A 230,686-nucleotide genomic window follows, 5' to 3' on the forward strand; every position below is an offset into this window, starting at 1 on the left:
GATAGGCCCGATCCGCGCCTTCGACCCGTTCGGCCAAGCCATGGATCAGGGCGTCGGGATACACCTGCTGAATACTACGCGCGGTGGCGAGGCTGCCATTGCCAAGAATGACAATCGCCGGAACTGGACGGGTCATCAGCCTTGCCACCTTTCACCAGGAACGATGATCAACGAGAAGTACGGCGAGGACATCGGCTCGACCTGATCCAGCGGCACGATCTTCTGATTGGCCATGGTCGCGCGCTCGACGTACAACGCGCGCTCGGCCAAGCCGAGTTCTTCCAGCACTTGGCGAACCTTGGGAAAGTTGCGCCCAAGCTTCATGATCACCGCCGCATCGGCATCGGCCAGGCGACGCTTGAGTTCGTCGTGCGGCAACACACCGGACAACACCGACAGACTCTGATTGCGATACACCAGCGGCGCACCGAGCACCGAGGCCCCGCCGAGCATCGAGCACACACCGGGCACGACTTCGGCCTGATAACGCTCGGCGAGCCGGTCGTGCAGGTACATGTAGGAGCCGTAGAAGAACGGATCGCCCTCGCAGATCACCGCCACGTCGCGACCGGCATCGAGATGCGTCGCCAATTCGTCGGCTGCGTCATCGTAGAAGTCGCTGATCACTTGCTCGTAGGACAACGGTGCCGGCAAGGCTTCGGTGGTCACCGGGTACACCAGCGGCAACAAGTTCTGCGCTTCCTGCAGATGCGCCTCGATGATACCGAAGGCGTTGCCTTTCTTGCCCTTGGCCACGAAGTACGCCACCACTGGGGATTCGCGCAGCAAGCGCAGGGCCTTGACGGTAATCAGTTCCGGATCACCGGGACCGACGCCGAGGCCGATCAAACGTCCAGGTTGCTGCATCATTCGATCTCCGTGGCGAGGGCATTGACGGCGGCGGCGGCCATGGCGCTACCGCCCAGGCGACCCTGCATGATGACAAAAGGCACGCCACGGCTGTCAGCCGCCAGCGCGGCCTTGGATTCGGCGGCACCGACGAAGCCCACCGGAAAACCGAGGATCAGCGCCGGTTTTGGCGCACCGGCGTCGAGCATTTCCAGCAAGTAAAACAGCGCCGTCGGAGCGTTGCCGATGACCACCACGCTGCCTTCCAGATGCGGGCGCCACAGTTCCAGCGCCGCGGCTGAGCGGGTGTTACCCAAATCACGAGCCAGTTCCGGAACACTCTCGTCGCGCAAGGTGCAGATCACCGGATTGTTCGCCGGCAACCGCGCACGGGTCACGCCTTCGGAGACCATCCGCGCATCGCACAAAATCGGCGCGCCGGCCGCCAGCGCATCACGCCCGGCCTTGCCCGCACCTTCGGAAAACTGCAGGCCGTCGATGGCCTCGACCATGCCGCAGGCGTGAATGACACGGACCGCGAGTTTCTCCAGATCGTCCGGGATTCGGTCGAGGTTGGCCTCGGCGCGAATGATCGCGAAGGAGTTGCGATAGATCTCCTGACCGTCGCGGATGTAATCAAGCATCAAGGGGGCTCCGTGAGCGGGCGTCGAGCAGGGTCGCGACCGCTTCAATAGTAAGGTTGCGTGCGTGCAGCGCGCCGAAACCCGGCAGCGCTGCATCGCGAAAATAGAGGTCGTAGTGACCGTGGGCGACGGCCAGTAATGTGACGGGCGCCGTATGCGCGGCGGCGCAGGAGCGCGCGCACCCGCTCAAATGGACACTCGGCGTTTGTCCGTGACGTTGCAGCAATGTCGCCAGTTGCAAGGCATCACCCTTGGTCTCGGCCAGGCTTTTACCGCAGCCGTTTGAGCCGGTGCAGGCAATCAACCGGGACAATGGCAGATCGGCTTCGCACTGCAAGCCCAGACATTGCAATTGCCGAATGACCTCAGCGGCGTTTTCCGTGCGGACATTGGGCAACAGCAGGCTTTGCCAAGGCGTGAAGCGCAGACTGGAATCACCGAACTCCCGCGCCAGTTGTGCCACACCCCGCAGCATCGCCGGATCGAGTCGCCCCAGCGGCGGGACGGCTCCCACATAGACAACACCGGACTCGGCCTGGGGATGGGCACCCATGTGCAAATCACTGGAGCCCGAAACCCGTTGCCAACCGATAACGGCCTGCAGCGGCACTCGCTCAGCCAGTCGAAGCACAATGCCCCCGATCGGGTACTCGGCCAGCAAATGGCGCATTCGCGTCTGCTCGGGGCGCGCCAGTTCAAGGAACAACTCAAGGACCGCGACTACCAGCGCGTGCCCGTCTGCCAGTGCAACCGAACCGGCGGGGCTGTCCATCGGGCATCCCGCCAGACCGAACGCCAGCCGTCGCTCGCCGTCTTGTTCAAACGCCGAGAGCCACAGGTCATGGGGATGCTCGAGCATCGTCAGGTCTTCACCGCCATCAAGCTGCACGGCGAACTTGGCACTGAGGTCGTGGAACGCTTCGTGGTTTTGCAGTGTGGTGAGGATCTGCCCGGCCAGCGGGCGGGTGTCGAACACCATGCGCCGATCGATCCCGGCACCGGGGCTGAGCATCAGGTTGCGCACATCGTCGCCAGCCGCCGTACGCGGCCCCAGATCGGCGGCCAGCAGGCTGTCGATCAACGCCGCTTGCTCGTTGCCAATGCCGCGGATCTGCAGGTTGGCCCGGTTGGTCGCCTCGATCGCTCCGCTGGCATATCGCTCGGCGGCATCGGCCACAGCGATTGCCTGGTGCGCACGGATGGCGCCACCGTCGAGTTTGATCCGGCAAATACCACCGTCCAATGCCTGGACGACACGCAACAACCCGGGACAGGCGGAAGGGCGCAAGCGGTTGGGTATCTGACGTGACTTCACAGGACGACCGGTACAAGACGAAGGACAGCATTATGCCTGCTTTGGGCGGTCTGATGAAAAGCCCAAGCGGCTTGACGACGAAATACTCTCGATCCAGACATAAAGTTGCTTCGCTTGCAAACAGCAAGAATCAACTTCACCCATCAATCTTATTCAAACCACACGGCCACTCTTGTAAATTTGCCCAACATAAAAAACAAACAACACCGGAATATAGATATATTCAAGGAGTAGTACATGAACACGGAAACACCGGCTGGAGCATTGACCGCCCACAACCTCATTTCATGCATCGAGCAACTTTCGCTGCAAGATTACGATGACTTCACTCATTGCACTCAGATAGCCACCCAGTCCGCCGACATGGTCAGCAGTCGCTTTGCCAACTCGACAAAGTGGCTGCATGAATACGTCACAACGTTGAATTTTCTTGGCTGGTCCGTCTTTCAGGATGCGATCTTTACCCGCACTCAACACACCCTCTCGAAAAGCATTGCGGAGTTTCTGGTCCAAAGCGCTCAAGCCATGCCGGACATCCGACAAGGGAACGCCATGATTGACACGCTCGACGCGCTGAAAACCGACGAGCCCGCGCTGTATTCGCTGGATCAACAAAGTCTCTTGGGAGAGCGGTTTCAGGTAATACCTGCACGCTATGATTCAAAGGGTTTTCTTGAGATCGCAGTTTTTAATCTCGAATTGGTGACATCTACAAAAAGGAGCAATTTTCTATTTTTTCACATGGAAGAACAGACGACAAAGATCATTCAGCACCGAGCCACTCTGAAACTTGACAAAAACGTACTCGAAAGCAAAAGAGCGCTCATAGACCGCAAACGGAGCGAAATCAGGATGAAGAGATTCGACCTGCAAAAGGTACCAACAATACATCCGTAATAGTGCGCTATCACCGTCAATGACGCTTTCTCCCGCTGACAACCGGCGAACTCAATCCACACCGCGCTATGATGCACCACCGCACAGGTCGACACAGACCGGCAGCGCGATGATTTGGCTTCGATTGATAGAAGAGGAACAGCATGACCCCCTGGCTGACAGTGGTAGGCATTGGAGAAGAAGGCTTCAAGGGGCTTGGCAAAAATGCCCGACACGCTCTGCTGAACGCTACGCGGATCATTGGCGGTCAACGGCAGCTGGACCTGTTGCCAGCCTGCATCTGCGGTGTACGGCAATTGTGGCCCAGTCCTTTCGCCCTTGAACCGGTTTTGGCGAAACAGGGAGAACCCGTTTGCGTCCTGGCCAGCGGTGATCCGATGTTTTTCGGGGTGGGAGCCAGTCTCTCCCGACATTTATCCAGCGATGAAATGCTTATTCTGCCCGCTCCCTCTTCCTGCTCGCTCGCCGCGGCGCGAATGGGCTGGCCTTTGCAGGAAGTGGTCACGTTGTCGGTGGTTGCCCGCCCCGTCGCCGCACTCAACGCGCAATTGTCCAGTGGCTTGCGCTTGCTGGTGTTGAGTAACGACGGCCGCAGCCCCGCCGCCATCGCCGCACTGCTGCGTGAACGTGGTTTCGGTCCGAGCCGGATAACGGTGCTCGAACATTTGGGCGGTGAAGCCGAGCGACGTGTCGACGGTATCGCCAATGACTGGACCGATCCTGTGATCGCCGACCTGAACCTGATCGCTATCGAGTGCATCGCCGAGCCGAACACGCTACGCCTGTCGCGACTGGCCGGCCTGCCGGACTCCGCCTTCAGGCACGACGGCCAACTGACCAAGCGCGATGTGCGCGCCATCACCCTCGCGCGCCTGGCCCCGATCCCCGGCGAACTGTTGTGGGATGTCGGCGCCGGCAGTGGCTCGATCGGCATCGAATGGATGCGCGCCCACCCCGGTTGCCGCGCACTGGCCATCGAGGCAGATGCGGGCCGACAAGCGTTGATCGAACACAACCGCGATGCCCTCGGCGTTCCCGGCCTGCAACTGGTTCGCGGCAGCGCGCCGCAGGCACTGACCGGGCTGGAGCGACCGGACGCGATTTTCATCGGCGGCGGTGTCACCCGCGAAGGCGTGCTCGATACCTGCTGGGCCGAACTCAAACCCGGTGGCCGACTGATTGCCAACGCAGTCACACTGCAAAGTGAAATGACCCTGATGGCCTGGCGCGAGCAACACGGCGGGGAGCTGACGCGAATTCATATCGCCCAGGCCCAACCGCTGGGCGACTTCGACACCTGGCGCCAGGCCTTGCCGATTACATTGCTGGACGTGACGAAACCCTTCGATGCGTGACGAAACCGCCGAACACCCCGCCCCTCTGCGCAGCGGCCTGACCACCGGCAGTTGCGCCACGGCCACCAGCCTCGCCGCCGCGCGTCTGCTGCTGGCTGGCACATCGGCCGATGCGGTGGAAATCGTGTTGCCCAAGGGCAAACAGGTGCAGATGCGCCTGGAGTTCTGCCGCCTCACCGAGGACGGCGCCGAATCGGGAACCCTCAAGGACGCCGGTGACGATCCGGACGTGACCCACGGTGCCCTGCTCTACTCCCAGGTGCGCCTGAGCAGCGAACCGGGGACGCGCTTCAAGGCCGGTCGCGGCGTCGGCACCGTGACCCGGCCCGGGCTGGTGCTGGGAGTCGGCGAGCCCGCGATCAACCCGGTGCCGCGCAAAATGATCAGCGAACACCTGGCCCGACTGGCTGACGAATTCGACTACAGCGGCGGTTTCGAGGTCACGGTCAATGTCGAGAACGGCGAGGCACTGGCACTGAAAACCATGAATCCGCGCCTGGGCATTCTTGGCGGACTGTCGATCCTCGGCACCAGCGGTATCGTCCGACCGTTTTCCTGTGCGGCCTACATCGCCTCGATCCACCAGGGCATCGACGTGGCGAAAACCAACGGTTACCTGCACATCGCCGCCTGCACTGGCAACGCCAGCGAAGACACCATGCGCCGGGTCTACAACCTGCCGGAAATCGCTCTGATCGAAATGGGCGACTTCGTTGGCGCCGTGCTCAAGCACCTGCGCAAAGTGCCTGTGGATAAACTCAGCCTGTGCGGTGGTTTCGGCAAGATCAGCAAACTGGCGGCCGGGCACATGGATTTGCACAGTCGTCATTCGAGCATTGACCTGCCGCAACTGGCGTTATGGGCGGCGCAGGTCGGCGCCGATGCGGCGTTGCAGCAGAACATCCGCGAGGCCAACACCAGCCAGCAGGCACTGGCCATGGCCGCCGCAGCCGGGGTTGCCCTGGGCGATGCCGTCTGTCAGCACGCCCTGGATTTTGCCCGCAGCGTGGTGCCGGCGCAGGTTCAGGTGGAAGTCTTCGCCATCGATCGCCAGGGCGGGATCGTTGGCCATGCGGGAGCCTTTCAATGAAGCGCATCCTGTTACTCGGCGGCGTGACCGAAGCCATGGCCATTGCCCGCACGCTGGGACCGCAGCATATCTACAGCCTGGCCGGCATCGGTCGGATTCCGACGGATCTGCAATGCCAGGTTCGCGTCGGTGGCTACGGTGGTGCCGAAGGGTTGGCGCAATTCATTCGCGATGAAGGTATCGATCTGCTGCTCGATGCCACTCACCCCTACGCCGCCCGAATCAGCCAGAACGCCGCGACTGCCGCACGCTTGAGCGGCATTCCCTGCTGGGCGCTGCGGCGTCCGGCCTGGCAAGCCCAGGCGGGTGATGACTGGCGGGAAGTCAGCGATTGGGCAGGACTGATCGACGCCCTGAAGCCCTTCCGTCGACCGCTGTTCACCCTCGGTCGCGAGCCCCTGCAACACCTGGACGAAATTCCAGCGGAACAATTCTGGACCCTGCGCGCACTGGATGTGTATCCGGGCAACGAGCGCTGCGAAGTGATTGGCGCACGTGGGCCCTTCCTGATCGACGATGAACGCGAGTTGTTCGAACGGCGAAACATCGACGTGCTGATCAGCAAGAACAGCGGCAGCACGGCGACCGAACCGAAACTGGAAGTCGCACGTGAACGTGGGGTGCCGGTGATTGTCTTGAAGCGGCCGGTGTTGCCCGACGTGGATCGTGAATTCCTCTCGGTGGCGGATATGCTGGATGTCCTATCGATGTAGGACTGTTCCTGAGAGTTGCTAAATCCAGCGATTGCGCTGGCAATAAACTCAGACGCAGCTGGCTATCTACTCTACGACCGCAGTCCTATAGTTCGCCTCCTCCTGAACCGATCAAGCGCACCCGACATCCACGGGGATGAATGGCCTCGCCCAAAAGAAAGTGCCGCTTGCCACTCTGTATCCCAAGGAATACGATTCAACATGATCGATTTTGAGCGATCCCAAGTATTTGCTGACTGGCTCAACTCGCTGAGGGACACCATCGGCAAAGCTCGAATAATCGCCAGACTCCGGGCAGCCGAGTATGGAAATTTTGGTGATTGCGAATCTGTAGGTGCTGCGGTTTACGAGATGCGCGTTCACTACGGCCCAGGCTACAGGTTGTACTTCACTCGCAGAGATGAGGTGATTTACTTGCTGTTGATCGGGGGTGACAAGTCGACTCAAAAACGAGATATCAAACGTGCTATTCAAATGGCACACAATATCGGTAATGAGGAGTAAATCATGGCCGAACAATTTACCCGTTTTGATGCCGCCGAGTTTCTCAAGACACCGGAAGAAATGGCGGCTTATCTGGATGCCTGCTTTGAAGAGGATGCCGGAGACGGCGTGCTGATACGTGCAGCGCTCAACGATATCGCCCGGGCAAAGGGCATGACACAAATAGCCCGTGATGCCGGCTTGGGGCGCGAGAGTCTGTACAAGGCGCTGAGCAGTAGTGGCAATCCGGAATTCGCGACTATCATGAAGGTTATGAAAGCCTTGGGTCTGCGTTTGCACGCCATCGCTGTCTGATGCTGCGACACCACACCGCACGCCGCCTTTTTACTTATCGGCCCTGATCAGGCTAAATAGCCCGCGCCTGATCGCCCACCCAAACGGATTTTGTCCCATGTCCCGACACCGGCTCGCAATTGCCTGGATAGCCTGCTTCGCAGTGCTGTTCAACATGCTCGCCATGCCGATGTCCGGAGCGATGGCGCAAACGGCGAAGTCATCCGCCGAACAGTTGTTGTGGGGCAGCTTCTGCAGCTCCAGCGGCACCAGAATGGTGGCGATTTCCATCGGCGACCTTGAACAGAAAGCCCCGCAAAGCGACGATCATTCCAACATGCAGCATTGCTGGTGCTGCTCGGGTTCCGCGCCATTGGTGGCGTTGCCGGGGCATACGCCACAACTGTATTTCGCGCACTTCGAGTCCAACCGAAGCCTGCCTGCCGCCTCTCTGGAAAGCCCGTCACCGCGCCAGCAATGGCCGAGTCTCAACCCCCGCGCGTCCCCTCTGGTGTGATTTTTTCTCGCAATTGACTGCGTTTTAAATCGTTCCGGAGAATTGCCATGTTGAACAAACTCATCGTTCTGGCTGCGTTGCTGCTGCCTGCCTGCTTTGCCAATGCCCACGAATACAAGGTCGGCACACTGGAAATCGCTCATCCGTGGTCCCAGGAGTTGCCGCCCAATGCGCCCACCGTTGCGGCGTATTTCGTGATCAACAATCAAGGCAAGACCGCCGACCGCCTGCTCAGCGTCGACACCCCCATTGCGGGCGAAGCGCAATTGCATGAGCACGTGATGCAAGGCGACATGATGAAAATGCAGCACGTACCGAGCGTGGAAGTGCCCGCCGGTGGTGAGGTCACTTTCGCACCCATGGCCTATCACGTGATGTTGCTGGGCCTCAAGGACCGCAGCCTGCTCACTGACGGCAAGCGCTTCCCCATGACGCTGCACTTCGAGAAGTCCGGTGACGTGACGGTCGAAGTCGCGGTGCAGAAGCAGGCACCGGATGCCATGCAAGAACACAAGCACGCGCAATAACCACCCGCGCTGAATACGCCCATGCGCCCGCTTAGCGCCAGGTCATTCAGGTCACGCAATCAGGCATTGAGCCTGACACGTGGCAGCTGGATCAGCCTGTTCGCCATGCTGATGATCTTTATCGGTCCGCTGATTTCTCAGTCGATGCCGATGGATTCGCGCGCCATGTCGATGAGCATGCCTACGGGTATGAGCATGGACATGTCGGCGATGGAGCATGCCGACCATGCCACGCAAGCCACCACCGAGCATTGCCCGCCAGCCCCCGGGCACCATGTGCTGTGGGAAAAGTGTGGCTATTGCAGCCTGCTGTTCAATTGCCCGGCGCTGACCGGTGGCGTGTCTTTCGCCAACTTCGTCATCCCGCCCATCAATACCTTCACCACACCCTCTGCGCGCCAGGGCCATGCCCGGCCAACCTTCTTCCCCGGCGCCCGCACCCGCGCCCCACCCGTCGTCGCGTAAACACTCACTTCTGATTTCACACGGTCCGCAAGACAGCCAAAGCAACCTGTGGGAGCGAGCTTGCTCGCGAAGAGGAAGTGTCAGTCAACGTTGATGTCGTCTGGCACACCGCTTTCGCGAGCAAGCCTGCTCCCACAGGGACAGCTTCAGGCTGCCGGCCGTGTCGTTTACGACTGTTCGATGGAAATTGTCATGTCCAGGTTTTCCGCTGTCCCGTGCTTGAGCCCTGCCCAAGCCTCTTATGCCCTGAACGAATCCGGTGTTCGTTTCAGACACGCCACCGCCATCCTGTGCGGTGCATTGCTGGCGCCTTCTGCGCTGGCCGATGACCATGCCGGTCACACCGAAGAACTGAGCCCGACGGTGATTACCGCCGTTGCGCCCAGCTCGCCCCTGACCATCGTCACCAACCCCAAGGACCCGCGACAACCGGTGCCCGCCAGCGATGGCGCCGATTACCTGAAGACCATCCCCGGCTTTGCCATGGTGCGCAATGGCGGCACCAATGGTGACCCGGTGCTGCGCGGCATGTTCGGCTCGCGGCTGAACATCCTCACCAACGGCAGCATGATGCTCGGTGCCTGCCCGGGCCGGATGGACGCCCCGACCTCCTACATCTCGCCGGAAACCTACGACAAGCTCACCGTAATCAAAGGCCCGCAAACCGTGCTGTGGGGACCGGGTTCCTCGGCTGGCACTATCCTGTTCGACCGCGAGCCGGAGCACTTCGGCGCACTCGGCACCCGGGTCAACGCCAGCGTGCTGGCCGGTTCCAACGGCCGCTTCGACAAACTGGTGGACGCTGCCGCCGGTGGACAATCGGGTTATGTGCGGGTCATCGGCAACACCGCACACTCCGACGACTACCAGGACGGCAACAACGACACCGTGGCGTCGCGCTATGACAAATGGAACGGCGACGTGGCCGTCGGCTGGACGCCGAACACCGACACCTTGCTGGAGCTGACCGCCGGCCGTGGCGATGGTGAAGCCCGCTACGCCGGGCGCGGCATGGACGGCTCGCAGTTCCTGCGCGAAAGCCTTGGCCTGCGCTTCGAGCAATCCAACATCGGCGAGGTACTGGATAAGGTCGAGGCGCAGGTCTACTACAACTACGCCGATCACGTGATGGACAACTACACCCTGCGCACGCCGTCCGGCACCGGGATGATGGCCGGCCCCATGGCCTCCAACGTCGACCGCCGCACCCTCGGCGCCCGGGTCAAGGCCACCTGGCGCTGGACTGATGTGCAACTGATCGGCGGCATCGACGCACAGACCAACGAACATCGCCAGCGCGGCGCCATGGGCGTCGACACCTACAAGGACCTGCCGTACACCAAGGATGCCGACTTCCATAACTACGGAGTCTTCGGCGAATTGACCTGGTACGCCGCCGACCGTGACCGCCTGATCAGCGGCGCACGCCTGGACCGCGCCTCGGCCAAGGATTATCGGCAGACCACCGGCTCGGGCATGATGACCCGCCCGAATCCGACCGCCGACGACACCCGCGCCGACACCCTGCCGAGTGGTTTCATCCGCTATGAACATGACTTGGCCGACAGCCCGACCACCCTGTATGCCGGCCTCGGTCACTCCCAGCGGTTCCCGGATTACTGGGAGCTTTTCTCTCCCAAGTCCGGCCCCGCCGGCTCGGTGAATGCCTTCGACTCGATCAAACCGGAAAAAACCACCCAGCTCGATTTCGGCCTGCAATACAAGACCGAAGACCTCGAAGCCTGGGCCTCGGCTTACGTCGGGCAGGTGCGCGATTATATCCTGTTCAACTACACCCCGACAATGATGGGTACGACCTCGCAAGCCGAAAACATCGACGCGCGAATCATGGGCGGCGAACTGGGCGCCGCTTACAACTTCACCGACAACTGGAAAGCCGACGCGACCCTGGCCTACGCCTGGGGCAAGAACAGCAGCGATGGCAGTGCATTGCCGCAGATGCCGCCACTGGATGCCCGTTTCGGCCTGACCTACAGCGAAGACAACTGGAGCGCCGGCGCACTGTGGAGAGTGGTCGCCGCACAAAACCGCATCGACCAGAACAAGGGCAACGTGGTCGGCAAGGACTTCGACAAGACGCCGGGCTTCGGCGTGTTCTCCCTCAACGGTGCCTATCGGATCAACAGCAACTGGAAGGTCAGCAGCGGCGTCGACAACCTGTTCGGCAAGGCTTACGCCGAGCACTTGAACCTGGCCGGCAACGCCGGTTTCGGCTACCCGGCCAATAACCCGCAAGCCATCAAGGAACCGGGGCGAACGCTCTGGACCAAGGTGGACATGAGTTTCTAAAAACTTCGCGAGCAAGCTCGCCCCTACAGGGGAGCGAGCCTGCTCGCGATCGGTTGCGCAGCAACCGCAAAAACAAACAACTAAAAGATCCAGCCAAGCGGAGCACACGTGATGAAACAGCCCAAAGTGAATTTCTACAACCTGGCCTGGCGCTGGCATTTCTATGCCGGATTGTTCGTTGCGCCATTCATGGTGATGCTGGCGTTGACCGGCACCGTCTACCTGTTCAAACCGCAGCTCGACTCGCTGATGTACAGCAGCCTGCTCAACGTCCCGGCCGGTCATCACACCATCCCGGCCGACGACCTGCTGACACGGGTGAAAACGGCTTATCCACAAGGTCAGGTCACCCAGTACCTGCCACCGGTCAATGCCGAGCGCAGCGCGCAGTTTGTCGTGCTCAACGATGAAAAGGAGCTGAACGTTTTCGTTGATCCGTACCACGGTGACATCCTCGGTGAACAAGATGCCAAGAAGAACCTGCAAGCCATCGCCCGGTCGATTCACGGCGAGCTGATGATCGGCACCGTTGGCGATCGGCTGATCGAACTGGCCGCCGGGTGGGGCGTGGTGCTGGTGGTGTCCGGCATTTTCCTGTGGTGGCCGCGCGGTCAGGCGGCAGGCATTTTGTGGCCACGCCTGAACAGTCGAGGTCGCGTATTGTGGCGCGACCTGCACGCGGTCACCGGGTTCTGGGGGGCGTCCCTGCTGCTGGTGATGCTGCTCAGCGGCATGACCTGGACCGGTTTCTGGGGCAAGCAATACGCCGAAGTGTGGAACGTGTTCCCGGCGGCCATGTGGGATGACGTGCCGAAGTCTGACGTCGAGGCACGCAGCCTCAACACCGCCACCCGCCAGACCGTGCCGTGGGCCATGGAAAACACCCCGATGCCGATGTCCGGCGACCATGCCGAGCACATGGCCCACGACGGCGCAGCGGCCGGTCCGGCATCGCCGACCATCCGCCTGCAGGACGTACAAAACATCGCCAGAGAGCGCAAGGTCGAACCGGGCTACAGCATCACCCTGCCGACCACCGCGACCGGCGTGTTCACCATCGCCGTATTCGCCGACGACCCGCGCAATGACGCCACGCTGCACATCGATCAGTACACCGGCAAGGTCCTGGCCGATGTACGCTTCGAGCAGTACGGCACCGTCGCCCGCGCCACGGAAATCGGCGTGATGCTGCACGAGGGCAAGATGTTCGGCGTGTTCAACCAGATCGTCGTATTGCTGATCTGCCTGATGATTTTGCTCAGCGCGGTCAGCGGCGTGGTGATCTGGTGGAAGCGCCGTCCGCAAGGAAAACTCGGCGTGCCGCCGCTGCGCCATGACCTGCCAAAATGGAAAACCGCGATGGTGATCATGTTCGCCCTGGCAGTGGCCTTCCCGTTGGTGGGTGCTTCTCTGGTGGCGGTGTGGGTGCTCGATCGCGTGCTGCTGTCGCGCTTTACCCGGCAAACTGAGTCGGCTTCATCTTCATCTTGAAACAGGCGAGATGCGCCGGGCGAAAGGCACTGTAAACTCCCCGCGCATCACCTCAGCCCCATCGCGAGCAAGCTCGCTCCCACAGGGATTGCGTAAGACCTGTGGGAGCGAGCTTGTCCGCGAAGGGGCCATCAGCATCACCTCAAGAGTCACTGCATGACCTCGCTGAATCTGACAAACCTTACCTGGTCCCCACTGGGTCACGGCCATTGCCACCACCAATTCCAGCTGCGTGACGCCTCGCTACACGTGGCCGCCGGTGAGTTCGTCGGGCTGATCGGCCCCAACGGCAGTGGCAAGACCAGCCTGTTGCGGTGTGCCTGGCGCTTCAATCAACCGGAAAGCGGCGAGGTCAGACTCGATCACCAGAACGTCTGGAAGCACTCCTCGCGCTGGTGCGCGCAACGCATCGCCGTGGTGTTGCAGGAGTTCCCTGATGCCTTCGGCCTGACCGTCGAGGAGGTGGTCGCCATGGGCCGCACGCCGCACAAAGGCTTGTTCGACGGCGACACCCTTGAAGACCGCGACCTGGTCAATCAGGCCCTGGAATCCGTTGGCCTCAAGGGCTTCGAAGACCACGGGTTCGCCACTCTCTCCGGTGGTGAAAAACAGCGGGTCATCCTCGCCCGCGCCCTGGCCCAGCAACCACAACTGCTGATCCTTGACGAGCCGACCAACCACCTCGACCCGCATTTTCAGCTTGAGCTTTTGAAGTTGGTCAAGCGCTTGAATATCGGCACCCTGGCGAGCATCCACGACCTCAATCTGGCGGCGGCTTTTTGTGATCGACTGTACGTGATCAACCATGGTCGTATCGTCGCCAGCGGCACGCCGAAAGAAGTCCTGACCGCTGCGCTGCTGCGCAATGTGTTCGGCGTCCAAGCACTGATCGATGAACATCCACTGCACGGCTACCCACGAATCACCTGGATAACCCAACCATGACTTTGCGTTCCCTGCTGCGCTCCTGCCTCTCTCTCGTGATGCTGCTGGGCAGCGTCCAGGCATTGGCCGAAGCCACCCGTTACCCGCTGACAATCAAAAGCTGCAACCGCGAAGTGACCTTCAAGCAGGCACCAAAACACGCGCTCAGCCACGACATCAACATGACCCAGATGATGCTCGCCCTCGGCCTCAAACCACGGATGGCCGGTTACAGCGGCATCAGTGGCTGGAAGGCCGTGACGCCCGAGATGCAGGGCATTCTCGAAGGCCTGCCGGAACTGGCGGCCAAGTACCCGTCGGTGGAAACCCTGCTCAATGCCAACGTCGATTTCTTCTTCGCCGGCTGGGACTACGGCATGCGTATCGGCGGCGATCTCACGCCGCAAACCCTGCAACCGCTGGGCATCAATGTGTATGAGCTGAGCGAGTCCTGCGCCTTCGTGATGAAGCGCCCGCCGGCCAGCCTCGAAGACACCTACAACGACCTGCGCAACCTCGGCAGAATCTTTGACGTGCAGGACCGCGCCAATGCCCTGATCACCCACATGCAGGCGCAAGTGGCAGACATTGGCAAAGACCTGCCCGCGGAAAAACCGCGGGTCTTCCTGTACGACAGCGGCGAAGATCGCGCCATGACCTCAGGAAGCCTGGGTATGCCGCAAGCGCTGATCGACGCCGCTGGCGGGCGCAATGTTCTGGAGGATGTCGACGCAAGCTGGACCCGGGTCAATTGGGAAACCGTGGTCGAGCGCAACCCGCAGGTGATCGTGATCGTCGACTACAGCGAAGTCACTGCCGATCAGAAGATTCAATTCCTGCTGAGCAACAAGGCCCTGCAATCGGTGGACGCGATCAGGCACCAGCGCTTCATCGTCATCCCTTACGTGCAGGCCACGCCGGGGATCGATAACGTGCTGGCGGTCGCAACCCTGGCCAAGGGTTTCCACGGCGAATGACCAACCGTCGCTACGCCCTGATGCTGATCGCACTCGGTGCCCTGTTGCTGGTGTCGTGCGTGGTGTCCCTGGGTTTCGGCCCGGCGCGGGTGCCGCTGGATGTGGTGTGGCGCATCCTGTTGCATAAACTGTTCGGTTTCGGTGTGGTGGACTGGAACCCCGGACAGGAACATATCGTCTGGCTGATCCGCGTCCCGCGCATGCTGCTCGGCGCGCTGGTGGGCGCGGGCCTGGCGTTGATCGGCGCGGTGCTGCAAGCAGTCACGCGCAACCCGTTGGCTGACCCGCACCTGCTCGGCGTGACTTCCGGTGCCACACTTGGTGCGGTGATCGTGGTGCTGCATGTCGGTGAAATCGTTGGTCTGCTGACCTTGCCGATCGCGGCATTCATCGGGGCATTGCTGAGCATGCTGGTGGTGCTGATGATTGCCAGTCGTCATGGGCGCCTGGACAGTGACCGCTTGCTGCTGTGCGGCGTGGCGGTGTCGTTCGTGATGATGGCGATTGCCAATTTGCTGCTGTTCATGGGCGACCATCGAGCCAGTTCGGCGGTGATGTTCTGGATGCTCGGCGGGCTCGGGTTGGCACGCTGGGAATTGCTGGCGGTACCGACAGCCAGTGTGTTGTTCGGGCTGATATTGCTGCTGGGTATGGCGCGACCGCTGAATGCACTGATGGCCGGTGAACAGACGGCGGTGACCCTGGGCCTGAATGCACGCACCGTGCGCCTGCGGGTGTTTTTGATTGCCTCGTTGATGACCGGAGTGCTGGTGTCGATCAGCGGCTCGATTGGTTTTGTCGGGTTGATGGTGCCGCATATTGCGCGGCGCCTGGTCGGGGCTGAACACCGACGGTTGCTGCCGGTGTGCGTGTTGCTTGGCAGCGTGTTTCTGGTTTGGGTCGACGTCGCCGCCCGGACCATGATTGCTCCTGAAGATCTTCCCATTGGCGTCGCTACCGCCGCGATTGGCGGACTGTTCTTCATCGGCCTGATGCGCCGTCGCTGATCCCTGTGGGAGCGAGCTTGCTCGCGATGGCGGCGGCACATCCAACATGACGGTGTCTGACCCACCGCTATCGCGAGCAAGCTCGCTCCCACAGTTGATTGGGGTTGCCCACAAGATCTGCGCTCCAATCTGGCGCACCTCTTCGCACCAACACGCCTGTCGCGATCCTTCATGGTGCGCCATCAAACCGCACGACCGCTCTAAACCGACATTTCCCTGCCTTTGCCGACCGGGCACAGCCCTTGCAAAACACACCTTCAGTAGTCCGCATCTGCCAACCAAGAAAACTCATAAGTTCATGGAGATCGCACAATGAAGCGTCGCAGTTTGATCAAGGCTTTCACACTCTCGGCATCCATTGCCGCGATGGGCATGACCTGGACTGTCCAGGCCGCCGAGACCATCAAGGTCGGTATTCTGCATTCGTTGTCCGGAACCATGGCGATCTCCGAAACGTCGTTGAAAGACATGGCGCTGATGACCATCGACGAGATCAACGCCAAGGGCGGCGTGAACGGCAAGATGCTCGAGCCGGTGGTGGTCGACCCTGCCTCGAACTGGCCGCTGTTCGCCGAGAAGGGTCGTCAATTGCTGACCCAGGACAAGGTCGCCGTGGTGTTTGGTTGCTGGACTTCCGTATCGCGTAAATCGGTACTGCCGGTGTTCGAAGAACTCAACGGCTTGCTGTTCTACCCGGTGCAATACGAAGGCGAAGAGATGTCGCCGAACGTCTTCTACACCGGCGCTGCGCCGAACCAGCAGGCGATCCCTGCCGTTGAATACCTGATGAGCGAAGAAGGCGGCAGCGCCAAGCGCTACTTCCTGCTCGGCACCGACTACGTCTACCCGCGAACCACCAACAAGATCCTGCGTTCGTTCCTGCACTCCAAAGGCGTGGCCGACAAGGACATCGAAGAGGTCTACACCCCGTTCGGTCACAGCGACTACCAGACCATCGTCGCCAACATCAAGAAGTTCTCGGCAGGCGGCAAGACGGCGGTCATCTCCACCGTCAACGGCGACTCCAACGTGCCGTTCTATAAAGAACTGGCCAACCAGGGCCTGAAGGCTACCGACGTGCCGGTCGTGGCGTTCTCGGTGGGCGAAGAAGAACTACGTGGCATCGACACCAAGCCATTGGTGGGCAACCTCGCGGCGTGGAACTACTTCGAGTCGGTTGAGAACCCGGCGAACAAGAAATTCGTCGCCGACTGGAAAGCCTACGCGAAGAAACACAACCTGCCGGGCGCCGACAAAGCGGTGACCAACGATCCGATGGAAGCCACCTACGTCGGCATCCACATGTGGGCGCAAGCGGCTGAAAAAGCCAAGTCCACCGACGTCGACAAAGTTCGCGAAGCCTTGGGCGGCCAGACCTTTGCCGCGCCGTCCGGATACACCCTGACCATGGACAAGACCAACCACCACCTGCACAAGCCGGTGATGATCGGCGAGATCCAGGCCGACGGTCAGTTCAATGTGGTGTGGCAGACCGAAGGCCCGATCCGCGCCCAGCCGTGGAGCCCGTTCATTCCGGGTAACGACAAGAAACCGGACTACGCGATGAAGAGCAACTAAGCCACTGGATGTCGGCGCCAGGCTCAGTGCCTGAGGCCGACACAACTCCCTGTGGGAGCGAGCTTGCTCGCGATGAGGTCGGCACATTCGACATCTCTTTGACTGGGCCACCGCTATCGCGAGCAAGCCCGCTCCCACAATGTCCGCGTCAAGGCGACTCTCTATGCCCACCGCCCTTTACCGCATCATTTTCGCCATTGCACTCTTGCTGCCGATGGCCACTTTCGCCGGCGACGCCGAAGACTTCGTCGCCGCCAATCCCGTGCAGCAAGCCAGGCTGCTGGAAGCCTGGGCCGCGCAGCCCGATCCGGCCCGCATCGAATTGATCAACGCCCTGCAACAAGGCGAACTGACCGTCGACGGCCAGCCGAAAACCTTGCGTCTGAACAACCGCTTGCGGGGCTTGATCGACACCGCCCTGGCCAGCCACCAACTGCTCGCCGCCGACGCCAAATTGCGTCTGGCCGCTGCGCAGCAACTACAGAAAAGTGCCAAACCGGCGCAGTTGAAATTCCTCGACCAGCAGCTGGCGGGCGAAAAGGACGAAGGCGTCCACAGTGCCCTGAGTCTCGCCCTGGCCAACCTGCAATTGGTCGACAGCGACCCGGCCGTGCGCCTCGCAGCCGTCCGCCTGCTCGGTGAAACCGGTGACCCGCTGGCCCGCACCCGTCTCGAAGGCTTGCTCGAGCCTGGCGTTGAAGCCGATGTCACCGTACGCACTGCGGCCGAAACCAGCCTCGCTCAAGTCAAACGCAAACTGTTGGTCGGCGAGATGCTCGGCCAGGCATTCAGCGGCATGTCCCTGGGCTCGATTCTGCTGCTCGCGGCCCTGGGACTTGCGATCACCTTCGGCCTGCTCGGTGTGATCAACATGGCCCACGGCGAGATGCTGATGCTCGGTGCCTACTCGACCTACGTCGTGCAACTGATGTTCCAGCGCTTCGCCCCGCAGGCCATCGAGTTCTATCCGCTGATGGCGCTACCGGTGGCGTTTTTCGTCACCGCGGCCATCGGCATGGCGCTGGAGCGCACGGTGATTCGCCACCTCTATGGCCGCCCACTGGAAACCCTGCTCGCCACCTGGGGCATCAGCCTCATGCTGATTCAACTGGTTCGTCTGGTGTTCGGCGCGCAGAACGTCGAAGTGGCCAACCCCGCGTGGCTGTCGGGCGGCATTCAAGTGCTGCCGAACCTGGTGCTGCCGTACAACCGCATCGTCATCATTGCCTTTGCGCTGTTTGTGGTGGTGCTGACCTGGCTGCTGCTGAACAAGACTCGCCTGGGCCTGAATGTTCGCGCCGTCACCCAGAACCGCAACATGGCCGCCTGCTGCGGCGTGCCCACCGGACGCGTGGACATGCTCGCCTTCGGTCTCGGTTCGGGCATCGCCGGCCTTGGCGGCGTGGCCCTGAGCCAGATCGGCAACGTCGGCCCGGACCTCGGCCAGAGCTACATCATCGACTCGTTCCTGGTGGTGGTGCTCGGCGGTGTCGGTCAGTTGGCCGGTAGCGTGCTGGCGGCGTTTGGCCTGGGGATCGCCAACAAGATTCTCGAACCGCAGATCGGTGCCGTACTCGGCAAGATCCTCATCCTCGCGCTGATCATTCTGTTCATCCAGAAACGTCCGCAAGGCCTCTTCGCACTCAAAGGACGGGTGATCGACTGATGAACCAGCCCCTGCTCGTTACCGCGACCCAAAAAGCCGGCCCTAAAGCCTCGATTGCCGTCGGTGCAGTGATTCTCGCTCTGCTGTTGGCGCTGCCGCTCCTGTCGTTGTTACCGGTGGACAGCACGCTGCATGTTTCAGCCTATACGCTGACGCTGGTGGGCAAGATTCTTTGCTACGCCATCGTCGCACTGGCGCTGGATCTGGTGTGGGGTTACGCCGGCCTGCTGTCCTTGGGGCACGGCCTGTTCTTCGCCCTCGGCGGCTATGCCATGGGTATGTACCTGATGCGCCAGGCCGCGGGTGATGGCTTGCCGGCCTTCATGACGTTCCTGTCATGGACCGAAATGCCGTGGTTCTGGACCGGTACCAGCAGCTTCCTCTGGACCCTGTGCCTGGTGGTTTTGGCGCCGGGGTTGCTGGCCTTGGTGTTCGGCTTCTTTGCCTTCCGCTCGCGGATCAAGGGCGTGTATTTCTCGATCATGACCCAGGCCCTGACCTTCGCCGGGATGCTGCTGTTTTTCCGCAACGAAACCGGCTTCGGCGGCAACAACGGCTTCACCAACTTCCGCACGATTCTCGGCTTCGGCATCACCGAGCCGGGCACCCGCGCGGTGCTGTTTTTCGCCACGGTGCTGTTGCTGGTGGCGAGCCTGTTTATCGGCTGGCGCCTGGCGCAAAGCAAATTCGGACGGGTACTGACTGCGCTGCGCGATGCAGAAAACCGCCTGATGTTCTGCGGCTACGACCCGCGCGGGTTCAAGTTGTTTGTCTGGGTATTGAGCGCGGTGTTGTGTGGCCTGGCCGGTGCGCTATACGTGCCGCAAGTGGGGATCATCAACCCGAGTGAGATGTCGCCGACCAATTCTATCGAAGCAGCGGTGTGGGTGGCCCTTGGCGGTCGCGGCACCTTGATCGGTCCGTTGCTCGGTGCTGGTGTGGTCAACGGCATGAAGAGCTGGTTCACCGTCGCGTTCCCCGAGTACTGGCTGTTCTTCCTTGGTGCGCTGTTCATCGTCGTGACCCTGTACCTGCCCAAGGGCGTGATCGGTCTGCTGAAAAAAAGAGGTGAATCATGAGAGTCACTGCAACGGCTGAATTCATGCTCGAACCGGCGTTCTTTCCTCCACTGGAACCCAACCGCGACGCCGGCAGCAGCCGCGATGCCATCGGCCTCGGCCAACGTGCCGGCAAAGGGCTGAACACGCGCCACGGCACCATCCTGACCCTGGAAGACATCAGCGTCAGCTTCGATGGCTTCCGCGCGTTGAACAATCTGAACCTGTACATCGGCGTCGGCGAACTGCGCTGCATCATCGGCCCCAACGGCGCGGGCAAGACCACCCTGATGGACGTGATCACCGGCAAGACCCGCCCCAGTCACGGCAAGGCCTGGTTCGGCGAAACCCTGGACCTGACGCAAATGAGCGAAGTGCAGATCGCCCAGGCCGGTATCGGCCGCAAGTTCCAGAAGCCCACGGTGTTCGAAGCCTTGAGCGTGTTTGAAAACCTTGAGCTGGCGCAGAAAACCGACAAATCCGTTTGGGCCAGCCTGCGGGCGCGCTTGAGCGGCGAGCAGAAAGACCGCATCGCCCAAGTGCTGGACACCATTCGCCTGACCTCGTCGGTCAATCGCCCGGCCGGCCTGTTGTCCCACGGCCAGAAACAATTCCTGGAGATCGGCATGCTGCTGATGCAGGACCCGCAATTGCTGCTGCTCGACGAACCGGTCGCGGGCATGACCGACGCCGAAACCGAATTCACCGCCGAGCTGTTCAAGAGCCTGGCCGGCAAGCACTCGCTGATGGTGGTGGAACACGACATGGGCTTCGTCGGCTCGATTGCCGACCACGTCACGGTGTTGCATCAGGGCAGCGTGCTGGCCGAAGGGTCGCTGGAGCAGGTGCAGGACAACGAGCGGGTGATCGAGGTGTATCTCGGTCGCTAAACCTGCAAACACCTATCCAACTGGGGGAGCGAGCTTGCTCGCGATAGCGGTGTATCAGTCAACAACAATATTGAGTGTGCCGACGCCATCGCGAGCAAGCTCGCTCCCACAGGGGATCTGAGGAGAATCTGGAAATGCTGCAAGTCGAAAAGCTGCACCAGTACTACGGCGGAAGCCACATCCTGCGCGGCCTGACGTTTGACGTGAAGGTCGGTGAAGTCACCTGCCTGCTCGGGCGTAACGGCGTGGGCAAGACCACCTTGCTCAAATGCCTGATGGGTCTGCTGCCGGCCAAAGAAGGCGCGGTCAATTGGGAAGGCAAACCAATCACCGCCTTCAAGCCGCACCAGCGAGTGCATGCCGGCATCGCCTACGTGCCACAGGGCCGGGAGATCTTCGGTCGCCTGACCGTGGAAGAGAACCTGCTGATGGGCCTGTCGCGCTTCCCCGGCAGCGAAGCGAAGGAAGTGCCGGCGTTCATCTACGAGCTGTTCCCGGTGCTGCTGCAAATGAAGCAGCGCCGGGGCGGCGACTTGTCCGGTGGCCAGCAACAGCAACTGGCGATCGGTCGTGCACTGGCCAGCCGCCCTCGCCTGCTGATCCTCGATGAGCCCACCGAAGGCATCCAACCCTCGGTGATCAAGGAGATCGGCGCGGTGATCAAGAAACTCGCAGCCCGTGGCGACATGGCGATTTTGCTGGTGGAGCAGTTCTACGATTTCGCCGCCGAACTGGCCGATCAATACCTGGTGATGTCACGGGGCGAAATCGTGCAACAGGGTCGCGGCGAGAATATGGAAGCTGAAGGGGTGCGCGGGCTGGTCACGATCTGAGCTTCTGTCCACAGAGGGCTCGAAGCACCATTTTGTCGCACCATCTTCCACGCAGCGCCCCCAACTGGTGCGCGGCGACGTTCAACGGCGCTCTCCTTCCAGTGATGCCCTGCGGCACAGCCTTTGCAACCCTCCTGAGGACCTCTCGATAAGCACTGACCATGACTCTTCCTGCATCCGGCGTTTTGTTTACCCCCAGTTGGCATGCCGAACTGGAACTGGGCTACGCCCGGTTCGACAACACCACCCGCCCGGTCCAGCGCCGTCACAAAGGTCCGTTGCGGGTGCAAAAGCACCTGTATGCAGAAGGGCCAGAGGTCTGCCAGCACATCATCGTCCACCCTCCCGGCGGAATAGCCGGCGGTGATCGGCTGGACATTTCGGCCAGCGTCGAGCGTGATGCCTGGGCACAAATCACCAGCCCCGGCGCGGCCAAGTGGTATCGCGCCGCCGGCCCCGCCTATCAGCAGCTGAAGTTGAAGGTGGCGGCCGGTGCGACACTGGAATGGTTGCCCCAGGAGACGATCATTTTCAGTGCGGCGCAGGCTGAACTCAGCACCGGGATTGAGCTTGAAGGCGATGCCCGTTTGTTCTACTGGGACGTCGTGGCCCTGGGCCGTCCGGCCAGTGGCGAACGCTTCGACCTCGGGCATTTTCAGGCACAACTGGATATCCGCCGCGACGGCCAGTTGCTCTGGCACGAACGCCAGCGCATTGTCGGGGCGGACGGTTTGCTCGATTCGCCGATTGGGCTGGATGGGCAACCGGTGTTTGCGACATTGCTGGTGACGGGTGAAATTGATAGCGAACTGCTGGAGCGCTGCCGCTCGCTGAGCCATGACGTGCGCGGGGATCTGACGCAGTTGCCGGGGTTGTTGGTGGCGCGGTGTCTGACCAGTGAAGCGCTGTTGGCGCGGGGGTGGTTGATTGAACTCTGGAAGTTGTTGCGCCCAGTCTTGCTTGGCCGTGAAGCCTTGCCACCCAGAATATGGAACACCTGAATTGCTTTTCTGTAGGAGCGAGCCTGCTCGCGATAGCGGTGTATCAGGCGCCATTTATGTTGAATGTGCCGACGCCATCGCGAGCAGGCTCGCTCCTACAGGGGTTCTGTGCAAGCAGATCCCACTCTTTTTAATCTGCCCGAATGGATGTCTACGATGGACCTGACCCCGCGCGAAAAAGACAAGTTGCTGATCTTCACCGCCGGCCTGGTGGCCGAGCGACGTTTGGCTCGCGGCGTGAAACTCAATTACCCGGAGGCCATGGCCTACATTTCCGCCGCGCTGCTTGAAGGCGCCCGCGATGGCCAGACCGTGGCCGACCTGATGCACCTGGGCACCACCCTGCTGAGCCGCGAACAAGTGATGGAAGGCATCCCGGAAATGATCCCGGAAATCCAGGTCGAGGCCACGTTCCCCGACGGCACCAAACTGGTCACCGTCCACCAACCCATCGCCTGAGGCCGCGCCATGACCTACCACATCCGCGATGCCGTGCATGCCGACCTGCCAGCCATCCGTGACATTTACAACGACGCGGTACTCAACACCACGGCGATCTGGAACGAGCAGGCGGTCGACCTCGGCAACCGCCAGGCCTGGTTCAGCGCCCGGCAATCCCAGGCTTATCCGATTCTGGTGATTGTCGATGCCGACGACACAGTGCTCGGGTACGCCTCGTTCGGCGACTGGCGCCCGTTCGACGGCTTCCGCCACACCGTCGAGCATTCGGTCTACGTGCGCAGCGATCAACGCGGCAATGGCCTCGGTCCAAAGCTGATGGACGTGCTGATCGAGCGCGCCAGAGACTGTGGCAAACACGTCATGGTCGCGGCCATCGAAAGTGGCAACGCCGCCTCGATTCGCCTGCATGAGCGCATCGGTTTTATTACCACCGGGCAGATGCCACAGGTGGGCACCAAGTTCGGTCGCTGGCTGGACCTGACCTTCATGCAACTGACCCTCAATCCTGGCGCACAGCCACCTGCCGCCAACAAGGAGTGATTGCCCATGAACCCCGCCCAACTGCGACGCGTCAATGTAGAAAGTTTCGCGCACTACCGTCAGGGCCTGATTGATCTGCTACTCGACGCCGTCGGCTATGGCGCCAGCGTTGGCTTCATGGCCGATCTCGATGCGACGCAGGCACACGCCTATTTCGATGAGGTTCAGGACAATCTGATCAAGGGCAATGTGTTGCTGTGGGTGGTGGTCAAGGACGAACAGGTGCAAGCCAGCGTGCAATTGGGGTTGTGCCGCAAAGCCAACGGTTTGAACCGCGCCGAAGTGCAGAAACTGCTGGTGCGCGAGCATGCCCGGCGGCGTGGTCTAGGCCAACAGTTGATGAGTGCGCTGGAACAGGCCGCCCTGCAACACAAGCGCGGCATGCTCTTCCTCGATACTGAAGCAGGCTCGCCCGCCGAAGATTTCTACAAAGCCCTGGGTTACACCCGGGCCGGGGAAATTCCCGATTACGCCTGCGACCCGAGCGGCCGCTACAAGCCCACTGCCTTCTTCTACAAGATTCTCCAAGGAGCCCATTGATGATTCCCGGTGAATACCAGATCCAGCCCGGCGACATCGAACTTAACGTCGGCCGCCGCACGATCAGCCTGACGGTGGCCAACAGCGGTGACCGGCCGATCCAGGTCGGTTCGCATTACCACTTTTTCGAAACCAATGACGCCCTGAACTTCGACCGCGCCGCCAGCCGCGGCATGCGCCTGAACATCCCCGCCGGCACCGCCGTGCGTTTCGAGCCGGGGCAGAGTCGCCAGGTCGAACTGGTCGATCTGGCGGGGCATCGTCGGGTGTTCGGGTTTGCCGGGCGGATCATGGGCGATCTCTGATTAATGCGTTGTCAGTACCGCCCCCATCGCGAACAAGCTCGCTCCCACAGGGGAACGCGATCAACTGTGGGAGCGAGCTTGCTCGCGATGTGAGCGCAGCGAACGATTTCAAATTCAATTGAATCTCAAGGCGAACACATGAAGATTTCCCGTCAAGCCTACGCCGACATGTTCGGTCCCACCGTCGGCGACAAGGTGCGCCTGGCCGACACCGAGTTGTGGATCGAAGTGGAACAGGACTTCACCACCTACGGCGAAGAAGTGAAATTTGGCGGCGGCAAAGTCATCCGCGACGGCCAGGGCCAAAGCCAGCTGCTCGCCGCCGAAGTGGTCGACACGGTGATTACCAACGCACTGATCATCGATCACTGGGGCATCGTCAAAGCTGACATCGGCCTCAAGGACGGACGGGTCGCCGGCATAGGCAAGGCGGGCAATCCGGACGTGCAACCGAACGTGACCATCGCCATTGGCGCCAGCACCGAAGTCATCGCAGGCGAAGGCATGATCCTCACCGCCGGCGGCATCGACACCCATATCCACTTCATTTGCCCGCAGCAGATCGAAGAGGCATTGATGAGCGGCGTCACCACCATGATCGGTGGCGGCACCGGACCGGCCACCGGCACCAATGCGACCACATGCACCTCCGGGCCGTGGCACCTGGCGCGCATGCTCCAGGCCGCCGATGCCTTCCCGATGAACATCGGCCTCACCGGCAAAGGTAACGCAAGCCTGCCCGAGCCGTTAATCGAACAGGTCAAGGCCGGCGCCATCGGCCTCAAGTTGCATGAGGACTGGGGCACCACGCCGGCGAGTATCGACAACTGCCTGAGCGTGGCCGACCGGTTCGACGTGCAGGTGGCGATCCACACCGACACCCTCAACGAGTCCGGTTTCGTCGAAGCCACCCTCGCCGCCTTCAAGGGCCGCACCATTCACACCTATCACACCGAAGGTGCCGGTGGCGGTCACGCGCCGGACATCATCAAGGCCTGCGGTCTTGCCAACGTGCTGCCAAGCTCCACCAACCCGACCCGGCCGTTCACCCGCAACACCATTGATGAACACCTGGACATGCTGATGGTCTGCCACCACCTCGACCCAAGCATTGCCGAAGACGTGGCCTTCGCCGAAAGCCGAATCCGCCGCGAGACGATTGCCGCCGAAGACATCCTCCACGACCTCGGTGCGTTCTCGATGATCAGCTCAGACAGCCAGGCCATGGGGCGGGTCGGCGAAGTCATCACCCGCACCTGGCAGACTGCCGACAAGATGAAAAGACAACGCGGGCCGCTACCCGGCGATGGTGCAGGCAACGACAACTTCCGCGCCAAACGCTACATCGCCAAGTACACCATCAACCCGGCGATCACCCACGGCATCAGCCATGAAGTGGGCTCGGTCGAAGTGGGTAAATGGGCCGACCTGGTGCTCTGGCGCCCGGCGTTTTTTGGCGTGAAACCGACGCTGATTCTCAAGGGTGGTGCCATCGCGGCCAGCCTGATGGGCGACGCCAATGCCTCGATCCCGACGCCACAACCGGTGCACTACCGCCCGATGTTCGCCAGCTACGGAGGTTCGCTGCACGCCACCAGCCTGACCTTCATCAGCCAGGCGGCGCAGGATGCAGGCTTGCCCGAAGCCCTGGGTTTGAAAAAGAAAATCGCGGTGGTCAAAGGCTGTCGCGACGTGCAGAAAACCGACCTGATCCACAACGACTACCTGCCGAACATCGACGTCGATCCGCAGACCTATCAGGTCAAGGCCGATGGCGTGTTGCTGTGGTGTGAGCCAGCGCAAACCTTGCCGATGGCGCAGCGGTATTTCCTGTTCTGAGCCGTTTGTTGCACCCCACACAAAGGCCTCGCACCCAGTGTGTCGAGGCCTTTGTTTTTTCCGTGATTATTGATCGGCCCCAATCCGCAGCCGGTCCAGCCTGGCCCGCGTCATCGCTTCTCGGGTCAGGTTTTTCAGCTGCTGCGTGATCTGTCGGTCGATGTCATTCAAGGCTTGACCATACGCCTCTTCAGTCATCAGCCGGCCATCCGCAAAGTCAGTTTCAGGTTTGTCCAATTCGCTGCACAGCCCCTTGATTTCCAACTCCACTGCAGCCTTTTCCTCGGTGGTGAGCCGCGTACCTTCAGCCCTGCGCTGCAACGCGTCCTGCAAATCGGTGGTGGCGTCGATCCGGCGTTTCAAGCCATTCAATTCCTCGCGGTAAGTCGACTCCAGCCAGGACTTCCAGAGCGGTTGCTCAAAGACCCGGTCGATCAGCAGATCACCCTCCTCCAGCGCCTTGATCCGCTGGAGCGCTGCCTCGATCATCTCTTTGCTGACCTCGGCGATGCTGCGAAACTGCATGCCCCGTGCCTGCCACGGCAAATCCAGGCGCTGCGCCAGATCGGTCATGTAGGCCAGGTGTACTTCCACTTCATCGATAGTGCCGGTCACTTCGCCATCGGCACCGGTCCGACGGAACTGTTCTCCCTTCGCCAATCGCTCAGACACCCGGTGACGGGCGATGGCGCCGAGTTCATCGAGCCGGGATTTACCCAGGGCCAGCTCAAGCAATTGCGTCTCGATCAGATCCGCGCGCACGAGGGCGTAGGCCTCGTGAACCATCACCTGCACGCCCATGGCATTGAACAGTTGCGTCCCGCCATCCACGCATTCGGTGGGGGTTGCGGCTTCGTTGAACAACTTGATGCGCAGTTCAGTGTCGCTGGCCATGGCCTCAAGCATGCGCCAGACCTTGGCCGTCAGTTCCGACTGATAGGTATCGCCGGCCTTGAAGTCGGCGGATTGGGTGAGTTTGCGGACTTCGTTGAAAAACGGCACCGAATCGAATTCATCCTCGACGGCGTTCCAGACTTCCTGTTTTTCCTGCCATTGCCGCTCGGTCATGCCCGCCGCCCATTCCGAGCTGTCGAGCAGGCCACGGGGTGGGTAAGGGCGGTCCGGGTCCATGCCGACCGACTCGATGTAAAACTTGAGGGTGTCGAGGTTTTCCGGCGAGATCCAGTGCGGCCCCCGACTGATCACCGTGCGCGCCAGCAACTCGGCGCGAAACGATCCGGGTGCGACTTCCGGTATCCGGCTGATCGGATTGCGGCTCAGATCAATGAAAATACTGCGAGGCCGCGATTGGGAAAACAGTCCGACAGGCCAACTGTCCAGACCGGCGTCACTCAGCATCAGCACCTGCAAATGCGGCATCCGGCTGACATCAGGAATGAGCTTCAGCGGGTTGCCGCGCAGCCCCAACGACCTCAAGCGTGTCAGATTCTTCAGGCGATCCACCGCCAGCACATCCATCTCAATGCGGTTGTCGTTGAGGAACAGGTCGGTGAGATGACGCATGTCCTTCAGCCCTTGCGGAATGGCCGTCAGCAGATTGTCTTGCAGATTGAGGTAGCGCACCTGATGGAACGAGTCGAGGAACGACATGTGCCCGGAACGCAACTGCCCACCGCGCAGGCTCAGGCTGGTGACATGATCGAAGTTGGCCTCGAGGCTCGGCAGGGTTTCAAGCAGCTGGCTCAACTTGGGAATATTGTCCAGTTTCAACGCTTGGGGCCGCACGATGCCGGAAGCCTCGATGCCCTCCGGCCCGGTGCGCTGCCAGCATTGCCTGAGCGCTTTGTAGATGTTGTTTCGCGCATGCCACTGCGCCACGCCCGCCGGGCTAAAACGAAAGGACTCGGTCGGCGAGTTCATCCAGCGTTGCATGGCGCGGTTCAACTGATTGAGCTCGGCCTCCAGCGCGGCCAGGCCTTCATGGACCGAACCACCGTTTTGGCTGAACCCGGTCAACAGCGTTTCGATTTCCTCCGGGGTGAAGGCCGGATACAGCGAGCGAGCCCGCCGGCGCAACCCCATGCCGCGCGGGACCTGTTGCGCATAACCCGGCATGCCGCCGCGCAAGCGCATGACGGTCGGGTCGTAGGACGGTTTGAGCACCGGATTGTCGCGCAGGATCGGCTCGAGCACAGCTCGATCCAGTGGCTTTGTCTTTACTGCCTGCTCAAGGCCTGCCGCGTCATGAATTTCAAAACCCAGGGCGACACGCTGGGAGTCGGGCAATGCGTGCAGCACGGCGGCATACAGATTGTCCAACCCGTGCAGGTGTTGATCGCCCGCGTCCCGTGCTTCATATCGGAGATCCGAACTCTGGATCAACACTCTGCGGATGGGCGCGTCCTGCGGGCCGAGGCTGTCGTACAGCGTCCCTGAAAAAGAATATTCACGGATTTCCAGACGCAGGTCCGAGGGCCAGCCCGGCAGGGCTGCCAGTGAGTGCAACTCCAGGCGTTCGGTGTCGGTGTTGTGCAGTTCGCCGAGGTACAGGCCTTCATACGCTCGCGCCACTCGCAGCTGGTGCGCCGCTTCCCAGGCCTGTTGGGACAACCTCAAGGGCACGCGCTGTTTCTCGGCCCAATGTTGCAGGTCCGAGGGGTGTGCGTGTTCCACAAGCGCTTGCGCCACACTGGTCGAAAGCGACGACTCGTGCCCCTTGAGCAAGCTCACACGGGGATCGTCTGCACGCTCCCGACGCTCGTACAACTTGTCGAACAAACGCCTTTTGCTGCCCCGCGCCTGCTCGGCCAGGCGATCGCGCAAGGCCTTGGTGCGCGCCGTTTTGTCTCCGGAAAACCACTGCCCCTGCATCTCGCGAAGGGCCTGTTCATCCAGGAACCCGACCACACGTGCAGGCAGCGCACCGGCGAGCAAATCCTGCCAGGTCATCTGCAAGGTATCGGCGGGCAACGCGCCGGCATAGCCCTCCTTGAACGCCGCCCCCGACAGGCCCGGCCCCTGGAACACTTCGATGGCCTTGCCCTCGGGCCAGCCCGGCAACTCCGTCATGAAGCGCACGGCAAGATCGGCCCACTCCTGGCCGACCCGGTCGGCCAGGATCTGCTCTGCGCAAGCTTCGGCGTCGGCGTACGCCTTGAAGCGCTTGAGGGTATCGGTCAGCAGCGCGGGTGGGGTTTCGTGCTCCACGTGGAGCCGGCGCAACGCATTTTCGTTAACGCCACTGACGGTCAGGATCTGCTCCAGTGTTTCATCGCTGAACCCATCCACCGAGGCGCCCAGACGCTGGAGCAATTGACGCCGATCCCATTCCAGCGGTTGATCGAGTTCAGTTTTCCACAGGCCGGTGCCGTTGTGCTCCAGCAAGGGCTGATAGGCATCGGCTCGCGAGGGGTGTTGCAGGCGATGCTGGCCAGTGTTCGGGTCCTGTTTGACTTCGTAGCATTTGTCGTCGAGATGCAGCAGGTCCTGATCCTGGTGCCGGTACAAGCCTTTTTCACCGACGACGCCATCCCTGGGCAAGGTGACCGATTGTTGATATGACGTCAGGTCCGGATTCCACAAACGCTGCTTGCCGGCGACCTCCACAGGCTTGAGCCCTTCGACAAAGGGCGAGACCTTGATCGGCGTCAGCTGGCCGCCTGGCAACCCGTGACCGGCACCCATGAGCGCCAACTGCGCAAAGTTGATCAGCACTCCATTGAAATAGGCAGAGGCCTCTTCCTTGTCGCCTTTGCTCCAGTCTTCGATGCCTTCGGCAACCTCGGCGAGCATCTGCGCAATCATGATGCCCAGCATCGCTTCGCCCAGACCGGGCACCAGCATCGCGGCGAAATTGAACACATTCCAGCCAATGTTCAGGTAACTGGTCAGGCGCTTGAAGCGGGCGCTGGCGTCCTCGTCGCCGGTCGGCACCGCGATGCGTCGGGCATCGACGATGGCCTTGTCGCGGCGTTCAACGAACAATGTCACCCACAGGTCGCCCGTGATCTGATTGGTAACGGGTTCTGCATCGGGATTCTCGACCGCCGTTTCACGCCACCATGGCCCCATGTCCAATGGCTCGCGTTGCTGCCAGGTAAACGTCTTCAGACGTTCGTTGACCCGGCTGAAAAACAGCCCCTTGTCCTTTTGCGCCACGAACCGGCTGAAAAACGCCTGGTATTGCGTGTCTCGCAGCTGACCGATCAGGGTTTTCATGAACGCGGCCAGCGAAGGGTATTCCTTGAGCGGATGTTGCGGATCATCCGGTACATAGGCGATCACGTGGCCGGACAAACGACTCTGATGGTAGATGTCGTCGCGGCGCAAAAGCTCATCGTTGAGCCCCTGCGGCCCATTGGCGAAAAACGCCTGCAGCAATTTGAACCGCTCGTACTCCGCACCAGGCAATATCGAGAGGCGCTGCGACCATTCGCTCCAGAACTTCACCGAGTCGGGGGTCAAGGCATCGATCGCCTGCTTGATCTGCGACGGATCGCTGACGGCACTGAACAGCACGATGCCCGTCAAACGAAAGCCCATCAGCGACAATCGATGACCATGCAGCGGCCGGTCGTACAGCGTGGTATCGGCCTGGCTTTCGCGTATCTGCCCGAGTTTGCCGTAGGCATGGTCGCTGATATCGCCTTTCAATCGGGCGACCAGTGACGCCACCTGGAAAGCGGCTTTTTCACTGGCCACCGACTCGTCCTGCAAGGCGCGTCGCGCTTCTGCTGTGGTCGGCAGCAGGATGGATTTGATATGCCGCTGGTACTGTCCGCCAATGTCGAGGCTGCGGCACATCGATGCAAACCTGGGCAAGGAAATCGCGGGCTCAAGCGCGAGGCTGCCGCGCTCATCCTTGCGATAGATACCGGAGCTGCTGCGCCAGGCGTCTTCGGTAGTTTCTGCCTCCTCGAAATTGTGCAACGCCGCTTCCAGCAACGTGGACTGTCGAACGCGACTGGCCCCGGTATCAATGACAAAGGCAATTTTACTGGGTACTTCAAGTTGCACGCTGAGTGCGTCGAAGTTCTCCACAGTATTGAAGTTCGCCTGCATCGACGCACTGAGCAGCGGTTTGGCGAAGGCATTGATGTCGTGTTGCAAGTTGCCCAGGGTCTTGTCCAGAGTGCCTTGCAAGCGTCCCTGCTCTTCAATCAACTCCTTCAGGTATTGACGGTCGATTTCCCGTGCAGCGCTGTACCACTCGGGGATCTCGGGCCTTAGTGTTTCGAGGGTTTTCATTCTCGACATCGGCGCCTTTTTTATCGCGTCGGGTATGGCGCCCAGTACACACTCGTAATGAACGCCGTTGTTTGGGGCGGGCGTTTCCAGCGAGTTGCTTCCATGCAAATCAGACACTGTTTTTTCACCTTGATGGCTGGGTTGGAGCTAACAGACTTATCCACCCGCGCCTGAAACAAAAGTCCAAATTACTGTTGGGCCAAGGCTGAAAAAAGGCCCGCAAGGTTCGAAAATCAAGGAGCCATCGATAGATATGTACCACCAGAAATGCCTGCGGTTATGCCGCTGCATGAGCGGTCGTGTTTTTTCCGGCAAAGGGACTACTATTCGAATCGCTGTCCCCGATTTGCTCAGGTAACCGCCATGCGTCTTTCCGAATTCATCGTGTTACATGTTGATCGCATCGTCGATGAGTGGGAGCAGTTCGCCATGACCATCACCCCGGCCGCCGAAACCATGGACAGCGCTGCCTTGCGCGACCATGCCCGGTCGATCCTGCTGGCCTCGGCGCGGGACATGTGCAAGCCCCAGACACCTGCCGAACAGGCGGCCAAGTCGCGCGGCGAAGGACCGGAGAAAACCCCCAGCCTCGACGTGGCCGGTGCCAGCCACGGCGAACTGCGCCATACCGTGGGTTTTGATCTGGTGCAAATGACCAGTGAGTTCCGTCACTTGCGCGCCTGTGTCATCCGCCTGTGGGTCAACAGCCTGCAATCGCCTGACCTGGCCTACTTCCAGGACATGATCCGCTTCAACGAAGCCATCGACGAAGCCCTGGCGGAGTCCACGGCCACTTATGCCGAGCAGGTCAATCGCTCTCGGGACATTTTTCTGGCGATCCTCGGCCACGACCTGCGCGCGCCCCTGCAGGCGGTGAGCATGTCCACCGAACTACTGCTGCGCAAAGCCGTGCTCGAAGGTGATGCGCTCAAGTGCGCGGTCAATATCCAGCGCAGTACCGGGCACCTGGCGGTGATGGTCGGGGACTTGCTTGAACTGGTGCGCAGCCGCCTGGGCAAGCGTCTGCCGATCGAGCCGGCGCCCATGGACCTGGCCGAAGCGGCGCGCGAAGCGATTGCCCGGGCCAGTGCCGGTCAACCGGAATGCGAACCGACCCTGGATGTACAGGGTGACACGCGTGGCACCTGGGACCAGCGCCGGCTCGATCAGATGCTGCAGAACCTGATCGGCAATGCCTTGCAGCATGGTTCAAGCAAACGCGAGGTGAAGTTGACTCTCAAGGGGGAGATCGACAGTGTCCGACTGACAGTGCACAACGACGGAGCCCCGATCCCCTCCGATGCGATCCCGACCATTTTCGACCCGCTGGTGCGCAGCGCCAGTGAAGGGCTCGGCGAACCTACTACCAGCCTTGGGTTGGGGTTGTTTATCGTCAAGGAAGTGGTCGACGCCCATGAGGGGACGATTGAAGTCAGCTCCCATGAGCTTGATGGCACGACGTTTACCGTGGTTTTGCCTAGAAAGGTCTGATGCTTTTGTGCTTGTTGGAAATCATTCGACCACCAAGCGCCCCAATCGCTGCTTGAGCATGCGGTTCTCGGCCCGCAATTGCTGGACTTCTTCAAGCAGGTCCAACGCCAGGGCGACGCCTTCCCATTCCAGGTCCAGATCGCGCCGCAGCTTGGCGGCGCGCTTGGCCAGGGTCAGCTCGTAGTCGTTGAAAACCCAGTCCTTGGGCTGAGCGCCCTGAGGTTCGAGGATGCCGTGCTCGACGATTTCGATCACGTAGACGTCCGACAACTCGGTCGCCTCACAGAATTCGGCCATGTCCAGTTGAACGATCAGGGGACTGCTCATAGTCAGTGACTCCTCGGTTCCAAGGGATCAGAAATGCTCTCGCGGGTCGAACGCGGCTTTTTTCGCCAGCTCCTGCCACAGGGCCTTGATGTCATCGTCGGATTTCTTCGGCATCACGGCCTTCAACTGCACGAACAGGTAACCGCGCTCACCGGCCTTGTTCATCAGGCCATGGCCCTTGGCGCGCATGCGCTGGCCGTTCTGGCTGCCGGCCGGGACCTTGAGGTTGATCTTGCCGGTCAGGGTCGGCACGGCGACTTCGGCGCCCAGCGCCAGCTCCCACGGTGCCAGTGGCAAGGTGATAATCAGGTTCTCGCCTTCGACGTCGAACTTCGGGTGCGGCGCAAAACGGATCGTCAGGTACAGGTCGCCATTGGCCCCGCCACCCACGCCCGGAGCACCCTGCCCCTTGAGGCGAATGCGCTCACCGTCGCTCACACCGGCCGGAATCTTCACGTTCAGGCTTTTGCTGGTGTTGCTCACATGCTGGCCGGCCGCGTTGTACTGAGGTACCTGGAAGGTCACCTTCTTCGACTCGGTCGACAGCGTTTCTTCGAGAAAGACCCCAAGTTCCATTTCCACGTCCTGCCCTCGACGTCCGGTGCTGCGACGCGACTGTCCACCACCACCAAAACCTGGCCCACGGTTACCGAAGATCGAACTGAAGAAGTCCGAGAAATCGCCGGTGTCCTGGCCACCGCCACCGAAGCCACCACGGCTCTGCCAGCCCGGAGGTCCCTGGAACGGTTGGCCGTGCTGGCCATAGCGACGCAAGTCATCATATTCGGCACGTTTGTCGGCGCTTTTCAGCGCTTCATAGGCTTCCGAGGCATCCTTGAACCTGGACTCGGCATCCTTTTCCTTGCTGACGTCGGGGTGGTATTTGCGCGCCAGCTTGCGATAGGCGGCCTTGATCGCCTTGTCGTCTGCGGTCGGCTCCACACCGAGAATCTTGTAATAGTCTTTGAAGTCCATCGAGGGAATCACCATCCGTTATCAGAATCGCGCCACAGGCCACAGCATGCGCTTGTTTGCAGCCATTGGTTTGACCGATCTCAAGTTTGTGACCGGGCGGCGCAGCAGAAGTTTATCGGCAGCAGGCGGGGCTTCTTGCGAGCACTCCCGCGGCTGTCCGGTTGATGCAGGGTAGTTTGGGGGGGATGCCCCATCTTTCAAGGCATTGCCTGCGAAGAATTAGCAGATAACCGGCCTTCGAATCTGGCGCGCTCTGACATACACTGCGCGGCCGTTTTTTAACCGGAACCTGAAAGACATGAACAACGCATCTCCAGCCCGTGCCTTGGGTATCGACTTTGGCACGTCCAACTCCACTGTCGGCTGGCGGCGCCCCGGCGTGGAAACGCTGATCGCGCTGGAGGACGACAAGATCACCCTGCCGTCGGTGGTCTTCTTCAATATCGAAGAACGTCGCCCGGTGTACGGCCGGATGGCGCTGCACGAGTACCTGGAAGGCTACGAAGGCCGCCTGATGCGCTCGCTCAAGAGCCTGCTGGGTTCCAAGCTGATCAAGCACGACACCAGCGTCCTGGGCACGGCGATGCCGTTCAAGGACCTGCTCGGGCTGTTCATCGGTCAACTCAAGAGCCGCGCCGAAGCCGCCGCTGGTCGGGAATTCGAAGAGGTGGTACTGGGTCGGCCAGTGTTCTTCGTCGACGATGACCCGATGGCCGACAAGGAAGCCGAAGACACCCTGGTAGACGTGGCGCGCAAGATCGGCTTCAAGGAAGTCTCGTTCCAGTACGAACCGATTGCCGCCGCGTTCGACTACGAGTCGACCATCGAGAAAGAAGAGCTTGTCCTGATTGTGGACATCGGCGGTGGTACATCAGACTTCTCGCTGGTGCGCCTGTCGCCAGAGCGTCGGGGTGTGGATAACCGCCACGAGGACATCCTCGCCACCGGCGGTGTGCACATCGGCGGAACCGACTTCGACAAACAGCTGAGCCTGCAAGGCCTGATGCCGCTGTTCGGCTACGGCAGCCGCATGAAGAGCGGCGCCTACATGCCGACCAGTCACCACATGAACCTGGCGACCTGGCACACCATCAACTCGGTGTACTCGCAAAAGTCGCAACTGGCCCTGGGCAGCATGCGCTATGACATCGAGGACACCGGCGGCATCGATCGCCTGTTCAAGTTGATCGAACAGCGCGCCGGACACTGGCTGGCCATGGAAGTGGAAGAAACCAAGATCCAGCTGACCCACGCCGACAATCGCCACGTGCCGCTGGATCGCATTGAAGCGGGCTTGAGCGTGGACCTGAGCCGTGCGCTGTTCGAGTCAGCCATCGAGAGCTTGCTGGAGCGGGTGCGCAACAGCGTCACCCAATTGCTGGCAGACGCCGATGTGCGGGTCGATCAGGTCGATACGGTGTTTTTCACCGGCGGCTCGAGCGGGATTCCGGCGCTGCGCAACAGTGTTTCGGCGATGTTGCCGAATGCACGGCATGTGGAAGGGAACATCTTTGGCAGTATCGGTAGCGGTCTGGCGATTGAAGCGGCCAAGCGTTACGGCTCTATGGACTGATCCAGAACCGAGGTGCCTCTATCGCGAGCAAGCTCGCTCCCACATTAGTCCTGCGAGCACAGGTCCATTGTGGGAGCGAGCTTGCTCGCGATGCGGCCAGATCAGCCAACAAAGATCCAGCGGATCAAACCATCCCCACCTGCTTCAACTCACTCTTGAGATACGCGTAGTAAATCGGCCCCGCCACCACCCCCGGCAGGCCGAACGCGGCCTCGAACACCAGCATCGCCAGCAGCAACTCCCACGACTTGGCACTGATCTGCCCGCCGACGATGCGCGCGTTGAGGAAGTATTCGAGCTTGTGGATAACAATCAGGTAACCCAGCGCCGCCACAGCGACCCAGATCGACAACGACAAACCGACGATGGTGATCAGGGTGTTCGACATCAGGTTGCCGATCACCGGCAGCAGGCCGAGCAGGAACGTCAGCACGATCAGGGTTTTGGTCAGCGGCAGCTTGATACCGAACATCGGCAAGATCACCGCCAGGAAAATCCCGGTGAAGACGGTGTTGAGCAGGGAAATCTTGATCTGAGCGAACACGATGTTGCGAAACGCCTGGACCAGCAGGTGCAGACGTTCGAACAACGCCGCGGCCAGCGGTTTGCGCTTGGTCAGGTCCGGCACGCGCTGCAAGGCAATGATCGCCCCCAGCACCATGCCGATCAGCAAGGTCACGAACATGTGCGCCGCGTCCTTGCCCACCAGTTGCAAATCACTGAGGTGTTTGCTGACCCATTCGCCAATCGCCACGCGGAACTCCGCGGCACTGGCCGGCAGATAGGCGTCGATGAACGGCGGCAATTGCCCGCGCGCGCGGTCGACCACTCCCATGAACTTGTCGAGGGACGCGCCGGGGTTTTCCGCCTCGTGCAGCAGGAAGCTGAAGGCACCGGCAAAGATCAGCGACAGCACGCTGACAATCAGAGTCCCCAGCAACGCCACCGCCAGCCAGCGCGCACGCCGGCCTTCGATCAGCCGTTGCAGTTGCGGGGTGAGCATGTTGACCAGTTCGAACACGAGCAACCCGGCGAGCAGGCTGGGCAGCAACCGCAGCGGCAGGACCAGCAGCAGTCCGCCAAAAATGATGACCCAGCTGATGACCAGCAAGACTTGACGCTGAGAAAACGTTGGCATACAGCCTCAAAAACGAACGGCGTAAAAAGGATTGGCAGTCTGCCAGCGATCCGGTGCGAGCACTAGGGATTGTGTGGGGCGACCTTAGTGGTGGTTCAGGATTTCTTGCAGCGCCTTCTGCGGCCCCATCGTCGGAGCGCCGCCCGGAGCAAGCTCGCTCCCACAGTGGAACTGAGTACACCGGACAAATGTGGGAGCGAGCCTGCTCGCGATGGAGCCAGCACAGCCACCACTGCCCTTGAACCGATCTTATTTCTTCTTCAGGCAATCACTCATGAACGCCTTGCGCTCGTCACCCTTGAGGGCTTTGGTGGCGGCGTCGGCGTTGCAGGTCTTCATCTTCTCTTGCTGTGGGGTCAAGGCTTTGCCGGCATCGTTGGCCGCCGGGGTGGCCTTGAGGCAATTGCTCATGAAGGCTTTGCGCTCATCGCCCTTGAGGGTTTTTGCAGTCGCCTCGGCGTTGCAGGTGGTCATCTTGTTCTGTTGGTCTGTGGCGGCGAAGCTTTGGGAACAGAGCAGCAAACCGATCATCAACAAAGGGGCACGCATTATCTTCATGGAGTTTTCTCCGTGTCGCCGCATCGAGAGATGCGGCATTCACGAGGAGTGTAGTCAAGCCTTGTTACACCTTCCTCCAGCCACAGATGATCATTCGCCCGGTGAGGTACCAGCGGACTGTTGCTCCAGCAGGTTCCTGAAGGCGTGTTGATAGTCTCGCCAGGCTGACAGGCGCTTTTCGATCACGGAAACCGGCAACCGCTCGAACGACACCCAGGCTTCCCCAGGCAAACTGTATCGTGTCGCCAACGTCTTCAATGACGTGAATTGAGCATAAGCCCCCGACTTGTACAGCTTGTTTACGGTTATCTGCCTGATGGTGTTATCGCGGGAAACCTCCGGCAGCGCCGTCGGGCCTGCCGGCACATCGTTGATAAAGGCAAAATCCGCGCTGGCCGGACCAGGCTCAAGGGTTGCAATGGGCGGCAGTTCAAACTTGAACTGACCATTATCCGCCGTATGGGCGGCAGGGAACTCCGGCCACGAATCGGCAACCACCAGTTGCTTGAGATCGGTCAAGTCATCGCCAATGACCACGTACTGATGATCGAATGCGGTGGCTTTGACGAGGTGGATCCGCGAGGTTCTCGGTTGGCTGGCCAGCAGCGCGAAGGTCACCTTGGAGTTTTCCGAACAATTGCCACCCTTGATTTCAATGGCTTTACGCGCGTGTTCGGCGAGAGACAGCTGTGCGGTGAATTGGCCTTGCTGCAGATCCAGCCCTCGCAACCCCTTGATTTTCGCGATCGCTGAACCGCCGTTTTCCCAGATGCTCGGCAACTGGTTGCCCGACAGAGGCAACAGTTCTTTGGCTCGATGGATGGCACGCTGTGCCTGTCGCAGATTGGCCATGACCTGGGGTGTCACTTCAATTGGCTGCGCGGCCGTCGTGACGTCGCTTTCAAGGTCAGCGGCATACTTCTGCAACGGCACCCATCGGTCGCTGGACACCGGGAGGTTTTCCCGCACGGCGCGTTGCAGTGCCTGATAGTCATCGAGCCGCCCGGTTTGCTCGAGATCGCGCGCGCGGGCGCCCAGATTGCGCTCGGACTCCGTGAGCTCTACCAGACCGTGTTTGGTGAACAACCGTTCGACCAATGCCTTGAACTGCTCAGGCGGCATCAGCTTTTGCAGATCGGGCAGTACTTCAATACTTTGTACCGTTCGCAGATTGGAGCCATCGGCATTCGCCTTGTTGAGTCCATTCCAGAGTAATTTCCAGCAATCGTCGGGCAAGCTTTCTTCCATCAACTTGAGCCCGCGCAGATAGTTGTATCGTTCGAACGAGGGGACGCTCGGATGGAACGCACCATCGACAAAAACCAAGCCGCGTCGCTCGACGTCCTGCAGTTGCGCAATCTCACCGGTCACGGTGGGAGCACCTCCGCGCAGGCGCATGATTGCCGGATCGAATGTCAGAATTTTCAGTTCCGGCAAACCGGAAAGAACACTTAACAGCCTGTAGGGTTTCAGGGCATGGTCGCGCAATGCAGCCTTCAGGACCGGGCCCTGACCGATATGAATCCGCAACGCATCACGCTCGACATCGGGTACTGCCTGCAGGATTGAGGTAAACATATCACCGCCCGAATGCAGGGCATTGCCTTGCTCGTCGCAAGCCTGGAACACCCCGTTTTCGCTTAAGACGAGCGTACGCCGGATGGCGGCATCCTCGGGGCCGATGCTGTCCAGTTGTTGGCCATCGAAACGGTAGTGACGCAGCTCGATCCTCACATTGGCATTCCAGCCCGGCAGGTTTTCCAGGGAATGCAACGCCAGGGCGTCGAAGTCCGGATTGTCGACCGACTCCAGATAAAAACCCTCGTACGCACGGCTGATCCGCACGTCCCTGAGCGCCCAATCGGCGCACCCTTGCAGTCGCTCGGGAAGCCTGCGCAGCTTGAGCGCCTGCAACTCCTCCGGGCGCGCCAGCGCGACCAGCTCTTGTGCAACGACACCGGGCATTCCTGGAACCTCGCCCTGGATGAACCTTGCCTCGGCACTGGCGGCTTGCCCGACATCCCGGTAACGTTTGTCGAACAACGAGGCCTTGCGCCGACCTGCCAATTGCGCGAGTTGCCCCCTCAAACGCGTGGCATTTTGTGTGCGGCTGCCGACCGGTGCATCAGGCTCATCACCCAGCAGTTGCCGGGTCTCGGCATCATCGAGAAACAACAGCAAGGTGTCGATCAGGTCGGTATCCGCCAGTTGGTTCACAGAGAAAGAGACAGGTTCGTCATCGACCCCGATGGTGTACAGCACTCGTCCATCGGCCCCCTTGAGCTCAATCGCTCTGCCGGGCCACAAGCCGTCCAGCAATTGAAACTGCCAGAGCGGGTCGGCCTGCAAATAATCCTGTGCACGGGCGCTGCCGATGTTTTGGATGAAGGTGTGGATATCCCGGTCGATCCGGAACCGGGTCACCGTATCGCTGAGCAAAGGGATCGCCCGCTCGTTATCGGCGTACATGCGTACCAGCGCACCGACATCGGCACGGCTGACAGTGCGAATGTCGCCGAACTTGTCGGTCAACCCCTCCACCGACGGACCGAGTCGCTTGATCAGCGCATCGGCATCCCAGGTGTGAGGTGTTTCACCCTCGATTACAAAAGCGCCAGTACCGTTACTCTCCGCCACCGGCTGATAGGCCTCGGGACGGGTCGGATGCTGAACCCGGTGTTTGCCGGTTTGCGAATCGAACTTGAGTTCGAAATGATCATCGTCCAAAGACAGAATCTGCCGGCCCTGATGCTGATGCAGACCGTAAAGGTCAGGTTTGGAATCCGTCGCCAGACGCAGGTTTTGTTGCAGGTACGGCTGCAGATTTTTCCCCCATAGCCGCTGCTCACCGTTTCGGAGCGTGACTTGACGGGCGCCTTCGAGGAAGGACGACAGCCTGGGCTTCACCACTTGAGTGGCGATAGCACCGCCCACGGCAAACGTGCCCAACTGAACCAGGTTTTCAGCGACGCCGACCAGATGTTCCGCCGCTTCAACGTACTCGCCCTGGGTGAGTTCAACGACACCTTCCACGACCCCGTCTACTAGTTGATAAGCGATATACCCCAGCATGAGCTCCCCGAGCACCGGGACAAAGGGGGTCGCGACGAGCAAGGCAACCTGCATGATGTCGGAGAGCATTTTTTCCAGGTTTTCGATCCACGCCCAACGTGCGGCACTGTCCGCATCGGCGGTGGTCACGGCCAGCGCGCGCCCGTCGGCAAAAATCTTGTCAACTTGCTGCTGATAGAGATAAACCCACGGATCGCCGTTATAACGGCTGACGGTATCGTTTTCGAACGATACCGCGGCTATCCGCAAATCGGGGCGATCTACTTGAGTTTCGCGCCAGGCAGGCAGATTGGAGCCCGGTTGTGTGCCGTGGTAAGTGATTTCCCACAGTTTCGCGTTGAGCGCGGCGAAGAAATGACCACGCTGGTAATGATCCACGAATCGACTGAAAAACGCCTGATAGCTGCGCCGGGAAGCGCCGGATGCCTGATCGTTGCCCCGTAGCTGGTGAGTCAGTTCGAGCGCGAACTCGGCCGTCGAGGCATACTCTTTCAGCGGATGCTCGGGATCGTGCGGTACGTAGGCAATGACGCGCCGGACATTCGCACCGGGGATATCGAGATCGGCGGCGATCAGTACAATCCCGGTCAGACGGGTGTCGAGCATGCTCAAGTGGTAGAAACGTACGGGACCGCCATCCCACACCAGTCCCTTTTTACCCAGGACCATGTTCAACACGGTCAGGTAGGCCGCTGCCCCGATGTCCTTCTTCATCAATGCCAGATGTGCTGCAGCTTTCATGGCGCTTTTCTGACTGGCGACGATGCGGTGCTGCACCGCCTCCCGGACCATGGCACCTTCGGGAGCCAGATAACTTTCCAGATACTTTTTATATTGGGACCCGATATCAAGAGTTCGGCACAGCGTCTTGAACTGTTCGATCGTTATTCCCAACTTCTTTATTTCAAACCGCCCGATGTCGTCGGGCCTGGTGATAAATGCAGAGTCGCTGGTAAATACTTCGCCCTCGGCAAAATTTTGCAGAGACGCGTTAAGTAACGAGACAGTTCGACTGCCGACACCGCCGGTGACATTGAATGCCCAAGCGGATGTTTTAGCCGAAAAATACAACCGCAGAAAAATTTCACGAACATCGACCACTACACCGAATTGCTTCTTGAGGGCATTGGTCAGCAGTGGCTGGGCAAAGGATTCGGCATCTTGCAGCTTCCCGAGCATCCGGTCGACCTGGTTCTGCGCCTGCCAACTGACCTTTGTGGCTTCTTTCGCTGCCACATGTTCCGTATGGGACGCCGCTTTGCTCCAGGCGGGAATAACTTTGGGTGTGTTGCGTAAATCACCCACCCGCTGAAGCGAAGAATCGACAATCCAGTCGGGAATGGCGCTTTTGATAAAGTTGTAGTGAGTACTGTGCTCTTGGTTTATATCGAAATAATCTTGGCTACTCGCAGACTTCAACAACAAATTTTTCACAATCATTACTCGCAAACTTAGAGAGAGGATCGAAGCCTACAGCGCCCCAATTCTGTTCCCATGAAGTTTGTTTCGGATAATGCTGTATGAAAATTCTTAACGAGTGCGTTAAAACTTCTTGTTGCGTCGATAGTAGTCGGGCGTGCACCCGGCCTGACGCTGGAACATCGCGATAAACGCCGAACCGGTGCTGTAGCCCATGTCGAAGGCGATTTCCTGAATGCTGCGATGGCTGTCCAGTGCTTCAATCGCGGCCAGGAATCGCAGACGCTGACGCCACTCACCAAAACTCATGCCCAACTCGCGGACAAACTGCCGCGCCAGGGTCCGTTCACTGACGTGAACCTGCGCCGCCCAATGCGCCAAGGGCCGGTTGTCACCGGGTTCGGCTTGCAGGGCCTCGCATATGCCCAGCAGTCCCGGTGTGCTGGCATAGGGCAGGTAACACTCATGCACCGGCGCCTGTTGCAACTGATCCACCAGAACCTGAGCCAGGCGTTTATCCGCGGCCTGCTCGGGAATTTTGACGTCACGGACGGCGAAGTCCTTGAGGATCGCCTTGAGGATGTCACTGATGGCGAGCGTGCAGGCCTGTTGTGGCAGATCCTCGCAGACCGCCGGCGCCAGGCAAACGGCACGGTAGTTGATCGGCTGGTGGCTGTAGAAACTGTGCTCGATTTCGGGGGGCACCCACACCGCGTATTGCGGCGGCGAGAGGAAACGGCTGCCGCCGACATCCATGTGCAACACCCCGTGGGCCGCATACTCCAGAGTGCCCCACGGATGACGGTGCGCAGCGGCGAATTCGTGGGTATTGAAATCGGCGTAGCGGAAGTACACCGCCGAAGGCAATTCGCTGAAATCCAGCAGATCGATGTGTTTACTGCGCATGCTGTCCGTCATCAGGGGCCGGTTGTCTGGATCGAAGTATAGGCTTGCATCCAGACAAGCGGATAATTGCCCTTCATTAACGTTCTGGTTTTTCCCGATGCAATACGCTTATCCCCTGCTGGCCATTTTTATCTGGGCCGGCAACACCGTGATCACCAAAATGTCGGCCGGGGCGATCTTCCCCGCCGAGATCGGCTTCTACCGCTGGCTGCTGGCCGGGATGCTGTTCACGCCCTTCATGCTCAAACCGGTGCTCACCCATTGGTCGCAGATCCGCCCGAAACTGGGCAAGATCTTTGTCCTCGGTGTGCTCGGCATGGCGGTCTATCAAAGCCTGGCGTACTTCGCCGCGAGCCTGACCTCGGCCACCAACATGGGCATCATCCTGTCGCTGATGCCACTGATGTCGCTCGCCATGGCGATCATCAGCCTCGGCCAGCGCCTGACCATGGGTGCCCTGGCCGGTGCGGTGCTGTCGTTTGCAGGTGTCCTGGTGGTGGTGTCGTCCGGCAGCCTTGGCACATTGCTCGAACACGGGGTCAACCTGGGCGATGCGATGATGCTGATCGCCACCCTGGCCTACGCGGTCTACAGCACCCTGTTGAAAAAGTGGCAACTGAAACTGCCGCCGCTGGTGCTTCTGTATCTGCAGGTGCTGGTGGCCGTGGTGGTGCTGTTCCCGCTGTTCATCGCCTCACCGAAAGTCGGCCCGACCCTGCAGAACATTCCACTGGTGCTGTACGCCTGCCTGCTGGCTTCGATGGTCGCGCCGCTGGCGTGGATGCAGGCCGTGGTGCGTTTGGGACCGAGCCGGACCACGCAGTTTTTCAATTTGCTGCCGCTGATTACCGCATTGATTGCGGCGGTGGTGCTGCATGAGCAACTGGCGATGTATCACCTGGTGGGCGGGGTGTTGACCTTGGGCGGGGTGATCGTTTCCGAGCGTTGGACGACGGTGTTGGGGCGCAAGGTCAGTGTTGCCTGATCTGACGCCATCGCGAGCAAGCTCGCTCCCACAGGTGTTGTGTCGAACCCGTCTGTTGCGAACGACCGAAAACCTGTGGGAGCGGGCTTGCCCGCGATGAACGATAACTCGGTCTAAAGCCCCGCCGCATTCAACCGCGCCGCATGCTCGACAAATAACCGGATCGGCTCAGCCCCCTTGCCCACCAGCCCCAGCGACTGGTTGACGATATCGAAGTGATCCAGCGGATACTCATCGCCAATCACCGTGCCCAGGTGCGAGCTGTAGCGCCCGACCATGCCGTCGCAATGCCCGGCTTCGCGGACGAAGGTTTTAGCGAATAACCGACAGCTGCGGTTGGTGCCATCCAGCAGGTTGCGCCCGCGATCGGTAATGCCCGGTTGCAAGGTGCCGGACCAGGAGTAATAGCGCACGCCGTTGACCTCCTCCGGCCCATGACCGCCCCAGGTGTCGGGCAGCCCCTGTGGATAACGCTGGTTGAACAGCGCGACGCCAGCGCTGGTGAGGGAGTGATGGGACGCATGGATATCCACCGGCAGCTTCGGCCCCCGGTAACCGGTATCCAACAACCCCATCAGCGCGCCGACGATCCGCAGCAAAAAGCACAGCAGACGACCACGGACGCTCTCGTGGGGATAATGTTCGTGCAGGTAATCGGCGAGCTCCGAACCATGGTTCGGCCCCGCCACCGAGGTCACCGATGCCACCAGGTCCGGGCGCTTGGCCGCTGCATAACGGGCGGTCAGCGAGCCCTGGCTATGACCGATCAGGTTGACCTTGTCGGCCCCGGTTTCCCGCAGGATTTCTTCGATACGCGCCAGCAATTGCTCGCCGCGCACTTCGTTCGAATGAAGCGGCGATACCTGCACCGCGAACACCACCGCACCGCCGTGGCGCAACGCCTCGACGATCCCGTACCAATACGGATAAAGCACCAACCGGATGAACCCGAGCATTCCCGGGACCAACACCAGCGGGTAGCGCGGGGCAGAACCTTGCGACATGGGCGGACATCCTTGTGGTCGGGCGGTGACGCAAGGCTGGATGCAAGACATCCGCCAAGCATCATCAGCGAAGATGACAAGTCTATGTCATCCGCCCTACTTCAACCCTACCACGCCCGCCACGATCAGCCCGACCGAAACCAGCTTGATCACGGTCAGGCTTTCACCCAGCAGCGCGAAACCGAGAAACACCGTGCCCAGCGAACCGATGGCGGTCCAGATCGGGTACGCAATGCTTACCGGGAGCTCGCGCATGGCCAGAGTCAGAAAATAGATCCCGCCCACAGCGGCCACTACGGTGACCAGCGAAGGCCAGAGCCGGGTGAAGCCCTCGGCGTACTTCATGCCCATGGCGAAGGTGACTTCGAACCCGGCGGCGACCAGCAGAAACAGCCAGGCCATCTAGAACTCTCCGGCCAGCGCCAACAAGCGCTGCTCAGCCTCGGCGGCAGAGATTTGAAAGCTGCGCTCGGCGGACTCCTCGCCCTCGGCAGCCACCACGGTGACGTCCGTGATGCCAATGAATCCAAGCACCGTACGCAGTAGCGTGTCGGCATGGTTCATGGCTTCCAGCTCGCCGCCCGGGCCAAAACCGAAGCCGCCACGGCTGGTGATGATCAGGGCCTTTTTACCCAGCACCAACGGCTCGTACTGGGCCACGCCATTGTCCAGGGTGTGATCGAAGGTCACCCCCACCCGCACGATCTGATCGATCCAGGCTTTCAAGCCGCTGGGGACGCTGAAGTTGTGCATCGGAGTGGAAATCACCAGCACATCATGGCCAAGCAGTTCGCCGACCAGTTCGTCGCTGAACGCCAGATCGGCCTGCATCGACAGCGGCCGAGCGGCGGGCTCGGGGTAAAACGCGGCGGCCACGAATGCCTCGTTGACCGGCGGAATCAGCGCACGACCGACTTCGCGTCGGGTCAGTTGCGCGTGTGGATGACGGGCCTGCCAGGCCGCCAGAAACACTTCGGCCAAACGCCGGGAGTGCGAACGATCACCACGGGGGCTGGCGTGAACAGCAAGAATTCTACTCATCTGTCTCTCCGCAGGGCTAAACTCAAACGGCTTGTGGTTTGCAGCTTGAGGCTCACTACCGTCCTCGCTCAAATGAGCAGAAATCAGTCTGGATGAATCCATTTCATCCATGGAGTGTTCAATGTTCGCCTCGTTGCCGCTGACCGCCCTGCGAGCTTTTGAATCAGCCTCACGCCTGCTGAGCTTCAAGGCTGCTGCCGAAGAACTCTCGGTGACGCCGACGGCGGTGTCCCACCAGATCCGCTCACTGGAAAGTTGGCTCGGTGTGCCATTGTTCGAGCGTCTGCCGCGCCAGGTGCGCCTGACCGAATGCGGCGAACGGCTGTTCCAGAGCCTGCATGGGGCTTTTCTGGAAGTGGCGCAAAGTGTCGATACACTGCGTCCGCAACGCAGTGGCGCCAGCCTGACGGTCTCCACTACCGCCGCCTTCGCCGCCCTGTGGCTGGTGCCACGGTTGGGACGTTTCTACGCCCGACACCCGAACATCAACGTGCGCCTCGATACCCACTGCGAAGTCATCGATCTGCATCAGGACGCCAGTGTCGACCTGGTGCTGCGCTACAGCCTCGATGATTACCCCAACCTTTACGGCCAGTGCCTGTTCGATGAGTCCTTTGGTGTCTACGGTTCGCCTGAACAAGTGGCCCTGGCGTCGAGTCGCGCTCCGACGCTGATCAGCGTGCGCTGGCACAACTCCAAACTCTATGCCCACGGCTGGGAGGCCTGGTGCGCTCGCTCCGGCGAAACCTGGCTGGGCGGTCGGCCGGCCGTGCGCGAATACGACGAAGAGCATTACGCCCTGCAAGCGGCGATTGCCGGCCAAGGCCTGGTGCTGGCAAGCAATATTCTGGTGTCGGAAAGCGTGGCCAGTGGTCTGTTGTTGCCGTACCGGGGGGAAATCCAGGTCGATGGAGCCGGCTACAGCGCACTGTGCGTGCCGGGGCGTGAGCGACATCCACCGGTTCGGGCTTTTTTTGCGTGGTTGCGTGAGGAGGCATTGTTGTCCGGGCATGCGGTGCGCTGATCAGCGCCTCGACAACAGTTCAAGTGTTTCAAGTTTAACGACTGCTTAAGTTCACCACTACGAATTAGAACAATCACAAACGCCGAATAACAAACACAACTAAAACCTGAAGTTACAAACCAAAACTAGACTTTTAAATCTATAAACCTACTCTAACAACCACAGCCAGCCGGCTGCTCACACCAATAAGTAAAGGATTACTTTCATGCTACTTGAACAACGACTCGAATTTATTGATTCCCTGCCAGCATTACCTATCATCACGCAGCGCTCGGCACCTGTATTTTCTACGCTCTTGAACAAACCTGAACATGATATCAACAAACCAACTGCCAGCGTCATGCCTGATACTATCGATGCCTTCCTGCCCGGCGTTTCGCAGGAAATCATCGACGACGTCAATTTGTGCAAACTGGTCATGCAAAACGCCGCCACCAAACTCTACCCCGAAGATGAAAAACTCTTCGAGTGGTATCGCTACTATGTTGACGGCCTGAGCAAACTGGGCTGGGTGACTCAAAACCGGAACATCCAGGAGGTCACGATCAAGAGAGTTGGCCTGACGATGGATCAGGTTGCCCTGGAAGTGGCTGCAGGATTGATTGGCGGTAATGCGGCTCAAATACTGAGCAACGTTGCGAAAAAAGCAGTTGAGATGGTGCAAAACAATCCGGGTGCCATCACCATTTTTGAGAAAAACAAAAAGCTTGGCACTCAGGCAAAATTCGATATCGCACCCATCTGGGTCGATAAAAATGGGCAACCCAACATGATCCTTAACTGCATATCCCTCGATGCGAGGGAAAGCACGCGCGGTATCCTGTTCTGGAAATCGACCCGACAGTCCACCACTATCAAAACAGGTGCTGTTCGTACTCACCTTGATATTAAAACGTTCTCCGGGATACGCAACGCCGTATATAAAAAATATCAGGCAGACGGACAAAAATTCATCGAAAACCTGCCGGACTTCTAATCGCTTTACCACATATTTAAATCGGCAATAAAATTGCCGATTTAAATATGCTACCGCGCAAGCCTCTGCGCAGGAAAAACTTATGAAAAAAGCACCGTTCGATATTTACCTAGTCAATGGAAACATCACGATCTTTTGCGGCTCGCACACGGACAGCTTTAAGAAAGACATACTAGCCTCCAGCCTGCTGGGCGATCTGGTGGCCTCAAAGAAAAGTGGCAACCGTGAAATATCGTGGCCAGCTTATACAGATACCGTTCAAAAAGTCGGCTGGGCTGTTGGCAGCCGAGCGACTCAGCAACTCAAATTTGAAAACAGCAGCCTTTTAAATATTGTTGAGCAAAGCACCGGGAGTGCCCTGCCACAAGATGAACGGCTAGCGCTGGCCAACGCATTTGAGCAACTGACAAGACTCCAGCCTGACTCACTGGCGGTCAGGGCAATCGTCGAGAAACTCCAAAGTAACGCCACCGTGAGCAATGCCTACGCAGACATAGCGGTTTCCACGGCCGCATTACTGACGATCATTCGCAACAATAAGACCGTGGTAACCCTGCAAATGGCGTTCAAAACAGATCAGGAGATTGCAATCGATATTCTCGACCAGCCGGTTTTGAGCGTCACCCACGAACACAAGACCAACATTTGGCTGATGAGTAGCGTCCTGGATGGGCGCTTTTACAATCAGGTAAGAGATGACGTTCTCAAGAAAGTGGGGCTTAACATCGAAACAAAACTGCTGCATATCCCTGCCCCCCCCGGCTTGAATTGAATGATCCAGCCTCGCAAGACGTTCAAGCGCCCCTGAATCGGAGCGTTTGAACTGTCTCCGGCAACCTTCAGTTTTTTACCGTCTTCGGCGCCTTGCCCGCCTTCATCTGCTCCAGCAACGGCGCGCACTGGTTCGGCTCGCCGCCACTCGGCGCTATCAGCGCCAACAACCCTGCCGCCGGTGCGGCGATCACGCCTAACGCGACCATCCCGGCTCCACGCAACATCAACGGCACGGCCTTGACCCCCGCATCGGGCTTGATGAACTTGCCCCGCACGTACAGTGGCGAACGCAACGAAATCAAACGCCAGCCCTTTGATTCCGGGGTGATGGTCAGGTCCAGTTGTTCGGTCGCCATGTTCGCCGTGCCATCGATGTAAACAATGGCGTTCTCGGTGTCGAACACAAACAAGCGGGTACTCGCCAGGCCGGACTGGATGCCGAAGTCGGCGGCGGCGCAGTTGATCTTCACTTCCTTGTCGCCAAAGATCTTGCCGACCACGTAGTTGCCGACGTTCAGCCCGGCCAACTCCATCAATTCGCGACTGATAGCACCATCGTTGATCAGCATTTTCAGATTGCCATTGGCGCTGCCCAGCAGTTTAGCCACCGAATTGCCGTGCCCGCTGATATCACCGTCGCCGTTGAGTTCGCCGAAACTGGTTTTCATCGGTTCAAAGCCGGGGAACAACTGCTTGAGCTTGAAGCCTCGCGCCGTGAGTCTGGCATGGCCCTCCAGCGGATCGGTGTGGCCGTTCAGGCGAATCTGCGCATCCAGCTTGCCGCCGGCCACGCCGAAACGCAGCGGCTCGAGGCTGAGCACGCCATCGGTGAGTACCAGATGGGTATAGAGATCGTTGAACGGCAGTTTTTCGCTGTGCACGATGCGCTTGCCGGTGAACTCGACATCGGCGTCCATATCGCGCCAGCGATCGGTCTTGAACTCTTCGACCGGCAGCACTTTGTCCGCCGGTTGTTTGCTGTCACCGCCTCGGGCCTTCTGCTCGGCGTTGGAGTCGGCACCAATCAGCGGTGCCAGGTCGGCGAACAGCAATTGATTGGACAACAGCGAACCGCTGAGCTTTGGCCGTGGCTGGCTGGCCACGTAGGTCAGGTTGCCATGGATGTCACTTTCACCGATCTTGCCGTTGAATTCTTCATAGTGGAACACCGCGCCACCCGGCTCGTGTAACTTGGCGATCAGATGGCCGTCGGTGGCATAAGGTGGCGTGTCCGGCAGGATCACGCCGGTCAGAGGGTAGAGATTACCCAGGCTGGTACCTGCCAGTTTCAGGCGCAGGTCCAGGGCGCCGAGGTTCAGCGGATCGGTCAGGGTGCCGGCCAGTTCGACGCTGGAATCGGCGATTTTTACCTGTGCCTGAAGCGGAAACGGCCGTGCCGCGTCCTGCAACGCCAACAGCCCGCCAATCTTGCCCTGGCCCGCGAGTTTCTGGCCGTGGTACTGGCCGTTGACCTTCAGGGCGAATGCATAGTCCTGGGGTGACGAACCCTTCTCCTGCGCGGCTTTCACCGCTTTGTCGCCCACGATATCGCTGAACGGAATCGGCTTGCCCAATGGATCGATCAGTACGTCGAGTTGGGTCTTCAGGTTCTGGTCGTCGAGGGTGACATGCCCCTTGTCAAAGCCGACCGCTCCGATATCCACCACCCAGCTCGAAGGCTCGGCGTCCGGGTCCTTTGGGTCGAGTTTGAAGGTCCAGTTGGCGCGCCCGTCAGCCAGGCGTTGCAGGTGGGCATTGGGCTCGGTGAGATCGATACGCGGGATCACCACCAGCTGCGCCAGCAATGCCAGGGGTGAAATACGCAGCTCCACCCGTTTGAGGGTGACCATCTGTGGCTGTTTCGACCAATCGGGATTGCCCAGGCTCAAGTCTTCGGCCAACACATGAGGCCACGGTACCCAGGCGCGCCAGCCGCCTTCATCGGGCTCGGGTTGCCAGACCACCGACAGATTGCCGTTGATGGCGAAAGCGCGGTGCAGCTCTTCGGAAACTTTGGCGTTGAGCGGCGCTTTGATCCGGTTCCAGTCGAAGAACACGATGATCAGCACCAGCATCACCAACAAGGTAAGGAAAGTGGAAAGGGTCCAGACCAACGTCTTTTGAGTGCGCGTCATTGCACAGGGCTCCTGATACGACCGAGCGCCCCGACTGCGACGCACATGTGAAACGGTGAGCCGCAAACGGCTCGCCATGCAAACTACGACTGATAAAAACCCGACAGGTTTAATCGGTAGACCGATTTCGCCGATTTCGCCAAGTCCAATACTGACCAGTCGGTCGACCTGCGTTACCGGACCTGCACTTTTGCACAACACAGGTGGGTCGAAAACACCCACAAAAGTGCAAGACAACTCGCCGGAAACGCCCGGCCTAGGGCCTCCGCAGCAAACAATCAATTCCGTTGATTATTACCATTGCGTTTATGAACTTTCATATCGATTTATCGAGAGTAGCATTGCTCTCGTACCCACTTATTCGCACCCCCACGGAGCAAAACAATCATGAAACGCCAACTACTGCTTAGCCTTACACTTTCGATGCTGGCCAGCACTGCCTTTGCCCTGCCAGCAGCTGACCAGGCCACCCCACAAGTGAAACAAGACCACTCGGTGTTCAGCCAGACCGTCGCCGCCGATGGTTCCGACCGCACCCCACAAGGCCAGACCCTTGCCGAAGGCGGTAATGATCGCCTGAAAGAAAAAGGCCTGATTACTCAGGATGGCTCGGACCGTACTCCACAGGGCCAAACCCTGGCTGCCGATGGTTCCGATCGTACCCCACAAGGCCAGACCCTTGCCGCTGACGGTTCGGATCGCACCCCACAAGGTCAAACCCTGGCTGCTGATGGTTCCGACCGTACTCCACAAGGCCAGACCCTTGCCGCCGACGGTTCGGATCGCACTCCACAAGGTCAAACCCTTGCTGAAGGCGGTGGTGACCGCGTGATCGAACGCAACAGCGCCGTGAGCTAAGCTCCATGGCCGCCTTGAAAAAAAGCCCAATCCCCGGATTGGGCTTTTGAATTTTCATAGGCTCGCTCGATAGATGCCACACATCCCCGCGTGATCCCCCCACAGTCGTTCGACGCCGGCAAAGCCGATTTGCTAGAGTGCGCCGCGTCCCTGTCCAGAAAACGCCCTTGCGATGCTGCCCCGCGCCGAACAGAAACAACAAACCCGTAACGCCCTGATGGACGCTGCCCGGCGCCTGATGGATGGCGGCCGAGGATTCGGCAGCCTGAGCCTGCGCGAAGTCGCGAAAACCGCCGGCATCGTACCGACCGGTTTCTACCGCCATTTTGCCGATATGGATGAATTGGGCCTGGTACTGGTCAGCGAAGTCGGCCAGACATTCCGCGAAACCATTCGCCTGGTACGACACAACGAATTCGTAATGGGCGGCATCATCGATGCCTCGGTGCGGATCTTTCTTGATGTGGTTAGCGCCAACCGTTCGCAGTTCCTGTTTCTTGCCCGTGAGCAGTACGGCGGTTCAGTGCCGGTGCGCCAGGCCATCGGCCGTTTGCGTGAAAACATCAGCTCGGACCTGGCGGCGGATTTGTCACTGATGCCGAAACTGCAGCATCTGGACATCGCCGACCTGAGCGTCATGGCGGATCTGATCGTCAAGAGCGTGTTCGCCACCCTGCCGGACATCATCGATCCGCCAGCCGAAGCCTTGCCAGAGCACCTGACGCCCCAGGCGAAAATCACCCAGCAGCTGCGGTTTATCTTTATCGGCCTCAAGCATTGGCAAGGGCTCGGCAGCACTGAGTAACTTTCTGTGGATGAAATCCCTGTGGGAGCGAGCCTGCTCGCGATGAGGGCATGACATCCACCATCGATGTGACAGTTCCACCGCCATCGCGAGCAAACTCGCTCCCACATTAAACCTCGCCGCTTTAACTTGGTGCGCAAACCAAAAACAACGCACCAACTTCAACCAAAATACTCACTCCATCGATACCAGTCCTACGCCACCGTCAGGCATTTCCTACACATCATGCCGATTGGCAAGCCCCTTGCTCTAGCCTGAGCATTGTCCATTGCTGGAAGCCTTCCGATGCTGGTGATTCATCGCAGAATCGACCCTCAACCCGTTTGGGCCGCCGAACTGCACCTGACGTTCGAAGCCCGCAGCAAAAGCCGATTGCGCTGTTTCAGTGCCGAGGGTGAAGACGTCGGGTTGTTTTTGGAGCGCGGCCAGCCGCCGTTGCGTGACGGCGAATGCCTGCAAGCCGAAGACGGGCGAATCGTGCGTGTCTGCGCCCGCCCCGAACAATTGCTGCACGTCACCTGCGCCAATGCCTTCGAACTGACTCGCGCGGCCTATCACCTGGGCAATCGCCATGTCGCCCTGCAGGTCGGCGACGGCTGGTTGCGCCTGCTCGACGATTACGTGCTCAAGGCCATGCTCGAACAACTCGGTGCCGTTGCCGTGAACATCGAGGCGCCATTCCAGCCGGAACATGGCGCCTACGGCGGTGGCCATCACCACTCGCGTCACGGCGATGAAGACTTCAACTACGCGCCGAAACTGCACCAGTTCGGCGTACGCACATGAACCCGGCCTGGGCGCTGTTGCGCCTGGCCAGTCCGCAATTGCCGATTGGCGGCTACAGCTACTCCCAGGGGCTGGAAATGGCTGTGGACAACGGCCGTGTTCACGACCCCGACAGTGCGCGACGCTGGATCAGCGATCAGTTGCTGCTGAATCTGGCACGCTTCGAAGCACCCTTGCTGCTCGCCCATTGCGTGGCCGCCAGCGAGGAAAACTGGGACGAATTGCTGCAACGCTGCGAGGAACACCGCACCAGCCGCGAAACCCGCGAGCTGCATCAGGAGAGCCGGCAGATGGGCTACTCGTTGCAGCAATTGCTCAATGGCTTGCCGGAGCTCGACGCCCCCGCCCGCGCCTTCCTCGAACAGCGCAGCAAGCCACATCTGGCCCTGGGTTGGGCGCTGGCCGCGCGCGCCTGGCAGATCAGCCCGCAGGACGCCCTGGCCGCATGGCTCTGGAGCTGGCTGGAAAACCAGTTGGCGGTGCTGATGAAGACCCTGCCCCTGGGTCAGCAAGCCGCCCAACGCCTGACCAGCGAACTGTTGCCGCTGCTTCAACAAGCTCAACAGAACGCCACTCAAATCGATCCCGATCATTACGGCAGCGCCGCTTTCGGCCTGTCCCTGGCGTGTATGGGCCACGAGCGCCAGTACAGCCGTCTGTTCCGTTCCTAGGGCCATTTACTTTGGAGAATCACATGAACGCACAACCCCTGCGCGTCGGTATCGGCGGCCCGGTCGGCTCCGGCAAAACCGCCCTGACCCTGGCCCTGTGCCTGGCCCTGCGCGAGCGTTACAACCTGGCCGTCGTGACCAACGACATCTACACCCGCGAAGACGCAGATTTTCTGGTGCGCAACGAAGCCCTGGCACCGGAGCGCATCATCGGCGTGGAAACCGGCGGCTGCCCGCACACGGCCATCCGCGAAGACGCCTCGATCAACCTCGAAGCCGTGGATCAGCTCAACCGCCGTTTTCCGGGGCTGGACCTGATTCTCGTGGAGTCCGGTGGCGACAACCTCTCCGCGACCTTCAGCCCGGAACTGTCCGACCTGACCATCTACGTGATCGACGTCTCGGCCGGCGACAAGCTGCCACGCAAGGGCGGGCCGGGAATCTGCAAATCCGACCTGCTGGTGATCAACAAGATCGACCTGGCACCACTGGTCGGCGCCTCGCTGGAGATGATGAACAGCGACACCCAACGCATGCGCAACGGCAAACCCTTTGTCTTCAGCAATCAGAAAACCGGCCTGGGCCTGGAAGAGATCATTGCCTTCATCGAACGCCAGGGTTTGCTGACCGCGGCCTGATCACGACTTATCAACAAGGAAGCTTATCCATGACACTCAAACGCATTTTCGGCGCCCTGGCCCTGCTGCTGACTCCGACCCTCGCCTTCGCCCATCCGGGACACGGCGACAACGGCTTGATCGCCGGTATCAGCCACCCACTTGGCGGTCTCGATCACTTGCTGGCAATGCTCGCGGTCGGCCTGTGGGCAGCACAGCAGCAAGGCGCCGCACGCTGGGCGCTGCCATGTGCCTTTGTCGGCACTATGTTGATTGGCGGGCTGTTGGGTTTTGAAGGATTGAACCTGCCGGCACTGGAGAGCGGGATTGCCGCTTCCGTGTTGGCTTTGGGGCTGGCGGTTGCCTTGGCAGTGCGTCCACCGTTGGTGATGGCGGTGGGTGCGACGGCGTTGTTTGCGCTGTTTCATGGTGTCGCGCACGGGCTGGAACTGCCGGAAATGTCGAGCCCCTGGACCTACGCCGCAGGCTTTGTTGCGGCGACGGCGGTGTTGCACGCGGCGGGTTATGCGCTGGTGCGGGTGTTGCCGCAGGCCGCAGCGCCCCTGGTGCGACTGGCGGGCGCGGCTTCGGCGGCGACTGGCGTGTGGTTGCTGGCAGGTTGACTCTCTAGTGTCTGACCCGGCCTCTTCGCGGGCAAGCCCGCTCCCACATTGTTCCTGTGGATATAGTTCCATTGTGGGAGCGAGCCTGCTCGCGATGGCGGCCTGACAGACACCACCCCTCTCAGGCCTGTTAACATGTCGCGCAATCGCCCCTGCCGTGACGACGCCAGCCAATGCCGCCTGTTTCCCGCTCTGCCTCTCAGCCTGAACTGACCGCCCTGTTCGCCTCGGTGCAACAGCATTTCCTGAACGTCATCGTGCCGCTCTGGCAAGGTCCGGGCTGGAACGCCGATATGGCGTTGCCCTACGAGGCGCTGGATGCCGCACACCAACCACTTCCACCGCAACGCTACCGGGCCATGGCCTGTGCGCGGCAGTTGTATCTGTTTGCCAGCCTGATCGGTCAGGTGCCGGGCGCCGAAGAGCGTGCCGCCGCGTTGTTCCGCTCCTTGCAGCGGCACTTCCACGATGCCGAGCACGGCGGCTGGTTCTACAGTGTCGATGCACAAGGTGCGCCGCTGGATCAGCGCAAGGATCTCTACACCCACGCCTTCATCCTGTTCGCCTGCGCCCATTACTGGGACAAGGTCCGCGAGCCGCTGGTGGAGTCGGTGCTCAATGCCTCGCTGGAAGTGGTCGCGCAGCGTTTCGCCACGGACGACGGTCTGTACGAAGCCACGCTCGACCGCGACTGGGCATCGCTGGGCAGCGGCCCTTTGCAAAATCCGCTGATGCACCTGGCCGAAGCTTTCCTCGCCACCCTGTCGGTGCGTGACGACCTCGACGTGCAACAGGCGCTCGTCGGGTTATGCACAGCCATGCACGCGCGCTTCATCGATCCACAGCACGGCGTGTTGATGGAAAAACCGCTGGGGTCTGTGGATAACTGGTTTGAACCGGGGCATCAGTTCGAGTGGTATTTCCTGTTGGAATCTTCGGCGCTGTTGCGCAATTCGACGCTGCATGCCGATCTGGAGCGGGCCTTCGCCTTTACCGAGCAAGTGGGCGTTGATCAGCAGACTGGCGCCGTGCGGGCGATGCTCGATTTCGCAGCCGATGGCGGCGTCCGGGACGCCACGCAACGCATCTGGGCCCAGGCCGAGTACCTACGTGCATTAACGCTGCGCCCGGACAGCGAAGCGGCTGTACTGCGTCAATTGCAGGCATTGCAGCAGCGCTCGCTGCATGCCGGCGGCTGGTACGAATGCCGTGACGAGCACGGAGAAGTCAGCCGCCGCGATATGCCATCGACCACGCCTTATCACCTGGCGACCTGTTATCGCGGGTTGGCGCAGTATCTCGGCTGACTGAGTGGCAAGAGGGAATCCAATCACTCAATCCACTTGCGGTCCCCGGTAAAGCTGATGGTCAGCCATCGTGCGGCATCCGGCTCGCCAAGCTTCGTGGAAATTTCCTCGCGCAAACTGTCCAGTTGCCCCACACCGTCCAGCCAGTAATCCTTCGGCAATACGATGTGAATCTCGATAAAACAGGCCCTGCCGTGTTTCTGCACGTAGGAAATGTAATCGTCGAAACCATGCTCGGCCTTCGCCACTTCCATCACCTGACGCACCTTGTCGTCCAGTTGATCCGGGACGATCCCCAGCACATCGCGCAATGCCGGCCCGAGGATTTTGAACGCCGGGGGGAGCATGCCCAAGGCCAGTAGAATCAGGATCATCGGGTCGACATACACCGCCCACTTGTCGTAACCCTGAGTCTTGAGCAGCAGCGCGATGAGGAAGCTCACCAGCAGTCCCGCCGACAGCATCGCGTCCACCAGCCAACTGATGTTGTCGAACTGGATCAGCGATGAGTTGAGCGTGCGATTGCGTTGGCGGACGTAGAAGAAATAAATGAGCTCAACGACAGTGAAGAAGGCCGCGTAGAAAATCACCAGACCGAGTTCGACTTCGCGACCACCACTGATGATGCCGAACACACCGTTGAGAAAGGCATAAACGGCCACCAGGAATATGAAACTGCCTTCGATCACCAGCACCATGGGCTCCAGGTGCCAGGAACCGAACTGAAAGCGCTGGTTGCTTTCCTTGGCGATCAGCCGGGCGGTGATCAGCATCAGGACCTTGATGAAGGCCGCGATCAACGAAAAGAAGCCATCGAACAGAATGGATTGGGCGCCCGAAACAAAACCGGTGATGATCCCGGCGAATGTCACGGCGAGCATCAGGAAGGTCGATTGTTTGAGCAGCGCCTGCTCGCCTCGATTACTCACTTGATCTCCTCAGATACCTCTAGACCGCCGGGTGCGGCGGATTGCTTGAGGGAGGAGTCTAGCTGATGTCCGGTTTTGACCGCTCTTGTGGCGAGGGGGCTTGCCCCCGTTCGGCTGCGGAGCAGTCGCAAACCGGTGGATGAAGTACATCTGAAAATTGAGCGCTATGGTTTCGGGGCTGCTCCGCAGCCCAACGGGGGCAAGCCCCCTCGCCACAATTAAGACTTACGCTCGATTGCAAAACCAGCCCAGGTCTGGCTCACCGGCATCAGCTCCAGGCTGTTGATGTTGATGTGCGCCGGGGCATTGAGCACCCAGAAGATTGTCTCGGCGATGTCTTGCGGCTGAATCGGCTCGGCGCCAGCGTAAGTGGCGTTGTAGCGCTCCTGGTCACCGGCAAAACGCACCAGCGAGAACTCGCTCTCGCACAGGCCCGGCTCGATGTTGCTGACCCGCACGCCCGTGCCTTGCAGGTCGCAGCGCAGGTTCACGGAGAACTGTTTGACGAACGCCTTGGTCGCGCCATACACATGGCTGCCCGGGTACGGGTAGTTGCCGGCGATGGACCCCAGGTTGACGATACCGGCACCTCGACCGTGGGCAATCAGGCGCGGCAACAGCAGACGGGTGCTGTACATCAGGCCTTTGACGTTGGTATCGACCATGGTGTCCCAATCGTCCAGGTCGCACTTGGGCGCCGGATCAACCCCCAGGGCCAGCCCGGCGTTGTTGATCAACCCGCGCAGTTTTGCAAAGGATGGCGGCAGATTGGCAATCGCCTCCTCCATGGCCTTGCGATCACGCACATCGAGCACCAGGCCATGGACTTCGGTCTGCTTCGACAGCTCGGCGCACAACGCATTGAGGCGCTCTTCACGACGGCCAGTCAGCACCAGTTTCCAGCCGGCCTCGGCAAAACGACGGGCACAGGCTTCACCAAAACCGGAGGTCGCGCCGGTAATAAACAGGGTGTTGGACATCGTGTTCTCCTTGCTTCGGCTGATCGCCAGCCATTGAAATAGAAAATCAGCAGGCAGCATGCCCGGCCTTGTTCACAGCGGCAACCACCGTTCAATCTGTTCAAAAAACGCTCAATCCCGGCAACCCCTTGACCAGCGTGGCCTACAGCCATGTGCGCGCACGTTATCCACAGGCCGGTCCACAGTCTTTGGGGGCAAGTGGAAAAGCTGCAAGCCGCTATCCACAAGGCTTTGCGCGGGGTTTTGAAACTTTTTTGCTTGACCCTCAACCGCCTGCTGTGTAGCCCTTGGCCATTTTCATGACTGACGGGTCAAACCGGCGATGGCGCCAAGCCAGTAACCACGGCCTTCAGCCGAGTCTTTCCAGAGTTTAGTCACAGACTTATCCACAGGCTTGTCCACGCCGATTACATGCATTTTCATCCCGAACAAAAAGGTTGACAAAGCGGCCTGCAAGCTGCGCAAAAACACCTGATCAAAAAACAACCACACCTCTGCAAGCCACGGTTTAAAAGGCCTGCAGCCAGCTACTCCCACGTTATTCACAGCCGGTTCCACAGCAAACGGGGACAAGTCAAAACCGTGACAAAACAACTATTTGCAGCGGCTTTATGTCGCGCTTTGCGAGCTTGGGAATATTGTTTTCCACAATTTCCCAGAGGCATGCCAAAAACCTGTGGGAGCGAGCTTGCTCGCGATGACTGCGGCACAACTTGCATCGTGGAGACTGACACACCGCTATCGCGCGCAAGCTCGCTCCCACAGGGTTCAGTGGTGTTTTGAAGATGTAAAAAAGCCCCGGCGATTGCGCGCCGGGGGTTGTGTACAACCACTGAAACTCAGTGCCCGCCGAGATAGGCGCTACGCACATCCTCGTTGACCAACAACTCCTTGCCGGTGCCGGTCATGCGGATTTCGCCGTTGACCATCACGTAAGCCCGGTCAGACAACCGCAGGGCGTGGTTGGCGTTCTGCTCCACCAGGAAGATGGTCATGCCGGTCTTGGCCAGTTCCCGCAGGGTGGCGAAGATCTGCTTCACCACGATCGGCGCCAGGCCCAGGCTTGGCTCATCGAGCAACAACAACTTGGGCCGGCTCATCAGGGCCCGGGCGATGGCGAGCATCTGTTGCTCGCCGCCGGACATGGTCATCGCCCGCTGGGTACGCCGCTCTTCGAGCCTGGGGAACAGCTCGAACATGCGCTGCATGTCCTCCTTGGCGTACTTGTCGCCAATGGGGATAGTGCCCATCAGCAGGTTTTCTTCGACTGTCATGTCGGGGAACACCCGCCGTCCTTCCGGCGATTGCGCAATGCCGTTGGAGGCGATGTAGTGGGACGACTTGTGGGTAATGTCCACTCCCTGATAGAGGATCTGCCCGTCCGCCGCCCTTGGCTGGCCGAAGATCGACATCAGCAAAGTCGACTTACCGGCACCATTGGAGCCGATCAGGCTGACGGTTTCCCCTTCGTTGATGTGCAGCGAGACACCTTTAAGAGCCTGGATCGGCCCGTAAAACACGTCCAGTTCCTTGAGCTCGAGGATGGGTTTACTCATACCACCTCCTCTTCTTCCGCGCCCAGATAAGCGGCGATCACTTTCGGGTCGTTGCGGATGTCGTCGGGGCCACCCTCGGCGATGACGATGCCGTGGTCCAGCACCACAATGTGGTCGGAGATACTCATAACCATGCCCATGTCGTGTTCGATCAGCACCACGGTCAGATCGTGCTCGTCGCGCAGCAGCCGGATCATCGCGCTCAGCGCTTCGGTTTCCTGAGGGTTGAGGCCGGCGGCCGGTTCGTCGAGGCAGATGATCTGCGGACGGGTGCACATGGCCCGGGCGATTTCCAGGCGGCGTTGCTGACCGTAGGACAGCTCACCGGCCAGGCGGTTGGCGCAGTCCACCAGATCCACCACTTCCAGCCAGTAGAACGCGTGGTCCAGCGCATCGCTTTCGGCCTTGCGGTAGCCCTTGGTGTTGAGGATGCCGGCGAGCATGCTGCGATTGACCCACATGTGCTGAGCCACCAGCAGGTTTTCCAGCACCGACATTTCCTTGAACAGGCGAATGTTCTGGAAGGTCCGCGCCAGGCCGGCGCGGTTCACCAGGTGGGTGCCGCCGAACATCTTGTAGCGCATCCGGGTGATGAAGCTTTTTGGCGAAACGAAGTCGGTCGGCTTGAACGATTCGCCGAGCAACTGGATGACATTGGTCTGTTGCCCACGCACGTTGAGTTCGATCTTGCCGCCGGAGGCCTTGTAGAACCCGGTCAGGCAGTTGAACACGGTGGTCTTGCCGGCGCCGTTGGGACCGATCAGGGCGAAGATCGAGTTGCGCTTGACCTTCAGGCTGACATCATTCAACGCCTTGATGCCGCCGAAGTGCATCATCAGTTTTTCTACACTGAGTACGACTTCGCTCATGGCGCTACTCCTTTACGCGGGGTCACACCGGTACGGCTGATCCGAATCAGGCCGCGCGGTCGCCAGATCATCATCAACACCATCAGGATGCCGAACAGCAGCACGCGGTACTCGGCGAAGCCACGCAGCAGCTCCGGGGCGACGGTCAGCACGAAGGCTGCAATTACGACGCCTATGGTCGAACCCATGCCACCCAGTACCACGATGGCGAGGATCAGTGCCGATTCGAAGAAGGTGAACGAGGTCGGGTTGACGAAGCCCTGATAGGTGGCGAAGAACACCCCGGCCAGACCGGCCGTCGAGGCGCCGATGGTGAACGCCGAGAGCTTGACCAGCACGTGGTTCAGGCCCATGGAGCGACAGGCGATTTCGTCCTCACGCAGCGCTTCCCAGGCACGGCCGACCGGCATGCGGGTCAGGCGATGCTTGATGTGCAGCACGGCCAGGACCACCAGGAACAACACGGCGTAGATGAAGTAGTACTTCACGTCGGGGTTGTAGGCGATGCCGAAGAACTCATGGAAAGGCACCCCGCCCTCTTTCGCCCTTTTTCCGAACTCGATGCCGAAGAAAGTGGGCAACGGCGCTGCCATGCCATTCGGGCCGCCGGTCAGGGTCAGCCAGTTATTGAGGATCAACCGAATGATTTCACCGAAGCCCAGGGTCACGATCGCCAGGTAGTCACCGTGCAGGCGCAGCACCGGGAAACCGAGGATGCAACCGGCCAGTCCGGCGGTAATCGCCGCCAGCGGCAACACCGTCCAGAAGCCCAGCCCAAGATATTGATAACCGAGCGCCAGGCCGTAGGCACCGATGGCGTAGAACGCCACGTAACCAAGGTCGAGCAGACCGGCCAGGCCGACCACGATGTTCAGCCCCAGCCCCAGCAGCACGTAGATCAGCCCGAGGATGACCACGCCCAACAGGTACGAGTTGGAGAAAAACGGGAACACCACCGCGATAACAATCATCAGTGGGATGATCCAGCGCAGCCGGGATTTGTAATCAGGCGGCAGTACATGGACCCCGGACCCGGTGGTTTCAAAACCCTCGAGGATTCTCAGGCCCTTGGGGGTTTGCAGGAACAGGCTAAGGGCAAAGCGACCGGCCATGACGATGGCGACAATCCAGGCCACCCGGCTCGTTTCCATATTGAAGCCATAGCCATCGAGGACTACGCCGACAATCGGGCCGAACACAATCAGGGCAACCAGGCCGGCAAGAATCGCGTCAACCAGGCTTCTTTTGAGATCAATGGTTTTTTTAGTGGTTGAAGACATCGCTTACACCTTCGACACAAGAGGACGGCCGAGCAGGCCTTGGGGCCGAAAGACCAGAACGAGAACGAGCAGCGAGAAGCTGAAAACGTCTTTGTAGTCCGAGTTCACCAGACCGGAAAACAGCGACTCGGAAATCCCGAGAATGATCCCGCCGAGCATCGCGCCGGGCAGTGAACCAATCCCGCCGAGCACCGCGGCAGTGAACGCCTTGATCCCGATGATGAAGCCGGCATAGAAGTCGAATGTGCCGTAGTTCATGGTGATCAGCACGCCGGCCAGGGCCGCCATCGCTGCACCGATGATGAACACGTAGGAAATCACCCGATCGGTGTTGATCCCCAGGATCGAAGCCATCTTGCGGTCTTGCTGGGTTGCACGGCACATGCGGCCGAGCTTGGTGTACTTGATGACGTAGGTCAGCAGGCCCATCCCGACGAACGCTGCGACCAGAATGAAGACCTTGGTGTAGGTCAACTGAACGAAACCGGTACCGATATCAACGCGCCAGGCACCCGAGAGCAAAGTCGGAACGCCTTGTTGCTTCGCGCCCTGGGAGATCTGTGCGTAGTTTTGCAGGATCAGAGAGATACCGATCGCACTGATCAGCGGTGCGAGTCGAGTGGAGTTACGCAGGGGTTTGTAGGCGACACGCTCGATGACCCAGCCATACACCGCCGTGACGACGATGGTGAAGATCAGTGTGCCAAGCATCAGCAGCGGGAAAGATTCGATACCGAAGTAAGCCAGCAGAGCCAGACTGATTGCCGCGAGGTAAGCGGAAATCATGTAAACCTCGCCGTGGGCGAAGTTGATCATGCCGATGATGCCATAGACCATTGTGTAGCCGATGGCGATCAGGCCATAGACCGACCCGAGGGTCAGGCCGTTGACCAGTTGCTGCAGGAAAATACCATCCATAACGCAATCTCACGCAATGAGAACCTGCACATGTGGCTGTGCGGTTCCTCTAAGGAAAATACAGATATACGTCGGAGCAATGTCAGCCACGATCAGGCAGGCCACCACGGCCCCCTGTAGGAGCGAGCTTGCTCGCGATTGCGGTTTAACATTCAACGAATGAGTTGCCTGCCAGTCCGTCATCGCGAGCAAGCTCGCTCCCACAGGGGAACCGTGGGGTTCACCCAATTGAGTCAGCCCTTACTTCTGTTTTTCCAGCTGGTGGTATTTGCCATCCTTGTCCCACTGGTAAACCACGTAGTCGGAGATTTTCAGGTCGCCCTTGCTGTCCCAGGTCTTCTCGCCCATGACGGTCTTGACCGGGTTCTTCTTCAGCCATGCAGCCGCTTCTTCGCCCTTGTTGGACTTGGCGCCGTTGAAGGCTGCTGCCAGGGTCTGGACCGAAGCGTAGGCGTACAGGGTGTAGCCTTCAGGCTCGGTACCGGCCTTGCGGAAGGCGTCTACAACGGTCTTGCTGTCTGGCAGCAGGCGTGGGTCGGCGCCGAAGGTCATCAGCACGCCGTCAACGAATTGCGGGCCGCCAGCGGTGGTCACCAGTTCGTCGGTCACGATGCCGTCGTCGGACATGAACTTGACGTCCTTGAGGCCTTGTTCACGCAGTTGACGCACCAGAGGACCGGCTTCCGGGTGCAGACCACCGAAGTAGACGACGTCAGCGCCGGCGCCGCGGATCTTGGTCACGATGGTGCTGAAGTCTTTCTCGCCACGGGTCAGGCCTTCATACAGCACAGGCGTTACGCCGCGCTTGACCAGTTGAGCCTTGGTAGCATCCGCCAGGCCCTGGCCGTAGGTGTCCTTGTCGTGCAGCACGACAACTTTCTTGCCCTTGAGCACGTCGACGATGTAGTCGCCGGCCACGATGCCTTGCTGGTCGTCACGCCCGCACATACGGAACATGGCGCTCAGGCCGCGCTCGGTAACGGCCGGGTTGGTGGAACCCGGGGTGATGGCGATGATGCCCGCTTCGTCGTAGATCTCGGAGGCCGGAATGGTCGAGGAGGAGCAGAAGTGACCGACTACGCCGGCGACTTTCTGGTTGGTCAGGTCCTTGGCGACCGTCACAGCCTGTTTCGGTTCGCAGGCGTCATCGCCCTTGACCAGTACGATTTTTTCCCCGTTAACCCCGCCAGCCGCGTTGACCGCATCGGCCGCGGCCTGTGCACCCTTCATGTACTGTTCGCCAAATGCCGCGTTGGCGCCCGTCATTGGTCCCGCTACGCCGATCTTGATGTCAGCCTGAGCAAACGCAGAAACACCCAGCGCAGTTGCCACTGCGAGGGCCAGAAAGCCTTTCTTGTAAAACGTCTGGGACATGAGGTGGTGCTCCATGGTTTTTTTAATTGGCACTGCGACTTCACTGAATGCTCAGAGCAAGGGCCGTGCCATCGGTTTTTTATTCTGAAAAAAGTCGCTGCTTTCTTGTTATTTCGACTGTTTCGGTCCCATTTTCATTGGGCGTGCAACCGTCTAAACCGCGGAAGGTAAAACCATTTTTTATTTGAGGCGCAACCCGACTGCGCCATCATTGCAACCGCGGCTTTAAACAACGTGCAACCAGCCTGTAACAACGTGCGTCACCGAAGTGCACACTGCTGGTGCGGGACTGCTACAACCCGCACCACTACAGGCTAGCCGCAGATCGAAAAAGCGCCGCCTCCCACTGCAAAAATCAACATTCAGATCACGATCCGCAGGCACTGGCCTGCGTGATACAGCGAGAATCCCGCCTCATACAGACAGCTGCGCAACCCCACCCCGGCCAATGGCTGCATGGGTGCAAAAGGAATCGGTAGCGCTTGAGGATTTCCGTTACACAGGTAATCGGCAAAGGCCTTGCCGACCACCGTGCCCGTGGTCACGCCCCGGCCGTTGTAACCGGTGACTGCCACCAAACCGGGCGCTGGCTCGAACAGGCGCATCAAATGATCGGGGGTGAAGGCGATGCAACCGGTCCAGGTGCACTCCCATTCCACCGGTTTGAGGTACGGGAAATAGTGCTGCTGCACGCGGTCGGCCCAGGCCTTGAGGAACCAGGCCGGTTTCTGATTGCCATTACCGAGACTGCCAAGCAGCAGGCGACCGTCTTTGTCTCGACGGATACTGCTGAGCACCTGGCGGGTGTCCCAGGAACCCTGGCCACCGGGCAGAATTTGTCGGGCGGCTTCTTCGGTCAGCGGGACCGAGGCCACTTGATAGTAATAACCGGGGAAGAAATTGCGCCGCAGCTCCGTCCAGTCGCCTTCGGTGTAGGCATTGGAGGCAATCACCACTTTCTCGGCCATGACCGAACCCTGGGCGGTTTGCACTGACCAGCGCTGCCCCTGACGTTCGAGTCGGGTGACCGGGGAATGATCGAACAATTGACCGCCCAGGTCGATGGCCGCTTTGGCCAGCCCCGTGGTGTAGGCCATCGGGTTGAGTGTGCCGGCGCGGCGATCGAGCAATGCCGCGGCGATCTTTTTCGTGCCGGTGGCTTGCTCGCAGGCCTGACCGGTGAGCAGCTCTACGGGCGCACCGCGACGTTTCCATTGTTCTTCACGACTGCGCAAGTCGGCCTCGCCACGGGCGTTATGCGCCATGTGCAGCGTGCCTTCGCGGCGCAACTGGCAATCGATGTTGTACTTGTCCACAAGGCTGAACACCAGGGAAGGCGCCGCCCCCAGCATGCGGTTGAGCTGGCTGCCAACCGCCTCGCCAAACCCGGCTTCGATCTCGTCCGGGGGAATCCACATCCCGGCATTGACCAACCCGACGTTGCGCCCTGAGCCACCGTGACCCGCGCGATGGGCTTCCAGCACACAGACTGTTTTACCTTGCTCCAGCAGATGCACCGCCGCCGACAAACCGGTAAACCCGGCGCCGATGACGCAGACATCCACCGTGACCTCACCCTTGAGGGCCGAATTGTCCGGCCTTTGCGGCGTCAGTTTTTCCCACAGACACTCTTCGCGTAACGGCATTGCCAGACTCCAAGCAGAAACCTAACAAACACATACTTCAAATGTGGGAGCGGGCTTGCTCGCGAAAAACGTCAGGGCAACACGGTTATGCAGCAAACACGCGTTATCGTTGACGTCCATCGCGAGCAAGCTCGCTCCTACAGGAAGGCACCTGTCAATCGAACGTGATGCCCTGCGCCAACGGCAACTCCAGCGAATAGTTCACGGTGTTGGTCTGGCGGCGCATGTAGCCGCGCCATGCATCGGAACCGGACTCACGACCGCCGCCGGTTTCTTTCTCGCCACCAAACGCGCCGCCGATTTCCGCGCCGCTCGGGCCGATGTTGACGTTGGCAATGCCGCAGTCGCTGCCTACCGCCGACATGAACTGCTCGGCTTCACGCACGTCGGTGGTGAAGATGCAGGAGGACAGGCCTTGTGGCACGGCGTTGTTCAGGCGCAGGGCTTCCTGGAAATCGCTGTAGCCGACCACGTACAGGATTGGAGCGAAGGTTTCGTGGCAGACCACATCGCTTTGCTCCGGCATTTCGACGATAGCCGGCGACACGTAATAGGCATTCGGGAACTTGTCTTGCAGCTGACGCTCACCGCCAAACACCCGGCCACCCTCACTCAAGGCCTGCTCCAGAGCGTCCTGCATGTTTTCGAAGCTGTGCTTGTCGATCAGCGGACCAATCAAATTGCCTTCCAGTGGGTTGCCGATACGCACTTTGGAGTAAGCGGCTTTCAGGCGAGTGACGATTTCTTCTTTCACCGATTCATGGGCAATCAGGCGACGCAACGTGGTGCAACGCTGACCGGCGGTGCCGACGGCGCTGAACAGAATCGCGCGAACGGCCATGTCCAGATCGGCGCTTGGGCCGAGGATCATCGCGTTGTTGCCGCCCAGTTCGAGGATGCTGCGGGCAAAACGCGCGGCGATTTTCGGCGCCACTTCACGGCCCATGCGGGTGCTGCCAGTGGCGCTGACCAGCGCGACACGCGGATCATCGACCAAGGCTTCGCCGGCATCACGACCGCCAATAATCACCTGGCTCAGGTGCGGTGGCGCATCGCTGAAGTTTTTCAGCACGCGATCGAACAGCGCCTGGCAAGCCAGTGCTGTCAGTGGCGTCTTTTCCGACGGCTTCCAGATCACCGGGTTGCCGCAGACCAGCGCCAGCGTGGCGTTCCAGGCCCAGACTGCGACCGGGAAGTTGAACGCACTGATCACCCCGACAACGCCCAGCGGATGCCAGGTTTCGCGCATGTGGTGGCCAGGACGCTCGGAGGCGATGGTCAGACCGTACAACTGACGGGACAGGCCGACGGCGAAGTCGCAGATGTCGATCATTTCCTGAACTTCACCCAGGCCTTCCTGGGTGATCTTGCCGGCCTCCCAGGACACCAGCTCGCCGAGGTCGGCCTTGTATTCACGCAGGATGTCACCCAGTTGCCGCACCAGCTCGCCACGGCGCGGTGCCGGAACCTTGCGCCACAGTTCGAACGCATGATCTGCGCGACTGATGTGTTGCTCGACTTCAGCAGCGCCTTCCCAGTTGACGGCGGCGATCCTGCTGCCATCGATCGGCGAATGCACCGGCACTTTGCCGTTCTGGTACAGGGCCGGGTTCACACCTAGACGATCAAGCAATGCGGCAACCATGGGTCACTCCTCAAGCAAAAGACAGAACACGTGCAGCCGGAAAATCACGGCTGATCAGACCTGTAGTTTTAGCTGCCCGGAGGTTACTCAACAAACGACCTTTAAGAGAGATATCATTCCGTTTATTCATGCTGTGCATTGCTGGCAATAAGAAACAAGAACCAAGGACCGCCCATGCTGAATAAACGCTACTTGCCATCGATCGCTGCATTGCAGTGCTTCGAGGCCGTCACCCGGCATTTGAGCTTCACCCGGGCCGCCGAAGAGTTGAACCTGACCCAAAGCGCCGTGAGCAAACAGGTCGCGCAACTCGAAGAGCTGTTGCAGCACCTGCTGTTTCGCCGGGTGCGCCGCCGCCTGCAGATGACGCCGGCTGGCGATCTGTACCTGGTTGAGGTGCGAAAAATCCTCACGCAGGTCGAGATGTCGACCCATTACCTGCGTTCCTACGGTGGCGAAACGGAAGTCCTGCGGGTTTCGACGCCCCCCACTTTCGGTGCACGCTGGCTGGTGCCGCGCCTGAAAGGCTGGCGCCTGCGGCATCCGTCGATCCACCTGGACCTGTGCAGCGAGCAGGAAGCCGACGACCTGCTGCAAGGTCGCAGCGACCTGGCGTTCTACTTCGGCCAGGGCTCACGGCCCGGCACCGAATGCCTGAAGCTGTTCGGCGAAGAGCTGGTGCCGGTGTGCGCCCCGGGCAGCCTGCCGGACGCACCGTTTACCGATCCGACACAACTGACTGACCTGGTCCTGCTGCAAAACGCTTCCCGCCCCCAGGCCTGGCATGACTGGTTCGACCATCAGGGCTACCACACCGAGCACAGCTACCACGGACCGCGCTTCGAAACCTTTTACATGTGCATCCGCGCCGCCCAGGTCGGCTGCGGCGTGGCGCTGTTACCCCGTTTTCTGGTGGAAGAGGAACTGGCCGACGGCAAGCTGGTCATTCCCTGGCAGCATGCAATGCCCAGCACCGACGCATACTACCTGGCGTACCCGGAACATTCGGCGGAAGTCCCCAAGGTGCGGGACTTTGTGAAGTGGATGCTGGAGCAGATCGATAGCCCGGATGTGATGCAACATTAAACCCTTGCACAATCCCTGTGGGAGCGAGCTTGCTCGCGATGGCGTCATCACATTCAACATTTATATCGCCTGACAGGTTGCTATCGCGAGCAAGCTGGCTCCCACAGGGGAATTGCAGCGGTCAAAAAACTGCTGGCAATCCTGCCCAGTGATATGCGCCACTAGCGCCACTGATCAATACCGCTGCAACGCCGGAGATTCCCGTTATGAGCGAGAGTGTGTTTGCCGATCGCATCGTGCAGAACCTGCTCGACACCGACTTCTACAAGCTGACGATGATGCAGGCGGTGCTGCACAACTACCCGAACGTCGAAGTCGAATGGGAGTTTCGTTGCCGTAACAGCGAGGACTTGCGCCCGTACCTGGCGGAAATCCGATTCCAGATCGAGCGCCTGGCCGAACTGAGCCTGAGCGCCGACCAGTTGAGCTTTCTGGAACGCATCAGCTTCCTGAAGCCGGACTTCCTGCGCTTTCTCGGGTTGTTTCGCTTCAACCTGCGTTACATCCACACCGGCCTCGAAAACGGTGAACTGTTTATCCGCCTGCGGGGCCCCTGGCTGCATGTGATCCTGTTCGAAGTGCCGCTGCTGGCGCTGGTCAGCGAAGTGCGCAACCGCTATCGCTACCGCGAAGTCGTGCTGGAACAGGCCCGCGAGCAGCTCTACCGCAAGTTCGACTGGCTGAGCGCCAACGCCAGCAGCGACGAATTGTCCGAATTGCAGGTGGCCGATTTCGGCACCCGTCGTCGCTTTTCCTACCGCGTGCAGGAAGAAGTGGTGAATGTGCTCAAGCACGATTTCCCCGGACGCTTCGTCGGCACCAGCAACGTTCACCTGTCCCGGGAGCTGGACATGAAACCCCTGGGCACCATGGCCCACGAATGGATCATGGCGCACCAGCAACTTGGCCCGCGGCTGATCGACAGCCAGATCGCCGCACTCGATTGCTGGGTCCGTGAATACCGTGGCCTGCTGGGGATTGCCCTGACCGACTGCATCACCATTGATGCCTTCCTCGGCGATTTCGATCTGTTTTTCGCCAAGCTTTTCGACGGTTTGCGCCACGACTCAGGCGATCCGGTGGTTTGGGCGGAAAAAGCCATCGCCCACTATCACAGGCTCGGCATCGACCCGATGAGCAAGACGCTGACTTTCTCCGACAGCCTGACCCTGCCCAAGGCTCTGGAGATATTCCGGGCGCTGCGCGGTCGGATCAATGTCAGCTTCGGCATCGGCACCAACCTGACGTGTGATATTCCGGGTGTCGAACCGATGAGCATCGTGCTTAAAATGACCGCCTGCAACGGCCAGCCGGTGGCGAAGATCTCCGACGAGCCAGGCAAGACGCACTGCAAAGACCCGAATTTCGTCGCTTACTTGCGACACGTTTTCCAGGTTCCTGCCGCCCTTTCAAGTACATCAAGCAAGGAGTGAATTCATGCAAGCCGTACAGCGTGAGATTGCTGAACAGCTCAAGGTCCAGCCGCCATTCGCCGACGAAGCCGCCCTTGAGGCCGAAGTCGCCCGGCGGGTGACCTTCATTCAGGACTGCCTGGTCAATTCCGGGCTCAAGACCCTGGTACTGGGCATCAGTGGTGGTGTCGACTCCCTCACCGCCGGCCTGCTCGCCCAACGGGCCGTCCGTGAACTGCGCCAGCGCAGCGGTGATGCCGCCTACAAATTCATCGCCGTGCGCCTGCCCTACGAAACCCAGTTCGATGAACACGACGCCCAGGCTTCAGTGGATTTCATCAAGCCGGACGAGCGCCACACCGTGAACATCGGTCCGGCGGTCAAATCCCTGGCCAATGAAGTGGCGGCCTTCGAAGGCAAACATGCGGTGTCGGTGGACTTCGTGCTCGGCAACACCAAGGCGCGCATGCGCATGGTCGCCCAGTACACCATCGCCGGCGCGGCCCATGGCCTGGTGATCGGCACCGATCACGCGGCGGAAGCGGTGATGGGTTTCTTCACCAAGTTCGGTGACGGCGCCTGCGACCTGGCGCCACTGAGTGGCCTGGTGAAAAATCAGGTCCGCGCCATCGCCCGCAGCTTCGGCGCGCCGGAGTCGCTGGTGGAGAAAGTCCCGACCGCCGATCTGGAGGACCTGTCGCCCGGCAAACCGGACGAAGCGTCCCACGGCGTGACCTATGCCGAGATCGATGCGTTCCTGCACGGCAACCCGGTGCGCGAGGAAGCGTTCAGGATCATTTGCGACACCTACAACAAGACCCATCACAAGCGGGTGATGCCGTTTGCGCCTTGAGGCGTGAGTGAATGAAAAAGCCCGCTGAGGAGTGATCCCCAGCGGGCTTTTCTTTAGCCAAAACATGCGTTGATGCTTCTGGCCCCTTCGCGAGCAAGCCCGCTCCCACAGGTACGGTGGTGGCCCTGTGGGAGCGTGGCTTGCCCGCGATGAACGATAACGCGGTGGTCAGTCTTACTTCAGGGTCACGGTGCCTTTCATCATCGAGATGTGGCCCGGGAACGAGCAGAAGAAACCGTATTTTTCATTGGCATCGAGCTTGGACACATCGAAGGTCACCGAATCGGTTTCCTTGGCGCCGATGATCTTGGTGTGGGCGATCACGCGGGCGTCGCCTTCCTTCAGGTAGTTCTTGTCGATGCCGGCGCTCAGGCCGTCGGTGGCGATCGGCTGCATGTCGGCTTCTTTACTCAGCACCCAGTTATGGCCCATGACGTTCTTCGGCAAGCTGCCGGAATGCTTGAGTTCCACGGTAAACGTCTTGCAGCTCTTGTCGATTTCAATGGCCTTCGTGTCGAAAGACATCTGGTCGGTGGAGTCGACGGTGACTTTGCACTCTGCAGCCATCAATTGGCTGCTGGCCAGTGTCAACAGGGATACCGCAACAAGTTTGGCAAACATGGTGAATCTCCAAGGCAGGGTTAAGGAAATCGCGAATAAACAGAAGACTGCCTGAAAACTTCGCAAGTTCATATGACTTGAATCAAAAATTGTATACAACTTTCGCGCTATGGCACCGATGCGAAATATCTACCGGCCAAGTGTCTGGTCCGGGCCTATCATCAGGCCGTCCCCCTTCAAATGGAATGTCTGTCATGTCGATCAACAGCTTGTTGTGCAGTTTGCTGGCCGCCTACGCCTGCGGCGCCAGCGGCACGTACGAAACCCCGGAACACCAAGTCTAGCCCTTGGAGTGCCGCGCGCCTGCCTTTACTCTGTGGCCCTGATCGACCAAGGAGCAAGGCATGTCTTTAACATCCGTTTGTGTATTTTGTGGTGCCAGCACCGGCACCAACCCGGCTTACCGCGAAGCAGCCGTGGCCCTTGGCCGGGCGTTGGCCGAGCGCAAGCTGACCCTGGTGTATGGTGGTGGCGCCGTGGGCTTGATGGGCATCGTCGCCGATGCGGCCCTGGCGGCCGGCGGTGAAGTGATCGGCATCATCCCGCAAAGCCTCAAAGACAAGGAAATCGGCCACAGCGGCCTGACTCGCCTGGAAGTCGTCGACGGCATGCACGCGCGCAAGGCGCGGATGGCCGAGCTCAGCGATGCCTTTATCGCACTGCCCGGCGGCCTTGGCACCCTCGAAGAGCTGTTCGAAGTCTGGACCTGGGGCCAGCTCGGCTACCACGGCAAACCGCTGGGTTTGCTGGAAGTGAATGGTTTCTACAGCAAATTGACGTCTTTTCTTGATCACATCGTCGGCGAAGGCTTCGTTCGCGGGCAGCACCGTGACATGCTGCAAGTGAGCGAATCGCCGCAAACCCTGCTCGATGCTCTGGATGCCTGGCAACCGTCCATAGCGCCAAAATGGGCCGAGCAAAAACCCAGCTAACGGCTCGGCACCGATACAGGGCAGAATATGCGCCGCTCAACCTCACCTTCGACCCCAGAGGATCGCCCATGGCTAAACCTAATTATTCCTTCGCCAAACGTCAGAGAGACTTGGCCAAGGAGCAGAAGAAAGAGGAAAAGCTTCAGCGCAAGAAAGCTACAGCTGAAGAAGCGGCACTGAACCCTGAGGGTGAAGTGGCGGCAGAAGACGATGTTGATGCACCGAAAGACTCGGCGCCCGACGCCTGAGAACCTCCGGGCCGGTTGATCTGAACAGGCCCACCGGATCTGTGTAAAGGGTTGGCAGCTTTGCTGCCGACCCACACAGGCCAATCGAATGACCCAAACACACCGTAATTCCCTGTGGGAGCGAGCTTGCTCGCGATGACGGCCGCACATCCAATATCAAATTGACTGACACACCGCTATCGCGAGCAAGCTCGCTCCCACAGTTGATCTTCGTTAATCCAGTGGCATCACAGTGACGCGAACTTCCGGGTCGTGGTTCCCTCCCCCCAGAATCACCCCCCGCAACGGCGACACATCGGAAAAATCCCGACCCCAGGCCAGGGTGATGTGCTCCAGTGCCGGTTGCACATTGTTGGTCGGATCGAAATCCACCCACCCCAGCACCGGGCAAAACACTGACACCCAGGCATGGGAGGCGTCGGCGCCGATCAGTCGTGGCTGGCCCGGCGGTGGCTGGGTCAGCAGGTAGCCGCTGATGTAGCGCGCGGCCAAGCCCCGGGAGCGTACGCAGGCGAGCATCAGGTGGGCAAAGTCCTGACAGACCCCGCGCCGACGCTCCAACACTTCTACCAGCGGCGTCGCGACTTGGGTCGCTTCGGCGTCGAAGGTAAATTCGCTGAAGATTTTCTCCATCAACGCCTGAACGCCGAGCAACAGCGGCCGCCCCGTCGGGAAGCAGCTCTCGGAAAACTCGACGAAGTTGCGCTTTAGATGCACGTAAGGTGATTCGAAGCGGTAACGGCAGGCTTCAAGCAATTCGGGCGACAGTGGCTGACTGCTGTAAGTCAGCGCGCTACGGGTGTCTTCCCATGCGGGTGAAAGATTGAAGTCCAGCACGGGCCGGGGAAGTACCTCGATCGTGAGGCTGGCATTGACCAGCAGCTCATCATGAGGACGTTCAAACGCCAGCCGGGTCAGCGGATTGCCGAACACATCCAGCTCATCGCGGCGCGAAGTGGGGTCAGGGCTGATCTGCAACTGCTGAGCCGTGCAGCGCTGCCACACGCAAGGCCGCGGCCACAAATGCGCCAGTTGCTGGGCCAGGGACACCGGGCTGTCGTAGTGATAATGGGTGTCGTGGAAAATCTGGTAGTGAGCGCTCATCAGACGGACACCGTGCGCTGGCTGACATCATCGACATGGGCGAAATGCCGCAGCGCCAGGCGATCGGAAACCTGCCCGCTGGCGTCGGCGATCTCTTGCAGCAGCGCGGCCAGCCCCTCGATGGCAGCGCGAACACTCGCGTCGCCGAACAGCGGGTTTTCCAGGCAGCCCAGATCGAATCGCGCCAGACGCTCGACCAATTGCGGCAGTGCGGCTTCGCGCGGCACGCCAAAGTCATCATTGAGGCGCTTGAGGGTGCGGGTCACCAGCTTCAACTGGAACAACACGGCGTGAGGGTTCTGCTCGTCTAGCAATAGCAGGTCGAGCACCGGGATCAGCTGCGCCACCGCCAGGTATCGAGAACGGTAAGTGATGCTGCTGTTGCCCAGTTCCAGCAACCACTCCAGCCCGGCCTGATCGAAAGCCCCGGCGCCCCGCAGGAACGCCGCCAGGCTGCCGCTGAGAAATTGCAGGCGTTCGATTCGCCGACCAATCATCAGGAAACGCCAGCCTTCATCCCGGGTCATGTCGTCCAGGGCAAAGCCGGACAGCGCCGCCAGGGACATCACCAGACGATTGAGAAAATCCAGCAACTCACCGAAATCCGGCTCTTCGGTTTCCAGCTCCATGGCTTCGCGCTGCAACTCCACCAGCGCCTGCCAGTTTTCCCGCGAGAGCTTGCCGCGCACCTGCGAAGCAGCCCACTGCAAGCGTTGCAGGTTGGAACGCAGACTGAACGGCCAGTCATCGCCGAGCAGCGCCGCCAACAGGCGTTCCGGCAACTCGCCCTCATCGGGCAACAGCATCAGCCGCTCGCCGAGGTCCACCGCTGCCTGCAGGGCTTGCGGGTCGTCGCCATCGACATAGCGCGCCAGCATGATGCGCAGCAAACGGGCACTGTCGTCGCAACGTTCGCTGTAACGACCAAACCAGAACAGGTTTTCCACCACCCGCGACGGCAAGTACGGATCGCGCCGCACCAGGTCATGCACACCGATGTTGCGTTGGGCCTTCCATTGTTCGCCGCTAGGCGCACGATCGCCCAGCACCCAGGTGTCTTTACTGGCGCCGCCGCGCTGCATCGACACCACTTCGGCATCGGCTTGGGCGGCGACCCGGGTCAAGCCACCGGGTAGTACCCGATATCCCTCGCGGCTGGCCACTGCATACACGCGCATGCCGATGGCACGGGGTTGCAGTTGGCCGTCTTCGGCTTGCCAGATCGGCGCCTGGGACAATTGCGCAAGTTCTTGCGCCACATAGGCATAAGGACGCGCCTGCATGCGCTCTGCGAGCTCCTTGCGCTGTTTATCACTCAAATCACGGCCAAATACCGGTGCAAAGCTCTGGGACGGAAACGCCGGCTTGATCAGCAACTCTGGAAGTTTCTCCAGGGCCTGGGCCAGAACCGGCGCTTCACCGCACCACCAGGTGGCGATGGACGGCAGGATCAGTTCTTCGCCAAACAGGAATTGATTGATCTTCGGCAGAAAACCCAACAAACCCGGCGATTCCAGCACACCGCTGCCGAGGGCGTTGGCCACCAGAACCCGCCCCTGCCGCACAGCCTCAAGCAGGCCAGGCACGCCGAGGGCGGAGTCGGTTCGCAGCTCCAGCGGATCGCAGAAGTCATCGTCGAGCCGGCGCATGATCGCGTGGACCCGACGCAGGCCACTCAGGGTCTTCAGGTAGACCGTGGCATCGCGCACCGTCAGGTCACCGCCCTCCACCAGCGGATAACCGAGCTGACGAGCCAGATACAGATGTTCAAAATAGCTTTCGTTGAAACGCCCCGGTGTCAGCAGCACCACCAACGGTGCGTCTCCGTCACTCGGGGCCTGACGGACCAGGGTTTCCTGCAAGGTGCGGAAGAACCCGGCCAGGTGCTGCACTTTCAGATCGCGGTACAACTCGGGAAAGGCCCGGGACACAATCGTGCGGTTTTCCAGCGCATACCCGGCTCCCGAAGGCGCCTGGGTACGATCCGCCGTCACCCACCAGCGGCCATCGGGTGTGCGCGCCAGATCCACGGCATACAGATGCAGAAAGGCTCCGTCAGGCGGACTGATGCCCTGACAGGGCCAAAGGAAGTTGTTGTGACCGAACACCAGCTCGGCGGGCAGCAGACCTTCGGCGATCAGCCGTTGCGGACCGTAAAGGTCAGCCAGCACGGCATTGAGCAACCGCGCCCGCTGAGCGATGCCGGCCGACAACTGTTGCCACTCGTCAGCCGCGATGACATGGGGCAGCAGGTCCAGCTCCCACGGCCGGTCCGCGCCCTTGGGGTCGGCATAGACGTTATAGGTAACGCCGTTTTCCTGAATCTGCCGGGTCAGCAGGGCCTGACGCTGCACCAGTTGTGCCGGCGTGCTGCGTTGCAACTGTTCGAACAGCCGGCGCCAGTGCGGGCGCACGGCGCCACTGTCGTCGAGCAGTTCGTGATAGGGGCCCGCCGTCAGCGGGTAGCGGTCTAGCAGGTCAGGCATGGAAAGCTCGGCAGACAGCAATGAACGGTCAGACTAACGCAGGCTCGTGACGCCCGGATATACGAAAAACCCGAGCGTCGCGTACGGTTTAGAAACGTCGCAAATCGAGTGTCATCGGCAACTCGTCGCTGATTTCCAGATTGGGTACAGGAAACTTTCCCGGCGTGTGTCCGAGGCGAAAGAAGCGCGCCATTCGCCGGCTCTCCGCTTCGTTGGCATTCACCGGCAAACTGTCGTAGTTGCGCCCGCCCGGATGGGCGACGTGGTACTGGCAACCGCCCAGCGAGCGCTGCATCCAGGTGTCGAGCAGGTCGAACACCAGGGGCGCGTGGACCGCAATGGTCGGTTGCAGGCAGTTAGCCGGTTGCCAGGCACGGAATCTCACGCCCGCGACGAATTCGCCTACACGCCCGGTGGGCTGCAATGGCACCGGAATGCCGTTGCAGGTCAGCAGATATCGCTGGGGCGGCAAGCCGCTGAGCTTGACCTGCAAACGCTCCAGTGACGAATCCACGTAGCGCACCGTACCGCCCATGGCGCCCTCTTCGCCCAGCACGTGCCAGGGCTCGAGCGCCTGGCGCAGTTCCAGCGCAATGCCGCTGACGGCGTAGTCGCCAACCTTGGGGAAACGGAATTCCAGATGCGCGGCGAACCATTCGGCCCGCACCGGATAACCCGCGGCGTTGAGATCGACGATGACATCGGCGAAGTCTTGCTCGATAAAGTGCGGCAACAGGAAGCGATCGTGCAGCTCCGTGCCCCAGCGCGCCAGTTTCGGCGGCGCATAGGGCTCGCGCCAGAACCGCGCAACCAGCGCCCGCAGCAACAATTGTTGCGCCAGGCTCATGCGCGCATGGGGCGGCATCTCGAACGCACGTAGCTCCAGCAATCCGAGGCGCCCGGTGGCACCGTCCGGCGAATAGAGTTTGTCGATGCAGAACTCGGCGCGGTGGGTGTTGCCGGTTACATCGATCAGCAGGTTGCGCAGCAGTCGATCCACCAGCCATGGCGGGCACTCCTCACCCGCTTCAGGCATCTGCGCGAAGGCGATTTCCAGCTCGTACAAGGCATCGTTGCGCGCCTCATCGACCCGCGGCGCCTGGGACGTCGGGCCGATGAACAATCCGGAAAACAGGTAGGACAGCGACGGATGGTTATGCCAGTAGCTGATCAGGCTGCGCAGCAGATCCGGGCGACGCAGAAACGGCGAGTCCCCCGGTGTCGCGCCACCCAGCACGAAATGGTTACCACCGCCCGTGCCGGTATGCCGGCCATCGATCATGAATTTTTCAGTGGTCAGCCGAGTCTGGCGCGCTTGTTCGTAGAGGAATTCGGTGCGCTCGACCAACTCATCCCAGGTCGCGGACGGCTGCACGTTGACCTCGATCACCCCCGGATCCGGAGTGATGCGCAAGTTGCTCAGGCGAGGATCGCTCGGCGGTTCATAGCCTTCCAGCAACACCGGGCACATCAGCTCTTGCGCGGTGGCTTCGATGGCTGCGACCAGCTCGAGGTAATCCTCGACCCGTTCCAGCGGCGGCATGAACAGATACAAACGGCCTTCCCGCGCCTCGGCACAGAGCGCCGTGCGGGTCAGCCAGTCGGCGGATTCGTCGATGTTTGGCGCACGGTCTTCTGCGACGGCTGCGCCTTGGCTCTGATGCTGCCCTGTGTCGAGCAGCGGCGGGAAATCCTGATTCGGGTCCTGCGGATAAATGAACGGATACTCCGCCGCCTTCACCCAAGGCTGCGAACCCAGCGGCAAGCGATAACCGAGTGGAGAATCCCCCGGCACCAGACGGCAGTGCCCGTCACGCAGATACCAGCGCCCGCTCTGCCACTGGTCGCCCTTGGCGGTGCGCGCCAGCGGCAGAACCTGGCCGATGACCTTGTCCAGGCCTTGACTGAAGACCTTGCGCAGACGCGCACGCTCCAATGGCTCTTCCAGGCGTGAGTCTTCGGCGCTGACGTTTTGCGGCAACATGCCTTCGCGCCAGAGGTAATAGAAATTGTCTTCGTAGGCTGGGAACACAAAGCGTGTCGGAATCTTCAAGCGTTCGGCGACACTCGCCAGAAAACGCCCGGCAAGCGCACCGTCGGCGCCATAATCCTCCTGCTCGTCGGCGATCAGCGCGCTGTTGTGCCAGATCGGTACGCCGTCACGGCGCCAGTAGCAATTGAGCGACCAGCGCGGCAGTTGCTCGCCGGGATACCACTTGCCCTGCCCGAAATGCACCAGCCCCTGGGGCGCGTAGTGCTTGCGCATGCGCTGGAACAGTTCGGCGGACAACCGTCGTTTATCCGGCCCCAGCGCCGCGGTATTCCACTCGGCGCCGTCCGGGTCATCGATGGAAACAAAGGTCGGCTCGCCGCCCATGGTCAGGCGTACATCGCCTTCCAGCAAGTCGGCATCGATCCGTCGGCCCAGGGCCTGGATCGCCAGCCACTGATCGTCGCTGTAGGGCTTGGTGACCCGTGGTGCTTCCCAAATCCGCTCCACGGACATTTCGTGGCTGAATTCGCACTCGCAGGGTTCCACCAAACCACTGATCGGCGCCGCAGAGGACGGATCGGGACTACAGGCCAATGGAATATGTCCTTCACCGGCAAACAGTCCGGAGGTCGCATCCAGGCCGATCCAGCCGGCGCCGGGCAGGTACACCTCGCACCAGGCGTGCAGGTCGGTGAAATCCACGTCGGTGCCGGACGGACCGTCGAGACTTTTGACGTCGGCGGTCAGCTGGATCAGGTAGCCCGACACAAAACGCGCCGCCAGCCCCAGGTTGCGCAGCAGTTGCACCAGCAACCAGGCGGAGTCGCGGCACGAACCGGAGGCCTGGTCGAGGGTGTGCTCAGGTGTTTGTACGCCGGGCTCCATGCGGATCAGGTAGTCGATGTCTTCGCTCAAACGCTGGTTGAGCGCGACGAGAAAGTCCACGGTGGGTGACGGTGTGCGGTCGATGCCGTCCAGGTAGGCCTTGAACTTCGGCGTCAGGGGCAGGGTTTCCAGGTACGGCGCCAGCTCCTTGCGCTCATCCGCGGCATAGGTGAAGGGGATTTTTTCCGCGTAGGGTTCGAGGAAGAAGTCGAACGGATTGAAGATCGCCATTTCGGCCAGCAGATCGACTTCGATTCGCAACTCTTCGGTTTTTTCCGGGAACACCAGCCGCGCCAGGTAATTGCCCTGAGGGTCTTGCTGCCAGTTGATGAAGTGCTGTTCGGGGGAGACTTTCAACGCATAGGACAGAATCCGCGTGCGGCTGTGGGCGGCGGGACGCAGGCGAACGATCTGCGGGCCGAGTTCGACAGCGCGGTCATAGCGGTAATGCGTGACGTGGTGCAATGCGACATGAATCGACACGGCGTGCCTCCTGCGAGCCTTGAGCGTATTGGAAAGCGCGCAAGACTTATGCCATCCAGCAATGCTGGCGCTTTCCTCGGTTGCCTGAGGCAGTACAGCACCAAAATCGGGCGATGCGCAGAATTGGCTTGCAAGAGTTGCACGTATTTGTGGCGTTCAGCTGCATAGTCGCTGCCAAACCCGGCCTCTTCGCGGGCAAGCCCGCTCCCACAGGGATCTGCTGCGAACACACAATCGCGGGCAACCTCGAACACTGTGGGAGCGGGCTTGCTCGCGAAGAGGCCAGTTGCCACACCCCACTTTCAGGCTGTGATACAGCCTTTACTCCTCCAGAAACGCAAAACGCCAACCCGAAGGTTGGCGTTCTGTTCAGTTCAAGCGAGGCTTAGCGCGGCACGACCGGCTTGCGGGTCGGCTTTGGCCCCTTGCCTTTGGCCGCATCCTTGCGTTCCTTGGCCGCCTGCTGGTTGCGGGCGAACGCCGCAGCCTTGGCCTGTTCACGCTTGTCCCACGGGTTGCCGCCATCGCTGGCACGTGGTGGCAGGCCGGTGTGCTGGGTCAGGATCTTGGTGGTCTTTTCCCCTGCAACCTTATGGCTGCCCGCCGGCGTCGAGTTCTTGCGACGGGCGCTCTGGTAGCTGTCAGTCGACGGCTGATGCAAAGGAATCAACTGGTTCTTGCCCGGCCCGATCAGGTCGGCGCGGCCCATGCGGGTCAGTGCCTCACGCAGCATCGGCCAGCCTTTCGGGTCGTGATAACGCAAGAACGCCTTGTGCAGTCGGCGCTGCTCCTCGCTCTTGACGATGGTCACCGCGTCACTCTTGTAGGTGACCTTGCGAAGCGGGTTCTTGCCCGAGTGGTACATCGCGGTGGCGGTGGCCATCGGCGACGGGTAGAACGCCTGCACCTGGTCGGCACGGAAGCCGTTGCCCTTGAGCCACAGGGCCAGGTTCATCATGTCTTCATCGGTGGTGCCCGGGTGGGCGGCGATGAAGTACGGAATCAGGTACTGCTCCTTGCCCGCTTCCTTGGAGTACTTCTCGAACATGCGCTTGAACTTGTCATAGCTGCCGATGCCCGGTTTCATCATCTGGTTGAGCGGACCTTCCTCGGTGTGTTCCGGGGCGATCTTCAGGTAGCCGCCGACGTGGTGGGTCACCAGTTCCTTGACGTACTCCGGCGATTCGACCGCGAGGTCATAGCGCAGGCCGGAAGCGATCAGGATCTTCTTCACACCCGGCAATTCACGGGCACTGCGGTACAACTGGATCAGCGCCGAGTGGTCGGTGTTCAGGTTCGGGCAGATGCCAGGGAACACGCACGATGGCTTGCGGCACGCGGATTCGATTTCCGGGCTCTTGCAGGCAATGCGGTACATATTCGCGGTCGGGCCGCCGAGGTCGGAGATCACGCCGGTAAAACCCGGGACCTTGTCACGAATTTCTTCGATTTCGCGAATGATCGACTCGTGGGAACGGTTCTGGATGATCCGGCCTTCGTGCTCGGTGATCGAGCAGAAGGTGCAGCCGCCGAAGCAGCCACGCATGATGTTCACCGAGAAACGGATCATGTCGTAGGCCGGGATCTTCTCCTTGCCATACGCCGGGTGCGGAATGCGCGCATAAGGCATGCCGAACACGTAGTCCATTTCTTCGGTGGTCATCGGAATCGGTGGAGGGTTGAACCAGACGTCGACTTCGCCGTGCTTCTGCACCAGGGCACGGGCGTTGCCCGGGTTGGTTTCCAGGTGCAACACGCGGTTGGCGTGAGCGTAGAGCACTGCGTCATTACGGACCTTTTCCACCGACGGCAGACGAATCACGGTCTTGTCGCGGGTCATGCGCGGGCTGGCCAGGATCTGCACGACCTTGGCTTCCTGCGGATCTTCAACCGGACCCTTTTCCTGCTCGATGGCGCAGGCCTGGGTGTCCTGGGTGTTGACGTACGGGTTGATGATCTTGTCGATCTTGCCCGGACGGTCAATGCGCGTGGAGTCGACTTCGTACCAGCCTTGCGGTGTGTCACGACGGATGAACGCGGTGCCGCGTACGTCGGTGATGTCTTCGATCTTGTGACCGTAGGACAGGCGCTGGGCGACTTCGACAATCGCACGCTCGGCGTTGCCGTACAGCAGGATGTCGGCGCTGGCGTCGATCAGGATCGAGTTGCGCACACGGTCCTGCCAGTAGTCGTAGTGGGCGATGCGGCGCAGGGACGCTTCGATGCCGCCGAGCACGATCGGCACGTGCTTGTAGGCTTCCTTGCAGCGCTGGCTGTAGACCAGGCTGGCGCGGTCCGGACGCTTGCCGGCCAGGCCACCCGGCGTGTACGCGTCGTCGGAACGGATTTTCTTGTCCGCGGTGTAGCGGTTGATCATGGAGTCCATGTTGCCGGCCGCGACACCGAAGAACAGGTTCGGCTCGCCGAGCTTCATGAAATCGTCTTTGGACTGCCAGTTCGGCTGGGCAATGATCCCGACGCGGAAGCCCTGGGACTCCAGCAGCCGGCCGATGATCGCCATGCCGAACGACGGGTGGTCGACGTAGGCATCACCGGTGACGATGATGATGTCGCAGGAATCCCAGCCGAGCTGATCCATCTCCTCCCTGCTCATGGGCAGGAACGGCGCTGGCCCGAAACATTCGGCCCAGTACTTGGGATAGTCAAATAACGGCTTGGCTGCTTGCATGTCGATAACCGGTGTTGGCTTTCATTGAATTTCGCGGGCGCGGAATATAGCACAAATTTTGACCAATTCCGACGACCATGGTCGGAAATTGCGGCGACCCCATCGAGCAAGCTCGCTCCCACAAGTTCGGCGTGATCCTTGTGGGAGCGAGCTTGCTCGCGATGAGGACCGATCAGACGCTACAAATTACTCGTCATCGTCGAAGTTATAGCTACCCGGCGCCAGGTTCTCGAAACGGGTGTACTTGCCGATGAACGCCAGGCGGATAAAACCGATCGGCCCGTTACGCTGCTTGCCGATGATGATTTCGGCGATGCCCTTGTGCTCGGTCTCCGGGTGATACACCTCGTCGCGGTAAACGAACATGATCACGTCGGCGTCCTGCTCGATCGCTCCGGATTCCCGCAAGTCGGAGTTCACCGGGCGCTTGTTTGGCCGTTGCTCCAGGGAACGGTTGAGCTGCGAGAGCGCCACCACCGGACAGTTGAATTCCTTGGCCAGGGCTTTGAGGGATCGGGAGATCTCGGAAATCTCGTTGGTCCGGTTGTCACCGCTGGAGCCCGGGATCTGCATCAACTGCAGGTAGTCGATCATGATCAGGCCGACTTCGCCGTGCTCACGCACCAGACGCCGGGTCCGGGCACGCATTTCCGACGGGCTGATGCCGGCGGTATCGTCGATGAACAGCTTGCGGTCGTTGAGCAGGTTGACCGCCGAGGTCAGGCGCGGCCAGTCGTCATCTTCCAGCTGGCCGGAACGGACCTTGGTCTGGTCGATTCGCCCCAGGGAAGACAACATACGCATGATCAGCGATTCACCTGGCATCTCGAGGGAGTAAACCAGGACGGCCTTCTCGCTGCGCAACACGGCGTTTTCCACCAGGTTCATCGCAAAGGTCGTTTTACCCATGGATGGACGGCCAGCGACGATGATCAGGTCGGACGGTTGCAGGCCGCTGGTTTTCTCGTCGAGGTCGGTGTAGCCGGTAGACAGGCCGGTGATGGCGTTATCGGTGTTGAACAGGGTGTCGATGCGGTCGATGGCCTTGGTCAGCAGGTCGTTGACGCCCACCGGGCCACCGGTTTTCGGTCGGGCCTCGGCGATCTGGAAGATCTGCCGTTCAGCCTCGTCGAGAATCTCGGCGGCAGTGCGACCTTCAGGGTTGAACGCGCTGTCGGCGATTTCGGTACTGATACCGATCAGCTGGCGCAACGTCGCCCGTTCGCGAACGATCTGCGCATAGGCCTTGATGTTGGCGACGGACGGGGTGTTTTTCGCCAGTTCACCGAGGTAACCGAGGCCACCGACTTGCGAAGTCTGTCCTTCCTTGTCCAGTTGCTCGGACAGGGTCACGACGTCGATCGGCATGTTCTGATCGGCCAGCTTGGCGATCGCACGGAAAATCAGGCGGTGGTCATGTCGATAGAAGTCGCCGTCGGAGACTTGATCGAGCACACGCTCCCAAGCGTTGTTGTCCAGCATCAGACCACCGAGCACAGCCTGTTCGGCTTCGATGGAATGCGGCGGCACTTTCAGCGCGGCGGTTTGCAGATCGTATTGCTCAGGAGCGGAGATATCGTTCATGGCCACTTGGTTCTTGGTGATAAAAAGCAGTAGTTTCAGAAAGACAAAGGGCACGACCTGTAAACAGGATCGTGCCCGATGTTACCGGCAAGCACCCGAGGGTGCCAGCCGACAAGTGCTGCTTAAGCTGCTACCACGACAACGCGTACGGTGGCTTCAACTTCGGCGTGCAGGTGCACGGCTACGTCGAATTCGCCTACGTTGCGGATGGTGCCGTTCGGCAGACGAACTTCGCTCTTCTGCACTTCAACGCCGGAGGCGGTCAGTGCGTCAGCGATGTCGTGAGTACCGATCGAACCGAACAGCTTGCCTTCGTCGCCAGCGGTGGCAGTGATGGTCACTTCCAGCTCGGCCAGTTGGGCAGCGCGGCTTTCAGCCGATGCTTTGCGATCTGCTGCAGCTTTTTCCAGCTCAGCGCGACGCTCTTCGAACGCAGCCAGGTTGGCTGGGGTCGCAGCGGTAGCTTTGCCGTAAGGCAGCAGGTAGTTACGACCGTAACCAGCCTTAACGTTCACTTTGTCACCCAGGTTGCCCAGGTTGGTGACTTTTTCCAGAAGGATCAGTTGCATGTGAAAATCCTCTTAACTTTTAACCTTCACCGTTCGCGTTATCGGCATCTTTCGGTGCCGAACGACCGCGAAAATCAATCAGGCTGTCGACGATGGCCAGGACCACCAGCAACGGATAGATCAGTTGCATGAACAGCAACAGCGTCACGTACAACCCCACCAGCCAGAACCTGGCCAGTCGCTTCTGCGCCACCAGCCCGTGAATCAGGGCCAGCCCGGCGAACACCAGCGGTACGCTGCACAACGGCGTCAACATGGCCATCTGTGAACCGAGATTCGGCCCCAGAAGCATGCACGCCAGCAGCAACATCGCCGGCAACAGCGGGATGCGGATGGCGCGAAACTCGCGACCAAAACCGCCCGGGTTGTACAACAACGCCTGCCAGTAACGCCCGACAAGCAGGCTCAGCAAGCTGACGATTTGCAACAACGCCGCAATCAGGCCGGTCAGGACCGGTGCAATCAGGGACGCGAAACGCGCTTGTTCGTCTACCGACAACTTCTGGTAGACATCACCGAGTAGCGACGGCATGACTTTGATCAAAGCCTGCGCCAGCATCTCGATCTGGGGAGCAAAAGCTGTCCCCAACACCACTGAAAACACCACCCCCATCGCTATGCTGACCAGCAGCACGCGGTTCCAGGACTCGCTTGCGCGCAAAACCAACGCAAGGCTCGCAGACCCCAGCAGCACCAGAAGTGCCCGTGGGTCGTCGGAGTAAAGCCACCAGGCCAATGCCGGCAGCAGTCCCAGAGCAAGAACGCCCAGGGCGTCCCTCAATCCGCGCCGCAGGAGCACAAGGCATCCGGCGGCAGCACCCAACCAATACAACAACGGCAATGCCGCGCATCCAGCCACTACCAGAGTGGCCTGCATACGGCCGCGCATGATGAACTCAGCTATGGCCCGCATGCATTCAATCCTTTGCTACGTGTCGACTGCCCGGTCTCAGCGGCCGTGGCTGTCGGTGTAGGCCAGCAGGGCCAGGAAGCGGGCGCGCTTGATAGCGGTGGCCAGCTGACGCTGATAACGAGCTTTGGTACCGGTGATGCGGCTTGGAACGATTTTGCCGGTCTCGGATACGTAGGCTTTCAGAGTGTTGAGATCTTTGTAATCGATCTCTTTCACGTCTTCAGCGGTGAAGCGGCAGAATTTACGACGACGGAAGAAACGTGCCATGTAATTGGCTCCTTAAAAGGTCCGTGGATTACTCGTCAGCGTTATCGCTGTTGTCGCTGTCATCACTATCAGCGCTTTCAGCGCCTTCGTGCTCAGGACGGTCGCGACGCTCACGGCGCTCACTGCGGTTTTCTTCAGCCTTGAGCATCTCGGACTGGCCGGTAACGGCTTCGTCGCGACGGATGACCAGGTTACGGATCACTGCATCGTTGTAGCGGAAGTTGTCTTCCAGCTCGGCCAGGGCCTTGCCGGTGCACTCAACGTTCAGCATCACGTAGTGAGCCTTGTGAACATTGTTGATTGCGTAGGCCAGTTGACGACGGCCCCAATCTTCCAGACGGTGGATTTTGCCGCCGTCTTCTTCGATCAGCTTGGTGTAACGCTCAACCATGCCGCCGACTTGCTCGCTTTGATCCGGGTGGACCAAAAAGATGATTTCGTAATGACGCATGAATGCTCCTTACGGGTTGTAGCCTGCCGCTCAAAAGCGGTCAGACAAGGAGTGAATGACACTTATGGACTTGCGGACGCTAGACACGTTGGTGCCTGCCATCACAGCAAGGGGCGCAATTGTAGAGAAGGGGCGAGGGAGGCGCAAGGTAATTGGTGATTATTTGAACAGTCCGTTCGAACCACCAATCTTCAACATAACGCATAACCAATGTGGGAGCGGGCTTGCTCGCGAATGCGGTACTACATCCAACATCTTTGCTGAATGTTACTCCGCTTTCGCGAGCAAGCCCGCTCCCACATTTTGATTGCGTCGAGCTTAGGACTTCTTGGCAGCAGCCTTGGCTTTGACGCTGCGCTGACGTTGCGCTTCGAACAGGCAGACACCCGTCGCCACGGAAACGTTGAGACTGCTGACGCTACCGGCCATCGGCAGGTTGACCAGATAGTCGCAATGCTCGCGGGTCAGGCGACGCATGCCCTTGCCTTCGGCACCCATGATCAGGATGGTCGGGCCGGTCAGATCCTGGTCATACAGGCTGACCTCAGCTTCACCGGCCGTGCCGACAACCCACAAGCCGCGCTGCTGGAGCTTTTCCAGGGTGCGCGCCAGGTTGGTCACGGCAACCAGCGGAATCACTTCCGCCGCACCGCAGGCGATTTTTCGTACAACCGGAGTCAGAGTCGCCGACTTGTCCTTCGGCACGATCACGGCCAGCGCGCCCGCCGCATCGGCGGAGCGCAGGCAGGCGCCGAGGTTGTGCGGATCGGTCACACCGTCGAGCACCAGCAACAACGGTGCGCCGTCGGTGCGATCGAGCAGCTCGTCGAGCATCGCCTCGCCCCAGACCTGGCTCGGACTCACGTCCGCGACCACACCCTGGTGTACGCCTTCAACCCAGGCGTCCATTTCACGGCGCTCGGCCTGACCGACCTGCACCCGGTTTTCGTTGGCCAGTTCGATCAGCGTCTGGACCCGAGGGTCATTGCGACCTTCGGCCAACCAGATCTGCTTCACGCGTTTCGGGTGGTGACGCAACAACGCTTCTACAGCATGTACGCCGTAGATCTTTTCCAACTGACTCATGGCTTGGCCTTAGGTTTACGCGCCCCGCCACTCTTGGCTGGAGCCGAGCCCGCTTTTGGCGGGCCTTTACGATGTTTGCTCGGTTTGGCTGGCTTGCCGCCGACGGCCTTGTCAGGCGTCGACCGACTGGTCTTTCCCCCAGACGCCGCTTTACCGCCGCTTTTCGCACCGGCGAGCAACGCCTGCTTCATTTCACGACTTTTGCGCACTTCGGCATTTTTCGCCGCTGCATCGCTCGGGCGATAGGCCTCTACAGCCTTTTCCTTGGCAGGACGACGACCGGTTTTCGCCGGGGCCGGTTCTGCTTCGACTTTCGCAGCGGGTGCTGTGCTTTCGGTACCACGCTTCTTGCGGCCGATCGGCGCGCTGATGGTTTTCTCGGCCATCTCGAAGTCGATCTTGCGTTCGTCGAGGTCGACGCGCATGACGCGCACTTCCACGGTATCGCCCAAGCGGAAGCTGCGACCGGTACGCTCACCGGCCAGGCGGTGGTGCACAGGATCGAAGTGGTAGTAATCGCCCGGCAGCGCGGTGACGTGCACCAGGCCTTCGACGTAGATATCGGTCAGTTCGACGAACAGACCAAAACCGGTCACGGCGGTGATCACACCCGGGAACGACTCGCCAACGCGATCTTTCATGAACTCGCACTTGAGCCAGTTCACTACGTCGCGGGTCGCTTCGTCGGCACGACGCTCGCTCATCGAGCACTGCTCGCCGAGTTGCTCCAGGGCCGCTTCGTCGTACGGATAGATGCGCGCTTTCGGAATGGTCATCGCACCGGCACGGCGAACGTGCGGGGTGTCCTGCTTCGAATGGATCACGCTGCGAATCGCCCGGTGCGTGAGCAAGTCCGGGTAGCGGCGGATCGGCGAAGTGAAGTGGGTGTACGCCTCGTAATTCAGGCCGAAGTGGCCCTGGTTATCGGCGCTGTACACCGCCTGGCTCAACGAACGCAGCATGACAGTCTGGATCAGGTGGAAATCCGGACGATCCTTGATGCCGGCCAGCAGTGCCTGGTAATCCTTCGGCGACGGACCGTCCTTGCCTTTGTGCAGGGACAGGCCGAGCTCGCCGAGGAACGCGCGCAGCTTTTCCAGGCGCTCCGGTGGCGGGCCATCGTGAACGCGATACAGCGCCGGAATTTCGTGCTTCTTCAGGAATTCGGCGGTGGCCACGTTGGCCGCCAGCATGCACTCCTCGATCAGCTTGTGCGCATCGTTGCGCACGGTCGGACGAATTTCGGCGATCTTGCGCTCGGAACCGAAGATGATCCGGGTTTCCTGGGTTTCGAAATCGATCGCGCCACGTACGTGACGGGCCGCCAGCAACACCTTGTACAGCGAGTACAGCTGCTTGAGGTGCGGCACCACGTCGGTGTATTCACCGCGCAGCTTGCGAGCTTCAGTGGCTTTCGGCGTTTCCAGCATCGCGCTGACCTTGTTGTAGGTCAGGCGCGCATGGGAGTGAATCACCGCTTCGTAGAAGCAGTAGTCGGTCATTTCACCGGACTTGGAGATAGTCATCTCGCAAACCATGGCCAGGCGATCGACTTGCGGGTTCAGCGAGCACAAACCGTTGGACAGCTGCTCAGGCAGCATCGGAATCACGCGCTCGGGGAAGTACACCGAGTTGCCGCGAACCTGCGCTTCGGCATCCAGCGCCGAACCGAGTTTCACGTAGCTGGATACGTCGGCAATCGCCACGTACAGCTTCCAGCCGCCCGAGAACAGGCGCAGCTTGCCCGGACGGGCTTCGCAATAGACCGCATCGTCGAAGTCGCGGGCATCTTCGCCGTCGATGGTGACGAACGGCAGATGACGCAGGTCGATGCGCTTCTCTTTGTCTTTCTCTTCGACTTCCGGCTTGAGCTTGCCGGCTTCCTTGAGCACGGCGTCAGGCCAGACGTGAGGAATGTCGTAGGTACGCAGGGCAACATCGATTTCCATGCCCGGCGCCATGTAGTTGCCCACGACTTCAACCACGTCGCCTTGCGGCTGGAAGCGTGGCGTCGGCCAGTGAGTGATCTTCACTTCGACGAACTGACCGATCTGCGCGTTGGCGTTACGACCCGGCGTCACCAGCACTTCCTGCTGGATCTTCGGATTGTCCGCAACCACGAAACCGATGCCGCCCTCTTCGAAGTAGCGGCCGACGATGGTTTCGTGAGCGCGGGACACCACTTCGACGATCATGCCTTCGCGGCGACCACGACGGTCCAGGCCGGATACCCGGGCCAGGGCACGGTCACCATCGAACACCAGACGCATCTGCGCCGGGCTCATGAACAGGTCGTCACTGCCGTCGTCCGGCACCAGGAAGCCGAAGCCGTCGCGGTGACCGCTGATGCGACCCAGGATCAGGTCAAGCTTGTCCACCGGTGCATAAGTGCCGCGACGGGTATAGATGAGTTGTGCATCGCGCTCCATGGCGCGCAGACGGCGGCGCAGGGCTTCGATCTGGTCTTCTGTGGTCAGACCAAACTCTTCGACCAGTTGCTCGCGGTTAGCAGGCGAACCTCGATCAGCAAGGTGCTGAAGGATCAGTTCGCGGCTAGGAATAGGGTTTTCATATTTTTCCGCTTCACGAGCGGCCTCGGGATCGAGGGACTGCCAATCGGCCATTAGAGAGTTTTCACCTTGTCTATATGCGGGTTAGTTTGGCATAGGCGTAATGAAACGGGAAATTTCAAGCTAAGACGACCCATCTAAAGCCCTGTATCGACACCTCAAAGCTGAATTGCAGACCGTTGGTGAATTTTTTCAGGTTTTTTTGAGGCCGGGGGTTTACAGTTAAAAAGACGCTCCGTATAGTGCGCGCCATCGACGACGGACAACGTTGCCGATACTGCCCAGATGGTGAAATTGGTAGACACGCCAGCTTCAGGTGCTGGTGACCGCAAGGTCGTGGAAGTTCGAGTCTTCTTCTGGGCACCAATTTCGAGCTTGAGATTAGTTCAATTTCAAGGCTCACACAAAAACCCGCGAAAGCGGGTTTTTGCATTTTTGACCACTGATTTATTAATTTTAAAATCAGGGGTTTACAGATCAAAACGCTCTCCGTATAGTGCGCCACATCAACAGCGGCAACGCTGAAGATGAATGCCCAGATGGTGAAATTGGTAGACACGCCAGCTTCAGGTGCTGGTGACCTTACGGTCGTGGAAGTTCGAGTCTTCTTCTGGGCACCAATTCAAATTCAAGGTTACGACCTTGGATTTCACAAAAACCCGCGAAAGCGGGTTTTTGCGTTTCCGGGGTTTAAAAACACGCCTCCTCCCCCTGTAGGAGCGAGCTTGCTCGCGATGAATGTACAGGCGAAGTATTTCTCCAGACACCCCTCGTTTTCGTTCACGCCCATCGCGAGCAAGCTCGCTCCTACAGGATTTATCGGCGCATTTGAGAAACAATATCGTTTATCATTGTTACAAGTTTTTGCAATGTGACAGTGAGGAACCCTGCGAATGATGTTTCGAAATACCCTGCGCCGCGGCCTGATCACCACCCTCCTCGGCCTGGCACTCGCCACTCCCCTCACCCAAGCCGCCGATCCGGTTGCCCTGACTCTCTACAACGGCCAGCACAAAGAAGTCGGCGACGCGGTCGCCAAGGCCTTCGAAGCCAAGACCGGGATCCACGTCAATGTGCGCAAAGGCAGCAGCAACCAGCTCGCCAGCCAGATCGTCGAAGAAGGCGATCGCTCCCCCGCCGACGTGATCTACACCGAAGAATCGCCACCCCTGAACAAACTCGGCGAACAAGGCCTGCTGGCCAAGACTGATGACGCCACACTGGCCGTTCTGCCCAAGGAATACGTCGCCGGCAACGGCACCTGGATTGGCGTGACCGCCCGGGTGCGCGTCGTTGCGTTCAACCCCAAGCTGATCGATGAAAAAGACCTGCCGACCTCGGTGATGGAATTTTCCGACCCGAAATGGCAAGGCAAGGTCGGCTTCGTACCCACCAGCGGCGCCTTCCAGGAGCAAGCGGTCGCGATCATCAAGGTGCACGGCATGGACGCAGCCGAAGAGTGGCTGACCGGTCTGCGTGCATTCGGCAAGACCTACAGCAACAACATGGTTGCATTGAAAGCGGTGGAAAATGGCGAAGTCGCCACCGTACTCGTCAACAATTACTATTGGTTCGCCCTGCAGCGTGAAAAAGGCCAGCTCGACTCGAAACTGCATTACTTCAGCGGTGGCGATGTCGGCGGACTGATCACGGTTTCCAGTGCTGCTGTGCTCAAATCCAGCAAACACCCCAAGGAAGCACAGCAGTTGCTCGCCTACATGGCCAGCGAGGAAGGCCAGCGCGTGATCACCCAGACCACCGCCGAATACCCGCTGCACAAAGGCATGGAGTCTGATCGCGGACTCAAGCCATTCAGCGAGTTGCAAGCGCCGAAAGTCACGCCAGCCGACCTCGGCAATGCCGAAGAAGCCCTGGACCTGGAACGTGACGTTGGCTTGAACTGATGAGCGCATCGCTATCTGCCACCAGTCTGCGCAGCAACAACGCGCCCCGCCGCAAGCGTCCACCGATAGGGTTGATGTTGCCGGTCTTGCTGCTGGTCGTCCTCAGCTTCCTGCCGCTGGCCTATGTCGGACTCAAAGCCTGGCAAGCAGGCTGGGCAGAAGCACTGCATTTGCTATGGCGACCTTATGTGTTCGGCTTGCTGCGCAACACACTCGCATTGATGATTGGCGTCACCATTGTTTGCGGGGTAGTCGGCCTTTCGCTGGCCTGGTTGCTCGAGCGCAGCAATCTGCCGGGCCGACGATTGTGGGGCGTGATTCTCTGCCTGCCATTTGCCGTACCGGCCTTTGTCAGCAGCTTCACATGGGTTTCCCTCAGCGCTCATTTCGAAGGGCTCGGCGGGGCGATCCTGGTGATGAGCCTGTCCAAGTATCCGTTGATCTTTCTGCCCGTGGCGGCAACCTTGCGCAATCTCGATCCATCCCTGGAAGAGTCGGCTCGCACACTGGGGCAAAATCGCTGGGGCGTGTTCTTTCGCGTCACCCTGCCCCTGCTCTGGCCTTCGTTGCTGGCGGGCTCGTTGCTGATTGCCCTGCACATGCTAGTGGAGTTCGGCGCCTTGTCGATCATCGGCCTGCAAACCTTCACCACGGCGATCTATCAGCAGTTCGAGCTGGAGTTCAGCAATGCCAACGCGGCGATGCTCTCCGCCGTACTGCTGATGTTGTGCCTGGCGCTGCTGTGGCTGGAGCTGCGCGTGCGCGGTAAGGGTCGACACGTGCGCACCGGACAGGGTGCGGCGCGACGCGCGGAACAGGTTCAACTGGGACCCTGGGCTGTGGCGGGACAGCTTTATTGCCTGTTGCTGGCAATCATTGGCAGCGGGATTCCGCTGGGGATGCTGGTCTACTGGTTGGCGGTAGGAACATCGGCAGCCTTTCCCGTAGCGGCAATCGGCGAAGCATTGCTGTCGTCCCTCGCTCTGTCGCTGGGTGGCGCCGCTCTGTGCCTGGTGCTGGCGGTGCCGGTCGGCCTGCTGGTCGTGCGCTACAAAGGCCAACTGGCGATCTGGGCCGAGCGCCTGCCCTATCTGCTGCATGCGCTGCCAGGGCTGGTCATTGCCCTGACCCTGGTGTATTTCGCACTGCACTACGTGCCGATGCTTTACCAGACTTCGGCATTGCTGCTGATCGCCTATGCCCTGCTGTTTCTGCCGCTGGCCCAGGCGCCGATCCGCACCGCCCTGAACAAGGCGGCACCGCAGCTTGAGGAGGCGGCGCGCACGCTGGGAGCCTCGTCATTCAGTGCCTTCTGCCGAGTGACACTGCCGATTATTTTCCCGGCGCTGGGGGCGGCTTTTGCCCTGGTGTTCCTGGATGCGATGAAGGAGCTGACGGCGACCTTGCTGCTGAGCCCCACCGGGCTCAATACACTGGCGACGGAAGTCTGGGCGCATACCGCGAATGTGGAGTTTGCGGCGGCGGCGCCTTATGCGGCGTTGTTGATATTGGTGTCGGGGTTGCCGGTCTATTTGCTGACGACCCGGATGTATCTGAGCCGCTGAAACCGCTTTCGCGAGCAAGCCCGCTCCCACAGTGGTCCTCTGTCGAACACAAATATGATGTTCACAAAGAGCCAATGTGGGAGCGGACTTGCTCGCGAAGGGGCCGGCACTAACAACCGATCAAGCCCTGAACTGCCCCAGGCTCGCCTTCAACTGCGCCGCCAGACCATCGAGCACCTTGCCGCTCGCCGTAGTCTCCACGACAGCTTGCGCCGCTTTCTCGGCCTGGGCATGAATGGTCTGCACCCGCCCCCGAACTGCCTGCGCGCCCTGCGCCTGATGCGCTGCAGCCTGGGTAGCCAAACCGATCGCCGCATGGACCTGCTCGACGGATGCCTGCACCGACTGCTGCAACCGCGCACTGTCACGCAGCACCAGCAAACCCTCACTGGCCTGACGCCCGGCCTGACCAATCGCCGCCACCGCCTCACGCGCACCTTGCTGCAAGGCCACGATGTGCGCCTGAATATCGCCGGTGGAGCTCTGCGTCTTGCTCGCCAGCGCCCGCACCTCATCGGCCACCACGGCAAACCCGCGCCCGGTCTCGCCGGCACGCGCCGCCTCAATCGCCGCGTTCAGCGCCAGCAGGTTGGTTTGTTCGGCGATGCCGTGAATCACCGTCAGCACCACCTCAATCTGCTCACTTTGCTGCGCCAGGCACTCGATCACTTGCGCGCCAGTGTTGACCTGACCCGCCAACTCCTCGATCAGGCTGCCGACTTTCGCCGAGGTCCGGGTGTTTTCATCGGTGGCCTGACGAATGTCCACCACCTGCTTCAGCGCCGCCTGCATGGCATGGCTTTCCGACTGCGCCTCATCAGCCATTTGCGATAAGGCGCGCAAACTCTCCGCCACCTCGTCGCGCTGCATGCCAGCCGCCGCGTCCGCACCGGCGTTGCGCAAGGTCATGGCGCCGATCTCCACGCCGGTACGCTGGGCGACATCCCCCGCCTCACGCACGATCGGCTGCAACTTATCCACAAAGCGATTGACCGCCGAGGCCATGTCGCCGATTTCATCCTTGCTGTTGATCTGCACACGCTTGGTCAGATCCCCCTCGCCCGCCGCCAGGTCATCCATGGCAACGATCAGCATTTTCAGGCGATTGACCACTCGGCGACCGAGCACCACCGCCAACAACAGCAGAACACCGAAGCCCACCACCGCCAGACACACGCCGATGCGCCAGCGCAATGTCGTAGCAGCCTCCTGCACGGTGCTGGTGGTATTGGCCTTCATCTCCGCCGCCGTGGACTGCGCCGACTGCAGACGCGAGCGCATGGCCGTTGCGCTGTCAGCAGCCGCACCCTTGAGGCTGTCGCCCACCAGTTGATCGCTGCTGGCGATCAACGCCGAGAAGCGCTTGTCGAGGGCCGCCAGATCAGTCTCCACGGAAGCCGTCGAGACCCCCATCAGGACCTTGCCGATTTCTACGCCGTTAGGATTGATCGGGGCCTCGATGTAGAACACCGAAGGATCGTTCTTCGCCGCATCCAGTACCTTGTCCAGCGCACGCTCGCCCTGGCCTTTTTCCAGCAGCGCCTTGTTGATCGGGTTTTCCCGATTGAGGTAGCGCGTCAGGTGCTGACCGGTGGCGTCGTCATACACCACGAACAGCACATTGGGATTGCGCTGGGCCCGGCGGGCGAACTCGGAAAGTGTCGGAATGTCGTTGTCCCACATGGCGCGAGGCGCGACGGAAGCCAGAAGCTGTGCCATGTCACTGGCGGAGTCCTTCAGGTCCTTTTCCAGGGCCGAACGCAATTGCGCCTGCTCCTGCTCAAGACGCGAGGACAAACCGGCGGTCAGGCGCTGACGCGTACTGGTAGAGAGACTGTCGAGGCTCGACGTGACTTCGCGTCCCGCCTGCTCAAGCTCAGCGGAAAGCTTTTGACTGTCCGCGCCCAGGCGCAGGCCCAGATCGGCTTCCAGCGCGGTCACCGTGCTCCGGGTCAGAGCGACAGCTACCAGCACCTGCACCAAAAGGGCGATACCAAGGGTAACGAACACGGGCCGCAACAAACGGCTCTGTAACAATGAGAGAACGGCTGACACTTGATATCCCTCTGCAAAAGCGCCATTAAATTGATGGCACGCCAAAAGTGACGTTTTAGGCAAAGCTAATAGCAAAGGTCATGCCGTCCAGCAGGCATAAACGACAAAGGCCCCAATTAAGGGGCCTTTGTGTTTTACATCAACGACTTATCAAGCAAACGGATGGCGCAGGACGATGGTTTCGTTGCGATCCGGGCCCGTCGAAATAATGTCGATCGGCGCGCCGATCAACTCTTCGACGCGCTTGATGTAAGCACGGGCGTTAGCTGGCAGCTCTTCCAGGGTTTTGGCACCCACGGTCGATTCGGTCCAGCCCGGCACTTCTTCGTACACAGGCTGCAGGCCTACATAGCTGTCAGCATCAGTCGGGGCAACGGCCTTGCCTTCTGCATCTTTGTAGCCGACACAGATGTTGATGGTTTCCAGACCGTCGAGTACGTCCAGCTTGGTCAGGCAGATGCCCGAGATGCTGTTCACATCGATAGCGCGACGCAGGATAACGGCGTCGAACCAGCCACAACGACGGGCACGGCCGGTAGTCGCGCCGAACTCGTGACCTTGTTTAGCCAGGTGCGCGCCGACTTCGTCGAACAGTTCCGTCGGGAATGGACCCGAACCTACACGGGTGGTGTAAGCCTTGGTGATGCCCAGGATGTAGTCCAGGAACATAGGGCCGACACCCGAACCGGTAGCAACGCCGCCAGCGGTGGTGTTGGAACTGGTCACGTACGGGTAGGTACCGTGGTCGATGTCCAGCAACGAACCTTGGGCACCTTCAAACATGATGTCTTTGCCAGCACGACGCAGGTCGTGCAGCTCGGCAGTCACGTCCAGCATCAGCGGCTTGAGCAGCTCAGCGTAGTCTTTGCACTCGGCCAGGGTCTTGTCGAAGTCGATGGCTGGCTCTTTGTAGTAACCAACCAGCATGAAGTTGTGGTAATCCACCAGTTCACGCAACTTGTCTTCAAAGCGTGGCATGTTGAGCAGGTCGCCAACACGCAGGCCACGACGTGCAACCTTGTCTTCGTATGCCGGGCCGATGCCACGACCGGTCGTACCGATCTTCAGCTCGCCACGGGCCTTTTCACGGGCCTGGTCCAGCGCTACGTGGAAGGACAGGATCAGCGGGCAGGATGGGCTGATACGCAGGCGCTCGCGCACCGGTACGCCCTTCTCTTCCAGCTTGGTGATTTCCCGCAGCAGAGCGTCGGGTGCAACCACCACGCCGTTGCCGATCAGGCACTGCACGCCTTCGCGCAGCACGCCCGACGGAATCAGGTGCAAGACGGTCTTCTCACCGTCGATCACCAGGGTGTGGCCAGCGTTGTGGCCACCCTGGTAGCGCACTACGGCGGCAGCATGTTCGGTCAGCAGATCAACGATCTTGCCTTTGCCCTCATCACCCCATTGGGTGCCCAGGACTACGACATTCTTACCCATAACACTTGTCCTCATTCGCGCAAACTTGGTGCCGGCGGCAGCCGGCAGGAAAACTCAAGAAGCCAGTGGCGATACTTGCCAAAGCCCGTTCTGCTGAATCAATTGCCGGTCGCAGTCCGCTTCACGGGCGGCGGCCAAAGGTTGTCCAGGCAAAGCCTGAACGACACGCTGACCCTCACTGCGCAACTGGCAAACCTGCTGCCAGAGTGCCGCATCCGTACTGTCAGGCATCCAGATACCGCCAGACGGTAGCTCGATCTCAGCACGCCCCAGGGTCACCAGGGTTTTCAAATCGGTGGAGAAGCCGGTCGCCGGACGGGCGCGACCGAAGTCGGCGCCAATGTCGTCGTAACGACCGCCCTGGGCAATGGACTGGCCAACACCCGGTACGAACACAGCGAACACCACACCGGTGTGGTAGTGGTAGCCACGCAGCTCGCCCAGGTCGAAATACAGCGGCAGCTCAGGGAAACGCACGGACAGCCGCTCGGCAATCGCCAGCAAATCGTCCAGCGCTGCCAGAACAGGGGCCGGTGCCTTGGCCAGACGCTCGCGGGCCGCAGCCAGCACTTCACGACCGCCACACAGGTCGACCAACGCCCGCAGCATGCCCGACAGATCGGCAGGCAAGCCTTCGGTCAAGGTAATGACCTCGTCGATGGCCTTACGTTGCAAGGCATCGAACAACTGCTGCTCGACTTCACCGGACAAACCGGCCGCACGGGCCAGGCCGCGATAGATGCCAACATGACCGAGGTCCATGTGCACATCCGGCACATCGGCCAGTTGCAGCATGGCCAGCATCAGGCTGATGACTTCGACGTCGCTGCTCGGACTGCCGTCGCCGTACAACTCGGCACCCAGTTGGATCGGGCTGCGCGAGGACGACAGGGCGCGAGGCTGAGCGTGCAGGACACTACCGGCATAGCACAGGCGGCTTGGGCCTTCACGACGCAGGGTGTGCGCATCGATGCGCGCCACTTGCGGCGTGATGTCGGCGCGGAAACCCATCTGACGGCCCGATTGCGGGTCGATGACCTTGAAGGTGCGCAGATCCAGGTCCTGGCCCGCGCCGGTCAGCAGGGATTCCAGGTACTCGATATGGGGAGTCACGACAAACTCGTAACCCCAGCTCTGGAACAGATCCAACACCTGACGACGCGCGACTTCAATACGCGCAGCTTCCGGTGGCAGTACTTCTTCGATGCCATCTGGCAGAAGCCAGCGGTCTACCGTTGCCATTACGCCTTCCCCTATCTCCGGGCGACCAGCCTGTCGGCGAGCCTTGAGTGAAGCAGAAAATGGTCGGCTTGCGCACAAACCACGCGCATGAGCGACGGAGCGAAAAGCCCTTCTACCGGCTTCGCCAACCACTTTCCTCGAAAAACTGTCGAGCCAATCGGCCCGGCATCTGCTTGAACACAGCAATCAAACATGCAGACGCAAAAAAGCCGGGAATTTCCCGGCTGCCGCATCATACACACGTTTTCCCAAAGGATCACCCCGCCAGAGGTTTTAGCCGCCCGGCGGGGGATAATTCAGGTCAACGCCGTATCAAGGCTTGGCTTTTTCCAGGTAATGGAAGAAGTCGCTGCTTGGGTCGAGGACCATGACGTCGGATTTGTTCGCGAAGCTTTCACGGTAGGCGCGCAGGCTACGGTAGAACGCGTAGAACTCCTGATCCTGACCGTAGGCCTTGGAGTAGATCGCAGCAGCCTGGGCATCGCCGTCACCGCGAACCTCTTCGGATTCACGATAGGCTTCAGCCAGCAGCACGCGGCGTTGACGATCGGCGTCGGCACGGATGCCTTCGGCCAGCTCGTTACCCTTGGCGCGGTGCTCGCGAGCTTCACGCTCACGCTCGGTGCTCATACGCTCGAACACACTGCGGTTCACTTCTTTCGGCAGGTCGATGGTCTTGACCCGAACATCGACCACTTCGATGCCCAGCTCTTTTTCAGCCATCTTGTTCAACGAAGCAGTAATGTCCGCCATCAGCGCATCGCGCTCACCGGAGACCACTTCGTGCAACGTGCGCTTACCGAACTGGTCACGCAGGCCCGACTCCAGACGACGGGACAAACGCTCGTCGGCGATCTGCTTCAGGCCGGAAGTCGCGGTGTAGTAACGCTCCGCGTCCTTCACGCGCCACTTGGCGAAGGCATCGACCATCACGGCTTTCTTTTCCAGCGTCAGGAAGCGTTGTGTCGGTGCATCCAGCGTCATCAGGCGTGCGTCGAATTTGCGCACCTGGTTGACGTAAGGCACTTTCACGTGCAGGCCTGGCTGAACATCGGTCTGGACCACGCGACCGAACTGCAGCAACACCGCACGCTCGGTCTGAGCCACGATGTAGAAGCAGTTCCAGGCAGCGATCGCCACGACGACGCCGACAATAAGGGCGATCAGCGATTTATTGCTCATCAGCGACTCTCCCTGGTACGTGCTGGCTGTTGCTGCAGATCAGCTGCCGCACGCGCATTCGCTTCATTGCTGGTGGCTGCCGCACTGCTCACCTGGGTGCTGGTGCTGCGACCACTTTCGACCATCTTGTCCAGAGGCAGGTACAACAGGTTGTTCTGGCCGTTCTTGTTGCCGGTCACGAGAACCTTGCTGGTGTTGGTGAAGACTTCCTGCATGGTGTCCAGATACAGACGCTGGCGGGTGACTTCAGGGGCCTTGCGGTACTCGGCGACCAGCTTGGTGAAGCGATCGGCCTCACCCTTGGCGCGCGAGACGGTCTCGTCACGGTAACCATTGGCATCCTCAAGGATGCGCTGGGCCTGACCACGAGCTTCCGGCACGACGCCGTTGGCATAGGTTTCGGCCTGGTTGCGCGAACGCTGTTCGTCTTCCCGGGCACGGATCACGTCATCGAAGGCTTCCTGGACTTCGCGCGGTGCCGCTGCGCTCTGTACGTTGACCTGGGTGACGGTGATACCGGTGCGATAGGTGTCCATGAAGCGTTGCAGACGCTCCTTGATCTCGCTGGCCATCAACTCACGACCTTCGGTCAGCACCTGGTCCATCGCGGTGGAACCCACCACATGGCGCAAGGCGCTGTCGGTCGCGTGCTGCAGGCTGATTTCCGGCTGATCGACGCTCAGCACGAAGTCCTGCAGGTTGCTGATCTTGTACTGCACGGTCAGCGGCACTTCGACGATGTTCTCGTCTTCGGTCAGCATCTGGCCCTGCTTGGTGTAGGCACGCTCACGCGTGACGTTCTCCATGTACTTCTTGTCGATCGGCGGGAAGTAGATGTTCAGGCCCGGACCCACGGTCTCGTAGTACTTGCCGAAGCGCAGCACCACAGCTTGCTCCTGCTCGTCGACGACATAGACCGCGCTGTACAGCCAAACGGCCGCCAACACGACCAGACCGATGCCGAGCAGGCCGCCAAAGCCGCCACTCTTGCCCGGACCACCGCCGTCGTCGCCACCACGTTTCTTACCACCACCGAACAAACCGTTCAGGCTTTCCTGCAGCTTTCGGAAGGCCTCGTCGAGATCCGGTGGCCCCTTGCGGTCGCCGTTGTTACGACGCTTGCCACCCCAAGGATCCTGATTATTCGAGTTGCCACCCGGCTCATTCCAAGCCATAGCGCTCTCCATCTGATAAAGCAAAGACGCACCCACGGCGCGCCGACCAATGCTACAGAATGCCTGTCACCACGGCACAACCGCTTTCTCAGGCTTTTATTGCAAAGTGTGTTGCTCGATGAACTCCATCGGTTGCAAACCTTCGCGACTCACCAGCCGATTCAATTCGGCCCGTGGCAAACGAACGGCCAGCAAGCTGATGCCTTCGTCATCGTGTTCTTCCTTTTGTACCGCACCGAGTTCGAAAAACTGCGCACGCAGTCGAGCAAATCGGTTCGGCAAGCGCAAGGTGCCAACAAACAATTCATCGCCAAGCAACTCGGCCACGGCCTGCTTGAGCAGATCAAGACCTGTGCCATCTTTCGCCGAAAGCCAGACCCGCTGCGGTTTGCCATCGGCATCGCGCTGGATCTGCGGCTCCACGCCCTCGAGCAAATCGAGTTTGTTATAGACCTCCAGGATCGGCAAGTCTTGAGCCCCGATCTCTCCAAGAACCACCATGACCTGTTCAATCTGGGCCATGCGCTCAGGCTCATGGGAGTCGATCACGTGCAGCAACAGGTCGGAGTTGCTCGACTCTTCGAGCGTAGCCCGAAATGCCTCGACCAGCTTGTGCGGCAAGTGACGAATGAAGCCCACGGTGTCAGCCAGCACGATCGGGCCGAGGTCATCGAGCTCGAGCCGGCGCAAGGTCGGGTCAAGGGTGGCGAACAACTGGTCAGCCGCAAAGACGTCGGAGTCGGTCACCGAGTTGAACAGCGTCGATTTGCCGGCGTTGGTATAACCCACCAGCGAAACCGTCGGAATGTCAGCCCGTTTGCGGCCACGGCGCGATTGTTCACGCTGGCTGCGGACCTTTTCCAGGCGCCCCTTGATCTGCCGCAGGCGAACCCGCAACAGGCGCCGGTCGGTTTCCAGCTGGGTTTCACCCGGACCGCGCAGGCCGATACCGCCTTTCTGCCGTTCAAGGTGAGTCCAGCCGCGAACCAGCCGCGTACTCATGTGCTCAAGCTGGGCCAGTTCGACCTGGAGCTTGCCTTCATGGGTGCGGGCCCGTTGGGCGAAAATATCGAGAATCAAACCCGTGCGGTCGATCACGCGACACTCGAAAATACGTTCGAGGTTACGTTCCTGACTGGGCGTGAGGATGTGATTGAAAATCACCAGATCGACCTGTTCGGCCTGGACCAGGTCGCGCAACTCTTCGACCTTGCCGCTGCTGATCAGGGTTTTGGCGGTTGGCCGATGACGCGGCACGTTGAAAAACGCGACGGTCTCGGCGCCAGCCGAAATTGCCAACTCCTGAAACTCCTGCGGATCTTCGCGCGCCTCAGGGTCCTGACCATCCAAGTGAACGAGAATGGCTCGTTCACCACCACCGTGGCGCTCAAAGAACAAAGGAGACTCCTATCAGGCGTTACCTGGCTCAGCATCACCTGCATCGGATTCGGTTGCGCTAGGCAGACGAATTGGACGAACCGGCACCACTGTAGAGATGGCGTGTTTGTAGACCATCTGGCTGACGGTGTTTTTCAGCAGGATAACGAACTGGTCGAAAGACTCGATCGTGCCTTGCAGCTTGATACCGTTGACCAGGTAGATGGACACCCCAACTTTCTCTTTACGTAAAGTATTCAAGTAAGGGTCTTGTAGCGAATGCCCTTTTGACATGTGCCGCACTCCTTTAAGGATTCAATATAAAAAATAGGTAATCAGATGGCTTTGGCCGTCACACCCCCAAGGATAGACGGCAATTGCAAGGACTCAGCTCAATATGGAGATGGTCCCAAGGTATTTCAAGGCGCGCGGCAGATTGTCGCAATCCAGACTGTCCAGCCAATGCAGATCAGTCCAACTGCGCAGCCAGGTGAACTGGCGTTTCGCCAATTGGCGCGTGGCAATGATCCCACGCTCCTGCATCTCGGCTGACGTCAGCTTGCCATCCAGGTAGTCCCAGACTTGGCGATAGCCTACTGCACGTATAGACGGCAACCCGGTATGCAGGTCTCCTCTATTACGCAGGGCTACGACCTCGTCAATGAATCCCTGTTCCAACATTAAAGTGAATCTTTGTTTAATTCGCTCGTGCAGTACCTGGCGATTTGCCGGAGCAATGGCCAAGTTCGCGACAGTATAGGGCAATTGTTGCAGTCCCGAAGCGGCTGCTTCAGTACTTTGCGCAGATTGTTGCAAACGCAGGGCGGTCATGCTTTGACCGCTGACACGATAAACTTCCAGCGCTCGACTCAATCGCTGGGGATCGTTCGGATGTATTCGAGCCGCGGACTCCGGATCGATCACCGCCAATTGTTCGTGCAAGGCTTGCCAGCCAAGGCGCGCAGCCTCTTCTTCGATTTGCGCACGGACCTCGGGATCGGCGGCCGGCATATCTGCCAGACCTTCAACCAAAGCCTTGTAATAGAGCATGGTGCCGCCCACCAGCAGCGGAATTTTTCCGCGTGCGGTGATATCGGCCATGGCTTCCAGGGCGTCACGGCGGAAATCCGCAGCCGAATAGCTCTCGGCCGGGTCGAGAATATCGATCAGACGATGCGGAAATTGCGCCAGCAGCTCTTTGGAAGGCTTGGCGGTGCCAATATCCATGCCACGGTAGACCAGCGCCGAATCGACACTGATCAACTCGCAAGGCAGGACCTTGGTGAGCTCGATGGCCAGGTCGGTCTTGCCGGCGGCGGTCGGGCCCATCAGGAAAATCGCAGGTGGGAACTGGCTCATCAACGACCGCGCAAGAACAGTTTGTCCAGATCGTCCAGGCCCAGTTGGGTCCAGGTCGGTCGGCCATGGTTGCATTGACCACTGCGCTCGGTGTTTTCCATATCACGCAGAAGACCGTTCATTTCCGGCAGGGCCAACCGCCGATTCGCACGAACCGCGCCGTGGCAGGCCATGGTCCCGAGCAATTCGTTCAGGTGCGCCTGAATGCGGTCGCTGGTGCCGAACTCCATCAGATCAGCCAGGACATCAGCGACCAGCCGGTTGGCTTCGGCCTGCTTGAGCAGTGCCGGAATCTGCCGTATCGCCAGGGTTTCCGGGCCCAGACGCTGCAATTCAAAGCCCAGGCGCTGGAACCAGGCGACATGCTCCTCGGCGCAATCGGCTTCACGCTGGCTGACGGCCAGGGACTCCGGCACCAGCAACGGCTGGCCGCTCAGGCCCTCACTGGCCATCGCCACCTTCAGACGCTCATACATGATCCGCTCGTGGGCGGCGTGCATGTCCACCAGCACCAGGCCCTGAGCGTTTTCCGAAAGAATGTAGATGCCCTTGAGTTGTGCCAGCGCATAACCGAGCGGCGGGATGTCGTCCTGCCCGGCCGGCAGCGCGACGGCATTGGCCTCGGGCAGCGGTGCAAAAAACTCGCGATAGGCGGCCTGCGCTTCGGCGACAGGTGCACCGGACTGCGGTCGCGGCGTGTATTGATATTGATAACCCGCGCCAGCCCCCGAACCCGCCGGCGTATTGAACGACGGCTGAGCCTGAGGCTGTTCCAGCAGCGCATTGGCGGCCAGGCGCATTTCGCCCTGGGGTCCGAATTCACCGGCTTCGAGGCCGGTAGGCCGGACGATGGCCGTGGCAACCGGCGCCGCCAGTTGATCGTCGGGGCGCACATCGCCCAAGGCGCGATGCAAGGTGCCGTAGAGGAAGTCGTGAACCATGCGCCCTTCACGGAAGCGCACTTCGTGCTTGGTCGGGTGCACGTTGACATCGACGCCGGTCGGATCGACTTCGAAAAACAGCACGAAGGTCGGGTGCCGACCATTGAACAGTACGTCGCGATAGGCCTGGCGTACCGCGTGGGCCACCAGTTTGTCGCGCACGGCACGGCCATTGACGAAGAAATACTGCAAGTCGGCCTGGCTACGGTTGAAGGTCGGCAGGCCGACCCAGCCCCATAGATGCAGGCCGTTGCGCTCGATTTCGATCGGCAGTGCCTGCTCCAGGAAACCCGGACCGCAGATCGCTGCCACGCGCCGGGCACGGGCCGCATCATCATGGGCCTCGTGCAGGCTGAGGATGGTCTTGCCGTTATGGCGCAGATGGAACGCCACATCGAAGCGCGCCAGGGCCAAGCGCCTGATCACTTCTTGCAGGTGATCGAATTCGGTTTTTTCGGTCTTGAGAAACTTGCGCCGCGCCGGCGTGTTGAAGAACAGATCGCGCACTTCAACCGAAGTGCCCACCGGGTGGGCCGCAGGTTGCACACGGGGCGCCATGTCACGGCCCTCGGTCTCGACCTGCCACGCCTGATCGGCGTCGCGGGTGCGGGAGGTCAAGGTCAGGCGCGCGACGGAGCTGATCGATGCCAGGGCCTCGCCGCGAAACCCCAGGCTCATGACCTGTTCGAGGTCTTCCAGGTTGCGGATCTTGCTGGTGGCGTGACGGGCCAGGGCCAACGGCAGGTCATCGGCGGAAATGCCACTGCCATCGTCGCGCACCCGCAGCAGCTTGACGCCGCCCTGCTCCACATCGACGTCGATGCGTTTGGCGCCGGAGTCGAGGCTGTTTTCCAGCAGTTCCTTGATCACCGAAGCCGGGCGTTCGACCACCTCACCCGCGGCAATCTGGTTCGCCAGCCGCGGGCTGAGCAGCTCGATGCGAACGCTGTTGTTCACGACCTGATTCATTCTTTGGCCGCCAGTTCAGTGCCCGGAATGGTCAAGTGTTGACCAACCTTGAGTTCATCGCTCGACAGGTTGTTGGCGCTGCGCAGGGTGGCCGGCGCAACCTGATAACGAACGGCGATCATCGCCAGTGTCTCGCCAGGGTTTACCCGATGGTCACGTGGACCTTGGGCGATTTTTCCGGAATCACGCAGCCAGGCAATGTAAGTGCCTGGCGGCGGGTTCTGCTGGAAGAACTGGCGCACGCCGCTGCTGATCGAACGCGCCAGCGCCTGTTGATGGCTTGACGCGGCAAGCTTCGAGGCTTCGTTGGCGTTGGAGATGAACCCGGTTTCCACCAGGATCGACGGAATATCCGGCGACTTCAGTACCATGAACCCGGCCTGCTCAACCCGCTGCTTGTGCAATGGCGTGACCCGACCGATGTTGCTCAAGACTTTCTGGCCAACGTTCAGGCTGGAGGTCAGGGATGCCGTCATCGACAAGTCGAGCAGCACGCCGGCGAGCATGCGGTCTTTGTCATCGAGGCTGACGTTGCCGGCACCACCGATCAGGTCGGAGCGGTTTTCGCTGTCGGCCAGCCAACGGGCGGTCTCGGAAGTCGCGCCGCGATCGGACAGGGCAAATACCGAGGCACCGAAAGCGGCGGCAGAAGGCGCGGCGTCGGCGTGGATCGAGACGAACAGGTCGGCGCCTTTCTTGCGGGCGATTTCGGTACGGCCGCGCAACGGAATGAAGTAGTCACCGGTACGGGTCAGTTCGGCACGGAAGCCTTTCATGCCGTTGACCTGGCGTTGGGTTTCGCGGGCAATCTGCAGCACCACGTCTTTCTCGCGCTGGCCTCGGGAGCCGGAAGCCCCCGGATCTTCGCCACCGTGACCGGCGTCGATCACCACAATGATGTCGCGTTTGCCGGCCGGAGCCGGTGGCAGCTTGATCGCCGGTTCCGCAGGCGTGACCGGCACGGCAGGCACCGTGGCGACCGACGGTGTCGGCGCAGGCGGTGGCGCGGCGTCTGCGGCGTTATCGAACAGGTCGACCACCAATCGGTTACCGTACTGAGCGTTCGGCGCCAAGGAGAAGCTTTTCGGCGTCACGGCCTTTTTCAGGTCGATGACCACCCGCAGGTCCGTCGGCGTGCGCTGGGCCGAGCGCATGGCGGTAATCGGGGTGTTCGAGGTGTTGACGTTGAGCGGCGCACCGAGGGTCGCGCCATTGATGTCGATGACCAGGCGGTCCGGAGCCGTCAGGGTAAAGACGCTGTGTTGCACCGGGCCGGTCAGGTCAAACACCAGTCGCGTGTTGTCCGGTGCCCGCCACAGACGAACACTGTTGACCTTCGAATCGGCCACAGCGTCGACGGTCACCGCCAAGAACAACACCCCTACGGCAGCCACCAACGCGCGAAAGCGCATACCTAACCCCATCATCTATTTGGATTCCAATGCCAAAGCGGCACACCAGGCCTCGCCACGCGAGCCCTGGGATAAAATTTTCAGCGAACGCCCGCTGTCTTGCGGGCTAATGGTAATGGTCAGGTCAGGCTTTGGCAAAAAGCCTGCACCTTTATCGGGCCATTCGATCAGACACAGGGCATCGTCTTCGAAGTAGTCGCGGATACCGAGGAACTCTAGCTCTTCCGGATCGACCAGACGGTACAAATCAAAATGGAAGGCGCGAATGTCGCCGATCTCGTAGGGTTCGACCAGGGTGAAGGTCGGGCTTTTGACTGCCCCGACATGCCCCAGACCGCGAATGATGCCTCGGGACAACGTGGTTTTGCCCATCCCCAGGTTGCCCTCAAGGAAGATCAGGCCATGGCCTTGGGTGATTCGGGCAATGCGTGCGCCAAAGTCGCTCATGGCCTGTTCATCGGCCAGGTACAGGGTTACTTCAGACACGGTGCTTGCTCCTCCAACAACTGACGAATGGCTGGGATCAGATCACTGGCCGCCAGCCCACGGCCCAATTTTCCTTGTTGCTCGCCGGCATTGGCGTGCAGCCAGACCGCCAGGCAGGCCGCGTCGAACGGCTCCATGCTCTGGGCCAGCAATGCGCCGAGCAAACCGGCCAGCACGTCGCCCAAACCGGCGGTGGCCATGGCCGGGTGCCCCTGATGACACAGCGCCAGACGTCCATCGGGATGGGCGATCAGGCTGCCGGCACCTTTCAGGACGACGACAGCTGTATATTTTTTACTCAATGCATGGGCTGCGGCGGGACGGTCAGACTGAACGTCGGCAGTGCTCACCCCAAGCAGTCGCGCAGCCTCTCCTGGATGCGGGGTGATCACACAACCCCTGGGCAGATCGACCTGTCCACCCGCCAACAGATTCAAGGCATCGGCATCCCAGACTTGCGGCAAAGGCGCATTGGCCGCAGCCGACAGCAGGCTGCGCCCCCACCCTGCCTGACCCAGGCCCGGCCCGACCACCAACACCGATACCTTCTCAAGCAACCCCATCAGTTGATTGGCCGACGACGTGCCCAGCACCATGGCTTCCGGAATTCGAGAAAGCGCTGGCGAAACGTGTTCCGGACGGGTGGACAGCGAAACCATGCCCGCACCGCTGCGCAGAGCACTTTGTGCACTCAGCAAAATTGCCCCACCGTAACCGCGATCACCGCCAATGAGCAGCACATGGCCGAACTTGCCTTTGTGGGATGCCGGTGCCCGGGACACCAGACGCGGCAGGTTAGCGATACACAAGCGCCGAGCCGTGAACGCAGTACCGTTCAGCAACTGCGGATCAGCCTGCAGATCGTTGAACACCAACTCACCCGTCACATCCGCGGCATCACCGGTGAACAACCCCACCTTCAAGCCAATGAACGTGACCGTCAGGTCGGCATGCACTGCATGACCAAGGATACGGCCCGTATCCGCGCACAACCCTGACGGAATATCCACCGCCACTACCGGCAGTCCGCTGGCATTGATCGCGGCGATGGCGCTGACATAGGGATCACGCACGTCACCGCTCAGACCGGTGCCAAGCAAAGCATCCAGTACAATGCCGCGCAATCCGGATTGTGCCGTCCAGGGCTCGATGAGCACCTGTTCAGACACCGCCTCGGCATGGGCCGACGCCGCATCACCCTGCAAGCGCTGCGGATCGCCCACCGCCAGCACCCGCACCGACCAACCGGCACGCTGGGCCAGTACGGCCACCAGGTACCCGTCGCCTGCGTTGTTGCCATGTCCGGCCAGCACGCTCAGCTCGTTTGCCGTCGGCCATTGCCGCACCAGCGCCCGCCACGTCGCCCGCGCCGCGCGCTGCATCAATTCGAAGCCCGCCGTGCCGGCGGCGATCAGGCTCGCGTCGAGTGCTCGCACCTGGGCGGCGCTATACAGCACGTCGGGTAATTCATCTTTAGTGTGCGGCATGCGTCTTCGGGCTCCGATGTCTGGCAGAATTATACGCATCTCAGCCCCGGTTTCTCTCGTCTCATGCCCGCTATTACCACAGATCTGCCCGCCCTCGCCCAATCCATCAAGGACTGGGGCCGCGAGCTGGGCTTTCAGCAAGTCGGCATCAGCGGCCTCGACCTGGCCGAGCATGAGCAGCACCTGGAGCGCTGGCTCGAAGCCGGCTACCACGGCGAAATGGATTACATGGGCGCCCACGGCAGCAAACGCTCGCACCCCGAAGAGCTGGTGCCGGGCACTTTGCGCGTGGTGTCCCTGCGCATGGATTACTTGTCCGGCGACACGCAGATGGCAAAAATGCTCGCCCAACCGGAAAAAGCCTACGTCTCGCGTTATGCCCTGGGTCGCGATTACCACAAGCTGATCCGCAAACGCGTGCAACAACTGGCGGAAAAAATTCAGGCGCAGATCGGCCCGTTTGGCTACCGCGCCTTCGTCGACAGTGCCCCGGTGCTGGAAAAAGCCATCGCCGAACAGGCGGGGCTTGGATGGATCGGCAAAAATACCCTGGTCTTGAACCGCAAGGCCGGCAGTTACTTTTTTCTCGCCGAACTGTTCGTCGACCTGCCGCTGCCGGTCGACCCGCCCCATGCCACCGAACACTGCGGGCGCTGCAGTGCCTGCCTCGACATCTGCCCGACCAACGCCTTCGTCGGCCCCTATGTGCTGGATGCCCGACGCTGCATTTCCTACCTGACCATCGAACTCAAAGGCGCGATCCCTGAAGACCTGCGGCCACTGATCGGCAACCGGGTGTTCGGTTGCGATGACTGCCAGATTGTCTGCCCGTGGAACCGCTTCGCCCGCCCCTCCGGTGAAAGCGACTTCAAGCCGCGGCACAATCTGGACAACGCCGGGCTGGCGGAACTGTTCATGTGGGATGAAGAGAAATTCCTGAGCAGCACCGAAGGCTCGCCGCTGCGCCGGACGGGCTATGAAAACTGGTTGCGCAACCTGGCGGTGGGCCTGGGCAATGCGCCTTCAACGATCCCGGTGCTGGAGGCGCTGAAGGCGCGACGGGAACATCCTTCGGAACTGGTACGTGAACATGTCGCGTGGGCGTTGCGGCAACACGCCGAACGTCAGGCTTCGTCGTTATAGACGAACTTGGGCATTTCCCAATGAAAACGGATCGCCAGCAAGCGCAGCAGAAAACCGCCGAACAAGGTGATCAGAATCGATTGTTCATCGGGTAATTGCAGATAGATGCAGAGCATGTAGCACCACGCCGCGGCGAACGAAACGCTGGCATAAAGCTCACGTCGGAAGATCAGCGGAATATCGTTGCAGAAAATGTCCCGCAGGATGCCGCCGAAGACGCCGGTGATCACGCCGCTAACGGAGGCGACCAACATGCCATGGCCCATTTCCAGGGCGGTGATGCAGCCGATCAGGGTGAACGCCACCAGGCCCATGGCGTCGAGCACCAGGAACAGTGAGCGCAAATGCCGCATCCAGCGGGCCGTGAACACTGTGATCATCGCGGCTGCCGTGGTCAGCACCAGATATTCCGGGTGTTTGACCCACGTCAGAGGGTAATGCCCGAGCAGCACATCGCGCACCGACCCGCCACCCAGCGCCGTGACGCAAGCGATCAGCACCACACCAAACCAGTCCATGCCTCGTCGGCCGGCAGAGAGGGCGCCAGTCATGGCTTCGGTGGTGATGGCGATCAGGTAGAGCATCAGCAGCATAGGGGCGATCCTTGCAGAAAGGCGCGCAGTCTACTCAGTTCACCCTGGCACCAAAAGAGGGCGCCTGAGATTCGCTCCAACCATCCAAGGTGACTGAACTGACGCCATCGCGAGCAAGCTCGCTCCCACAGGTGCAACGTTGCACCTGTGGGAGCGAGTTTGCTCGCGATGGGGCCGGAACGGACGACCGTGAATCAGAACTTGATGAAATGCTTGCGGTAGTGCTGCAGCTCAGCGATCGATTCGCGGATGTCGTCCAGGGCCAGGTGCGTGCTGCCCTTCTTGAAGCTGTCACGCACATCCGGTGCCCAGCGCGCAGCCAGCTCTTTGAGGGTCGACACGTCGAGGTTGCGGTAGTGGAAGAAGCTTTCCAGGGATTTCATGTGGGTATAAAGGAAGCGACGGTCCTGGCAGATGCTGTTGCCGCAGATCGGCGACTTGCCCTTCGGCACCCACTTTTCCAGGAAGGCGATGGTTTCGGCTTCGGCTTCGGCCATGCTGATGCGGCTGTCGCGAACCCGTTGGGTCAGCCCGGAACCGCCATGCTGACGGGTGTTCCACTCGTCCATGCCGGCAAGGATTTCGTCGCTGTGGTGAATGGCGATCACCGGGCCTTCGGCCAGGGTGTTCAGGTCACTGTCGGTGACGATGGTGGCCATTTCGATGATGACGTCGGTGTCCGGGTTCAGACCGGTCATTTCCAGGTCGATCCAGATCAGGTTCTGTGGGTTTTGCATGTGTCGGCTCCTAGGCAATGCTGCGCAGTTTAGCCTAGGCCGGTGGCCGGGCGTGCTAAACTCGCGGCCGTTTTACCTAATCGCTGCATTCTTGATACGGAACACCCATGGCCAAACGCCAACTCAATCGTCGTCAAAACTGGCGCATCGAAAAGATTCAGGGCGAACGCGCTGCCCGCGCCGCCAAACGCGAGTCCTCGGCCGTCGAGGCACTTGAGGGCGGTGATCTGGGCCCGGAACAGCACGGCCTGGTGATCGCGCACTTCGGTGTGCAGGTCGAGGTCGAGGCCCGCGACGGCGAACTGGCCGGCCAGGTATTCCGTTGCCACCTGCGCGCCAACCTGCCAGCGCTGGTGACCGGCGATCAGGTGGTCTGGCGTGCCGGCAACCAGGGTATCGGCGTGATCGTGGCGCAACTGCCGCGCAACACCGAGCTGTGTCGCCCGGACAGCCGTGGTCAGCTCAAGCCGGTTGCGGCCAACGTCGACATGATCGTCATCGTGTTTGCACCGCTGCCCGAGCCCCATGCCAACCTGATCGACCGCTACCTGGTGGCGGCCGAGCATGCAGGCATCAAGCCACTGTTGCTGCTGAACAAATTCGACCTGATCGACGAAAACAACGCTCCCGCACTGAATGCCTTGCTCGCCGTATACCGCACCCTCGGCTATCCGGTGCTGGAAGTGTCGGCGCACCACGGCAACGGCATGGAGCAATTGCAGACACAGCTGGACGGACGCATCAGCGTATTCGTCGGCCAGTCCGGTGTCGGCAAGTCGTCGCTGGTCAACAGCCTGCTGCCGGATGTCGAAACCCGCGTCGGCCCGTTGTCCGAACTGTCCGGCCAGGGCACCCACACCACCACTACCGCGCGGTTGTTCCACTTCCCCGGTGGCGGTGAGTTGATCGACTCCCCGGGTATCCGCGAATTCGGCCTGGGCCACGTCAGCCGTGCCGACGTCGAAGCCGGCTTCATCGAGTTCAACGACCTGCTTGGCACCTGCCGTTTCCGTGATTGCAAGCATGACCGCGAACCCGGTTGCGCCCTGCTCAAGGCCCTTGAAGACGGCCGCGTGCAGCAACAGCGGATGAACAGCTACCGCTCGATCATCGCCAGTCTGCCGGAAAACGGCTACTAAACAGACGTGTCGACCACCCTGCCTTCAGCGGGGTGGCCGGCGGCTGGATCTTCCCCCCGCTTAAACATCAGACCTTTCTGTAAGACCTGTGCACGCTCGCTTGTAGGGCATTTCTCTTTCCGCACCACCCCCTTGTAGCCGCCCTGTATTCGCCTAAGTTCTAGCCCTCTTCGCACTCCAGCGACTCCGAGGGACACCTATGCAAACCTACCACCTGTTCATCAGCCACTCGTGGAACTACTCCGACGCCCACGACAATCTCGTGCGCCTGCTCAACGCCAAGCCTGGTTTCACGTACAAGAATTTTTCGGTTCCACCGGACAACCCGATTGTCGGCGCGAAAACCGACAAACAACTTGAGGAGGCCATCGAAAACAAGATTCGCCCGTGTTCGGCGGTATTGATCATGGCCGGGATGTACTCCACCTACAGCAAGTGGATCAACAAGGAAATCGAAATCGCCAAGCGCATGGGCAAGGTGATCATTGCGATCAAGCCGTTCGGTGCCGAGCGCATTTCCACGGTGGTACGTGACGCGGCACATGCCGAATGTGCGTGGAACACCAACAGCATCATCAGCGCGATTCGCCAGCATACGGCGGTGTAACCATGCGCAAGGGACTGTTTATCGGCATCAACGACTACACCCATGTGTCGCGCCTGAGCGGTTGCAGCAATGACGCCATGGCCATGGCCTCCGTGCTGAAAACCGACGCCAATGGCGATCCGAACTTCAAGAACATCGTGCTGACTTCCGCCGAGGACTTCCTGAGCAGGGAAAAACTCGAAGACCAGATCCGCGAGCTGTTTTCCGGTGACTGCAACGTCGCGCTGCTGTACTTCGCCGGCCACGGCAGCTTCGACACCGACACCGACGAAGGCATGTTGATCCCGCAGGATTACAAGAGCGCCAAGGACGGGATTCGCCTCAGCGACATCCTCAACTGGGCGAGCAAGGCCACCAAGATCAAAAACAAAGTGATCATTCTCGATTGTTGCCAGAGCGGCTCGGCCGGCGAACTGCGCGCCTTGCGCAGCGAAGGCAGCGTGGTCGGCGAAGGCATGACCATTCTGACCGCCTGTAAAAAGGAAGAGCCGGCGATGGAGGGCATGCAGCACGGCGTGTTCACCGGATTGCTGCTCCAGGCCCTGCACGGCGGAGCCGCGAACATCCTGGGCAAGATCACCCCCGGCAGCCTCTATTCGTTTGTCGACAATGCCCTTGATGCCTGGGAACAGCGTCCGGTGTTCAAGACCAATGTCTCGCAGTTCATTTCCCTGCGCGAAGTGTCCCCGCTGATCCCCAAGGAAATCCTGCGCAAACTCCCCGAATGGTTTGCCGAAGCCGAGTCGGTGTACCCCCTCGCCCCCAGCTTTGAGCCCACCGAGCCCGAGTTCAACCCGGAACAGGGCGAGGTCTTCGCCCAGTTGCAAAAGTGCAACCGCCACAGCCTGGTCGAACCGGTGGACGCCGAACACATGTATTACGCCGCCATCCACTCCACCGGCTGCCGCCTCACCGCCCTCGGCGCCTATTACCGCGAACTCGCGATCAAGGGACATTTCTGATGCCAGTGTTTATCAGCTACCGCCACATGGACCGCGCCCACGCGATCAACATCAACACGCGCCTGATGCAGGCCAACATCAAGACCTACCTCGACGTACTGGATGCCGAATCCCAGACCACCGACGACATCACCGGGGTGATCACCCGCAACATCAGCGAATGCACACACCTGCTGGCAGTGGTGTCGGAGAAAACCGCACTGTCCTGGTGGGTGCCGTTCGAAATCGGCGAAGCGACCATCACCAACCGGCGCATCTGCTCGTTCAAGACCGGCCCGACAGAACTGCCGCTGTACCTCGACAAATGGCCGAAGCTGACCAGCGACCGGGACATCGAGTTCTTCATCGATGCCTATCGCAACGAGTCGATGCTCAAGCGCTCGATGTCACTGGATTCGGTGACCGGTAGCGAGTCGGTGCGCAGAGTTAACAAATCCAATGCGGATCGCTTTCACGCCGACCTCAAGTCCCGAATCATCCGCGGCTTTTAACGTAGGAAACACCCACAAAAAAGCCGACATCGCTGTCGGCTTTTTTGTGGGTCATGCTGACCAATCAATCGACACCCGAGGTAATCGATTCACTATTGCCAGTTCAGATAGTCTAGTAAGACTCAAACTCAACCATCGGTTGAATCATCTGCCGGAAGCTTGGTCGCCTGTTTCGCAAGATTTTTCTCTTCGGATTTCACGCGACGTTCAAGCTTTCTTATGTCCTCTTCAGCGGGAAGCTCCTCGGGCTTGATGCCGCGCTGCTCCAACATGTCTCGGACGCTCAAATTATTCTGGACATGCTCCTTGGCAATGGCCGGCTCGCCTTGCAAGTTCACCTGTAGCACGTTGTGATTAGTTATCTCATTAGCCAGATTTTTGGCAGCAATAGTCAGCGTCGGTAAAAAATCAGCCAATGGGCGGCTCTTAACAATGCCATACGTGTCCTTCATCGCCTGCGTGGTCTTGCCGCCGAACAATGCTGCATCTCCTCGGGAGCGTATACGGGCAAATCCTTCATCATCTACACCACGTTCGTAAATGTTCTGCGATAGCTCTTTCTCCGACTCACGCAACCGATCTCGAGCCTCGAAGCGGGCTTGTAAGCGCATTCGGTCCTCGATCAACTCTTGCTTGCGCGTTTGGAGCGCGAAGTAACTCTGAGCAAATGCGATCGCTTGTTTACGCGGGTCACCATTTTGGGCAATCAAGTAACAGGCATAACGAGTGAGCATGAAATCTTCGACAGGACGCTGACCACCTTTGCCCACCTCGATCATTTTCGTGACGTCACGAAAATGATCAGAAGCCTCCACTCCAGTAGCTTCACAGGAGGCTATAGCACGCCTGATGGCGGTCAAAAAATTATCCCAGCGCGCGTAACCCAAGGGAGCTTGCAACTCGCGGGCGAACCAGAATTCGATGCTTTCATCAGGCACGCGATGTACCAGCGCGTCGAAACGCTGTTGCAGCAGTGGTAGTGATTGATTGTCCATGGTAAATCCCGGGGCAGTCAGAGGACGTCGATCTCGAAAGCTTTACGACCGCATAGCCTCAAATGTGTGACAAAAAAACCGCGAACATTACGGCTTTCCTATTTTCAGCGTGCGGTCTTTTCCAGCTTCCAGCCCAGCGCATCCAATGCGTCACAGCCCTCCTGTATCAGTATGTGTGCAGCATTGGCGAAATGTTCCAAATCGTGACCCTCAGCATCTTTCACGCACAGGCAGGTGATGCTGTTGAGCAGATTGCGCGCAGCTTTGATTCGGTGAATGGCGGTTTCGAGAAGATCGGAAGCTCGAGCTTCAGTGTCGATGTACAGCGTGCTCCCGACGCTGAAGTTGCTTTGAAGCGGGTGGAATTGGGACATGGCTTGAATTCCGTCTGAAAGATGAAACTCCCACCCTTTTCGCGGCTAATCGAATGGGGTGGCAGCTGTACGCGGGTTAGCCGACCGGTCAGAGGAACCCGGCACACCCGAAGGTGTCCCACGCACAGCCACCATAGACATATGTCAGGCAGCAAAACGCGCCGCGATTATACGGGCGCTCGTGCATTCCTCTCAAACGACCGGCTAAGGTCCGTCACCGATTCGTCGGCGACTGGCGAACTGTACCGAGGCCCCAAGCGAAGTAAAACCCGGTTTTCGGGTCTCAGACCCGTCCTACACAATTCTCGGACCAGACCTCATGCCTTGAGTTTTTTCGCAATGCAGCGGATCTGAACTCATTCTTGCATGCACAAAAAAGCCGACATCGCTGTCGGCTTTTTTGTCGGTCACTGCTTGGGCGGTTCAGCCGGTTTGGCCGGCTCACCCGGCTTCGGTGCCGGATCATCGAACAGATTCAGACGCTCGCGCAGTTCGTGCGCCGGCAGCGGTTCCTTGTCCGCCGGCAACGCGTTCGGGTCGACCGGTGCAGCCGGTGTGGCTCCCGGCGCAGTCGAACCTTGCGGTGCATCAGGAGCAGGTTCAGCACCTTGCGAACCTTCGATGGCACGCTGTGCTTTCTTGGTCAGCACCACGATGTCGATACGGCGGTTCACCGGGTTGAACGGATGCTCGCGATCGAACAGGGCCGACGAGGCATAACCGACCACGCGCGCCACCTGCGCATCCGGATAGCTGCCCGCCACCAGCGCACGCCGTGCGGCGTTGGCACGGTTGGCAGACAATTCCCAGTTACCGAAATCACCGGTGCCGGTGTATGGCTTGGCATCGGTGTGGCCGCTGATACTGATCTTGTTCGGCACCGCCTTGATGGTGTCGGCCATGGCCAGCAGGATGTCTTCGAAATACGGCTTCAAGCGTGCTGAACCTGAATCGAACATCGGGCGGTTTTCCGCGTCCATGATCTGGATTCGCAGGCCGTCCGGCGTGATTTCGAACAGGATCTGATCCTTGAACTTCTGCATCTGCGGGTTTTCTTCGACCTTGTTCTGCAGTTCTTGCAGCAACAGCTCGAGGCGCTCTTTTTCGACCTGCTCGGCCATGCCTTCGACCTGATCGGTATCGATGGTGACCTTGTCCGGCTGCGGCTGGGACTTCACCTCGGGGTTGAGAGTGTTTTCCGGTGCCAGGGTCGGCGTGCCGCCCAGATCGATGATGTAGGGCGTGCCACTTTCGGAAAAGCCGATCGGATCCTTGAAGTAACCGGCGATGGCAATTTTCTGTTCCGGCGTGGCGGTGGACAGCAGCCACAACACCAGGAAGAACGCCATCATCGCCGTGGCGAAGTCGGCGAAGGCGATTTTCCACGCGCCCCCGTGATGCCCGCCGGCGATGCGCTTGACGCGCTTGATGATTATCGGCTGGTTATTTTCCATGGCTTAACGACCGCGAACCGCTTGTTCCAGCTCGGCGAAGCTTGGACGATGCGCCGGATACAGGACCTTGCGCCCGAACTCCACGGCCAGCGATGGCGGCATGCCGGAAGCCGAAGCCACCAGCGAGGCCTTGATGGCTTCGTAGACGTTCAGCTCTTCCTTGGCATCATGGGCCAGGGAATGGGCCAGCGGGCCGAAGAAGCCGTAGGCGGCGAGAATACCGAAGAAGGTACCCACCAGTGCCGCACCTACGTGCAGGCCGATGGACTTCTGGTCGCCTTCACCCAGCGAAGCCATGGTCACCACGATACCCAGTACCGCCGCGACGATACCGAAACCGGGCATGGCGTCGGCGATGCCGTTCACCGCGTGGGACGGATGCTCCAGGTCTTCCTTGAGGCTGAACAATTCCATGTCGAACAGGCCTTCCAGCTCGTGCGGCGCCATGTTGCCGGAAGACATGATGCGCAGGTAATCGCAGATGAACGCGGTCATGCGCTCGTCCTTGAGTACCGTCGGGTACTTCGCGAAGATCGGACTCGCAGCGGCATCTTCGATGTCGCCTTCGATGGCCATCATGCCTTCGCGGCGGCTCTTGTTGAGGATCTCGTAGATCAGGCCCAGCACTTCAAGGTAGAAGGCGTGGTTGAAACGTGAACTGAACATGCTCAGGGACTTCTTGAGCACGTGCATCGTCATGTAGCCGGGGTTGGCCTGCAAGAAGGCGCCGAGGGCAGCACCGCCAATGATCATGACCTCGAAAGGTTGTATCAGGGCGGCAATCTTGCCGTGGGAAAGCACGTATCCGCCGAGCACGCTCGCGAATACGACGATGATGCCGATAATTTTAGCCATAGGTTAGGAGAGCACTTACTGAGTCGGGTTCAAGGTCATATTCGGAAGTTAAAAAATCTCTTCTTCTACTTATCGGCAAAACTGCGCCAGACTATAGCCCGTTCAGGCGAAAAGCTAATTTGACCCCATCCGGGCACAGGTAATGTTGACGATGATCGCCTCCCACCATGGTTAACGAAACGAACGTTCCAACGCCAAAACCAACGACCCTCGAAGGCTGGGTCAAGCTGCTCGATGGCGTACGTCTTCCCGTCCCGCAAGCCAGCCATGACCGTGTCTGCAAAGCCATCCGCGACAATCGCAGCTCGCTGCGCGACATCGCCGACCTCATGCAAGGCAGCCCGGCCCTGGCCTTGAGCGTGATTCGCGAAGCCAACCGGCATACCCATGGCAGCATGACCGAGCCTGCGGAAAACCTTGAAATTGCAATCAACCGCCTCGGTTTGACGCGCACCGAAGAACTGCTCGCGCGGCTACCCGCCGAACCCGAGCTCGAGATTCCCAAAGCCCTGCGTCAGTTGCAGATGATCAGCCAGCACGCCACGCAACAGGCCAACGGTTTTTTTGCCAGTCGCCTGGCGCGCCTGTGGCAGGACATCCACTGGGGCAGCCTGCTGTTTCTTTCGCCCCTGTGGCCGCTGGCACTGACCCATCCGAAACTGCTCGAAGACTGGGAGCTGCGGGTCATCCATAAAGGCGAGTCGGCACGCAAAGTCGAGCAGCAACTGTTTGGCGTACGCCTGCTGGATATCGGCCAGGCGCTGGTGGAGGTCTGGCGCTTGCCGATCTGGGTGCAGCAAGGCTATCGATTGCTGCTCACCGAGCAGCGGGAACTGGTGAAAGTCCTGCGCATCGCCCGTGACAGCGACCATCCACTGCGCCAGCAGAATCGCCTCGATGACGATCCGACCCTGCGCCGCTGGCTCAATCAACCGGCCAATACAGTGCTGCTGGCCAATGGGCTGGCGCTGTCGGCGCAACACGCCTGGGACAGCCCCCACAGCGAGCGCTGGCAGTACCTGACCAGCCTTTACCTGCAAATGCCGATGGACGAACTGCAGCAGCAATTGCACCAGCAAGCCGCCAACAGTGCACGCCAACACGCCATGCCCGACCTCTGGCACCCCGCCGAGTCGCTGATCTGGCCGTGGGGCATGAACCGTGTCCACGCAGGCTTGCTGCCGGCAGCGGCACCTACCGCCGAAGACCTGGCGAAGTGGCGCAAGCAATGCGCCGAGTTGCTGGTCGAGCCGAGCCGTTTCACCAACGCCATGCACTTGACCATCGCCGCCCGGGACGCCCTCGTGGCCTGCGGCATGCGCCGGGTGATGATCCTGATGGCCGACCGCACCCACGCCAACCTGCGCGTGCACCAGACGGCTGGCCTGCCGAAGGAAGCGGCCGGGTTGAATTTCGTGGCCAGCCAGAGCAACGTGTTGCAACGCCTGCTCGCGCAGCAGGCCCAGGTGCGCCTGACGCCTGCCAACAACGCGCAATTCTCGGCCATGTTGCCCAATAGCCTGCGCTCGCAGTTCAGCGGTGAACACTTGCTGCTGCGTTCGCTGATCAACAATGGCCGGGTGATCATGATCGTCGTGGCGGATCAAGGCGGCGGGCCGTTTTCGGAAATTTCCGTACAGGCCTTCGGCAAAACCGCACAGTGCATCGAGAAAGCCCTGCACAGCTTTAGCCACCGTGGCCAATAAGCTGCGTTACAATCCTCCCTTTTGTGCTCTGGAGACCTCACATGTCTGACTTCTCTGGCTTGCCGCTGGTGATCGAGCCGAGCGACTTGCTCCCTCGCCTCGACGCCCGCGAACTGATTCTGGTGGACTTGACCAGTGCCGCCCGCTACACCGAAGGGCACATTCCCGGCGCGCGCTTTGTCGATCCAAAGCGTACGCAGCTCGGCCAGGCCCCCGCCCCGGGGCTGATGCCCCCGCAGGCAGCACTCGAAACGCTGTTTGGTGAGCTGGGGCACAACCCCGATGCGGTCTACGTGGTGTATGACGACGAAGGCGGCGGTTGGGCCGGACGCTTCATCTGGCTGCTGGATGTCATCGGCCACAGCAAGTACCACTATATAGATGGCGGCCTGCCGGCCTGGCTGGCGGAAGGTTCGCCCATGTCGATCCAGGTCCCGCCACCGGTGGGCGGCCCGGTTCCACTGACCTTGCACGATGAACCCACCGCCACCCGCGAATACCTGCAAAGCCGTCTCGGCGCCGCCGACCTGGCAATCTGGGATGCGCGCGGGCCGCTGGAGTACTCCGGCGAGAAAGTCCTGGCAGCCAAGGGCGGACACATTCCCGGCGCGATCAATTTCGAATGGACCGCTGGCATGGATCGGGCACGCCAGCTGCGCATCCGCACCGACATGCCGCAGATCCTCGAACAACTCGGGATCAGCAAAGACAAAGAAGTGATTACCCACTGCCAGACACATCATCGTTCTGGTTTCACCTATCTGGTGGCCAAGGCTCTCGGTTATCCGCGGGTGAAAGGCTACGCCGGCTCCTGGGGCGAATGGGGCAATCATCCCGATACCCCGGTAGAAATTTAAGATTTTTAAGGACCGTTAATGAACAAGCGTCTGTTTCTCCTCGGCCAGTACCTGCTGCCCCACAACTTGCTCTCGCGACTGGCCGGCTGCATCGCCGAATGCCGCTTGCGCTGGTTCAAGAATGCCTTTACCGCCTGGTTCGCCAAGCGTTATCAGGTGGACATGTCCCAGGCGCTGGTCGAAGACCTGACCGCCTATGAGCACTTCAACGCGTTCTTCACCCGCGCACTGAAAGACGGCGCCCGTCCGCTGGACGAAACCCCGGGCGCGATCCTCAGCCCCGCCGACGGCGCGATCAGCCAGCTCGGCCCGATCGAGCACGGCCGCGTGTTCCAGGCCAAGGGCCACAGCTTCAGCGTGCTGGAACTGTTGGGTGGCGATGCGGCAAACGCTGCGCCGTTCATGGGTGGCGACTTCGCGACCATCTACCTGTCGCCGAAGGACTACCACCGCGTGCACATGCCCCTGGCCGGCACCCTGCGCGAGATGGTCTACATCCCGGGCCGTCTGTTCTCGGTCAACCAGACCACTGCTGAAAACGTTCCGGAATTGTTTGCCCGCAACGAGCGCGTGGCGTGCATTTTCGACACCGAACGCGGCCCGATGGCTGTGGTACTGGTGGGTGCGATGATTGTGGCTTCGATTGAAACCGTGTGGGCCGGTCTGGTGACACCGCCGAAGCGCGAGCTGAAAACCTTCCGTTACGACGAAGCCGCACGCGCGCCGATCCACCTGGAAAAAGGTGCGGAACTGGGTCGCTTCAAACTGGGTTCGACCGCCGTCGTGCTGTTCGGGCCGGATCAGGTGAAGTGGGCTGAAGAAATGACCGCTGGTACAGCGGTGCAGATGGGCCAGGGCATGGGCGCACCGAAGGCCTGATAGAGACCGCCACTGTAGGAGCGAGCCTGCTCGCGATGAACCATAGAGCGACGCGGGCATTCAGAAAGCCCGCGTATTCGTTGACGACCATCGCGAGCGAGCTCGCTCCTACAGTTGTTTTGCGGTGTTACAGCTGGCCGTCGCGATCGCGGAAACCCAGCAGGTAGAGCACACCATCCAGCCCCAAGGTGGAAATCGCCTGCTTGGCCGACTGCTTGACCAGCGGCTTGGCCCGGAACGCCACGCCCAACCCGGCAATCGCCAGCATCGGCAAGTCATTCGCACCATCGCCGACCGCAATGGTCTGCTCCAGGCGCAAGCCTTCCTTGTGTGCCAGTTCCTTCAGCAAATCCGCCTTGCGCTGTGCATCGACAATCGGTTCGACCGCCACGCCGGTGACTTTGCCGTCGACCACTTCAAGTTCGTTGGCGAACACGTAGTCGATACCCAGTTTGGCCTGCAACTGCTTGGCGAAGTAGGTGAAGCCGCCCGACAGAATCGCGGTCTTGTAGCCCAGGCGCTTGAGTTCGGCGAACAGGGTTTCTGCGCCTTCGGTCAGGCGCAGCGAGGCACCGATGGAGTCCAGCACATTGACGTCCAGACCTTTGAGCAAGGCCAGGCGCTCCTTGAAGCTGGCGCGAAAATCCAGCTCACCGGCCATTGCCCGCTCGGTGATTTCCGACACTTTGTCGCCGACGCCAGCCGCCTTGGCCAGCTCATCGATCACTTCGGCTTCGATCAGCGTTGAATCCATGTCGAACACCGCCAGGCGACGGTTGCGACGGAACAGCGAATCTTCCTGGAAGGCGATGTCGACGTTCAGTTCCTGGGCGACGCTGAGGAATTCGGCACGCAGCGCCTGCGGATCAGCCGCCTCGCCACGCACGGAAAACTCGATGCAGCCCTTGCCCTTGTCGGCCGGGGTGTCCAGCGGCATGCGCCCGGACAGGCGATCGATGTGGTCAATATTCAGGCCATATTTGGCGGTGATCGAGCTCACGGCCTGCAACTGCCCGGCTGTCACCTTGCGGGTCAACAGGGTCACAATGTGGCGCTTTTTGCCCTGATTGCCGACCCACTGCTGGTAATCCTGTTCGGACACCGGCGTGAAACGCACTTGTTGATCGAGTTCATAGCCCTTGAACAAGATGTCCTTAAGCACGGACTTGCCTTGCTCGGTGTCGGGAATTTCAACCAGGATGCCGAACGACAAGGTGTCGTGGATCACCGCCTGACCGATGTCGAGAATGTTCACACCACCCTGGGCCAGAACGCCGGTAATGGCCGCAGTCAGACCCGGACGGTCGACTCCCGTGATGTTTATCAGGACGATTTCGCGCAAGGCGCACCCCCGCAAGTGGAAAAAAACCGCATTCTACCCACTTTCAGTGACCATCGGGCACCGTGAGCGCTTTGACGGTCTAGGGCCTGTCGCTATACTGCGCGTCAACTTCACGGACAAAAGAGCCGAGCTCAAGTGAACCGGCCCACGCCAGTAAAAACCGACAACTTCTTCCTGCTGATCTTCCGGGCACTGCGCCACCGCCGTGTACCGATTGCATTGCGCATCGCCAGCCATAACGTGATCCTGGTCGCCCTGGCTCTGGTCATCTATGCCGGTGTGATGGGCCTGCAGTTCAAGCAGGCCATGCACGAGCAGGCGGATGCGCTGGGCGAAAGCCTGACCACGCAGACGGCCACCTCGGCCACCGAGCTGTTGGTGTCCAACGACATCCTCAGCCTCAACGTGCTGCTCAACAACCTGACCAAGAACAAGCTGGTGGCCCACGCCGCCATCTACAGCCCGGACAACCGCATCCTCGCCGAATCCGGCCAACGCCCCAAGCATGGCCTGCTGGGCGAAGCCGAGGGCATGTACCAAAGCAAGATCACCTTCCAGGACGTGACTGCCGGGCAATTGCGCATCAGCCTGGACATGGACCAGTTCCAGCAGCCGATGACCATCAGCCTGCAAAGCATGGGCATTCTGAGTGCAATCCTGCTGGCCCTGTCCTTGGCCCTGAGCCTGCGCATGGGGCGTTATCTCTCCACGCCGCTGCTGCAATTGCGGGTGTGGCTGCGCAATATCGATGAGTTCACCCCGGCCACCGACCGCCAGGACGAAATCGGCGACCTGGCGCGCCAGCTGCACGCCAACTTCGCCCCGGAACCCGCCCCTGTGCCAGAACCGGAACCGGAGTTCGACGACATGGATGACGAGGCCGACCCGGCCTTCGAAGTCCGTAACCTGCGCGATCCGAGTTTCGACGAGAGCCGCCCGGTAGCGGCGCTCAAACCAGCGCCACGACAGATCGTCAGCACCGTTGAAGACGACGATGACGAAGACCCGTTCGCCGATCTGCGCGACGAGTCGCTGGACAGCACCCCTCAACCGGTGATTCGCAAAGCCACGCCGAGCGTACCGCAACACAGCGCGGTGCTGGCGGTGCAACTGGGCTCCCAGGAGCAACTGCGGCGCCTGCCGCGGGCGCGTCTTGAAGAACTGCTCGAGCGCTATCGCGATTGCCTCGACCAGGCAGCTTCCCTGTATCAGGGCGAAGTAGAGACCCTGAACGATGGCAGCACGCTGATGCTGTTCCACACCGAAGACAGCGGCGACGATTACCTGACCAACGCCATTTGCTGTGGCGAGCTGCTGCGGGCCCTGGGCCACCAGTTGCAGATCGAAGTCGCGGACAGTGGCATCACCCTGCAATTGCAGCTGGGGCTGACCCTGGGCGACGAACTGTTTGGCCTGAGCCAGATCGACTTGCTGCTGACCGACCCTGCCCAGGACGCCCTGGCCCTGTCGCAACACAGCCGCAACCTGCTGCTGGTGGAGCGCAAGATCAGTGACGACGTGTTGATTCGCCAGCGCGCGCGGATCCGCCCGATCGCCAGCCCTGAAGGTGCGTGCTGCGTGGAACGGTTGATGGAGCCGTATCCGTCGATGCTTGAACGGCAACTGGCGCGGATGCATGAGCGTCGAGCTTAAGCCTTAACCTCGATATGAAGAAGCCCGCAGATGAGTGATCGTCTGCGGGCTTTTTTGTTGCCTGTTCTGGCCTCATCGCGAGCAAGCTCGCTCCCACACTTGATCCGGGTTAGCCCAAGGGGGTGCTCACTGAAGATCCCCTGTGGGAGCGAGCTTGCTCGCGATGAGGCCAGAACAGGCGCTAGATATCTCCAACCTGTAAAAACAACAAAGCCCGCATCAATGCGGGCTTTGTATGGATTCAGTCCACACTTAGAAGCGGAACACTTCCATATCCGTACGAATAGGCGCGGCCATCGGGATCTTCGGCTGCTTTTCCTGTTCTACCGCAGGTGCTGCCGCCTTGGCTGCCGGCTTGCGTGGGGCTTCGGCGATCGGAGGCTGATTGGCCAAAGGCTTGAGCGCCACCGACAGTTGTTCGGCCAGGCGTTGCAACAACACACCCTGTGCCTGGACCTGAGCCGCCGTGGTGCCGGCATGCTGTTCCTGCAAATGGATGATGCGGTTGTCGCGGACCTGCCCGCGACGGTCGATCAGGCGCCATTGCGCGTCGAGGATCGCCGGTTGTTTTTCACCCGAATCCAGGCGCGTGATGGTCAGCAGTACCTGAACATCCGGGGTGAAGCCCAATGTCGCCGGGGCCAGCACTACGCGCTGACTGTCCAGGCGACCCGCGACCTGGCGCAGCAGCAGCTGATCGATATCCGACGAAAGGCTGCCAGCCCAACGACCGTCGGTCGAGGCTTGCAAGCTGCCATCGGGCTGACGCTGCAACAGGGTTTCGCGTTGCAGGTAGTCGGCCACGGTGACCGGCCCCAACAATACCGCCATACCCGCGTTCTGTGCGGGCTGAACCGGACTACCAGCGTCCAGTTGATACAACGACACCGGCTGGTGAACGCTGCAACCCGCCAGGCCAAGAACGCCGGCGAGCAAAAGAATAAAAGGAAGGCGCAGAGCAGTCATCGTCCCATCCAGGTGGTCGCTAAAAGGCTGACCACAGTGAAAATACTCAATAAATATGAAGAACGCGCGGCAACGCCGGCGCTTGAAAGGCCATATCATCCGTGAATATGCGTTCCGACTCCAGCGTAAAGCGCCGAACTACGGGTTAATTCGTAGTTCGGCGCTTCCAGGGGGCGTTCTCGCCTAGTTTCACCACCGCGTTGTCGCCTTAAAGCGGGCCAGGCAAGGCGGAGGCCGCAGGTAATGGTTGCTCCCTTTCCAAGGCCTCCAACGCAGCCTGGCCCGCTTTAAGGCACAACCCGAAGGGCCGGGCCTGCTGTTGTGCAGGGCTGTGTTGCTCGAAGCTTATTTGGAATGACCAAACCTCGCTTCTCGCGCCTTGCCCTGCTCAACAGCAGACCCGGCGCGGTGGTGAAACTAGTCGAGAACGCCCCCAGGTCGCCTAATTGAGGTTTTCGACGAGCAGCGCGTCTACCCTCTGGAAGCCACGCGGCAACTTGTTGCCACGACGACCACGTTCACCCTTGTAGTGTTCAAGATCGTCCGCTTTCAGTGACAAGGTACGTTTCCCGGCCTGCAACACCAGTGTTGCACCGTCCGGCAATACGGCGATGTCCGTCACATACTCTTCGCGACTGGCCACTCGCTCACCGGGAATCCCGATGATCTTATTGCCTTTGCCTTTACCTAATTGTGGCAGGTCGCTGATTTTGAAGATCAGCAGGCGACCTTCGGTCGTCACCGACGCCAGCCAGTTCTGCTCACGATCGGCCACAGGGCGTGGCAGCATGACCTTGGCGTTGTTCGGCAGGCTCAACAGGGCCTTGCCTGCCTTGTTCTTGGCCTGCAGGTCTTCACCCTTGACCACGAAGCCGTAGCCGGCGTCGGAGGCGATCACGTACAGCGCATCGTCTTCCGGCATCAGCACGCACTCGAAACTCGCCCCTGGCGGCGGCGTCAGGCGACCCGTCAGCGGCTCGCCCTGGCCACGGGCCGACGGCAAGGTGTGGGCGGCCACCGAATAACTGCGGCCCGTGGAGTCGATAAACACGGCAAACTGGTTGGAGCGCCCGGCTGCCAGTGCCTTGAAGCCGTCCCCGGCCTTGTAGGAAAGCCCGGTGGCGTCGATTTCGTGGCCTTTGGCGGAGCGAATCCAGCCTTTTTCCGACAGCACGACCGTCACTTTCTCGTTCGGCAGCAGATCGTGCTCGGTCAGGGCCTTGGCTTCGGCGCGCTCGACAATAGGCGACCGGCGGTCATCACCGTAGGTTTCAGCGTCCTTGATCAGTTCGCTGCGCACCAGTTTTTTCAACTTGGCTTCGCTGCTCAGCAGGGCTTGCAGCTTGGCTTGTTCCTTGAGCAGTTCATCCTGCTCGGCACGCAGTTTCATCTCTTCCAGTCGCGCCAACTGACGCAGACGGGTGTCGAGGATGTAGTCGGCCTGGATTTCGCTGAGGGCGAAGCGCTCGATCAGCGCGGCTTTCGGCTGCTCCTCGGTACGGATGATGTGGATCACTTCATCCAGGTTGAGGTAGGCAATCAGCAAACCGTCCAACAGATGCAGACGACGCTCGACCTTGTCGAGGCGGAATTGCAGGCGACGACGCACGGTCTGCACCCGGAACTCCAGCCATTCGACCAGCAGCGCCCGCAGGTTTTTCAGCTGCGGCTTACCGTCCAGGCCAATGATGTTGATGTTGACCCGGTAGCTCGACTCCAGCTCGGTGCTGGCGAACAGGTGCTGCATCAGCGCATCGTGGTCGAAGTTTTTCCGTGCGCCCGGAATGATCACGATCCGGCACGGGTTTTCATGGTCGGATTCGTCACGCAGGTCGGCAATTTGCGGCGCCTTGGACGGCTTGGCCTGCATCATCGCGGCGATCTGCTCCAGCACCTTGGCGCCCGAGACCTGATGCGGCAGCGCGGTGACGATGATGTCGCCGTCTTCGATGTGATACACGGCGCGCATGCGCACAGAACCGCGACCGGTTTCGTAGATTTTCAGCAGGTCGGCGCGCGGGGTGATGATTTCCGCTTCGGTCGGGTAGTCCGGGCCCTGGATGTGTTCACAGAGCTGTTCGACCGTGGCCTTGGGCTCATCGAGCAAACGCACGCACGCCGTGGCGACTTCCCGCAGGTTGTGCGGCGGCACGTCGGTGGCCATGCCCACGGCGATACCGGTGGTGCCGTTGAGCAGGATGTTCGGCAGGCGGGCCGGCAACACCAGCGGCTCGTCCAGCGTACCGTCGAAGTTCGGGCCCCAATCCGCCGTGCCCTGGCCCAGTTCGCTGAGCAGCACTTCGGAATAACGCGACAGCCGCGCTTCGGTGTAACGCATGGCGGCGAAGGACTTGGGATCATCCGGCGCACCCCAGTTGCCCTGGCCGTCGACCAGCGTATAGCGATAGCTGAACGGCTGGGCCATCAGCACCATGGCTTCGTAGCAGGCCGAGTCGCCGTGGGGGTGGAATTTACCGAGCACGTCACCGACGGTACGCGCCGACTTCTTGTGCTTGGAATCAGCGTCCAGCCCCAGCTCGCTCATGGCGTAGACGATACGCCGCTGTACCGGTTTCAGGCCGTCGCCGATATGCGGCAGGGCACGGTCCATGATCACGTACATGGAGTAGTTGAGGTAGGCATTTTCGGTGAAGTCAGCCAGTGACCGGCGTTCTACACCGTCCAGGCTGAGATCAAGGGAGTCGCTCATGCGGGCCTCATCGGTTCGTTGTCTGGCGCAGCAGCATGGTGCCACCGCGCTGGGTAAATTCAAGTTTGTTCAGTGCGCTCATGCCGAGCAACACTTGATCGCCATGCAGCCCCGGGGCCACCAGTGCGCGTACATCCCGCAGCACGATGTCGCCCAGTTGCAGGCGTTCAATACGGGTGCGATAGCCCTGGCTCAGGCCATTGGCCGTGCTCAGGGTCACGCCGAATCCTTCTTCGAGCTTCAAACGCTTGGCAAGGTCCGCCGGAATCGACACATCGGTCGCCCCGGTATCGAGCATGAAGTCCACCGGATGGCCGTTGATCTGACCGCTGGCGACAAAATGCCCCTGCGCATTGCTCACCAGTTTCACCTCAATGAAACCCTCGCCCTGCTCCGAGCTGACCACCACGTTCGGATTTTGCTGACGCGCTTCCCACTGGCCGAAAAAACGCGTGGCCAGAAACAACGCGGCACACCAGGCCAGTACCATAAACACCCGGCCGATGCGCTGCCCCGGGCTTCGTTGCCTCATGACTTGGCACTCCAGCCACCTTCCGGTGCAGCAAAACGCCAGACCACCGGACGGACTTCGCCATCGGCGCGAGCACCGTTGTTGTTATCGATACCGATCCAGACACCGTCAGCTTCCACTACCAGCGCTTCCGCGAGGCCATAACCCTGTGGATAACGCCGATTTTCCTGCAATGCCTCTTCGGCAAACGACCAGCAACGCTCGACTTTGGCGGTCAGCGCGTCTCGGCGGCAGATCTCGAACGCTTTGCGCTCCAGGGTAAACAGCTTGCCGTTGAACAATGATAGATCGGCAAAATCCCGAGACATCGCTCTGGCGTTGGGAAACTGTGCGGGTTGCATTTCTTTCCCGGCTTCACTCAGCAGCACACATCCACCATCACAGTCCCACACGGATTGCTTACGCTTGATCAGCAGCAACCCGCGGCTCTCGCGCTCCGCGGCCAACCACAACTGGTCACCTTCAGGATTGATCGCCAAGCCTTCGAATAGTGCATTGAAGCGCAACAGCATGCCTCTGGCCCGGGCTTCACGCACCATGAGCGGCGAAATCTTCAGCCAGGAAGTCGGCCCGGTTGGCGGTATTTGCAACACCGCTGCATGGGATTCGCTGACCACGTAACGATTGCCGGCTCGGTCACAGGTGATGCCTTCGAAATCCAGATTGCCGCCACGCACGAACGAAGCGGCCCAGGTCCGCGAACGCAATCCCCAGGGCAACCCGCTGTCAGGTACTTCAGGTACGCCGATGCCCACGGCCTCTGCGCGCCAGACGTTGGCCTGGGTATCGAGACGATAGATCTGATCATCGTCACGGTCGGAGACCGTCCACAGCTCCTTGCCGCACTGGGCCAGCCCGGACAGGTTGCCGCCGCGCATGCCATCGACGGCATGCTCGGACAACAGACGCAGTTGCGGTGTCGGTTCGCCAGACACCGTCATTGAGGTCAGCAGCAACGCACACGCCAGGGCAAAGCCCAAGCGCATCAGCCCAGCACCTCGGCCAGGTTGCCCTTGGACTCCAGCCAGGTCTTGCGGTCACCGGCACGCTTCTTCGCCAGCAGCATGTCCATCATCTCCGAGGTAGCCTCGAAATCCTCCAGGGTCAACTGCACCAGACGCCGGGTGTTCGGGTCCATGGTGGTCTCGCGCAACTGCGGCGGGTTCATTTCGCCCAGACCCTTGAATCGGGTGACCTGCGGCTTGCCGCGCTTCTTCTCGGCCACCAGGCGATCGAGAATCCCGTCGCGCTCGGCTTCATCGAGGGCGTAGTAGATCTCTTTGCCCAGGTCGATGCGGTACAACGGCGGCATCGCGACGTAAACGTGACCGGCATCGACCAACGGGCGGAAATGCTGGACGAACAAGGCGCACAGCAAGGTCGCGATGTGCAGACCGTCGGAGTCGGCGTCGGCGAGGATGCAGATCTTGCCGTAGCGCAGCTGGCTCATGTCCGCCGCGCCCGGATCGACACCGATGGCCACGGCGATGTTGTGCACTTCCTGGCTGGCCAGCACTTCGCTGCCGTCGACTTCCCAGGTATTGAGGATCTTGCCGCGCAACGGCAGGATCGCCTGGAACTCCTTGTCCCGCGCCTGCTTGGCCGAACCGCCGGCGGAATCACCTTCCACCAGGAACAGCTCGGAACGCATCGGGTCCTGTCCGGCACAGTCGGCCAGTTTGCCCGGCAGCGCCGGGCCTTGGGTAACGCGTTTGCGCTCGACCTTCTTGCTGGCCTTGAGGCGACGGCCGGCGTTGTTAATCGCCAGTTCCGCCAGCAGCATGCCGGTTTCCGGGTTGGCATTGAGCCACAGGCTGAACGCATCCTTGACCACACCGGAGACGAACGCCGCCGCTTCACGGGACGACAGGCGCTCCTTGGTCTGCCCGGAGAATTGCGGTTCCTGCATCTTCATCGACAGAACGAAGGCGATGCGTTCCCAGACGTCTTCCGGTGCCAGCTTCACGCCGCGCGGCAGCAGGCTGCGGAATTCGCAGAACTCGCGCATGGCGTCGAGCAGGCCCTGACGCAGACCGTTGACATGGGTACCGCCCTGGGCCGTCGGGATCAGGTTGACGTAGCTTTCCTGCACCGCATCGCCGCCTTCCGGCAGCCACAGCAGCGCCCAATCCACGGCTTCCTTGTTACCGGCAAAAGCGCCGCAGAACGGTTCGTTCGGCAGGCGCTCGAATTCGCTGACCGCGTCCACCAGATAGGAACGCAGGCCGTCTTCGTAATGCCATTCGACTTTTTCGCCGGTGGCCTTGTCTTCAAAACTGACCAGCAGGCCCGGGCACAGAACGGCCTTGGCCTTGAGCACGTGCTTGAGGCGGCTGATGGAGAATTTTGGTGAGTCGAAGTATTTCGGGTCCGGCGCAAAGAACACGCTGGTCCCGGTATTGCGCTTGCCGACAGTACCGACGACTTCAAGCTCGGTGGCCTTGTAGCCATCCTTGAAGGTCATCTGGTATTCGTTGCCGTCACGTTTTACACGCACCCGCACTTCGGTGGACAAGGCGTTGACCACGGAAATACCCACCCCGTGCAAGCCGCCGGAGAACTGGTAGTTCTTGTTGGAAAACTTGCCACCGGCATGCAGCTTGGTGAGGATCAACTCGACGCCCGAAACACCTTCCTCGGGGTGAATGTCCACCGGCATGCCTCGGCCGTCATCGCTGACCTCCAGGGAATGGTCGGCATGCAGGATCACCTGCACCGATGTGGCATGCCCGGCCAAGGCTTCGTCGACACTGTTGTCGATGACTTCCTGGGCAAGGTGGTTCGGCCGACTGGTGTCGGTGTACATGCCGGGGCGTTTGCGCACCGGGTCGAGGCCCGAGAGGACTTCGATGGCGTCTGCGTTATAAGAGCTAGCGCTGGGAGTGGCCATGGGGTCTCGTCGTCAGTGTTCGGTGAAAAAAGAATTCATGGGGCTATCGCTCACAGTGCGGTGAAATCGATTGCCTGATACAAATCGGCGCCAATGCCGGCAAAACTCAACATGGCCGGCAATTGCCCGGCAAAACCCTGGAAACTGTGGTCGCCGCCGGCCTGGATACGCAAGGCGCATGCCCGGTAATACTGCTGGGCGAGGCGATAGTCCAGCGTTTCGTCTGCCGTCTGCAACCATACCTGATAACGCTGTGGATCCCGGGGCGCCGGCACTTCCAGTTCGGCCAGGGCCACCACGTGGTCGTGGGTCATTTCCCAGGTCTCTTCGGTATACAGGTTTTTCTGCGTCCCCAGAAAGCCGTCGAACATCCGGTGCGGGCTGACGGCAGGGTTGATCAACAGGGCTTTCAAGCCATGGCGCTCGGAAAGGTGAGTGGCATAGTAGCCGCCGAGCGAGCTGCCGACCAGCAGTGGCCGCCCCAGCTCGGCAATCGCCTGCTCCAGCTGCTCGATAGCCTGGCGCGGGTGATGGTGCAATGCCGGAACGCGCAAGTGTTCGCTCAGGCCCAGACGCTCCATCACCTCGACCAACTGACAGGCCTTCTTCGACAACGGCGAGCTGTTGAAGCCGTGGATATAAAGGATCGAACCGGACATTTGAGCTCCCTGTGCGTCGGCTAAAGAGGCAGAGTTTACTGTAGGAGCGCGCTTGCTCGCGATGGGCGTCAACGATAACGGTGAAAACCTGGCGCCCCGCGGCGCTCTCAGGCTTTTCGCGAGCAGGCTCGCTCCTGCAAGGGATTTATGAACAACGCAGATCCAATGTGGGAGCGAGCTTGCTCGCGATGGTCGTCAACGATAACGGTGCAAACCTGACGCCCCGCGGCGCTCTCAGGCTAATCGCGAGCGAGCTCGCTCCTACAGGGGGGTCAGTAGCCGTTGGAACCGTAATCCACGGTGAAATCAAACCCGGTGACCCGCTCGACACCCGTTTCCAGCCGCCCATCGGGCAGCAACCGCAGCCAGCGATATCCTGGGGCCTGTTCCCCGACCTTGAAATCCTCACTGCCGGGCTCGAACTGGATGCAGGTCGAGGGCGAGGCGATCAAACGTACGCCGTTGCGCATCCGGTCGATTTCCTGGTGCACATGCCCCCACAACACCGCACGTACCTGCTCGAAGCGATCCAGCACGGCGAACAGCGCCTCGGGATTGCGCAAGCCTATCGGCTCCATCCATGCACAACCGATGGACACCGGGTGATGGTGGAAGCACACCAGATGATGGCGTTCCGGCGCTTCGCTCAATGAGCGGGCGAGCAACTGCAGCTGTTCATCCTGCAAATAACCCGGCACCGAGCCTGGCACCGCCGAATCGAGCAACGTGACCCGCCAGTTGCCGATATCCACCACCGGTTCGAGCAAAGCGCTCTGCACCGCCGCCTTGGCCATGATCTGCGGCTCATCGTGATTGCCGGGAATCCAGCGCGCCGGCGCATCGAGCTGACGCGTCATGTCGCGAAACTGTTGGTAGGACTCCAGCGTCCCGTCCTGGGACAGATCACCCGTGGCCAGGATCAAGTCAATCCGCGGCTGTTGCGCGCGCACCAGTTCGATGACCTTTTGCAGGCTGTCGCGGGTGTTCATGCCCAGCAACGCGCGGTCCGCTTCGGCAAACAGGTGACTGTCGGAGAGTTGCACCAGCAACGCCGGATCGGCGGTGGTCAATGTGGATACGCTCGGCAAGGCGTTCTCCCAGGGCGTGATCACGGGGATGGGTAAGTGCCGCAATTATGCTGGGGGATGACCGAAAGGGGAAACTGTTGAACCTGACACAGTTCACAACTGCGTTGCTCGTTTAACGGACAACTTCGTACTCATGCCCCAGCGCCAGGCAATGGCTCAGCCACTCGCCCAGAAACATGTTCAGCTGGGCCTTTTCGTCCGGCTGGTGCATCGAGGCGTTCGGGTAAGGATAGATGCCGCGAAAGCGTCGTGCATGTTCGGCGCTGACCACTTCGGCCATGCGCGCGTCGTGATAGACCTGCACTTCCAGTTGCGGCACCGGCAGCCAGGGTAGGCTGTGTTCCTGACGCACTTGCAGGGTCGTGGTGTAGGGGCAGGTCAGCAGGACTTCCAGGGCCAGCACACCGAGCATCTGGTCGCCATGGGTCACGGCGATGCGCCGCGCGGCGGGCTCGCTGCGCATGTCCGGCAGCAGTCGCATCAAGCGCGCGTAGTTCGCCTCGCAGGACGCTTGCAGCCCCACCAGGTCCACCCGATAGCGATCGCGCAGCTTGTTTACGACCATAACCCCCTCACTTCAACGCGGTTCAAAGCCAGCCATTGCAAGGCAATGATGCTCGCCGCGTTGGCAATACGCCCGTCGCGCACGGCTTGCAGGGCATCTTCGAAAGCCCAGACCGTGACGCGGATGTCTTCTGCCTCTTCCTCCAGCCCATGCAGGCCGCCAACCCCGGTAGTGTCGCAACGCCCCAGGTACAGATGCACGAATTCGTTGCTGCCGCCCGGCGATGGAAAGTATTTGGTCATCGGCCAGAGCGCCCCGATTTCAAGCCCAGCTTCCTCCTGCGCTTCGCGGTGAGCAACTGCTTCCGGCACTTCATCCTTGTCGATCAGACCAGCGACCAGTTCGATCAGCCACGGGTTGTCAGTCTTGCCCATGGCGCCGACGCGAAACTGCTCGATCAGCACCACTTCATCGCGTTGTGGATCGTAAGGCAGCATGCATACCGCGTCATGGCGAACGAACACTTCACGATTGATCTCGCGACTCATGCCCCCGGCGAACAATTCGTGGCGCAAGTGCACGCGTTCGAGTTTGTAGAAGCCCTCGTAGCACTTTTCGCGCCGCACGATATCAACGGCGGTCGGAATGGCGTTGGCAAAATCCGTCATGAGTATCCTCTTTTACTGCAAATCCTGTTCGAGGTTGCTTTTTTCCTGGGCCTCGACTTCGCGCCATCCTAACGCGCCCGTGACGTTTGATGCAGCCCCTTTCCCGTCAGCGGGATGGACGGTGAGGGCGAAACCCACTCTAATTAGCTTAGTGGCGAACTGACTGCTTTGTTGAGAGTCGAAGCCGGTAACTTTTTGCCTTCCCTGTTTCAGAAAGGACGCTCATGTCGCTTTTCAAAATCGCCTCCGTGGCCGCTATCGCCCTGACCCTGGGCGCTTGCGCGAGCCTGTTCCAGCCCAACTACCGGACGCCGCTGGAAACCACCCGCGACGCCTCCGAGCAACTCAAGCCCGGTTGCAGCAACCCGGATTGCCCCCTGGTCAACATCGACACCCTGCACTTCCCGGACGAACCTGCACTGGACGGCATCATCGAAAAGCGCCTGCTGCAAATGACCCGCACCTCGCCCAACGCGCCGGTCGCCCCGACCCTGGCGGCCTATCGCGAAGAGTTTTTGCGCACCGCCGGCCCGCGCTTCAGCAGCTATCTGCAGGCAAAGGTACGTGAGCAGCATGACGGCTTGGTGATCGTCGAATTGTCCAGCTACCTGGACACCGGCGGTGCCCATGGCACCCCAGGTCGAGGTTTCATCAACTATTCACGCCAACAGCATAAAGTGCTGACGCTGTCGGACATGCTGGTGCCAGGGCAGGAAGACGCGTTCTGGAAAGCCGCGCAAGTGGCGCACAACAGCTGGCTGATCAGCACCAAGCTCGATCAGGAACCGGAGTTCGTGAAGAGCTGGCCGTTCCAGACAACCCAGAACGTGGCGCTGACCTACGGCGGGGTAATCCTCAAATACGAAACCAGCACCATCGCGCCTTACGCGCTGGGCCATGTCGAACTGAAGATCCCCTACCCTCGCCTGAACGGCATCATCAAGCCCGAGCTGTTTCCCGGCCGTAACTGAAGGCCCGACCCAGCACTAGCTGGAGCAACCCTGCCACTACCAGTGCCGGCAGGGTTGCGCCGACATCCGGATACAGGTTGGCCAGCAAATGATAGGTGCTGACCCCGCCCAGCCAGGCGAGCAGCGCCGGCCAGCGCAACGCGGCTGACGCCACCAGGCCACTGCGTTTGCGCAGGATGAAGTGATCCACCAGCACCACGCCGAACAACGGCGCAAACACCGAACCGATCAGCAGCAGGAAGTTCTGGTACTGGGCCAACGGCGCCAGCAGGGCAATCAGCGTGCAGATAACGCCGATGGCCAACGCCAGGTGCTCGACTTTGGCGCGCAACAGAATCCCGCTGGACACCGCCGCCGAGTGAATATCGGCAAAGGCGTTTTCCGATTCATCCAAAAGAATCAGCAGCAGCGGAATCCCCAGGCCGGCGCCGGCCAGCGCCAGCAGCAAGGCATTGACTTCGCCGCTCGGCGCGAACGCCAGGGTATAGGCCACGCCCAGGCTCATCAGCCAGAAATTGCCGATGAAGAAACCGATGGCGGTGCCGCCGAAGACGTTTTTCGCCCGTTTGCCGAAGCGCGAGTAGTCGGCGATCAGCGGCAACCACGAGAGCGGCATGGCAATGGCGATGTCGAAACCCACGGCGAACGGCATCGAACCGTCACCGGCCTGGGCCCACAATGCGGCCAGGTCAGCCTTGGCGAACAGGTTCCAGGTCAGCCAGACACACGCGGCCAGCAGCAGCCAGATACCCCATTTGCGCAGGATCTGGCGCACGAAAGTCAGCGGACCGCTGACCGCGAGCAAGGTCGCAAGGGCACCGAAAAACAGCGTCCACAGCACGGGATTGGACAGCAGGCTACCTTCGTTGAAGGCCTTCGCGCCCAGCAGGCTGGCAGCATCGCGCATGACGATGATTTCGAACGAACCCCAGCCGATCAATTGCAGCAGGTTCAGTACCGCCGGCAGGCTTGCGCCTTTGGCGCCGAGGCTGAGCTTGAGCGCAGCCATCGACGACAGGCCGGTGTCGCTACCGATCACGCCGACCGCCGCCAGCAGCAGAACGCCGACCAGGGTGCCGAGAAAAATCGCCAGCAACGAACCGGACAGGCCAAGGCCTGGCGCGAGCAATGCACCAGTCTGCAGGACCATCAGGCCGATGCCGAGGGAGAACCACAGGGAAAACAGATCGCGGCCGCCGAATACACGCTTGTCGGTCGGCACCGCGATATCGGGGGAGTAAGTGCTGGGTTGAATGCTCAAGGGTGTTATCTCAGAGGGACATTTGTTGTTTGTATGATCGTCATCGCGAGCAAGCTCGCTCCCACAGGGGACTTGCGGCGCTCACAAATCCCTTGTGGGAGCGAGCTTGCTCGCGATGGCGGCGGTGAAAACACCGCCGACCTCAGCTCAGATCAAACTTTCTGATACAGCTGACTGCCTTCCTGCTTGAAGCGCTCGGCCTGTTCGGCCATGCCTTGGGCGACGTCCACGTCGACCGCTTCGATCCGCTGGTTGGCCGCATACTCGCGGACTTCCTGGGTGATCTTCATCGAGCAGAATTTTGGCCCGCACATGGAGCAGAAGTGCGCCACCTTGGCCGAATCCTTCGGCAGGGTTTCATCGTGATACGAACGCGCGGTGTCCGGATCGAGCCCCAGGTTGAACTGGTCTTCCCAACGGAATTCAAAACGCGCCTTGCTCAAGGCATTGTCGCGGATCTGTGCGCCCGGATGCCCCTTCGCCAGATCGGCGGCATGCGCGGCGATCTTATAGGTGATGATCCCGGTCTTCACGTCATCCTTGTTCGGCAGGCCCAGGTGCTCCTTCGGCGTCACGTAGCAGAGCATGGCGCAACCAAACCAGCCGATCATCGCCGCACCGATACCGGAGGTGATGTGGTCGTAGCCCGGCGCAATGTCGGTGGTCAGCGGGCCAAGGGTGTAGAACGGCGCCTCGTCGCAGCATTCGAGCTGCTTGTCCATGTTCTCTTTGATCAACTGCATCGGCACGTGGCCCGGGCCTTCGATCATGCACTGCACGTCGTGTTTCCAGGCAATCTTGGTCAGCTCGCCGAGGGTCTCCAGTTCGCCGAACTGCGCTTCGTCGTTAGCGTCGGCAATCGAGCCCGGACGCAGGCCATCGCCCAGCGAGAAGCTGACGTCGTAGGCCTTCATGATTTCGCAGATGTCTTCGAAATGGGTGTAGAGGAAGTTCTCTTTGTGGTGCGCCAGGCACCACTTGGCCATGATCGAACCGCCACGGGAAACGATACCGGTCACACGCTTGGCGGTCATCGGCACGTAGCGCAACAGCACCCCGGCGTGGATGGTGAAGTAGTCGACGCCCTGCTCGGCCTGCTCGATCAGCGTGTCGCGGAACAACTCCCAGGTCAGGTCTTCGGCCACGCCGCCGACTTTTTCCAGGGCCTGGTAGATCGGCACCGTACCGATCGGCACCGGCGAGTTACGGATGATCCACTCGCGGGTTTCGTGGATGTGCTTGCCCGTGGACAGGTCCATGACCGTGTCCGAACCCCAGCGAATGCCCCAGGTCAGTTTCGCCACTTCTTCTTCGATGGACGAACCCAGTGCACTGTTGCCGATGTTGCCGTTGATCTTCACCAGGAAGTTACGGCCGATGATCATCGGTTCCAGTTCGGTGTGGTTGATGTTGGCCGGAATGATCGCGCGGCCACGGGCGATTTCGTCACGGACGAATTCCGGGGTGATGATTTTCGGCACACTGGCGCCGAAGCTGTGACCGGCGTGTTGCTGGTCCAGCAGGCCGGCGGCGCGGGCCACTTCCAGCTTCATGTTTTCGCGGATGGCGACGTATTCCATCTCGGCGGTGATGATGCCTTTGCGCGCGTAGTGCATCTGGCTGACGTTGGCGCCCGGCTTGGCGCGGCGCGGGTTGTTGACGTGGGCGAAGCGCAGCTTGGTCAGCTCCGGATCGGCAAGTCGCTCCTGGCCAAAATTCGAACTCAGGCCGCTCAGGCGCTCGGTGTCGCCACGGGATTCGATCCACGGCGAACGCACATCGGCCAGGCCTTTGCGCACATCGATGATGACATTGGGGTCGGTGTACGGGCCCGAGGTGTCATACACCACCACCGGTGCGTTGACCTCGCCACCGAAGTCGGTCGGCGTCACGTCCAGGCTGATTTCGCGCATCGGCACGAGGATGTCCGGGCGAGTGCCCTGAACATAGATTTTTTGCGAGCGGGTAAACGGCTGAACCGATTGCTGATCGACCTTGGCCGAATCACTCAGGTTGGTGGCGATTTTTGCTTTTGTAGTCATCACGGGCTCTCCAGACACACATCCAGGCAGTGGATTTTTGTCGGAGCGAACCTGTAAACGAATGGACGCACGGGCGCTGGGAAAACCAGCTGTGCTGTGCTCAGTGCTCGAGGGGTGTTCGATTGTCGAACAACATCCCGGACGAAGCACAAGAGGACTCGCCGGGTGACGAGAAATCTTGTTCCCTACGCAGGCGCTAACCTGATCAGGTTCAACGGGATCCGAAATTATTCGATCTCAGCCTCAAAGCAAGGCACCCCGACAAGAACCCGGCCAGTCTAGACACAACTGGCAAAGAACGCCAACCCCACGGCAAACACCATGATGAATGGCGTAATTACACGCAGTATCAGGATTGTTGCCGTCCGAATGCACAACTACACTCGCTACGCTGAGCCGCGCATTGACGCTGTCAAAGCAGGGCCTTAGCCTTGGCGCTCAAATTACCTCTGTAATATCAATTCTAGGGATCGTCTATGCTGCGCAAACTCTCACTGGCCCTCGCCGTGTCTTGTGCGTCCAACGGAATGGCCTGGGCAGCAGATGTGCCCTTATCGGCCAAGACGGACCTGGTCAGCGTGTATCAAGAAGCCGTCAACAACAACGCCGACCTGGCGGCTGCCATCGCCCAATATGGCGCACAGAAAGAAGTCGTGCCCCAGGCCCGCGCCGGGCTGCTGCCGAACCTCTCGGGCGGCGCCAATGTTTCCGAGGTGCGTACGTCGCTCGATCAACCTTCGGGCACGACCAACCGCGACGCTCATTCCTACCAGGCCACTTTGGCGCAGCCGTTGTTCCGCGCCGATCGCTGGTTCCAGTTCCAGGCCGCCAAGGAAGTCAACGAACAGGCCGCCCTGCAACTCTCGGCGACCGAGCAAAACCTGATCCTGCAAACCGCTGACAGCTATTTCAACGTGCTGCGCAGCCAGGACAACCTGGCCTCGACCAAGGCCGAAGAAGCGGCGTTCAAACGCCAGCTCGATCAATCCAACGAACGTTTCGATGTCGGCCTCTCGGACAAGACCGACGTATTGAACTCACAAGCCAGCTACGACACCGCACGCGCCAACCGCATCGTTGCGCAGCGCCAGGTGGACGACGCCTTTGAAGCATTGATTACCCTGACCAACCGTCAGTACAACTCGATCTGGGGCATCAGGCATGACTTGCCGATCCTGCCGCCAGTACCGAACGATGCCAAGGCCTGGGTCGAAACCGCGGGCAGGCAGAACCTCAATCTGTTGGCCAGCAACTATGCCGTCAGCGCCGCCGAGCAAACCCTCAAGCAACGCAGGTCCGGGCACTTGCCAACGGTTGACGCGATCGCCAAGTACGAGAAAGGCGACAACGACGCACTGGGCTTCAGCAACCCGAACAACCTGCCCCAGGCGTATGGCGGCAACGTCGAGCAAACGACCGTGGGCCTGCAACTGAACATCCCGATCTACAGCGGTGGCCTGATCAACTCCCAGGTGCGTCAGTCCTATGCACAACTGGACCAGACCGAACAGCAACGCGAATCCCTGCGCCGCAGCATCGTGGAAAACACCCGCGACCTGCACCGCGCGGTGAACACCGATGTCGAGCAGGTACAGGCGCGCAAGCAATCGATCATCTCCAACCAGAGCGCGGTGGAAGCGACTGAAATCGGCTATCAGGTGGGTACGCGAAACATCGTCGACGTGCTGGATGCGCAGCGCTCGCTCTACACCTCGGTGCGCGACTACAACAACACCCGCTACGACTACATCCTCGACAACCTGCGCTTGAAGCAACAGGCCGGCACGTTGAATCCGGGGGACCTGCAAACCCTGGCTCGCTGGCTCAACCCCAACTACAACCCGGACAAGGACTTCCTGCCTCCGGATCTGGCCAAGGCGGCAGAGGAGCAGTTGAAAGCGAGACCTTGACCATCAGAGTTCAAGGCAGCACAAACCTTGTGGGAGCGAGCTTGCTCGCGATAGCTGACTGACAGGCAACTTAGGTGTTGGATGTACAGCCGCCATCGCGAGCAAGCTCGTTCCCACAGGATCAGCGGCGAACTGAAGACTTGTCGATCAACCGCCCCAACCCGTCCAGCAACCGCTGCAACGCCCCCTGATTGGTGCGCATCACCGTCAACCCAGCTTCAGCCATGCGCTGCGCATCTCGCGGCAGTTCGAACAGTCGCTGCACCGCCACCGCCAGCCCTTCGGCATCTTCCACTTCCTGCAACGCCCCGGCACTGCGCAACTGCGCGGCGATTTCGAGGAAGTTGAAAAGATGCGGACCGCTCAACACCGGTTTAGCCAGGGCCGCCGGCTCCAGCAGGTTATGCCCGCCATTCGGCACCAGGCTGCCACCGACAAATGCGCTGTCCGCCAGAGCGTAGAGAAACAGCAACTCGCCCATGGTGTCGCCCAGCAGCACTGAAGTATTCGCACTGACCGCATCGCCGCTGGAGCGCCGAACCGTGGCAAACCCTTGTTGCTGACACAACCCGAACACCGAATTGAAGCGCTCAGGATGACGCGGCACCAAAATCAGCAGGGCATCGGGGTGACTGGCCAACAACTGACGGTGGGCCGCCAGCACCACCTCGTCTTCGCCGTCATGAGTACTGGCCGCGATCCACACCGGTCGTTCCAGCGCCTGCCATTGCCCGCGCAACTCAACGGCGCGCTCCAGCAGTTGCGGGTCGATGGTCAGGTCGAACTTGATCGAACCGGTCACTTCGACGGTTTCCGTCCGCGCACCCAGGTCGCGCAAGCGCTGGGCCTCGGCTTCGGTCTGCACCGCGAACAGACTCATCTCGGCCAGCATCGGCTGGGTCAGCCTGGGGAACCGGCCGTAACCTCTGGCCGAACGCTCGGACAGCCGCGCATTGGCCAACGCCACGGGGATCCCGCGCTTGGCACATTGATGGATGTGGTTGGGCCACAGTTCGGTTTCCATGATCACCGCCAGTTTCGGCTGGACCCGATCAAGGAAGCGCCGGGCAGCGCAAGGCAGGTCATAGGGCAGATAGCAGTGCTGGATGCGCGGCTCATTGGCGAACAGTGCATGGATGCGTTCCGAACCGGTCGGGGTCATGCAGGTCACGGTGATCGGCAGATCCGGATAACGCGCCAGCAAGGCGCGAATCATCGGTGCGGCCGCAATGCTTTCGCCCACCGACACGGCGTGCACCCAGATGCCGCCCGGTTTCATCGTCGGCATCCCGTAGGAAAAGCGCTCGCCGATGCGCCTGGCATACGCCGGCGCCTTGCGCGCGCGCAGCCAAAGCCGAATCGCTACCAATGGCAGCCCCAGATAAAACAGCGCGGTGTAGAGAGTTCTATTCATGGCGGCGGAGTTTATCGGCTTTTTTCGCCTATCGTCTGCAAGTGCACGGCAAAACGTTCGGCGAGCCAGCGCGCGGCCGGACCGAGCGGTTCATCCCGGCGCCATACCAGTTCCACCACCAGGGCCGGCGGGGTCCATTCGCTGACCAGTTCGACCATCTGGTTCTGATAGGTCGGGTACTGCACTACGTGGCGCGGCAACCAGGCCCAGCCAAGGCCGCGCACCAGCCATTCGGCCATCACATAGAAGCTGTCGGCGCGCCAGACCTGCGGGCTGGCCGGATCACTGCCGGGATAAATGCTCGACTCTGTGGACATCAGCAACTGCCGATGTTGCGCCAGTTGCTGGCCGTCCACTACGCCCTTGCGCGCCAACGGATGATCCTTGCCGCACACTGTGACCATTTCCACGCTGCCCAGCACCCGCCGCTCAAGTGCCTCGGGAATCTGATCGTGAAAGAACAGCAACCCCAGATCGGCGCGCCGCTCCACTAGCTTGCGCGCGACATCGCCTTGGGCGGCGCTGGTCAGTTGCACTTCAAGGCTGGGGAATTTTTCCGCCAGGGCTTCGAAGCTTTCGATGATCGGCTGATAAGGCATCGCCTCATCCTGCGCCACACGCAGTCGAGCTTCCTGTCCGCGCATCATCGCCAGCGCCCGGCCATTGAGCCGTTCGCACTGGCGCAACACTTCCCGCGCTTCGTCCAGCAAAGCCGTGCCGGCTTCAGTGAGTTTCGGCTGACGGCCGCTGCTGCGGTCGAACAGGCTGACGCCCAGGTCTTCTTCCAGCAGCGCTATCGAACTGCTGACCGCCGACTGCGCCTTGCGCTGATCGCGCGCAACAGCAGAAAACGAACGCTGCTCCGCTACGCTCACAAACAACCGCAGCTGCTCCAGATTCCATTGCATGCTCATGGCTCAACCCATCTCTCAAACAGATAGGTAATGACTTTACCGCATCTGGCGAATCTCTAGAATGCCGACCTCAGAGAGCAACACTTCACACGAGGATTGACCCATGACCGCTTACTACTACCTGGCCATTGCCATCTGCGCCGAAGTGATTGCCACTGTTTCGATGAAAGCGGTCAAAGGCTTCAGCACCCCGCTGCCACTGGTGCTGGTCATCGTCGGGTACGGGATCGCCTTCTGGATGCTGACCCTGGTGGTGCGCAGCGTTCCGGTGGGCGTGGCGTACGCCGTGTGGGCCGGCATGGGAATCGTGATGGTCAGCGTCGCGGCCCTGTTTATCTATGGGCAGAAGCTGGACGTGCCGGCGATGATGGGGATGGCGCTGATTGTGCTGGGTGTCGTGGTCATCCAGCTCTTCTCCAAGACTGCCGGGCACTAGAGCTCGAAACACGATCCCCTGTGGGAGCGAGCTTGCTCGCGATGACGGCATGGCATTCAGCATCAATGTTGACTGACCCACCGCTATCGCGAGCAAGCTCGCTCCCACAGGGTTACTCGTTGGCTCGAGAGTACTGGCGTCAGCCCCTCCAATCTTCGAGTCTGTATACTGCGCCCTCGTCTTGAACACAGAGGTCGCCGAATGCCATCCGTTATTTCCACCGACGTGCTGATTGTCGGCGCTGGTGTCGCCGGCCTCTGGCTGAATGCGCGCCTGCGTCGCCAGGGTTTTTCGACCGTGCTGGTGGAAAGCGCCAGCCTCGGCGGCGGGCAGAGTGTCAAGTCCCAGGGCATCATCCACGGGGGCGCCAAATACGCGCTGCATGGCGCCCTGACCGGTGCCTCGGAAGCCATCGCCGACATGCCGCGCCGCTGGCGTGAAGCCTTGGCTGGCGACGGCGAACTGGACCTGTCCGGGGTGCGACTGTTGTCCGAAGCTCATTACCTCTGGTCCCCTGGCACCCTCGCCGGCAACCTCACCAGTTTCTTCGCCAGCAAAGCCGTGCGCGGCCGCGTCGATCAGGTCAAGGGCGAGCAATTGCCGCCAGCCCTGCAGGACAAACGTTTCAAGGGCAAGGTCTATCGCCTGGCGGAACTGGTGGTCGACGTGCCAAGCCTGATCCAGCGCCTGGCCGACCTGGCCGGAGATGGCTTGCTCGCCGGGCAGAAGATCGAGCCGCTGCTCGAAGGCGGCGTGCTGGTCGGCCTGAAGGTGGACGAGCGCGAGATCCGTGCCCAACGCATCGTCCTGAGCGCCGGCGCCGGAACCGCGGCATTGCTTGAAACGCTGGGCCTGAGCCAGCCCGCCATGCAGCGCCGCCCGTTGCACATGATCATCGCCAAGGGGCCAAGCCTCAAACCGCTGTACGCCCACTGCCTGGGTGGTGGCACCAAACCGCGCATCACCGTGACCACGCACCCGGCGGCGGATGGCCAATGGGTCTGGTACCTGGGCGGCGATATCGCGGAATCCGAAGGCGTGACCCGTGAGCCCGCCGAGCAGATCGCCACCGCACAGAAAGAACTAGGTCAATTGCTGCCATGGATCGACCTGAGCACAGTGCAATGGGCCACCTTGCGCGTGGATCGCGCCGAACCGCTGCAATCAGGCCTGACCCGTCCCGACAACGCCTTTGTGGCCGAGGAAGGCCGACTGCTGGTGGGCTGGCCGACCAAACTCGCCCTGGCACCGGACTTCGCCGACCGCGTGATCGCCAGCCTGACCCGCGACGATATCCAGCCAAGCCACCCGGCAGCACTGCCTGAACTGCCGAAGCCGCCGATGGGCGTACCGGCCTGGGAGCAACTGCTGCCATGACCCAACCGACCCTGCACGACCTGCATCGCCCGTTGGGCAGCACCGGCCTGCTGGTTTCACCCCTGGGCCTGGGCACCGTGAAACTGGGCCGCGACCAAGGGGTGAAGTACCCCAACGGCTTCCAGATTCCCGATGACGATGAAGCACGCAGGCTGCTCAAACTCGCCCGCGACCTGGGCATCAACCTGATCGACACCGCCCCGGCCTATGGTCGCAGCGAAGAACGCCTCGGCCCGTTGCTGCGCGGTCAGCGTCAGGATTGGGTGATTGTCAGCAAGGTCGGCGAAGAGTTTGCCGACGGCCAGTCCCGTCACGATTTCAGCGCCGCGCACACTCGAATGTCGGTGGAACGCAGCCTTCACCGCCTGGAAACGGACTTCATCGACCTGGTGCTGGTGCACTCCGATGGCAACGACCTGGCGATCCTCAATGACTGCGAAGTCTACGACACCCTCGCTGCGCTCAAGGCCGAAGGCAAGATTCGCGGTTTCGGGTTTTCCGGCAAAACCGTCGACGGTGGCCTCAAGGCACTGGAGCAAGGCGATTGCGCGATGGTCACCTACAATCTGAACGAACAAAACGAGAAGGCCGTCATTGACTATGCTGCTGCACACGGCAAAGCCATTCTGGTCAAGAAAGCCCTCGCCAGTGGTCATGTCTGCCTGAGTCCGGGCGTGGATCCGGTGCGCGCCAGTTTCGAGTTGTTGTTTGAACATCCGGGTGTTGCCAGTGCTATTGTCGGGACCATCAATCCGCTGCACCTCGCCCACAATGTCGCGACCGTTGCCCAGGTCCTACGTAGCCACTGACGCCGCCCACGCGGCCTTAAGCAGGAGCCGACATGTCGCGTACGCTCATCAGAAAGAACCCGAGCAACTTCAAGACCCTGCCGTTATTCGTCGAAGCGACCCCCGAAGGCCTGGCTTATCAGAGCGTCGGCAGGCCGCTGAATTTTTCCCAGACTCTGCAACGTCGTCGGCCGGTGACGGTTGGCGACAGCGAACGGTTTGCCCTGGAGTTGGCCAACCTCGGGGTTTCGGTGCGCCTGACCCTGCATTGGCAGAATCGCGACTATTGGGTGCTGGTGCGCCAACGCCGGCAGGACCGTGGCGATGTGGTGCTCAAGCTGATCTCCGGTTACGTGCCCGCCCATGAACTGAATCTGCCCTTGCACACGGCGATCCAGGAGATAGCCGAAGAATGCCTGCTGGAAACCCCGGAAGGCTGGCTCGGTGGGCGGTTCAACGACACCTGGCTGCCAGCGCCCTACTCGGCCGCCCTGCATTACCGTGAAGCCCTGCCGTTTCGCTTGTCGCCACTGTCTGGCTCGGCGCGACCGGTACGTTGCGCCAACCTGATGCTGATGGAGCGTCCGCGGGCTTACGTGCATTTGCCAACAGCGTCACTGCAACTGATCTACGACTTGCGCCTGGACGTTCCCAAGGAAGCCAAATCCCTGAGCCTGTTCCATGTCGATGAACGACTGGAAGGCGATCAACTCGTCGCCCGCCTCGACCGCAAGCGCCCCGATCTGTACTTGATGCCCCTGCAGGACGGCCACCCGATGGCTGAGCTCTACACCTTGAAAAAGGATCAGCTGTGTCCCGCCAGCACGCGCGGACTGTACCTGGCCGAGAGTTTTGCCCGACAGGAAGGCTGGCTGGTTCGCGACGAGCGAATTCGCTGGAAGGACTGGGTGAGGCAGCAGGGCCTGACCCCGCCGGGGAAGGATTCAGGTCTGGCGCGGTTACGCGGGAAGGCCAAGCTGTTGCTGAAGAAAATAGTGCCGCGTAAAGTGGCACGATAGGAAGATCACGTGGATTCTTGTGGCGAGGGGGCTTGCCCCCGTTCGGCTGCGAAGCAGTCGGAGAACCCTTGCATGCGGTGTACCTGATACCCCGCAGCTGCAGGTTTTAGGGTCGCTTCGCAACCCAACGGGGGCAAGCCCCCTCGCCACAGCAAGCCCCCTCGCCACAGGTGGCCGCAGATTATTCAGACTTGCGGATCTTCTCGACAATCGCGGTGGTCGAGCTGTTTTCCACCAGCCCCAGCACTTTCACGGTACCGCCATAGGCCGTCACGATGTCCGCGCCGACCACCTGGTCGATGCCGTAGTCGCCGCCCTTGACCAGCACGTCCGGTTTGACCGCGCTCAGCAGGTTTTCCGGGGTGCCTTCCGAGAAGCTGATCACCCAGTCCACCGCACCCAGGCCGGCCAGTACGGCCATGCGCCGGTCGACACTGTTGATCGGACGGCCTGGCCCTTTCAGGCGGCTGACCGATGCATCGTCGTTGATCGCCACGATCAGGCGATCGCCTTGGGCCCGCGCCTGCTCCAGATAGGTCACATGACCAGCGTGCAGGATGTCGAAGCAACCGTTGGTGAACACGATCCGCTCGTTGTGCGCGCGGGCATCATCGACCGCCAGCAACAGCTGCTCAAGGCCCAGCACTCCACGCTCGGAACCTTCCTCGCGCTGAATCGCACGACGCAGTTCAGGCGCACTGATGGCCGCCGTACCGAGCTTGCCGACCACAATACCGGCCGCCAGGTTGGCCAGGGCCACCGCGTGGGGCAACTCCTCACCCGCAGCAATCGCGGCCGCCAGGGTGGAAATTACTGTGTCGCCGGCACCGGTCACGTCAAACACTTCACGGGCCCGGGCCGGCAAGTGCAGCGCTGGATGATCCGGGCGCAGCAAGGTCATGCCGTGCTCGCCACGGGTCACCAGCAAGGCACCGAGGTCCAGGTCGTGCATCAGTTGCGCGCCCTTGCTCACCAATTCGTGCTCATCGGCGCAACCACCGACGATGGTTTCGAATTCGTTGAGGTTTGGCGTGATCAGGCTCGCACCACGGTAGATCGAGAAATCCTTGCCCTTGGGATCGGCCAGCACCGGAATGCCGCGGGCACGGGCAGCCTGGATCAGCGCCTGATGGTTTTTCAGCGCGCCTTTGCCATAGTCGGACAGCACCAGCACCTTGATGCCTTCGAGCAACTCATCGACCTGCGCGGCCAGCGCCAGCGCGTCGGTGGCGAAGGGCTCTTCGAAGTCGATGCGCAGCAATTGCTGGTGACGGCTCATGACCCGCAGCTTGACGATGGTCGGCTGGTGCGCAATGCGCTGGAAGATGGCCCGCACGCCGGCGCCCTTGAGGCTGTTGACCAGGCTGTTGGCGGCTTCATCGTCGCCGGTGACACCGACCAGCGAAGCCGGAGCCCCCAGGGCGGCAATGTTCAAGGCAACGTTGGCAGCACCGCCCGGGCGGTCTTCGATGTGATCGACCTTGACCACCGGCACCGGTGCCTCAGGAGAAATCCGTGAGGTACCACCATGCCAGTAACGGTCGAGCATGACATCGCCGACTACCAAGACAGGGGCTTGATCGAATCGCGGCATGGACAACTTCATGGTGCAACCCACATACAGAATGAACAGGGGCGCGATATTAACACAGGGTTGGTGTCGGCTAGTGCGGTGGCTGCAACCGGATGATTCGCCAACATTTTTTGCTCATTTTTTGAGCAATAAACCCGCTAGGCGAAATCAACAAAGTCACGGTAGTGGCTGACCGGTTTCGACGGGAGTGCGAAAGGGCGAGCCAGGCTCGCCCCTTCGGGGTCAGGCGATGTCTTCGGCCGGGGCGTCGAGGCCCATCGCGTTGAGGCGCGAGTAGTAGCCGTTTTGCGCCAGCAGTTGTTCATGGGTGCCGCGCTCGACGATTTTCCCCTGATCCATGACCAGGATCAGATCGGCCTTCTCGATGGTCGACAGGCGGTGAGCGATCACCAGCGTGGTGCGACCTTTCATGACCTGGTCCAGGGCTGCCTGAATATGCCGCTCGGACTCGGTATCGAGCGCCGAAGTCGCCTCATCGAGGATCAGCAGCGGAGCATTCTTCAACAGTGCCCGGGCAATCGCCAGGCGCTGGCGCTGCCCACCGGACAGCAGCACGCCGTTTTCCCCGACCTGGGTGTCCAGGCCTTCAGGCAATTGAGCGATGAAGTCCATCGCGTAGGCATCCTTGGCCGCCTTTTCAATGTCTTCACGGGGTGCGCCAGCCAGATCGCCATAGGCGATGTTGTTGGCCACGGTATCGCTGAACAGGGTCACGTGCTGAGTCACCTGGGCGATATGCCGACGCAGGTTCAACAGCTTGTACTGCTCCACTTCGACGCCATCGATCAGGATTTCGCCCTTGTCGTGGTGATAGAAACGCGGAATCAGGTTGGCCAGGGTCGACTTGCCGCTGCCCGAACGTCCCACCAACGCCACCATTTGCCCGGGCTCGACCGAGAAACTGATGTCATTGAGCACCTGACGCTCGGTGGCAGGGTAGGTAAAGCTGAGGTTGCGCACATCCAGGCGACCGCTGACCACATCACGCTCGACGGTGCCGGTATCGACTTCAGGCTGGACATCCAGTTGCTCGAAGATACTTTCAGCGCCGGCCACACCCTTCTGGATGGTCGAGCTGACTTCGGACAGCTGGCGAATCGGCTTGGGCAGCAGGCCAGCCAGGGTGATGTAGGCCACCATGTCGCCGGCCGACGCATCGCCCCGCAGGAACAGCACCAGGAACATCAGCACGGCCATGGCGGTGTAGATCACCAGTTGCAGCAACGGCGTGTAGATGGCGCCGGTGCGGGTCATGCGCAATTGCTTGTCGGTGTTGCCCTGGCTGGCATCGAAGAAGCGTTTCTCTTCGTACTTTTCACCGCCGAAGCTGCGCACCACGCGATAGCCCTGGATTGTTTCGGACGCCACATGCGTCACGTCCCCCATGGCCAGCTGGATTTTCTTGCTCTGCTTGCGGAATTTCTTGCTGGCCGTGCGCACCATCAGGGCGATCAACGGCAGGATGGCGACCATGACCAGCGTCAGGCGCCAGTTCATGTACAACAGCGAGGCAAACAGGAAGATCACCGTCATGCCTTCACGGATTACGACCTTGATCGCATCTGTTGCCGCCCCCGTGACCATGGTCACGTTGAAGGTAATACGTGAAATCAGGTGCCCCGAGTTATGCTTGTCGAAATACCGGTTTGGCAACACCAGCAGGTTGTTGAACAACTGGACCCGCAAGTCATGGACCAGGCCCAGGGAAACCTTGGCCAGGAAGTAGTTGCCCAGGTACGACCCCAACCCCTGCCACGCGGCGATCAGGATGATCAACAATGGCACCGCCTGCAGCAGTTGCAGATCCCGCAGGTAGGGCACTGTTGGAAACAGCACCGCTTCAGGATTGGATAGACCGTCGACGAAGTACTTGAGAATGTAGCCCAGCATTGGCTGTGTCGAAGCGAAAATCAGAAAACCGACGATGCTGATCAGAAACAGGCTGATATACGGCCGGACATAGCCGAGCAGGCGGAAGTAGATTTTCAAGCTCGATGGGCTTGCGCAGAGACTGGAGTCGGTCATATCACGCGAATGTCGATGAAAAGGACGCTGACTTTACCACAGCTTCCCCAGGGTTCTGGCAATCGCATACAGTCTGTGTATTGTGGCGCGTCAAACAGCCACCAGATGTCCCTGCCTTGGTATGATCGCTCAATTCAGGAATAAGTTACCCAGCATGCAATTAAACGTTTTGAACAGCACGTCCAACAGAATCTTCGATTTCATTTGTTTGTGGATCCTTCCGCTCGGTTATTTGTTCCTGCTTTGTGCGCTGTTTTTCCTGCCGGGGCGCAGTGTGCATCACAAGCTTTATTATGGCCTGTTCAGCATTCCGGCACTCTTTGCACTGTGCCTGCGGCCGCGGCTCGGCAAAGAGTTGCTGCGCGAGCCGATCGTCATTGCAGCCCTGCTATTTATGGCGTGGGCACTGCTCAGCCTGTGCTGGAGGCCAGACGACGACATCGACTTTGGCCAGTTCAAACCGCCATTGCACACCTTGTTGCTGTTCGTAGGCTGCTACCTGCTGGTGCGCTTTCGCAGCGAAATCATCCAGCCCCTGCTGTTCTGCGCCGCAACGGTGGCATTGGTCATCTCTGCCTACAACCTGTACAGGTTCGACCAGATCTACCAACCGGAAATGCGCTTGATCGGTGTAGGCGCATTCGACAATCCACTGCTCAGCTCCCACGTTTTCGGCTTTTTTTGTACCTATTGGCTGAGCCTGAGCATGACCTGCAAGCGACGCCAGGTACTTTGGCTGAGCGTACCGGCGATGGCGATCATGTTTGCCGCAGTGCTGGCCACCGGCTCCAGGACCCCACTGGTTGCACTGACGCTGGCGGCGCTATGGCTGTGTTTCATCTGCTGGAATCGACGCTCGGTCTTCATGCTTGGCGCCATGTTCTTCGCCGGTACGGCGACTTTCGCGTTGTTTGCGGACAAAATCTTCGAAAGAGGCAGTTCCTTCCGCATCGAGCTCTGGCAATTGACCCTGAACCGGATCGCTGAACACCCATGGATCGGGCACGGTTACAACGCCGCACTGAGACTGGACCCCGGCGTAGGCTACAACCTTCAGGAACCCCATAGCTTTGCCCTGGGCGTGCTCTACTACGTCGGCATTATCGGCCTGCTGCCATGGCTGTTCTTTGTTGTATGGAGCTTCATCAGCAGCCGGCGCCATCGTGTGCAACCGCTGTTTATCATCGCCTCAGCCTGGCTGGCCTTCGGTATCGGTGCAGGCCTGACTGAAGGTGGCGGGATCATCTCTCGCCCCAAGGAGCACTGGTTCCTGCTATGGATCCCCTTGGCGCTGATTGCCGCATTGAGCATCAATCAACGTGCCCGGCGCCTGCTGGACACGCCGATCAAGACGGCGACACCAAGCGCCCTGCAACAGCTGACTGCCGATGCCAGGGTCATCGAAGAGGATGGTCTGGGCCCAAAGGTCCTGCGCCTGACCGATGGCAGTTTTCTCAAGCTGTTCCGTCGCCGTCGCTGGTATACCTCGGGCAGTTTCACGCCCTACTCCGATCGGTTTGCCGTCAATAGCGTGCAACTGCGCGGCATGGGCATCCCGACACCGCACATCCTCGACCTTTACCGGTTCGAAGACGGCAGCACCGCCGTGCATTACTCCCCGTTGCCAGGCAACACGCTGCGCCAGATCCTGCAAGGCATCACCGCCCCGGCGGTGCGCCAGGCACTGGTGGAGCGCTTCGGTAAATTCATGGCTCAACTGCACCAGCAAGGGGTCTACTTCCGCTCCCTGCACCTGGGCAATGTGCTGGTGCTGGAGGACGGCGAGTTCGGCCTGATCGACCTGGCCGACCTGCGAATTTACCCCTCGGCATTGAGCCCTTCCCTGCGTCGGCGTAATCTGCGCCACATGCAGCGCTATGCATCGGATCGGCATTGGTTGTTCGAGGATCACTTCGAAGCACTGCTGCTGGGATACGCCGCGACGGCCTCGAAAGCCGACGTGGATAATTTGCACAGGCACGTGCTGGCCGGTAGTCCTCCGGCCCAGGCTCACTGATGACAGAAACCAACCCGCTTATCGCGATGGCGGCCTACCTGCTCGCCATCGCGACCGCTGCGCTACTGTTGCGCAGCGTGCCGAAAATCCCCCGAGAGCTGGAGCATTGGGGCGAAAGCCGCTTTGCCGGCATCGACGGCTTACGCGGGTATCTGGCCTTCGGCGTGTTCGTGCACCACTCGATCATTACCTGGATCTTTCTGAAAACCGGCGTGATCGACTTTCCACCGAGCAACTTCTACTCGCAGCTCGGCCAGGGTAGCGTCGCCCTCTTTTTCATGATCACCGGCTTTCTGTTCTGGAACCGCTTGCTCACCCACGGACGGCAGCACGACTGGCTGGCATTTGCGGTATCCAGGCTGTTTCGCCTCTACCCGCTCTACCTGCCGCTGATGTTGACCGTGTTTGTCTGTGTGTTCTATTTGCAGGACTGGGAACTCAAGGACTCCGGCACCCAACTCATTGGCCAGACCCTGGCCTGGCTGATCTTCGACCGGCCAGACGTCAACCAGTACCACCAGACCGGCATGCTGATCTCCAACGTCACCTGGACGCTGGGGTACGAGTTGTTTTTCTACCTGGCCCTGCCACTGGCCGCCATGGTGTTCATTTATCGCGGCGGCTGGATGCAGACGGTGCTGTGCCTGATCGGCATCTATACCCTGTACCAGGTTGTCGGCTGGGAACACTCGCTGAAGAAGCACTTCCTGGCCAGCTTCCTCGGCGGCATCGCTGCGGCGTACTGGATTCGCCGTCCACAATGCGTCGCCTGGAGCCTGTCTCCACTGGCGGGCATCGTCGCCCTGCTCGCGCTGGCGATCGCCTTTACGGCGTTCAACCGGGCATTCAACCTGGGGGCGCTGCTGCTGCTTTCACTGTTCTTTGTGATCGTGGCGTCCGGCAATACCTTGTTCGGCGCCCTGAGACCACGCAGCATCCGCTGGCTGGGGGAAATCAGCTACAGCACGTATCTGCTGCACGGTTTCGTGCTCTGGGTACTGGTGCAGCGACTACCGCCGATATTGCACCTTGATGTCCGGCAAGCCTGGGTCTTCCTGCCGTTGCTGGCCGTGTGCAGTTGCCTGCTGATCATCATCAGCAGCCTGGCTTACCTGTACATCGAAAAGCCCGGTATCAATGCCGGCAAGAAAACCCTGCACTGGTTGCGCCAGAACAGGAAGCCGAGGAAAGAACTTCCGGAGGAAACAGCTCAACAACGTTGAGCCGTTTCCGGGGCATGCCTCCGAGGACAATGCCCCGCCTTCCCCCCCTTGAATCCAGCCTCTGACTCAGTCTTTCTCCAGCCGTGAGAAATACATCCGGCCCAGCCCACGCCAGGTTTTCTTGTTCCAGGCCTTGAATGGAATCTGCGCCAGCAACTCCCGCGCCAGCTTGCGATCACGGTTGGCGGTCTTGAGGAACATGGAATTGAGGAACTTGTAGCGCACCTCGTCATACAGCGGGTGATCGCTGAAGAGCGCGTAGGTGCGCAGGATGCTATCGATCATGAAGCGGTGATTCTTGTAGGAGTTGGTGGCGTGCTTGCGATAGCGCGCCATCAACACATTCAGACCGTCGATGAAGTAACCGGCATGGGTCACCTTCAGCTCGATCAGCAAGTCTTCCAGGCGAATGGTCGGGTCGAAACCGCCCACCTTGTCCAGCGCTTCGCGGCGGATCATCAGGGTGGGCGCCGGAGGATAGGGCTTGCGCTCGAGGAACATGTCGTCGAAATCCAGACGACGGAACGGCACATCCCGACGCTGGCGCTTCTCGGGGTAGAGATTGCCGTCGGCATCGATCAGTTCGATGTTACCGGCGCAAATGCCGACCTCGGGCTTGCCCTCCATATGCGCGACCTGAGTGGCGATTCGCTCCGGCAGCATGATGTCATCCGAACCGAACGGCACGATCAGGCTGCCCTTGGCCCGGGCAATTGCACCGTTGAGGGTGTTGGTCAGCCCCTGGTTTTCCTGAACCCGGAAGTCGAAGCCATGGATGGCCTGCAATGCCTTGATCCGCTCGACGCTGTCATCCTTCGAGCCGTCGTCGACCACCAGCAACTCGATGTTCCGATAGGTCTGGTTGAGGACGCTGAGAATGCTTTCCTCGATGTAAGGGGCATGGTTGTACGACGCGATGATGACTGTGACGATGGGTTGCGCGTCGTTCATGGCTGCTCCTTGCGGGCCTGCTCCAGGCCGGAATCGATCAGATTGAGGTATTCGCGACGGAACTCCTCAATGTCATGGTGTTGCTGCAGATAACGGAAGGACTGCTCGCCCTTGGCCTTGAGCTCGTCATCCGAAAGGCCAAGATAAGTGTCCAGCGCCGCCTGCAGCGTCGGCACATCCTTCGGCGTAATCGCCAGGCCACCGGCCCCCTCGATGAGCGGCAACATGGCCGGCACGTTCGAGGCGATCACCGGCAAATGCCCGCTCATGCCTTCGAGCAGCGCCAGCCCGAGGCCTTCGGCCAAAGAAGGCATGGTCCAGATGTCGAAAGCTCGAATGTACTGCAGGGCAATTTCCTTGAACCCCAGCAAATGGGCGCGACCGCTGAGGCCGAGGCGGTCGATTTCCGCGGCCAGACGCGACTCTTCGCGGCCGGCACCAATGATCGCCAGTTGGGTATTGGGGTATTTGTCCTTGAGTGCCGCGAAGGCCTGCAGCAAATAGATATGGCCCTTGACCGGCACCAGTCGCCCCAACGCACCGATCAGCCGCACCGACGGATCGATGCCCAGCATTTCACGGGCCTTTTCACGACTGTGTTGCAGACCTTCGGCCTGCTCGATGTCGATGGCATTGGTGATGGCATAGGTATTCTGATCGGTGAAGCCACAGTCACAGTCCAGCAGATACTGTTTCACCGCTGGCGACACGCCGACGAAGCGCCAGTGACGATCAATCAGGCGCTGGGTCTGGCGGCGCCGGTAAAAACGGTCGTACTCGCCAAAGCCGTGGGAAATGCCGATGCACAACGGCACTTTCAACCAGCGGTTGAGCGCCAGCATCATGTTCACCGGCTTGAAGCGGTTGCAGATCACTACATCGAATTTTTCCCGACGGCAGAACTTGTACAGCTGCCACATGGCCCGCAGGCGCATGCCCTTGAGGGACTTGTCGGAAAATTCGAAGTACACCGAACGGTCGGCTCGGCTCACTGCTTCGCCCGGCCCGGGTTTGCCGCGCAGAAACGCGGCGGTCACTTCATAGCGATCACTGGGTAGGGCCTTGACGATTTGCTCCGCGAGGTCGGCGAAATCATGGGCTTTGACGTTGTAGTCAGGCTGCAGTTGCAGGACCTTTGACCGCTGACTCATAACTCTCCCCGCTGAGAAACATTGCCTGGTGTGTGCTTGATGGACCACAAAAGCTCGTGGCGCCGGACGGCCTTGCGAAAGAATTCGTTCTGGCCATAGGTGGACGGCAACCGGCCGGCCAACAAACGTTGTATCAACCGACGCAAGCGACGCTTGAACGGCATCGCCGATTGCAGGTCGTGCATCATGCCCAACGCCATGGCCTTGTCTCGCTGCTGCTCCAGTGGCAAGGGCAGGCAATAAGGCTGCATCGGTTGGGCCGGATCGAAGGCCGGCGGCAAGGCGATGCCATCACCGGTATCACCCATCGGCCAGCGGTCGTTGTCGTGCAGGTGGTTGGCATAGCCCAATAGCGTGGTCGGCTGCCAGTCCAGGCCTTGCAAGGCTTCGAGAACTGCCGCCTGGGCGCAGACATGGTCGGGATGCGGATCGAGGGTCGGATGCGGCAGGACGATGACCTCGGGGCGGGCCCGCAGCAGCAACTCACGCAGATCCGCCAGCAGATTGTTCCAGGTCGGCGCGCCATCGGCATCGCCCGGCAGCGTGAAAGGATTCAACTGACGGAACAGCCGGGTATCGTCCAGGTCCGCTTCCCGCGATCCCGCGGCCACCGCAGGCGCGGCCTGCATGCTCGCCAGTTGCAGGCAGAAATAACCCAGTTGTACGCAGCGGGCCTCGGGTACACCGGCCCAACGTGGCACGGTGATGCTGTCCCAGGTGCGCAGGCGGCCTTTCAAGCGGGCCGCATCGACCTTGTTCAGTCCCATCTGCCGGTAGTGTTCGGCTTCGATTTCGCCCGCTGTCAGCGTGACGATCCAGGTTTCGTCGGCCTGGCTGTACAAACCGTAGGCTGCCAGCTCGGCATCATCGGCGTGGGGCGCGATGACCATCACCCGTTGACGCCGATAATCCGGATGTTCCAGCGCCCACAGCACAGGCTCACCGAACACACGACAGAAACGCCCGCGCAAGCGCAGCTCGCCACGCGACAGCGCCTGAGCCTGACCACTGAGATTGAGGTAACGCAGGCCGTTTACGCCTCGTTCGAAGGTTTGTCGGTCAGGGTTTTCGCCCCCCACCAACTCGACCACTGGATCGATAAAACGTCCCAGCCAGGTGCTTTTCACCCGCAGGGCCAGCACCAGCGTCGCATCGTCGACCAGCATCACGCCCTCGTCCAGCCGCAAATGTTCACCGTTCAGGTGCACCTTGGGCTGGGGCGTGTAGGGGGGAAAGCTGTACTGGTAATCGTCTTTCGGTGAGTAGAACAGGTGGTCGGCAAACCAGGCTTCGTGGGCAACCCAACCCAGAACCGCCAGCACCAGCGGCAACCACCAGGCCACCAGTACACCCATGACGATCAACAGCACCAGCGCAATCAGCAGGCCGATACGTTTATTGCGCCGATGGCGCTTGAGCAGTTGCTGTTTGCGGCTCATGGTTTGGCTCATACGGTGAAGACCGGCACGGGGTTGCACCAGCGATCCTTGTATTCACGGTCGGCGCGACCGAAGGAAAAGCGCAACGGTTTGTCCTGCGCCCGGGCATGCTCCCAGGCGCTTTGCGTATTGATGAAGCTCAATACGCTACCGGGGCTGAATTCGCGGGTTTCGGGATCAACGCCGCCGTTGATGTACTCGACGCTGATCCATTCCGGCGCTTCGACGCGGTACACCAGTTGAATCGCAATCGGCGCATCGTTGAGGAAGATCACCGAACCGATCAGCAACTCGCGCAGCAGTTCGAGGACTTCGGCCATGCGCGCAGCGCCGGTGGCCGGGAACCCCCAACGACGCTGGAACAGATCACAGTAGATCGCCGCCAATTCAGCGCTGGAAAATTCGCCGACCGGACGCACCACACCGCCCGCCTCTTCCAGCAGACGCAATTCGCGGCGCTGGTTGTAGCGAAACTTCTTCGACAGCTCTTCCGGGGTACGGGCCATGGCCAGTTGTTCTGTCTGCAACTTCAGGCCGCTGAAGCGGGTTTCGTTGAGTGCCGACAAGTAGCGTGCACGATGGCGCAGAGGAGCCTGAACATCAGCGGCGGCCGGCAAAATCAGCTCGGCATTGCCGAGATCGAACAGGCCTTTTTTGCCGTTGCGCTTGAGCACATCCTTGGACAGCGCCACATCGCGGCCCCAGGTCGGGATCGCGGCCTTGACTTCGCCCTGTTGCTCCCAGGCCAGGTATCGCACCGGGATGCCGGCAAGATCCGCCAGACGTTCGACCACCAGAGGGTGAGTCGCGACGCTTCCGCCAAATTGCTGCCAGGCTTTTGCGTAGGTAGAGGCGTCAACGGGCGACCAGCCACGTTCGCGCCAGCCTTGGAATCGGTTGAGCATCAGCCCCTCGGTGCCAGATCGGTAACTTGCGGCAGACGCCAGAAGGTGTCGCGCACCGCACGGTCGGAGAAACGCTCACGCAAGCGATCGAGCATCATCTCGGCGCATTGACGGCGCTGTTGATCATCCATACCCGCCAAATGTTGCAGGCCTTGTGCAAGGTGTTCAGCATCGCCGAGCGGGAACAGAATGCCCACGCCTTCGACCACTTCCTTCGCCCCGCCACACGCTGTGGCGAGCAAGGGTACGCCAGCGGCCATTGCCTCCAGCAGCACCATGCCGAACGGTTCGTGATCGGAACTCAGGGCAAATACATCAAAGGCGCGGAAATAATTGCGCGCGTCCGGCACCTGACCGAGGAACAGCACCCGATCACCGATACCCAGCTCCCGAGCCAGCTCCTTGAGATCCTGCTCCAGACGCCCCTTGCCGAGAATCACCAGTTGGCTGTTGCCCGGAAGCCCCGGCAACGCCGCAGCAAAACCGTGCAGCAACGTAGCCTGATCCTTGTCCGGGTGCAGTCGGCCAACGTTGCCGACAATCCACGCATCAGCCGAGAGACCGAGGGTTTCCCGAGCTTCGCGAGCGGAAACCTGACTGGCTTGCAGCGCAGGCACGTCGATGCGGTTGTAAAGGGTTTGAATACGCGTCGCCGGCCATTTCGGCAGGCATTGGCGCATGTCGTCGCGCACCGCATCGGACACACCGAGCAGGCTCAGACGCTTGCGGAAAATATGCGCGAACAGTTTGCGCGTGCCGCGCTTGTAATCGTCAAACGCGTGGTGCACGCCAATCACCGGCAACGAAGTGCCGAGCAAGGCGATGTAGATCGGCTTGAAGCGATGGGCGATGCAGAAACTGAAGTTACGCGACGCGGCGATCTTGCGCAGATCGCCGATGGCACCCAGCTTCAGGCCACGAATGGCCTTGGAGCTGTATTCCATGAACAACACTTCATCGGAAGCACACGCTGCGGCCACCTCGCTATCGGCAGCCCCGGTCAGAAAGACCGTGGTCACCCGATAACCGGTGCCCGCGAACAGGCTGGCGTACTGCCGTGCGCAGTCCAGGAACGGCCCGTCATAGCCGTGGCAGAACTGCAGCACATGGCGTTCAGCCGAGCGAGTCATAAGCGTTTGCGCCCTCTTTGACCACCAGGATGTCTTCCATGATCAGGTACTGCAGATCGGAGCCGAAGAACATATTCAATGCATCGGTCGGCGAGCAGATCATCGGCTCGCCACGACGGTTGAGCGAGGTGTTGAGCGACACGCCGTTGCCGGTGAGCACTTCCAGCGCTTTCATCATGTCGTAGTAGCGCGGGTTATATTCACGCTTGAGCACTTGGGCTCGGGACGTGCCGTCTTCGTGGACGACTTCCGGCACGCGGGTTTTCCATTCTTCCGCCACTTCGAAAGTGAAGGTCATGAACGGCGCCGGGTGATCGATCTTGATCATCTGTGGCGCCACGGTGTCGAGCATCGACGGGCAGAAAGGCCTCCAGCGCTCGCGGAACTTGATCTGGTGGTTGATGCGGTCGGCCACGCCCGGCACGCTTGGGCAACCGATGATCGAACGCCCGCCCAGTGCACGCGGACCGAACTCCATGCGGCCCTGGAACCAGGCCACCGGGTTGCCATCGACCATGATTTTGGCGATCTGCTCCGGCATGTTGTCGAGCTTGCGCCAGGTCGGCTTGTTCTCGTGACGGGCGCATGCGGCAATCACGTCTTCGTTGCTGTACGACGGGCCGAGGTAGACGTGTTCCATCTTCTCGACCGGCACGCCGCGGGCGTGGGACACATAGGCTGCCGCGCCGACTGCGGTACCGGCATCACCGGACGCCGGCTGTACGAATAGCTCTTTGACGTCGTCGCGGGCGATGATTTTCTGGTTCAGCTTGACGTTCAACGCACAGCCACCGGCATAGGCCAGTTTGCCGGTTTCCTTGAGCACGTCGCCCAGGTAGTGGTCGATCATCTGCAGCGCAATCTTTTCGAACAGCGCTTGAATGCTGGCGGCGTAGTGGATGTAAGGCTCGTCGGCGATGTCGCCTTCGCGCTTTGGACCCAGCCACTCGATCAGCTTCGGCGAGAAGTAGTAACCCTTGCCCTTTTCTTTGTAGCGACGCAGGCCGATGACGTTGGCGTAGTCGGTGTTGATCACCAGTTCGCCGTTTTCGAACGAAGCCAGGCGCGAGAAATCATATTTGCTGGCGTCGCCGTACGGCGCCATGCCCATGACCTTGAACTCACCGTCGAGCATATCGAAACCGAGGAACTCGGTGATCGCGCCATACAGGCCGCCGAGGGAGTCCGGATCGAAGAATTCCTTGATCTTGTGGATCTTGCCGTTTTCGCCGTAACCGAAGAAGGTCGTGGCGTACTCGCCCTTGCCGTCGATGCCCAGGATCGCGGTTTTCTCTTTGAAACCGGAACAGTGATAAGCGCTGGAGGCGTGGGCAAGGTGGTGCTCGACCGGCTCGATCTTGATCTTCTTCGGATCAAAACCCAGTTGCTCCAGGCACCAGACGATCTTGTTGCGATAGCGCTTGTAGCGACGGTTGCCCATCAGGATCGCGTCGAGTGCACGGTCCGGGGCGTACCAGTAACGCTTGGCGTACTGCCAGCGGGCCTTGCCGAACAGACTGATCGGTGCGAATGGGATCGCGACCACGTCAACGTCGGACGGCTTGATACCGGCCTGTTCCAGGCAGAATTTCGCCGATTCGTAGGGCATGCGGTTCTTTGCATGTTTATCGCGTACGAAGCGCTCCTCTTCAGCCGCCGCGACCAGCTTGCCGTCGATATACAGGGCTGCGGAAGGATCATGGCTAAGGGCGCCGGACAGGCCAAGAATCGTCAATGCCACAGGGGTCTAGCCTCTTTAGTCTGCATGCAGGCGCAAGCGCCTCAAAAATTAATGTGCCCTCGCAATGAGCGAGAGACAGCTAAAGGGCGGGATTATAGCGTAAAAGCGGCGGCAAACCTCTAGCTGCAAGCGGCATGCAACCACGGCCGGGACCTCACGGCATTTTTTATCCGCGCGCAGGCCGCCAATAGATGGCGATACTGCCGTCCACGCTTTGCCGGTAAATCGTGTACGGCAAGACAACGGTATCCAGCGCGCCAGACACGGCCAGGTCCACCAATACGAGCGGCACAAGGATACCCGTAGGGTCTGGCGGTGCATTCAAGACACAGAAGTCGTAGGCGAGGCCGCTGTAGACCCGTGGAATGGATTGGCAATAGGTCTTTTGCCGACGCAGCCCCTGCGCGGCTTGGGCTTCATCCTGCAGGACGGTGGCGGCGGTCCCGCACCCCGTTAGCGACACTGATAAAACACCCGCTGAAACTGCCATTTTGATCGTCACTGCCAGCCCTCCGAGAACGTCAGGCAAACTAGCATCCGGGCGATTTGGGCCACAGTTCATGACGTCCCAAGATCGCGTAGGACGGTTCACAAGAACTTGTCTGCTTTCTCGGTTGGCAGTACCGGCCTCATCGCGAGCAAGCTCGCTCCCACAGTGGTTCTCGGCCGCACACAAAATATGTGCCCGACAAAGATTCAGTGTGGGAGCGAGCTTGCTCGCGATAAGCGGTTTAAGCAGCGCTGGAGATATCTTTGGGAAGACGCTGATCGATGACCTGATAAAGGGCACTGCCTTCAGGCCAATTGCGCATGAACCGCGCGCGATCCCTTGCATACGCCGGGGAAAAACTGCCGAGGGAGCCGTGCTGGCACATCGAATCGAGGTCGATCAACGCCCAGCGATCCTGCTGCCAGAACAGGTTATGCCCCTTGAAGTCGCCATGGCTGATCCGTAGACGAATCAACTCGGCGAACAGATGATCCAGTGCCGCCAGCTCGGCTTCCGGCGCATCACCACGCTCCACATACGGCGCAAAACGCTCGATGATGTCCGGCCCCGGCAGGTACTCGGTGATCAGGTAAGCCCGGCTACGCAGCCACAGGAAACGCTTTTCCAGCAACGCCAGCGGCTTGGGCGTGGCAATCCCGAGGAACGCCAGGCGGTTGCCTTCGCGCCATGAATGCCAGGCCCGGCTCGGACGCCAGAAGCGCTTGAGCCAGTGGGCAAAACCCTTGATGTTGTAGCGTTTGATCACCAGCGTGCGGCCATCCACCTCGACCTTGCCGACGCTCGCCGCACCGCCGGTCTTGTACAGGTGCCCCTGATCGAGCAAGGCATCGGCCTGCTCCAGCACAGGCACCATCGACGGCACTTCCTCGCGGCGAATCGCCCGTAACCCGAAGGCTCCTCGCTGGACGCTGAACAGCGTGCACTCGCGGCCGACCTTGATCAGGAAGTCCTTGAGGCGCCAACTGCGGACCTTGTCGATCTGCTTCTGCAACGCCTCCATGGGTAAGGCGTGTTCGCCGTTGCTAAGCAGGTAATACACCAGCAACTCTTCAATGAAGGGTTCAATCGACTTCGGCAACTGGGCGAAGAACACCCCGAGGTTTTCCAGGACCTTCTGCCGGGACAGCGGCTGGCCAGGTGTCTCGCAGCAGATACCTGCGCCATCGATCAGGTACAGGCGACCACCCTGGCGCAGCAAATTGTCCAGGTGCAGGTCTTCCTGCCACAGGCCCTTGCGATGCATCTGGCCGATCGCGCCCAACGCCTCGGCCAGCACCGCCCCTTGCCCATCGGACAGTACGGGCTGCTGCTCCACCTGCTTCCAGGTGTCGCCCAGGCTTTCGGCATGCTCAAGGAAATCAAACAGCAGCCAGCCACCCTCGCCGTCCTTCAGGCCATCGGCCAACAGCTGCGGCGTGGTCAGCCCCTGGGCAGAGAGCAGGCGCACGCCATCCAGTTCACGCTGAAAATGCCGTGCAGCCTTGCTGCCGACCAGCAATTTGGCCAACACCGGCCGGCCACGCCAGACGCCGGCACCGACATAACGCTGCCCCGGCAACACTCGCAACAGGCTCAGCAGTTGCAACTCGGCAGGGCCGGCGGCGTCGGCCAGCGAAACGCTCAGCGGCAAAACGGGATTGCGGCCTGCGGTCTTCAGTTCGGATAAACGCATCAGCGCAGCCTCTTTTGGCTGCGCCGCGCAGTCAATCGCTGCAGCCAGCTATCGATCAGCGAGCTGTCCTGCGGCTGATCCAGATAGGCAGCCAGCAATTGCCGCAGTTGCGACTCGCCCCACTCGGGCGCACGGCGCGTCAGCGGCTCCAGATCCTTGATTCGGTCACGCTGCCCGTACAGCAGCGGCCGGGTCTTTTCCAGGTCGATCAATTGAGCCTGATAGCCGTTGCCGGTGGCGCGCATGAAAATGTGCTTGGGATAGAAGCACCCATGCACCTGGCGTGCGGCGTGCAGCTGCCGGGCCAGTTCGCCACTGGCCTTGAGGATTTCCGAGTGCTGCTCAGGGCTCAATTGAGTCCAGCGCTGCAACAGCGAGTCGAGGTCGTCCCAACCGTCCAGGGCACGGGTCAGCAGGATCGCGCGGACCTCGCCATTGACCTTGCGCTCCCCGTAGAACACCGCTTCGAGCGCCGGAATGCCCATCTTCCGGTAACGGGAGATGTTGCGAAACTCGCGAGCGAAACTCGGCTCGCCGAACGGTGCGCGCAAGGTGCGGGTCAGGTAGTTGCTTTGACGCTTGAGGTAGAAACCATGACCTTCCAGGTCCAGCCGAAACACGCTGCTCCAGCCGCCGCCACCGGTGTTGGGTTCGTCCACCGCATCGAGCTGTTTGGTCCAGAGTGCCTCGAACGTGCCGAGACCATGGCGCTCAAGCAGCGCACGGTCTTCAGTGGCCAGAAAGTCAGTCATTCGCGTCCCTCGAAAAATCTCACCACATGCCGGATGCGTTTTTTGTCCGCAGCGTTGAGCCGGGTCCGGTTGCGGTATTGCAGGTAAAAGCGCAGGCGCTGAGTAGCCGACAATTGATATTTGGCGACCTTGTCCAGGCACGCCAGATCCTTGGTAATACGGTACTTGAGCCAGAAACCGCGCCAGAAATCGCCGTTGGGGCAATCGATCAAAAACACTCGAGCCTGATCGTCGATCAGCAGGTTGCGCCACTTCAAATCATTATGGGTGAAGCGGTGGTCGTGCATGGTCCGGGTGTATTGGGCCAGCTGACGACTGACGGTATCGACCCAGGCGCGGTCCGCCAGCTTCGGGTCGTGGCGCTCGGCCAGTGCCGACAAGTCCTCGGTACCCGGCAGCTCCCGGGTAATCATCGCGCCGCGAGCGTAGGCCGCACCGCGCCGCTCCAGCCCCCAGGCCACCACTTCGGCAGTGGGGATACCCCACTTGGCAAAGCGCTTGAGGTTCTGCCATTCCATCTTCACCCGAGGCTTGCCCAGGTAACGCCGCAAGCCTTTGCCAGCGCCCACATACCGTTTGACGTAATAGTTGACACCATTGCGCTCGACACGGATGACCTCCGAGAGCGCGTCACGGGTCAAACGCTCGCCTTGCAGCGCAAACACAGCCTCGAGGCTGCCGAAGTCATCGGCCAGCTCGCTGTAGGCAGGTTCCAGCTTCCAACCCGACATCAGAGCGCATCCCCGTATCGCTGTTTACGCTCGTAGAGCTTGTTGGCCTTGCCGTCGAGCCATGCCAGCAAAGCTGCCTCTTCACACAGGATCTGTCGTATCGGTTGCTGGAAATAGCCTTTGAGGAAACGCAGCTTGTCGCGGCGGGTCAGGCCGATGTCCAGCGCGGAAAAGTACAGGGCAGCCAGGTCCTTGTTGCGCCAGCGCAAGGTGATCGCCGGACGGGTCTGGGCACGGTGCAAGTCGATCACCGAAAGCTTGAAGTCGTCGGCGGTCACCGGTTTGTCGGTGTGCAGCAGGAAATGGCAGATGTAGCAGTCGCGGTGGTTGACCCCGGCGCGGTGCATCATGCCGGTCATGCGCGCGACTTCGGCGATCAGTGCGCGCTTGAGTTTTGGCTCCGGTGGCTGCCGGGTCCAGTTGATGCTGAAATCTTCCAGGCTGACCGTCGGCGCCAGCTCTTCGGTGACGATGAACGAATGTTGATCGGCCGGGTTACGGCCCTTCTCGCCATACGCGACGGCGGTCATGGTCGGCACGCCGACTTCCTGCAGGCGCTGAATCGCCTTCCACTCCTGACCGGCACCCAGTACAGGAAGCTTGGCCGTCAGCAGGTTCTTGAATATTTCGCCCCAGCCGATGCCACGGTGGATTTTCACGAAAAACCCGTTGCCGTCGACTTCCGTGCGTAATGTCCGGCGTGCTTCCAGCTCGCGGTACACCTCGCCCTTGAGCCCCTCGACTTCGGCGAACGGGTCGCGTCCGGCCCAGAGGCTCTTGAACGGTTCAGCCAGCATCAACTTCATTTAAGCGTGCTCCGCCAGAATCACATCCGCCGCGTGCTGCGGCATGCTGTAGAGGTCGGCCGTTTCGGCGAAGGCCAGACCATTGCGGCTCCAGGCCGCCCTTGCTTGAGCGTCGTTCAACATGCCGGTCAGGTACTGCGTCAGCTGTGCCTGATCGAACGGTTCGTCCAGCACCAGGCCAGCATCGGCCTCGGCGATGTAATGGGCGTAACCGCACACCGCGCTCACCAGCACCGGCAAGCCGGCCACCAGGGCTTCGAGCAGCACGGTGCCGGTATTCTCGTTGTACGCCGGGTGGATCAACAGATCGGCACCCAACAGGAAACGCGGAATGTCACTGCGCCCTTTGAGGAACGTGACGTTGTCACCCAGCCCCAAGGTCGCGCTCTGCATCTGGAATAACTTGGGGTCATCCTGGCCAATTACAAACAGCCGGGTGCGCCTCCTCAAATCGGCAGGTAATGCCGCCAGTGCCTTGAGGCTGCGATCGACGCCCTTGGTCTTGAACCCGGAGCCGATCTGCACCAGCAGCAGTTCATCGTCCTTGAGATTGAATTCAGCGCGGAACCCGGCACGAATTTCATCGGCATTGGCCGGCCGACGCCGATCCTGGGCGATACCCGGTGGCAGCAGGTGAAAGCGCTCCAGCGGCGTATCGTAATGTTTGATGAACAGCGGTTGCTGGACCTCGGAAATCATCAGCACTTCGGTCTTCGCCTCTTTGGCGAACACCGCCCGCTCGTATTCGGCGAAGTGGCGATAGCGGCCCCAACGGCGATACAGCGAGTTACGCAGGTTCTGCGCCTTGTCTTCGAAACAGCCGTCGGCGGCGTAGTAGACGTCCAGGCCCGGCATCTTGTTGAAGCCGATCAGGCGGTCGACCGGGCGCTTGGCCAGGTCCGCTTCCATCCATTCGCTGAGCTTTTCGTTGCGCCGATGGTTGAAGAACGCCTTGACCGGCGCCACCAGCACTTCGAAACCCGGCGGTACGTCACCTTCCCAAATCAGCGTGTAGACGCGAATCTGATGGCCGCGCTTCTGGCACTCCAGGGCGATTCGCATGAAATCGCGCTGTAAGCCGCCAAATGGAAAATACTTGTACAAGACAAATGCCAATTGCATCAGCGCAGCTCCTCAGCCATTAACAACGTGCTCAGTCGGCTCGCGACACGCTCGGGATTCAGACGCGTGAAGCACAACGGCCACTCGCGTTTCAGGTCAAACTGACGGGCATCTTCAGCCGTCGGTTGATAAGTGCATTTCTTTTGCAGGCACGGCGCACAAGGGAAGTCGCTGGCCAGGTGAATCTGCACCTTGCCATAGGCGCCGGTCAGGCCCGGATTGGTCGGGCCGAACAGCGACAGCGTCGGCACATCCAGCGCGGCGGCCAGATGGCCCAGGCCGGTGTCCACCGCCACGCAGGCCTGTGCGCCCGCCAGTACCTTGCCGACACCGGCCAGGTTCAGTTTGGGCAACACTTCGGCATGTTTGAAACCGGCTGCGATGCGCTCGGCCCGGGCTTTCTCCAGCGCATTGCCCCACGGCAGCTTCACCCCTACGCCCAGGTAGCCGACCCGCTCGGTCAGCTCACGCCAATAGGCTTCAGGCCAGTGCTTGGTGTCCCAGGTGGTGCCGTGCAGAAACACCACGTACGGATTCTTACGCGGCAATTCCACCAGGCGCTCGATATTCAGGCCGTAGTCACCCAGGCCTTTGGGCAAGTCATAGCCCAACGCGATGGCGAACAACTGACGCACTCGCTCCACCGCGTGCTGCCCGCGGGCAACGGCCAGGCGTCGATCGTAAAAGCTCGCTGCGATGGGCTCGCGTGCAGAGTTTTTATCGAGGCCGGCCACCGGCGCCTTGACGTAACGGGTCAGCCAGGCGCTTTTCAGCAAGCCCTGAGCGTCGATCACCAAGTCATATTTCGTGGCGCGAACGCTTTGCTTGAAGCGCTTCCACTCACCGCTCTTGATGGTCTGCCAGATGTTTTTGCGCCAGCGACGTATCGCCACCGGAATCACCTTGCCCACCGCTGGATGCCAGGTCGGGATCTCGGCAAAGCCTTCTTCCACCACCCAGTCGAATTTGATGCCGGGGATCGCCCGCGCCGCGTCGGTCAACGCCGGCAACGCATGAATGACGTCGCCCAGCGAAGAAGTCTTGATCAACAGAACCCGCAAGCTATTTGACCTCGACCGGAGTGCCTTGCAACCGCTGCAGGGCTTCGTTCACCGCTTGCGGCATGAGTTGGCGCAAGCAGTTGTAATGGCCGAAACGGCAGGTGCGGTCGAAGCATGGACTGCACTCGATGCCCAGGCGAACGACTTCGACGTGCTCGGCCAACGGTGGCGTGAAACCTGGCGACGTCGAGCCGTAGACTGCCACCAATGGGCGATTCAGCGCGGCGGCAACGTGCATCAGGCCGGAGTCGTTGGACACCACCGCATCGGAGCAGGACATCAGGTCGATGGCTTCGGCCAGCGAGGTGCCGCCGCTGAGGTTGACCGATTCTTCACGCAGGCCGGGAATCAGCCGCGCGCGGATGTCTTCGCCCACGGCGTGGTCGTTTTTCGAACCGAACAGCCAGACTTGCCAGCCTTCGCGGATCTTCGCTTCGGCAACCTTGGCGTAATGCTCGGACGGCCAACGCTTGGACTCACCAAACTCGGCGCCGGGGCACAGGGCCAACACTGGGCGGTCGAGGGTCAGGCCGAACTTGGCAAGCGCCGCTTCGCGGGTAACCGGGTCGATCTGCAGGCTCGGACGTGGATACGGCTTTGGCAACTCAAAGCCCGGCTCGTAAGCCAGGGCCATGAAGCGCTCGATCATCAGCGGATAACGATCCTTGTCCAGCGTGCGCACGTCATTGAGCAGGCCATAGCGAAACTCGCCACGCCAGCCGGTGCGCTTCGGGATGCCGGCAAAGAACGGCACCAGCGCCGACTTCAGGGAATTGGGCAACAGGATCGCCTGGTCGTACTGGCCAGCCAGGGATTTGCCGATGCGCCGACGCGTTGCCAGCTCCAGGACACCGTGACCGAGCGGAAAGCTCAAGGCCTGGCGAACTTCGGGCATGCGTTCAAGAATCGGCCGGCTCCACTCGGGGGCCAGCACGTCGATTTCGCATTGCGGGTGGCGTTGTTTCAGACACTGGAAAAGTGTCTGCGCCATCACCATGTCACCGACCCAACTGGGCCCAACGATCAGAATTTTCATGTGGTTTCCATAAACGAACCGGGGAGGCCTACGCCTCCCCGCCTCGAAAATTCTACAGAACAACGCAAATCTACTGTAGGAGCGAGCTTGCTCGCGATGAACCCGAGAACTCCGCGGGGTGTCAGGCTCGCCGCGTTATCGTTAACGACCATCGCGAGCAAGCTCGCTCCTACAGGGAATATTGGCGTATCAAATATCCCGTTTCAGCTTAGCCCCAGCTCACGCCAGATCCGCATGACCTGCCGCCGTTCGTCCGCAAACTGATCGCCCGGGATCACCCCGGGGTCCTTCTGCAAGGCCTGCCGGTGGGCAGCGGAACGGTACGCTTTATACGCTTCACGCAACAGGCTGGCATCTTCGACGGGCATCAGCCCTTCATGCTCCAGCTCTTCCAGAATGCGGATGTTGTCCGTCCAGCGTAGCAATGGCGGGTGTGTTTCGGACCACGCCAGGGCCGCGTATTGCACCATAAATTCAATATCGACGATACCTCCGGCGTCCTGCTTGATATCGAACGGCGCCGTGGCTTCGAAGGCATTTGCCCCGGTGCCGGCCGCGGTGCTCTTGCTGCCGAGGTTATCGCGCATCTTGGCACGCATCTCGCTGACTTCCTGGCGCAGGGTCGGCAGATCACGTGTTTTACCCAATATCGCGGCACGGACTTTCTCGAAGGCCTGGCCGACATCCTGACTGCCCACCAACACCCGCGCGCGCACCAATGCCTGATGCTCCCAGGTCCAGGCCTCGTTTTCCTGATAGCGGGCAAACGCGCCCAGGGAACTCACCAGCAAGCCCGACGCCCCGGACGGTCGCAGACGCATGTCCACTTCATACAACTGCCCGGAGTTGGTCTGCGCCGTCAGCAAGTGAATGATCCGTTGCCCCAATCGGGTGAAAAATTGCGCGCCATCGATGGGTTTGATGCCATCGGTTTCAGCCTGCGGATCGCCGTCGTGGATGAATACCAGGTCCAGGTCCGAACCATGCCCGAGTTCCAGGCCGCCGACTTTCCCATAACCGACAATGATGAAGCCGGGATCGCACAAGGTGCCATCGGTGCGCAGCGGCGTGCCGTACTTGGCCACGGTTTGCCGCCAGGCCAGTGCCAGCACCTGCTCCAGGATCGCCTCGGCGAGCCAGGTCAGGTAATCGCTGACTTTCATCAGCGGCAGGCTGCCGGCGATTTCCGAGGCGGCCACTCGCAGGCGGTGCGCCAGCTTGAAATGGCGCAGAGCTTCCATTTGCTGTTCGAGGTCGTCCTCGGGAATCCGTGTCAGGCGCTCGCGCAACTCTGCCGCCAGTTCTGGCGCCAGTGGCGGCTTGAACAGCCGGCCTTCGTTGAGCAATTCGTCGAGCAGCAGCGGGAAGCGGGTGATTTGCTCGGCGATCCACGGGCTCGCCGCACACAGCGTCAGCAAACGCCGCAACGCACTGGGGTTCTCGGTCAACAGCACCAGGTACGCGGAACGACGGGCCACGGCTTCGACCAGCGGCAGCACCCGTTCCAGTACCAGGTCCGGGTTGTCATGTTCCACGGCCTGCGCGAGCAGCCGCGGAATAAAAGCATCGAGACGCTCGCGCCCCAGACGCTGCATCGCCCTCAATTGCGGGCTGCTGCGCAAGCCGGCCAGGGCTTTCAAGGCTTTTGGGGCATCCTTGAAACCACCCTCTTCCAGTTGGCGGCAAGCGGCCTCATCGTCCTGAGCCTCCTCCCACAGCGGCAACCACTCACCGCCGACCACCACTTCGCTTTCGGCGCCCTGTTCTTCATCGGGATCGGCGATCACCTGCCCGAAGTGCCAAGCCACACGGCCGCGCCAATACATCAGTTGTTCGTGGAACGCCGTCCAGTTCGCGAAGCCCAGCATAAAGGCAATGCGCGCCTGATCCTGCTCGCCATCGGGCAACATTTGCGTCTGGCGATCGGCAATCGCCTGAATCGCGTGTTCGGTGTAACGCAGGAATTCGTAACCTTCACGCAGCTCGCTGATCACGTTCGGCGGCAGGTACCCCTGACCTTCCAGCGTGCTCAATACCTTTAATAGTGGGCGCTGCTGCAAGCTCAGATCGCGGCCGCCGTGGATCAACTGGAACGCCTGGGCAATAAACTCGACTTCGCGAATACCGCCGGAACCGAGCTTGATGTTGTCGGCCATGCCCTTGCGCCGCACTTCCTGCTGGATCAGCTGCTTCATGGTGCGCAGCGCTTCGATGGCGGAAAAGTCGAGGTAACGCCGGTAAACGAATGGCCGCAGCATCTCTTGCAGTTGCGCGCCGGCTACTTGATCCCCGGCCACCACCCGCGACTTGATCATCGCGTAGCGTTCCCAGTCGCGCCCCTGGTCCTGGTAATACTGCTCCAGCGCGTTGAAGCTCAGCACCAGCGCGCCCGCCGAACCGTAGGGACGCAAACGCATGTCGACGCGAAATACAAAGCCGTCGACGGTCATCGGGTCCAGGGCCTTGATCAGCCGCTGGCCCAGACGGATGAAGAACTCCTGGTTATCCAGCGGGCGTTTGACGCCAACTGTTTCGCCACCCTCGGGATAGGCAAAAATCAGGTCGATGTCCGATGACAGGTTCAGCTCCACGGCACCGAGCTTGCCCATGCCGAGAATGACCATCTGCTGCGGTTCGCCGCTGCGCCGCCCGGTCGGCACGCCGAACTGCTGGCAATGCCGCACGTACAACCATTGATAGGCCTGATCGATGCTGGCATCGGCCATGTCCGAAAGGTCGCGGCAGGTCTGGATCAAATCGGCCTGGCGGGTCAGGTCGCGCCAGATGATCCGCACCTGATGGCGTGCACGCTGGCGGCGCAAGGCGCGGCCAAGCTGATCATCGGTCTCGGCCACGTTCGCGGCGGCCGCGATCTGCCCGCACAACTCACCGGGAGCGAAGCCGCGGTCCAGTTCGCCGGACTGCACCAGCCCCAGCAACATCAAAGGGTCACGAACACACTGTTCAATCACGAAATCGCTGGCGGCGGTGACGCGGGCAAATTGCGCCCAGCGTTCCGGCGTCCAGGCGGACAGCCCGTGGTCATCGTCCAGAGCGGCGACGGCAGCGCGGAACGACTGCTCGGCACGGGTGACAAACGGCAGGAGAATGGCGGGCAGTTCGGCAAGCGAGGGGAGGCTCATGGTCTATCCTTGATCGGCGTGCAACGGGCTGCATGTAGTGGTTTTCGAAAACCCACTACCTGAGGGAGTGTCGAACAAAAGTTAGAAATAGCTGAAATTTCTTTTATTTTGGCAGTCAGCATCAAGCTTTTACCTTTTGTAGTTGGGAAAAGACCAACCTTAACGATTATTCTCACAACGCAGCCGGGGGCCACAAGCCGCTCTTCTGTAGTTTTACTACTCGTATATACATTAGACGGGCTGAAATGCCGGATGATTTGTAGTAAAACTACACGCCGCCGGAACAACCTGTCGGCAATCCAAGAATTCATAACGTCTGCCCACAAGGCCAGTCGCTAACTCAGGCAACCGATTCTGGTAGCCTTTCCGCCCTGGAGCAAGCCATGCAAGACCTCGATCCCGTCGAAACCCAGGAATGGCTGGACGCCCTGGAATCGGTTCTCGACAAAGAAGGCGAAGACCGTGCTCACTATTTGATGACCCGTATGGGTGAACTGGCGACCCGCAGCGGTTCGCAGTTGCCTTACGCCATCACCACGCCTTACCGCAACACCATCCCGGTAACCCACGAAGCACGCATGCCTGGCGACCTGTTCATGGAACGCCGCATTCGCTCGCTGGTACGCTGGAACGCGATGGCCATGGTAATGCGTACGAACCTGAAGGATTCTGACCTCGGCGGTCACATCTCCAGCTTCGCCTCCAGTGCGACCCTGTATGACATCGGCTTCAACTACTTCTTCCAGGCCCCGACCGAAGAACACGGCGGCGACCTGATCTACTTCCAGGGCCACACCTCGCCAGGCGTTTACGCCCGCGCATTCATGGAAGGCCGCATCACCGAAGACCAGATGAACAACTTCCGCCAGGAAGTCGACGGTCAGGGCCTGTCGTCCTACCCGCACCCTTGGCTGATGCCTGACTTCTGGCAGTTCCCGACCGTATCCATGGGTCTGGGCCCGATCCAGGCGATCTACCAGGCACGCTTCATGAAGTACCTGGAACACCGCGGCTTCATCCAGCCAGGCAAACAGAAAGTCTGGTGCTTCCTGGGCGACGGCGAGTGCGACGAGCCGGAATCCCTGGGCGCTATCTCCCTGGCCGGCCGCGAAAAGCTGGACAACCTGATCTTCGTCATCAACTGCAACCTGCAGCGCCTCGACGGCCCGGTTCGCGGCAACGGCAAGATCATCCAGGAACTCGAAGGCGTGTTCCGCGGTGCTCAGTGGAACGTGACCAAAGTCATCTGGGGCCGTTTCTGGGACCCACTGCTGGCCAAGGACGTCGACGGCATCCTGCAACGCCGCATGGACGAAGTCATCGACGGCGAGTACCAGAACTACAAAGCCAAAGACGGCGCGTTCGTACGTGAACACTTCTTCAACACGCCAGAACTCAAGGCGATGGTCGAAGATCTGTCCGACGACGAGATCTGGAAGCTCAACCGTGGCGGCCACGACCCGTACAAGGTCTACGCGGCGTACCACGAAGCGGTCAACCACAAAGAACAACCGACCGTCATCCTGGCCAAGACCATCAAGGGTTATGGCACCGGTGCCGGCGAAGCGAAGAACACTGCGCACAACACCAAGAAAGTCGACGTCGACAGCCTGAAGTTGTTCCGCGACCGCTTCGACATCCCGGTCAAGGACGATGAACTGGAAAACCTGCCATTCTTCAAACCGGAAGAAGGCAGCGCCGAAGCCCGTTACCTGAGCGAGCGCCGTACCGCACTGGGCGGCTTCGTACCTCAGCGTCGCGCCAAGAGCTTCAACATCCCGACCCCGCCACTGGAAACCCTCAAGGCGATCCTGGACGGCTCGGGCGACCGCGAAATCTCCACCACCATGGCCTTCGTGCGGATCCTCGCACAACTGGTCAAGGACAAGGAAATCGGTCCTCGCATCGTACCGATCATCCCGGACGAAGCCCGTACCTTCGGTATGGAAGGCATGTTCCGTCAGCTGGGCATCTACTCCTCCGTCGGCCAGCTCTACGAGCCAGTCGATAAAGACCAGGTGATGTTCTACAAGGAAGACCAGAAGGGCCAGATCCTCGAAGAAGGCATCAACGAAGCGGGCGCCATGAGCTCCTTCATCGCTGCCGGTACTTCATACTCCAGCCACAACCAGCCGATGCTGCCGTTCTACATCTTCTACTCGATGTTCGGCTTCCAGCGTATCGGCGACCTGGCCTGGGCCGCTGGCGACAGCCGCACCCGTGGTTTCCTGATCGGCGGCACCGCCGGCCGTACCACCCTGAACGGTGAAGGCCTGCAACACGAAGACGGTCACAGCCACCTGCTGGCCGCGACCATCCCGAACTGCCGCACCTACGATCCAACCTACGGCTACGAGCTGGCGGTGATCATTCAGGACGGCATGAAGAAGATGACCGAAGAGCAACAGGACGTCTTCTACTACATCACCGTGATGAACGAGTCGTACCAGCAGCCAGCCATGCCGGCCGGTGCCGAAGAAGGCATCAAGAAAGGCATGTACCTGCTCGAAGAAGACAACCGCGAAGCGGCGCACCACGTTCAGCTGATGGGCTCCGGCACCATCCTGCGTGAAGTCCGTGAAGCAGCGAAGATCCTGCGTGAACAGTTCAACGTCGGCGCCGACGTGTGGAGCGTTACCAGCTTCAACGAACTGCGTCGCGACGGCCTGGCCGTTGAGCGCACCAACCGTCTGCACCCTGGCCAGAAGCCTAAGCTGAGCTATGTGGAAGAGTGCCTGAACGGCCGTCAAGGTCCGGTCATTGCCTCTACCGACTACATGAAACTGTTCGCCGAGCAGATCCGTCAGTGGGTACCGTCCAAGGAATTCAAAGTCCTGGGCACCGACGGTTTCGGCCGCAGCGACAGCCGCAAGAAACTGCGTCATTTCTTCGAAGTCGACCGTCATTTCGTGGTGTTGGCAGCCCTGGAAGCACTGGCTGACCGTGGCGATATCGAACCTAAAGTGGTGGCTGAAGCCATCGCCAAGTTCGGGATCGACCCGGAAAAACGCAACCCACTGGACTGCTGAGGAGAGATTCTGTGAGCGAACTCATTCGCGTACCTGACATCGGCAGCGGTGAAGGTGAAGTAATTGAACTGTTTGTGAAGGTCGGCGACCGTATCGAAGCCGACCAGAGCATCCTGACACTTGAGTCGGACAAGGCGAGCATGGAAGTGCCTGCGCCGAAGGCCGGTATCATCAAGAGCCTGAAAGTGAAGCTGGGCGATCGCCTGAAAGAAGGCGACGAACTGCTGGAGCTGGAAGTCGAAGGTGCCGCTGCTGCGGCCCCTGCGGCTGCCGCACCGGCGGCCAAGGCTGAAGCCAAACCGGCTGCTGCACCTGCCGCCGCTCCTGCTCCTGCTCCTGCTCCTGCTGCGCCGGCCGCTGCCAGCGTTCAGCAAGTGCACGTGCCGGACATCGGTTCGTCGGGCAAGGCCCAGATCATCGAGATCCAGGTCAAGGTCGGCGACACCGTCGCGGCTGATCAGTCGCTGATCACCCTGGAGTCCGACAAGGCGAGCATGGAAATCCCGTCGCCTGCCGCTGGCGTGGTCAAGGCCATCAGCGTCAAGCTCAACGACGAAGTCGGCACCGGCGACCTGATCCTGGATCTGGAAGTGGCGGGTGCTGCTGCACCGGCTGCTGCTCCGGCCCAGGCTGCCGCTCCGGCACCCGCCGCTGCACCTGCTGCTGCCGCAGCCCCGGCCGCTCCAGTGGCCGACAGCGTTCAGGACATCCATGTTCCGGACATCGGTTCGGCGGGCAAGGCCAAGATCATCGAAGTCCTGGTCAAGGCCGGCGACACCGTTGTGGCCGACCAGTCGCTGATCACCCTGGAATCCGACAAGGCGAGCATGGAAATCCCGTCGCCAGCCGCTGGCGTGGTGGAAAGCGTTTCCATCAAGCTCGACGACGAAGTCGGAACCGGCGACCTGATCCTGAAACTGAAAGTCAAAGGCGCCGCTCCTGCTGCACCTGTTGCTGCGACCGCACCTGCCGCTGCTGCTCCGAGCGCTCCGAGCGCTCCGGCTCCAGTCGCTGCTGCTCCGGCTGCCGCTGCTCCTGCTGCTGCCCCGGTTGCTGCTCCAGCCAAGCCAGGCGCCAAAGTTCACGCCGGCCCTGCCGTGCGTCAACTGGCCCGCGAATTCGGCGTCGAGCTGAGCGCCGTTGGCGCCAGCGGCCCGCACGGTCGCATCCTGAAGGAAGACGTGCAGGTTTACGTCAAAGCCATGATGCAGAAGGCCAAGGAAGCACCGGCCGCTGCTGCTGGTGCAACCGGTGGCGCGGGCATCCCGCCGATTCCGGTCGTGGACTTCAGCCGCTTCGGTGAAATCGAAGAAGTGCCGATGACCCGTCTGATGCAGGTCGGCGCCGCCAACCTGCACCGCAGCTGGCTGAACGTACCGCACGTGACGCAATTCGACTCGGCGGATATCACCGAGCTCGAAGCGTTCCGTGTTGCCCAGAAAGCCGTTGCAGAGAAGGCCGGCGTCAAGCTGACCGTCCTGCCGTTGCTGCTCAAGACCTGCGCGCACCTGCTCAAGGAACTGCCGGACTTCAACAGCTCGCTGGCGCCAAGCGGCAAAGCGATCATCCGCAAGAAATACGTGAACATCGGCTTCGCCGTCGACACCCCGGATGGCCTGCTGGTACCGGTCATCAAGAACGTCGACCAGAAGAGCCTGCTGCAATTGGCCGCCGAGGCTGCTTCCCTGGCTGAAAAAGCCCGGACCAAGAAGCTCTCGTCGGACGAGATGCAAGGCGCCTGCTTCACCATTTCCAGCCTCGGCCACATTGGCGGCACCGGCTTCACGCCGATCGTCAACGCGCCGGAAGTGGCGATCCTCGGTGTTTCCAAGGCAACCATCCAGCCAGTCTGGGACGGCAAAGCCTTCCAGCCGAAACTGATGCTGCCGCTGTCGCTGTCCTACGATCACCGTGTGATCAACGGCGCCGCTGCTGCACGCTTCACCAAGCGTCTGAGCGATCTGCTGGGCGACATCCGCACCATGCTCCTGTAACACCGACCGGCCCTCCTTCTCCGGAGGGCCTGTTGCGTTCCACGTTTCCGAGCGCCATGCTCGTACCTCAACCCCGCCAATTTGGCGGGGCTTTTTTTTGCCTGAAGTTATTACTTAAAACGTCTTCCTACATTTGTGGCTGATACCGCCCACAACTCGAGTCCATTTCTGCCAGATATTTTTTCGGGCCAAATAACTAGTCTTGGCTGGAAGACTACTTATTACATCCGAAACAACCATCTGACTAATTCATTAGCAGCCGAATGGACTCAAACATGTTCAAACCCACTGTCGGCCCGATTATTGGCCACACCACAACTAATCACGCCCGTATTTTTTTACGCGGCGAACACAACAAAAACACTTTGGTATTTGCTGGCATTCGTTATAGACGACAAGGTGAAGATCACTGGTCAAAAGGTAACTTTGCGAAACTCGAACCCGAGCACGACATGTGCGAAGTTATCGTGCTGAACAACCTGTCCGCCGACTCCGACTATGAATATCAGGCCGGGTGGTTCAGCCTGACCAGCCCTGCGCACACCGTCGACACGGTGAAGGAACTGCCGCTGCAATGGTCACGGCAGGTTTATCACTTGCGTACCCGTTCCAGCCAGGCCAGCCTGCCAAGGGCCTACATTGTCGGCTCTTGCCGATACCTGCGCATGACCGCAGGCATAGCATCCGCCCCTCATCTGGGTGACAGAGTCTTTGCTTCGATTTCACGTTTGGTGGAGCAAGCCAGTCCTCCCGTCAGCGCGCTGGTGATGACGGGAGACCAAATCTATGTCGATGACTTGAACATTATTGCCCCTGATCGGGAACTCAAGGAAATCCTCCATAAATATCGCGTGGCGTTTTCGCAGATCAATATCGCCAGATTAATGTCCAATCTGCCCACTTACATGATCCTTGACGACCATGAAATAGAGGACAACTGGCCCGCCAACAAGAGCAAGTCCGATGATTACTTATATGCAAACGCAATCAGGGCCTATGAGTTGTATCAGGCCAGTCATAGTCCTGCCCATGCACTAACTGATGATGGACTGACAAATAAACGACTGGACAAATACTGGTATCAATTTACTGAAGGTGATATCGAATGGTTTGTTACCGACAGTCGGACCCGACGCAATCTGTCGGCCACTGACCGACGCATTCTCGACGCAGCCCAGGAACAAGCCTTGTGCGACTGGCTGATCCACAGCCCGGCACGGGTCAAATTCGTGGTCACCAGTGTCATGTTCTACCCTGACCGCAAACGCACGGATGATGACGCCTGGCAGGCCTTTCCAGAACAACGGCTACGGTTGCTGGAGACCATTCGCACACACCGCATCAAGAATGTCTTCTTCATTTCCGGCGATGTCCACGGCTCGCTGACCAGTCGACTGAGCCACAGTGAGGATCCAGACTTCGAGGTCCACACCATCGTCTCGTCACCGCTGTGCAACAGCAAAATGCTGCCCTATGCCACGACCGCCACATTCGTCCTCGATCACCCCCTGGTCCGCACCGCCGCAGGCGACTATCGACATGAACTGACCAGCAAGGTGATCAGCCAGGATAATTTTGCACACCTGGTCGTCGATGCCGGGCAGCTTCAGGTGAATTTCCACGACCGGGAGGGCAAGCATTTGCAGTCCATTGGCATCCCGATTCGCTGACCCGGAAACAGATCGCAGTCACTGGCAATACTTGCAAAACTGCGATTTTTCAGCGACTGGCAATACTTTCTGCCACGGACTGAAGAAAACTTGTCGTCTGCCGACATATTCTTATAGCACTTGGCCTTCATCTCTCTTGTCAGTCGGTGTCGCAATGATGCAACCTTGCCGCAGGCAACAGTAAAGAGGGCGAGAGCCCAGCGCGTTCAGCATATTCGAAGCGAGTTTCCCTCCATGAAAAGCCAGCCCGATGCCGCCAGCCGTATGGTGGCCGAGGTAGTGACGCAGTTGCCTGTGCCCTCGCGGCTCGGCATGCTGCGTTTCGAACGGCTTAATGAACCCAGCTGGGCGCTGCTGTTTCTCGATCCCAATTGCGAACGCCAGTTCGGCCTGCCAGCCGTGGAACTGTGTGCGCTGGTGGGCTCGCCCTACGCCAGCCTGATGGAGCCGCTAGCGCGCTATCAACTGCACGACGCAGTCCAGCAACAGCTGACTGAAAGCCCGCACTACCTGATCCGCTATACCCTGCACACCGCCGCTGGCTCCCTGACTCTGCTGGAGCTGGGCGAAGCCTACAAACAACACAATCGACACCTGTTGCGCGGCTACCTGCTGGTCATCGACGGCCTGTTCGAGGATGACCCGCTGCAACCGGCCATGGACCTTGAAACCCAGAACTCGCGCCTGCAAATCGCCCTGGAACTCAATCAGCGTGCCCAGCAGGAGCAACTGCTGCATCTGGAGCGGGTGCGGGCCCAGCAGGATCTGATCCTGCTACTCACCCGTCAACGCTACAGCAGCAACAACTCCTTGCGCGAAGCCGCCGAACTGATCACCCGCAGCGCCTGCGACATCTACGAAATCGACAGTGCCAGCCTGTGGCACCTCGAAGGCTCGATGCTGGTGCCGATCTCGGCCTATCACCGCACGAATCAGGAATACCTGCTGCCGCAACCGATCGACGTCAGTCTTTTCCCCGATTACCTCGACGCCCTGCACACCGGCCGAGCCATCGACGCCCATAACGCCATGCGCGACCCACGCACCCGGGAGATGGCCGAAAGCCTGCGCCCGCGGGACGTCAACGCAATGCTCGACGCCAGTATCCGCGTCGATGGCCAGGTGGTCGGCGTTTTGTGCCTGGAGCAAACCGGGGCAACCCGCGCCTGGCAGTCGGATGAAATCGCGTTCGCCGGAGAACTGGCGGACCAGTTTGCCCAGGTCATCAGCAACCACAACCGGCGAACCGCCACCAGCGCCCTGCACCTGTTCCAGCGCGCGGTCGAACAAAGTGCCAACGCCTTTTTGCTGGTCAACTGCGATGGCGTGGTGGAATACGTCAACCCGAGCTTCACCGCGATCACCCAATATTCCACCGAAGAAGTGCACGGTCAGCGGCTGTCAGAACTACCGGCCCTGGAGAACCTCAGCGAACTGCTGTTCGATGCACCTTCGGCGCTGGCCAAGAGCAACAGTTGGCAAGGTGAATTCAAGAGCCGCCGGAAAAACCTCGAACCCTACTGGGGCCAATTGTCGATCTCCAAGGTTTACGGCGACAACCGCGAGCTGACCCACTACATCGGCATCTACGAAGACATCACCCAGACCAAGCTCGCCCAACAACGCATCGAGCGCCTGGCCTACACCGACAACCTGACCAACCTCGGCAACCGCCCGGCGTTCATCCGCAACCTCGATGAGCGCTTCGCCCGGGACAGCGACGCGCCGATCAGCCTGTTGCTGGTGGACATCGACAACTTCAAGCGGATCAACGACAGCCTCGGCCACCAGACCGGCGACAAACTGCTGATCAGCCTCGCCCGGCGCCTGCGCAACAGCCTGATCCCGAGCGGCAGCCTGGCCCGATTCGCCAGTAACGAATTCGCCGTGTTGCTGGACAACAGCGACCTCACGACGGGCCAGCAAGTGGCCAACCAGTTGCTGGCGACCCTCGACAAACCGATGTTCGTCGACAACCAGTTGATCAGCGTCACCGGCTCCGTGGGCCTGGCCTGCGCGCCACTGCACGGGCGCGACCCGCAAACCCTGATGCGCAATGCCGGGCTGGCGCTGCACAAGGCCAAGGCCAACGGCAAACATCAGGTGCAGGTGTTCACCGAAGCGCTGAACGCCGAGGCCAGCTACAAGCTGTTCGTCGAAAACAACCTGCGCCGCGCTCTGACCCAGAACGAACTCGACGTGTTCTACCAGCCCAAGCTGTGCCTGCGCAGCGGTCGCCTGCTGGGGATGGAAGCCCTGCTGCGCTGGGACCATCCGGAAAAGGGCATGATCCGCCCGGATCAGTTCATCAGCGTTGCCGAGGAAACCGGGTTGATCATTCCGATCGGCAAATGGATCGCCCGCCAGGCCTGCCGCATGAGCAAAGCGCTGACCGCCGCCGGCCTGGGCAACCTGCAAGTGGCGATCAACCTGTCGCCCAAGCAGTTTTCCGACCCGGACCTGGTGGCCTCCATTGCCAACATCCTCAAGGAAGAAGCCCTGCCGGCTCATTTGCTGGAGCTGGAGCTGACCGAAGGCCTGCTGCTGGAGGCTACCGAAGACACCCACTTGCAGCTCGACCAGCTCAAGCGCCTGGGCCTGACCCTGGCCATGGACGACTTCGGCACCGGTTACTCGTCGCTCAGTTACTTGAAAAAATTCCCCATCGACATCATCAAGATCGATCGAAGCTTTATCCACGAAATCCCGGACAACCAGGACGACATGGAAATCACCTCCGCGGTGATCGCCATGGCCCACAACCTGAAACTCAAGGTCGTGGCTGAAGGCATCGAAACCGCCGAGCAGTTGTCGTTCCTGCGCCGTCACCGCTGCGACGTCGGCCAGGGCTACCTGTTCGACCGTCCAATCCCGGGCGATGAGCTGATCGACAAGCTCAAACGCTACCCGCGTGGCCCAATCGCCTGACAGATACAGAACCTGTGGCAGACATAAACTCTGTGGCAGGCAAAAAACCTGTGGGAGCGAGCTTGCTCGCGATAGCGGTGGACCAGTCAGCCCCCCATGACACCGACACACCGCTATCGCGAGCAGGCTCCCCCCTACAGGGGTAGTGCGTATCGGGCAGGTATTGGGCACACTGACAGTCTGTTTATTTACAACCCAACCTGACTGAGAGGACTGATCATGGTTCTGCGCTCGGAAATTCTGGTGAACAAAAACGTGCTCCCTACTAAAGAACAAGCTCTGCCTGGCCGCGAAACCGCGATGACCCTGCCTGAAAAGCACTTTGTGTTTAAAGACACCCCCTTGCTCGGCCCGTTCTTCGAAGATGTCGACTTCGCGATCTTCGGCCTCGGCTGCTTCTGGGGCGCGGAACGCCGCTTCTGGCAGCGTGAAGGCGTGGTCAGCACCGTGGTCGGCTACGCCGGCGGTTTCACGCCGAACCCGACCTACGAAGAAGTCTGCTCGGGCCTGACCGGTCACGCCGAAGTGGTGCTGGTGGTGTATGACAAGGCCAAGGTCAGCTACGAAGGACTGCTGGCGATGTTCTGGGAACTGCACAACCCGACGCAGGGCATGCGCCAGGGCAATGACATCGGCACCCAATACCGTTCGGTGATCTACGCCACTAGCCCGGAACAACTGGACGCGGCGCTCAAGAGCAAGGAAACCTACCAGGCCGAGCTGTCCAAGGCCGGTCTCGGTGAAATCAGCACCGAAATCGACCAGGCCCCGACCGTCTACTTTGCCGAGACGTATCACCAGCAATACCTGGCGAAAAATCCGGAAGGCTACTGCGGAATTGGCGGCACAGGCGTGACCTGCCCGATCTGACAACTGACTGTAGAAGCGAGCCCGCTCGCGAAAAACCAAAGGACGCCGCTGGGCATCCGGTTTTACGCGTTAACGTTCACGACCTTCGCGAGCAAGCTCGCTCCTACAGATCAACTCTCGGCAATCAACCAATCCATCCGCCACCCACCCTGGGTCTGCCCAAGCTTCTCGGACAACCAAGGCAGCAGCTCACGCAATTCTTCCTCCAGCCCCCACGGCGGATTGGCGATCGCCAGCCCGGACCCGTTCAGGCTGTTGGGCGTATCCAGCGGATGTACCAGCAACTCCACCCGCAACAACTTCGGCGCACCGGTACCGGCCAGGTCCTGATAGAAGCGGCGCAGCGCGCGCTGATCCTTCACCGGGTACCAGATTGCCGCCACGGTCTGACGCATCCGGCCAATCGCTTCCTTCAACGACGCGGCACAGCGCTGCATCTCGTCGAGCTTCTCGAACGGCGGATCGATCAACATCACCGCACGCTTCTCCGGCACCGGCAGCAAGGCCCGCGACACGTGCCAGCCTTCACCCAGGTGTACCTTGACCCGGCGATCACCGGCCATGTTGTCCTTGAGCAAAACGCCGTCTTCCGGATGTTTCTCGTTGAGCAACACACGGTCCTGAGGGCGGGTCAGACGCCGCGCCAGCTCCGGCGACCCCGGGTAATAGCGCAACTGGCCATCCGGGTTCATCTCGTGCAGCACCTGCATGTAATCAGCGGTCAGGATCGGCAGATCCGGCTGATCCCACAAACGCGCAATGCCTTCCAGGTACTCACCGGTACGATTGGCCTGATCACCCTGAAGGTCATACAGACCGATGCCGGCGTGGGTATCGAGATAGGCAAACGGCTGCTCCTTGCGCGACATCAGGGCGATGAGGCGGGTCAAGGTCAGGTGTTTGAACACATCGGCGTGATTGCCGGCATGGAAGGCGTGACGATAATTCATGGCTGCTCCTGCGAAGGCCGGGAAGTTTACCTTTTACCGGGCGGCAAGTCAGGGGTTGGCGGCTGAGCGGGTCAGCCGCGGAGAACACTGCAGTGAAAATGCAAAAAAATGGCCCGCGTCCAAAAGGACGCGGGCCATTTTTTTCAAGTCATCGGGTCAGTGCATGCACTCATCCCGATCACTTGTTCAAGCGATAATCGGCCTCAGCAGCAGCAAAACGCTGGAACATGCCGGCAGTCGGCGTGCCCATCTTGCTGACGAAGTAGATCGCCAGGCTGGCGAAGATGAAACCAGGGATGATTTCGTACAGGCCCAGCAGTTCGAAGTGTTTCCAGACGATCACGGTGATCGCGCCGACCAGGATACCGGCCAGTGCGCCGTTGCGGGTCATGTCTTTCCAGATCACGGAGATCAGCACGACCGGACCGAATGCGGCACCGAAACCGGCCCAGGCGTAGCTCACCAGACCCAGTACACGGTTTTCCGGGTTGGACGCCAGGGCGATCGCCACCAGGGCAACCAACAACACCATGGCACGGCCGACCCACACCAGTTCCAGCTGCGAAGCGGATTTACGCAGGAAGGTCTTGTAGAAGTCTTCGGTCAGGGCGCTCGAGCACACCAGCAACTGGCAACTCAGGGTGCTCATGACGGCAGCCAGAATGGCCGACAGCAGGATACCCGCGATCCATGGGTTGAACAGGATCTTGGCCAGTTCGATGAACACACGCTCGTGGTTCTCGGTGACTGCGCCAGCCACGTCCGGGTGCGCCGAGAAGTAGGCGATACCGAAGAAGCCGACTGCCACGGTGCCGCCCAGGCACAGGATCATCCAGGTCATGGAAATGCGACGGGCGTTGGCGATCGATTTAACCGAATCGGCAGCCATGAAACGCGCCAGGATATGCGGCTGGCCGAAGTAGCCCAGACCCCAACCCATCAGCGAGATAATGCCGATGAAAGTGGTGCCCTTGAGCATGTCGAAGTTGCTTGGATCTTGCGCTTCGATGGCCAGGAAAGTGGTGTCGACGCCGCCAGTGGCCAGCAACACGATAACCGGCGTCAGGATCAACGCGAAGATCATCAGGGTGGCTTGTACGGTATCGGTCCAGCTCACGGCCAGGAAACCACCGATAAAGGTGTAGGCAATCGTCGCCGCAGCACCGGCCCACAGCGCAGTCTCGTAGGACATGCCGAAGGTGCTTTCGAACAGACGGGCGCCGGCTACGATGCCGGAAGCACAGTAGATGGTGAAGAACACCAGGATCACGACCGCGGAGATGATCCGCAGCAGGCCGCTTTTGTCTTCGAAACGGCTGGCGAAGTAGTCCGGCAGGGTCAGTGCATCACCGTTGTGCTCGGTCTGCACACGCAGACGGCCGGCGACGAACAGCCAGTTCAGGTAGGCGCCGACGATCAGGCCGATGGCGATCCAGCTTTCGGACAGACCGGACATGTAGATCGCGCCGGGCAAGCCCATCAACAACCAGCCGCTCATGTCGGAGGCACCGGCGGACAGTGCGGTCACGACGCTGCCCAGGCTACGACCGCCCAGAATGTAGTCGGAAAGGTTGTTGGTGGAGCGATAGGCCATCAAGCCGATCAGCACCATTGCTGCGATGTAGATCACGAACGTGATCAGGGTTGGATTGCTTACGCTCATTAAGTTACGCCCTGGCTTTGTTTTTATGTAGCTGCGGCTGGTGAACCGCTCGCAAACGCATACGTTTGACAGACGATCCGGATTCCCGCGCATTTATGACTGATGTTTCCCCAGGAAAGCCATCAGCCGGAGCACCCGGGTTTCGACCGGGTTGCACCTTGGGCGCGAATGCTATTCAACAAAGCAAATAAGGTGCAACCAGTTTCTTGAGAATAAGTTGCACCCAGTCGGAAATAAATTTCAAACCCGGTTTTTTGCTCCTTTTCGGAGCAAGAACTCGGGCCAACCACCCTAAAAAGCACCAAGCAAAGGCAGCACCGCCGTACCAGAATTTATTTCCTGACGAGCTGCGTAATATTCCGACAAAAAAAGGGTTGCACCCGGTTGCACCTCAACAGTCGCACGGCTAATCTTGCCGCCAGCTGATGCCACGCAGTCGTGGCAAACATGAGGATAAAAACATGGCTACCACCACCCTTGGGGTCAAACTTGACGACCCGACCCGCGAACGCCTCAAGGCCGCCGCGACCTCGATTGATCGCACGCCGCACTGGCTGATCAAGCAGGCAATCTTCAATTACCTGGAAAAACTCGAGGGTGGTGCAACCCTGTCCGAGCTGAACGGTTCGACCAAGGATTCCGACGACTCCGTCGACGCGCCTCTGGATCACGCCCACCAGTGTTTCCTCGAATTCGCCGAAAGCATCCTGCCGCAATCGGTACTGCGCGCCTCGATCACCGCCGCCTACCGTCGCCCTGAGCCGGAAGTCGTGCCGATGCTGATCGAGCAGGCTCGCCTGCCGGCACCGATGGCCGAAGCCACCAACAAACTCGCCGCCTCGATTGCTGAAAAACTGCGCAACCAGAAGAGCGCTGGCGGCCGTGCCGGCATCGTCCAGGGCCTGCTGCAGGAATTCTCCCTGTCGTCCCAGGAAGGTGTGGCGCTGATGTGCCTGGCCGAAGCGCTGCTGCGCATCCCGGACAAAGGCACCCGCGACGCCCTGATCCGCGACAAGATCAGCACCGGCAACTGGCAGCCGCACCTGGGCAACAGCCCGTCGCTGTTCGTCAACGCCGCCACCTGGGGTTTGCTGCTGACCGGCAAACTGGTGTCGACCCACAACGAAGCCGGCCTGACTTCGTCCCTGAGCCGCATCATCGGCAAGAGCGGCGAGCCGATGATCCGCAAGGGCGTCGACATGGCCATGCGCCTGATGGGCGAGCAGTTCGTGACCGGCGAAACCATCGCCGAAGCCCTGGCCAACGCCAGCAAGTTCGAAACCAAAGGTTTCCGCTATTCCTACGACATGCTGGGTGAAGCCGCACTCACCGAGCACGACGCACAGAAGTACCTGGCCTCGTACGAACAAGCCATCCACTCGATCGGCAAAGCCTCCCACGGTCGCGGGATTTATGAAGGCCCGGGCATCTCGATCAAGCTGTCCGCCCTGCACCCGCGTTACAGCCGCGCCCAGTACGAGCGCGTGATGGACGAGCTGTACCCGCGCCTGCTGTCGCTGACCCTGCTGGCCAAGCAATATGACATCGGCCTGAACATCGACGCCGAAGAGGCCGATCGCCTGGAGCTGTCACTGGATCTGCTCGAGCGCCTGTGCTTCGAGCCGCAACTGACTGGCTGGAACGGCATCGGTTTCGTGATCCAGGCTTACCAGAAGCGTTGCCCGTACGTGATCGACTACGTGATCGACCTGGCTCGCCGCAGCCGTCATCGCCTGATGATCCGCCTGGTAAAAGGCGCGTACTGGGACAGCGAAATCAAGCGCGCCCAGGTCGAAGGCCTGGAAGGCTACCCGGTCTACACCCGCAAGGTGTACACCGACGTGTCCTACATCGCTTGCGCCCGCAAGCTGCTGTCGGTGCCGGAAGTCATCTACCCGCAGTTCGCCACGCACAACGCCCACACCCTGTCGGCCATTTATCACATCGCCGGTCAGAACTATTACCCGGGCCAGTACGAGTTCCAGTGCCTGCACGGCATGGGTGAGCCGCTGTACGAACAGGTTGTAGGCAAAGTTTCCGAAGGCAAGCTGAACCGTCCGTGCCGCGTGTACGCTCCAGTCGGAACCCACGAAACCCTGCTGGCCTACCTGGTGCGTCGCCTGCTGGAAAACGGCGCGAACACTTCGTTCGTCAACCGTATTGCCGACCAGTCGATTTCGATCCAGGAACTGGTGGCCGATCCGGTAGCCAGCATCGAGCAAATGGCGACCGTGGAAGGTGGTTTCGGCCTGCCGCACCCGCGCATTCCGCTGCCGCGTGACCTGTATGGCTCCGAGCGCGCCAACTCCAGCGGCATCGACATGGCCAACGAACATCGTTTGGCATCCCTGTCCTGCGCGCTTCTCGCTACCGCACACAACCACTGGAAAGCGGCACCTATGCTCGGTTGCGCTTCCAGCAGCGAAGCCCCGGCACCGGTCTTGAACCCGTCCGATCTGCGTGACGTGGTCGGTCATGTGCAGGAAGCGACCGTCGAAGACGTCGACAACGCGATCCAGTGCGCCCTCAACGCTGCACCGATCTGGCAGGCCACGCCGCCCGCCGAGCGCGCCGCGATCCTGGAACGTGCCGCCGATCTGATGGAAGCCGAGATCCAGCCGCTGATGGGCCTGCTGGCCCGCGAAGCCGGCAAGACTTTCGCCAACGCCATCGCCGAAGTGCGTGAAGCCGTGGATTTCCTGCGTTATTACGCGGTGCAGGCACGCAACGATTTCACCAACGACGCTCACCGTCCGTTGGGCCCAGTCGTATGCATCAGCCCGTGGAACTTCCCGCTGGCGATCTTCAGTGGCCAGGTGGCTGCTGCATTGGCCGCTGGTAACCCGGTATTGGCCAAGCCTGCGGAACAAACGCCGCTGGTCGCCGCTCAGGCCGTGCGCCTGATGCTCGAAGCCGGCATCCCGGAAGGCGTGTTGCAACTGCTGCCGGGCCGTGGCGAAACCGTCGGTGCCGGCCTGGTCGGCGACGATCGCGTCAAAGGCGTGATGTTCACCGGCTCCACCGAAGTCGCGCGCTTGCTGCAACGCAACATCGCCGGCCGCCTGGACAGCCAGGGTCGTCCGATTCCGCTGATCGCCGAAACCGGTGGCCAGAACGCGATGATCGTCGACTCCTCGGCACTGACCGAACAGGTGGTGATCGACGTGGTGTCCTCGGCGTTCGACAGCGCCGGCCAGCGTTGCTCGGCTCTGCGTGTACTGTGCTTGCAGGAAGATTCCGCCGACCGCGTCATCGAAATGCTCAAAGGTGCCATGGCTGAAAGCCGTCTCGGCAACCCTGAGCGTCTGTCCGTGGACATCGGCCCGGTGATCGACGCCGAAGCCAAGGCTGGCATCGAGAAGCACATCCAGGCCATGCGCGACAAAGGTCGCAGCGTGTACCAGGTGGCCATCGCCGACGCCGAAGAAGTCAAACGCGGCACCTTCGTGATGCCGACACTGATCGAACTGGAAAGCTTCGACGAACTGCAGCGGGAGATCTTCGGCCCGGTGCTGCACGTGGTTCGCTACAAGCGCAAGGACATCGATCAACTGATCGGTCAGATCAACGCTTCCGGCTACGGCCTGACCCTGGGCGTGCACACCCGCATCGACGAGACCATTGCCAAGGTGATCGACAACGTCAACGCCGGTAACGTCTACGTCAACCGCAACATTGTTGGCGCAGTAGTAGGCGTGCAGCCATTCGGCGGCGAAGGCCTGTCGGGTACCGGCCCGAAAGCCGGCGGTCCGCTGTACCTGTACCGCCTGCTGTCGACCCGCCCTGCGGATGCGATCGAACAATCCTTCGCTCGTGGCGATGCTGCCGCAGCACCGGACCTTCGTCTGCGCGACGCCATGAGCAAGCCGCTGACCGCCTTGAAAGCCTGGGCCGACAACCACAAGTTCGCCGACCTGAGCACCCTGTGCGTGCAGTTCGCTGCGCAATCGCAAAGCGGTATCACCCGCCTCCTGGCCGGCCCGACCGGCGAACGCAACAGCTATGCGATCCTGCCGCGTGAACACGTGCTGTGCCTGGCGGAAGTCGAAGGCGATCTGCTGACGCAACTGGCGGCGGTATTGGCTGTCGGCGGTTCGGCGGTATGGCCGGAAGCTGACATGACCAAGGCCTTGTTCGCACGCCTGCCGAAGGACATTCAGGCGCGCATCAAGCTGGTTTCCGACTGGAACAAGGACGAAGTGGTGTTTGATGCGGTTCTGCATCACGGCCATTCCGACCAGTTGCGTGCGGTGTGCCAGCAGATAGCCAAGCGTGCCGGCGCCATCGTCGGTGTGCAGGGTCTGTCGCAGGGCGAAACCAACATTGCGCTGGAGCGTCTGGTGATCGAGCGTGCGTTGAGCGTCAACACCGCTGCGGCGGGTGGTAATGCCAGTTTGATGACCATCGGCTAAAACCGATAAGCCGGGCTGCCGCATTGGCCGCCCGGTATGCAATCCCCCTGTGGGAGCGAGCTTGCTCGCGATAGCGATCCATCAGTCACCTTCCATATTGACTGATCTGCCGCCATCGCGAGCAAGCTCGCTCCCACAGTTGTTTTGTAGTTCCTGCTAAGGCTCTGCTCTGCCCCACCATCACGCTCATCAATCATGCTATTCAGCATAAATTCACAAGACTAGACTCGGCCCATTCCAATAAAAGGTAGGCCGCCATGTCCGAGACGTTGCTCAGTTCCCGTAATCTGGCTTTCGAGCTGTATGAAGTCCTTGATGCCGAGGGCCTGACCCAGCGTGAGCGTTTCGCCGAGCACAACCGCGAAACCTTCGATGCCGCCATTGGCACCGCCCGCAACATCGCCGAGAAGTTCTTCGCCCCGCACAACCGCAAGGGCGACGAGAACGAGCCACGCTACGAAAACGGTCAGGCGATTCTGATTCCGGAAGTGAAACCGGCGGTAGACGCCTTCCTCGAAGCCGGCTTCCTCAACGCCGCGCGCAGTTTCGACGCTGGCGGCATGCAGCTTCCTACGCTGCTGTCCCAGGCCTGCTTCGCGCACTTTCAATCGGCCAACGCGGCTTCGACGTCGTACCCGTTCCTGACCATGGGCGCGGCGAACCTGATCGAGAGCTTCGGCACTGAAGAGCAGAAGCGCCGCTTCCTGCAACCGATGATCGATGGCCGCTTCTTCGGCACCATGGCCCTGACCGAACCCCACGCGGGCTCGTCGCTGTCGGATATTCGTACACGCGCAGAACCTGCGTCCGACGGCACTTATCGCCTCAAGGGCAACAAGATCTTCATCTCCGGTGGCGATCATCCGCTGTCGGAAAACATCGTGCACATGGTGCTGGCCAAGCTGCCGGACGCACCGGCCGGGGTGAAGGGCATTTCGCTGTTCATCGTGCCCAAGTTCCTGGTCAACGACGATGGCAGCCTCGGCCAACGCAACGACGTGTTGCTGGCCGGGCTGTTCCACAAGATGGGCTGGCGCGGCACCACCTCCACCGCACTGAATTTCGGCGATAACGGCGAGTGCGTCGGCTATCTGGTGGGCAAGCCGCACCATGGCTTGAGTTACATGTTCCAGATGATGAACGAGGCGCGGATCGGCGTCGGCATGGGCGCGGTGATGCTTGGCTACGCCGGCTATCTGTACTCGCTGGAATACGCCCGCGAGCGTCCGCAGGGCCGCGTGCCAGACAGCAAGGACCCGAACACTGCACCGGTGGCGATCATTCAGCATGCCGACGTGAAACGCATGCTGTTGACGCAAAAGGCTTACGTCGAAGGTTCGTTTGACTTGGGTCTTTATGCGGCGCGGCTGTTCGATGACACCACCACGCTTGCGACCGAAGCCGAACGCAAACAGGCCCATGAACTGCTGGATTTACTGACACCAATCGTCAAATCCTGGCCGTCAGAGTTCTGCCTGAAGGCCAACGAACTGGCGATCCAGATCCTCGGCGGCCACGGTTATACCCGTGAGTACCCGGTGGAGCAGTACTACCGCGACAACCGCCTGAACCCGATCCACGAAGGCACCCACGGTATTCAGTCGCTGGACCTTTTGGGCCGCAAACTGGCGCAGAACGGCGGCGCGGGGCTCAAGCAACTGATCCGCCTGATCGCCGACACTGGCGAGCGAGCACAGGCGTTTGATTCATTGACGCCGCTGCGCGAGCCGCTGGAAAAACTGGTGGCACGCCTGCAAACCGTGACCATCGGCCTCCTGACTGATCTGGCCCAAGGCAAGGTCAACAGCAGCCTGGCGAACTCGGCGCTGCACCTGAAAGTGTTTGGTCACACGGTGATCGGCTGGCGCTGGCTGGAACAGGCGATTCGTGCCGAGGAAGGTTTGGCCAAGGGTAATGCGGCGGATGTGGCCTTCTATAAAGGCAAGCTGCAGGCGGCGCGCTACTTCCTGACGTGGGAAGTGCCGGGTTGCCATCATGAGCTGGCAATTCTTGAGGCTCGGGATGATGTGTGCCTGGGCATGCAGAATGAGTGGTTCTGATCCAACCTTTGTGGTGTAGCTGAAAACCAATCGCGAGCAAGCTCGCTCCCACAGGAATCCCTGTTGGCCACAAATCTTGTGTTCAACACACAAACCCTGTGGGAGCGAGCTTGCTCGCGATGGCGTCAGCACTATCAATACATCAACTCAGCTTGAACCCACCCATCTGCCGCGCCAGATCATCCGCCAACCGCTGCAATGTCTGACAATCCTCCCGACAGGCCCTGACCTCCCCCGCCGTCGCCCGCGCCAGGTCAGAAATCCCCTGTACGTTCCGGTTGATTTCCTCGGTCACCGCCGATTGCTCTTCCGTCGCCGTCGCCACCTGATGGTTCATGTCGCTGATGCGCTCCACTTGCCCGGTAATCGCGGTCAACGAAGCCCCGGTACGCTGGCTGGACTCGACACCCGTGCCGGTCGCGGCTTGCCCGGAATGCATCGACGACACCGCATTCTCCGCACCTTGCTTGAGACTGCCGATCATCTGCTGGATTTCATCGGTAGATGCCTGCGTACGCCGCGCCAAAGTCCGCACTTCATCGGCCACCACGGCAAACCCGCGCCCCATGTCCCCGGCTCGCGCCGCTTCGATAGCGGCGTTGAGCGCCAGCAGGTTGGTCTGCTCGGAAATCCCCCGAATCACCGCCAGCACCTGGTCGATCGACGCCACTTGATGGGCCAGTTCACCCACCGCTGTGGCCGCGACGCCGATTTCGTCAGACATGCTTTCGATATGGCGGATCGAGCCACCCACCACTTCCCGTGCCTGCATCGCCTCATCCCGAGCCGTTTGTGATGCGAGCGCCGCATTACCGGCGTTATGGGCGATTTCCTGAACGGTCAGGCCCATTTCATGGACAGCGGTTGCCACCATGTCGGTCATTTCCTGTTGGCGGCCGGAGCGCTCAGCGGTGTTATCCACCACCCGTGCAACCTGGCCGACAGCGGTGCGCAGTCGCTCGCTGGTGGTCAGCACCTCGCCGATCATGTCGCGCTGGCTGTCGAGAAAGCGATTGAAGCCGCGCGCCAGATCGCCCAACTCATCGGCGCGACTGGAATCTAACCGCTGGGTCAAATCTCCACCACCGCTACCAATGGCAACCAGTGCCGCTGTTACCTGACGAATCGGCCGCACCAACCCACGGGCCAGCAGCACCACCAGCAACAGACACACAATCGCCACCGCCAGGCCGATACCGCTGCTCATCCACATGGCGCGCCGGGCTTCGGCGTAGATCTGCGATTGCGGCACTTCGGCCACCAGCGTCCAGCCGAGATCGCGCAAAGGCAGACTCAACGCGAGAAAGTCTTCGCCATCACGCTGGAAGCTGCTGTTGGTGGCAGTTTTTTGACCCATGACCGCTTGCGCAGCTGACTCGCCAATCTGCTCGGCCAAGGTGCGCTTGCCGCTGAATTGCGCCTCTGGGTGAACCTGGATCAAACCGTCGGAACGCACGAGATAGACCTTGCCGCGCTCACCGAAGCTGAAGTTGTGGATCAGCTCCGACAGCTCTTTCATGCTCAGGCCAAGCCCGGCAACGCCCACGACTTTACCGGCCTGCTCGACCTTGAGGTCGATGAACAGCGCCAATTCTCCGGTGGCCGTGTCGATGTCGATATTGAGGGTGCGCGGCTGGTTGCTGTCGAGGAACGAGTAGAACCAGGCGTCTTTGGGATTGGAACGACTGAGAGTGCGGTCCAGGCCTTTTTCGGTAATGTAATGGCTGGACGCGGTACCGATGATCAGCGCGGTAAAGGCTTTGTGCTCGGCGCGAATGCCTTCCAGATACTGCGCGAAGCTGGCGGTCTTGGCGCTGTCCTCACCCCCGGCCAGCCAGTCGCGCACCATGCTGTTGCTGGCGATGTCCTTGGCGGCGGTAAGGGGTTGGACGAGGATCCGCTCGATGTCGTTGCGCATCGCTTCGATGCTCGACGGCAAGGCTTGCTCGACCAGATAGCTCTGGGCGAGGCGGTTGACCACCAGGGTATAAATGCCAACCACGATCAGGATACTGACCAGCAGGGCGGTGCCCATGCTCAGGATCAACTGCCATTGAATACTGCGTCGCCAGAACTGCATGGAGCACCCCCAAAGAATAAGAGGCTGAAACACTGCAACAGCCGTGCCGATTGTATACAAGTCAACCGACAATCTATTCTTTGGTTGTGCGCAAAGCCGATCAGGCCTGATTGATCGTCTTGGAAATCACTTCAACCGTGGCGCTGACTTGCTCTTGGTAACGGTCAAGGTCGAGCTTGTGCTGCTTCTGCATTTCGATCTGCTGGGAGCACAGATTCATCGCCGCCAGCACCAGCAATCGGTCACCGATCAGCGTCGGGTACTTCCTCTTGGTTTCGGCCAGGGCTGCCTTCAACATCATCGCGGCATCCAGCAGGGTCTGTTCTTCCCCGGCCGGTGCCTTGATCGAATAGTCCTCCCCCAGGATCGAGACGACTTTTACCCCTGCGGCGTTGTAACTCATGCGCTGACAGGGCCTGCGCTGACGCGCTCAACCAGGGCCTGGATGCGAGCCGCCGTGGCGCCTTGCTTCTCTTCCTGCTCCATCAGGTTCAGTTGCAGGCTTTCGTTTTCATCCTTGGCCTGGGCCAGTTCTGCGGTCAGGGTCTGGTTGGTGCCGAGCAACGTCTGGTTCTGTTGCACCAGGTCACTGACCAGTTGTTCCAATTGGCTTAGGGATGCTTCCAACATTTTGATTTTCCGGGCTTTTTCAAAGGGCGCGTACGATAAAGAAAAGTCACCCTGGATGCCAGGGTTATACAGGCGCAAAGCCTTGATTTTGCTGACGAGTGACCTTTCTCGCGAACTGTAGAGACTGTGATACCCCGATCTGGTTCCTGCACTTCGTCGCCCGCCTATGCAGGAGTGAGCTTGCTCACGATGGACGTGAACGATATCGCGCCCTGTCTGAATGATTGCATTGTCCATGCGTTTTTCGCGAGCGGGCTCGCTCCTACAAGGTAACCACCCGGTCGCAGTAAAAACGCGCAAGGACTCAAGACTTCAGCCAGGCGACCGATAAGCCATCCATACAGCAGCCTCAGCCCCGCGCGGATGCGCTCTTTTCGGTGATTGCCATGTCCCTTCGTAATATGAATATCGCCCCTCGGGCGTTCCTCAGCTTTGCCCTGATTGGCGGCTTGATGATGGTTCTGGGGGTGTTTGCCTTGAATCAGATGAGCAAGATCCGCGGCGCGGCCGAGAACATCACCAACAACAGTGTGCCGAGCATCAAGAGCCTGGACGACTTCACCCAGCTCACCTTGCGCCTGCGGGTGTTGTCCTATCGCTTGCTGGTGAACCGCGAGCCTGATGTGCAGCAGAAAACCATGGAACTGCTGGAGACGCGCAACCAGCAGATTCGCACGGCCCAGGCAACCTACGAAAAGCTGATCGCCAGCCCGCAGGAACGTGCGGTCTACGATCAATACGTACAGCTGCTGGGTCAATACCGCCAGATCGAAGACCGGATGAAGACTCTGTCGCGCAACAATCAGGTCGATGAATTGCGCAGCCTGCTCAACACCGATTTGCTCAACAACTCCGAAGCGGTCAACACCGTGTTGAACCGCCTGCTGGAGATCAACACCCAGCAGAGCCACGACACCAACCAGCAGTCGGCGGATCAATACGATTCGGCGTTCAACCTGGTAATCACCCTGTTGGTGATCGCCACCGCCTTGACGCTGCTGCTCGCCTGGTTGCTGACCAACAGCATCACCCAACCGATCGCCAATGCCCTGGGCGCCGCCGAACAGATTGCCGAAGGCAACCTGACGCGCCCGATCACCGTTGACGGCCAGGATGAAGCCGGCCGTTTGCTGCTGGCCATGTCGAAGATGCAGGAAAAACTGCGCGACACACTGCAGCGCATTTCCGGCTCGGCCACGCAACTTGCATCCGCTGCCGAAGAACTCAACAGCGTCACCGACGAAAGCGCCCGTGGCCTGACCCGGCAGAACAACGAAATCGAACAGGCTGCCACCGCAGTCAACGAAATGACCAGCGCCGTGGAAGAAGTCGCGCGCAACGCGGTCAGCACGTCCGAGGCCTCGAAGAACGCCACCACATCTGCCGGTGACGGCCGTGACCTGGTGCAGGAAACCGTCAGCGCCATCGAACGCATGAGCGCCGACGTGCAGAGCACCGCGACCCTGATCGGCGACCTGGCCAACGAGTCCCGTGACATCGGCAAGGTGCTGGATGTAATCCGTGGCCTGGCCGACCAGACCAACCTGCTGGCCTTGAACGCCGCCATCGAGGCCGCGCGCGCCGGTGAGGCCGGTCGTGGTTTTGCGGTGGTGGCCGACGAGGTACGTGCCCTGGCTCACCGCACCCAGCAGTCGACCAGCGAGATCGAACGCATGATCGGCAGCATCCAGAGCGGCACCGAGCACGCGGTGGATTCGATGCGCAACAGCACCGAACGCGCCGAGTCGACCCTGAACATCGCCCGCGGCGCCGGGATGTCGCTGGACACCATCAACAGCGCCATCGTCGAAATCAACGAACGCAACCTGGTGATCGCCAGCGCCGCTGAAGAACAGGCACAGGTGGCCCGTGAAGTGGATCGCAACCTGGTTAACATCCGTGACCTGTCGGTGCAGTCGGCCACCGGGGCGAATCAGACGAGTGCGGCGAGCAATGAACTGTCGCGCCTGGCGGTGGACCTGAACACCCTGGTTGGGCGGTTTAGCCTTTAACGAGCACCGCTGACTCTGTGGCGAGGGGGCTTGCCCCCGTTGGGCTGCGCAGCGGCCCCTTCCCTGTTAACCGCGTACATCCATTAAATCGCATCTACCGGATTTACGACTGCTTCGCAGCCGAACGGGGGCAAGCCCCCTCGCCACAATGATTTCACCCGGCGTGAAGAATCGCCTGCAAAAAGCTTTTTGACAGCATCACATTTCAACAGGTTAGAATCGCTGGCACGCAGACTGCATGGTCAGTTTGCGCCCGCCTTTCAGCTTTCTGGAGTACTGCCTTTGAATGCGACGACCATCAACAGCCTGTTCTTGATCGGCGCGTTGCTGGTAGGTGCGAGCATTCTGGTGAGCTCACTTTCGTCCCGTCTCGGCATCCCGATTCTGGTGATCATCCTGGCCGTCGGCATGGCGGCCGGTGTCGATGGCGCCGGCATTCTTTTTGATAACTACCCCACGGCTTATCTGGTGGGCAACCTCGCGTTGGCGGTGATCCTGCTCGACGGCGGCCTGCGCACCCGGGTGTCGAGTTTCCGCGTGGCGTTATGGCCGGCGCTGTCGCTGGCGACGGTCGGGGTGTTGATTACCACCGGGCTGACCGGCATGGCGGCCGCGTGGCTGTTCGACTTGAACCTGATTCAAGGCCTGCTGATCGGCGCCATCGTCGGTTCTACCGACGCCGCCGCGGTGTTCTCGCTGCTGGGCGGCAAGGGCCTGAACGAACGGGTAACCGCCAGTCTCGAGATCGAATCCGGCAGCAACGACCCGATGGCAGTGTTTCTCACCGTCACCCTGATCGACATGCTCGCCAGCGGCCAGACCGGCCTGCACTGGAGCCTGCTGACCCACTTGCTGCGCGAGTTCGGCATCGGCGGAGTCATCGGCCTGGGCGGTGGCTGGCTCATGCTGCAACTGGTCAATCGCATCAACCTGGCCACCGGCCTGTATCCGATCCTGGTGATTGCCGGCGGCCTGGTGGTGTTTGCGCTGACCAACGCCCTGCACGGCAGTGGCTTCCTGGCGGTGTACATCTGCGGCCTGGTGATCGGCAACCGTCCGGTGCGCAGCCGCCACGGCATCCTGCACATGCTCGACGGCATGGCCTGGCTGGCGCAGATCGGCATGTTCCTGGTGCTGGGGTTGCTGGTGACGCCCCACGACCTGCTGCCTATCGCCTTGCCGGCACTGGCCCTGGCGCTTTGGATGATTCTGTTTGCCCGGCCACTGTCGGTGATAGTTGGCCTGCTGCCGTTCAAGGCATTCCATGGTCGCGAGAAGGCATTCATTTCCTGGGTCGGCTTGCGCGGCGCGGTCCCGATCATTCTCGCGGTGTTCCCGCTGATGGCCGGCCTGCCCAACGCTCAGCTCTACTTCAACCTCGCGTTCTTTATCGTGCTGGTGTCGCTGCTGGTTCAGGGCACGAGCCTGCCGTGGGTCGCCAAGCTGCTGAAGGTGACGGTGCCCCCGGAGCCTGCACCCATCTCCCGCTCGGCCCTGGAAGTGCACGTCACCAGCGAGTGGGAACTGTTCGTCTATCGCCTGGGCGCGGAAAAATGGTGCATCGGTTCGCCCCTTCGCGAGCTGAACATGCCCGAAGGCACCCGTATCGCCGCCCTGTTTCGTGGCCAGCAATTGCTCCATCCGTCGGGTAGTACAGTGCTGGAAGTCGATGATTTGTTGTGTGTTATCGGCCATGAACACAACCTGCCGGCCCTCGGAAAACTCTTCAGCCAGGCGCCACAACGGGGCCTCGATCTGCGCTTCTTCGGCGACTTCGTACTTGAAGGAGACGCCCAGCTGGCTGCGGTTGCGGCCCTTTATGGCCTGAAGGTCGAAGGCATCGATCCGGACATGTCCCTGGGCCACTTCATTGCCCAGAAGGTTGGCGGCGCGCCGGTGGTGGGTGACCAGGTGGAATGGAACAACACCATTTGGACCGTGGCCGTCATGGACGGGAACAAGATCGGTAAAGTGGGCGTCAGATTCCCCGAAGGAAGTCGCCCGGGTCCCGGACTCTTCCTCTAAACTGCTTCCACTATCACTTGCTTGACCGGTCTTTATGCCTAATCTGCGCTCCATTTTCGCCGTCGCCCTCCTGGGCTTGAGTCTCTCTGTCAGCACCCTTGGTTTATCGCAAGCGGCGCAAGCGGCCGAACCGCCTTCCAGCGAAGCCGTGCAAGCGAGCCTGGACAAGATCGCCGACCGCAAACTGCCGGAAGCCGATCTGAAGGCCCTGCAATCGGTCCTGCAAGGCACGCTGAGCCAGCTCAACAACAAGCGTGACTACGAGCAGAAGCTGGTCGCGCTCAAGCAGCAATTGAGCAATGCGCCCAAACAGACCATCGAGAACCAGCGTGAACTGACCCGCCTCAAGGCCAGTGCCGTGGTGCCGGTGGCGCAGCGTTTCGCCAAGGAACCGATCCAGCAGCTTGAACAATTGCTCACCGAGCGCTCCACCCAGCAAAGCGACCTGCAAAAGGCCCTGGCCGATGCCAACAGCCTGATCATCACCGCCCAGACCCGCCCCGAACGCGCCCAGGCGGAGATATCCAGCAGCCAGACGCGCATTCAGCAGATCAACACCATCCTCAAGAACGGCAAGGACGCTGGCAAGACCCTGAGCGCCGAGCAGCGCGACCAGCTCAATGCCGAGTTGGCGGCGCTGAACGCCCTGATCCCGCTGCGGCGACAGGAACTGGCCGGCAATACCCAATTGCAAGACCTCGGCAACAGCCAGCATGACCTGTTGTCGGAGCGATCCGACCGCCTGGATAAGGAAATCCAGGAACTGCAAACCCTGATCAACCAGAAGCGTCTGGCGCTGTCCCAGGAAACGGTCACCCAGCAATCCATCGAAGCGCAGAAGGCCGGCGGCAGCAGCCTTTTGGCCACCGAAAGCGCGGCCAACCTGAAGCTCTCGGACTACCTGCTCAAAAGCACCGACCGCCTCAACGAAGTCACCCAGCAGAACCTGCAGACCAAGCAGCAGCTGGACAGCCTGACCCAGAGCGATGCGGCCCTGGACGAGCAAATCAACGTGCTCAAAGGCAGCCTGCTGCTCTCGAAGATTCTCTACAAACAGAAACAGGCGCTGCCGCGCCTGCGGCTCGACCGCAACCTGGCCGATCAGATCGCCGACATTCGCCTGTATCAGTTCGAAGTCAGCCAGCAACGGGAATTGCTGAGCAATCCGACCACCTACGTCGAAAACCTGCTGTCGACCCAACCCCCCGAGCAAGTCACGGCGCAGCTGCGCAAAAGCCTGATGGAACTGGCCACCACCCGCGCCGACCTGCTGGAGCGACTGAACCGCGAACTGAGCGCGGTGCTCAATGAATCCATCACCCTGCAACTGAACCAGAAGCAATTGCTCAGCACCGCGCAAAGCCTGCGGGCGACCCTCGATGAACAGATGTTCTGGATTCCCAGCAACAAGCCGCTGGACCTGGAGTGGATTCACAGTGTGCCGGATCGCCTCCAGCGGCAAGTCGATACACTGCCGGTACTTTCAAGCCTGAGCGAACTGACCGACGGCCTAACCCAGCGTCCGCTGCTGTTCCTGCCACTGGCCTTGCTGATTGGCGCACTGCTGTGGCGGCGCAAGAGTCTATACGCGCGATTGAACAAGGTTCACCAGGACATCGGTCACTTCAAACGCGATAGCCAGTGGCATACGCCGCAGGCAATTCTGATCAACATTCTCCTGGCGATGCCGGTTTCACTGGGCCTCGCATTGTGCGGGCTGGCCCTGCAAATCGACGCCCGTGGGCAGAACGCCAATATGGGCGCGGCGCTGCTGCAAATGGCCGGGGCCTGGCTGGTGTTCTACACCGCCTACCGGATCCTCGCGCCGGGTGGCGTGGCAGAACTGCATTTCCGCTGGGAAAAGCCCCAGGTGGAATTCCTGCGCAGATGGATCCGCCGCCTCGGCATCGTGGTCATGGCACTGGTGACCGTAGTCGCCGTTGCCGAACTGCAACCGGCGGCACTGGCCGATGACGTGCTCGGCATGCCGGTGGTGCTGATCTGCTACGCCTTGATGACCTTGCTGCTCAGCCGCCTGCTCATCAGCAGCCCGACCCACGAAAACGCTTCGCTGTTCCGCAAACTGGTGGGGATCCTGTTCACCGCCCTGCCCGTCGCGTTGTTCGTGGCAGTGTGCTTCGGCTACTACTACACCGCGCTGAAGCTCAGCGACCGCTTGATCAACACCCTGTACCTGCTGATGTTCTGGCTGGTGATCGAAGCCACCTTCGTGCGCGGCCTCAGTGTGGCGGCCCGGCGCCTGGCCTACCAGCGCGCCCTGGCCAAGCGGCTGGCCGCCAAAGAGGCCGGCGATGGTGAAGCCGTGATCGAAGAACCGACGATGGACATCGAGAAGGTCAACGAACAGTCCCTGCGCCTGATCCGCCTGGCGCTGCTCGGCGGCTTCATGGCGGCACTGTATTGGGTCTGGGCCGACCTGATCACGGTGTTCTCGTATCTGGACAACGTCACCCTCTACGAATACACCAGCGGTACCGGCGCCAACATGAGCATGGTGCCGATCAGCATCGGCGACATGCTCGGCGCACTGATCATCATCGGCATCACCTTCGCCCTGGCGCGCAACCTGCCGGGCTTGCTCGAAGTGTTCGTGCTGTCGAAGCTCAACCTTGCCCAGGGCAGCGCCTACGCGACCACCACGTTGCTTTCCTACGTGATCGCCGGCGTCGGTTTTGTCTCGACGCTGTCGACCCTCGGCGTGAGCTGGGACAAGTTGCAATGGCTGGTGGCGGCGCTGTCGGTCGGCCTCGGTTTCGGCATGCAGGAGATCTTCGCCAACTTCATTTCCGGCATCATGATCCTGTTCGAACGTCCAGTGCGGATCGGTGACACCATCACCATCGGCAACCTGTCGGGCACCGTGAGCAAGATCCGCATCCGCGCCACGACCATCACCGACTTCGATCGCAAGGACATCATCGTCCCGAACAAGACGTTCATTACCGGGCAACTGATCAACTGGTCGCTGACCGACACCATCACCCGGGTGACCCTCAAGCTCGGCGTCGACTACGGCTCGGACCTGGACCTGGTGAAAGAGCTGTTGCTCAAGGCCGCACGCGAAAACCCGCGCGTGCTGAAAGACCCGGAGCCCCACGTGTACTTCCTGAATTTCGGCGAAAGCACCCTCGACCACGAGTTGCGCATGCACGTGCGCGACCTCGGCGACCGCAACCCGGTGCTCGACGAGGTCAACCGCTTCATCAACCGCGAGTTCAAGAAGCAGCACATCAACATCTCGTTCCGGCAGATGGAGGTCTACCTCAAGAACCTGCACGGCCAGGAATACAAGATGGTGCCGATCGAGCCGGAAGCGAAAACCATCGTGCCGATCGTCGACGGCAGGCCCGCGCAAGAACCGCCCGCCGCCAAACTCGACTAACCGGCCTTTCCCCAGCAGAATGCTCGGACATTCTGCTGGAGCCGGCCCTTGAAAGCCCTCGACGAACTCACCTTCGATAACCGCTTCGACCGCCTGGGCGATGCGTTTTCCGCCCATGTGCTGCCCGAGCCCATCGATAATCCGCGCCTGGTCGTGGCCAGCCCCGCCGCCATGGCGCTGCTGGACCTCGACCCGAGCGTGGCCGAAACCCCGGAGTTCGCCGAACTGTTCAGCGGCCACAAGCTCTGGGCCGACGCAATCCCAAGGGCGATGGTCTATTCCGGGCATCAGTTCGGTTCCTACAACCCGCAATTGGGCGACGGTCGCGGCCTGTTGCTCGGCGAGGTGTACAACGAGGCCGGCGAACACTGGGACCTGCACCTCAAGGGCGCCGGCCAGACGCCATTTTCACGCATGGGTGATGGCCGGGCGGTACTGCGCTCGTCGATCCGCGAATTCCTCGCCTCCGAAGCCCTGAACGCACTGAATATCCCGACCACCCGCGCCTTGTGCGTAATCGGCTCCGACACCCCGGTGTGGCGCGAAAAGCAGGAACGCGCAGCCATGATCCTGCGCCTGGCGCCGAGCCATGTGCGCTTCGGCCACTTCGAATATTTCTACTACACCAAGCGCCCCGAGCAACAGAAAGAGCTGGGTGATCACGTGCTGGCCATGCACTTCCCGCAGTGCCTGGAACAACCGGAGCCGTACCTGGCGATGTTCCGCGAAGTGGTGGAGCGCAACGCCGAACTGATCGCCAAATGGCAGGCCTATGGTTTCTGCCACGGGGTGATGAACACCGACAACATGTCGATCCTGGGCATCACCTTCGATTTCGGCCCATTCGCGTTCCTCGATGACTTCGACGCCAACTTCATCTGCAATCACTCAGACGACCAGGGCCGTTATTCCTTCAGCAACCAGGTGCCGATTGGCCAGTGGAACCTCAGCGCCCTGGCCCAGGCCCTGACACCGTTCATCAGCGTCGAGGCCCTGCGCGAAACCCTCGGCCTGTACCTGCCACTGTTCCAGGCCCATTACCTGGACCTGATGCGCCGCCGCCTCGGCCTGACCACCGCCGAGGATGACGACCAGAAACTGCTGGAGAACCTGCTACAACTGATGCAAAACAGCGGCGTCGACTACAGCCTGTTTTTCCGCCGTTTGGGTGATCAAACGCCGGAACAGGCCATCACCCGCTTGCGTGATGACTTCGTCGACCTCAAGGGCTTTGACGCCTGGGGCGAGCTCTACGTCGCCAGGGTTTCCCGTGAAGGCACGCTTGATCAAGAGCAGCGCCGCCAGCGGATGCACGCGGTCAACCCGTTGTACATCCTGCGCAACTACCTGGCGCAAAAGGCCATCGAGGCAGCGCAGAACGGCGACTACTCGGAAGTCCGTCGACTGCACACGGTGCTGAGCAATCCGTTCGAGGAACAACCGGGGATGGAAAGCTACGCCGAGCGGCCACCGGAATGGGGCAAGCATCTGGAGATCAGTTGTTCATCGTGAGGCACTGCACGATTGAAAATCTGGAGTCATGTCTCCAGATATGGATCATTCGCTTTCGATTGGACGATTTGTCATGACCGACCCACTCCTCATCCCCTGCCCTCACTGCAACAGCCTCAACCGCATCCCGGCCGAGCGCCTCAACGACCACCCAAAATGCGGGCGCTGCAAGGCCGAAGTCCTGTTGAGCAAACCGTTTGAATTGAAGCAAGGCGACTACGCCAGCCAGATCAAGGGCGATCTGCCGCTGCTGGTGGATGTGTGGGCGGACTGGTGCGGGCCGTGCAAGTCGTTCGCACCGGTGTTCGAGCAGGCAGCCGGGCAACTGGCGGGCAAGTGTCGCCTGGCCAAGCTGGACAGCGAGGCGAACCAGCAGTTGTCGGCGCAGTTGGGGATTCGCTCGATTCCGAGCCTGATCCTGTTCAAGAACGGTCGGGAAGTCGCCCGGCAGAGCGGGGCGTTCCCGTTACCGCAACTGATGAGCTGGTTGCGTAGCCAAGGCATCTGAAACAACACGGAACCATGTGGGAGCGAGCTTGCTCGCGAAGGCGGGCTGACATTCAAAAGAGGTGTCGCCTGATACACCGCTTTCGCGAGCAAGCCCGCTCCCACAGGGGTTCTGTGTTATCCGCCAGAATCAGGCGTTTTCCAGCAGGTTGTGCAGCTCGACAAACTGCTGGGTCAGCTTGTGCCGCGGGTCGAGATGGATCAGCGGCGTATTGGCCTGGTGGGATTCACGCATGCGTACTGAGCTGGCCAGGTACACCGGCAGCACCGGCAGGCCTTCGGCGATCAGCTCATCGAGAATTTGCTGGGGCAGGCTGGCGCGGGCCTGGAACTGGTTGACGACGATGCCTTCGACTTCCAGACCTTCGTTATGGTCGTCCTTCAACTCTTCGATTTCCGCCATCAGGCCGTACAGTGCCTGGCGTGAAAAACTGTCGCAATCGAAGGGAATCAGCACACGATCGGCGGCAATCAACGCTGAAACCGCATAGAAATTCAGTGCTGGCGGGGTATCGAGGTAAATCCGGTCGTAGTCTTCGCTCAGCTCTTCAAGCAACTTACGCAGCTTGTTGATCTTGTGCTTGGCTTCAAGCTTTGGCTGCAAGTCCGCCAGCTCGGCGGTGGCGGTAATGACATGGAGGTTATCGAACGGGGTTTCGTAGATGTCGACCTGATTCTTTTTGGAGAACGGCCCGGAAGACAGCGTCTGCTTGAAGAAATCGGCGATGCCCATCGGGATATCGCTACCGGTGAGCCCCGTCAGGTACTGAGTGGAGTTGGCCTGGGCATCGAGGTCCACCAACAAGGTGCGAAAACCCTCGCTGGCACTGACCGCCGCCAGATTGCAGGCAATGCTGGATTTGCCAACGCCACCTTTCTGATTGAACACCACGCGCCGCATGTCAAAACCTCCGTGTATCAAAGAATGACCGAGTGTAGTGGTCCACGGTATGGCTACGCTACCTCACCAGTGCAAGGACTACACAGTCAGTTGCCTTCTCTTGCATGAAAAGCCCTGAGCACCCCGGCGGTTCGACGCCAGAACCGACAGACGGGGTAATAATTCTGTGAATAGTTGCCAATCATTCAATTTTTGCGAACCTGCCGCTTCATCTTCTGAGCAAAATGTAACCAGCATTTGCTACACGTTCCCGGCACCGGGATAATGCGCGCCACTCGGCGCCAAACGCCACGCAGGGTAAGTCTCGGCCCTCGGCCACTCCCCCGCGTCAAGTAAGCCCGTGAGGGTGGGATGAATGTCTGTGATCAACTTCAACATCGCCCAATGGCGCGCCTGGGCCCCGGGGCTTGATAGCGTGTCCGATTGGCAGGCCTGGTGCCGACAACCGGTCGTGCTGCCGGACAGCGATGCCGCTCCCGACGTTTCCTTTCTGCCGGCCATGCAGCGTCGACGGCTCAGCCGTCTGGCGCGCATGGCATTCAGTGTCGGCTGGCCTTTGGCCGAAGGTCGGCAGGATCTACCATTGGTCTTTGTTTCCCGTCACGGCGAAACGCCCCGCACCGTCGATATTCTCAGTGATCTGGCCGCCGACCAGCCGCTGTCGCCGACCCGGTTCAGCTTGTCGGTGCATAACGCGATCATTGGCTTGTGGTCGATCATGCGGGGTGAAACCAGCGAAATGACCGCCCTGGCCGCCGCAGGCGATGGCCTGGAACACGGCATGCTTGAAGCTGCCGCGCTGCTGGCTGAAGGCGCTCGCGCGGTACTGCTGGTGGTCACCGAAGAGAAGCCACCCGAGGCTTACTCGACCTGGATCGACGACGTGCCGTTCCCTTATGCCGTCGGCTTGCTGATCACACCCGGTACCGACTGGCAGTTGTCCCTGAACAGCCCCTCGGATGCGTTGTCCAAACCCCGCTGGCCTCACGCGCTGAATCTGCTGTGTGCGCTGCTCGGCCAGCAAACCACCTGCCAACATGCCTGGAAAAATCGTGTATGGACCTGGCAACGCAACCCATGACCGAGAAAAACCGCGACGCCTATTACTGGCGTTTGCTGGCCACCGCCGCGAGCTTCGCCCTGTTCGGGTTGGGCGGGCTGTGCCTGCGTCTGGTGATTTTCCCTGTACTGAACTGGCTGCCGGGCGACGCCCGGACCCATCGGCTGCGGGCCCGGCAAACGGTCAGCCGCTGTTTCTGGATTTTTGTGCGTTTCATGGCCCGTACCGGGGTACTGACCTATAACATTGAGGGTGCGGAGAAACTCGGTCGCCCCGGGCAAATGATCATTGCCAATCACCCATCGCTGATCGACGTGGTGTTTCTGATCGGTCTGGTGCGCCACGCCAACTGCGTGGTCAAGCAAAGCCTCTGGGAAAACCCTTTCACCCGCGGGCCGCTGCGCTGCACCGAATACATCAGCAACGACGGCAGCATGGACATGCTCGACGCGGCTGCCGACGCGCTGAAAGACGGTCAGACCCTGATCATTTTCCCGGAAGGTACGCGCACTCAGCCCGGCCAGCCGCCGGCCTTTCATCGGGGCGGCGCGGCAATCGCCCTGCGTGGTGCGAAAATCCTCACCCCGGTCATTATCAAGGTCAGCCCGACCACATTGACCAAGGCCGAACCCTGGTATCGCATCCCCAAGCGGCGCGTGCACTTCAGTTTCCGGGTCGGGGCCGATATAGACCCAAAGACCTTCGCCACGCAGGGGCCGGCTCCGCAGGCCTCGCGCAAGCTCAACGATTATTTGCATTCTTACTTCATCAAGGAGCTCGCCGAAGATGAGCGATCTGAACACCCCTAGCCTGGTGCTGGAAATCAAAGAACTGATCATCGACGCCCTGGGCCTCGAAGACATCAGCGCCCAAGACATCGGCAACGAGCAGACGCTGTTCGGCGAAGGCCTGGGCCTGGACTCGGTGGACGCCCTGGAGCTGGGCCTGGCCATCCAGAAAAAGTACGGCATCAAAATCGACGCCGATGCCAAGGACACACGCAACCACTTCAGTAACGTGGCGAGCCTTGCGGCGTTCGTCACCGCAAAACAGGCAGCTTGAGACCGGACCATGCAAACTCGTGACGACATTTTCAACACCCTGCGCGATGCCTTGGTCGAGCTTTTCGAACTGGACCCTGAGCGTGTGAGCCTGGAATCCAACCTGTATCAGGACCTGGAAATCGACAGCATCGACGCGGTCGACCTGATCGATCACATCAAACGTCAGACCGGCAAGAAAATCGCCGCCGAAGAATTCAAATCGGTGCGTACCGTCAGTGACGTGGTCGAGGCGGTCTACCGTCTGGTTCAACCCGCCGCATGAATCGACTGATTGGCCTCGGCCTGCTGCTGGCAGGCCTTTTGTATCCCTTTGCGGTGTATTTCGGCATGGAGCATTTCGCCCCGTGGCAGTTCGGGCTGCTGCTGGGCGGGCTGTGGCTGGCCCGGGCGCTGACCGGCAAACGACGGCCTGGCAGCCTGTGGATGGCCACGGTGGCCATTGTGTTCTGCCTGTTGCTGGCACTGTTCGACAGCCCGGCGCTGTTGCGCTGGTATCCGGTGTTGATCAGCAGCTTCATGCTGGTGCTGTTCGGATCGAGCCTGACATTCGGCCCACCGATCGTTGAACGCCTGGCCCGGGTACGCGAGCCGCAATTGCCGGCCGAGGGCATTCGCTATACCCGTCAGGTGACCATCGCCTGGAGCGTTTTTTTTCTTTGCAACGGTTTGTGTGCCGCCGCCCTGACCCTCTGGGCGCCGCTGAGCTGGTGGACGTTGTACACCGGTCTGATTTCCTACGGATTGATAGGCCTGATGTTTGCCATTGAATGGCTCATACGAATAAGGGTACGAGGCCACCCATGAATTGGATAAAACTTGAGCACCTGCTGCTCAAGGCTCAGCCGGAGCGCGCCGTAACGACCGGTCCGGCGCTGGATCACGCCCGACTGTGCGAACAGGCACTACGCCTGGCTGCCGGCCTGCAAGCCCGGGGCGTACGGCAAATGGCCGTACACCTTGAGGATGCGGCCGACCTGGCGATCGCGTTGCTTGGCGCCTGGCGTGCCGGGGTCAGCGTGCTGCTGCCATCTGACTTGCAACCGCAAACCCGCCAACGCTGGTCAGGCGACGTTGACCTGTGGCTGAGTGATCAACCCGACGATGCACACCTGAGCGACTTTCGTCATCCGCCACTGAGTGCGGCGGCGCTGGACCTCGATCACTGCCAACTCAGCCTGTGCACATCCGGCTCCAGCGGCGAACCCAAGCGCATCGAAAAAAACCTGCGCCAACTGGCCAATGAAGTCGAAGCCCTGGAACAGCTGTGGGGCGCCGACCTAGGCCCGGCGTGCATCATTGGCAGCGTCGCCACCCAGCACATCTACGGCCTGCTGTTTCGGGTGCTTTGGCCACTGTGCGCCGGGCGCCCGTTCCTGCGTCGGCAGTTGGCCTTTCCGGAAGACCTGCAACGCGCCAGCCGCGAATACCCGGCCTTCACCTGGGCGGCCAGCCCGGCGCTGCTCAAGCGCATGGGCGACAACCTCGACTGGCCGGCCTTGAGCGCCGTACGCCGGGTGTTTTCCTCCGGCGGCGCATTGCCGGTCGAGGCCGCACAGAGCCTGCATGAGCGTCTGGGGCAATGGCCAACGGAAATCTTCGGCAGCTCGGAAACCGGCGGCATCGCCTGGCGTCAGGGCGCGGAACTGTGGCGCCCCTTTGCCGATGTCACGCTGACACAAGACAGTGAAGGTGCGCTGCTGATCGCTTCGCCCTACTTACCCGTCGGTCAAATCGAACACACGGCCGATTCAGCGCGCATCGCCATCGATGGTCGCTTCGAATTGCTCGGGCGACTGGACCGGATCGTCAAACTGGAAGAAAAACGCATCTCGCTGCCGATGCTGGAACAGGCGCTGACGACCCATGAATGGGTCATCGAAGCTCGGCTCGGCGTCGTTCAGGAAAACCGCGCCTCCCTGGGGGCGCTGTTGGTGCTGAGCGAGGCCGGTTTGCATGTGCTGCGCAATCACGGTCGACGCAGCCTCACCGAGCAATTGCGCCAGCACCTGAGCCAACACTGCGAAGCCCTGGCCCTGCCAAGACGCTGGCGCCTGCTGCGACAACTGCCACTGAACGCTCAGGGCAAACTGCCCCAGGCCGACGTCGACGCCCTGCTGTTGGCGCCGCGCCCCAAAGCGCCCGAGGTGCTGGAGCAAGTCGAAAGCAATGGCGAGTGGAGCCTGCAACTGGCCGTGCCACCGGACCTGGCCTATTTCAGCGGTCATTTCCCCAAGGCGCCTGTGTTGCCTGGCGTGGTGCAGGTGGACTGGGCGCTGAGCCTGGGCCGGCAACTGATGAACCTGCCGAAAAAATTCGCCGGCATGGAAGTCTTGAAGTTCCAGCAACTGGTGCGCCCGGGCGACGAAATCCAGCTGCACCTGCGCTACGACCCGGCGCGCGGCAAATTGTATTTCGCCTATCGCAACGAAACCGCCACGTGTTCCAGCGGGCGGATCTTGCTGGAGGCGGAGCATGCATAGCCCCTGCGCCGTCGTCCCCGTGTACAACCACGAAAGCGCCATCACCACGGTGGTCGATGCCCTGATCGCCAGCAACCTGCCGTGCATTCTGGTGGACGATGCCAGCAGCCCGCGCTGCGCCCGGGTGCTGGATCGCCTGGCCCAGCGTGAAATGGTTTACCTGATCCGGCTGGCCGAAAACCAGGGCAAGGGTGGCGCGGTCATGACCGGTTTGCGCGAAGCTTCGCGCCTGGGTTTCAGCCATGCCTTGCAGGTGGATGCCGATGGCCAGCACGATTTGCAGGACGTCAGACGCTTCATCGAACAATCACGCCGCTACCCACGAGCGTTGATTTGCGGCTATCCGCAATATGACGCCAGCGTGCCGAAAGGCCGTTTGTATGCGCGCTACCTGACTCACGTCATGGTCTGGATCAACACCCTGTCATTGCAGATTCGCGACTCCATGTGCGGTTTCCGGGTTTACCCATTGCCGCCGGTCCTGGCGGTGATCGAGTCAGCGAAAATCGGCAAGCGCATGGACTTCGACTCGGACATCCTGGTGCGCCTGACCTGGCGCAATCAGCCGATGCAATGGCTGCAAACCAAAGTCCATTACCCGCTGGACGGCGTTTCGCATTTTCGGATGATCCACGACAACGTCCTGATTTCCAGCATGCACACGCGGCTGTTCTTCGGCATGTTGCTGCGCGCGCCAGTGATCCTCTGGCGACGGTGGCGGGCATGAGTTCAGACAAGCAGCATTGGGCCGACCGCGAAGAACGGGGCAGTTTCTGGCTGATGAAGCTCACCGCGTTCGGTGCCAAAGTGCTGGGCCGTCGAGTACTGAGCCCAGTGTTGTACGGCATCGTGTTGTACTTTTTCCTGTTCGGCCGCAGCGCCCGACACAGCGCCTGGCAATACCAGCAACGCCTGGCCGACTGGAGCGGTCGCAGCGAACTGCGCCCGAGCCACTGGCGGGTGTTCGGCCAGTTCATGGCTTTCGCCGATTCGATGCTCGACAAACTCGACGTATGGAACGGCAAGCTGAGCATCGAACAAATCGAGATCATCGACCCGGCGCTGCTACGCGACCAGTTGCGCGGCGCCCGCGGGCAGATGCTGGTGGGCGCGCACCTGGGCAATCTGGAAGTCTGCCGCGCACTGGCGGAGCTCGGCGAGAAAGTCACGATGAACGTTCTGGTGCACACCAAGCACGCCGAACAGTTCAACCGTTTGCTGGGCGAAGCCGGGGCGACCAATTTGCGCCTGATCCAGGTCAGCGAACTGGACCCCGGGATCATGCTGCAACTGAGCGAGCGCCTGGAGCGCGGCGAGTGGCTGGCGATTGCCGGCGACCGCGTGCCATTGCATGGCGGACGCTGCGCGACCGTGGACTTCCTCGGTCATCCGGCCAGGTTCCCCCAGGGCCCGTGGCTGCTGGCCGGCCTGCTGAAATGCCCGGTCAACCTGCTGCTGTGTTTGAAAAAGCCCGACGGCGACTATCGACTGACCATTGAACCCTTCGCTGACGCAATCACCTGGAAGCGCAGCGACCGTGAACAGGTCATTCATCAGTGGGCCTCCCGCTACGCCGAACGCTTGGGTCACTATTGCCTCGAAGCGCCCCAACAATGGTTCAACTTTTACCCTTTCTGGAAGACCGATGACGACGCCAACGCTTGAGCCGGTAACCTTCGGCGAACGCCCTTTGCGCATTGAAGATGTGCTGGCACTGGCCAACCGCAAGGTGCCGACGCAGTTGCAAAGCGACCCTGCCTACCGCGAGCGCATCGCCAAGGGCGCGCGTTTTCTGGACTCTCTGCTGGACAAGGAAGGCGTGATCTACGGCGTAACCACCGGCTATGGCGATTCCTGCGTGGTCGCGGTGCCGCTGCATCACGTCGAGGCGCTGCCCCGTCACCTGTACACCTTCCACGGCTGCGGTCTGGGCAAACTGCTCGACGCCCAGGCCACCCGCGCGGTACTGGCGGCGCGTTTGCAGTCGTTGTGCCACGGTGTTTCCGGGGTGCGCGTGGAGCTGCTGGAGCGCCTGCAGGCGTTTCTTGAACACGACATCCTGCCGCTGATTCCGGAGGAAGGTTCGGTGGGCGCCAGTGGTGACCTGACGCCGCTTTCGTACGTTGCCGCCACGCTGTCCGGCGAACGCGAAGTGATGTTCCGCGGCGAGCGCCGGCAGGCTGCCGATGTGCACCGCGAACTCGGCTGGCAGCCACTGGTGTTGCGTCCAAAAGAAGCCCTAGCGCTGATGAACGGCACCGCGGTGATGACCGGTCTGGCCTGCCTGGCGTACGCCCGCGCCGATTACCTGCTGCATCTGGCCACGCGCATCACCGCGCTGAACGTGGTCGCCCTGCAAGGCAACCCGGAGCACTTCGACGAGCGCCTGTTCGCGACCAAGCCACACCCGGGGCAGATGCAGGTCGCCGCGTGGTTGCGCAAAGACCTGGCCATCGACGCGCCGACCGCGCCACTGCATCGCCTGCAAGACCGTTATTCCCTGCGCTGCGCGCCCCATGTGCTGGGCGTACTGGCCGACAGCCTGAACTGGCTGCGTTCGTTCATCGAGATCGAGCTCAACAGCGCCAACGACAACCCGATCATCGACGCCGAGGCCGAGCGCGTGCTGCACGGTGGGCACTTCTACGGCGGGCACATCGCGTTCGCCATGGACAGCCTGAAAAACCTCGTGGCCAACGTCGCCGACCTGCTGGATCGGCAACTCGCGCTGCTGGTGGACGAGCGCTACAACCATGGCTTGCCGAGCAACCTGTCGGGCGCCACGGCCGACCGCGCCATGCTCAACCACGGCTTCAAGGCGGTGCAAATCGGCACCAGCGCCTGGACCGCCGAAGCGCTGAAGAACACCATGCCGGCCAGCGTCTTCTCGCGCTCCACCGAATGCCACAACCAGGACAAAGTGAGCATGGGCACCATCGCCGCCCGGGATGCGATCCGCGTGCTGGAACTCACCGAACAGGTGGCGGCCGCTACACTGCTGGCGGCCAATCAGGGCGTCTGGCTGCGCGGCCAGGCCGAAGATGCACGCCCCCTGCCACCCGCGTTGGCCACCATGCATGAAGCCTTGTCCAACGACTTCCCACCGGTCATCGAAGACCGCGCACTGGAAGGCGAATTGCGCCTGTGCCTGCAACGCATCGCCGAACAACACTGGAGGCTGCATGCGTAGCAAGGGATTTCTCTACACCGACACGGAAATCGTCGTACCGTTCTTTGACGTCGACAGCATGCACGTGGTCTGGCACGGCCATTACGTCAAATACCTGGAAGTCGCCCGCTGTGCGCTGCTGGACAAGATCGGCCACAACTACACGGCGATGAACGAATCCGGCTATGCGTGGCCGGTGATCGACCTGCAATTGCGCTACGTGCGCGGGGCGGTGTTCGGCCAGAAACTCAACGTGCGCGCCAACCTGGTGGAGTGGGAGAACCGCTTGAAGATCAACTACCTGATCAGCGACCTGCAAACCGGTGAGCGTCTGACCCGGGCCATGTCGGTGCAGGTCGCCGTCGACATTGCCAGCCGCGAGATGCAACTGGCCTCGCCGAAGGTCTTTACCGATGCTGTTGAGAAGGCCCTGCCATGATGTTCTGCCATCCCCGTTCCCCTGTAGGAGCGAGCCTGCTCGCGATGGTCGTTAACGATAACGCTGGGTATCTGACACCCCGTGGCGCTCTCAGGTTTTTCGCGAGCAAGCTCGCTCCTACAGTGTTCTGCGTGCTATTGGGTATTCCTGGACTGGCCCATGCCTTCGATCTGCAACAGCTCAGCGATCAACTGGCCAGACCCGAGGTGATCCACGGCAATTTCATCCAGGAAAAACACCTGCGCGCCCTGCCCCAGCCGCTGACCAGCAAGGGCACGTTCGTGCTGGCAAAAAACCACGGCCTGTTATGGCTGTTGAAAACGCCCTTGCAACAGGACTATCGCATCACCGCCAAAGGCATTGCCCGACGTGACGGCAGTGTTTGGCAAATGCTGCCGGGCAAAAGCGCCGGTGCCGAGCAGAACCGTTTGTTCCTCGCCGTGCTGCAAGGCGATAGCAGTGGCCTGCAACGGGATTTCGAGCTGTCCCTGAGCGGCGACGCGCAGAACTGGAAGCTCACGCTGCTGCCACGCTCGATGCTGCTCAAGCAGGTGTTCAACCGGATCAACATTACCGGCGCGGAACTGGTACACAGCATCGAACTGCTCGAGACCCAGGGCGACAGCACGTTGTTGCGCATGCAGGACAGCACCAGCACCCAACCGTTGAGCGACGCGGAGCAGCATGACTTTGCCGAGTGAACGGTGGTTGCCACGGCTGTTTCTGATCCTGCTGCTGGCAGTACTGGCGCTCGCCGGTTGGCAATGGCGTGACGGCGCGCCGCTGTCGGCCAACCTGATGGATCTGGTGCCCGGCACAGCGCCCGATGCCCTGGAACTGCGCGCCGAACAACGCATGCAAGAACCGCTGAACCGCGAAATGCTGGTGCTGGTCGGCCACAGCGATCGCCAGCAGGCCGTCGCCATGGCGCAGACACTCGGCGAGCAATGGCAGGCCAGCGGCTTGTTCGAAAAGGTCCAGTGGACCCTGCAAGCCGACTTGCCGGCGCTGCGCACGCAGTTGCTGCAAGGTCGCCTGGCGATGCTCCAGGCGGCGGACCGACAACTTCTGATCGAGCACCCCGACACTTTTATCCAGCAGCGGGTGCAGGCGTTGTTCGACCCGTTCAACGGTTACAGCCTGGTACCGAGCCAGGACGACTGGCTGGGCCTGACCGGGCGCATCCAGAACAGCCAGCCGCAACGTGGTTCGGTGCAACTGGACATCGGCAGCGGCGCCCTGGTCGCCGATGCCGATGGCAAGAGCTGGGTGCTGCTGCGCGCGCGCACCACCGGCAACGCCTTCGACATGAACCTGCCGCTGCAAGTGGCCGACCTGCTCAAGCACAGTCGCGAAGAAGCCGCCCGGCACGACGTGCAACTGCTCGCCGCCAGCGGCCTGTTGTACGCTGCCAGCGGGCAGCAGCAGGCTGCCCGGGAGATGACCTGGGTCGGCGGCGGTGCCACCGTGGGGATTTTGTTGCTGCTGCTGTTGGCCTTCCGGCGCTGGCGCGTTTTGCTGGCCTTCGTGCCGGTGCTGGTGGGCATGCTCTTCGGTGCGGTGGCCTGCGTTGCGTTGTTCGGCCATATGCACGTGATGACGCTGGTGCTGGGTTCGAGCCTGATTGGTGTCGCGGTCGACTACCCCCTGCATTACCTGTCCAAGAGCTGGAGCCTCAAACCCTGGCGCAGCTGGCCAGCCCTGCGCCTGACCCTGCCGGGCTTGACCCTGAGCCTGATCACCAGCGGCATCGGTTACCTGGCCCTGGCCTGGACACCCTTCCCGGCGCTGACCCAGATTGCCGCGTTCTCTGCCGCAGGGTTGCTCGGCGCCTATTTGTCCGCCGTGTGCCTGCTGCCGGCATTGCTCAAGGGCGTAGACCTGCGCCCGGCGCACTGGCCATTGCGCGTTTGCGAGTTTTTGCTGGGATGTCGTGAAGCGCTGCTCAAACAGCTGAAAACGCCAGTCTTGCTGGCGCTGCTGGTCGCCTTTTGCGTGGGCGGCCTGTTGCAGCTGAGCAGCAAAAACGACATCCGCCAGTGGATCAGCGCACCGCAACAATTGACCGACGAAGCCCAGGCCATTGCCCGAATCACCGGCTATCAACCCACCAGCCAGTTCTTCCTGATACGCGCCGCCAATCAGCAGCAACTGCTCGAACGCCAGACCGCTCTGAGAGAACGACTGGATCAATTGACAGGCCTGGAAAAGCTCCAGGGTTATCTGTCGCTCAATCAACTGGTCAGCCCGCCGAACGAACAGCAACAGGTGCGCGCAGCGTTGAGCAAACTGTCTTCGTTCTGGCAACCCTTGCTCGAAGTCGGCGTACCGGTCGAGGCGCTGCAAGCCGAGCTGACGAAGCTTCAGGCATTGCCGACCGTGGACATCGAAGCAGCGCTCAGCGGCCCGTTGGCAGAACCCTACCGGGCCCTGTGGCTGGGGCCGACCGAAGACGGCGTGGCGGCAATGGTCAGCCTGCAAGGCATCAACAACACGGCCCTGCTGCGGCTCCAGGGCGAGGATCTGCCCGGCGTGACATTGGTGGATCGACTGGGTGAGTTGAACAACGTCTTCGCGGCCACCCAAATCAGTGCCGCGGAACTGAAACTCGCCTCCTGTGTGTTGATCGTGCTGGTGCTGATCCTGCCATTCGGCCTCGGCGGTGCGTTGCGCATCGTGTCCCTGCCCCTGTTGGCGGCGTTGTGCAGCCTGGCCAGCCTCGGCTGGCTGGGGCAGCCGTTGACCCTGTTCAGCCTGTTCGGCCTGCTGCTGGTGACGGCGATCAGCGTCGATTACGCGATCCTGATGCGCGAACAGGTCGGCGGCGCAGCCGTGAGCCTGCTGGGCACCCTGCTGGCGGCGTTGACCACCTGGCTGTCGTTCGGCCTGCTGGCGGTATCGAGCACCCCGGCGGTGAGCAACTTCGGACTGTCGGTGAGCCTGGGCCTGATCTTCAGCTTCCTGCTCGCACCGTGGGCCGGTCGCCAGGTGCATGAGCCCACGGCCGTGGAGCGGGCAACATGATGGTCGTTCTGTTCTGGGCGATGGCACTGGTGTTGTTCGCCTTGGCGACCCGTGTCGGCCGGCATTTCGGCCTGATTCCCATCGTCAGCCAGTTGTTGCTGGCGACCCTTGGCTTGCCGCTGTTGATGTATTTCTGGATCGAGCCCCAATGGCAATTGAGCGGTGCGCAGCTGGTGTCGCCGGGCTGGCTGAAGAACCTCTACAGCCTGAGCTTTGCCCTGTTGCTGGGCTACATCCTCAGCGATGTGATCGACCTGCAACTGGATCGCCAAAGCCTGAAAATCGCCCTGCCTAGCTTTTGCATTCCGTTTGCCTGCGGTCTGGCCACGGCCATCTGGCTGTTGCCGCCGCAACCGTGGATCAGCTCGCTGGCCGTCGGCCTGTTGTTCGCCATCACCGCGATTCCGGTGTTGTACCTGTACCTGCGGCACATCGATTACCCGCCCGCCGCCACCCGGCGACTGGTGCAAACCGCGATCCTCATCGACCTAGCCTGCTGGACCCTGTTCGGTATCGCCCAGGGCAGCCTGCACCTGAGCAGCCTGTTGCTGCCCCTGGCCGGCGCGTGCCTCCCGGTGCTGCTGCGGCTGCTGGGCCTGCGCCAGACGTGGCTTTACAGCCTGAGCTTTTTCGCCCTGCTGGTCGTCGCCGAACACTTCAAGCTCAATGCGCTGATTTTCGGCATCGGCTATGTGTTGATCATGGCCGCGCTGAAAGCCCCACTGGTCCTGCCGTTGCCGGCCATGTGGATGAGCCGCTTGCAGACATACATCGCCATCCCGCTGATCCTCACGTTCGGCATCGTGCAGATCAACGTGCACAGCGCGATGGACAGCCTCGGCTGGATGCAACTGGTCGCCCTGCTGCTGTTGCCGATGCTGAGCAAACTGCTGGGCAACTGGCTCGGCCTCGGCTGGGCCGGGGCCTCGTTCCAGGGTGCCAGCCGCTGGCGGGAAAGTGTGCTGCTGAACATCCGTGGCTTGAGCGAGATCGTTTTTCTCAACCTGCTGCTGCAACAGCAACTCATCAGCCCGCCGCTGTACTTTGCCCTGATGCTGATGGGCCTGATCGCTACACTGCTGCCAGCCCTGACCGGCATGCACCGTATCCCCCTGAAAGCCGCTGTCCCCGCAAGGAGCCCCCATGCCAACCGTTGAGATGGAATGCCGCCAGGTCGTGATCATCGGCGCCGGACCTTCCGGCGCCATCGCCGCCGCGTTGCTCAAGCGCAAGGGACACGATGTGCTGGTGATCGAGCGGCAGCATTTTCCACGGTTTTCCATCGGCGAAAGCCTATTGGCCCATTGCCTGGATTTCGTCGAAGAAGCGGGCATGCTCGACGCCGTCAACGCCGCCGGCTTCCAGCTGAAAACCGGTGCCGCGTTTGCCTGGGGCGAGCGCTACAGCGCCTTCGATTTCGGCGAGACGTTCAGCCACGGCAAATCGACGACCTTTCAGGTCCAGCGCGCCGATTTCGATAAGCTGCTGGCCGATCAGGCCGCGCTGCAAGGCGTGGAGATCCGCTATGGCGAAACCATCGTCAGTGTCGACGTTGCCCCGGGCAAACCGCAGCTCGGCGTGCGCCGCGAAGACGGTAGCGAGTACCGCGTGGAGGCAGATTTCCTGCTCGATGCGAGCGGTTACGGCCGCGTGCTGCCGCGCTTGCTCGACCTCGAGGCGCCGTCGAACTTCCCGGTGCGCCGGGCCGTGTTCACTCACGTCGAAGACCGTATCGACCTCCCGGCCTTCGACCGCAGCAAGATCCTGGTGACCACTCATCCGACCCAGCGCGATGTGTGGTTCTGGACCATCCCGTTCAGCAACGGGCGCTGCTCGGTTGGCGTGGTCGCCGCAGAGGAGCGTTTCGCAGGCCGCAGCGACAATCTGGACGAGTGCCTGCGTGGCTTTATCGCCGAGACGCCAAGCTTGGCCCGCGTGTTGCAAAATGCGCAGTGGGACACCGAGGCGCGAACCATCGGCGGTTACTCGGCCAACGTCAAAACCCTGCACGGCCCGGGCTTCGCGCTGCTGGGCAATGCCGCGGAATTCCTCGACCCGGTGTTTTCCTCCGGCGTGACCATCGCCATGCGTTCGGCGAGCATGGCCGCTGGGGTATTGCACCGTCAGCTGCAAGGCGAAGCCGTCGACTGGCAAACCGAGTTCGCCGAACCGCTCAAGCGCGGCGTCGACACGTTCCGCTGCTATGTCGAAGGCTGGTACGCGGGGACATTCCAGGACGTGATTTTCCATGAGAGCAGTTCACCGGAAATCCGCGGAATGATCAGCTCCATTCTTGCCGGATATGCCTGGGACCGACGCAATCCGTTCGTCAGCGAAGCCAGGCGCCGGTTGAAGGCGATTTCGGAGTTCTGTGCAAGGGATGCGTCATGAACTACTTGAGCGACAACTACGTCGAAGAAACCCGTTTCGGTTTGTGGTTCCTGCGCAGCCAGATCTGGCAACACTATGTGCTGCGGTTGGCGATCAACGACTTGCACAACCTGTTCAGCGAAGCGCTGCCTGTCAGCCCGGTGCTGCTGGATGCCGGTTGCGGCCAGGGCAAGTCATTCCCGCTGCTGCGCCAGGCCTTTGCACCCGGTCGTCTGATTGGCGTCGATGCTGATCCACAAAGCCTGATCCAGAGCCGCGAAGAAGCGGCCCGCCAAGGCATGGAAGTGGAGTTGATCGGCGGCGACTGCGCCAGCCTGAACCTGCCGGACGCCAGTATCGACCTGCTGTTCTGTCACCAGACCTTCCATCACCTGGTGGAACAGGAACAGTCACTGGCCGAGTTCTACCGCGTACTCAAACCCGGCGGTTATCTGCTGTTCGCCGAATCCACCGAGGCTTACATTGATACCTGGGTGATCCGTTGGTTGTTTCGCCACCCCATGCACGTGCAAAAAAGCGCTGCGCAGTACCTGCAAATGATTCGCCGGCAAGGTTTCGAATTTACCGCGCAAAACGTGTCTTATCCGTATCTGTGGTGGAGTCGCGCCAAGGATTTCGGCCTGCTCGAATACTTGGGTGTGTGCAAGCCAAAACCCTTTGGCCAACGGGAAGAAACCCTGGTCAATGTGGTGGCGCGCAAACCTTTTGAAGGAACTGTGTGATGTTCATTGCCAACCGCTTGAAACACCAAACCTGTGGGAGCGAGCTCGCTCGCGATAGCGGTGGGTCAGTCAATATCAATGTTGAATGTATCGCCGCCATCGCGAGCAAGCTCGCTCCCACAGGGGTAACCGGTGTTATGCGATTTCTGTTGCTTGCCGTAGCCCTGCTTTTGAGCGCCTGCGCCGGCCGGGCGCCGCTGCCCGAGCAAAACCCGGATCTGCCGTTGCCGCTGCAATTGCACATCCAGCGCGGGCTGGCCGAAGAACGCCAGGACTGGGTGCTGGTGATCCAGCGTGAAGAGACGGGTATTCGCTGGTCGATGATGGACCTGTTGGGCATTCCCCAGGCCCGCCAGAAATTGATCGATAAAACCTGGGAGTCCGATGGTTTCCTGCCGCCCAATCCGCAAGCCCGGGAACTGTTCGCGGCGCTGCTGTTTGCGCTGACGCCGCAAGAAGAACTGGCGGCCAACTATCCCGGCGCCTGGCAGTACGGCAGACAACGGTCCCTGCCCGAGCGCTGGGACATTCGCTACGCACAACCGCAGAATTTTGAATTGAAGCTACCGCATGGTCCGAGCTATCAAGTCACGCCCCTGAGCGGTGAAACGCCATGACGGCTTACCTCAATGCCCTCGGACTGGTCTGCGCGCTGGGCCGTGACAGGCAGGAAGTCGCCCGCAACCTGTTTGCCGGCGACTGCGGCGGCATGCGCGAACAAACCGGGTGGGTGCCGCAACGCACGCTGCCGGTCGGTGCGGTCCTGGGCAAACTGACAAGCATTCCGGCCGACATGTCGCGCCATCACAGTCGCAACAATCAGTTGTTGCTGGAGGCCACGCTGCAAATCCGCGCGGACATCGACAGCGCGATCCAGACCTACGGCCGCGACCGCATCGGTGTCGTGCTGGGCACCAGCACCTCGGGTATCGACGAGGCCAGCCAGGGCCTGGCGCATTACCTGCGTGAAAAGCAGTTCCCTGCCGAGTACGACTATCAGCAACAGGAACTCGGGGCGCCGGCGAACTTCCTCGCCGAGTGGCTGCAATTGAGCGGGCCGACCTATGTCATTTCCACGGCCTGCACCTCCAGCGCCCGGGCCTTGATGAGCGCCCAGCGCCTGTTGGACCTGGGCATGTGCGACGCGGTGCTGTGTGGCGGTGTCGACACCTTGTGCAAGCTGACACTCAACGGTTTCTCGGCGCTCGAAGCGGTCTCGGAACAACGCTGCAATCCGTTTTCGGTGAACCGCAATGGCATCAACATTGGCGAAGCGGCGGTGCTGTTCCTGATGACCAGACGTACAGCCGACAGCCAGGCGATTGCCTTGCTCGGCAGCGGCGCCAGTTCCGATGCGCATCACATCTCCGCCCCGGAACCGACTGGTCGTGGCGCCCTGCAAGCGATGCGCAAAGCCCTGGGCCGCGCCAACCTGCAACCGGAGCAGATCGCTTATCTGAACCTTCACGGCACCGCCACCCAGCACAACGACGCCATGGAAAGCCAGGCCGTGGCGACCCTGTTCCCGGCTGGCGTACCCTGTTCGTCGAGCAAACCCATGACCGGTCACACCCTCGGTGCCGCCGGGGCGCTGGAGGCGGCGTTCTGCTGGTTGAGCCTGAGCCCGGACAATCGCGAGTATGCCCTGCCGCCCCACGTCTGGGACGGACAGCCCGATCCCGAATTGCCGCCGCTGCAATGGGTGACCCCGACCACTCGCCTGACGTCCATTGCACCCCGCTACCTGATGAGCAATTCCTTTGCCTTCGGTGGCAACAACGTCAGCCTGATTATCGGAGACGCCCCATGATTGACTGGCCGATCGCCGAACTGCTGCCCCACGCGGGTGACATGATTCTTATCGATCAGATCCTGGCGTTCGATGAAGAGCAGATTCACACGCGCCTGACCGTCAAGCCCGATGGCCTGTTCAATCTCCCCGACGGCAGCCTGCCGGCTTGGGTCGGCATCGAACTGATGGCCCAGAGCGTGGCCGCCTTCGCCGGTTGCCATGCGCGCCAGCGCGGTGATGAGGTGGAATTGGGCTTCCTGCTCGGCAGCCGAAAATTCGAATGCAACGTCGAAAGTTTTCCGGCCGGCACCGAGCTGACCATCCACGGCATTCGCTCCCTGGAAGACGATAACGGCATGGGCGTGTTCGAATGCCACATCAACGCCCCCGGCATTCACGTTACCGCCCGTCTGAATGTGTTCCGCCCACCCCAGGCCGCTCAATATCTCCATGAACCCGAAGGAGTCCAGTGATGACTGAATCCGTACTGGTCACCGGTTCCAGCCGTGGCATCGGCCGCGCCATCGCCTTGCGCCTGGCCCAGGCCGGGCATGACATCGTGTTGCATTGCCGCAGCGGCCTGGCCGACGCCGAAGCTGTCAAGGCCGAAGTCGAGGCCTTGGGCCGTCGTGCGCGCATCCTGCAGTTCGACGTGGCCGACCGCGCCCGCTGCAAGGAAATTCTCGAAGCCGACGTGGAAACCCACGGCGCTTATTACGGCGTGGTGCTCAATGCCGGCCTGACCCGCGACGGTGCCTTTCCCGCCCTTAGCGAGGAGGATTGGGATGTGGTGATGCGCACCAACCTCGACGGTTTCTACAACGTGCTGCACCCGGTGATGATGCCGATGATCCGTCGTCGCGCCGCCGGGCGGATTGTCTGCATCACCTCGGTGTCGGGTTTGATCGGCAACCGTGGCCAGGTCAACTACAGCGCCTCCAAGGCCGGCTTGATCGGAGCGGCCAAGGCATTGGCGATCGAGTTGGGCAAGCGCAAAATCACCGTTAACTGTGTCGCACCCGGCCTGATCGACACAGCCATGCTCGACGAAAACGTGCCGGTGGAAGAACTGATGAAAATGATCCCCGCACAACGCATGGGCACCCCTGAAGAGGTGGCCGGCGCGGTGAATTTCCTGATGTCGGCGGAAGCCTCGTACATCACCCGGCAGGTTCTGGCCGTCAACGGAGGCCTGTGCTGATGAAGCGCGTCGTCGTCACCGGCATGGCCGGCATCACCTCACTGGGCAGCGACTGGGACACCATCGCCGGCAACTTCGCGGCCAACCGCAGCGGCATCCGCCGGATGGACGAGTGGGATCGTTTTACCGAACTCAACACGCGTCTGGCTGGCCCCATCGATGACTTCAAGGTGCCGAGCCACTGGACCCGCAAGCAACTGCGCAGCATGGGCCGGGTCTCGCGGCTTGCCGTGGGTGCGGCGGAGATGGCGCTGGCCGATGCCGGGCTGTTGGGCGACGAATCGATCAAGGACGGGCGCATGGGCGTCGCCTGCGGCTCCTCCACCGGCAGCACCGACGAGATCAAGGCGTTCGGCAACATGCTGCTCAACTCAGTGGCCGAAGGCCTGAACGCCAACTCCTACGTGCGGATGATGCCGCACACCACCGCGGCCAATATCAGCATCTTCTTCGGCCTCACCGGTCGCTTGATCCCGACGTCCAGCGCCTGCACCAGCGGCAGCCAGGGCATTGGCTATGCCTACGAGGCGATCAAGTTCGGGCGCCTGCCGCTGATGCTCGCCGGCGGTGCCGAGGAACTGTGCCCGACCGAAGCCATGGTCTTCGACGCGCTCTACGCCACCAGCCTGAAAAACGACACCCCGCAACGCAGCCCGCGCCCCTATGACACCGCACGCGACGGCCTGGTGATCGGCGAAGGCGGCGGCATGCTGGTGCTCGAGGAACTGGAACACGCCCTGGCCCGTGGCGCCCGCATCCATGCCGAGATTGTCGGTTTCGGCAGCAACGCCGACGGCCAGCACACCACCCGTCCCGAACAAATCACCATGCGCCGGGCCATGGAACTGGCCCTGGAGGACGCCGGGCTGAAACCTTCGGACATCGGCTACGTCAACGGCCACGGCACCGCCACCGAACAGGGCGACATCGCCGAAACCCTGGCCACCAGCAGCCTGTTCGGCGAACACATGCCGATCAGCTCGCAAAAGAGCTTCCTCGGCCACACCCTCGGCGCCTGCGGTGCGCTGGAGTCGTGGTTCAGCATTGAAATGATGAACCGCGACCTGTACGCCCACACCTTCAACCTCGACGAAGTCGACCCGCACTGCGGCAAGCTCGACTACCTGCGCGGCGAGTTTCGGCAGATGAGCAACCAGTACGTGATGAACAATAACTTTGCGTTTGGCGGGGTGAATACGTCGCTGATTTTCAAGCGCTGGCCGTAACCTGAAATATTTCCCCTGTAGGAGCGAGCCTGCTCGCGATGGTCGTCAACGATAACGCGGGCTGCCTGAATGAACGCGTTGCCCGGACGTTTTTCGCGAGCAAGCTCGCTCCTACAGGGGCTCTGTCACCCGGATTAGTCACGGTGGATCAAGGTTATCCAGCACCCGATTCACCGCCAGCTCCCCCAGCATGATCGACTGCTGAATCCCCAACAATGTATTGCTCTGCGCTCCGTTCAGACTCCTCGCGAAATCACTCGCCATGACATTGGCTGATGCCAGCGACACGCAGGCGTATTCCAGCAGCGTGTGGTTGTCGATATCGGGGGCAATGAGGAAGATCGTGCCGGGTTGGCGTGGCGCGTCCGGATCGGTGTCCGGTGACTTTGGCGTATTGGTCATGATTCAGCGTCCTGAAAGTGGCGGCCACACCGAATCACGACTGATCAAAAGGGTGGCAGCTGTACGCAGGTTAGTAGACCGGGCAAACCGAAAACCGGCGCGCCCGAAGGCGCCCTGCGCACAGCCACCATCAAAGGCAGGTATGGACATACCTGCCTATCAGGAACGCATATGCGCTTCGGTTTACTACGGGCTACTAAACCCGATCACTGACCATCAGTGACGCGAATCAAGTTAGCGATAGCCCTCAAAGCGCACAAGCCGGCGGATTCTGGAGTAGTTGTAGGCAGCGCCGCAAGGCGCTGTAGCCTGTCCGGGATAGTTCAGAAATGTCCCACAAACAGTGGTAAAGCTTCTGATCCTCTGTAGGAGCGAGCTCGCTCGCGATAGTCGTTAACGATGACGCGTGTTTCCTGGATGCACGCGGCGCTCTTTAGTCCATCGCGAGCAGGCTCGCTTCTACATTGCGAACGACGGCGCAGCCGTCAACGTTCAAACCCGCATTGCGGCAATCTCGGCTACCTGCGCGGAGAGTTTCGGCGCTGGCCGTAACAAGGCAATTTAAAGAAGTATCTACGGGCAATGAATCGCCACAAACAATGCCCCGCAAAGAAATGACACATTCGGAAACCGGAGTACATCATTTCGGAAACGCCCCACAATCAGAATTTTAGTTTCGCGTTAGAGTCATGACCATCTGCGATATCTCGGAACATCCACCACCATGATGACGATCAATACAAGCAATCCGGCGCTGTACATCACGACACTGGTAGTCTCCAGTGTGACGAGCTATTACATAGTATTTTCAAATTACACCGATGGTATCTACCCGACCAACCAGGACTCGATAGCGATTCCACTTGTTGCTACTACCGGGTTACTGGCGATACTTTTACTGTTCTCCCTAAGCCAATACCCCCTGTACAAGCGGCTGAAATCCGGAAAACCACCAAGCTTGATTGCAACTTCATTCGCACTCTTTTCAACGACAATTTCATCCTTGCTGCTTATCGAAAGCACAAATTATTGGTTCAGTCCAAATCACTTCACCCTATCCACGCTGTACTTCATCACGCTCTCGACCTATCTATTCCATCAATTCAAATTGTACAAAAGGCTCGTCTCGCCGATAAAGCAAGGCTCCCAAAGAGGCTAATCCGGTGGATAGAGCATTCATCAGCGTTTTTACGCCAGGGGCTCAACCTTACGCGTCAGCAACTCGACAAACGCCCGCGCCATCGGCGACTTCTGATCCTTGCGCTGCACCAGCCACACCGCCGACACCGCCGCCGGATCCAGCAGCGGTCGATAGACCACGCCATCAATGCGCATCCGCTGATAAGACGCCGGCAGCACCGACACACCAAGCCCCGCCGCCACCAGCCCGATGATGGTCATCGCCTCGCCGGCCTCCTGGGCGAAGTGCGGGCTGAAGCCGGAGTCCCGGGCCAGGCTGAGCAACTGCGCATACAGGCCACTGCCGTAGCTGCGTGGAAAAAACACAAAGGGCTCAAGCGCCAGGGCAGACAGGAACAAGCCCTCCTCGCTGCCCTCGACCAGCGGATGCTTGGAACTGAGCACCGCGACCAGCGGTTCGCGCATCAGCTCGACCACGCTGAGGCAGTCCGGCAGCCCGAGCGGGCGCATGATCCCGACTTCAATCGACTCGTCCACCAGCGCATCGGCCACCTGGGTGCTGCTCATTTCCCGCAGGTTCAGGTGCACCGCCGGGAAGCGCTGGCGGAAAGAGAAAATCGCCTGGGGAATGGTCGAGTTGAAGGGTGCCGACGAGGTGAAGCCGATTTTCAGCTCACCCAACTCGCCCAGTTGCGCCCGTCGCGCGACATCCGCCGCTTTGTCGACCTGCTCCAGCACCAGCCGCGCCTCTTGAAGGAACAGCCGACCGGCCTCGCTCAGCTCGACCCGACGATTGGTACGTTCGAACAACCGGGCGCCGACTTCCTGTTCCAGCGCCTGAATTTGCTGGCTCAGCGGTGGCTGGGAGATACCCAGCACTTGTGCGGCGCGGCCGAAATGCAGTTCTTCGGCGACGGCGATGAAGTAGCGCAGATGACGCAATTCCATGGAAACCCCATTAGGTCGTAAAAGCTATCAAACAGGTCGAACAATATATTGGATTGAATCATTAGCCAGCTATATGCTTTTTTCACTGCCTGACCGGCTGCGCCCTCCGAGGTCCCACGTGAAAACTGCTGTCGCCCCACTCGCCCATGAAGTTTCACCTTCAGCGCCGGACGCTATCGCCGCTGAACTGGCGGAGATCTACATCGAAAAAGGCACCCCGGCGTTCATGCGCACGGTGCTGGCGTTGTTCTGCGGCGGCTTCGCGACTTTCGCCCTGCTCTACTGCGTGCAGCCGATGATGCCGCTGCTGTCCGACGAGTATTCCATCAACGCGGCGCAAAGCAGCCTGATCCTGTCTATCGCCACCGGCATGCTTGCCATCGGCCTGCTGATCACTGGCCCGATTTCCGACCGTATCGGGCGTAAACCGGTGATGGTGGCAGCACTTTTCGCCGCTGCGCTGTGCACCATGGCCAGTGCAATGATGCCGAGCTGGCACGGTGTGCTGCTGATGCGTGCGCTGATCGGATTGTCGTTGAGCGGTCTGGCGGCGGTCGCCATGACCTACCTGAGCGAAGAGATCCACCCACAGCACATCGGCCTCGCCATGGGGTTGTACATCGGTGGCAACGCGATTGGCGGGATGAGCGGACGCTTGATCACCGGGGTATTGATCGACTTCGTCAGCTGGCACACGGCGATGCTGGTGATCGGTGGCCTGGCGCTGATTGCCGCGGCGGTGTTCTGGAAAATCCTCCCCGAATCGCGCAACTTCCGCGCCCGCTCGCTGCACCCGCGCAGCCTGCTCGACGGTTTCACCATGCACTTCCGCGACGCCGGACTGCCGCTGCTGTTTCTAGAAGCCTTTGTGCTGATGGGCGCGTTCGTCACGCTGTTCAACTACATCGGCTACCGCCTGCTGGCCGCGCCGTACCACATGGAACAGGCCTTCGTCGGGTTGCTGTCGGTGGTGTATCTGTCGGGCATCTACAGCTCAGCGAAAATCGGCTCGCTGGCCGACAGACTCGGCCGCCGCAAAGTGCTCTGGAGCACCATCGCGCTGATGATCGGTGGTCTTGCCCTGACGATGTTTACGCCATTGCCGCTGGTGATCATCGGCATGCTGATCTTTACCTTCGGCTTCTTCGGCGCCCACTCGGTGGCCAGCAGCTGGATCGGCCGCCGCGCCACCAGGGCCAAGGGGCAAGCATCGTCCTTGTACCTGTTCAGCTACTACGCCGGGGGAAGCATCGCCGGTACGGTGGGTGGCGTGTTCTGGCACCTGGGCGGCTGGAACGGGATCGGGTTGTTCATCGGCACGCTGCTGGTGATTGCGCTGCTGATCGCGTTGAAGCTGGCGAAGCTGCCGTTGTTGCCGCAGAACACCTCGGCTACTTGAGCACCACCCGCGCCTCGAGGACGTCGTCACGCTTCTCCAGCGTCAGGGTTTGTAGCGCGACGCCATCGCGCTCGATCCCATCGAGCCAATGCATCAAGGGTTGCGCGTTGCCATTGAGGGTCACGCGCAGCAGATCGATTTCACTCTCCATCTGACGGATTTCCAGCCCCGCCGCCGTGGCGCTTTCGCTGATGCGCAGCGATAGCGGTTTTTCGCTGTCGACGGGGACATGGCTGCGCGGTAACGCCCGCTGCAGTTGCACGGCCAGCCCCGCCTGCTGTTGATACTGTCGCTCGACTGTTTCCAGCCGCTGCCGGGTCGGTTGCCAGATCAGGCTGAAAGCCACAACCGCCAACAAAAAAGCCCCCGATACCTGCAGCAGCCGCTGTTCGCGCACGGAAATGCGCCGCCATGCCTGCTTCATGCCTCGTCCTCCACGGTGAGGGTGGCGTGCACCCGGCCAGCGGCTTTGTTCGCGCTGTCGAGCCTCACGGGCATGCCTTGTTGTCGTCCGCGCTCCCGCAACTGCTCCAGCTCGGTAAAGCCGCTGGCGGTCAGCTGGATTTTCCAGCCTTCGCCTGCTCGAAACTCGATGCGCTGGACCTCGACCGGGCTGGCGCCAATCACCTGCTCAATCAACCGGACCAGCCCGGCAATGCGGGTGTTTTGCGATTCGACAGGCTGGCTTTGCAGGGCCTTGAGTTGCGCGGCCATGTCGACGATGCGGCTTTGCTCCGGGTAGAGCGTCTTGAATCGCAGTTCATTCTGGACTGCGAGGCGGCTGGCTTCGCTGTCGAGGAAGCGGATCCGCGTCTCGCTGGCACCCCAGGTCAACAGCGCCAGCATCAACAGCGCCCACCCGCCGGCACGCCAGGGCAGACGCTTGCCCCGTAGGGCGAATGCGCCTTGCAGCAGGTTGATGGCCCGGGTCGGGCGCTGAGTCAGGCATTGGTCGATGACGGCGGGGGACTCACGCTCATCCAGCCATTGCATGTCCTTGGGCAATGACGGAGTGAGCAGCGTCAGGTCGTCTTGCGACATCGCCAGGCGCGCCGACAGGCCTGCACCCAACAACCAGCGACCGAACCACCAGGCGCCGCACGGCTGATCGCCGGACAACAGATCGGCATCGACGAACACCCCGCGCACCTCAATACCCGCTTCGCGCAGCAAGTCGAGCACGGCGGCCAACCGTTCGCGGCCAATGACCATGACCGGGTAGCAGCCTTCACGATCACGAGCGCCAACGCTCAGATGCACAACTTCCAGCGCTTCACTCAGTTGATCTTCCACGGCGTAGGCCATGGCCTGGGCTTCGGGCCTGCGTCGCGAAGGCCATGGCTCGCTGCGAACCCAACTGCACAGTTCCATGGGCAGCAGCACATCGACCGCCTGCCCCTGCAATGCCGAGGCCGCCTGATTCAGTGGCATCGGCTGACGTTGACAGGTTGGCGACCACAGGACGCAGGGCCAGAGGCCGGATGGCGCGTCCTGCCCCTCGGCGGTCAGGTAAAGCCAAGTGTTCATCGCGGTCTCTCGTGGCTACTCATGGGAAGAAAACGTCGTTGCAGCACCGTCAGCTGTCGAGCCTTGGGGTCGTGCCCGACATCCGTGGCCAGGTGCAGTTCGCGCCCGTCCCGGGTCACCTGCACCCTTATCCGATACCAGCGGCTTTGGGTACCAAGTCCGTGATTGCTCAGGCCCTGCCCGGAGAGCAGCGGGTCCTGGGTAAACGCCTGGACGCTCGCCCAGGGCGTGGTTGCCGCCTGATGCGCCAGCGCATCGGCGGTCGCGGCGTCCACCTCGCCGAGTGTTCTCAACAGCAGCGCCGGCGCGGTGTTGATGTTCAAGGCGGTGTCGGTGGGCAGCAGTGCCACCCAGGGCTCCAGCCGCTGCAGCAGGCGAGCGTCAATGCCAGGCAGCAAGCGCAGCTGGCTCAGTTCCTCCAGCGGTCCCACCTGGCTCAGTTGCAGAGGAGGCAGTTCGAGCAGTTCGAGCAGGCGCGCCCAACGGTTGAGGGTGACCTGATCCACCTGCCCCTGGCGTAACAACGCATTGAGATTGAAACGCCCGGCGAGGTCATCGATATCAATTCGGATCTGCGCATCTTCAACGTCGAAACCCGGCGCCATGGCCGTCCAGCCTTGAAACCGCTCGACGGTTTTTTCCGCGTCCTGTAACGCGTCGCGCAACAGCAACAACGCCGAGGTTTCCCCGCCCGATGCGAGCTGCCGCAGCTGTATCTGCAGCAACTGTTGCCCACTGCTTTGCAGCGAAAGGTGATGGCTGCGCAACAAGCCGCCGGTGATCAGCAGCGCCAGGCTCATGACCAGCAATACACTGATCAACGCAATGCCGCGTTGGCGCCCGTTCATGGCAATGCACCCGGCATCGGCAACACCCGACGAATCGATTTGAAGCGCCCGGCCGAGATTTGCACCTCCAGCGCCATGAGCGCCTTCGTATCCTGCCCGGCCGACCAATGAACGACCCAGCCGGACTGGCTGTCGAACAGACGCCAGCGCAACTCACGAACACCTTCGAGCAGTCTTTGCCGTTGCACGAACTCCGTACCTTCGCCCTGGCTTTCGCGCCACAGCACGCTGCCTTCGAGTCGATAGGTCAGTATCTGGCGCTCACTGCGCGGTTGGTCCAGAGGATTGCGCCAGTGACTGCGCTGGAACTGAAAAAGCGGCGGTGCGAGCACCATCGGCTGCGCAGTGACGTGCAGCAGATCCCGCTCGATCACCGCCATCGCGCGTTGCAGGTTCCTCAGCTCTCGCTCGTGGGCCGCCGTGCCCTGTTGCACTCGCAGCACGCTATCGAACAAGCCCCAACTGGCCAGCCCCAGCACGGCGAAGATGGCCATGGCGATGACCAGCTCCAGCAAGGTGAACCCACGCTGCCTACTCATGGCTCGCGGGTATCCAACCGCTGGCACGATACAACGCGTGCGCACTGTTCGCCGGGCTGACCTGAATGTCGACCTGGAGTAAACGCAGATTGCGGGTGGCGCTGATGTGCTGTTGCAGCACCCAGTCGCGCTGATCCATGGACACGACCTGTTGTTGCTGGCCGGCCGCCAGGCCGGATTGCAGGCGCAGCTCGTTCAACCGGTTATCCGCCAGCCACGCCGCGAACAGCCGTGTCTCGACGGCGTTGCGCTGCTTCACCGCATATTGACTGGCCGACAGCACGGCTGCCGCCAGTGTCGCGAAGACCGCCAGGGCCACCATGATTTCCAGCAGCGTGAAGCCGCCCATGGACGACAAGGATGACCGGCTAGCCATCGATCGCCACCTCGCCGATGCCATCGCCGGACAGGCTCAACCAGGTCCTGTTGCCGGACTCGAATGTCAGCGTGAAGGCACTGGTTTCATCGTTGCTGAGCAACAGCAACTGCGGCGGGCCTTCTTCGGCGTCCAGCCCTACCGCATAGCCGTCCTGCTGCAAACGTACCCGCACGCTCAGAGGCCAGTCAGTCAGTTCCTTCACCGGCTCCCACCCACGAACTCCCAGATGCATCAGCCGGTAGCCACGGGCACTCAGCCGCAGGCCATATTCCCGGCCTTCGAACACCGCACGCTCACGCAACTGATGAATCACCTGAACCATCGCCTCGGCTTCCTGCCTGACCTCGCGCGCGGGACTGCCCCCACCGACAAAGCTCACCATGCCCAGCAAGACGCCAACCACGACAATCACGATCATCAGCTCCAATAACGTAAACCCCCGACAGCGGTAGCCCACGGATCAATGGCCCCAATTGC

Annotated in this window: 196 protein-coding genes, 2 tRNA genes, 2 pseudogenes and 1 riboswitch (2 of these 201 only partly in view); of the genes and pseudogenes, 98 read left to right on the forward strand and 102 right to left on the reverse strand. The window is 60.7% G+C overall.

Annotation, left to right across the window (positions count from 1 at the left end; translation table 11 throughout):
- The 4 genes in view from cobJ to cobG are tightly spaced (each overlapping or abutting the next) and all read right to left on the reverse strand, a layout consistent with a single transcriptional unit that may run on beyond the window.
- Positions 1–136, reverse strand: partial view of a precorrin-3B C(17)-methyltransferase gene (cobJ, locus tag AC1Q6Y_RS09965; protein ID WP_218495151.1) — the start only. 1,571 nt of this gene lie to the left of the window's left edge; the window shows 136 of its 1,707 coding nt (coding positions 1–136); it begins with the start codon at positions 134–136; the stop codon falls past the left edge of the window.
- The gene (locus AC1Q6Y_RS09970) at positions 136–867 is read right to left on the reverse strand and encodes a precorrin-2 C(20)-methyltransferase (protein WP_033063580.1); all 732 of its coding nucleotides are present in this window, start codon (positions 865–867) and stop codon (positions 136–138) included. The genes cobJ and AC1Q6Y_RS09970 overlap by 1 nt, the downstream gene beginning before the upstream one ends.
- Positions 867–1,493, reverse strand: a complete 627-nt coding sequence (locus AC1Q6Y_RS09975) for a precorrin-8X methylmutase (RefSeq protein ID WP_057712171.1) — start codon at positions 1,491–1,493, stop codon at positions 867–869. The genes AC1Q6Y_RS09970 and AC1Q6Y_RS09975 overlap by 1 nt, the downstream gene beginning before the upstream one ends.
- Positions 1,486–2,793 carry a precorrin-3B synthase gene (cobG, locus tag AC1Q6Y_RS09980; protein WP_492624585.1) on the reverse strand — a complete coding sequence of 436 codons (1,308 nt, stop codon included), beginning with the start codon at positions 2,791–2,793 and terminating at the stop codon, positions 1,486–1,488. The genes AC1Q6Y_RS09975 and cobG overlap by 8 nt, the downstream gene beginning before the upstream one ends.
- 252 nt (positions 2,794–3,045) lie before the next feature.
- On the opposite strand from cobG, the gene AC1Q6Y_RS09985 reads away from it, so the two are divergent.
- From AC1Q6Y_RS09985 to ureC, 25 genes are all read left to right on the forward strand, one after another.
- Entirely contained in the window at positions 3,046–3,705 is a 660-nt protein-coding gene (locus tag AC1Q6Y_RS09985) for a hypothetical protein (RefSeq protein WP_090452906.1), read from the forward strand.
- 143 nt (positions 3,706–3,848) lie between these two features.
- Positions 3,849–5,060, forward strand: a complete 1,212-nt coding sequence (gene cbiE, locus AC1Q6Y_RS09990; protein ID WP_492624494.1) for a precorrin-6y C5,15-methyltransferase (decarboxylating) subunit CbiE — start codon at positions 3,849–3,851, stop codon at positions 5,058–5,060.
- Complete coding sequence (locus AC1Q6Y_RS09995; protein ID WP_407514963.1) at positions 5,053–6,150, forward strand: cobalt-precorrin-5B (C(1))-methyltransferase; 1,098 nt, start codon at positions 5,053–5,055, stop codon at positions 6,148–6,150. Before cbiE ends, AC1Q6Y_RS09995 begins: the two co-directional genes overlap by 8 nt.
- Positions 6,147–6,863: a cobalt-precorrin-6A reductase gene (locus tag AC1Q6Y_RS10000; RefSeq protein ID WP_407514964.1), complete on the forward strand. Its 717-nt coding sequence runs from the start codon at positions 6,147–6,149 to the stop codon at positions 6,861–6,863. The genes AC1Q6Y_RS09995 and AC1Q6Y_RS10000 overlap by 4 nt, the downstream gene beginning before the upstream one ends.
- Before the next feature lie 201 nt (positions 6,864–7,064).
- Positions 7,065–7,367: a type II toxin-antitoxin system RelE/ParE family toxin gene (locus AC1Q6Y_RS10005; protein ID WP_218495156.1), complete on the forward strand. Its 303-nt coding sequence runs from the start codon at positions 7,065–7,067 to the stop codon at positions 7,365–7,367.
- A gap of 3 nt (positions 7,368–7,370) precedes the next feature.
- Complete coding sequence (locus tag AC1Q6Y_RS10010) at positions 7,371–7,661, forward strand: addiction module antidote protein (protein WP_057397803.1); 291 nt, start codon at positions 7,371–7,373, stop codon at positions 7,659–7,661.
- Positions 7,662–7,758: 97 nt separating this feature from the next.
- Positions 7,759–8,157: a DUF2946 domain-containing protein gene (locus AC1Q6Y_RS10015; RefSeq protein ID WP_407514965.1), complete on the forward strand. Its 399-nt coding sequence runs from the start codon at positions 7,759–7,761 to the stop codon at positions 8,155–8,157.
- A 47-nt stretch (positions 8,158–8,204) separates the two neighbouring features.
- Positions 8,205–8,684, forward strand: a complete 480-nt coding sequence (locus AC1Q6Y_RS10020; RefSeq protein ID WP_057712179.1) for a copper chaperone PCu(A)C — start codon at positions 8,205–8,207, stop codon at positions 8,682–8,684.
- Between the two features lie 21 nt (positions 8,685–8,705).
- Entirely contained in the window at positions 8,706–9,149 is a 444-nt protein-coding gene (locus AC1Q6Y_RS10025; protein ID WP_492624495.1) for a DUF2946 domain-containing protein, read from the forward strand.
- A 192-nt stretch (positions 9,150–9,341) separates the two neighbouring features.
- Complete coding sequence (locus tag AC1Q6Y_RS10030; protein WP_492624496.1) at positions 9,342–11,459, forward strand: TonB-dependent copper receptor; 2,118 nt, start codon at positions 9,342–9,344, stop codon at positions 11,457–11,459.
- Positions 11,460–11,570: 111 nt separating this feature from the next.
- Positions 11,571–12,950: a PepSY-associated TM helix domain-containing protein gene (locus AC1Q6Y_RS10035; RefSeq protein ID WP_492624497.1), complete on the forward strand. Its 1,380-nt coding sequence runs from the start codon at positions 11,571–11,573 to the stop codon at positions 12,948–12,950.
- Positions 12,951–13,106: 156 nt separating this feature from the next.
- Entirely contained in the window at positions 13,107–13,895 is a 789-nt protein-coding gene (locus AC1Q6Y_RS10040) for an ABC transporter ATP-binding protein (protein WP_090452889.1), read from the forward strand.
- The gene (locus AC1Q6Y_RS10045) at positions 13,892–14,851 is read left to right on the forward strand and encodes an ABC transporter substrate-binding protein (RefSeq protein WP_090452887.1); all 960 of its coding nucleotides are present in this window, start codon (positions 13,892–13,894) and stop codon (positions 14,849–14,851) included. The genes AC1Q6Y_RS10040 and AC1Q6Y_RS10045 overlap by 4 nt, the downstream gene beginning before the upstream one ends.
- The gene (locus AC1Q6Y_RS10050; protein ID WP_407514968.1) at positions 14,848–15,858 is read left to right on the forward strand and encodes a FecCD family ABC transporter permease; all 1,011 of its coding nucleotides are present in this window, start codon (positions 14,848–14,850) and stop codon (positions 15,856–15,858) included. Before AC1Q6Y_RS10045 ends, AC1Q6Y_RS10050 begins: the two co-directional genes overlap by 4 nt.
- A gap of 312 nt (positions 15,859–16,170) precedes the next feature.
- Positions 16,171–17,436, forward strand: a complete 1,266-nt coding sequence (urtA, locus tag AC1Q6Y_RS10055) for an urea ABC transporter substrate-binding protein (RefSeq protein ID WP_057712186.1) — start codon at positions 16,171–16,173, stop codon at positions 17,434–17,436.
- 163 nt (positions 17,437–17,599) lie between these two features.
- Entirely contained in the window at positions 17,600–19,102 is a 1,503-nt protein-coding gene (gene urtB, locus AC1Q6Y_RS10060; protein WP_492624498.1) for an urea ABC transporter permease subunit UrtB, read from the forward strand.
- On the forward strand, positions 19,102–20,181 hold the full coding sequence (gene urtC, locus AC1Q6Y_RS10065; protein WP_429521903.1) for an urea ABC transporter permease subunit UrtC: 1,080 nt from the start codon (positions 19,102–19,104) through the stop codon (positions 20,179–20,181). The genes urtB and urtC overlap by 1 nt, the downstream gene beginning before the upstream one ends.
- Entirely contained in the window at positions 20,178–21,050 is an 873-nt protein-coding gene (gene urtD, locus AC1Q6Y_RS10070) for an urea ABC transporter ATP-binding protein UrtD (protein WP_057712189.1), read from the forward strand. Before urtC ends, urtD begins: the two co-directional genes overlap by 4 nt.
- A gap of 134 nt (positions 21,051–21,184) precedes the next feature.
- Positions 21,185–21,883 (forward strand): urea ABC transporter ATP-binding subunit UrtE, encoded by a 699-nt coding sequence (gene urtE / locus AC1Q6Y_RS10075; protein ID WP_057712190.1) that lies wholly within the window; start codon positions 21,185–21,187, stop codon positions 21,881–21,883.
- Between the two features lie 161 nt (positions 21,884–22,044).
- Complete coding sequence (locus AC1Q6Y_RS10080; RefSeq protein ID WP_492624499.1) at positions 22,045–22,884, forward strand: urease accessory protein UreD; 840 nt, start codon at positions 22,045–22,047, stop codon at positions 22,882–22,884.
- Between the two features lie 156 nt (positions 22,885–23,040).
- Positions 23,041–23,343 (forward strand): urease subunit gamma, encoded by a 303-nt coding sequence (locus AC1Q6Y_RS10085; protein WP_057712192.1) that lies wholly within the window; start codon positions 23,041–23,043, stop codon positions 23,341–23,343.
- A 9-nt stretch (positions 23,344–23,352) separates the two neighbouring features.
- Complete coding sequence (locus AC1Q6Y_RS10090; RefSeq protein ID WP_057712193.1) at positions 23,353–23,886, forward strand: GNAT family N-acetyltransferase; 534 nt, start codon at positions 23,353–23,355, stop codon at positions 23,884–23,886.
- 6 nt (positions 23,887–23,892) lie between these two features.
- Positions 23,893–24,426 carry a GNAT family N-acetyltransferase gene (locus AC1Q6Y_RS10095; RefSeq protein WP_090452874.1) on the forward strand — a complete coding sequence of 178 codons (534 nt, stop codon included), beginning with the start codon at positions 23,893–23,895 and terminating at the stop codon, positions 24,424–24,426.
- Positions 24,426–24,731, forward strand: a complete 306-nt coding sequence (locus AC1Q6Y_RS10100) for an urease subunit beta (RefSeq protein WP_057712195.1) — start codon at positions 24,426–24,428, stop codon at positions 24,729–24,731. Before AC1Q6Y_RS10095 ends, AC1Q6Y_RS10100 begins: the two co-directional genes overlap by 1 nt.
- A gap of 138 nt (positions 24,732–24,869) precedes the next feature.
- Positions 24,870–26,570 carry an urease subunit alpha gene (gene ureC, locus AC1Q6Y_RS10105; protein WP_492624500.1) on the forward strand — a complete coding sequence of 567 codons (1,701 nt, stop codon included), beginning with the start codon at positions 24,870–24,872 and terminating at the stop codon, positions 26,568–26,570.
- Between the two features lie 66 nt (positions 26,571–26,636).
- On the opposite strand, the gene AC1Q6Y_RS10110 is transcribed toward ureC, so the two are convergent.
- The gene (locus AC1Q6Y_RS10110) at positions 26,637–31,895 is read right to left on the reverse strand and encodes an NEL-type E3 ubiquitin ligase domain-containing protein (protein WP_492624501.1); all 5,259 of its coding nucleotides are present in this window, start codon (positions 31,893–31,895) and stop codon (positions 26,637–26,639) included.
- A 246-nt stretch (positions 31,896–32,141) separates the two neighbouring features.
- On the opposite strand from AC1Q6Y_RS10110, the gene AC1Q6Y_RS10115 reads away from it, so the two are divergent.
- Positions 32,142–33,269 carry a sensor histidine kinase gene (locus AC1Q6Y_RS10115; protein ID WP_492624502.1) on the forward strand — a complete coding sequence of 376 codons (1,128 nt, stop codon included), beginning with the start codon at positions 32,142–32,144 and terminating at the stop codon, positions 33,267–33,269.
- A gap of 21 nt (positions 33,270–33,290) precedes the next feature.
- On the opposite strand, the gene AC1Q6Y_RS10120 is transcribed toward AC1Q6Y_RS10115, so the two are convergent.
- Positions 33,291–33,596 carry a chaperone modulator CbpM gene (locus tag AC1Q6Y_RS10120; RefSeq protein WP_057712199.1) on the reverse strand — a complete coding sequence of 102 codons (306 nt, stop codon included), beginning with the start codon at positions 33,594–33,596 and terminating at the stop codon, positions 33,291–33,293.
- A gap of 27 nt (positions 33,597–33,623) precedes the next feature.
- The gene (locus AC1Q6Y_RS10125) at positions 33,624–34,571 is read right to left on the reverse strand and encodes a DnaJ C-terminal domain-containing protein (RefSeq protein WP_057712200.1); all 948 of its coding nucleotides are present in this window, start codon (positions 34,569–34,571) and stop codon (positions 33,624–33,626) included.
- Between the two features lie 298 nt (positions 34,572–34,869).
- On the opposite strand from AC1Q6Y_RS10125, the gene AC1Q6Y_RS10130 reads away from it, so the two are divergent.
- Positions 34,870–36,144, forward strand: a complete 1,275-nt coding sequence (locus AC1Q6Y_RS10130; protein ID WP_492624503.1) for an Hsp70 family protein — start codon at positions 34,870–34,872, stop codon at positions 36,142–36,144.
- A 124-nt stretch (positions 36,145–36,268) separates the two neighbouring features.
- Here the strand turns inward: AC1Q6Y_RS10130 and AC1Q6Y_RS10135 are convergent, their stop codons facing one another.
- The 4 genes from AC1Q6Y_RS10135 to AC1Q6Y_RS10150 all read right to left on the reverse strand — a co-directional run bounded on the left by AC1Q6Y_RS10135 (position 36,269) and on the right by AC1Q6Y_RS10150 (position 43,237).
- A complete protein-coding gene (locus tag AC1Q6Y_RS10135) occupies positions 36,269–37,282 on the reverse strand; it encodes an AI-2E family transporter (RefSeq protein ID WP_056725372.1) in 1,014 nt (337 codons plus the stop codon).
- Positions 37,283–37,531: 249 nt separating this feature from the next.
- Positions 37,532–37,840 (reverse strand): PsiF family protein, encoded by a 309-nt coding sequence (locus AC1Q6Y_RS10140; protein ID WP_340312286.1) that lies wholly within the window; start codon positions 37,838–37,840, stop codon positions 37,532–37,534.
- 90 nt (positions 37,841–37,930) lie between these two features.
- Positions 37,931–42,352 (reverse strand): dermonecrotic toxin domain-containing protein, encoded by a 4,422-nt coding sequence (locus AC1Q6Y_RS10145; RefSeq protein ID WP_492624504.1) that lies wholly within the window; start codon positions 42,350–42,352, stop codon positions 37,931–37,933.
- 102 nt (positions 42,353–42,454) lie between these two features.
- Positions 42,455–43,237 (reverse strand): AraC family transcriptional regulator, encoded by a 783-nt coding sequence (locus AC1Q6Y_RS10150; RefSeq protein ID WP_090452866.1) that lies wholly within the window; start codon positions 43,235–43,237, stop codon positions 42,455–42,457.
- A gap of 97 nt (positions 43,238–43,334) precedes the next feature.
- On the opposite strand from AC1Q6Y_RS10150, the gene AC1Q6Y_RS10155 reads away from it, so the two are divergent.
- The gene (locus AC1Q6Y_RS10155) at positions 43,335–44,222 is read left to right on the forward strand and encodes a DMT family transporter (RefSeq protein WP_090452864.1); all 888 of its coding nucleotides are present in this window, start codon (positions 43,335–43,337) and stop codon (positions 44,220–44,222) included.
- Between the two features lie 113 nt (positions 44,223–44,335).
- Here AC1Q6Y_RS10155 and AC1Q6Y_RS10160 read toward each other — a convergent pair whose 3' ends face one another.
- The 3 genes from AC1Q6Y_RS10160 to AC1Q6Y_RS10170 form a co-directional block, all read right to left on the reverse strand.
- On the reverse strand, positions 44,336–45,226 hold the full coding sequence (locus AC1Q6Y_RS10160) for an esterase/lipase family protein (protein WP_090452862.1): 891 nt from the start codon (positions 45,224–45,226) through the stop codon (positions 44,336–44,338).
- A 96-nt stretch (positions 45,227–45,322) separates the two neighbouring features.
- On the reverse strand, positions 45,323–45,628 hold the full coding sequence (locus AC1Q6Y_RS10165; protein WP_046039891.1) for a DMT family transporter: 306 nt from the start codon (positions 45,626–45,628) through the stop codon (positions 45,323–45,325).
- Positions 45,629–46,267, reverse strand: a complete 639-nt coding sequence (locus tag AC1Q6Y_RS10170) for an FMN-dependent NADH-azoreductase (RefSeq protein WP_057712206.1) — start codon at positions 46,265–46,267, stop codon at positions 45,629–45,631. It abuts the gene before it with no gap.
- 109 nt (positions 46,268–46,376) lie between these two features.
- Here AC1Q6Y_RS10170 and AC1Q6Y_RS10175 point away from each other — a divergent pair, with 109 nt between their 5' ends.
- The 3 genes from AC1Q6Y_RS10175 to AC1Q6Y_RS10185 all read left to right on the forward strand — a co-directional run bounded on the left by AC1Q6Y_RS10175 (position 46,377) and on the right by AC1Q6Y_RS10185 (position 49,039).
- Positions 46,377–47,291: a LysR substrate-binding domain-containing protein gene (locus AC1Q6Y_RS10175; RefSeq protein WP_167362848.1), complete on the forward strand. Its 915-nt coding sequence runs from the start codon at positions 46,377–46,379 to the stop codon at positions 47,289–47,291.
- 205 nt (positions 47,292–47,496) lie between these two features.
- Entirely contained in the window at positions 47,497–48,267 is a 771-nt protein-coding gene (locus tag AC1Q6Y_RS10180; protein ID WP_057712208.1) for a hypothetical protein, read from the forward strand.
- A gap of 82 nt (positions 48,268–48,349) precedes the next feature.
- The gene (locus tag AC1Q6Y_RS10185; RefSeq protein ID WP_492624505.1) at positions 48,350–49,039 is read left to right on the forward strand and encodes a hypothetical protein; all 690 of its coding nucleotides are present in this window, start codon (positions 48,350–48,352) and stop codon (positions 49,037–49,039) included.
- 67 nt (positions 49,040–49,106) lie between these two features.
- Here the strand turns inward: AC1Q6Y_RS10185 and AC1Q6Y_RS10190 are convergent, their stop codons facing one another.
- The gene (locus AC1Q6Y_RS10190) at positions 49,107–51,176 is read right to left on the reverse strand and encodes an AsmA family protein (protein WP_492624506.1); all 2,070 of its coding nucleotides are present in this window, start codon (positions 51,174–51,176) and stop codon (positions 49,107–49,109) included.
- 387 nt (positions 51,177–51,563) lie between these two features.
- On the opposite strand from AC1Q6Y_RS10190, the gene AC1Q6Y_RS10195 reads away from it, so the two are divergent.
- The 7 genes from AC1Q6Y_RS10195 (at position 51,564) to AC1Q6Y_RS10225 (ending at position 56,843) form a co-directional block, all read left to right on the forward strand.
- Positions 51,564–52,034, forward strand: coding sequence for a hypothetical protein (locus AC1Q6Y_RS10195; protein WP_057712211.1), 471 nt, complete (start codon positions 51,564–51,566; stop codon positions 52,032–52,034).
- Positions 52,035–52,206: 172 nt separating this feature from the next.
- Positions 52,207–52,839 (forward strand): TetR family transcriptional regulator, encoded by a 633-nt coding sequence (locus AC1Q6Y_RS10200; RefSeq protein ID WP_057712212.1) that lies wholly within the window; start codon positions 52,207–52,209, stop codon positions 52,837–52,839.
- A gap of 285 nt (positions 52,840–53,124) precedes the next feature.
- A complete protein-coding gene (gene ureE, locus AC1Q6Y_RS10205; protein WP_057712213.1) occupies positions 53,125–53,625 on the forward strand; it encodes an urease accessory protein UreE in 501 nt (166 codons plus the stop codon).
- Positions 53,622–54,296, forward strand: a complete 675-nt coding sequence (locus AC1Q6Y_RS10210) for an urease accessory protein UreF (RefSeq protein ID WP_492624507.1) — start codon at positions 53,622–53,624, stop codon at positions 54,294–54,296. Before ureE ends, AC1Q6Y_RS10210 begins: the two co-directional genes overlap by 4 nt.
- 23 nt (positions 54,297–54,319) lie before the next feature.
- The gene (ureG, locus tag AC1Q6Y_RS10215) at positions 54,320–54,934 is read left to right on the forward strand and encodes an urease accessory protein UreG (RefSeq protein WP_090452850.1); all 615 of its coding nucleotides are present in this window, start codon (positions 54,320–54,322) and stop codon (positions 54,932–54,934) included.
- 29 nt (positions 54,935–54,963) lie between these two features.
- Positions 54,964–55,536, forward strand: coding sequence for a HupE/UreJ family protein (locus AC1Q6Y_RS10220; protein ID WP_349734536.1), 573 nt, complete (start codon positions 54,964–54,966; stop codon positions 55,534–55,536).
- A 173-nt stretch (positions 55,537–55,709) separates the two neighbouring features.
- Positions 55,710–56,843, forward strand: coding sequence for an AGE family epimerase/isomerase (locus tag AC1Q6Y_RS10225; RefSeq protein ID WP_492624508.1), 1,134 nt, complete (start codon positions 55,710–55,712; stop codon positions 56,841–56,843).
- Between the two features lie 23 nt (positions 56,844–56,866).
- Here the strand turns inward: AC1Q6Y_RS10225 and AC1Q6Y_RS10230 are convergent, their stop codons facing one another.
- The 10 genes from AC1Q6Y_RS10230 to amaB form a co-directional block, all read right to left on the reverse strand.
- On the reverse strand, positions 56,867–57,772 hold the full coding sequence (locus AC1Q6Y_RS10230) for a cation diffusion facilitator family transporter (protein ID WP_154861115.1): 906 nt from the start codon (positions 57,770–57,772) through the stop codon (positions 56,867–56,869).
- Positions 57,773–57,990: 218 nt separating this feature from the next.
- Entirely contained in the window at positions 57,991–58,752 is a 762-nt protein-coding gene (locus AC1Q6Y_RS10235) for an SDR family oxidoreductase (protein ID WP_056725413.1), read from the reverse strand.
- A 297-nt stretch (positions 58,753–59,049) separates the two neighbouring features.
- On the reverse strand, positions 59,050–59,298 hold the full coding sequence (locus AC1Q6Y_RS10240; protein ID WP_492624509.1) for a hypothetical protein: 249 nt from the start codon (positions 59,296–59,298) through the stop codon (positions 59,050–59,052).
- Between the two features lie 293 nt (positions 59,299–59,591).
- Positions 59,592–60,308 carry an ABC transporter ATP-binding protein gene (locus AC1Q6Y_RS10245; protein ID WP_057712220.1) on the reverse strand — a complete coding sequence of 239 codons (717 nt, stop codon included), beginning with the start codon at positions 60,306–60,308 and terminating at the stop codon, positions 59,592–59,594.
- Positions 60,305–61,177 carry an ABC transporter ATP-binding protein gene (locus AC1Q6Y_RS10250; RefSeq protein WP_090452841.1) on the reverse strand — a complete coding sequence of 291 codons (873 nt, stop codon included), beginning with the start codon at positions 61,175–61,177 and terminating at the stop codon, positions 60,305–60,307. Before AC1Q6Y_RS10250 ends, AC1Q6Y_RS10245 begins: the two co-directional genes overlap by 4 nt.
- Positions 61,174–62,457, reverse strand: coding sequence for a high-affinity branched-chain amino acid ABC transporter permease LivM (gene livM, locus AC1Q6Y_RS10255; protein WP_057712222.1), 1,284 nt, complete (start codon positions 62,455–62,457; stop codon positions 61,174–61,176). The genes AC1Q6Y_RS10250 and livM overlap by 4 nt, the downstream gene beginning before the upstream one ends.
- Before the next feature lie 3 nt (positions 62,458–62,460).
- Complete coding sequence (locus tag AC1Q6Y_RS10260) at positions 62,461–63,375, reverse strand: ABC transporter permease subunit (RefSeq protein WP_007979705.1); 915 nt, start codon at positions 63,373–63,375, stop codon at positions 62,461–62,463.
- A gap of 240 nt (positions 63,376–63,615) precedes the next feature.
- Entirely contained in the window at positions 63,616–64,749 is a 1,134-nt protein-coding gene (locus tag AC1Q6Y_RS10265; RefSeq protein WP_008048115.1) for an ABC transporter substrate-binding protein, read from the reverse strand.
- A gap of 362 nt (positions 64,750–65,111) precedes the next feature.
- The gene (amaA, locus tag AC1Q6Y_RS10270) at positions 65,112–66,395 is read right to left on the reverse strand and encodes an L-pipecolate oxidase (protein WP_492624510.1); all 1,284 of its coding nucleotides are present in this window, start codon (positions 66,393–66,395) and stop codon (positions 65,112–65,114) included.
- A gap of 154 nt (positions 66,396–66,549) precedes the next feature.
- The gene (gene amaB, locus AC1Q6Y_RS10275) at positions 66,550–68,040 is read right to left on the reverse strand and encodes an L-piperidine-6-carboxylate dehydrogenase (RefSeq protein WP_057712224.1); all 1,491 of its coding nucleotides are present in this window, start codon (positions 68,038–68,040) and stop codon (positions 66,550–66,552) included.
- Between the two features lie 174 nt (positions 68,041–68,214).
- Here amaB and AC1Q6Y_RS10280 point away from each other — a divergent pair, with 174 nt between their 5' ends.
- The 3 genes from AC1Q6Y_RS10280 (at position 68,215) to nadE (ending at position 71,391) form a co-directional block, all read left to right on the forward strand.
- The gene (locus tag AC1Q6Y_RS10280) at positions 68,215–69,126 is read left to right on the forward strand and encodes a LysR family transcriptional regulator (RefSeq protein WP_057712225.1); all 912 of its coding nucleotides are present in this window, start codon (positions 68,215–68,217) and stop codon (positions 69,124–69,126) included.
- A gap of 206 nt (positions 69,127–69,332) precedes the next feature.
- Positions 69,333–70,559, forward strand: a complete 1,227-nt coding sequence (gene pncB / locus AC1Q6Y_RS10285; protein WP_057712226.1) for a nicotinate phosphoribosyltransferase — start codon at positions 69,333–69,335, stop codon at positions 70,557–70,559.
- Between the two features lie 4 nt (positions 70,560–70,563).
- Entirely contained in the window at positions 70,564–71,391 is an 828-nt protein-coding gene (nadE, locus tag AC1Q6Y_RS10290; protein ID WP_057712227.1) for an NAD(+) synthase, read from the forward strand.
- Between the two features lie 174 nt (positions 71,392–71,565).
- Here the strand turns inward: nadE and azu are convergent, their stop codons facing one another.
- A complete protein-coding gene (azu, locus tag AC1Q6Y_RS10295; RefSeq protein ID WP_057712228.1) occupies positions 71,566–72,012 on the reverse strand; it encodes an azurin in 447 nt (148 codons plus the stop codon).
- Positions 72,013–72,356: 344 nt separating this feature from the next.
- On the opposite strand from azu, the gene AC1Q6Y_RS10300 reads away from it, so the two are divergent.
- Positions 72,357–72,944 (forward strand): cytokinin riboside 5'-monophosphate phosphoribohydrolase, encoded by a 588-nt coding sequence (locus tag AC1Q6Y_RS10300; protein ID WP_057397746.1) that lies wholly within the window; start codon positions 72,357–72,359, stop codon positions 72,942–72,944.
- Positions 72,945–73,012: 68 nt separating this feature from the next.
- Positions 73,013–73,192, forward strand: coding sequence for a hypothetical protein (locus AC1Q6Y_RS10305; protein WP_007973286.1), 180 nt, complete (start codon positions 73,013–73,015; stop codon positions 73,190–73,192).
- A 213-nt stretch (positions 73,193–73,405) separates the two neighbouring features.
- On the opposite strand, the gene AC1Q6Y_RS10310 is transcribed toward AC1Q6Y_RS10305, so the two are convergent.
- From AC1Q6Y_RS10310 to rnr, 11 genes are all read right to left on the reverse strand, one after another.
- Positions 73,406–74,296: a transglutaminase family protein gene (locus AC1Q6Y_RS10310; RefSeq protein ID WP_492624511.1), complete on the reverse strand. Its 891-nt coding sequence runs from the start codon at positions 74,294–74,296 to the stop codon at positions 73,406–73,408.
- Positions 74,296–76,782: a circularly permuted type 2 ATP-grasp protein gene (locus tag AC1Q6Y_RS10315; RefSeq protein WP_492624512.1), complete on the reverse strand. Its 2,487-nt coding sequence runs from the start codon at positions 76,780–76,782 to the stop codon at positions 74,296–74,298. The genes AC1Q6Y_RS10310 and AC1Q6Y_RS10315 overlap by 1 nt, the downstream gene beginning before the upstream one ends.
- 88 nt (positions 76,783–76,870) lie before the next feature.
- On the reverse strand, positions 76,871–80,143 hold the full coding sequence (locus AC1Q6Y_RS10320; RefSeq protein ID WP_492624513.1) for a transglutaminase family protein: 3,273 nt from the start codon (positions 80,141–80,143) through the stop codon (positions 76,871–76,873).
- A 385-nt stretch (positions 80,144–80,528) separates the two neighbouring features.
- Positions 80,529–82,832 (reverse strand): YgiQ family radical SAM protein, encoded by a 2,304-nt coding sequence (locus AC1Q6Y_RS10325; protein ID WP_007994999.1) that lies wholly within the window; start codon positions 82,830–82,832, stop codon positions 80,529–80,531.
- A gap of 186 nt (positions 82,833–83,018) precedes the next feature.
- Complete coding sequence (dnaB, locus tag AC1Q6Y_RS10330) at positions 83,019–84,416, reverse strand: replicative DNA helicase (RefSeq protein ID WP_056725443.1); 1,398 nt, start codon at positions 84,414–84,416, stop codon at positions 83,019–83,021.
- A gap of 122 nt (positions 84,417–84,538) precedes the next feature.
- The gene (gene rplI, locus AC1Q6Y_RS10335; RefSeq protein WP_007973276.1) at positions 84,539–84,985 is read right to left on the reverse strand and encodes a 50S ribosomal protein L9; all 447 of its coding nucleotides are present in this window, start codon (positions 84,983–84,985) and stop codon (positions 84,539–84,541) included.
- 19 nt (positions 84,986–85,004) lie between these two features.
- Positions 85,005–85,898, reverse strand: coding sequence for a YybS family protein (locus AC1Q6Y_RS10340; protein WP_056725445.1), 894 nt, complete (start codon positions 85,896–85,898; stop codon positions 85,005–85,007).
- Positions 85,899–85,934: 36 nt separating this feature from the next.
- Positions 85,935–86,165: a 30S ribosomal protein S18 gene (gene rpsR / locus AC1Q6Y_RS10345; RefSeq protein WP_002551829.1), complete on the reverse strand. Its 231-nt coding sequence runs from the start codon at positions 86,163–86,165 to the stop codon at positions 85,935–85,937.
- 28 nt (positions 86,166–86,193) lie between these two features.
- Entirely contained in the window at positions 86,194–86,616 is a 423-nt protein-coding gene (rpsF, locus tag AC1Q6Y_RS10350; RefSeq protein ID WP_008048087.1) for a 30S ribosomal protein S6, read from the reverse strand.
- Between the two features lie 318 nt (positions 86,617–86,934).
- A complete protein-coding gene (gene rlmB / locus AC1Q6Y_RS10355) occupies positions 86,935–87,702 on the reverse strand; it encodes a 23S rRNA (guanosine(2251)-2'-O)-methyltransferase RlmB (protein ID WP_007973273.1) in 768 nt (255 codons plus the stop codon).
- Complete coding sequence (gene rnr / locus AC1Q6Y_RS10360) at positions 87,699–90,326, reverse strand: ribonuclease R (RefSeq protein WP_223501883.1); 2,628 nt, start codon at positions 90,324–90,326, stop codon at positions 87,699–87,701. Before rnr ends, rlmB begins: the two co-directional genes overlap by 4 nt.
- Before the next feature lie 225 nt (positions 90,327–90,551).
- On the opposite strand from rnr, the gene AC1Q6Y_RS10365 reads away from it, so the two are divergent.
- The 4 genes from AC1Q6Y_RS10365 (at position 90,552) to AC1Q6Y_RS10380 (ending at position 93,741) form a co-directional block, all read left to right on the forward strand.
- Positions 90,552–90,638 (forward strand) — tRNA-Leu (locus tag AC1Q6Y_RS10365).
- A gap of 167 nt (positions 90,639–90,805) precedes the next feature.
- Positions 90,806–90,892: transfer RNA gene (locus AC1Q6Y_RS10370), tRNA-Leu, on the forward strand.
- Between the two features lie 273 nt (positions 90,893–91,165).
- Complete coding sequence (locus AC1Q6Y_RS10375; protein ID WP_090452819.1) at positions 91,166–92,176, forward strand: extracellular solute-binding protein; 1,011 nt, start codon at positions 91,166–91,168, stop codon at positions 92,174–92,176.
- Positions 92,176–93,741, forward strand: a complete 1,566-nt coding sequence (locus AC1Q6Y_RS10380) for an ABC transporter permease (protein ID WP_223501882.1) — start codon at positions 92,176–92,178, stop codon at positions 93,739–93,741. Before AC1Q6Y_RS10375 ends, AC1Q6Y_RS10380 begins: the two co-directional genes overlap by 1 nt.
- Before the next feature lie 120 nt (positions 93,742–93,861).
- Here the strand turns inward: AC1Q6Y_RS10380 and AC1Q6Y_RS10385 are convergent, their stop codons facing one another.
- From AC1Q6Y_RS10385 to AC1Q6Y_RS10440, 12 genes are all read right to left on the reverse strand, one after another.
- Entirely contained in the window at positions 93,862–95,796 is a 1,935-nt protein-coding gene (locus AC1Q6Y_RS10385; RefSeq protein ID WP_492624514.1) for a methyl-accepting chemotaxis protein, read from the reverse strand.
- 150 nt (positions 95,797–95,946) lie between these two features.
- Positions 95,947–97,236: an adenylosuccinate synthase gene (locus AC1Q6Y_RS10390; protein WP_057712238.1), complete on the reverse strand. Its 1,290-nt coding sequence runs from the start codon at positions 97,234–97,236 to the stop codon at positions 95,947–95,949.
- Positions 97,237–97,290: 54 nt separating this feature from the next.
- A complete protein-coding gene (locus AC1Q6Y_RS10395; protein WP_007973265.1) occupies positions 97,291–98,478 on the reverse strand; it encodes an ATP phosphoribosyltransferase regulatory subunit in 1,188 nt (395 codons plus the stop codon).
- Positions 98,479–98,790: 312 nt separating this feature from the next.
- A complete protein-coding gene (hflC, locus tag AC1Q6Y_RS10400) occupies positions 98,791–99,660 on the reverse strand; it encodes a protease modulator HflC (protein ID WP_057712239.1) in 870 nt (289 codons plus the stop codon).
- Positions 99,660–100,835 (reverse strand): FtsH protease activity modulator HflK, encoded by a 1,176-nt coding sequence (gene hflK, locus AC1Q6Y_RS10405; RefSeq protein WP_057712240.1) that lies wholly within the window; start codon positions 100,833–100,835, stop codon positions 99,660–99,662. Before hflK ends, hflC begins: the two co-directional genes overlap by 1 nt.
- Positions 100,836–100,931: 96 nt before the next feature.
- Complete coding sequence (gene hflX, locus AC1Q6Y_RS10410; RefSeq protein ID WP_057712241.1) at positions 100,932–102,233, reverse strand: ribosome rescue GTPase HflX; 1,302 nt, start codon at positions 102,231–102,233, stop codon at positions 100,932–100,934.
- A 12-nt stretch (positions 102,234–102,245) separates the two neighbouring features.
- On the reverse strand, positions 102,246–102,506 hold the full coding sequence (hfq, locus tag AC1Q6Y_RS10415; RefSeq protein ID WP_003221112.1) for an RNA chaperone Hfq: 261 nt from the start codon (positions 102,504–102,506) through the stop codon (positions 102,246–102,248).
- A 93-nt stretch (positions 102,507–102,599) separates the two neighbouring features.
- Complete coding sequence (gene miaA, locus AC1Q6Y_RS10420) at positions 102,600–103,571, reverse strand: tRNA (adenosine(37)-N6)-dimethylallyltransferase MiaA (protein WP_057712242.1); 972 nt, start codon at positions 103,569–103,571, stop codon at positions 102,600–102,602.
- Positions 103,571–105,481 carry a DNA mismatch repair endonuclease MutL gene (mutL, locus tag AC1Q6Y_RS10425; RefSeq protein ID WP_492624515.1) on the reverse strand — a complete coding sequence of 637 codons (1,911 nt, stop codon included), beginning with the start codon at positions 105,479–105,481 and terminating at the stop codon, positions 103,571–103,573. Before mutL ends, miaA begins: the two co-directional genes overlap by 1 nt.
- The gene (locus AC1Q6Y_RS10430; RefSeq protein ID WP_150811893.1) at positions 105,478–106,908 is read right to left on the reverse strand and encodes an N-acetylmuramoyl-L-alanine amidase; all 1,431 of its coding nucleotides are present in this window, start codon (positions 106,906–106,908) and stop codon (positions 105,478–105,480) included. The genes mutL and AC1Q6Y_RS10430 overlap by 4 nt, the downstream gene beginning before the upstream one ends.
- The gene (gene tsaE, locus AC1Q6Y_RS10435) at positions 106,909–107,379 is read right to left on the reverse strand and encodes a tRNA (adenosine(37)-N6)-threonylcarbamoyltransferase complex ATPase subunit type 1 TsaE (protein ID WP_007973252.1); all 471 of its coding nucleotides are present in this window, start codon (positions 107,377–107,379) and stop codon (positions 106,909–106,911) included.
- Positions 107,367–108,866 carry an NAD(P)H-hydrate dehydratase gene (locus tag AC1Q6Y_RS10440; protein ID WP_492624516.1) on the reverse strand — a complete coding sequence of 500 codons (1,500 nt, stop codon included), beginning with the start codon at positions 108,864–108,866 and terminating at the stop codon, positions 107,367–107,369. The genes tsaE and AC1Q6Y_RS10440 overlap by 13 nt, the downstream gene beginning before the upstream one ends.
- A gap of 63 nt (positions 108,867–108,929) precedes the next feature.
- Between AC1Q6Y_RS10440 and queG the strand changes: the two genes are divergently transcribed.
- On the forward strand, positions 108,930–110,009 hold the full coding sequence (gene queG, locus AC1Q6Y_RS10445) for a tRNA epoxyqueuosine(34) reductase QueG (protein WP_057712246.1): 1,080 nt from the start codon (positions 108,930–108,932) through the stop codon (positions 110,007–110,009).
- On the opposite strand, the gene AC1Q6Y_RS10450 is transcribed toward queG, so the two are convergent.
- The gene (locus AC1Q6Y_RS10450) at positions 109,991–110,602 is read right to left on the reverse strand and encodes a trimeric intracellular cation channel family protein (protein ID WP_057712247.1); all 612 of its coding nucleotides are present in this window, start codon (positions 110,600–110,602) and stop codon (positions 109,991–109,993) included. The genes queG and AC1Q6Y_RS10450 overlap by 19 nt on opposite strands.
- Before the next feature lie 194 nt (positions 110,603–110,796).
- Positions 110,797–111,339, reverse strand: coding sequence for an oligoribonuclease (orn, locus tag AC1Q6Y_RS10455; RefSeq protein WP_008035288.1), 543 nt, complete (start codon positions 111,337–111,339; stop codon positions 110,797–110,799).
- 107 nt (positions 111,340–111,446) lie between these two features.
- Here orn and rsgA point away from each other — a divergent pair, with 107 nt between their 5' ends.
- The 4 genes from rsgA to AC1Q6Y_RS10475 all read left to right on the forward strand — a co-directional run bounded on the left by rsgA (position 111,447) and on the right by AC1Q6Y_RS10475 (position 114,538).
- Positions 111,447–112,478: a small ribosomal subunit biogenesis GTPase RsgA gene (gene rsgA, locus AC1Q6Y_RS10460; protein WP_007978809.1), complete on the forward strand. Its 1,032-nt coding sequence runs from the start codon at positions 111,447–111,449 to the stop codon at positions 112,476–112,478.
- Positions 112,479–112,677: 199 nt separating this feature from the next.
- Positions 112,678–113,085 carry a TIR domain-containing protein gene (locus tag AC1Q6Y_RS10465; protein WP_057712249.1) on the forward strand — a complete coding sequence of 136 codons (408 nt, stop codon included), beginning with the start codon at positions 112,678–112,680 and terminating at the stop codon, positions 113,083–113,085.
- Between the two features lie 2 nt (positions 113,086–113,087).
- Positions 113,088–114,047 carry a caspase family protein gene (locus AC1Q6Y_RS10470; RefSeq protein WP_057712250.1) on the forward strand — a complete coding sequence of 320 codons (960 nt, stop codon included), beginning with the start codon at positions 113,088–113,090 and terminating at the stop codon, positions 114,045–114,047.
- A complete protein-coding gene (locus AC1Q6Y_RS10475) occupies positions 114,047–114,538 on the forward strand; it encodes a toll/interleukin-1 receptor domain-containing protein (protein ID WP_057712251.1) in 492 nt (163 codons plus the stop codon). The genes AC1Q6Y_RS10470 and AC1Q6Y_RS10475 overlap by 1 nt, the downstream gene beginning before the upstream one ends.
- A gap of 128 nt (positions 114,539–114,666) precedes the next feature.
- On the opposite strand, the gene dinD is transcribed toward AC1Q6Y_RS10475, so the two are convergent.
- The 4 genes from dinD to motA all read right to left on the reverse strand — a co-directional run bounded on the left by dinD (position 114,667) and on the right by motA (position 118,216).
- Positions 114,667–115,533, reverse strand: coding sequence for a DNA damage-inducible protein D (gene dinD, locus AC1Q6Y_RS10480; protein WP_223501876.1), 867 nt, complete (start codon positions 115,531–115,533; stop codon positions 114,667–114,669).
- A gap of 104 nt (positions 115,534–115,637) precedes the next feature.
- A complete protein-coding gene (locus AC1Q6Y_RS10485) occupies positions 115,638–115,907 on the reverse strand; it encodes a hypothetical protein (protein WP_492624517.1) in 270 nt (89 codons plus the stop codon).
- Positions 115,908–116,314: 407 nt separating this feature from the next.
- Positions 116,315–117,361 (reverse strand): flagellar motor protein MotB, encoded by a 1,047-nt coding sequence (gene motB / locus AC1Q6Y_RS10490; RefSeq protein WP_223501874.1) that lies wholly within the window; start codon positions 117,359–117,361, stop codon positions 116,315–116,317.
- Positions 117,362–117,364: 3 nt separating this feature from the next.
- Complete coding sequence (gene motA, locus AC1Q6Y_RS10495) at positions 117,365–118,216, reverse strand: flagellar motor stator protein MotA (protein WP_015093220.1); 852 nt, start codon at positions 118,214–118,216, stop codon at positions 117,365–117,367.
- 167 nt (positions 118,217–118,383) lie between these two features.
- Between motA and AC1Q6Y_RS10500 the strand changes: the two genes are divergently transcribed.
- The 3 genes from AC1Q6Y_RS10500 to asd are packed head-to-tail and all read left to right on the forward strand — an operon-like array spanning position 118,384 to position 121,658.
- Positions 118,384–119,922 carry an HDOD domain-containing protein gene (locus AC1Q6Y_RS10500; protein WP_492624518.1) on the forward strand — a complete coding sequence of 513 codons (1,539 nt, stop codon included), beginning with the start codon at positions 118,384–118,386 and terminating at the stop codon, positions 119,920–119,922.
- A gap of 41 nt (positions 119,923–119,963) precedes the next feature.
- Positions 119,964–120,779 carry a thiosulfate sulfurtransferase gene (gene rhdA / locus AC1Q6Y_RS10505; RefSeq protein ID WP_057712254.1) on the forward strand — a complete coding sequence of 272 codons (816 nt, stop codon included), beginning with the start codon at positions 119,964–119,966 and terminating at the stop codon, positions 120,777–120,779.
- A gap of 18 nt (positions 120,780–120,797) precedes the next feature.
- Positions 120,798–121,658 (forward strand): archaetidylserine decarboxylase, encoded by an 861-nt coding sequence (asd, locus tag AC1Q6Y_RS10510; RefSeq protein ID WP_492624519.1) that lies wholly within the window; start codon positions 120,798–120,800, stop codon positions 121,656–121,658.
- Positions 121,659–121,785: 127 nt separating this feature from the next.
- Here the strand turns inward: asd and serB are convergent, their stop codons facing one another.
- Positions 121,786–123,000 carry a phosphoserine phosphatase SerB gene (gene serB / locus AC1Q6Y_RS10515; RefSeq protein ID WP_057395688.1) on the reverse strand — a complete coding sequence of 405 codons (1,215 nt, stop codon included), beginning with the start codon at positions 122,998–123,000 and terminating at the stop codon, positions 121,786–121,788.
- A 135-nt stretch (positions 123,001–123,135) separates the two neighbouring features.
- Between serB and AC1Q6Y_RS10520 the strand changes: the two genes are divergently transcribed.
- Complete coding sequence (locus tag AC1Q6Y_RS10520; RefSeq protein ID WP_154910352.1) at positions 123,136–124,653, forward strand: AhpA/YtjB family protein; 1,518 nt, start codon at positions 123,136–123,138, stop codon at positions 124,651–124,653.
- A gap of 252 nt (positions 124,654–124,905) precedes the next feature.
- On the opposite strand, the gene AC1Q6Y_RS10525 is transcribed toward AC1Q6Y_RS10520, so the two are convergent.
- The 9 genes from AC1Q6Y_RS10525 to AC1Q6Y_RS10565 form a co-directional block, all read right to left on the reverse strand.
- On the reverse strand, positions 124,906–125,619 hold the full coding sequence (locus AC1Q6Y_RS10525) for a PqiC family protein (RefSeq protein ID WP_102669292.1): 714 nt from the start codon (positions 125,617–125,619) through the stop codon (positions 124,906–124,908).
- A gap of 442 nt (positions 125,620–126,061) precedes the next feature.
- The gene (gene parC, locus AC1Q6Y_RS10530; RefSeq protein ID WP_057712258.1) at positions 126,062–128,329 is read right to left on the reverse strand and encodes a DNA topoisomerase IV subunit A; all 2,268 of its coding nucleotides are present in this window, start codon (positions 128,327–128,329) and stop codon (positions 126,062–126,064) included.
- 7 nt (positions 128,330–128,336) lie between these two features.
- Positions 128,337–128,861, reverse strand: coding sequence for a retropepsin-like aspartic protease family protein (locus AC1Q6Y_RS10535; protein ID WP_057712259.1), 525 nt, complete (start codon positions 128,859–128,861; stop codon positions 128,337–128,339).
- Positions 128,858–129,847, reverse strand: coding sequence for an esterase-like activity of phytase family protein (locus AC1Q6Y_RS10540; protein ID WP_492624520.1), 990 nt, complete (start codon positions 129,845–129,847; stop codon positions 128,858–128,860). Before AC1Q6Y_RS10540 ends, AC1Q6Y_RS10535 begins: the two co-directional genes overlap by 4 nt.
- Positions 129,847–131,751: a DNA topoisomerase IV subunit B gene (gene parE / locus AC1Q6Y_RS10545; protein ID WP_090452794.1), complete on the reverse strand. Its 1,905-nt coding sequence runs from the start codon at positions 131,749–131,751 to the stop codon at positions 129,847–129,849. The genes AC1Q6Y_RS10540 and parE overlap by 1 nt, the downstream gene beginning before the upstream one ends.
- Positions 131,752–131,801: 50 nt before the next feature.
- Positions 131,802–132,410, reverse strand: coding sequence for a YqiA/YcfP family alpha/beta fold hydrolase (locus AC1Q6Y_RS10550; RefSeq protein WP_492624521.1), 609 nt, complete (start codon positions 132,408–132,410; stop codon positions 131,802–131,804).
- 272 nt (positions 132,411–132,682) lie between these two features.
- Positions 132,683–133,498, reverse strand: coding sequence for a 3',5'-cyclic-AMP phosphodiesterase (cpdA, locus tag AC1Q6Y_RS10555; protein WP_492624522.1), 816 nt, complete (start codon positions 133,496–133,498; stop codon positions 132,683–132,685).
- Between the two features lie 112 nt (positions 133,499–133,610).
- Complete coding sequence (locus AC1Q6Y_RS10560; RefSeq protein ID WP_007977461.1) at positions 133,611–134,063, reverse strand: DUF1249 domain-containing protein; 453 nt, start codon at positions 134,061–134,063, stop codon at positions 133,611–133,613.
- On the reverse strand, positions 134,054–134,671 hold the full coding sequence (locus AC1Q6Y_RS10565) for an NUDIX domain-containing protein (RefSeq protein ID WP_057712264.1): 618 nt from the start codon (positions 134,669–134,671) through the stop codon (positions 134,054–134,056). Before AC1Q6Y_RS10565 ends, AC1Q6Y_RS10560 begins: the two co-directional genes overlap by 10 nt.
- 224 nt (positions 134,672–134,895) lie before the next feature.
- Between AC1Q6Y_RS10565 and AC1Q6Y_RS10570 the strand changes: the two genes are divergently transcribed.
- Positions 134,896–135,642, forward strand: a complete 747-nt coding sequence (locus AC1Q6Y_RS10570; protein WP_223501870.1) for an RsiV family protein — start codon at positions 134,896–134,898, stop codon at positions 135,640–135,642.
- On the opposite strand, the gene cytX is transcribed toward AC1Q6Y_RS10570, so the two are convergent.
- Positions 135,611–136,903, reverse strand: a complete 1,293-nt coding sequence (gene cytX, locus AC1Q6Y_RS10575) for a putative hydroxymethylpyrimidine transporter CytX (protein WP_492624523.1) — start codon at positions 136,901–136,903, stop codon at positions 135,611–135,613. The genes AC1Q6Y_RS10570 and cytX overlap by 32 nt on opposite strands.
- Before the next feature lie 152 nt (positions 136,904–137,055).
- Positions 137,056–138,945, reverse strand: coding sequence for a phosphomethylpyrimidine synthase ThiC (gene thiC / locus AC1Q6Y_RS10580; RefSeq protein ID WP_008063536.1), 1,890 nt, complete (start codon positions 138,943–138,945; stop codon positions 137,056–137,058).
- Between the two features lie 165 nt (positions 138,946–139,110).
- A riboswitch (TPP riboswitch) is annotated at positions 139,111–139,216 on the reverse strand.
- A gap of 205 nt (positions 139,217–139,421) precedes the next feature.
- Between thiC and AC1Q6Y_RS10585 the strand changes: the two genes are divergently transcribed.
- Complete coding sequence (locus tag AC1Q6Y_RS10585) at positions 139,422–140,855, forward strand: TolC family outer membrane protein (RefSeq protein WP_090452786.1); 1,434 nt, start codon at positions 139,422–139,424, stop codon at positions 140,853–140,855.
- Between the two features lie 121 nt (positions 140,856–140,976).
- On the opposite strand, the gene waaA is transcribed toward AC1Q6Y_RS10585, so the two are convergent.
- Both waaA and AC1Q6Y_RS10595 read right to left on the reverse strand, forming a co-directional pair.
- Positions 140,977–142,269: a lipid IV(A) 3-deoxy-D-manno-octulosonic acid transferase gene (gene waaA / locus AC1Q6Y_RS10590; protein ID WP_492624524.1), complete on the reverse strand. Its 1,293-nt coding sequence runs from the start codon at positions 142,267–142,269 to the stop codon at positions 140,977–140,979.
- 11 nt (positions 142,270–142,280) lie between these two features.
- The gene (locus tag AC1Q6Y_RS10595; RefSeq protein WP_218495196.1) at positions 142,281–143,183 is read right to left on the reverse strand and encodes a LysR family transcriptional regulator; all 903 of its coding nucleotides are present in this window, start codon (positions 143,181–143,183) and stop codon (positions 142,281–142,283) included.
- Positions 143,184–143,286: 103 nt separating this feature from the next.
- Between AC1Q6Y_RS10595 and AC1Q6Y_RS10600 the strand changes: the two genes are divergently transcribed.
- The 4 genes from AC1Q6Y_RS10600 to AC1Q6Y_RS10615 all read left to right on the forward strand — a co-directional run bounded on the left by AC1Q6Y_RS10600 (position 143,287) and on the right by AC1Q6Y_RS10615 (position 146,803).
- Positions 143,287–143,619 (forward strand): DMT family transporter, encoded by a 333-nt coding sequence (locus AC1Q6Y_RS10600; RefSeq protein ID WP_150811907.1) that lies wholly within the window; start codon positions 143,287–143,289, stop codon positions 143,617–143,619.
- A 201-nt stretch (positions 143,620–143,820) separates the two neighbouring features.
- Positions 143,821–144,996, forward strand: coding sequence for an NAD(P)/FAD-dependent oxidoreductase (locus AC1Q6Y_RS10605; RefSeq protein ID WP_407515007.1), 1,176 nt, complete (start codon positions 143,821–143,823; stop codon positions 144,994–144,996).
- Positions 144,993–145,805: an aldo/keto reductase gene (locus AC1Q6Y_RS10610; protein WP_492624525.1), complete on the forward strand. Its 813-nt coding sequence runs from the start codon at positions 144,993–144,995 to the stop codon at positions 145,803–145,805. Before AC1Q6Y_RS10605 ends, AC1Q6Y_RS10610 begins: the two co-directional genes overlap by 4 nt.
- Positions 145,806–145,837: 32 nt before the next feature.
- Positions 145,838–146,803: a metal ABC transporter ATPase gene (locus AC1Q6Y_RS10615; RefSeq protein ID WP_492624526.1), complete on the forward strand. Its 966-nt coding sequence runs from the start codon at positions 145,838–145,840 to the stop codon at positions 146,801–146,803.
- A 181-nt stretch (positions 146,804–146,984) separates the two neighbouring features.
- On the opposite strand, the gene hldE is transcribed toward AC1Q6Y_RS10615, so the two are convergent.
- Entirely contained in the window at positions 146,985–148,409 is a 1,425-nt protein-coding gene (hldE, locus tag AC1Q6Y_RS10620; RefSeq protein ID WP_090452776.1) for a bifunctional D-glycero-beta-D-manno-heptose-7-phosphate kinase/D-glycero-beta-D-manno-heptose 1-phosphate adenylyltransferase HldE, read from the reverse strand.
- 210 nt (positions 148,410–148,619) lie between these two features.
- Positions 148,620–150,422 (reverse strand): lipid A export permease/ATP-binding protein MsbA, encoded by a 1,803-nt coding sequence (msbA, locus tag AC1Q6Y_RS10625; RefSeq protein WP_492624527.1) that lies wholly within the window; start codon positions 150,420–150,422, stop codon positions 148,620–148,622.
- Between the two features lie 154 nt (positions 150,423–150,576).
- On the opposite strand from msbA, the gene AC1Q6Y_RS10630 reads away from it, so the two are divergent.
- A complete protein-coding gene (locus AC1Q6Y_RS10630) occupies positions 150,577–152,439 on the forward strand; it encodes an O-antigen ligase family protein (protein WP_492624528.1) in 1,863 nt (620 codons plus the stop codon).
- A complete protein-coding gene (locus AC1Q6Y_RS10635; RefSeq protein ID WP_057712278.1) occupies positions 152,439–153,662 on the forward strand; it encodes an acyltransferase family protein in 1,224 nt (407 codons plus the stop codon). The genes AC1Q6Y_RS10630 and AC1Q6Y_RS10635 overlap by 1 nt, the downstream gene beginning before the upstream one ends.
- Positions 153,663–153,728: 66 nt before the next feature.
- Here AC1Q6Y_RS10635 and AC1Q6Y_RS10640 read toward each other — a convergent pair whose 3' ends face one another.
- From AC1Q6Y_RS10640 to glnE, 15 genes are all read right to left on the reverse strand, one after another.
- A complete protein-coding gene (locus AC1Q6Y_RS10640) occupies positions 153,729–154,613 on the reverse strand; it encodes a glycosyltransferase (protein ID WP_102669306.1) in 885 nt (294 codons plus the stop codon).
- Positions 154,610–155,764 carry a glycosyltransferase family 4 protein gene (locus AC1Q6Y_RS10645; RefSeq protein WP_150754789.1) on the reverse strand — a complete coding sequence of 385 codons (1,155 nt, stop codon included), beginning with the start codon at positions 155,762–155,764 and terminating at the stop codon, positions 154,610–154,612. The genes AC1Q6Y_RS10640 and AC1Q6Y_RS10645 overlap by 4 nt, the downstream gene beginning before the upstream one ends.
- Complete coding sequence (locus AC1Q6Y_RS10650) at positions 155,761–157,203, reverse strand: PIG-L deacetylase family protein (RefSeq protein WP_492624529.1); 1,443 nt, start codon at positions 157,201–157,203, stop codon at positions 155,761–155,763. The genes AC1Q6Y_RS10645 and AC1Q6Y_RS10650 overlap by 4 nt, the downstream gene beginning before the upstream one ends.
- Positions 157,204–157,211: 8 nt before the next feature.
- Positions 157,212–158,108 carry an antimicrobial resistance protein Mig-14 gene (locus AC1Q6Y_RS10655; RefSeq protein ID WP_492624530.1) on the reverse strand — a complete coding sequence of 299 codons (897 nt, stop codon included), beginning with the start codon at positions 158,106–158,108 and terminating at the stop codon, positions 157,212–157,214.
- Complete coding sequence (locus AC1Q6Y_RS10660; RefSeq protein WP_057712282.1) at positions 158,108–159,238, reverse strand: glycosyltransferase; 1,131 nt, start codon at positions 159,236–159,238, stop codon at positions 158,108–158,110. Before AC1Q6Y_RS10660 ends, AC1Q6Y_RS10655 begins: the two co-directional genes overlap by 1 nt.
- A complete protein-coding gene (locus tag AC1Q6Y_RS10665) occupies positions 159,222–160,979 on the reverse strand; it encodes a carbamoyltransferase family protein (protein WP_150811915.1) in 1,758 nt (585 codons plus the stop codon). Before AC1Q6Y_RS10665 ends, AC1Q6Y_RS10660 begins: the two co-directional genes overlap by 17 nt.
- A 166-nt stretch (positions 160,980–161,145) precedes the next feature.
- On the reverse strand, positions 161,146–161,481 hold the full coding sequence (locus AC1Q6Y_RS10670; RefSeq protein ID WP_102669310.1) for a YceK/YidQ family lipoprotein: 336 nt from the start codon (positions 161,479–161,481) through the stop codon (positions 161,146–161,148).
- A gap of 229 nt (positions 161,482–161,710) precedes the next feature.
- Positions 161,711–163,162: a lipopolysaccharide kinase InaA family protein gene (locus tag AC1Q6Y_RS10675; RefSeq protein ID WP_492587260.1), complete on the reverse strand. Its 1,452-nt coding sequence runs from the start codon at positions 163,160–163,162 to the stop codon at positions 161,711–161,713.
- Positions 163,162–163,914 (reverse strand): lipopolysaccharide kinase InaA family protein, encoded by a 753-nt coding sequence (locus AC1Q6Y_RS10680; RefSeq protein ID WP_492624531.1) that lies wholly within the window; start codon positions 163,912–163,914, stop codon positions 163,162–163,164. Before AC1Q6Y_RS10680 ends, AC1Q6Y_RS10675 begins: the two co-directional genes overlap by 1 nt.
- Entirely contained in the window at positions 163,911–164,645 is a 735-nt protein-coding gene (locus AC1Q6Y_RS10685; RefSeq protein ID WP_090452768.1) for a lipopolysaccharide kinase InaA family protein, read from the reverse strand. The genes AC1Q6Y_RS10680 and AC1Q6Y_RS10685 overlap by 4 nt, the downstream gene beginning before the upstream one ends.
- Positions 164,645–165,451, reverse strand: coding sequence for a lipopolysaccharide core heptose(I) kinase RfaP (gene rfaP / locus AC1Q6Y_RS10690; protein WP_057712288.1), 807 nt, complete (start codon positions 165,449–165,451; stop codon positions 164,645–164,647). The genes AC1Q6Y_RS10685 and rfaP overlap by 1 nt, the downstream gene beginning before the upstream one ends.
- Positions 165,452–166,573, reverse strand: a complete 1,122-nt coding sequence (locus AC1Q6Y_RS10695; RefSeq protein ID WP_492624532.1) for a glycosyltransferase family 4 protein — start codon at positions 166,571–166,573, stop codon at positions 165,452–165,454.
- Positions 166,573–167,634: a lipopolysaccharide heptosyltransferase I gene (gene waaC, locus AC1Q6Y_RS10700; RefSeq protein ID WP_492624533.1), complete on the reverse strand. Its 1,062-nt coding sequence runs from the start codon at positions 167,632–167,634 to the stop codon at positions 166,573–166,575. The genes AC1Q6Y_RS10695 and waaC overlap by 1 nt, the downstream gene beginning before the upstream one ends.
- A gap of 1 nt (position 167,635) precedes the next feature.
- Positions 167,636–168,670, reverse strand: coding sequence for a lipopolysaccharide heptosyltransferase II (gene waaF, locus AC1Q6Y_RS10705; RefSeq protein WP_057712291.1), 1,035 nt, complete (start codon positions 168,668–168,670; stop codon positions 167,636–167,638).
- A gap of 203 nt (positions 168,671–168,873) precedes the next feature.
- Positions 168,874–171,813: a bifunctional [glutamate--ammonia ligase]-adenylyl-L-tyrosine phosphorylase/[glutamate--ammonia-ligase] adenylyltransferase gene (gene glnE, locus AC1Q6Y_RS10710; protein WP_492624534.1), complete on the reverse strand. Its 2,940-nt coding sequence runs from the start codon at positions 171,811–171,813 to the stop codon at positions 168,874–168,876.
- Positions 171,814–172,196: 383 nt separating this feature from the next.
- Here glnE and aceE point away from each other — a divergent pair, with 383 nt between their 5' ends.
- From aceE to msrA, 5 genes are all read left to right on the forward strand, one after another.
- A complete protein-coding gene (aceE, locus tag AC1Q6Y_RS10715; protein WP_057712293.1) occupies positions 172,197–174,842 on the forward strand; it encodes a pyruvate dehydrogenase (acetyl-transferring), homodimeric type in 2,646 nt (881 codons plus the stop codon).
- Between the two features lie 11 nt (positions 174,843–174,853).
- Positions 174,854–176,836 (forward strand): dihydrolipoyllysine-residue acetyltransferase, encoded by a 1,983-nt coding sequence (gene aceF, locus AC1Q6Y_RS10720; RefSeq protein WP_492624535.1) that lies wholly within the window; start codon positions 174,854–174,856, stop codon positions 176,834–176,836.
- A 275-nt stretch (positions 176,837–177,111) separates the two neighbouring features.
- The gene (locus tag AC1Q6Y_RS10725) at positions 177,112–178,506 is read left to right on the forward strand and encodes an alkaline phosphatase D family protein (protein WP_492624536.1); all 1,395 of its coding nucleotides are present in this window, start codon (positions 177,112–177,114) and stop codon (positions 178,504–178,506) included.
- Between the two features lie 234 nt (positions 178,507–178,740).
- Positions 178,741–181,434: a putative bifunctional diguanylate cyclase/phosphodiesterase gene (locus AC1Q6Y_RS10730; RefSeq protein WP_492624537.1), complete on the forward strand. Its 2,694-nt coding sequence runs from the start codon at positions 178,741–178,743 to the stop codon at positions 181,432–181,434.
- Positions 181,435–181,653: 219 nt separating this feature from the next.
- Entirely contained in the window at positions 181,654–182,304 is a 651-nt protein-coding gene (msrA, locus tag AC1Q6Y_RS10735) for a peptide-methionine (S)-S-oxide reductase MsrA (protein ID WP_090452759.1), read from the forward strand.
- A gap of 110 nt (positions 182,305–182,414) precedes the next feature.
- Here the strand turns inward: msrA and AC1Q6Y_RS10740 are convergent, their stop codons facing one another.
- The gene (locus AC1Q6Y_RS10740) at positions 182,415–183,254 is read right to left on the reverse strand and encodes a 23S rRNA (adenine(2030)-N(6))-methyltransferase RlmJ (RefSeq protein ID WP_057712298.1); all 840 of its coding nucleotides are present in this window, start codon (positions 183,252–183,254) and stop codon (positions 182,415–182,417) included.
- 178 nt (positions 183,255–183,432) lie between these two features.
- Positions 183,433–184,917 (reverse strand): sodium/proline symporter PutP, encoded by a 1,485-nt coding sequence (gene putP / locus AC1Q6Y_RS10745; protein ID WP_057712300.1) that lies wholly within the window; start codon positions 184,915–184,917, stop codon positions 183,433–183,435.
- A gap of 461 nt (positions 184,918–185,378) precedes the next feature.
- Here putP and putA point away from each other — a divergent pair, with 461 nt between their 5' ends.
- Together putA and AC1Q6Y_RS10755 are read left to right on the forward strand one after the other, a co-directional pair.
- The gene (gene putA / locus AC1Q6Y_RS10750; protein ID WP_102671114.1) at positions 185,379–189,329 is read left to right on the forward strand and encodes a trifunctional transcriptional regulator/proline dehydrogenase/L-glutamate gamma-semialdehyde dehydrogenase; all 3,951 of its coding nucleotides are present in this window, start codon (positions 185,379–185,381) and stop codon (positions 189,327–189,329) included.
- A gap of 257 nt (positions 189,330–189,586) precedes the next feature.
- Positions 189,587–191,389 (forward strand): acyl-CoA dehydrogenase, encoded by a 1,803-nt coding sequence (locus AC1Q6Y_RS10755; protein WP_492624538.1) that lies wholly within the window; start codon positions 189,587–189,589, stop codon positions 191,387–191,389.
- Positions 191,390–191,531: 142 nt separating this feature from the next.
- On the opposite strand, the gene AC1Q6Y_RS10760 is transcribed toward AC1Q6Y_RS10755, so the two are convergent.
- From AC1Q6Y_RS10760 to AC1Q6Y_RS10775, 4 genes and pseudogenes are all read right to left on the reverse strand, one after another.
- Entirely contained in the window at positions 191,532–192,377 is an 846-nt protein-coding gene (locus AC1Q6Y_RS10760; protein WP_371318460.1) for a methyl-accepting chemotaxis protein, read from the reverse strand.
- A gap of 18 nt (positions 192,378–192,395) precedes the next feature.
- A pseudogene (locus AC1Q6Y_RS10765) lies at positions 192,396–193,469 on the reverse strand (HAMP domain-containing protein); the annotation flags it as partial.
- Positions 193,470–193,569: 100 nt separating this feature from the next.
- The gene (locus tag AC1Q6Y_RS10770; protein ID WP_057712304.1) at positions 193,570–193,872 is read right to left on the reverse strand and encodes a cell division protein ZapA; all 303 of its coding nucleotides are present in this window, start codon (positions 193,870–193,872) and stop codon (positions 193,570–193,572) included.
- Positions 193,869–194,099 carry a hypothetical protein gene (locus AC1Q6Y_RS10775; RefSeq protein WP_090452750.1) on the reverse strand — a complete coding sequence of 77 codons (231 nt, stop codon included), beginning with the start codon at positions 194,097–194,099 and terminating at the stop codon, positions 193,869–193,871. The genes AC1Q6Y_RS10770 and AC1Q6Y_RS10775 overlap by 4 nt, the downstream gene beginning before the upstream one ends.
- A gap of 401 nt (positions 194,100–194,500) precedes the next feature.
- On the opposite strand from AC1Q6Y_RS10775, the pseudogene AC1Q6Y_RS10780 reads away from it, so the two are divergent.
- The 6 genes and pseudogenes from AC1Q6Y_RS10780 to trxC form a co-directional block, all read left to right on the forward strand.
- Positions 194,501–195,256: pseudogene (locus tag AC1Q6Y_RS10780) on the forward strand (MCP four helix bundle domain-containing protein); the annotation flags it as partial.
- The gene (locus AC1Q6Y_RS10785) at positions 195,248–196,111 is read left to right on the forward strand and encodes a methyl-accepting chemotaxis protein (protein ID WP_371318461.1); all 864 of its coding nucleotides are present in this window, start codon (positions 195,248–195,250) and stop codon (positions 196,109–196,111) included. The pseudogene AC1Q6Y_RS10780 and the gene AC1Q6Y_RS10785, both read left to right, overlap by 9 nt.
- 282 nt (positions 196,112–196,393) lie before the next feature.
- The gene (locus AC1Q6Y_RS10790; RefSeq protein ID WP_057712307.1) at positions 196,394–198,136 is read left to right on the forward strand and encodes a potassium/proton antiporter; all 1,743 of its coding nucleotides are present in this window, start codon (positions 196,394–196,396) and stop codon (positions 198,134–198,136) included.
- Between the two features lie 34 nt (positions 198,137–198,170).
- The gene (mscK, locus tag AC1Q6Y_RS10795) at positions 198,171–201,539 is read left to right on the forward strand and encodes a mechanosensitive channel MscK (RefSeq protein WP_492624539.1); all 3,369 of its coding nucleotides are present in this window, start codon (positions 198,171–198,173) and stop codon (positions 201,537–201,539) included.
- Positions 201,540–201,587: 48 nt separating this feature from the next.
- A complete protein-coding gene (selO, locus tag AC1Q6Y_RS10800; RefSeq protein ID WP_492624540.1) occupies positions 201,588–203,051 on the forward strand; it encodes a protein adenylyltransferase SelO in 1,464 nt (487 codons plus the stop codon).
- 73 nt (positions 203,052–203,124) lie between these two features.
- Complete coding sequence (trxC, locus tag AC1Q6Y_RS10805; protein WP_492624541.1) at positions 203,125–203,559, forward strand: thioredoxin TrxC; 435 nt, start codon at positions 203,125–203,127, stop codon at positions 203,557–203,559.
- A gap of 129 nt (positions 203,560–203,688) precedes the next feature.
- Here the strand turns inward: trxC and AC1Q6Y_RS10810 are convergent, their stop codons facing one another.
- A complete protein-coding gene (locus AC1Q6Y_RS10810) occupies positions 203,689–204,459 on the reverse strand; it encodes a ParA family protein (protein ID WP_015093167.1) in 771 nt (256 codons plus the stop codon).
- Between the two features lie 355 nt (positions 204,460–204,814).
- On the opposite strand from AC1Q6Y_RS10810, the gene AC1Q6Y_RS10815 reads away from it, so the two are divergent.
- Genes AC1Q6Y_RS10815 through AC1Q6Y_RS10910 form a run of 20 tightly spaced genes read left to right on the forward strand, consistent with a single transcriptional unit; the run spans position 204,815 to position 223,027 of the window.
- Positions 204,815–205,540, forward strand: coding sequence for a beta-ketoacyl synthase chain length factor (locus AC1Q6Y_RS10815; RefSeq protein ID WP_090452742.1), 726 nt, complete (start codon positions 204,815–204,817; stop codon positions 205,538–205,540).
- A complete protein-coding gene (locus tag AC1Q6Y_RS10820) occupies positions 205,516–206,328 on the forward strand; it encodes a lysophospholipid acyltransferase family protein (protein ID WP_057712312.1) in 813 nt (270 codons plus the stop codon). Before AC1Q6Y_RS10815 ends, AC1Q6Y_RS10820 begins: the two co-directional genes overlap by 25 nt.
- Positions 206,306–206,581: a phosphopantetheine-binding protein gene (locus tag AC1Q6Y_RS10825; protein WP_090452740.1), complete on the forward strand. Its 276-nt coding sequence runs from the start codon at positions 206,306–206,308 to the stop codon at positions 206,579–206,581. The genes AC1Q6Y_RS10820 and AC1Q6Y_RS10825 overlap by 23 nt, the downstream gene beginning before the upstream one ends.
- A 9-nt stretch (positions 206,582–206,590) precedes the next feature.
- Positions 206,591–206,845 (forward strand): acyl carrier protein, encoded by a 255-nt coding sequence (locus AC1Q6Y_RS10830; RefSeq protein WP_007992314.1) that lies wholly within the window; start codon positions 206,591–206,593, stop codon positions 206,843–206,845.
- Positions 206,842–207,387 carry a COG4648 family protein gene (locus tag AC1Q6Y_RS10835; RefSeq protein ID WP_090452738.1) on the forward strand — a complete coding sequence of 182 codons (546 nt, stop codon included), beginning with the start codon at positions 206,842–206,844 and terminating at the stop codon, positions 207,385–207,387. Before AC1Q6Y_RS10830 ends, AC1Q6Y_RS10835 begins: the two co-directional genes overlap by 4 nt.
- On the forward strand, positions 207,384–209,063 hold the full coding sequence (locus tag AC1Q6Y_RS10840; protein ID WP_492624542.1) for an ApeI family dehydratase: 1,680 nt from the start codon (positions 207,384–207,386) through the stop codon (positions 209,061–209,063). The genes AC1Q6Y_RS10835 and AC1Q6Y_RS10840 overlap by 4 nt, the downstream gene beginning before the upstream one ends.
- Positions 209,056–209,790 (forward strand): glycosyltransferase family 2 protein, encoded by a 735-nt coding sequence (locus AC1Q6Y_RS10845; RefSeq protein WP_492624543.1) that lies wholly within the window; start codon positions 209,056–209,058, stop codon positions 209,788–209,790. The genes AC1Q6Y_RS10840 and AC1Q6Y_RS10845 overlap by 8 nt, the downstream gene beginning before the upstream one ends.
- Positions 209,787–210,728 (forward strand): lysophospholipid acyltransferase family protein, encoded by a 942-nt coding sequence (locus AC1Q6Y_RS10850; protein ID WP_057712317.1) that lies wholly within the window; start codon positions 209,787–209,789, stop codon positions 210,726–210,728. The genes AC1Q6Y_RS10845 and AC1Q6Y_RS10850 overlap by 4 nt, the downstream gene beginning before the upstream one ends.
- Positions 210,709–212,253, forward strand: coding sequence for an HAL/PAL/TAL family ammonia-lyase (locus AC1Q6Y_RS10855; protein WP_492624544.1), 1,545 nt, complete (start codon positions 210,709–210,711; stop codon positions 212,251–212,253). The genes AC1Q6Y_RS10850 and AC1Q6Y_RS10855 overlap by 20 nt, the downstream gene beginning before the upstream one ends.
- Entirely contained in the window at positions 212,246–212,671 is a 426-nt protein-coding gene (locus AC1Q6Y_RS10860; RefSeq protein ID WP_057712319.1) for an acyl-CoA thioesterase, read from the forward strand. The genes AC1Q6Y_RS10855 and AC1Q6Y_RS10860 overlap by 8 nt, the downstream gene beginning before the upstream one ends.
- Complete coding sequence (locus tag AC1Q6Y_RS10865; protein ID WP_492624545.1) at positions 212,668–213,372, forward strand: outer membrane lipoprotein carrier protein LolA; 705 nt, start codon at positions 212,668–212,670, stop codon at positions 213,370–213,372. Before AC1Q6Y_RS10860 ends, AC1Q6Y_RS10865 begins: the two co-directional genes overlap by 4 nt.
- Positions 213,356–215,695, forward strand: coding sequence for an MMPL family transporter (locus AC1Q6Y_RS10870; protein WP_057712321.1), 2,340 nt, complete (start codon positions 213,356–213,358; stop codon positions 215,693–215,695). The genes AC1Q6Y_RS10865 and AC1Q6Y_RS10870 overlap by 17 nt, the downstream gene beginning before the upstream one ends.
- Complete coding sequence (locus AC1Q6Y_RS10875) at positions 215,692–216,852, forward strand: sodium:proton antiporter (protein WP_429521851.1); 1,161 nt, start codon at positions 215,692–215,694, stop codon at positions 216,850–216,852. The genes AC1Q6Y_RS10870 and AC1Q6Y_RS10875 overlap by 4 nt, the downstream gene beginning before the upstream one ends.
- A complete protein-coding gene (locus AC1Q6Y_RS10880; protein WP_492624546.1) occupies positions 216,839–218,086 on the forward strand; it encodes an NAD(P)/FAD-dependent oxidoreductase in 1,248 nt (415 codons plus the stop codon). Before AC1Q6Y_RS10875 ends, AC1Q6Y_RS10880 begins: the two co-directional genes overlap by 14 nt.
- Positions 218,083–218,808 carry a class I SAM-dependent methyltransferase gene (locus tag AC1Q6Y_RS10885; protein ID WP_150811940.1) on the forward strand — a complete coding sequence of 242 codons (726 nt, stop codon included), beginning with the start codon at positions 218,083–218,085 and terminating at the stop codon, positions 218,806–218,808. Before AC1Q6Y_RS10880 ends, AC1Q6Y_RS10885 begins: the two co-directional genes overlap by 4 nt.
- Positions 218,808–219,425, forward strand: a complete 618-nt coding sequence (locus AC1Q6Y_RS10890) for a hypothetical protein (RefSeq protein ID WP_407515032.1) — start codon at positions 218,808–218,810, stop codon at positions 219,423–219,425. Before AC1Q6Y_RS10885 ends, AC1Q6Y_RS10890 begins: the two co-directional genes overlap by 1 nt.
- A complete protein-coding gene (locus tag AC1Q6Y_RS10895; protein WP_492624547.1) occupies positions 219,422–220,618 on the forward strand; it encodes a beta-ketoacyl-[acyl-carrier-protein] synthase family protein in 1,197 nt (398 codons plus the stop codon). Before AC1Q6Y_RS10890 ends, AC1Q6Y_RS10895 begins: the two co-directional genes overlap by 4 nt.
- A complete protein-coding gene (locus AC1Q6Y_RS10900) occupies positions 220,615–221,073 on the forward strand; it encodes a hotdog family protein (RefSeq protein ID WP_057712326.1) in 459 nt (152 codons plus the stop codon). The genes AC1Q6Y_RS10895 and AC1Q6Y_RS10900 overlap by 4 nt, the downstream gene beginning before the upstream one ends.
- Positions 221,073–221,801, forward strand: a complete 729-nt coding sequence (gene fabG, locus AC1Q6Y_RS10905; protein WP_102671137.1) for a 3-oxoacyl-ACP reductase FabG — start codon at positions 221,073–221,075, stop codon at positions 221,799–221,801. The genes AC1Q6Y_RS10900 and fabG overlap by 1 nt, the downstream gene beginning before the upstream one ends.
- Positions 221,801–223,027 (forward strand): beta-ketoacyl-ACP synthase, encoded by a 1,227-nt coding sequence (locus tag AC1Q6Y_RS10910; RefSeq protein ID WP_150811943.1) that lies wholly within the window; start codon positions 221,801–221,803, stop codon positions 223,025–223,027. Before fabG ends, AC1Q6Y_RS10910 begins: the two co-directional genes overlap by 1 nt.
- Before the next feature lie 138 nt (positions 223,028–223,165).
- Here the strand turns inward: AC1Q6Y_RS10910 and AC1Q6Y_RS10915 are convergent, their stop codons facing one another.
- The gene (locus tag AC1Q6Y_RS10915) at positions 223,166–223,429 is read right to left on the reverse strand and encodes a DUF6124 family protein (RefSeq protein WP_223501834.1); all 264 of its coding nucleotides are present in this window, start codon (positions 223,427–223,429) and stop codon (positions 223,166–223,168) included.
- A 1,188-nt stretch (positions 223,430–224,617) separates the two neighbouring features.
- On the reverse strand, positions 224,618–225,517 hold the full coding sequence (locus AC1Q6Y_RS10920) for a LysR family transcriptional regulator (protein ID WP_492624548.1): 900 nt from the start codon (positions 225,515–225,517) through the stop codon (positions 224,618–224,620).
- A gap of 118 nt (positions 225,518–225,635) precedes the next feature.
- On the opposite strand from AC1Q6Y_RS10920, the gene AC1Q6Y_RS10925 reads away from it, so the two are divergent.
- Positions 225,636–226,916 carry an MFS transporter gene (locus tag AC1Q6Y_RS10925; protein ID WP_150811946.1) on the forward strand — a complete coding sequence of 427 codons (1,281 nt, stop codon included), beginning with the start codon at positions 225,636–225,638 and terminating at the stop codon, positions 226,914–226,916.
- Here the strand turns inward: AC1Q6Y_RS10925 and AC1Q6Y_RS10930 are convergent.
- The 7 genes in view from AC1Q6Y_RS10930 to gspG are tightly spaced (at most 3 nt apart) and all read right to left on the reverse strand, a layout consistent with a single transcriptional unit that may run on beyond the window.
- Positions 226,909–227,340: a type II secretion system protein M gene (locus AC1Q6Y_RS10930; RefSeq protein ID WP_492624549.1), complete on the reverse strand. Its 432-nt coding sequence runs from the start codon at positions 227,338–227,340 to the stop codon at positions 226,909–226,911. The two genes, AC1Q6Y_RS10925 and AC1Q6Y_RS10930, sit on opposite strands and share 8 nt — an antisense overlap.
- Positions 227,337–228,443 (reverse strand): type II secretion system protein GspL, encoded by a 1,107-nt coding sequence (gene gspL, locus AC1Q6Y_RS10935; RefSeq protein WP_492624550.1) that lies wholly within the window; start codon positions 228,441–228,443, stop codon positions 227,337–227,339. The genes AC1Q6Y_RS10930 and gspL overlap by 4 nt, the downstream gene beginning before the upstream one ends.
- Positions 228,440–229,291: a type II secretion system protein GspK gene (locus AC1Q6Y_RS10940; protein ID WP_492624551.1), complete on the reverse strand. Its 852-nt coding sequence runs from the start codon at positions 229,289–229,291 to the stop codon at positions 228,440–228,442. The genes gspL and AC1Q6Y_RS10940 overlap by 4 nt, the downstream gene beginning before the upstream one ends.
- A complete protein-coding gene (locus AC1Q6Y_RS10945) occupies positions 229,288–229,830 on the reverse strand; it encodes a type II secretion system protein GspJ (protein ID WP_492624552.1) in 543 nt (180 codons plus the stop codon). The genes AC1Q6Y_RS10940 and AC1Q6Y_RS10945 overlap by 4 nt, the downstream gene beginning before the upstream one ends.
- The gene (gene gspI, locus AC1Q6Y_RS10950) at positions 229,823–230,206 is read right to left on the reverse strand and encodes a type II secretion system minor pseudopilin GspI (RefSeq protein WP_090452700.1); all 384 of its coding nucleotides are present in this window, start codon (positions 230,204–230,206) and stop codon (positions 229,823–229,825) included. The genes AC1Q6Y_RS10945 and gspI overlap by 8 nt, the downstream gene beginning before the upstream one ends.
- Positions 230,199–230,666: a type II secretion system minor pseudopilin GspH gene (gene gspH, locus AC1Q6Y_RS10955; RefSeq protein WP_340312405.1), complete on the reverse strand. Its 468-nt coding sequence runs from the start codon at positions 230,664–230,666 to the stop codon at positions 230,199–230,201. Before gspH ends, gspI begins: the two co-directional genes overlap by 8 nt.
- A gap of 3 nt (positions 230,667–230,669) precedes the next feature.
- Positions 230,670–230,686: the 3' end of a type II secretion system major pseudopilin GspG gene (gene gspG, locus AC1Q6Y_RS10960; RefSeq protein ID WP_057712339.1), read on the reverse strand. 439 nt of this gene lie beyond the right edge of the window; only the last 17 of its 456 coding nucleotides appear in the window; its start codon lies off the right edge, out of view; the stop codon is at positions 230,670–230,672.

Source organism: Pseudomonas sp. GW823-FHT06E10, assembly GCF_058794995.1.

Excerpts from the sequence above, each read along its gene's own strand:
- AC1Q6Y_RS10440 (WP_492624516.1), bottom strand. The coding sequence starts at position 108,866 with ATGCCGCACACTAAAGATGAATTACCCGACGTGCTGTATAGCGCCGCC.
- AC1Q6Y_RS09995 (WP_407514963.1), top strand. The coding sequence starts at position 5,053 with ATGCGTGACGAAACCGCCGAACACCCCGCCCCTCTGCGCAGCGGCCTG.
- AC1Q6Y_RS10775 (WP_090452750.1), bottom strand. The coding sequence starts at position 194,099 with ATGTTGGAAGCATCCCTAAGCCAATTGGAACAACTGGTCAGTGACCTG.
- AC1Q6Y_RS09975 (WP_057712171.1), bottom strand. The coding sequence starts at position 1,493 with ATGCTTGATTACATCCGCGACGGTCAGGAGATCTATCGCAACTCCTTC.
- rhdA (WP_057712254.1), top strand. The coding sequence starts at position 119,964 with ATGTCTGACTTCTCTGGCTTGCCGCTGGTGATCGAGCCGAGCGACTTG.
- AC1Q6Y_RS10760 (WP_371318460.1), bottom strand. The coding sequence starts at position 192,377 with ATGATCGGCGAGGTGCTGACCACCAGCGAGCGACTGCGCACCGCTGTC.
- AC1Q6Y_RS10265 (WP_008048115.1), bottom strand. The coding sequence starts at position 64,749 with ATGTCCCAGACGTTTTACAAGAAAGGCTTTCTGGCCCTCGCAGTGGCA.
- AC1Q6Y_RS10930 (WP_492624549.1), bottom strand. The coding sequence starts at position 227,340 with ATGAAGCAGGCATGGCGGCGCATTTCCGTGCGCGAACAGCGGCTGCTG.
- AC1Q6Y_RS10040 (WP_090452889.1), top strand. The coding sequence starts at position 13,107 with ATGACCTCGCTGAATCTGACAAACCTTACCTGGTCCCCACTGGGTCAC.
- ureE (WP_057712213.1), top strand. The coding sequence starts at position 53,125 with ATGCTGGTGATTCATCGCAGAATCGACCCTCAACCCGTTTGGGCCGCC.
- AC1Q6Y_RS10840 (WP_492624542.1), top strand. The coding sequence starts at position 207,384 with ATGAATTGGATAAAACTTGAGCACCTGCTGCTCAAGGCTCAGCCGGAG.
- mutL (WP_492624515.1), bottom strand. The coding sequence starts at position 105,481 with ATGAATCAGGTCGTGAACAACAGCGTTCGCATCGAGCTGCTCAGCCCG.
- AC1Q6Y_RS10825 (WP_090452740.1), top strand. The coding sequence starts at position 206,306 with ATGAGCGATCTGAACACCCCTAGCCTGGTGCTGGAAATCAAAGAACTG.
- hflK (WP_057712240.1), bottom strand. The coding sequence starts at position 100,835 with ATGGCTTGGAATGAGCCGGGTGGCAACTCGAATAATCAGGATCCTTGG.
- ureC (WP_492624500.1), top strand. The coding sequence starts at position 24,870 with ATGAAGATTTCCCGTCAAGCCTACGCCGACATGTTCGGTCCCACCGTC.
- msrA (WP_090452759.1), top strand. The coding sequence starts at position 181,654 with ATGGTTCTGCGCTCGGAAATTCTGGTGAACAAAAACGTGCTCCCTACT.
- AC1Q6Y_RS10315 (WP_492624512.1), bottom strand. The coding sequence starts at position 76,782 with ATGCCTGACCTGCTAGACCGCTACCCGCTGACGGCGGGCCCCTATCAC.
- AC1Q6Y_RS10260 (WP_007979705.1), bottom strand. The coding sequence starts at position 63,375 with ATGGATGGTATTTTCCTGCAGCAACTGGTCAACGGCCTGACCCTCGGG.
- AC1Q6Y_RS10045 (WP_090452887.1), top strand. The coding sequence starts at position 13,892 with ATGACTTTGCGTTCCCTGCTGCGCTCCTGCCTCTCTCTCGTGATGCTG.
- AC1Q6Y_RS10650 (WP_492624529.1), bottom strand. The coding sequence starts at position 157,203 with ATGAGCCGCAAACAGCAACTGCTCAAGCGCCATCGGCGCAATAAACGT.
- AC1Q6Y_RS10850 (WP_057712317.1), top strand. The coding sequence starts at position 209,787 with ATGAGTTCAGACAAGCAGCATTGGGCCGACCGCGAAGAACGGGGCAGT.
- AC1Q6Y_RS10640 (WP_102669306.1), bottom strand. The coding sequence starts at position 154,613 with ATGAACGACGCGCAACCCATCGTCACAGTCATCATCGCGTCGTACAAC.
- AC1Q6Y_RS10380 (WP_223501882.1), top strand. The coding sequence starts at position 92,176 with ATGAGCGCATCGCTATCTGCCACCAGTCTGCGCAGCAACAACGCGCCC.
- AC1Q6Y_RS10015 (WP_407514965.1), top strand. The coding sequence starts at position 7,759 with ATGTCCCGACACCGGCTCGCAATTGCCTGGATAGCCTGCTTCGCAGTG.
- AC1Q6Y_RS10165 (WP_046039891.1), bottom strand. The coding sequence starts at position 45,628 with ATGGCCTGGCTGTTTCTGCTGGTCGCCGCCGGGTTCGAAGTCACCTTC.
- AC1Q6Y_RS10465 (WP_057712249.1), top strand. The coding sequence starts at position 112,678 with ATGCAAACCTACCACCTGTTCATCAGCCACTCGTGGAACTACTCCGAC.
- AC1Q6Y_RS10785 (WP_371318461.1), top strand. The coding sequence starts at position 195,248 with ATGCAGGAAAAACTGCGCGACACACTGCAGCGCATTTCCGGCTCGGCC.
- AC1Q6Y_RS10870 (WP_057712321.1), top strand. The coding sequence starts at position 213,356 with ATGACTTTGCCGAGTGAACGGTGGTTGCCACGGCTGTTTCTGATCCTG.
- AC1Q6Y_RS10475 (WP_057712251.1), top strand. The coding sequence starts at position 114,047 with ATGCCAGTGTTTATCAGCTACCGCCACATGGACCGCGCCCACGCGATC.
- AC1Q6Y_RS10865 (WP_492624545.1), top strand. The coding sequence starts at position 212,668 with ATGATGTTCTGCCATCCCCGTTCCCCTGTAGGAGCGAGCCTGCTCGCG.
- AC1Q6Y_RS10770 (WP_057712304.1), bottom strand. The coding sequence starts at position 193,872 with ATGAGTTACAACGCCGCAGGGGTAAAAGTCGTCTCGATCCTGGGGGAG.
- rnr (WP_223501883.1), bottom strand. The coding sequence starts at position 90,326 with ATGGCCGATTGGCAGTCCCTCGATCCCGAGGCCGCTCGTGAAGCGGAA.
- AC1Q6Y_RS10340 (WP_056725445.1), bottom strand. The coding sequence starts at position 85,898 with ATGCGGGCCATAGCTGAGTTCATCATGCGCGGCCGTATGCAGGCCACT.
- AC1Q6Y_RS10940 (WP_492624551.1), bottom strand. The coding sequence starts at position 229,291 with ATGAACGGGCGCCAACGCGGCATTGCGTTGATCAGTGTATTGCTGGTC.
- gspI (WP_090452700.1), bottom strand. The coding sequence starts at position 230,206 with ATGGCTAGCCGGTCATCCTTGTCGTCCATGGGCGGCTTCACGCTGCTG.
- rpsR (WP_002551829.1), bottom strand. The coding sequence starts at position 86,165 with ATGGCACGTTTCTTCCGTCGTCGTAAATTCTGCCGCTTCACCGCTGAA.
- AC1Q6Y_RS10175 (WP_167362848.1), top strand. The coding sequence starts at position 46,377 with ATGGAGTGTTCAATGTTCGCCTCGTTGCCGCTGACCGCCCTGCGAGCT.
- AC1Q6Y_RS10185 (WP_492624505.1), top strand. The coding sequence starts at position 48,350 with ATGAAAAAAGCACCGTTCGATATTTACCTAGTCAATGGAAACATCACG.
- AC1Q6Y_RS10550 (WP_492624521.1), bottom strand. The coding sequence starts at position 132,410 with ATGTCCGGTTCGATCCTTTATATCCACGGCTTCAACAGCTCGCCGTTG.
- orn (WP_008035288.1), bottom strand. The coding sequence starts at position 111,339 with ATGCAAAACCCACAGAACCTGATCTGGATCGACCTGGAAATGACCGGT.
- AC1Q6Y_RS10685 (WP_090452768.1), bottom strand. The coding sequence starts at position 164,645 with ATGTCGGGTTGGAAGCTGGAACCTGCCTACAGCGAGCTGGCCGATGAC.
- AC1Q6Y_RS10170 (WP_057712206.1), bottom strand. The coding sequence starts at position 46,267 with ATGAGTAGAATTCTTGCTGTTCACGCCAGCCCCCGTGGTGATCGTTCG.
- AC1Q6Y_RS10570 (WP_223501870.1), top strand. The coding sequence starts at position 134,896 with ATGTCGCTTTTCAAAATCGCCTCCGTGGCCGCTATCGCCCTGACCCTG.
- AC1Q6Y_RS10615 (WP_492624526.1), top strand. The coding sequence starts at position 145,838 with ATGTCGCGTACGCTCATCAGAAAGAACCCGAGCAACTTCAAGACCCTG.
- AC1Q6Y_RS10470 (WP_057712250.1), top strand. The coding sequence starts at position 113,088 with ATGCGCAAGGGACTGTTTATCGGCATCAACGACTACACCCATGTGTCG.
- AC1Q6Y_RS10210 (WP_492624507.1), top strand. The coding sequence starts at position 53,622 with ATGAACCCGGCCTGGGCGCTGTTGCGCCTGGCCAGTCCGCAATTGCCG.
- AC1Q6Y_RS10050 (WP_407514968.1), top strand. The coding sequence starts at position 14,848 with ATGACCAACCGTCGCTACGCCCTGATGCTGATCGCACTCGGTGCCCTG.
- AC1Q6Y_RS10225 (WP_492624508.1), top strand. The coding sequence starts at position 55,710 with ATGCCGCCTGTTTCCCGCTCTGCCTCTCAGCCTGAACTGACCGCCCTG.
- AC1Q6Y_RS10375 (WP_090452819.1), top strand. The coding sequence starts at position 91,166 with ATGATGTTTCGAAATACCCTGCGCCGCGGCCTGATCACCACCCTCCTC.
- AC1Q6Y_RS10085 (WP_057712192.1), top strand. The coding sequence starts at position 23,041 with ATGGACCTGACCCCGCGCGAAAAAGACAAGTTGCTGATCTTCACCGCC.
- pncB (WP_057712226.1), top strand. The coding sequence starts at position 69,333 with ATGAGCGAGAGTGTGTTTGCCGATCGCATCGTGCAGAACCTGCTCGAC.
- amaA (WP_492624510.1), bottom strand. The coding sequence starts at position 66,395 with ATGCCGTTACGCGAAGAGTGTCTGTGGGAAAAACTGACGCCGCAAAGG.
- AC1Q6Y_RS10565 (WP_057712264.1), bottom strand. The coding sequence starts at position 134,671 with ATGACGGATTTTGCCAACGCCATTCCGACCGCCGTTGATATCGTGCGG.
- livM (WP_057712222.1), bottom strand. The coding sequence starts at position 62,457 with ATGTCTTCAACCACTAAAAAAACCATTGATCTCAAAAGAAGCCTGGTT.
- thiC (WP_008063536.1), bottom strand. The coding sequence starts at position 138,945 with ATGACTACAAAAGCAAAAATCGCCACCAACCTGAGTGATTCGGCCAAG.
- AC1Q6Y_RS10485 (WP_492624517.1), bottom strand. The coding sequence starts at position 115,907 with ATGTCCCAATTCCACCCGCTTCAAAGCAACTTCAGCGTCGGGAGCACG.
- AC1Q6Y_RS10025 (WP_492624495.1), top strand. The coding sequence starts at position 8,706 with ATGCGCCCGCTTAGCGCCAGGTCATTCAGGTCACGCAATCAGGCATTG.
- AC1Q6Y_RS10000 (WP_407514964.1), top strand. The coding sequence starts at position 6,147 with ATGAAGCGCATCCTGTTACTCGGCGGCGTGACCGAAGCCATGGCCATT.
- AC1Q6Y_RS10195 (WP_057712211.1), top strand. The coding sequence starts at position 51,564 with ATGAAACGCCAACTACTGCTTAGCCTTACACTTTCGATGCTGGCCAGC.
- AC1Q6Y_RS10585 (WP_090452786.1), top strand. The coding sequence starts at position 139,422 with ATGCTGCGCAAACTCTCACTGGCCCTCGCCGTGTCTTGTGCGTCCAAC.
- rpsF (WP_008048087.1), bottom strand. The coding sequence starts at position 86,616 with ATGCGTCATTACGAAATCATCTTTTTGGTCCACCCGGATCAAAGCGAG.
- AC1Q6Y_RS10535 (WP_057712259.1), bottom strand. The coding sequence starts at position 128,861 with ATGAGGCAACGAAGCCCGGGGCAGCGCATCGGCCGGGTGTTTATGGTA.
- dinD (WP_223501876.1), bottom strand. The coding sequence starts at position 115,533 with ATGGACAATCAATCACTACCACTGCTGCAACAGCGTTTCGACGCGCTG.
- AC1Q6Y_RS10095 (WP_090452874.1), top strand. The coding sequence starts at position 23,893 with ATGAACCCCGCCCAACTGCGACGCGTCAATGTAGAAAGTTTCGCGCAC.
- AC1Q6Y_RS10150 (WP_090452866.1), bottom strand. The coding sequence starts at position 43,237 with ATGCGCAGTAAACACATCGATCTGCTGGATTTCAGCGAATTGCCTTCG.
- motB (WP_223501874.1), bottom strand. The coding sequence starts at position 117,361 with ATGGAAAATAACCAGCCGATAATCATCAAGCGCGTCAAGCGCATCGCC.
- AC1Q6Y_RS10600 (WP_150811907.1), top strand. The coding sequence starts at position 143,287 with ATGACCGCTTACTACTACCTGGCCATTGCCATCTGCGCCGAAGTGATT.
- asd (WP_492624519.1), top strand. The coding sequence starts at position 120,798 with ATGAACAAGCGTCTGTTTCTCCTCGGCCAGTACCTGCTGCCCCACAAC.
- AC1Q6Y_RS10680 (WP_492624531.1), bottom strand. The coding sequence starts at position 163,914 with ATGACTGACTTTCTGGCCACTGAAGACCGTGCGCTGCTTGAGCGCCAT.
- mscK (WP_492624539.1), top strand. The coding sequence starts at position 198,171 with ATGCCTAATCTGCGCTCCATTTTCGCCGTCGCCCTCCTGGGCTTGAGT.
- urtE (WP_057712190.1), top strand. The coding sequence starts at position 21,185 with ATGCTGCAAGTCGAAAAGCTGCACCAGTACTACGGCGGAAGCCACATC.
- AC1Q6Y_RS09985 (WP_090452906.1), top strand. The coding sequence starts at position 3,046 with ATGAACACGGAAACACCGGCTGGAGCATTGACCGCCCACAACCTCATT.
- queG (WP_057712246.1), top strand. The coding sequence starts at position 108,930 with ATGCCCGCTATTACCACAGATCTGCCCGCCCTCGCCCAATCCATCAAG.
- AC1Q6Y_RS10135 (WP_056725372.1), bottom strand. The coding sequence starts at position 37,282 with ATGCCAACGTTTTCTCAGCGTCAAGTCTTGCTGGTCATCAGCTGGGTC.
- cbiE (WP_492624494.1), top strand. The coding sequence starts at position 3,849 with ATGACCCCCTGGCTGACAGTGGTAGGCATTGGAGAAGAAGGCTTCAAG.
- AC1Q6Y_RS10810 (WP_015093167.1), bottom strand. The coding sequence starts at position 204,459 with ATGCGGCGCGTGGTGTTCAATCAGAAAGGTGGCGTTGGCAAATCCAGC.
- AC1Q6Y_RS10610 (WP_492624525.1), top strand. The coding sequence starts at position 144,993 with ATGACCCAACCGACCCTGCACGACCTGCATCGCCCGTTGGGCAGCACC.
- dnaB (WP_056725443.1), bottom strand. The coding sequence starts at position 84,416 with ATGAACGATATCTCCGCTCCTGAGCAATACGATCTGCAAACCGCCGCG.
- AC1Q6Y_RS09970 (WP_033063580.1), bottom strand. The coding sequence starts at position 867 with ATGCAGCAACCTGGACGTTTGATCGGCCTCGGCGTCGGTCCCGGTGAT.
- rplI (WP_007973276.1), bottom strand. The coding sequence starts at position 84,985 with ATGCAACTGATCCTTCTGGAAAAAGTCACCAACCTGGGCAACCTGGGT.
- AC1Q6Y_RS10250 (WP_090452841.1), bottom strand. The coding sequence starts at position 61,177 with ATGAGCGAAGTCGTACTCAGTGTAGAAAAACTGATGATGCACTTCGGC.
- AC1Q6Y_RS10220 (WP_349734536.1), top strand. The coding sequence starts at position 54,964 with ATGACACTCAAACGCATTTTCGGCGCCCTGGCCCTGCTGCTGACTCCG.
- AC1Q6Y_RS10730 (WP_492624537.1), top strand. The coding sequence starts at position 178,741 with ATGAAAAGCCAGCCCGATGCCGCCAGCCGTATGGTGGCCGAGGTAGTG.
- parE (WP_090452794.1), bottom strand. The coding sequence starts at position 131,751 with ATGGCCACTCCCAGCGCTAGCTCTTATAACGCAGACGCCATCGAAGTC.
- AC1Q6Y_RS10010 (WP_057397803.1), top strand. The coding sequence starts at position 7,371 with ATGGCCGAACAATTTACCCGTTTTGATGCCGCCGAGTTTCTCAAGACA.
- AC1Q6Y_RS10880 (WP_492624546.1), top strand. The coding sequence starts at position 216,839 with ATGCCAACCGTTGAGATGGAATGCCGCCAGGTCGTGATCATCGGCGCC.
- AC1Q6Y_RS10305 (WP_007973286.1), top strand. The coding sequence starts at position 73,013 with ATGGCTAAACCTAATTATTCCTTCGCCAAACGTCAGAGAGACTTGGCC.
- AC1Q6Y_RS10605 (WP_407515007.1), top strand. The coding sequence starts at position 143,821 with ATGCCATCCGTTATTTCCACCGACGTGCTGATTGTCGGCGCTGGTGTC.
- AC1Q6Y_RS10125 (WP_057712200.1), bottom strand. The coding sequence starts at position 34,571 with ATGGACTTCAAAGACTATTACAAGATTCTCGGTGTGGAGCCGACCGCA.
- AC1Q6Y_RS10755 (WP_492624538.1), top strand. The coding sequence starts at position 189,587 with ATGTCCGAGACGTTGCTCAGTTCCCGTAATCTGGCTTTCGAGCTGTAT.
- gspL (WP_492624550.1), bottom strand. The coding sequence starts at position 228,443 with ATGAACACTTGGCTTTACCTGACCGCCGAGGGGCAGGACGCGCCATCC.
- AC1Q6Y_RS10500 (WP_492624518.1), top strand. The coding sequence starts at position 118,384 with ATGGTTAACGAAACGAACGTTCCAACGCCAAAACCAACGACCCTCGAA.
- AC1Q6Y_RS10190 (WP_492624506.1), bottom strand. The coding sequence starts at position 51,176 with ATGACGCGCACTCAAAAGACGTTGGTCTGGACCCTTTCCACTTTCCTT.
- AC1Q6Y_RS10430 (WP_150811893.1), bottom strand. The coding sequence starts at position 106,908 with ATGATGGGGTTAGGTATGCGCTTTCGCGCGTTGGTGGCTGCCGTAGGG.
- AC1Q6Y_RS10120 (WP_057712199.1), bottom strand. The coding sequence starts at position 33,596 with ATGAGCAGTCCCCTGATCGTTCAACTGGACATGGCCGAATTCTGTGAG.
- miaA (WP_057712242.1), bottom strand. The coding sequence starts at position 103,571 with ATGAGCCAGTTCCCACCTGCGATTTTCCTGATGGGCCCGACCGCCGCC.
- motA (WP_015093220.1), bottom strand. The coding sequence starts at position 118,216 with ATGGCTAAAATTATCGGCATCATCGTCGTATTCGCGAGCGTGCTCGGC.
- AC1Q6Y_RS10875 (WP_429521851.1), top strand. The coding sequence starts at position 215,692 with ATGATGGTCGTTCTGTTCTGGGCGATGGCACTGGTGTTGTTCGCCTTG.
- amaB (WP_057712224.1), bottom strand. The coding sequence starts at position 68,040 with ATGGTTGCCGCATTGCTTGATCGTCTAGGTGTGAACCCGGCCCTGTAC.
- trxC (WP_492624541.1), top strand. The coding sequence starts at position 203,125 with ATGACCGACCCACTCCTCATCCCCTGCCCTCACTGCAACAGCCTCAAC.
- AC1Q6Y_RS10895 (WP_492624547.1), top strand. The coding sequence starts at position 219,422 with ATGACGGCTTACCTCAATGCCCTCGGACTGGTCTGCGCGCTGGGCCGT.
- AC1Q6Y_RS10660 (WP_057712282.1), bottom strand. The coding sequence starts at position 159,238 with ATGACTCGCTCGGCTGAACGCCATGTGCTGCAGTTCTGCCACGGCTAT.
- AC1Q6Y_RS10020 (WP_057712179.1), top strand. The coding sequence starts at position 8,205 with ATGTTGAACAAACTCATCGTTCTGGCTGCGTTGCTGCTGCCTGCCTGC.
- AC1Q6Y_RS10035 (WP_492624497.1), top strand. The coding sequence starts at position 11,571 with ATGAAACAGCCCAAAGTGAATTTCTACAACCTGGCCTGGCGCTGGCAT.
- AC1Q6Y_RS10635 (WP_057712278.1), top strand. The coding sequence starts at position 152,439 with ATGACAGAAACCAACCCGCTTATCGCGATGGCGGCCTACCTGCTCGCC.
- AC1Q6Y_RS10090 (WP_057712193.1), top strand. The coding sequence starts at position 23,353 with ATGACCTACCACATCCGCGATGCCGTGCATGCCGACCTGCCAGCCATC.
- urtB (WP_492624498.1), top strand. The coding sequence starts at position 17,600 with ATGCCCACCGCCCTTTACCGCATCATTTTCGCCATTGCACTCTTGCTG.
- msbA (WP_492624527.1), bottom strand. The coding sequence starts at position 150,422 with ATGACCGACTCCAGTCTCTGCGCAAGCCCATCGAGCTTGAAAATCTAC.
- AC1Q6Y_RS10540 (WP_492624520.1), bottom strand. The coding sequence starts at position 129,847 with ATGCGCTTGGGCTTTGCCCTGGCGTGTGCGTTGCTGCTGACCTCAATG.
- AC1Q6Y_RS10820 (WP_057712312.1), top strand. The coding sequence starts at position 205,516 with ATGGACCTGGCAACGCAACCCATGACCGAGAAAAACCGCGACGCCTAT.
- AC1Q6Y_RS10915 (WP_223501834.1), bottom strand. The coding sequence starts at position 223,429 with ATGACCAATACGCCAAAGTCACCGGACACCGATCCGGACGCGCCACGC.
- AC1Q6Y_RS10030 (WP_492624496.1), top strand. The coding sequence starts at position 9,342 with ATGTCCAGGTTTTCCGCTGTCCCGTGCTTGAGCCCTGCCCAAGCCTCT.
- waaA (WP_492624524.1), bottom strand. The coding sequence starts at position 142,269 with ATGAATAGAACTCTCTACACCGCGCTGTTTTATCTGGGGCTGCCATTG.
- AC1Q6Y_RS10395 (WP_007973265.1), bottom strand. The coding sequence starts at position 98,478 with ATGGCAACGGTAGACCGCTGGCTTCTGCCAGATGGCATCGAAGAAGTA.
- putP (WP_057712300.1), bottom strand. The coding sequence starts at position 184,917 with ATGAGCGTAAGCAATCCAACCCTGATCACGTTCGTGATCTACATCGCA.
- AC1Q6Y_RS10855 (WP_492624544.1), top strand. The coding sequence starts at position 210,709 with ATGACGACGCCAACGCTTGAGCCGGTAACCTTCGGCGAACGCCCTTTG.
- AC1Q6Y_RS10080 (WP_492624499.1), top strand. The coding sequence starts at position 22,045 with ATGACTCTTCCTGCATCCGGCGTTTTGTTTACCCCCAGTTGGCATGCC.
- AC1Q6Y_RS10890 (WP_407515032.1), top strand. The coding sequence starts at position 218,808 with ATGTTCATTGCCAACCGCTTGAAACACCAAACCTGTGGGAGCGAGCTC.
- AC1Q6Y_RS10300 (WP_057397746.1), top strand. The coding sequence starts at position 72,357 with ATGTCTTTAACATCCGTTTGTGTATTTTGTGGTGCCAGCACCGGCACC.
- urtD (WP_057712189.1), top strand. The coding sequence starts at position 20,178 with ATGAGAGTCACTGCAACGGCTGAATTCATGCTCGAACCGGCGTTCTTT.
- hflC (WP_057712239.1), bottom strand. The coding sequence starts at position 99,660 with ATGAGCAATAAATCGCTGATCGCCCTTATTGTCGGCGTCGTCGTGGCG.
- AC1Q6Y_RS10155 (WP_090452864.1), top strand. The coding sequence starts at position 43,335 with ATGCAATACGCTTATCCCCTGCTGGCCATTTTTATCTGGGCCGGCAAC.
- AC1Q6Y_RS10920 (WP_492624548.1), bottom strand. The coding sequence starts at position 225,517 with ATGGAATTGCGTCATCTGCGCTACTTCATCGCCGTCGCCGAAGAACTG.
- AC1Q6Y_RS10100 (WP_057712195.1), top strand. The coding sequence starts at position 24,426 with ATGATTCCCGGTGAATACCAGATCCAGCCCGGCGACATCGAACTTAAC.
- AC1Q6Y_RS10885 (WP_150811940.1), top strand. The coding sequence starts at position 218,083 with ATGAACTACTTGAGCGACAACTACGTCGAAGAAACCCGTTTCGGTTTG.
- AC1Q6Y_RS10860 (WP_057712319.1), top strand. The coding sequence starts at position 212,246 with ATGCGTAGCAAGGGATTTCTCTACACCGACACGGAAATCGTCGTACCG.
- AC1Q6Y_RS10945 (WP_492624552.1), bottom strand. The coding sequence starts at position 229,830 with ATGAGTAGGCAGCGTGGGTTCACCTTGCTGGAGCTGGTCATCGCCATG.
- AC1Q6Y_RS10595 (WP_218495196.1), bottom strand. The coding sequence starts at position 143,183 with ATGAGCATGCAATGGAATCTGGAGCAGCTGCGGTTGTTTGTGAGCGTA.
- AC1Q6Y_RS10310 (WP_492624511.1), bottom strand. The coding sequence starts at position 74,296 with ATGAGCGCTCACTACCAGATTTTCCACGACACCCATTATCACTACGAC.
- AC1Q6Y_RS10145 (WP_492624504.1), bottom strand. The coding sequence starts at position 42,352 with ATGATTGTGAAAAATTTGTTGTTGAAGTCTGCGAGTAGCCAAGATTAT.
- putA (WP_102671114.1), top strand. The coding sequence starts at position 185,379 with ATGGCTACCACCACCCTTGGGGTCAAACTTGACGACCCGACCCGCGAA.
- AC1Q6Y_RS10900 (WP_057712326.1), top strand. The coding sequence starts at position 220,615 with ATGATTGACTGGCCGATCGCCGAACTGCTGCCCCACGCGGGTGACATG.
- AC1Q6Y_RS10740 (WP_057712298.1), bottom strand. The coding sequence starts at position 183,254 with ATGAATTATCGTCACGCCTTCCATGCCGGCAATCACGCCGATGTGTTC.
- AC1Q6Y_RS10115 (WP_492624502.1), top strand. The coding sequence starts at position 32,142 with ATGCGTCTTTCCGAATTCATCGTGTTACATGTTGATCGCATCGTCGAT.
- AC1Q6Y_RS10235 (WP_056725413.1), bottom strand. The coding sequence starts at position 58,752 with ATGTCCAACACCCTGTTTATTACCGGCGCGACCTCCGGTTTTGGTGAA.
- AC1Q6Y_RS10845 (WP_492624543.1), top strand. The coding sequence starts at position 209,056 with ATGCATAGCCCCTGCGCCGTCGTCCCCGTGTACAACCACGAAAGCGCC.
- AC1Q6Y_RS10280 (WP_057712225.1), top strand. The coding sequence starts at position 68,215 with ATGCTGAATAAACGCTACTTGCCATCGATCGCTGCATTGCAGTGCTTC.
- parC (WP_057712258.1), bottom strand. The coding sequence starts at position 128,329 with ATGAGCGACTCCCTTGATCTCAGCCTGGACGGTGTAGAACGCCGGTCA.
- AC1Q6Y_RS10325 (WP_007994999.1), bottom strand. The coding sequence starts at position 82,832 with ATGCAAGCAGCCAAGCCGTTATTTGACTATCCCAAGTACTGGGCCGAA.
- rsgA (WP_007978809.1), top strand. The coding sequence starts at position 111,447 with ATGGCCAAACGCCAACTCAATCGTCGTCAAAACTGGCGCATCGAAAAG.
- AC1Q6Y_RS10695 (WP_492624532.1), bottom strand. The coding sequence starts at position 166,573 with ATGCAATTGGCATTTGTCTTGTACAAGTATTTTCCATTTGGCGGCTTA.
- fabG (WP_102671137.1), top strand. The coding sequence starts at position 221,073 with ATGACTGAATCCGTACTGGTCACCGGTTCCAGCCGTGGCATCGGCCGC.
- AC1Q6Y_RS10560 (WP_007977461.1), bottom strand. The coding sequence starts at position 134,063 with ATGGTCGTAAACAAGCTGCGCGATCGCTATCGGGTGGACCTGGTGGGG.
- waaF (WP_057712291.1), bottom strand. The coding sequence starts at position 168,670 with ATGAAAATTCTGATCGTTGGGCCCAGTTGGGTCGGTGACATGGTGATG.
- AC1Q6Y_RS10390 (WP_057712238.1), bottom strand. The coding sequence starts at position 97,236 with ATGGGTAAGAATGTCGTAGTCCTGGGCACCCAATGGGGTGATGAGGGC.
- AC1Q6Y_RS10645 (WP_150754789.1), bottom strand. The coding sequence starts at position 155,764 with ATGAGTCAGCGGTCAAAGGTCCTGCAACTGCAGCCTGACTACAACGTC.
- AC1Q6Y_RS10630 (WP_492624528.1), top strand. The coding sequence starts at position 150,577 with ATGCAATTAAACGTTTTGAACAGCACGTCCAACAGAATCTTCGATTTC.
- azu (WP_057712228.1), bottom strand. The coding sequence starts at position 72,012 with ATGTTTGCCAAACTTGTTGCGGTATCCCTGTTGACACTGGCCAGCAGC.
- glnE (WP_492624534.1), bottom strand. The coding sequence starts at position 171,813 with ATGAGCCTCCCCTCGCTTGCCGAACTGCCCGCCATTCTCCTGCCGTTT.
- AC1Q6Y_RS10005 (WP_218495156.1), top strand. The coding sequence starts at position 7,065 with ATGATCGATTTTGAGCGATCCCAAGTATTTGCTGACTGGCTCAACTCG.
- hldE (WP_090452776.1), bottom strand. The coding sequence starts at position 148,409 with ATGAAGTTGTCCATGCCGCGATTCGATCAAGCCCCTGTCTTGGTAGTC.
- AC1Q6Y_RS10815 (WP_090452742.1), top strand. The coding sequence starts at position 204,815 with ATGTCTGTGATCAACTTCAACATCGCCCAATGGCGCGCCTGGGCCCCG.
- AC1Q6Y_RS10675 (WP_492587260.1), bottom strand. The coding sequence starts at position 163,162 with ATGCGTTTATCCGAACTGAAGACCGCAGGCCGCAATCCCGTTTTGCCG.
- AC1Q6Y_RS10140 (WP_340312286.1), bottom strand. The coding sequence starts at position 37,840 with ATGAAGATAATGCGTGCCCCTTTGTTGATGATCGGTTTGCTGCTCTGT.
- AC1Q6Y_RS10525 (WP_102669292.1), bottom strand. The coding sequence starts at position 125,619 with ATGACTGCTCTGCGCCTTCCTTTTATTCTTTTGCTCGCCGGCGTTCTT.
- urtC (WP_429521903.1), top strand. The coding sequence starts at position 19,102 with ATGAACCAGCCCCTGCTCGTTACCGCGACCCAAAAAGCCGGCCCTAAA.
- hfq (WP_003221112.1), bottom strand. The coding sequence starts at position 102,506 with ATGTCAAAAGGGCATTCGCTACAAGACCCTTACTTGAATACTTTACGT.
- AC1Q6Y_RS10200 (WP_057712212.1), top strand. The coding sequence starts at position 52,207 with ATGCTGCCCCGCGCCGAACAGAAACAACAAACCCGTAACGCCCTGATG.
- ureG (WP_090452850.1), top strand. The coding sequence starts at position 54,320 with ATGAACGCACAACCCCTGCGCGTCGGTATCGGCGGCCCGGTCGGCTCC.
- AC1Q6Y_RS10835 (WP_090452738.1), top strand. The coding sequence starts at position 206,842 with ATGAATCGACTGATTGGCCTCGGCCTGCTGCTGGCAGGCCTTTTGTAT.
- urtA (WP_057712186.1), top strand. The coding sequence starts at position 16,171 with ATGAAGCGTCGCAGTTTGATCAAGGCTTTCACACTCTCGGCATCCATT.
- AC1Q6Y_RS10450 (WP_057712247.1), bottom strand. The coding sequence starts at position 110,602 with ATGCTGCTGATGCTCTACCTGATCGCCATCACCACCGAAGCCATGACT.
- nadE (WP_057712227.1), top strand. The coding sequence starts at position 70,564 with ATGCAAGCCGTACAGCGTGAGATTGCTGAACAGCTCAAGGTCCAGCCG.
- AC1Q6Y_RS10245 (WP_057712220.1), bottom strand. The coding sequence starts at position 60,308 with ATGAGTAAACCCATCCTCGAGCTCAAGGAACTGGACGTGTTTTACGGG.
- AC1Q6Y_RS10830 (WP_007992314.1), top strand. The coding sequence starts at position 206,591 with ATGCAAACTCGTGACGACATTTTCAACACCCTGCGCGATGCCTTGGTC.
- AC1Q6Y_RS10180 (WP_057712208.1), top strand. The coding sequence starts at position 47,497 with ATGCTACTTGAACAACGACTCGAATTTATTGATTCCCTGCCAGCATTA.
- AC1Q6Y_RS10130 (WP_492624503.1), top strand. The coding sequence starts at position 34,870 with ATGAACAACGCATCTCCAGCCCGTGCCTTGGGTATCGACTTTGGCACG.
- AC1Q6Y_RS10160 (WP_090452862.1), bottom strand. The coding sequence starts at position 45,226 with ATGTCGCAAGGTTCTGCCCCGCGCTACCCGCTGGTGTTGGTCCCGGGA.
- aceE (WP_057712293.1), top strand. The coding sequence starts at position 172,197 with ATGCAAGACCTCGATCCCGTCGAAACCCAGGAATGGCTGGACGCCCTG.
- AC1Q6Y_RS10725 (WP_492624536.1), top strand. The coding sequence starts at position 177,112 with ATGTTCAAACCCACTGTCGGCCCGATTATTGGCCACACCACAACTAAT.
- rlmB (WP_007973273.1), bottom strand. The coding sequence starts at position 87,702 with ATGAGTCAGTTGGAAAAGATCTACGGCGTACATGCTGTAGAAGCGTTG.
- rfaP (WP_057712288.1), bottom strand. The coding sequence starts at position 165,451 with ATGAAGTTGATGCTGGCTGAACCGTTCAAGAGCCTCTGGGCCGGACGC.
- AC1Q6Y_RS10655 (WP_492624530.1), bottom strand. The coding sequence starts at position 158,108 with ATGCTCAACCGATTCCAAGGCTGGCGCGAACGTGGCTGGTCGCCCGTT.
- AC1Q6Y_RS10910 (WP_150811943.1), top strand. The coding sequence starts at position 221,801 with ATGAAGCGCGTCGTCGTCACCGGCATGGCCGGCATCACCTCACTGGGC.